The following is a 227572-nucleotide window of genomic DNA, read 5'->3' on the forward strand; positions in this document are numbered from 1 at the left end:
CAAGGTGACCTCGCGCAGGTCCGAGGCAAAGCCATCGCCAATGGACAGTTCGGCGAGCGATTTACGGAATGGGTGCACGTTCTGGCTCTGCCCGCCAAAGCGTTCGCAGCCGGCCAGTCGCTGATCCGCGCCGGTGTGCCAGACGCCGGTCAATGACGTCAGCATGTTCGGCGAGCCCTGCACCGCGGTGCGTTGCATGTGGTGCTTCACCGAGCGAATACCACCCAGCTCTTCGCCGCCACCGGCACGTCCTGGACCGCCGTGTACGAGGTGCGGCACCGGCGAACCATGACCGGTGCTACTGCGCGCGGTTTCACGGTTCAGAATGTGCACACGTCCGTGGTGGGCGGCGATGCCCACGGTCAGCTCACGCATGACCTCGGCATCATTGGTGCACACCGTCGCGACCAGAGAGCCGGAGCCCATGGCGGCTAGTTCTACGGCCTGCTCAAGCGAGTCGTATCCAATCACCGATGAGACCGGTCCGAAGGCCTCACGCGAGTGCACAACCGGGTTCTGCGGATCGTCCCAGCGCAGCACCAGCGGGGACATGAAGGCACCCCGCTCGGCGACCGCGTCCTTCTCCGGAGCAACTCGCACTGCCGGGGCATCCAAGCGCCCATAGGCAATTTCACCACCGGCGGCCAGCATGTCTTCAACCGCCGCGCGCACATCGCGCAGCTGGTCCAAGGACGCCAGCGCACCCATGGTCACCCCTTCAACTCGTGGGTCACCGAGCACCACGCGTTGCTCGAGGCGTTCCGAAACCGCCGCGATCACCGGCTCCACGAGAGCCTGCGGGACGATACTGCGGCGAATGGCGGTGCACTTCTGCCCGGCCTTGACCGTCATTTCGGTAACCACGGCCTTGACGAAGGCATCGAATTCGGCCGTTCCTTCGACCGCGTCGGGCCCCAGAATCGCCGCGTTGAGCGAGTCGGTTTCGCTGGTGAAGCGCACGCCGCCCTCCACCACATTCGGGTGAGACTTGAGCCGGTTGGCGGTGGCCGCCGACCCGGTAAAGGCGAGCATATCGCGGTAGTCCAGATGATCCAGGATGTCGCGTGCCGAACCGGAGAGCAACTGCAACGAACCCTCGGGAAGAATCCCGGAATCCAGCATCAGCCGCACCACGGCCTCGGCCACATAGCCGGTCGGCGTGGCCGGCTTGACGATGCTTGGCACGCCGGCGATGAAGGCCGGCGCAAATTTCTCTAGCATCCCCCAGACCGGGAAGTTGAACGCGTTGACCTGGACGGCCACACCGGCCAACGGAGTGAAAACATGTGTTCCAAGGAAGGAGCCATCCTTGCTTAGCTGCTCACTGGGGCCATCGAGGATGACGTTGGCGTTGGGCAGTTCGCGGCGACCCTTCGAGGAAAAGGTGAACAGCACACCGATACCGCCGTCAATGTCGACCATCGAGTCGATCTTGGTTGCGCCAGTCCGGTAGGAGAGTTCATACAGCTCGGGGCGGCGTTCGTTCAGGTACATCGCCAGTTCTTTGAGCTTCAAGGCTCGCTCATGCAGGGTCAGCGCGGAGAGCGAGCGCTGCCCGACGGTGCGCCCATGGTGCACGGCGGCAGCCACGTCGAGGCGCTCGGAGGTCACCGTTGCCAGTAGTTCCCCGGTGTTCGCATCGAGCACCTGGGTTCCGTCGTGGGCCTCGTGGTTCTGCCATTGACCGGCAATGAAGCTGGGGACCACACCAATCTGGGCTGTCGACATCGACATAATTCCTTCCTGAACGATCGGTCAGTATTAGAATCAACAGTATCAGCACAACGTGAGTCACAACACCTAAGCGAGGCAACCCGTGCAAAATTCCCTTCAACCGTGGACGATCGAGCTCGGCGAACTCGACAAGAAAATGGGCGTTCGCATCGTCGAAGAGTCCGTTGAGCGAGTCGTGGCCACCATGCCCGTAGCCGGAAATACTCAGTCCTTCGGACTCCTGCACGGCGGCGCATCACTGGCCGTCGGTGAGGCCGTGGGTTCGTGGGCAGCGGTGAAATACGCCTCCACCTTCGGCAAGGTAGTGGTGGGCGTCGATGTCAACGCCACGCATCACCGCTCGGCAACCGATGGGCTGGTCACCATCACCGCTACCCCACTCAAATTGGGCCGCCGACTAACGAGTCACGAAGTGGTGATCACCGATGAGCAGCAACGGCGGATCTGCACCCTGCGCATCACCAACCTTGTCATCGACAAGCCTAGTCACTAGCCTCTAGAGGGCCGCATCTGCGGCGTTCTGCACGTCGAGCAGCGCCCGAAGGGCGCTAAGCTCCGTCGCGTCCAACCCCAGGGAGGCCACATATTCATCCGCGGGTCCGAGCCAGCTTAGAAAATCCGCCAGCGCCGTAGCCCGCTCCCGAATCTTTGCCGATAGTTCAGCTTCGCCCTGATAGCGCTCATAGGGGTGCGGACGCGGGGCCACTCGGTGCCATTCATTGATACCGCGCACCGCCCACTGATCGTGCTCATAGGCCAATTCCGGGCGACCGGCCAGGGCCAAGAGCAATGTGGCGATGAGCCCCGACCGATCGCGCCCTGCCGAACAGTGCAGAAGAGTCGGGCGTGGATCGGCGGCCAGATAGCGAAACAGCTCCCGCAATTGCTCAGCGAACTCCTCGCAGACCACTCGATACAGGGCCGGATGATTCATATAGGGCACCGCGAGACGCTCGTAGCGGGCGTTGCCGGGGCGCTCGAGCGGAAAATTTCGTAGCTCCAGCCCCTCAAGGGCCGCCGCAGAGATTTGCGGGTCGGTATCGCGGGTACGAATCTCGTCCGGGTTGCGTAGATCGATAACGCGCGCGATGCCCGAAGCCCGCACCTGCTGCCAGCCTCGCTCGGTGAGCCACTCCCGCCGCCCCATCCGGAAGCATCCGCCGATGATCCGGCGGGCGTTGACCGCACCCTCCCACGGCATATCCTCCGCCAGGGGTCGGTACTCGAAAGCTGGGCTCATATATTCATTGCACCATAGCCAGCCAGCGTTGTAGAGTTTTACCAATTGAGATTTCTCAATCACTAACGATCCTTAGGAGGGATAACGATGAGTGTCCAGAATCTGCACCCAGCCCTACCCCATTACCTCAAGGATTATGACCGTGTCTTATATCGCCCCCACCCCATCTTCTGCCGCCGCCTTATCGGCCACGGAGGCTGAGAGTTTTCAACCGCTGCGCAAACGCCAACGGCAGTGGAACGAATCAACAGACCCCGCTGCGCTCCCGGAGCATCAGCGGTATTCCAGCTGGCCCAACGTGGAAAAATCGTGCCGCGGACCCCAGCCCTACCCACAGTGGATTATCGAGGATGCCGCAGCCATCGACACCGAACTGGGCATTTTGAAAACGGGCAAGGAAGGTGACGTTTTTCTTCTCGAACGAGCCACCGATAGCCGTTCGGTGCTGCTGGCCGCAAAGCGTTATCGCGGGCGCGATCATTCGCAATTTACCCGCTCCGCGGCCTATAGTGAGGGCCGCGCCGCCCGGCGCTCGCGCGATAACCGCGCGGTGGCCAACAACAGTACCTTTGGCCGACTCGTCGCCGCCCAGCAATGGGTCAACGCGGAGTGGAACTACCTGAAAACCTGCCACGCGGCGGGCGTGCCGGTGCCCTATCCCGTACAGGTCGACGGCACCGAGATCCTCATGGAGTTCATCTCCGACCCGGAGCATCCGCAGGCTGCTGCCCCACGACTGGCGCAGCTACCTAGGCACGATCGACGCCTACCGCTGCTCTGGGAACAGCTCGAGGCCGCCATGGAGTCTCTGGCCATCGCTGGTCTGACCCACGGTGACCTCTCCCCCTACAACATACTGGTCGCCGGGGACCGGCTCGTGCTGATCGATATGCCGCAATGTGTGGATCTGGCCGGGAACGTGCAGGGGCTGGACTTCCTGCACCGTGACTGCGTGAATATCTGCACCTGGTTCAGTTCCAAGGGACTGGAACGGAACCCGGAGCAGTTATTCTCCTCGCTACTGGCCAGCATGTATTAGCGGGACGGCCGCCGGATAGCTTCTACCAGTCGTAAAAGCCTCGTCCGCTCTTGCGACCGAGCTCTCCGGCGGCCACCTTATCCTTGAGGATCTGCGGTGGCGCGAAGCGCTCCCCCAGTCGCTCATGCAGGTACTCGGCAATGCCGAGGCGAACATCGAGCCCCACAATATCGGTGGTCTTCAGCGGACCGGTGGGGTGCTTGTATCCCAGCACCATCGCATTGTCGATGTCTTCGGCGCTGGCCACGCCCTCTTCGACCATGCGCATGGCCTCCAGGGCAATGGCAACCCCGAGTCGAGACGAGGCGAACCCGGGAGCGTCGTTGACCACCACGGCGGTCTTGCCCAGCGCCTGCACCCAACCGCGAGCGATCTGTGCCGTCTCGGCCGCACTTTGCGCACCGATCACGACCTCGATCAGGGTCGAGGCTGGGACCGGGTTGAAGAAGTGCAACCCGAGGAAACGTTCGGGGCGCTGCAACTGCTGCGCAAGGTCACTGACCGAGATGGACGAGGTGTTCGAAGCCAACCAGGCCTCCGAATCGATAACCTCTTCCACCTTGCGTAAGGATTCGACCTTCAGGTCCCATAGTTCGGGCACCGCCTCAACGACCAGCTGTGCCGGAGCGAAATCGGCGTAGTGGGCGCTGACCTGCAAGCGAGATTCCAATTCGGCACGGTCACCGGCGAATCCGCGGGCCAGGGACTTCTCGATGGAATCGAGCACACGCCCGCGGGCGGCCTCGGCTGCCTCGGCGTCACGCTCCACAACCGTCACCGACGATCCGGCGAGCACGAAGCCGTGGGCGATACCTGCGCCCATTCGTCCGCCGCCGAGGACGCCGACCCGTTCGGGTGCCTGGTTATCGCTCACTTCTTCTTCCTTTCAAGAAAGGCCTGCATACGGTCGAATTTGGCTTGAGATTCAAAGAGCATGCCCTGCGCCAGAGTGTCGATGACGGGGTGCACCTCGCGCGGGGTGTGGAACACGGTTTTGCTCAGCCGCACCGCCAGCGGATCCTGGGCGGCAATTTGATCGGCGAGCGCCTCCGCGGCACCATCCAATTCGGTTCCGGACACCAGCTCCGTCACCAGGCCGGTCTGAAGGCACTGCTCGCCGGTTAGCACCTTGCCGGCCATCAAAATCAGTTTCGCCAGCGGTTCGCCAACCAGCTCCTTAAGCCGCCAAGTGGCTCCCGCCGCGGCCATAATGCCCAGATTGGTTTCGGGGTTGCCCATGCGCACCTCTGGGGTGCCGATCCGGAAGTCTGCCGCGTAGGCCAGTTCCGCACCACCACCGAGCACGAAGCCGTCGAGGGCTGCAATCACCGGCATCGGCAGTTTGGCGACCCGGTCGAACAGGGTGGAGTTGATACCGGCGAGGGCGTCGTCGCGGCGGCGTTCGCGCAGCTGGGCAATATCGGCCCCGGAAGCGAACACCGCCTTGCGCCCGTGCTCCGGGTCGGCGGGACTTCCGGCCAGAATCAAAATACGCGGGCGGGCTTCGAGCTCGGCGCAGACGGCATGTAGTTCATCGATCATCTGCTGATCGATGGCGTTCCTGACCTCTGGGCGATGCAGGCGCACCCACAAGCGGTCGGTTCCCTCGGTGACTTTGAGGGTGGTGAAATCGGCGGCGCTAAAGGAGCTCATCTAGACGCCCTCCACCAGTAGCGCACTGCCCTGACCCACACCGACGCACATCGTGGCGACCCCGAGCTTGCGCTGATCTGAGGCGAGTTCGCGCTCCATGCGTCCGAGCAGGGTGATCACGAGCCGGGAGCCGCTGGAACCCAGCGGGTGACCCAGTGCGATCGCTCCACCGTCGCGGTTGACGATCTGCTCGTCAACCCCCAATTCACGCATGCACGCCAATGACTGCGAGGCGAAGGCCTCATTCAGTTCCATGGCGCCGATCTGCCCGATCTGAAGGCCGGCGCGTTGCAGCACCTTGTTGGTGGCCGGCACCGGGCCCATGCCCATAATTTCCTGGGCCAGGCCGGCGGACTGCCCGTCAATCACCCGGGCCCGTGCTCGCAGCCCGTATTTTTCGACGGCGCGTTCGGAAACCACCAGAATCGCCGAGGCACCGTCGTTGAGGGTCGAGGCGTTGCCGGCGGTGACGACCGAGCCCCCGCTGACGACCGGGCGCAGACCGGCCAAGACTTCGGCGGTGGTTCCTGGGCGTGGCCCCTCGTCGGTATCCACCACGGTATCGGCCTTGCGCCCACGAACGGTGATCGGGACGATCTCGTCAACGAAGCGTCCGGCCTCGATCGCGGCCAGCGCTCGGGCGTGAGACTGTACCGCGAAGGCATCGCAATCTTCACGCGAGACGTTGTAGACCCGAGCGACCTCTTCGGCGGTTTCCGGCATCGAGTACGTGGCCTTGCCATCGCGGGAGAGCTCCCCGGAGAGGAACTTCGGGTTGGGGAAACGCCAGCCAATGGAGGTGTCGTAGACCTCGCCGGGCTTGGCGAAGGCCTTTGCCGGCTTCTCCATCACCCACGGGGCCCGCGACATGGATTCCACGCCACCGGCCACCACAATGTCGGCGGCACCGGATTTGATCATCTGGCTCGCCAGGGTAATGGCGCTCATCCCGGAGGCACAGAGTCGGTTCACCGTGATGCCCGGTACGCTGTCGGGGAAACCGGCCAGCAACCAGCTCATCCGGGCGACATTCCGGTTTTCTTCACCGGCGCCGTTGGCGTTGCCGAGGATGACCTCGTCGACCAGTGCCGGGTCGATCCCGGCCTTGTCGATCACGTCCTTAATGGTCGCCGCCGCCAGATCGTCGGGACGCACCGCGCTCAGGGCGCCACCGTAGCGTCCAACCGCCGTGCGCGAACCGCCCACCAGAAATGCCTCGGTCATGAATACTCCTTCGTCATGCGGCGCTCCGCCCCACGGGTTACTTACCGACCATTCGTTCACTAATAGAATCACATTCCGGTGTGACCAGCGTCAAGGCCCAAGGTGCGAACCGGCCGACCCGCAACGGAAAATCGCAGACGCAAGTTCGAACCCTGAGCACGGAAGCGACTAGCATTCATAAGGTGAGTACCGTAGACAATTCTTCTTTGCCCGCGAAGGTTTCGGACACCTTCGATCCCTCGCGCTGGCGCGAAGTCGAAGGCTTCGACTTCACCGACATCACCTACCACCGTCAGGTAGAGCGCGACGCCTCCGGCAGCGTGCTCCGCGACCTGCCCACCGTGCGCATTGCCTTCGACCGCCCCGAGGTACGCAACGCCTTCCGCCCACACACCGTGGACGAACTCTATCGCGCGATGGACCACGCCCGCATGACCTCGGACGTGGCCACGGTACTGCTCACCGGCAACGGCCCCTCCCCCAAGGACGGCGGCTTCGCCTTCTGCTCCGGCGGCGATCAGCGCATCCGCGGCCGCGACGGCTACCGCTACGCCGAGGGCGAGACCCGCGAATCTATCGATCCGGCCCGCGCCGGCCGGTTGCACATCCTCGAGGTCCAACGCCTGATGCGCACCATGCCCAAGGTGGTGCTCTGCGTGGTCAACGGCTGGGCCGCCGGCGGTGGGCATTCGCTGCATGTGGTCTCCGATCTGACCATCGCCAGCCGCGAGCACGGGAAGTTCAAGCAGACCGATGCCACCGTCGGCTCCTTCGACGCCGGCTACGGCTCCGCCCTGCTGGCGCGTCAGGTCGGGCAGAAAACCGCCCGCGAAATCTTCTTCTTGGCCCGTCAATACTCGGCCGAGGACATGGTGCGCATGGGCGCCGTCAACGAGGCCGTGGATCACGCTCGGCTCGAAGAGGTCGCCTTGGAGTATGCCGCCGATATTGCCCGCCAGTCGCCGCAGGCCATCCGGATGCTCAAGTTCGCGTTCAACCTCGCCGACGATGGACTGGCCGGACAGCAGGTCTTCGCCGGTGAAGCCACCCGCATGGCCTACATGACCGACGAGGCGGTGGAGGGACGCGACGCCTTCCTGGCCAAGCGAGACCCGGATTGGTCCTCCCACCCGTACTACTTCTAAGAGCAAAGGCCCCCGCCCATGTCCAGTGAAGCCCTACACCTGAGCCTGCTCTCGAAGCTGGCCGCCGGAATCAATGCCGACGGTCCGGCCATCGAGGTCGTGGCCGACGCCAGCTCCCCCGATGGCGTGCGGGTCGAGCAACTCACGGAGCAGGAGTTGCGCGGATATGAGCAGCCACTGCTGGTGGTGCGCACCTCCGGTTCCACCGGACGGGCCAAGCGCACGGTGCTGTCGGTGGAGGCCATGGCCTCCAGCGCGCAGGCCACCGCCGAATATCTCGGTTTCGAGGGCCAATGGCTCTTGGCCCTGCCCGTGCACTACATCGCCGGGCTGAGCGTGCTCACCCGATCGCTGTTCGCCGGCACCCGCCCGGTGCTGCTCCCGGAGGAGGGCACGTTCACACCGGCCGGATTCACGCAGGCCGCCGAGTCCATGCTCGAAAAGAAGCGGCTTACCGCGCTGGTGCCTACCCAGCTGGCCCGGCTGCTCGATTCCCCCTCGGCGCAGACGGTGGCCGTGCTCAAACGCTTTGACGCGATCCTGCTCGGCGGCGCACGGGCCAGCCGCGATCTGCTCACGCGGGCCCGGCACCACGGCTTGCGGATCTTCCAAACCTACGGTTCCAGCGAAACCGCTGGCGGGCTGGTGTATAACGGCACCGCACTGCCCGGGGTCAAACTCGCCGTAGGCGCCGAGGGCCGAGTTCGAGTCACCGGCCCGATGCTTGCCGACGGCTACCTCGGTGACCCGGCGGGCACCGCCGAGCATTTCCCGCTCATCGACGGCGAACGCTGGTACCTCACCGATGACGCCGGGACCGTGCGCGGTCAGCGGCTACAAATTTCCGGTCGCCTCGACGATGTGATCAATACCGGCGGCCTCAAGCTCTCGGCCGGCCAGCTCACCGGACACCTCGAGGAATTCTTCGATCAGGTACTGGTGGTGCCGGTCCCCGACGCGCAGTGGGGTCAGGCGGTGGGACTCGGGTACTCCGGCCCGACCGACACCAACGTGGCCTTCGCCGCGGTGCGCCAGGCCATTGGCCCCCATGCGGTGCCTAAACGCACCAAGCATTACCGTGACGGGCTACCGATGCTTCCGAACGGGAAATTCGATCGCCGCAAGATCATCGAGGACCTCAGCCAGTAGACCGGCTCGATTCGCCAAGCATCCGAATCCGCGGGAAACTAAAGGGTACAAATTTTTCATTTTCGAAAGGACCCCAAGTCGTGGCCACGCTCTCCCAGTGGGTAGTCGGCGCGCGTTTGCGCACCCTGCCGATCGTCATCGCTCCGATCATCATCGGCACGGCCGCCGCCATCGGTTACGACGGTGTATTTCGTCCATTGCCGGCCCTGCTCGCCCTGCTGGTGGGTCTCCTGTTACAGGTGGGCGTGAACTACGCCAACGACTACTCCGATGGGATTCGCGGCACCGATGATGAGCGCGTCGGACCGCTGCGTCTGACCGCCTCGAAGCTCGCAGAACCCACCACGGTACGCAACGCGGCCTTCGCCTGCTTCGGGCTGGCCGCCGCCTGCGGACTGGTGCTAGTGGTGATCTCGCAGGCTTGGCCCCTGCTCTTGGTCGGTGTGGCGGCCATTTTCGCCGCCTGGGGCTACACCGGCGGGAAGAACCCCTATGGCTACCGCGGCTGGGGTGACGTGTATGTCTTTATCTTCTTCGGTCTCGTTGCCACCATGGGCACCACCTTCACCCAAATCGGGCGCATCACCTACCCCAGCCTGCTCGGCGCCATCGGCACCGGTCTGATCGGCTGCGCGCTATTGATGGCCAACAATGTGCGCGATATCCCCACCGACCGTGAGGTAGGCAAGCTGACCCTCGCGGTGCGACTGGGCGAACAGTGGGCACGGCTGAGCTATGTGTTGATGATCAGCACGGCCATTCTGTTGCCGCTGCTGCTGACCCTCGATTTTCCGTTCATGTGGCTGATCCTGCTCAGTCTGCTCCCGGCGGCGTGGCCCTGCTGGCTGATGCTGCGCGAACGGCGACTTCCCAAGCTGGTCCAGGTCCTGAAGCTCACCGGAGTCGTGAACCTGCTCTACGCATTGCTCTTCGCCGCGGCGGTGCTGCTGAAGGTGTGGTTCTAGGCTACTCTTGGCCCTCGGCACGACGCCGCTGCTCGTCATAGGCGTCTTCGACTGCCTCATCGGCTAGCTGGGCCTCGGTCTTGTTGGCGCTGGTCTTGCTAAAGGCCTTGCGGATGTCCTCATTGGCCTGCAGCCGCAGCTTGTTGAAGAACAAATAGCTCACCGCAAAGGCAATCACCAAGGCCACGATCCCGGCGGTAAACACACCCCAGCGTAGACCCCAGGCCAGCAACAGGAAAACGGCGGCGAACAGCCCCAACCGGAGCAACGAATACTTCAGAAACTGCATATGTTACAGTTTAGCGATCTTCACCGGGCCCAACGGAAACTAGACTGTAGGTATGGTTCGTTTTCTGCTGTATGCCGCGCCAATCGCCTTGGCGTTGACCGTCTACACCTTGGTGGAGTGCACCCGTGCAGACCGCTATCAGGTGCGCTCACTTTCCAAACCGGCCTGGGTCGTGGTGATCATCCTCTTGCCCTTTATTGGTGCCGGATTATGGTTCCTGCTAGGCCGCCCGGAGAGCACGAAGCCGGCGCCGGGTACCCCCAGCGGTGCCCCGGATGATGACGAGCAATTCCTGCGCCAGCTCGAGACGTGGCGCAAACAGCAGCAGCGCGAGGCCGAGTTGAAGGCCCGTGAGGAAGAACTCAAAAAACGCGAGGACGAGCTCAAGAACCCCAAGGACGACCCCAATCCACCGAATGAGTCCTAACCTGCGCACCAGTGCTCAGCCTTAAAAGGACGAAGCCTCCGAACCACGATTGGTTCGGAGGCTTCGCCGTTTCCGCTCCTGCGGGGAGTACCGTTTAGACGCCGGCGTAGGAGTGCAGGCCGTTGAAGTAGATATTCACGATCGTGAAGTTGAAGATCACGCATCCGTAGCCGATGATCGACAGCCATGCCGAACGCGGTCCGGTCCAGCCACCGGTGGCGCGGGCATGCAGGTAACCGGCGTAAACCACCCAGATCACGAAGGACCAAACTTCCTTCGGGTCCCACCCCCAATAACGTCCCCAGGCCGCTTCGGCCCAGATTGCCCCGGCCATGACCGTAAAGGTCCACATCACGAAGGCGATGGTGTTGATGCGGTAGGCGAAGTTCTCCAGCGCCCCGGCCCCCGGCACCAAGCGCATGAAGGGCAGTTTGTCTTCCTTGCCCTCGGCCAATCGGTTCATCCGGGAGTGCTGCAGAAGTTGCAGCACGTTCATCGCAAAGGAGATCGAGAACAGCGCGCTGGCCAGCACGGCGATCGATACGTGGATGACGATCCACGGGCTTTGCAGGGCCGGCACCAAGTGCCCCACTGGGGTGGGGAAGCCAATGGTGGCGGCGCAGAGCATCAGGGTAACCAGCCCGATGATGAAGCTGCCCACGAAGCGCAGATCCTTGAAGAACAGCGCCACCAGATACACCAACGCCACCACGAAGGCACCGGTGGTGAGGAACTCGTACATATTGCCCCACGGCACACGGTGTGCCGCCAATCCGCGGCTGACCACCGCGAAGCCATGCAGGGCCACGGCCAGCCAGGTCAGCACCACGGCGATTTTCGCGATCCCACGCTTGGGGGAAAGCGCGGTGTAGGTCATCTCGTCGTTGACCACGTCCTCACCGACATTATCCGCTCGCCCGTTATTGCCCCGACGCTTCGGCGTCACGGTTCCGATTGCGGCAGCGTTCTGCCCACCGGCGCTGGCCAGCACGCGCTGGTCTTCTTCCAGTGCCTTCGCGTCGAGGGCGGCGATGGTCTTATTGGTTTTAGCCAGGTCTAGGGCGAAGCAGATGAACGCCACCATATAGACCATGGCCGCCAACAGCATGAACAGCTGGCTGTAGGTGCCTAAGGTTTCATTGATGGGCGCCAAAGTAGCGATCCTAAGCATTCACTTCTCCTAAGTCCTTCGACTTCTCGGCCAGCGGCCAGGTGTTATGGAAAATCTTTGACAACTCTGCGGCCTCGCGTTGCAGTCGGGGGTCCTCGCCGCGGGCCAGTAAGGCGAATTCTACGCCGCGTAGACCCTGCTCATCAGTGATCGGTCGCAGCCAGACGCGGCGACGCGGAGTGAAGAGCGAAATGGCAAGCCCGGCCAAGGCCAGGAAGGCGCACACCGCAATGGGGGCCTTGCCGGGGTCGTAGTTCACGTCGAGTGCCACAAAGCGTTTGAGGTCATCGAAGGAGATGCTGCCCTTGCCATCGGGCAGTTCGTAGGTCTGCCCCGCCTCGAGAATGATGCCGCCGGCATCCTGACTGCGTGAATTCAGTTCGGTGAGCTTATCGGTGTCCAGCACATAGACATTCTGCGGCTTACCCTCGTCGAGTCCGAGGTCTCCGTAGTAGGAGTTCAGATGCAGCTGCGGGTTAATGGCGTTGGGGTCACCGGAAATGCCGAAGCCTGTTTCATCCACGAGGGCGGTGGGCAAAAGGAACCCGGTGAAACCAAGCTGCTCGGGATTAGCGTCGGGCACCTTCAGCACCATCACCGAGGTGTAGACAGAGTCTTGCGGGGTAGATACGACCGGACCGGAGAACGCGACCTTGCCCTCGCCGTCCTTGACCGTCACCACCGGTGCGTAGCCATTGCCAACCAGATACACATCGGCGCCGTTAATGCGCAGCGGGTGATTGACCTTCAGGTCTTCCTTCTGAGCTTCGGCGTCCGGACTCCGCCGGGTGGTGACGTGGGCGGTGAAGTCCAGGGGCTGACCGAAGTGCGTTTCAGATTCGCGGTCAAAGGTGATGTCGAACTTGTCCAGGCCCACCGAATAGGGTTCGAGGTTCTTGGCGTTGAAGTTCGTTCCGGGGCTAAACGAGTCGTAGGACACGAGCGAATTGACGAACGTCTCCCCCTCTACCACGATGCGCTGGCCGCTGTAGCCAAAGGCACCGCCGATGGCCATCGACAGCAGGATGCCCAGAAGCGAGGTGTGGAAGACGATATTGCCGATCTCACGCACGTAACCGCGCTCGGCGGAGACGGAGAGCACCCCTGCGTCATCACGGCGATCTACGCGGTATCCGCGCTTGCGCAGGATGCGGTGCCCATCGGAAACCAGCTGATCCGCGGTGATGGTGGCGGCCTGTGCCGGGTCGAGCTCCAACCGGGTGTACTGCGGAAGTCGTTCAAGCTTGGCTGGGGTCCGTGGTGGCTTGCTGCGCAAGGCAATCGCGTGCTTTTTAATGCGCGGAATAATGCAACCGACCAAGGAGATGAACAGCAGCAGATAGATTGCCGAGAACCAGGCCGAGGAGTACACATCGAAAAGTTGGAAGCGATCCAGCCACGGGCCCGAAACGGGGTTATCGGTCAGATACTGTGTGACCAGCTCCGGGTTGACGCGACGCTGCGGGAATATCGAACCGGGCACCGCGGCCACCGCCAGAAGCAACAGCAAAAACAGCGCGGTGGGCATGGAGGTCAACTGGGTCCAGATCCAGCGCAGGCTGCCGATAAACCCTAGTGCGGGTGCATCGGTATGTGGTTTCTTGGTGCGCTTGTTCTTCGCCATCAGATGGGCAACCTCACTTCATTGGCAAACCAGTTTTGCAATTCGGTCACCCAACCTCCCCATAGGCCGGAGACCATTAACAGGCCGAGCAGGATCAGCAATCCGCCGCCTAGACGCATGACGAGCATTTGGTGCCGACGGAAAAATGCCAGTGCCTGCATGCCACGCTGCATGCCCAACGCGATCAGGACGAACGGCAATCCCAAGCCGATGCAGTAGAAGGCGGTGAGCAACGCACCGCGCCCTGCGTTGGCGTTGCTTCCGGTGGACATGATCAGCACCGCCGAAAGGGTTGGCCCGATGCATGGTGCCCAGCCCAGTCCGAAGGTCAGTCCCAGCACGGGGGCACCCCATAGGCCCGCGGGCGGCCGCCGATGAATTTTCGCATCACGCTGCAGCCAGGAGATCCCTCCCATGAAGACAACGCCCATGAGGATGACCACCAGGCCCAGCAACTGGGTCACCCAGCCGCCGTTGAAGCGCATCCAGGCGGCTAATTGGCTAAAGAGCACCCCTGCCGACATGAAGACGATCGAGAATCCGCCGATGAACAGCAGTACCCCGGCCAGCACGCGTCCCTTGCGATGCTCCGAAAGGTCGGCGCCGGTCAAGCCGGTGACGTAGCCGAGATAGCCGGGAACCAGCGGGAGCACGCACGGCGAAAGGAAAGAAACGAGCCCGGCGAGTATCGCCACCGGCGCGGCAATGAGGAGCGAACCATCCAGCGCGATGTCGGCGAACTGGTTGGAGGTGGCCAGGGCGGGGCTCATAGTTGCTCGGTCAGAGCCGAGTCGATCAACGACTTCAAGGTGCTCTTCTCGATGGCTCCGATGACTCGGGCACGCACCCGTCCCTTGCGGTCGAGCACCAGTGTGGTGGGAACCGCCTGCAAGGGCACATATTTGGTCATGGCCAGCTGAATCTTGCCATCGATGTCGTTGACCGACTCGTAAGGCACCTTGAATTCACGTTCAAAGGCCGTAGCGGCAGCCTCTTCATCGCGCACATTGACGCCGAGGAAATGCACCTTGGAGCCGAAGTGTTCTGCTAGCTCGCGCAGATGCGGGGCCTCGATACGGCATGGGGCGCAGGCGGCGTACCAGAAGTTCAGCACGATCGGTGCGCCGCTCCAGTCGGCAAAGTCAATTTCGCTGCCCTGGTAGGTGCTGGTGGTTAGGGTCACCGGGTCGGTGCGCTCGTCGAGCGAGTACTCCTCCACCGCGCCGTCGCCGGCAATGTAGTTCTTTCCCGCGCCGTCCTTGGCCTGTTTGGCCAGTGGGTCCTCCTCCACTGAGCAGGCGGCCAAGGGCGCGATCAGGGCACCGAGTAGTAGTGATCGCACCACGGTCCGGCGGCTGGGCACGGAATAATTCTTCGCTTCACTCATGCGCTAGGCTCCCGGAATATTCGCCGCGCCGGCCAGCAGGTCGCGGCTTGGTTCGTCGTAGCTGACAGAAACTAGTTGGTCACCATCGAATTCAAAGCTGGTCACCGAGGTTAGCGTGCATTCACGCTTACGCGGGTCATGCCATAGTCGTTGGCCTTCGGCACTGCGCCGGGTCACCCAGATGGGGAGCTGGTGACTGACAATGATGGTTTCTGCCCCGTCCCCGCCGGCTTCGAGCGCGAGCCGTCGATGTTCATCCATGGCTTCACGCATGCGCGCAACCTGTTGCGCATAGGGTTCGCCCCAGGAAGGCTGCAGAGGGTTACGTAACAATGGCCAGAGTCGAGGGTTGCGCAGTCGTTTGGACACGCGCGAGAGTCCTTCGAATTTGTTGCCAGCTTCGATCACGCGGTCGTCGGTCAACACCGGAAGGTCGAGCGCTTGCGCGGTGGGTTGCGCGGTCTGTTGAGCACGGATGAGCGGCGATGCGACCAGTCGCACGATCTTCGCTCCCTGCGCCGCCTTGGCTTCGAAATACTCTCCGGCTCGATCAGCCATTTCAAAACCCAGAGGTGACAAGCCATAACCGGGAATCCGCCCGTAGAGCACTTTGTCCGGGTTAAAAACTTCCCCATGGCGCAACAAATGAACGGTCGATCGTGGCATGCTTCCAGTGTCTCAAACATTAACGGCCGGTGATGACAAATGTGTCCGTGATCAAGTATTCACAGCTCCTGCATGGTATTCCCATAAGTAAAAACCATCCTTTGGGATGGTCAACGTACCGCGACGTGGCAATTAGGCTGGAGATAGCACCAACTACCGCAGGAGATTCGCATGAGTACTAACGACCCTTATCAGCCGCACGACCCCAACCAGCCAGGCCAGCCTTATAACCCGGGCTCTACGCCGGGGGCTCCCTACGGTCAGAACCCTTATGGCGAGAACCCTTACGGTCAGCCCGGCGCGCAGGGTGATACCAATGCCTATGGCGCGCCGATGGCCTACTCGGCCTCGGACGGATCGCAGGGTGGCTATGCACCGGTCCAGCCGCCCACGCAGCGCCCGATGACCTTGAACCTGGCCTTTATTTTCATTGCCGCCGCCGGTGTGCTCAGCGCAATCTCTAACTTCTTACTGGTCCAAAGCGAACTGATCACCAATATGATCCGTTCGGAGTGGGGCATGTTCGAAGAGCAGATGCGCATGCAACTCGAAGCCAGCGGCTCCTCGCCGGAGACCGAGGAGATGCGACAGCTCTTGGAGAATCCGGAACAGTTCATTTCCCTCGTGAACAGCACCCTCGCCGGTTCGGTTATGGCCGGCGCCATCATCTCGGTGTTGCTCTACCTTTTGGTGGGCTTCTTGGTATGGCGTGGCATCAACGCTTTCCGCATTATCGCCACGATCTTCGGCGTCATCTCGCTGCTTGGCTTCATCTACGTCCCGGTCGTGGCCCTCTACGCCTCGGCCGCCGATAGCACCATGTTGAACCTGGTGTTCGTCGCGTCGATCCTCTCCGGCATTGCCGGCGTGGTGTGCGCTTGGTTGCGCCCCTCGAGCGACTACATTCGCCAGCGCCGGATGGCACGCAGGGCTGGTTTCCGCTAAAGACCACACTTCGGCATGGACTTCGGCCCCGAAACCCAGCATGGGTTTCGGGGCCGAAGTCCATTAATCTACCTGAGCAACGCGAAGATTCACTTCTCCGTGTCCTCTTCGCTACGTTGTACCGCGTGGTATGCAAGGATCTGAAGCTCCGTGGACAGATCCACGCGTCGCAAACTCACCGTATCGGGAACCGTCAACGCCCCTTGCGCGAAACTCAGGATGTTCCGCACGCCGGCCTCCACGAGCTCGTCCACCAGCTGCTGAGCTTCTCTGGAGGGGATCGCCAGCACGGCCATGTTGATTTCCAGGTCTTCGACGACTCGAGATAAGGAGCCGACCGGTTGGACGCGGAGTTTACCGACCGGGGTCCCGATCAGATCGGCGGAACTATCCAGTAGCGCTTTGACATTGAAACCGCGGTTCGAAAAGCCGCCGTAACCGCTCAAGGCCCGCCCAAGGTTACCGGCACCGATGATGGCGACATTCCATGGGTGATCCAAACCCATGGTCCGCTCAATGTGGTCGGCCAGATCCTTGACTACGTAACCCACACCCCGTGTGCCGTACGAACCTAAGAGTGAAAGGTCTTTACGCAGGATCGCGGGGTTCACGCCGGCCTCGGTGGCCAGCACCCCCGAACTGGTGCGTTCAATCCCCCGCACGTGCAAGGCCCGCAGGGCGCGCAGGTAACGGGTCAAGCGGTTTAGAGTCGCCTCGGGTAGGGCGCGGGCATCGTTGGCGGGCACATACACCTTTCGGGTCTAAAACTGAAGGACGGCAGCGGCCGAGGGCTATCTGGTGAGCAGACGACGTAACCGAACGGGATCGATCGTCCAAAAGTCGCGCACCGCTCCGTCGATGAGCAATACCGGCACCTCTTCATGGTGACGTTCCAGCAGTGCGGGATGCTCATCGATGTCGAGCTCGCTGAACTCCAAAGAAAGTTCCTGCGTTACCTCGTGCACCGTCTGGCGCGCCGCTGCGCACAGGTGGCAACCGGAGCGCACCAACAGTTGAATTTCCGGGGAAGAAGTCACCGTCTAATGTTCTCATGTCTCATACCCGAGGCACACCGACAATGAAATAAGATGATACAAATGGAGCCCCACGAGCAGTTTTCCGAGGACGACGGTGCCGCGACGCAAGAACGCGTCGCGGCCTTTTTCGATGTCGACAACACCTTGGTGCGCGGAGCCTCCCTCTACGCACTGGCCAAGAAGATGCATCAACGCCGTTTCTTCCGTTGGCGCGAGATCCTCTTCTTTGCCTTGAAACAAACGATGTTTGCCGCACGCGGCGAGCACCTTGGCGACATCGATAAGATTCGTGACCGCGCACTGACCATGGTGCGTCGCATCTCGGTGGCTGATATGGAGGCCATCGGCGAGGAAATCTATGACGAGTTCATCGCCACCAAACTCTGGGCCGGTACCGTCTCAATTGCCCAACAGCATATGGCCGTGGGACGCGAAGTCTGGCTGGTGACGGCCACCCCCAATGAAGTAGCCTCCGTTATCGCCCGTCGGCTAGGGCTCACCGGAGCCTTGGGTACACAGGTGGCCCAACAGGACGGACAGTACACCGGCGCCCTTGAGGGGCCGATTCTGCACGCGGTGCAGAAGGCCGAGGCTGCGCGTCGCTTGGCTCGCGAACGTTCGATTAGCCTGTCGAGCTCGTGGGCCTATTCTGATTCGTATAACGACATTCCACTCTTGGAAGCGGTCGGCCATCCGGTCGCGATTAATCCCGACGGGCGGCTCCGCGGCTACGCCAAACGCTGTGGCTGGCAGGTCTACGATTTTCGGACCGGTCAGCGCGCCGCCCGGGTCGGACTTCGCATTGCCGGGGTCCTGGGTGCCATCTGGGCCGCGAAGCGCTCGGTCACCCGACGTGGGAATCACCACGAGGAGCTTTAAACACCACGCCGCCGCGGAGGAAATCCTCTCGCGGCGGCGTACATTGCCACAACGGCAAATTCGCGAAGTGCGAATTTACTTCTTGTTGCGGCGCTGGTGGCGGGTCTTGCGAAGCAGCTTGCGGTGCTTCTTCTTCGACATGCGCTTGCGGCGCTTCTTAATAACTGAGCCCATAGTGGATTCCTCACAAACTAATTAATGCGCCAACCCCTAACGGCAAGAACCGCAACCGCGATGTCTTCAGGGATTGACCGGACGTTAAACGTTCCTTAATAGATTACCCGCTGTACGGCCATGCTCTGACCACCGCGAGGCTATCGTCCGAGTGAACCGGTGCCTTGCTGCGGGTCAATGGCCGCGGCAGCGAGGTAGGATTCAACGGCGTTTTCCGGAACGCGGTAGGAGCGGCCGAACTGCACTGCGGGCAGGTCGCCGGCGTGAATCAGACGGTAAACGGTCATTTTGGAAACACGCATCATATCCGCGACTTCCGCCACGGTCATGAATCGTGCTCCTGCAAAATTCTGTTTACCCGTCATAGGGAACATTCTCCTGACGCTGATCTCTGATTCGTCGATGTGCCAGCCTACGTGAACTCAAACGACTGTGGATCAACATCGGCATCATATTCACGCGTGCTCGTACACAGTCTAATCGTTCTTCGGTAACTTTACACGACCAAACACACGAGTGATGAACATCAAAATAGCCCGTGACGTGTCGCGGCGTGGCGCGAGGAGGTCACGAGCCATTGGGCGTGGTGGGCTAGATCAAACCCTGGGCCATCATCGCATCGGCTACCTTCACGAAACCGGCGATATTTGCACCGGCCACATAGTTGCCCGGCGCCCCGTATTCATCTGCAGTAGCCGCGCAACGATCGTGAATGTTGACCATGATGTCGGCTAGGCGTGATTCGGTGTAGTCGAATGACCACGAGTCACGGCTGGCGTTCTGCTGCATTTCCAGCGCCGAGGTGGCCACGCCACCCGCGTTGGCCGCCTTGCCCGGTCCGAAGAGGACTCCGGCATCCTGGAACAATGCGGTCGCCCCGGCGGTGGTTGGCATGTTCGCGCCTTCGGCCACCGCAATGGTTCCGTTGGCGATCATGGTTTTCGCCGAGTCAACGTCTAGTTCGTTTTGCGTGGCACAGGGCAAAGCCACGGTGCACTGCACGTCCCACACATTGCCGCCGGCCACGTAATTGACCTTGGATCCGCCGCGGCGTTCGGCGTAATCGCTGATACGACCGCGTTCGATTTCCTTGATCTGACGTAGCAGCGCAACGTCAATCCCGTTTTCGTCAACGACAAAACCGCCGGAGTCCGAGGCAGCCACGACGCGTGCGCCGAGCGCCTGTGCCTTTTCGATGGCGTGGATCGCTACGTTGCCCGACCCGGAAACGACAACTCGTTGCCCGTCGAAGGACTTGCCGCGCGTGCGGAGCATTTCCTGAGTGAATAGCACCGCGCCATAGCCGGTGGCCTCGGGGCGCACCAGCGAACCGCCCCAGGATAGTCCCTTGCCGGTCAGTACGCCCGACTCGTAACGGTTGGTGATGCGCTTGTACTGACCGAAAAGGTAGCCAATCTCACGGCCTCCGACGCCGATATCTCCGGCCGGGACATCGGTGTATTCGCCAATGTGGCGGTAAAGCTCGGTCATGAAGGACTGGCAGAAGCGCATGACTTCGCCGTCTGAGCGGCCGCGCGGGTCGAAGTCGGAACCACCCTTGCCGCCGCCGATGGGCATGCCGGTCAGCGAGTTCTTGAAGATCTGCTCAAATCCGAGGAACTTGACGATGCCTAGGTACACCGAAGGGTGAAAGCGCAGCCCGCCCTTGTAGGGGCCCAGCGCCGAGTTGAACTCGACACGGAAGCCGCGGTTGATCTGCACCTTGCCCGTGTCGTCGGTCCACGGCACCCGGAAGATAATCTGTCGCTCAGGCTCGCACATGCGCTGCAGAATGGCAGCCTCGGCGTATTCGGGGTGCTTCACCGATACGGCGGCAAGGCTTTCAAAGACCTCGGTGACAGCCTGGTGGAACTCGGACTCCCCCGGGTTCCGACGAAAGACCTCTTCACGAATGGTAGCTAGGTGCTTGTCCAAGTTTTTCTCCTCAATACGCGGGGGCGGCGCTTAGAAAGACATGCGCGAACCTCACAGCACGACGCTGTACCCCCTGAGTCGAGAGTGCCACGGAGCAATAATGGAAATAAAATTCCATGTAAAATTCGCTACGCCGCGACTTAACTTAGACCACACTGCATTGGCGCGGCTGAGTATTTATGTAGCGTGTGCCGTCCTAACGGCGACGGCCGAAGCGCGGAAAGCGCTCGAGGATTTCTTGGGCGCGACCGGTAACCTGTTCCAGTCCACGGCCCACGCTGCGCCCCAACTGGTGTGCCGCGGCGGGCAAGGCGCTGGGATCGTGCTCGTAGTCCGCAGTGGCAGCAAGCGTTGCCGCCGTCGTCGGCTCGGCTGGTTCGCTTGGCGGAAAGAACTGTTCGCCCCACAGCAGGAGCGAGCGCAGAGGTTCCGGCTGAATGCCGTAGATACGGCGCTGACCTTGCGCAGTCATCTGCACCAGCTCTGCTTCGCGCAGGACCTTCAGATGCTTAGACACGGTCGGCTGGGAGATTCCCAATTCGGTCACGAGATCGCCCACGGCCAGTGGCTGATCCTTTAATGCCTCCATGATCCGACGACGGGTCGGTTCGGCAAGTGCTGCTAGTACTACTTCAATCTCCACATATCTAGACTAGCGACTGAAATAGTCCATAATGAAAATTTACGGACCCGCCGGTACAAGTTTCCTAGTCGAACCACGGATCGAGTCCGTGGAACGGAAAAACTTCCTTTCGCGTCGCCATAATGCTTCGGTCCACCGGGTCGGACGGATCATACCCAACTTCCCAGGATCGCCACCATAGTTGAGCATCATCGCCCATGAGGTAGGGCACCGCACGCCCATAGGTCTCCAAGACATGGCGCCGAAAAGTTTCGGGCACATAGGTACGCAAGGGAATCGGTCGTCCGGCGGCGATGGCGGTGAGGTGGGTCCACGTACGCGGTACCACCCCGGTGACGTTATAGCCGCCTCCCCCGGTCGCCAGCCAACGTCCCTCGCACACCTCATCGGCCAGCTGGGCGATGTCCAACGCCGCTTGGCGTTGCGCGTCGACCGACAGCTTGAGGTTTGTCATGTCGTCGTCGCGGTGTCCATCGCATCCGTGCTGCGAAACGATGACCTCGGGTGCGAAGGCCTTGACCAGCGGCGGAACGACGGCATGGAACGCGCGCATCCAGCCTGCGTCCCCCGTCATCGCCGGCAGGGCAAGATTCACCGCGCTCCCCTCGGCGCCGGGGCCACCAATTTCGTTAGCGAAGCCAGTGCCGGGAAAGAGTGAGAGTCCGGATTCATGGATTGAGATGGTCAGCACTCGGTCGTCATCCCAGAACAGAGACTGTGTTCCATCCCCGTGGTGGGCATCGATATCGATGTAGACGATCTTCGACACCCCGCCATCTAGTAATCGCTGGATGGCCCCGGCCACGTCGTTATAGATGCAGAAACCGCTGGCCTTGGATCGCGAGGCGTGATGCATGCCTCCGGCAAAATTCACTGCACGCACGGCGCGCTCTTCCAAGATGGCTTCCGCTGCGATCAAGGAGCCGCCGAAGAGCCGGGCACTGGCCTCGTGCATTCCACCAAACACCGGATCGTCCTCGGTGCCAAGTCCCCAGTCAGTGAACGACTGCGTGGGGTCGGCGCTGACCTGCTGCACCTTGGCAATGTAATCGCGTGCATGAAGCTTGGCCAACTGATCATCGGTGGCCACCTCGGGTACTGCCATGGTGACGTTGGTTCCCGTATAGACCTCGAGCTGTTCGCTGAGTCGGTGCGTGAGCTCCAAACGGCAAGGGTGCATCGGATGGTAGTCGCTGAATTTGTACTGCAAGTACTTTTCATCCCACATCACCAAGGTGGGTTGCGGCGGATACACGGGATCTAACACCATTTCAGCCTACCCGAGAGTGACACGCTTCACCCGATGGCCTCCGGCGCAGGGGCCTTCTGGGCGTCGAGTCGGCTAAATCGCGCAATACCGCGTAAATTATGGAAGGTACATGACAGGTTTGAGGATGGCAGTAATCGATGACTTTAGCCGGTAGCTCGGAGTCCAGCCGCAATGCCGAGCGTCGCGAACAGCGCCGCAAGGCATGGTTGCGCGTGCGAACTTCCGTTGCCGACTTCATGGTGCGCTCCCCCAGCCGACTGGCGCTGGGCGTATTCCTGCTGGCCATCACCGTATTCACCGCGCTGCTCGCGGCCCCGTTCTCCTCGGCCGACGGGAAACCCACTGCCCTTCACGACGCCATGTTCACCGCGGTCTCCGCGGTATGTGTCACCGGGTTGACCACCGTGAGTACCGCCACGCACTGGTCCTTTACCGGGCAGCTGATCATGATCATCGGTGCGTTCCTCGGTGGTTTGGGCATCCTGACGGTGGCCTCCATTCTGTCCTTGACCGTCTCGCGCAAGCTCGGCCTACGCGGCAAGCTTGTGGCACAGAATTCCCTCAACGCCTCCGGTGCTTCGGCGTTGGGTGAAATCGGTTCCTTGCTCCGGGTGGTGATCACCACCGCGGTGAGCCTGCAGGCTTTTATCGCCGTACTGCTCGTACCGCGGTTCTTCGCCTTGGGGGAAAGTCCGGCATCGGCGCTATGGCACGGGGTGTTCTACGCGGTCTCTGCCTTTAACAACGCGGGCTTCACGCCGCATTCGGATGGGCTTGTCCCCTATGAAACGGACCTATTGATCATCGGGCCCATTATGCTCGGCGTTTTTCTGGGTTCCTTGGGGTTTCCGGCCATTATGGTGCTGCTACTTGCCGGGCTGAACGTCCGCAAGTGGAACCTCCATGCGAAACTGACCCTGCTGACCACCACAATTCTGCTCTTTGCCGGCATGTTCTTTTGGCTGCTGTGCGAATGGAACAATCCGCAAACCGTCGGCAGTGAAAGCGTCAGCGACAAAATAATTCATGGTCTCTTCGCCTCCATCATGACCCGTTCGGGCGGCTTTAATCTGGTGGATCAGAACGACCTCGAACCCGTCACCGTGCTCATCACCGACGCGCTCATGTTTGCCGGCGGCGGCTCAGCATCGACAGCCGGCGGTATCAAGGTCACCACCATAGCCGTAATGTTCTTGGCCATCCTGGCCGAGGTACGCGGCGATAACGAGGTTCGTGCCTTTGGCCGTCGGATTCCGGCAGCCACCATGCGCGTGGCGATCTCCGTGGTGGCATTGGGCGCCACCCTGGTGATGCTCGGCACTGCCCTACTGCTGGTCATCGATCCGGAAGTCATTTTTTCGCGGGCCCTCTTCGAAGCCATTTCGGCATTCGGCACGGTGGGCCTATCCATGAACGTCTCGGCCGAGATGCCGCCGGCCGGCAAATACGTTCTTAGCGCACTGATGTTCACCGGCCGTATCGGCAGCATCACCCTAGCCAGCGCGCTGGCCCTACGCCACCGCGATACGCTGTATCAGTTCCCGGAAGAAAGGCCGATCATTGGCTGAGAATCAAATCGACCACAATGCACCGATCCTCGTCATCGGTCTGGGCCGTTTCGGCGCTGCCGTGGCCGAGCAACTCGTCAAGCAGGGGCGCGAAGTGCTGGCCATCGAACGCAACCAGGAACTGGTGCAAAAGTGGGCCAGCACGCTAACGCACGTTGTCTCCGCGGATGCCACCAACATTGATGCGCTCCGCCAGCTCGGAGCTCAAGAGTTCTCCTCCGCCGTGGTGGGCGTCGGTACTTCCATTGAGTCCTCGGTGCTTATTACCGTTAACCTCGTTGATCTGGGCATCGAACACCTGTGGGTTAAGGCCATCACGCCCTCGCACGGCAAGATTCTGACCCGTATCGGCGCCAATCACGTCATCTACCCCGAGGCCGATGCCGGGGTCCGCGCCGCGCACCTCGTGGGTGGACGCATGCTGGACTTCATCGAGTTCGACGATGGCTTTGCGATCGTCAAGATGTACCCGCCGAAGGAAACCCAGGGGTTCACGCTCGCCCAGTCGCAGGTGCGCTCCAAGTACGGGGTGACCATTGTGGGTGTGAAGTCTCCGGGCGAGGACTTCACCTACGCGGTTCCGGACACCATCGTGACCCGCCGCGATGTATTGATCGTTTCGGGGCACGTAGACCTCCTCGAGCGCTTCGCCGCCCGGCCCTAGAGGCCCGCAAGTGAAGAGACGCTGGCCGACCATCGGCCCGGCGTCTGCCTTCGCGCTGCGCCGTCGACTCGAGCGTGCGACAGCGCCTGGCCACCGGTTGTATGAGGCTATCTACCTACGTCTCGGGCACCCAGGGATACGTCGCCACTAGCTGGAGATCGGTTCCGCCCATTGCTCGAAACACGCCAATTGACGCCATCGAGCGGCAACGGCCCTTCGTGATCTGAAACCTGATGCGCAGCACGGAAGACGCGACTTTGAGTTCGGACGAGGTAGCCTTCACCCCAGGCTGGGTGCGATCTGCCGATCAGCGGCTTTCCGGTACTTCAAGCTCAGGCCAGGGAATATTGCGCAATTGAGTTGCCGACTCTCGAATCGCCGACGCGGATCTCTTCGATATCCCTGCGTCTGGTCCATCAGCATATATTTCAGCGGTATCTGCCAGATCCGCAATAACGGCAATTTGTGCCTTAATGGCGCGCAGAAGTAAGTCTGCAGCCCAGGCTCGCACGTCTGGAATATGGCACCATTCGAGTACCGCACAAGTCTGTGCCCACTGAGCAATTTCTAATTGTTCTCCGGCACCGATCGATACAAACCAACGCTCAGTGAACTGCACGTAGTGCTCGGCATGATCGTCGAGCTCCTGAGCATCGAACGAGTCGATAATTGCCCCTACGCGCCATGCCGAACTGAGCGTCATCTGCACGGCCTGGTCGATCTGGCCCGCGCAGATCGTCCGCGCGATCTCCTCGCGGCTGATCGGTTCGCTAATTTGCCGAAGTCCTCTCTACAGTCTGAACGATGAAAAGCAGCCTACCAGCAGGATCATCCCATTTTTCGGTCTTGGGATAGAGCAGCAACTGCGCACCTCCGTAGTCCATAGAGGCCGAGGCACACGCAGACCGGCCCGGCGACATCCAGCGCATGCTGGTGTCACCGGGCCGGCTGACGATCTCTGGTGGGTTAGCTAGTTGCTAGCCAAGTTCCCGGCTGAGCTGTGCGGCACGTGCCGTTGCCGCCTTTGCACCGGTGGCGATAATGGCTGGAATTCCACCCTCATCGAAGGCCAAGATGGCCTGTTCGGTAGTGCCCTTCGGGCTTGTGACGTTGCGGCGCAACTGGGCGGCATCCACGCTTGGGTCGGCAAGCATCTTTCCGGCACCTGCCACGGTTGCCCGCGCCAAGTCCTTGGCCAGCTTTTCATCGAGCCCCAGCTCGATGCCCGCGTTAGCCATGGCCTCGGCCAGATAAAACGCGTAGGCCGGGCCGGATCCGGAAATGGCCGAGAGCGCGTCGATCTGGCTTTCGGGAACTACGTGCACATCGCCGCTGGAAGCGAATAGGTCGTGGACGATGCTCACCTGCTGCTCGCTAACCGCCTCGGCCGGGCTCAAGCCAACCACGCCAGCACCCACCATCAGCGGAGTATTAGGCATGGATCGAACCAGCGGCTGCCCCTCAGGCAAGTTGGCGGCCATGGTGGCCAGGGTGATGGCGGCGGCCACGGAAACCACAACGGTCTCCGGTCGTAGCGCCGCGGAGATGTCTTGGCAGAGGGCGGTGATTCCTACCGGTTTGACGCCCAAGAACACCACGTCAGATTCTGCGGCCACGCGGGCATTATGCTCAGGGTTTTCGCCGGTGACCACGACGTTGATGCCAAGCTCTTCAAGCTCTTGGCGACGAGTCTCGCTGCGCACTGTGGCGGTAATGTTCTGCGGATCATGTCCTGCGCCAAGAATGCCGCGCAGGATGGCGCCATTCATCGATCCGGCGCCAAGGAATGCTAATTTCAGGTTCTGTGTAGCGTCGCTCATAGGGCTATTGTGTCAAAGCCTGAGTGTCGGAGGTGACATTAAGGTACTTCCGGGCGTAGTCCAAGGTCTTCGCCAGCCATTCCTCCTTATGCCCCATCTGCTTGGCTCGGCGCGTCGAAACTTCCACCGCGACCACGCCGTCAAAGTCACTTTCGCGCAGGTAGGTCAGCGATTCGGCCACCGGCTGCGTGCCCAAACCCGGCACCAAGTGTTCGTCCTTGCCGTTATCCAAACCGTCGCAGAGGTGGACGTGGCTGAGCCTAGAACCGAGCTCTCGCATGGCGGCATGCGAGTCCATATTGGCAATCGCAGCATGTGAGAAGTCCCAGGTCACGTGCTGGTAGTCCTGAGGTACCGGGTTCCAGTGCGGCAAATACATCTTGGCTTCGCGTCCCCGCGCCCGCCACGGATACATGTTCTCCACGGCGATCTTCATACCCGTGGATTCGGTGATCCGGCGGACACCAACGGCGAATTCTTCGGCGTAGTTACCCTGCCAACGGAAGGGTGGATGAGCCACCACCACGCTGGCCCCGACGGCTTTGGCCAGAATGACCGACCGCTCGATTTTCGCCCACGCCGAACCCCAGACCTGCTGGGTGAGCAACAGCGTTGGTGCGTGAATGGCCATGATCGGCAGTTCGTATTTGTCGCTCAACGCCGCGAGGGCCGTGGCCGACTGTGTGGCCTGGTTACCGGTGACCAGTACCTCCATACCGTCATAGCCAACGTCTTTGGCAATGGCGAAGGCGTCATGAACGGTCAACGGGTACACCGAGGCGCTCGAGAGTGTCACAGGGATTGCTGCGGCGCTGTCATTCTGGTTCATACCTTGCACGCTCCTGCTCTCTTGTGGCCCGTGTGGGCTCTGCGGTGGTGCTATTCGCTTCCGGCCGGCAGCATTTGGCTGAATCCGGAACCGAGCGCAACCTCGCCTACTCCCACGCTACTACTAAGCGGTGTCGCAGAATCATAGATAACGTGATCAAAACGCCGCAACATCAGACCTTCACGCAATGCCCAGGGACAAATGCGTACGCTCTTCAGTTTCAGCGCGCTCATGGCTTCGGCCGCAACAATGGCGCCAGCGAGCAACTGCGGGGCACGGATCTCCGAGACCCCGGGCAGTTCGGCGCGTTCGGACCAACTCATGGCGGTGAGCCGATTGGTCCAGAGTTTCAACGCGTCGCGCTGTAGCACCCGTTTGACGTATGGCCCCTCGATACTGGGGGCGGCGCCGGTGATGCGGGCCAGCGAACGGAAAGTCTTCGACGTGGCGGTGGCCAACGTGGGCTTTCCATATTGTCGAAGTTCCGTGGCCGGATCCTCCAACACATCACGCACGTAGGTGCGTAGCTCTTTGACCTGCTTGATACTGGGCAGGTCATCGGGTAACCACTCACGGGTCAACCGGCCGGCTCCCAACGGCACCGAAAAGGCCTTCTCCGGGAATTCGTCGGAGCCTCGTGCCAGTTCCAGCGAACCGCCGCCCATGTCCAAGTTGAGGATCGAGTCACTGGACCAGCCAAACCAGCGGCGCACCGCGTAGAAGGTCATTCCAGCTTCCTGCTCACCGGTGAGCTCCATAAGCACCACGCCGGTCTCCGCGTTGACGCGTTCCAGCACGGCGCTACCGTTCGAGGATTCGCGGATCGCCGAAGTACAGAAGGCCATAAAGTCCTCAACCTGATGGTTGCGGGCGAACTGCGAAGCCTCGTTGATGAAGCTGATCAGCTCGTTCTGGCCTTCTTCGGTGATCGCACCATATTCATTGAGATAGCGCACCAACGATAGCGGTCGCTTATGCGAGGCGTAGGGTACCGGTCGAGCACCGGGGTAAGCGTCCACCAGCAAGAGGTGCACGGTGTTCGAACCGATATCCAGTACGCCAAGTCTCATGATGCGATTCTACTTCTCGGATTTCTTCGCCGGAGCCTTCTTGGCGGTGGCTTTCTTTGCGGTCGTCTTCTTCGCCGGAGCCTTCTTCGTGGTGGCGGCGCTCCCCTTACGCTTCACCGGTCCACGAGCTCGTTTCTCGGCGAGCAGCTCGATCGCGCGCTCGCGGGTCAGCTCCTCGAGAGAGGTACCGCGTGGCACCGTGATGTTGGTGACGCCGTCGGTGATGTACGGGCCAAAACGGCCGTCCTTGACCACGATGTTCTTTTCGCTGGTCGGATCCACCCCGAACTCGGCCAGCGGCGGTACCGCGGCCCGGCGGCCACGCTGCTTGGGCTGCGCGTAGATCGCCAAGGCTTCCTCGAGCGTAATGGTAAAGATCTGCTCCTCGGATTCGATGGAGCGCGAATCGCTACCCTTCTTCAGGTACGGACCGAAGCGGCCGTTCTGCACGGTAATCTCTTCACCCTCGGCATCCGTTCCCAGAACTCGCGGCAGGCTCATCAGCTTCAGCGCCTCTTCCAAGGTCACCGTCTCGATGCTCATGGATTTGAACAGCGAAGCGGTCCGCGGCTTGATCTTGGCCGGCTTCTTCGGAGGCTTCGGCTTACCGTTTTTGTAGTACTCCACCGGTTGCGCGGCGAGTTCTTCGGCGGTGGGTTCCTCGATGATCTCGGTGACGTAGGCGCCGTAGCGGCCGTCCTTGGCCACGATCTGCCGCCCGGTTTCCGGATCGCGGCCCAGTTCGCGTTCGGAGACCTGAGCGTTGGCGAAGAGTTCTTCGGCCTTCGCTGCGGTCAGTTCGTCGGGAGCCAGTTCTTCTGGAACATTCGCTCGTTGCGGCTCGGTGCCCTCTTCGGCGTCCGCCGGCAGAGCGCGCTCCAAATAAGGACCGAACTTGCCCACACGGAGCGTGATGTCATCGGTGATCTTGATGGAGTTAATTGCACGCGCGTCAATGTCGCCGAGGTTATCCACCACATGCTTGAGGCCCTCGACCTCGCCAGCACCGAAGTAGAACAGGTTCAGCCAGTCGGTGCGGGCACGGTGTCCCTTGGCGATCTCATCGAGGTCGTCTTCGAGACGCGCGGTGAAGTCGTAATCCACGTACTGCGCAAAATGCTCCTCGAGCAAGCGCACCACCGAGAAGGCGATCCAGCTCGGAACCAGGGCCCCGCCACGCTTGGTGACATAGCCACGGTCCATGATCGTGGAAATGGTCGGCGCGTAGGTCGAGGGACGGCCAATTTCTCGGCGCTCCAGTTCCGCAACGATCGACGCTTCGGTGTACCGCGCCGGCGGGGTGGTTTCGTGGCCCAGGGCCTGCAGCTCATCACCGATCAGTTGCTGTCCCACGCTGAGCTGCGGCAGACGCGTCTCGGAGTTCTGCTCGTTGCTTTCGGTTTCGGACTGGTCCTTGCCCTCCTCGTAGGCGGCCAGGAAGCCGCGGAAGGTGATAACCGTACCGGACGCCGAAAATTCGGCCACGCGCTGGTCGCTAGCGGTGCCGGAGAGCTTGATGGTGGCGGTGAAACCCTTGGCATCGGCCATTTGGCTGGCAACGGTACGCTTCCAGATCAGCTCGTAAAGGGTGTACTCATCCTTACCCAGCGACGAGCGGACGTCGGTGGGGCGACGGAACATATCACCGGCGGGACGAATGGCTTCGTGCGCCTCCTGCGCGGCGTCGCTCTTCGCCTTGTACACGCGAGGTGCCGCCGGAACAGCATCCGCACCGTAAAGCTCCGTGGCCTGCTTGCGTGCGGCATTGACGGCTTCGTTCGACAGGAACACCGAGTCGGTACGCATATAGGTGATGTAGCCGTTTTCATACAGACGCTGAGCAACCTGCATGGTGACGCGCGAGCTCCAGCGCAGCTTACGGCTGGCTTCCTGCTGCAGGGTCGAGGTGGTGAACGGTGCAGCCGGACGACGCGTGTAGGGCTTGTCCTCGACGCTGGTCACCGCAAAGTCGGCCTCGGCCAGATTGCTCACCAGCGATTCGGCGCCCTCACGGTCGAGGTGCACCAGCTTGGTGCGCGCCGACTTCAGTTGACCCTTATCGTCAAAATCGCGTCCCGAGGCCACCCGCGCCCCGTCGACGGCGGAGAGCTTCGCGGCAAAGCCTTCACCCTCGGTGGTGGCGAAGTTGCCTTTAATATCCCAGTAACCGGCCGGGACGAAGGCCATGCGTTCGCGCTCACGCTCCACGACGAGTCGAGTAGCCACCGACTGCACACGTCCAGCCGATAGGCCTCGGGCGATCTTACGCCAAAGAACCGGTGAGATTTCGTAGCCGTAGAGTCGGTCAAGCACGCGCCGGGTTTCCTGGGCATCGACCAGGTCGGTATCCAGTTCGCGCATATTACCCAGGGCGCGTTCGATACCTTCCTTGGTGATCTCGGTGAAGGCCAGGCGGCGCACCGGCACCTTGGGCTTCAGAACCTGCAACAGGTGCCACGCGATGGCCTCGCCTTCGCGGTCCGCATCGGTGGCCAGGTAGAGTTCGTCGGCCTCTTTGAGCTTGGCCTTGAGTTCGGAGACCCGCTTCTTCTTATCCGGGTAGACCACGTAGTAGGGCTCGAAGTCGTTCTCGAGATCTACGGCAAATTTGCCCACGGAGGTCTTTTTCAGCTCGGTGGGAAGCTCGGAAGGCTGCGGCAAGTCGCGGATGTGCCCGACAGAGGCGTCCACGTCGAAGCCCTCGCCCAAGTACTTGGCGATTGACTTCACCTTGGCAGGAGACTCCACAATAACGAGTTTCTTACCGGTTGGTTCCTTAGCCTTTGCGGGCACAGCTCTCCTTCAACGTTGCTTCACCGCGTGCGAGGCGCGTGGCAGCTTGGGGTCTCGCGCAACGGCGCAATTCCCGATGATCTTACACCGTTCGCTGCCACGGCCCGTCGAAGGTTCCTACTGTTCTGTTTCGTTCGGGTACTCGGGCAGCAATGAGATTAAGTAGAACATACGCCGCGAGTCGATGCTGCGCTGCTCGTCGGTGGCCATGGCTTCATACTCATAGACCAAGTCCAACAACCGGCGGTTGAATTCCTTTTGCTTATCCTCCGGAAGGAACACCAGACCGGTGCTAAGCAGGGGTGGGCGATCCGGGTCAGGGACGATGCCGGCCTGGGCCTCGCGTTGGCGTCGTTCGACCTCGGTATTCAGCCGGGTGCGAAATGCGTTTAACTGCACATTCAGGTAGGCAGTTTTCGCATTGGCCGACCCTTCATGGGTATTTAGTTCTAGCCGTTCGCCTGCGGCCTTCCAGCGGCGTTCACGGGCATCGCCCTCGCTGGCGGCGCGCACTACGTACCCATATTTCTCCAGAGCTCGCAGGTGATAGCTCATGGCGCTGGGGGTCAGGTCGCAAAGCGAGGCCAGCTCGGTGGCCGTACGGGTGGTCTGCGAAGCGAACAGTTCGTCCAGCACGATCAGTCGTGCGTCGTGGGCCAAGGCACGGATGGCCTGCGGGTCCGTAATGGACACCAATGTGGGCGCGTCGGCAGACTGTTGCTCGTCTTCGGGCGACTGCGTCTCGGGTGTGCTGCGTGTCATACCGAAAAACTTTAGTCTTTGTTTCACACTTTGCGTAGTAGCCCGTGCACTATTAAGCGTTCAACGCCCGAATAGAGACGTTGCGTGAACTCCGGATCCCCCGCGCCGATCAGGGATTCGAGGGCTACGCCAAGTTGTCCCACGGACAATTCACCGTCGCATGCGGAAACAAATCCGGCCAGAGCCGAGTCGAGTAATTCGGTGCGCCGCAGGCCTGCACCTTGGCGCAACAGGATCACCCCGGGATGCTCGGCTCCGGGGCGCTGGTGGCGTTCCTCCGTCACGTCCTCGGCTACTTCCAAGTGCCAGTCGGTGATGTCCGCTTGGTCTAGTTCATCGACCGTGGCGATATCGCGCTGCAACGTCGGCCCCAACGGTTGTTGGACGGGGTGGGTAATCTCTTCAAAGCGGCGAAGCACCGGCTTACCGGCCAGTGGACGACGCACCCAGAGGTATCCGAATCCAACGGCCCCCACTTCGCGGGAGTCAAAGTCTTCCAAATAGGCGTCATAGGCAGCGGCGTAGGCCGACTGATCGCTGTGTTGCGAGGCGTCGCGCAACCAGGTTTCGGCATAGCTTGCCGGGCCGGTCTGCTCCCGCTGAATTGCCCAAACATCCAGTTCGGGGGCGAACCAGCTCGCAACGCGTTCGTCCCACGGACGCAACTCGCCCGAGGGCTCGTGGCGGATTTCCCAGTTCGCCAGCAGCTGCAGCGTGCCACCCGGGCTCAGGTAGTCCGCGGCCTGTGTCAGGAGCGTGCTCACCAGCTGGTCCCCGGCCATGCCACCATCGCGGTAGGTGAAGCGGTCACTGTCACGTTCCAACGGCTTTCGCGGGGTAATCACGAACGGTGGGTTCGTGACAATAAGTTCGAATTGTTCGGCGGCGACCGGCTCGAACAGGCTACCTTGGCGCAAGCTGATCCGTTCGCCCAGGTTCTGCGGATCCAGGTCCAGGGCTCGATGGTTGAGCATCAAGTTGAAGCGCGTAAAAGCCAGGGCTCGTTCGGACAAGTCGGTGGCCGTGACATGTTGGGCGTGTCCGAGCAGATGGAAGACCTGCACCCCGCAGCCGGTACCCAGGTCCAAGGCCCGTTGCACCGGACGGCGAATCGTTACCTGAGCCAACGAAAGCGAGGCGTGTCCGATGCCCAATACGTGGTCGGTCCGTAGCGTACCGGGGCGCTGATGCGCACCAAGGTCGTGTGCTACCCACAACCGACCCGCCACATCGGATTCGTGAATGGACAGCGCCACCCGTGCTCGAAAACCTTCGCCGTAGGATTCAATCAACCCGAGTCGGCGCAGCCCCTCGATGCGCGTGGCAGGGAAGGCGTTCGTCACGCCACCGGCACTGACCTTCAGACCCAGTTCGAAAAGCCGCACGGCGTCGGCCAACGGACGTTGCGCTGGCTCTGCCCGATCGAGGGCGCGTAAAGCCGGACGGGTCTGATCACGACCCAACGCTTCCATGGCCTCGGTGCCGACTAGCTCGGCGAGCCGCTCGTTGCCATAATCCAGGGCGCTGAGGTCCTCGTACAGGCGGTGCAGCAGCTCTAGATTGTCGCTGTGCGGGGCATCGGTAATGGTGGCAAATTCGGCGGCGTTCACGGAATTAGTCTATGTGAGTCAGCGGCCGGTTGCGTGCCTAGGATAGTGCCATGACCGATGTGACCGTCAGCTTTTTACAGCAGCTTTCCCCCGAAGATCTTCGTCCCAGCGCCAAGCGCCTGCCCGATGGGGCGCGTATCGAACTGGCCCGAAATATCAGCCCCGAGTTCTCTCGGTTTCTCTACCGGAGCGTCGGTAGCCACCTGAATTGGTCCGACCGGCTGACGCAGACGCGTCAGCAGTGGGACGCGGTCCTACGCAAGGAGGGCTCGGAGACCTATGTGCTCTACCGCGAGGGTTCACCGGCGGGCTATGTGGAGTTATGCAGCGAGGCCGAAGCTGGGGGCACGGCCGTCGAAATTTTCTATTTCGGGCTCTTCCCCGAAGCCACCGGTCAAGGCCTCGGCGGTGTGCTGCTCACCGAGGCCCTGCGCAAGGCGTGGAGCATGCACGAACGTTGGCCGAACCTCGCCGCGGTGAGTCGGGTGTGGCTCCACACCTGCGATTTGGACGGACCGGCCGCGTTGCCTAATTATCTGGCGCGCGGATTCCACGTCTACCGGACGGAAACCGAAGACAGCGTCGTGACCGATGCCTCGGTCGGACTCTGGCCCGAGCCCGAGGCGCAGCACTAGCCGGTAAACCGCGTGGCGCGGTCGGGCGTTAGGCCGAGGCCACCTCGGCCTCGGTGCAGTCCGGGCAACGGCGCAGGGTCTCATCGGTGGCACAGTCTGCGCAGAACAGGCGCAAGTTCCGGCAAGAGAGGTTTGCGCAGTTCTCGAACTTGTTGGTCGGAGCCTGACAGCCCACGCAGGTTCCGACGGTGACGGCCTTGTCGGAGAATTCCATGTGCATGCGCTCATCGAAGACATACAGCGAGCCTTCCCAGAGTCCCTCGTCACCATAGGTTTCGCCGTAGCGAACGATGCCGCCCTGCATCTGGTACACCTCTTGGAAACCACGCTTGACCATGAGCGCAGATAGGACCTCGCAACGGATACCGCCGGTGCAGTAGGTGACCACCGGCTGGTCCTTGAGGTGGTCATACTTTCCCGAGTCCAGCTCGGCCACAAAGTCACGTGTGGTTTCGACCTCGGGAACAATGGCGTTCTTGAAGCGGCCGATCTGCGCCTCAAAGGCGTTGCGCCCGTCGAAGAAGTGCACCTGGGTGCCCTCTTTTTCCTTGGTTTCCACCAGTTCGTGGACTTCTTCCGGACGCAGGTGGGTTCCGCCACCGACAACACCGTTAGCATCGACTTCTAGTTCGCCCGGAGCCCCGAAGGTCACGATTTCCTCGCGCACCTTCACGGAAATACGTGGGAAGTCTTCAGCAGAACCCTCGGACCATTTGATGTCCATCTTGCGGAAAGCAGGGTATTCACGCGTGGCCTTCACGTAACGTTTCACGGCGCTAATTTCGCCGCCGACGGTACCGTTGATGCCGTCCTTGGAGATGATGATGCGTCCGCGCAAGCCCCAGCGTTCGAGCAACGAGCGCTGCCAGAGACGAATCGCTTCGGGGTCGGGAAGCGGAGTGAACGCGTAATACAAGACGATGCGATGAATAGCCACCCAACTAGGGTAGTGCGTTTCACTGGTTCACGGTCCGCAGAACGATGAAAATCACAGGATTCGGCGTCAATGATTTCCGTGACTTCTAATTCTGCGTAGAGTTTCAACTAGGCAACGAATAGCCAAAGTCAGGCATTCCACAGCGATTTCAAGGTAGGGTCAAAGACATGGCATCTCAAGCAAGCGATGAACTGATTGGCACCTGGGTCAACGGCTGGGCCGGTGCACGCGGCTACGAAACCCGCCACGAGGGACGCGTCCACGCGGCCCTGCGTCACGACACCACCGATGACTGGGAATACGTGATCTTCGAGCCAACCAACGAGGAACTGGCGGCCGTTGCCGAGACGCTGAAGAAGCACCCGGACCGTCGACTCACCGCCTTCAACCACACTCCGGGCTCGTTGCTCTCTACCGCCACCGAAGTGGGGCTACAGACGGTCAGCGACGATGAGGCCCTGATGGTCACCGATATGACCGTGCACGATGTCGAGGTGCCGCTACCCCCGGATGGCTTCGTCTTCCAGATCGAACGCGATGGAACCCACGCTTACGTCTCCTTGCACCCAGAGGAGAATCAAGAGATTGTCGCCGCCTCCGGCCACGTATCGGCCGTTGAAGGGTACGCAATTTTCGATCGCATCATCACCGGTCCTGACTTCCGCCGTCGCGGTTTGGGCACCCTAGTTATGCGAGCACTGGCCTCTCTGGCACAGGAGCATTTCGTCGACGAAGGTCTGCTCATTGCTTCCTACGACGGTCAGCAGCTCTACGCCTCCCTAGGGTGGACCTCGCTTGGCCAAGTGTACGTATTCAAGGCCTAGCTCTTTTCCTACCATCCACTCACGGCACCTTCGCCGCGCATCGACCTCATGGGCCGTTGCGCGGCGATTGCTAGGTTAAGCCACGAAAGGAGCACGCCTTGACTCGCACGGTTCGCGCCTTGCTCGATCCCTATGACCGCAGCAACGACCCCGAGGCGCTGGTTCACCGCAGGGTGGTCCCGGCCAAGGATGCCATCACCGCGCCCTGGCCAGAGTGGATCGATCCGATGGTGCGCCAGGTGTTCGTGGATCAGGGCATCGATCGTCCCTGGCTGCATCAGGTTCAGGCCGCAAACCTCGTGCACGAGGGACAGCACGTTATCCTGTCGACCGGCACCGCCTCGGGCAAGTCATTGGGCTATCTCCTGGCCGGGCTGGATCTGCTGGTGCGCACTCGCGAGGCGGACGCAAATGACGCTCAACAGCAGGGCACGATTTTGTACTTCTGCCCCACCAAGGCCCTCGCGGCCGATCAGCTGGCCGCCGTGACCGAATTGGATCTGCCCGGGGTTCGCGCAGCCAGCTATGACGGCGATACCGATGTGGCCTCGCGCCCCTGGATTCGGAATCATGCCAATTTCGTGTTTACCAATCCGGATATGTTGCACCGGGGCATTTTGCCGAATCATCCCGGCTGGGCACGTTTCCTCAAGCGTTTGCGCTATGTAGTGGTGGACGAGGCCCATTCGTACCGCGGTGTGTTCGGTGCGCATGTGGCAAACCTCTTGCGCCGTCTGCGCCGGGTCTGTGCCCAATACGGTAGCGACCCGGTGTTTATAGGTGCCTCGGCAACCAGCGCCGATCCGGCCTCATCGTTCTCCCGCCTGATCGGCGCCGACGCTACCGCCGTCGAACATGATTTCTCGGCCTCGGGCAACCTCGTGATCGGGCTCTGGGAGCCGCCGCTGGGCGAACGCCGCGGCGAAAACGGTGCGCCGCTACGTCGCACCGCGATCGCCGAGAGCGCCTCGATCCTGGCCGACTTGATGGCCGATCACGTGCGGTCGATCGTGTTCATCAAGTCTCGGCGCGGTGCCGAAACCATTGCCACGCTCACCCGCAAGCACCTTGAGCAATTCGCTCCAGAACTCTCCGTGCGTCTGGCCGCCTACCGCTCTGGATACCTGCCACAGGAACGCCGCGAAGTCGAGCAAGCCCTGCGCGAGGGCAAGCTGCTGGCCGTCACGTCCACCTCGGCCCTTGAGTTGGGCATCGATATTGCGGGGTTGGATGCGGTGATCGTGGCCGGATGGCCAGGCACACGCGCCTCCTTCTTCCAGCAGATCGGCCGCGCCGGACGCTCTGGCCAAGATGCGCTGGCCATCTTTGTGGCGGCCGAAGACCCGCTAGATACCTATCTCGCGCATCACCCCGAAGCGATTTTCGAGCTGGGCGTGGAGGCAACCGTCTTTGACCCCACGAATAAATACGTGCTCAGCGGGCATCTGTGCGCCGCGGCCCAAGAATCGCCGTTGCACCCTGAAGAAGTCGATCTTTTCGGACCGCAGACCCCCGCGTTGCTCGAATCGTTGGTTGAGCGCGGATACCTGCGTCGACGCCCCGCGGGATGGTTCTGGACCCATCCGCAGCATGCCGCAGCAATGTTCTCCATACGCGAGGACGGTGGCGGTCCAGTCGACATTATCGATGCCGACACCGGAGCACTTCTGGGCACGATGGATTCACCGCAGACGCACTACCAGGCGCATCCCGGGGCGATCTATGTGCACCAGTCCGAAAGTTATTTCGTGGAGGAACTCGACGAAGAGAATCACGTCGTGCTGGTCACCCGCGTCAACCCGGATTACTACACCACGGCACGAGATCTAACGACCATCGCCATTACCGAGACCGAACGCAATTCGGTGCATCGCGAACTGAGCATCAGCTTCGGAGAGGTTATCGTCACCACGCAGGTGGTCTCCTACCAGCGCAAGTCCATCGCCAGCAACGAGGTCCTCTCCGAGGAGCCTTTGGAGTTGGAGGCCCGCGACCTGCACACCAAGTCGGTTTTCTTCACTCTCACCCCCGAGGTGCTGGTTCGCGCGGGGTTGGGCACCGACCAGTTCCCCGGCGCGCTCCACGCGGCGGAACACGCCATGATCGGGTTGCTTCCGCTCGTGGCGACCTCAGATCGTTGGGACATCGGCGGCGTCTCCACGGCCTTGCATATGGATACCGGGCTCCCGACGATCTTCGTCTACGACGCCCAGCCCGGCGGCGCCGGCTTCGCCGAGCGTGGCTACGAGCGCTTCGTGGATTGGGTGCGTGCCACCCGGGACGCCATCACGGCCTGCGAATGCGCCCACGGATGCCCAAGCTGCGTGCAGTCCCCCAAATGCGGTAACCGGAATAACCCGTTGGATAAGGCCGGGGCCATTACCCTGTTGTCCACGGTGCTCGAGTTGATCGAGCCGGCACACCGACGTTAGTTCATTAGAGTCAGTCACTGCAGCGGCGGCGGACCTGCATGGGCTCGGCCGGTGGCATGGTGCACCACGAACTGCGGAGACAGGATCGTGACCGGCACACTCACCACAACTTTCGCGTGGCGACCATCGCCGGTGATCAGGCACTGCTGTAGCGTTCCTCCATTGGCTTGGGCGACCTGCGCTGCTTGCTGGCAGGGCTGGCCCTGCCGAAGCCCACGCGCCGTGTCGGCGGCCGCCAGAGCCGCAAGATCTGCAGCTCCGGCGGCCCGCACCGCACCGTAGGACACCGCCAACCAGGCCAGTAAGGCGCCGAGGAGGAAAAGTCCGGCGGTCACCAAACCCACCGTGGTTACAGTACTGGCACCGGAGGATGCGGACAGCCGCGAGGAGCAACTCATTGTTCGCCCGCCACGCTGGCCTGGCCACGCACCGGCAAGTTGCCCAGCACCGGCAAACTCACCGCCGAAGTGACAATCACGGTATTGAGTTCTCCGGTGCTGTCCAGCGAAATACTGGCCTCGGTTCCTGCCAGGCGGTTGCCTGCGGCCCGTGCCACCGAAGGGTCGCTTCCACGGGCCAGCTCCCGTGCCACGGCCGCGGCTGCCTGTTGGACTCTGATCTGTTGCGCGCCAAGTGCTCCACAACCGAGCACGAGACCCAGCACGAGGGCAATAACCGGGAGCAACACCGCGAACTCCGCGGTGCTGCTCCCGGACTCGTCACGGAGATTCATGATCTCAGAGCGAGAGAGCCTTGGTGATCAGGCCCATCAGCATCCCTCGCACGTCCCCGCTGGATAGGATGCTGATCAAGAGCCCGGCAAAAGCCACCGCTGCGAGGGTGACCATGGCAAATTCGGCGGTTGTCGATCCCTCGTCATCGAGTACCGCGGTTCGTAGGGTTCCGGATGGTTGAATACTCATGGTGTATTCCTTTCTGTACTGATTCCCGATAGACCCGCGCATGCTACGCGGGTGGTATTTCCACTTTCTGCCCGTTGCCCCAGAGATCCCGCGTAGCGCCAACGGACTGGGGATTATCGGCGCTAAAGGCTCGGCAATAGGGCAATAATCAGCGGCACCACGCCTAAGGCAATGAATGAGGGCAAGGCGCAGACACCTAACGGCAAGACCAATTTGGTGGCGAATTGAGCTCCAAGTTCGCTCACCGCGGCCAGCCTCTCACCGCGCCGTAGTTGGGCCTGATGATGTAGCAGCGAGCCTGCCGGAGCCCCGGTGCGTTGTGCGAAGTGCAAGGCCTTCGCGAGCGGTTGAAGCCATGGTTCGACCGGTTCCCAGCAACGCTCCCAGTCCATGCCCAGCTCAATGCACCGCGCCACGGTACTCAACGCGCGGCACGGGCCAATGCTGCGTCCAAGGTGGTCGAGTACTTCGGTGACCGGCAAACCTGCAGCCAGCAAACTGGCGGCAAGGTCCAACACCAGTTCGATGGGTACCCGCGACGCCTCGCGATTCGCGCCTTCGGCCGCTTTGGGCCTTGTCTCGACCTGTGGCGAACTAGCGCTCCATAGCCCAACCGCTAGAGCGAGCACCGCCAGCGAAAGCCAGATCACTGTTCGGCCTTACGTCGGGTGGCTGCCAGCAAGCGTGCGCACCACCAACGATTCAGCGCCCAAAGTGCAAGCCCGAACAACACGCTGACCTGTGCGGCGGTCGAACCGCCAAGCACCGACAACACGTCGATTCCAAAAAGTAGGCCTACGGCCAGTCCGGCCAGAGGTAGCCAGGTCAACAGGCGCGCAGTGGCCCGTGTTCCGGCCATGGCTGCCTCAAATCCACGCCGCGCGGTCAAGGTGGCCTCCAAATCATCGGCGAGATGCTCGAGCACCTGCGCTAAGGCGGCGCCGCTTTCGGCGCAAAGAGTCAGACACCACGCCAGTCGGTGGACGCCGGGCGACCCCGTGTCCACCGGCGGAGCCTGAACGCTCTCTGCACCCAACGGCTGCTGGGCGTGTAGCGTTCGCAAATATCGTGTGACCGGGGATGCCGGTGGGCTGGCTTCGAGCAGTAATTCAATGGCCGGGTAGAGCGTAAGTCCACTGCGCAGGAGCGCTGCCAGCTCTCGGACCACATGGGCATCGTCGCTCAACGGGTCAGACCTGTTGCCGGTTCGACGCCTCGGCCACCTGCTAGAGCGCTCCACGGTTACCTTGCTGCTAGCCGGGATGGTGACCCGCGGGAAGTACAGCCAGAGGGCGAGGGCGAGTAACCCGGCGATGAGCATTGGGATCATTCCCCTCTAAGTTCCGCCGGCAGGGCGGCAGCTGCAGCGGCACCGAGTTTGTCCGCCACCGCACTACGATCGAGGACCGGTGTCGGAGTTTGCAGGTCGATGAGCCGCTGGACTCTCATGCGCGCCGATGCATCGACACTTATGCTCGCGAGGGCTACCGGCGAGCGCCGCCCATCGTGCCCTCGACTGACGTGGATGATGAGATCCAGTGCGCTGGCCGCCTGAAGTGCGGTGGCCTGTAACGTCCACCCGGCGACCGCGCCCAAGGCGGCCAGCCGGGCCGGGACCGCATCGGGATTGTTCGCATGCAGCGTCCCCGCCGCACCCTGATGACCGGTGTTCATCGCGGAGAGAAAGTCACGAATTTCGGCTCCTCGGCACTCGCCGACCACCAGCCGGTTCGGTCGCATGCGCAAGGCCTGCACGACAAGCTGCTGCAGTTCGATTCGGCCTTCGTTCTCCACGTTGGCACCACGTGTTTGTAGCCCAACCACATGTGGATGATCGATCGCCAGTTCTTGGGAGTCTTCGACCACCACCACGCGTTGCTGCGGATCGACAAGGCCCAGCATGGCCTGAAGCAGGGTGGTCTTGCCGCTGCCGGTTCCACCGGTGATCAAGAAGTTCAGTTCGCGCTCCACGATGGCACGCAGTACCGGTTCCCAATACTCGGCCTGGGGTCCTAGTAGCTCGGCAAGCGGGCGATGGCGCCGTTCTTTGACGCGTACCGAGATCAGTGGCCCCTCGGTCGCGATCGGCGGAAGTACGGCATGTACCCGATAGTTTTTCAGGCTCACGTCCACAAAGGGAGCCGAGGCGTCCAAACGCCGACCGGCCATCGTCGCTAGGTGCACTGCCAGTGAACGAACTTCATCGGGGCCGGGAAAGGAGTACCCGGTGTTCTGGAGTCCCACGGATGAATCCACCCAGACCTGTCCGTGACCGTCCACCAACACATCGGTCACTCCGGGTTGCCGGGCGAATCGTTCGAGGACCGATAGGCCCGAGACTTCATCATGCAGGGCGCGCAGCGACTCGGCCGCTCCTGATGCTCCGAGGGTCTCACCGGAGTCGTGAACCGCACCAGCCAGCTCCACGGCATCGAGCCGTCCTCCGGTGGCTAGTGCCCGGGCCCGGACCGAGTCCAAGATCCGCTCATCCACGCGTCGTTCGAGCCGTTGGGTCGGTTCGTGTTCGCGGTGCCGTCCCGGGCTCATGGTGCACTCCGTGCGGTCAGCGGAAGTAGCTGATAGTCGGCGAGACGTTGGCGAAGCGTGCGGGAACGGAGCGCGTCAAAGACCACTCCCCGTGCCAAGGCTCGGGGCACTCGCGCAGAGGCGGGGAAATGTCCGAGCTGACCCGGTATCGGTTCTCTGGGAGCCTGACCGCACCGTATGTGCTCGGCGCCGCCGGGGTCGATCCCTGCGGGACAGGTCAGCACGGTGCGATCCACGAAGTGCCCCAACTGCCCTTCGAGCCGGTCGCCTAGGCGGCCGGTATCCAACACCAGGAAGTCAAAGCCTTTGCGGGCGGCGGCGAGCAATCGGCCGATCAGCTGCTCGGGCAGCGGCTGAGCCGCGCCCTGCCAGGACAGTATCGAGGTTCCGGAGAGCGACGGCAGACTTTGCACGAGCTGATGGGACGACAGGCTACCGCCGGACCGCAACAGTTGCTCCCAGCCCAGGCCCGGGACGCTGCCCGACGCCAACCGCGGCCAGAGCGATTGCGAGTGCGGGTCCAGGTCAATCACGAGACTTCGCAACCCGCTGAGTGTGCCCGCCTGTCCCAGCAACCCGCAGAGGGTGCTGGTGCCGATACCGCCGCCTAATCCGGCGAACGCTAGGGTGTGGCCTTGTCCGGACTGCATCCCCCAGAGCCCGAGGTACTCCCCTAGCCACCGATTAGCGCTGGGGAGCACCGCGACTCGCGCCGAGGGCCAACGGCTGGCGACCTGCCACAGGTCGACGGACGTGGCCTGCGTGCCCAGTAGCACCTCGCAGCGTGGATGCTCGTCCACCCATTGGCGGGCAAGGTCAATTCCCCAAAGCACCGGGCCCTGGCCGTAGTCTTCTGGGCTCGGTGGCCGGGTGGAGTGCCGAATCCGCACCGAGGCACCGAGCGCAATGCCGGCGCAGAGTTCAAGCAGTTGCTCATCCGTGCTGAGCACCGTGCAATACAGTTCCTCACCCGGCTCGTCGATCGCGTGGCGAGCCGCGGACAGGAAGAACTTTTCCGGCGAGGCCGCGAACGATTGCGCGCGTTCGCTGACCGGTGTGGCCGGTTTCGATATCTGGGGCTGGGCGACAAATCGACCGTCTGTCGTTGGCGGTTGCTGATCGCGCCGAAATCGATCGGTGATGTTCATACCCCTAGGCTCACCGCGTGCGCGAGAACCACCGCCGGGGAACCTGCCAACTGGGGATATTCTCCTCCCACACGGCACAATAGGTTTATGAGCGCACGGAAGAACAGTGTGTTGGCATTTCTGGCCACCACCACAGAGGGAACGCCGTGCCTTGAGTTACGTGATGAACACAGCGCCGAGCCCCTCGCGGCACGTCAGCTCATCGCCGAAGACCAGCTCGCGCAGACCGTGGCCCAGGTGGAGCGCGAGTACCGCCCCCGCTGGGTGATCGTGCGCGCCTCGCGCTGGATACCGCAACTCCTAGATGCCGGGGTTCGCCTCTCGACCGCGTATGTGTTGGATCTGGCCGCGCGCATTCTGCACCGCAGCCCCTTTGCCTCCGCCGAGATCCCCGACGCACCGGCCGATCTTCCGCGCCCGGCGGCCGAGGCACACAATTTGCAAGATGCGCTCTTTGCCGAGCCGGCCAGCGCCGAGGAAACCATGGAGTATCTGCTCCAGGGATACCGGGAACAGCGGGCGGCCATGCCACATGACCAGCTAAGGGCCCAGCGCCTACGCATTCTGCTCAATGCCGAATCCACCGGCGCACTGATCGCCTGCGAAATGGAACAAGCAGGTTTGCCCTGGGATGAGCGGGCGCACCGTGCGCTACTGCGTGAACAACTGGGCGAACGGGTGCCCGAGGGGGTCCGCCCACCACGGCTGGCAACCCTGGCCGAAGAGCTCGGTCGCGAGCTGCAATCCCCGGGATTGAACCCGGACTCCCCGCAGGAATTATTGCGGGCGCTGCATCGGCGCGGGATCAACGTCGCGAGCGTGCGGGCGTGGGAGTTGGAACGGGTCGGTGGCCCGGTGGTGGAAAAGATCCTGCACTATAAGAAGCTGGCGCGGCTGGCCAGTGCCCACGGGGATCAATGGCTCGACGCCTGGGTGCAGGATGGGCGTTTTCACCCGCACTACGTTTTGGGCACGGTGGCTTCGGGCCGCTGGGCGGCGGCCGGCGGCGGGGCCCTGCAGCTGCCGCACAGCATCCGCTCGGTGGTCCGCGCCGGTGCGGGACGGGTTTTGGTGGTCGCCGATGGGCGACAACTCGAACCGCGGATTCTGGCCGCGATCTCCCACGATGAACGGTTACTGGCCGCCGGTGAACAGGATGATCTTTACCAGTGGCTGATCGACCAGCGGCTCGTGCCGGATCGGCAACAGGCCAAGCTGGGTATGCTGTCGGTGATCTACGGCGGCGGGGGTGGCGGTTCCGGACAGGTGCTGGCCGCTTTACGTGCCGGATTCCCCAAGGCCATGGCCTTTGTCGACGCCGCGGCTGAGGCCGGCGAGCGCGGGGAGGGTGTGCACAGCTTTCTGGGGCGCGGTTGCCCACCGGCCGATGCCGACTGGCTACGCGCGCAACGAGGCACCTCCGACGCGGCCGGGCAGGCGGCCGCCGATGCCGCGGCTCGGGCCCGGGGCCGCTTCACCCGGAACTTCGTGGTTCAAGCCACCGCCGCCGAGTGGGCGCTGGCCTTCATGGGCCACGCCCGTCATTTGGTTCATTCGGCGGGCTGGGATCAGCAGGTACGCCAGGTCTTCTTCGTCCACGACGAGGTGGTCTTCGACGCTCCGCAGGAATTGGCCACGCAGTTGGGACAGTTGCTGCGTCACGCGGCCGTATTGGCTGGGCGTAGCCTCTTCGGAGATTCCAGTCCGAACTTCCCGTTGAGTATCGCCGCCGTGCAAAGCTACGCGGAAGCGAAGTAGCGCCGCTAGCGCAACACCAGTTCGCGATCCGCGTTCCACGGACGCGTCCAACCCAGCTCATTGAAGAGCCGATCCAGCACGATGGCCGTGAAGCCCCAGATAAGTTTGCCGTCGTAGTCGAAGGCCGGGGAGGCGAAGCGTTCCGACCCGCGGTGTACCACCGCCGAAAGCCGACGCCGCGGATCGAGTAGCTGGGCGACCGGCGCACGGAAAACCTCGGCCGATTCGGCCTCGTCCACCGCGTGCACCGGGCTTTCGCTCTTCCACCAGCCAATCACGGGGGTGACCAAAAAATTGGTGATCGGCAGCTCGGCGTCCATAAGCTGCCCGAGTACTTCGATCCCCTCGGTGTCCACCCCGGTCTCCTCCACGGCCTCGCGTAACGCGGCGGCCACCGGGGAGTCATCGCCGGGGTCGATCCCACCACCGGGAAAGCCGATCTGACCGGCGTGCTTTCGCAGCGTCTCGGCGCGCCGGACAAAGAGCAGATCCAGGTCTGACGGGGAGCTGTGCCCATCGACGGTGTGCCCGCCGGCGCCGCCGAAGAGGATCAACACCGCGGCACGACGGACCGAATTCGCGTCGATCTGGTTAAAGACCCACGTCTCGGGCATGCTTTGCGCGGCACCGGCCTTGCGCCGGTGGGCCGCCAGCACGTGGCGTAGTTCCTTCAGTGCGCTCATGCGTCCAGCCCATAGCCTTGGGCGCGCAATTCACGGCGCGTGGCCCCGGCCTGCATTTTCGCCAGTAGGTCCTCGCGCCCGGGCGCGAGCTCGTACTTTAGCAACTTCGCCGCCTTGGCCGGGATCTCTTCGCCCACCCCGAAGGAGGGGCACAGATCCGCGACCACGCAAACACCGCAGGCCGGCTTGCGCGCATGGCACACCCGGCGGCCATGGAACACCACCCGGTGGCTGAGCATCGTCCAGTCCTTCTTTTCAAAGAGCTCCCCCACCGCGTGCTCCACCTTGACCGGGTCGGTTTCCGTGGTCCATCCAAAACGGTTGGCCAGCCGCCCGAAGTGAGTGTCGACGGTGATCCCGGGTACACCGAAGGCGTTACCCAGCACCACATTGGCGGTTTTCCTCCCCACTCCCGGTAGCTTCACCAGATCGGCGAGCCGCCCCGGCACCTGCCCGTTGTGCTGGTCGACCAGTGCGGTGGCCAAGCCGAGCAGCGAATTCGCCTTGGCCCGGAAGAAACCGGTGGGTCGGATCAGCTCTTCGAGTTCGCTGCGTTCGGCCTGACTCATCGCCAGCGCGTCCGGGTAGCGGGCGAACAACGCCGGGGTGATCGCATTGACGCGCACGTCCGTGGTCTGGGCCGAGAGCACGGTAGCTACCAGCAGCTCGAAGGGGTTCTCGAAATCCAACTCGGCGACCGCATAGGGGTAGGCCTCGGCCAGTCGCCGGTTGATCTTACGGGCCCGGCGCTTGCGCCCCAGTTCGGTCTCGGTTGTTTTGTTCACTGCCACGTGTTGATCGTGCCATGAGCGGGGTCGAAAATCACCCTCGAGACCATCGCCCGGCGCATCCGGCATGCCGTTCAACGCATTAAATATGCCTCTGACACGGCTGGGCGTGACATAAATCGGCGCCGCCCCGGCACGGCGTGTAACTTTAGTCACAGAGCACTTTGAGCGACGAAGCGGAAGGATGCGATCACCGGTGAGTGAAGCAAAAACCCTAGACAACCTGTCGAATGAGACCCGTTCGTTCCCCCCGAGCGACGAGTTCCGCGCCCAGGCGGTGGCCGGCGAGGACACCTATGCCAAGGCCTCGGCCGACCGCCTCGGGTACTGGGCCGAACAGGCCCGTAGCGTACTGACCTGGGACAAGGATTTCAGCGAAACCTTGGACTGGTCCGGCGCCCCGGTGGCCAAGTGGTTCGTCGGTGGCGAATTGAACGCCGCCTATAACGCCCTGGACCGGCACGTCGAAAACGGTCTGGGTGACCGGGTGGCCATTTACTTCGAGGGCGAGCCCGGGGACACCGCCAGCTACACCTACGCCCAGCTCACCGAGCAGGTCAAGCGCGCCGCCAATGCCTTCGAGGAGCTCGGCGTGGGCAAGGGTGACCGCGTGGCGGTGTACCTGCCGATGATCCCCGAAGCCGTCATCACCATGCTGGCCTGCGCCCGCATCGGTGCCATTCACTCGGTGGTCTTCGGTGGGTTCTCCGCCGACGCCCTGCGCAGCCGCATCGATGACGCAGAGGCCAAGCTCGTGGTCACCTCCGACGGCACCTACCGCCGCGGCAAGCCCAGCCCGCTGAAGCCGGCCGTCGACGAGGCACTGGCCGCCGAGGGGCACAGCGTCCAGAACGTGCTGGTCGTCAAGCGCAACGGCGAAGAGGTCGCCTGGAACGAGAAGCTGGATAAGTGGTGGCATGAGGTCGTGCCCGCCGCTTCGGCCGAGCACACCGCGGTGCCGCACGACTCCGAGCACCCGCTGTTCGTGCTCTACACCTCGGGCACCACCGGTAAGCCCAAGGGCATCGTGCACACCACCGGTGGCTACCTCACCCAGACCGCGGTCACCCACCGCGACACCTTCGACCTGCACCCCGAGAGCGATGTCTACTGGTGCACCGCCGATATTGGCTGGGTGACCGGCCACTCCTACGTCACCTACGCCCCGCTGATCAATGGTGCCACCCAGCTGATGTATGAAGGCACCCCGGACACCCCGCACCAGGGCCGCTGGTGGGAACTGGTGCAGAAGTACAAGGTCTCCATCCTGTACACCGCCCCCACCGCCATCCGCACCTTCATGAAGTGGGGACGCGAAATTCCCGATGGCTACGACCTCTCCTCGCTGCGCGTGCTGGGCTCGGTGGGCGAACCGATCAACCCCGAAGCATGGATGTGGTACCGCGAGGTGATCGGCTCGAATAACGGAGCCAACGGCCAGAAGAAGGAACACCCCACCCCGATCGTGGACACCTGGTGGCAGACCGAAACCGGTGGGCATATGATCGCCCCGCTACCCGGCGTGACGGCCACCAAGCCCGGTTCCGCCCAGGTCGCGGTGCCCGGCATTAGCGTGGATGTGGTCGACGATGAGGGCAAGCCGGTCGCCAATGGCGAAGGTGGCCTGCTGGTCATCCGCGAGCCATGGCCCTCGATGCTGCGCGGCATCTGGGGCGATATGGAACGCTACAAGGACACCTACTGGTCCCGCTTCGAGAACATGTACTTCGCCGGCGACGGTGCCAAGAAAGACGATGACGGCGACATTTGGCTCCTCGGCCGAGTGGATGACGTGATGAACGTATCCGGTCACCGCCTGTCCACCACCGAGATCGAATCCTCGTTGGTCGCCCACGAGTACGTGGCGGAGGCCGCGGTGGTCGGTGCCAAGGATGACACCACCGGAGAGGCCGTGGTGGCCTTCGTGATCCTGCGGACCGAACCAGCCGAGGGCGAAGATGTGGTGGCCACCTTGCGCAACCATGTGGGCAAAGACATCGGCCCGATCGCCAAGCCGAAGCACGTGCTGGTGGTCCCCGAACTGCCCAAGACGCGTTCGGGCAAGATCATGCGCCGCCTGCTCAAGGACGTGGCCGAGGGCCGCGAGGTCGGGGATGCCACCACGCTCTCGGACTCGACGGTTATGACGCAGATCGCCGACACCCTGCGCAAGTAACACGTTTCTACCGCGACCGAGCCCCCGCCAGAGATCTCCGGCGGGGGCTCGGTCGCGTGGTGCGCTCGTATCCTTCCACGCGGTCAGTTTAAAGCGAGCAGGCTTTTGCGAGAGCCGTGCACTCTCCAAGCAGTGGGCCGTTATTGATGGGCTTGTAGCGCCACATCACAGGTAGATGTTCCAGAGATCTCGCGGTAGCTTGGCGAAGATCGCGCCGGCAGTCGCCTCGGCCAATCGACTACCCGACCACCCGGTAGCGCAGGGCAACCAACTGCGAGTCAACCAGTTTCTCAACGGCAAGCAGCTCGAACCGATGCGCATGATCGGCCGGGAAGACACGCAAACCGTTGCCCAGCGATCCGGGGCCGATGAGCAGATGGATTTCATTGACCAGCTCGGCGTTCAACAATGCGTGCCAGAGCGTGAAACTACCGAAGACCAGAACCGTTCCGGCACCGGTTGCTCGTAGTTCGGCGACCGCCGACACTGCGTCGGCCCGACCGATCACCTGCGTGCTGTCCTCCCACGGTGCGGCGTCGGCAGGCGCAAGATGGTCGGAGACGACAAGTTTAGGCAACCGGTCATAGAGCGCGGCGATCTCCCGTTCCTCCGGCGGAGCCGCCGCGTCAATCGCTACCGAGGGCCAATACTTCCGCGCGCCACCGAAAGTTCGCGCGCCCAATAGTAAGGTGCTCGCCTGGCGCATACGTTCGAGGTTGTACCGATCGAACCCGAAATCGAGCGGCATTTCAAAAACATTTCCGTCTTTCCCGGCCGCAAATCCATCCACCGTTGATGCGGCCACTACGATGAGTTGTCCCATCGGTCTTCTCCATTCCTGGGCGCCGCGGGGCTTTCCAATTGGCCGTCATGCAACAGGCGGGACCGCGATACTACGCTCACATAGTCCGGTTGGGTACGCGACAGCCTAGCAAGGCCCAAGTGGAGACAACACCCATGGACGAATGCTCGTCCTAGAACGGCGCGCGTCACGATGCACACGCAACAACTCACGGCACAGTAGATTTATCCCATGAGCGATTCACCGAGCATCCTGCTACTCAATGGGCCGAACCTGAACTTACTGGGAACCCGTGAACCGGACATCTACGGGGCCAGCACCCTAGATGACGTGGAACATCTGGTCACCGAAACGGCCGCGGCGGCTGGCTACGGTGTGAACGCGCTGCAGTCCAATCATGAAGGTGTGCTGATTGACGCCATCCATGAGGCCCGAAACACTTCCCGCGGCATCATTATTAACCCCGGCGCTTACACGCACACGTCCTTGGCAATTGCCGATGCGTTAGCAGCGGTGAATTTGCCGGTGATCGAGGTGCATATCTCCAACGTGCATCGCCGCGAAGCGGTGCGCCACCATTCCTTCGTCTCCCCCGTGGCCTCGAGCATCATCATCGGTGCCGGCATCAATGGGTACCGGCTAGCCACGCTCCAATTGATTGACCTGCTCAGCGAGGCCTCACCGCGCGCTTAGTCGCTGATGCACCCACCGGTGTTGATGGCGCGCGTGCGTTGCGCGCCCGCGTCCAGAGCCTCCTCGAGCTCCTCTAGGCTCAAGGCGAAGCCGGTCTCAGCGTCATTGCGCGACTTGGCGAAAATCATTCCTACGGCTTGTCCCTGTTCGTTGACGAGGGGGCCACCGGAATTTCCCTGCTGAATTTCGGCGGTCAGCTGGTAGATCGAAATTGCGCGCGGATTCTCACCGTAAATATCGGCCAGACTTACCTTCGCCTGCGAGGCTACGACCGCTCCACCCATCTGGAATGGACCACCGGCGGGGTGGCCGAGGAAAGCGGCGGAATCGCCGCGCTCCAAGTCTTCTTGGGCGATAGGTAGCGCCGGAGCCTCGAGTCCCTCGACACGGAGCAAGGCAATATCGGTTTCCGGATCGAAGTACACCACGTAACCGCGGTGGATACGACGATCTTCGGTTTCTACCGTCGCGCTGCTCAGGCCGGCGACAACGTGGGCATTGGTCATCACCAATTGGTTTCCCACCACGAACCCGGAACCGGTCTGGTTTACGCCACACTGAATCGCGGTACCGGAAATCTTCGTTGAGGAGTCTTTAGCCGCCAACTGCGCGTCGGTGGCTTTCCACTGTCCCTCCGGAACTGGCTGTACCGGAGGGGCGAAGGGTTCGAGAATAGTGGGAATGGTCTCAGCCAAGACCGCCGAACGAGCGTTGGAGATCGCGCGATTCACGGCATCCGGGGTGGCCTTGCGAATCATGTCGATCATCCGTGAGTCGCCGATCTCTGCAGAGAGTCGAGGCATACCCATGCTGGAGACCGAGAAGGCTAGTGCACCGATCACGGTGGCGGTAATAAGCACGGAGATAATTCCACCGGCCAGACCGTCCACCGCCCGCAAGATGTCGAAGTTGAGCCAGCGTCGGATGGCCGTGGCGATGACGCGGCCGAACCACTGCCCCAGCAGAATCAATACCGCGGCCGTACCGATCATTAATCCGACACGCCACCACGGATTCTCGGCAAAAGTCGAAACAATCGGGATGGCGAAAAAAGCCGCCACACCACCGGCGATCAGGCCAAGCATATCTCCGAGGGTCCGGATGAAACCACGGCGAACACCGGCAATGAAAAACCCAAGCAGTACGACAAAGATGACGGCGTCCAGCCAGCTAAAAACTACGGGCACCCAAACTCCATCTCGATTGATATGCTTCCTAAAATCCACGGTACAGTGACAGGCTGACGGAATACTGAGTCACGCGGAGCAATCCCGTGGTTTTTGAGTGATTCGCAACATTTGCCTAGAAAAACCGTGTGGAAACTGTCACATTGTTACTTGATACGGCACAATGAAGTGAGCGCTTACTACATGTTGACAGGAGATTTAATTGGATATCGAGGTTCTGCGCCGTGCACCGCTCTTCGCGTCGCTGGGTGATGAAGTTTTTGCCACGCTGACCGAAGAACTGACCGAGGTTGACCTTTCCCGCGGCGCCTCTGTGTTCCGCGAGGGTGACCAGGGCGACCGTCTCTATTTCATCGTCTCCGGCAAGATCAAGCTGGGCCGCACCTCCGCCGATGGTCGCGAGAACCTGATCGCCGTTCTCGGCCCGGGTGAGCTCTTCGGCGAAATGGCTCTGTTTGACCCACACCCGCGCAACGCTACGGCCACCGCCGTATCGGAAACTCGCTTGGCTGGTCTGAGCCACGAGAACATGCGCAAGGCCATCGTTAACTCCCCAGAGGTTTCGATCCAGCTCTTGCAGGCACTGGCAGCCCGCCTGCGCCGCACCAATGAGTCGCTGGCCGATCTGGTCTTCTCCGACGTTCCCGGTCGTGTGGCCAAGGCACTGTTGGACTTGGCAGACCGCTTCGGTCGTCCGGCTACCGACGGCATCTTGGTTGCCCACGAGCTGACCCAGGAAGAACTGGCTCAGCTAGTTGGCGCTTCCCGCGAAACCGTGAACAAGGCACTGGCCGAGTTCGTACAGCGTGGCTGGCTCCGACTGGAAGCCCGCGCCGTGGTCATCCTCGACATCCAGCGTCTGCGCCAGCGCTCGCGCTAGGTAGCGGCACTTCACTGTCAAAGAAGGGAGCTACGGGCTTTGGCCCGTAGCTCCCTTCTTTTCATGTCGTCACGCCTCTAGATTGGCCTGAGCGACTCGCTGTTCGAAGACAGCGTCAGATCTAGAAGATACTTCCCTTCACGAACCACCAGACCCGGATGATTCAGGTCGAGGGCTCGAACACGGGATAGATAGGCGATAACACCGTTTGCATCGGCCATTTTCTCCAGCATGATCTCTACTGCCGGATTGCTGATCTGGCTTAGATTCAGTCCCTTGGTGTCTTCCTGATTGACCTCGTCACCCAAGGTGGACTGTGTGCGCTGCGCCAGGACCTCCTGAGCGTTACACCAGCGCGCCCAACGGCCCTTGGCGCGCAATAGGCTCGGCTCCTGGCGCAACGGGACGGTGGCCGCAAAATACCAGGTGTCAAAACGCCGAATAGCAAAGTTGGGGCTCAACCAGTGACCAATGGGACGTAGCAAATCGGTACGCAAACCGAGTCCACGCCGAGCCAGAAAATCGTCAAAGGTCAGGTCCTGCACCGCGATCGCTTCGCGGGACTCCATCCATTCTTCCGGGTCGGTCATTTCGATGACGCTCTGGTCATCGGTGCCGGCCAGTAAGACCCCGGTCTCCTCGAAGAGTTCACGGATTGCACAGACAAGGTGGGCTCGAACCACCTGCTGATCCAACACGCGCAGGCGTTTGGACCACTGTGAGAGGGTCGGACCGAACCAGGTGTAGTCCGCCGATTGATCGCTGGCCTCGAAGCTTCCTCCGGGAAAAGCCACCGAACCCAATGGAGAGGCGCCCGGGCGATAGCCGAGGTAGGTCTCCACGCCAGTGGTTCCGTCGCGGACCAACGCCACGGAGGATGCGCGGCGGACCGCACGCGGAGTCCGATCCCCGAAGGCAAACCAATTCTCCGCCGCAGCCATCTGCTGCGGCGGCAATTCAAAGTACCGTCTGGTTAGCCCAGCGCGCGGGCTACGAATCGCACCCCGCGCGCCGGACGGACCGAAAGTGCTACGCAAACTCGACGATGACCTCAACCTCGACGGCAGCGTCTAGCGGCAGCACCGATACTCCGACGGCGGAGCGCGAGTGCTGACCGGCTTCACCGAAAAGTTCGCCGAAGAATTCGGAAGCACCGTTGATTACGCCCGGCTGCCCGGTGAAGCTCGGATCCGATGAAACGAACCCGACGACTTTCACGATGCGCTGGATGCGATCGAGGTCGCCGATTTCGGCCTTAATCGCGGCCAAAGCGTTCAGGGCGCAGGTGCGTGCCTGGGCCTTGGCGTCTTCCGCCGTAACCTCGGCGCCGACCTTTCCTACGGCTGGGAGTTCACCATTAATCAGCGGAAGCTGACCTGAAGTGTAGACGTAGTTCCCGGTCACAATGGCCGGCTGGTAAGCAGCGACCGGCTTAGCAACCGGAGGAAGGCTTAAACCAAGCTCCGCTAGACGGCCTTCGATCCGCGAAGAAGTGGCTTCTTGCATGGAGTTTCTCCTTAAGTAGTGTTAGTCCTTGGGGCGCTTAAAGAAGGCGAGCAGGGCACCGGATTCGGCCTTGGTAATGACCGAAACAAGCTCCCATCCGTCTTCTCCAAAGTTGTTCAGCGCTAGGCCTTCATTGTGCAGTGGCAGGGGTGCAACTCTGTATTCCCAGTTAGTCATAACCGATACGTTATCGCGTCCTTGTAAACTGGTGGGTATGGCAGCCAAGAAGTCACCCTTTTTTGATACCGCCACCACCATGGGGAAAGTCGTTGCGTTCTTTGGAATCAGCGCCCTATGTGGTGTGCTCGCCGCCGGCATGCTTGTGCCCGTGGCAGCGATCGCGAAAACCGGTTTGACCACCGGTTCGAACATTTTTTCGGCGCTCCCGTCGGACTTTGAGAAACTTCCTATCTCTCAGCCCTCCGAGGTGCTAGACCGAAAAGGTAGGGTCATTGCATCCTTCTATGACCAGAACCGTGAACCGGTCAAGCTCAAAGATATTTCGCCCTACATGCGCAAGGCAATTGTGTCGGTGGAAGACGAACGATTCTACGAGCACAGCGGCATCGACCCGCGAGGTATCGCCCGTGCCCTCGTAAGCAACTTAATGTCGTCTTCGCGTCAAGGCGCTTCGACCCTGACTCAGCAGTACGTCAACAACCTCTTGATCAACAATGACGAAATGCGGGGGGAAGAGGCCGATACCGTCTCCGGCGATAAGTCCTATGCAGCCAAGATTCGTGAGTTGAAGTATGCGGTAGCCATCGAGAAGGAAATGTCTAAAGACGAGATCCTCGAAGGGTACTTGAACCTCGTATTGTTCTCCGGCCGAGAATATGGCGTGCAGGCTGCCGCTCAACGCTTCTTCTCGGTCGACGCTAAGGATCTAAACCTGCAGCAGTCGGCCATGTTGGCTGGCATGGTGCAGCTTCCAACTGTTTACAACCCGCTCACGAATCCAGAGCGCGCGCTAGATCGCCGCAATAAGGTGCTGGCAAATATGTACCGCACCGGTGCGATCGACAAGAAGGAATACGAGAAGGCCGTCAAGTCGGATCTGGGCACTAAGCCAAGTGTTTCGCGTTCCGGTTGCATGGCTGCCAAGGAAAACGCCTACTTCTGCGATTACGTCTCCGCTTTGATTTTGCAGGACAAGGAATACGGCAAGACTCTGGCTGACCGTCGTAACTTGCTCTACCGCGGTGGCCTTCAGATCAAGACCACTTTGGACGCGAAGCTGAACAAGAAGGCACACAAGGACGCGAAGAAGGCCATCGACCCCACCGCTAAGTCCAACGACGATGTGTACGCCTCCATCGTTTCCGTGGAACCGGGCACCGGAAATATTCTCGCCATGGCGCAGAACACCAACTACGATCCGGACGCAAAGCGTGGAAACACCACCTACAACCTCAACGTTGAGGCCTCCAAGGGTGGCGCTGGTGGCTTCCAGGGTGGTTCGACTATGAAGCCGTACACGACGCTGGCGTGGCTGAAGGAAGGCCACAGCATGTACGACAAGATTAATGCGAAAAAGCAGACCTTCATGCCGGGTTACAAGTTCAAGGCGTCCTGCCTGCCGGGCGGCACAGCGACCGTCGGCAGCAAGTGGACACCAAAGAATGCTTCATATGGTTTCTACAAAACCATGCCCGTGAACACCGGCCTGTTCTGGTCAATCAACTCGGCTACGGTGCAGGAAGCCACCAAGCTGGACCTGTGCAATATCGCTGGCTACACCGAAGCTGTGGGACTGCGTGACGAAAAGGGTAAAAAGAACGAGGATGGCACCTACACGCCGACTCCGATTAGCCCGACCAACCCGTCCTTCATTATTGGCTCGGCCAGCATTACCCCGCTGCGCCAGTCGGCCGCTTTTGCTGCTTTCGCAAATAAGGGCGAATACTGCGAACCGCGCGCACTGACCTCGGTCAAGGACTCTAAGGGCAACTCCTACAAGATCAAGAAGGAGACCTGCTCGCAGGCAGTCGAAGAGCAGTACGTTGCCGACCTAAACGGAACGTTGCAGAAGATCGCTAAGCAGCGTGTGTCCAAGGGTCGCGTTCCAGGCACCATCGCCGGTAAGACCGGTACCAACAACGGTGCGACCTCGACCTGGTTCGTGGGTTACACCACCGGTATTTCCACCGCTGCTTGGGTGGGCCGCCTGAAGGGTCAGAACGAGACCGAAGAGAATGCGATGCACGGCACGATGATCAACGACAAGCGTGCTCCACGCATGGTTGACTCCTCGACCTATGCCGCTCCACTGTGGGTGGACTTCATGGAAGAGGCCGTGGGTCAGTTCGAGCAGAAGTCCTTCGGCAGTGCCCGGTCGGCACCGAAGCCAAAGCCCGCTCCGAAGACCGATGAGGACGACGATAAGTCGTCATCGAGCGACAGCAAGAAGGAATCCTCGGACGATAAAAAGGAATCCTCTAAGTCCGACAACAAGAGCGAAAAGAAGTCCTCGACTTCGGAGACTAAGAGCGAGAAGAAGAAGTCCGCGAGCGCTGGGAACAACGGCAATCAGGACTCCTCCGGCACCAACGGCTGGCAGGCAAATCACAATAACTCGGGTGGCGCCCAAGGATCTCAACGAGAATCTGACGGCTAACTCACTTGTTTGAAGGCCGCGCCCGATATTTCTCTCGGGTGCGGCCTTTGGCATAGATTGGCAGTGGCACCTGGCTTAGGGTGACGGCTCTTGAAAGGACGATGACGGTAAAGTCATGGCAGCACACGCGAACTTCCTCAACACGTTGCGCGAAGCTACCGGCAAGGGATTGCTCGTGGCCTCGGGCGCGGCCGCAGTCGGCGGTGCGCTCTTTGGATACGGCATGCACGAGGCATCGCGTTTCGAACTACGTCGCGAGACTCTGCCGATCCTCCCCCGCGGCAGCGCCGATCTTCGGATCCTGCACCTTTCGGACATTCACATGGTGCCCGGTCAGCAGCTGAAACACGACTGGCTACAGTCGCTGGCGGCCGAGGAACCAGATCTGGTGATCAACACCGGCGACAACCTCAGCCACCATGACGGTGTTTCCGCCCTGCTCGATGCCCTCGAACCCTTGATGCAGTTCCCCGGACTGTTCGTTCCGGGGTCGAATTGCTACTTCGCACCCAAGCTCAAGAACCCGCTGCGGTACCTTGCCCGCTCCAAGGGCACCCCGAGTCCTAGCGAACGTGATTCATTGGATTTCACTCGGATGCACCGCGCATTCGGTGCCGCCGGCTGGATCGATATGAGCAACCGCAACTACGCCACCGTCTTCCAAGGAATGCGACTGGAATTCTCCGGGGTCGACGACCCGCACATCGACCGCGACCACTTCGCGGGGTGGCCCGCCGGGTCCTCGACAAGCCACGAGGCCCCACATGTGCGTATCGCCCTGACCCACGCCCCCTACCAGCGAGTGCTTGATGAGTTCACCGAGTCGGGCGCCCACATCATCTTCGCCGGGCACACACACGGCGGCCAGGTCTGCATTCCCGGCTACGGGGCGCTGGTTTCAAATTGTGACCTGCCAACCTGGCGTGCCCGAGGACTGACGTACTGGGAATACGCCGGACGGGAAGTCCCACTGGAAGTTTCCGCGGGAATCGGCACCTCCCGCTTTGCACCGGTTCGCATTGCCTGTCGCCCCGAGGCGGCACTGTTGACGCTGACCGCGCGTAGCTGAGGACCAGCAACCCTATTTGTCGATTGAACTTTCTCAACTACTCCGGATAATCTAGTTGTCGATCAAAGAATTCGGTATCGACAAGGGGTTGTATTGTGCCGCGGGTAGAAACGACAAGAACTAGCTCCCCGGCAACGCTCCGCGTTACCTTGCGGCGTCTGGCCCCCTTCGTCAAGCCAGTACTCCCCCGGCTGTTCGGTGGTTTCCTCTGTGCACTAGGTGCCGGTATCGTCGCGTTGGTCATTCCTCAGGTGTTGTCCTGGTTGGTCAACGAGGTGCTCCAAGTCGGCGGGGCAAGCCAGCAGGTCTGGATCGCCGTGGCCATCGTCGCGGGTTTGGGGTTGCTCGAAGCCTTCTTCATTTACATGCGTCGGCAATTTGTGCTCAACCCGGCCGCACGAGTAGAAACTACTCTCCGTACGCGTTTCTATCAGCACCTGCAGCGCTTGCCGGTCGCATTCCACGAACGCTGGGGCTCCGGGCAGCTGCTCTCCCGATCCATGTCGGATCTCTCGCTGCTACGACGCTGGTTGGCCTTTGGCGCGATCATGCTCATCGTGGAAACGGTCACCGTGATCACCGGCCTGACGCTCATGTTCTTCCACTCCTGGCAGTTGGGCCTGCTGTACTTGCTGGGCGCGATCCCCATCACCGTCAAGGCCTTTCGCTTCCGTAATGACTACCGGGCGGCCAGTCGCCTGAGCCAGGATCAGGCCGGTGACCTAGCGACCGCGGTTGAAGAATCCGTGCATGGGATCCGCGTGATCAAGGCCTTTGGCCGTGGTCGTCATTTGTATGAAGGATTCAGCTCGCAGGCCCAAACGCTTCGCGAAACCGAACTGACAAAGGCCAAAACCCTAGCCGGCTTCTTGGGCATAGTTGTCACCGTGCCACAGGTCGTCCTCGGCATCGGTCTGGTTCTGGGACTTTGGCTATGCGCTCGAGACGAAATTTCCGTGGGCTCGCTCGTAGCATTCTTTGCCACCGCGGCCGTATTGGCGCGACCGGTGGAAGGCATGGGCATGCTGCTGGGCATGACGCTCACCACGAAGACTGCGCTGGACCGCCACTTCGAGGTGATGGACGCCCACAATGACATCACCTCCCCAGAGAATCCGCGCACGCCGGAGAAGCTCGAGGGTCGCGTTAGTTTCGAGCATGTGCGCTTTGGCTACCCGGACGAGGCGGGTCTAGCCCGCCCCATTCTGCAAGACGTCGACTTTTCGATCCGTCCGGGCGAGACCATGGCTCTGGTCGGTATCACCGGTTCGGGCAAGACCACATTGCTGAATCTGGTGCCGCGGCTTCACGATGTCAGCGCCGGCAGCGTACTGATCGACGGGCTTGATGTCCGCGAATGGGATCTCGATGCGCTTCGCACCCACATCGCGGTGGCCTTCGAGGACACCACGCTCTTCTCCTCCTCCATCCGCGAGAACGTGCTCATGGGTGTCGAGGATGGGTTAGATGAGACCGCAGCCCAGCAACGCCTCGACGAGGCCTTGGACGTCGCACAAGCGGGTTTCGCCCGTGAACTGCCCGAAGGAGTGGACTCCGTCATTGGCGAGGAAGGACTCTCGCTCTCCGGCGGCCAACGGCAACGCATTGCTCTGGCCCGCGCCATCGCCGCCAAGCCGCGCGTCCTCGTGATGGATGATCCGCTCTCGGCCCTCGATGTGCGGACCGAGGAAGCGGTTAGTGCACGGTTGCGTGAGGTGCTAGAGGGCACCACCACGATAGTGGTCGCCCACCGTCCCTCCACCGTGATGCTCGCCGACCGGGTGGCAGTTCTGCGTGACGGTCGAATCGATGCGGTCGGTAGCCACGCGCATCTGATGAGCACCAATGAACATTACCGCTACGTGATCGCCAGCCTGGACGAGAACGATTCGAGCATGGAAGTGAAGGTCTAAGCAGATGCAACACACCGGAGTTTCCAACGAAGATGCCATCACGCTCAGCCGCGAACAGCGTAAAAGCGTGCGTCGCCGTTCCTTCCATTTGCTCGGCAAGCTCGCGGCACCACAGAAGCGGCTGCTGACGCTCACGGTCACGCTGGTGTTGCTTTCCAACGCCGCACGCGTGGCGCTGCCGATGCTCATCGCCTATGCCATCGACCACGCCCTCCCCGCCCTACGCCAAGGCGACTTTGCGGCCCTTGGTTTAGCCGGCGGGGCTTACATCCTCTGCGCCATCCTCGGTGGCGTCCTTCTGGGCTGGTACATCAACTGTGCCGCTAAGATGTCGCAGGCGATGCTCCTAGATCTACGGTTGCGCGTCTTTAGGCATACCCAGCGGTTGAGCCTGGAGTTTCACGAGAACTACACCTCGGGACGCATCATTTCGCGGCAGACCTCAGATGTGGAGACACTACGCGAGCTGCTCGATCAGGGTGTCTCCGAACTGGCCTCGTCCTGCGTGTTCATCCTCTTCACGCTAGCCTCGATCTTCATTCTTGATTGGCGCAGCGGGCTGGTGATTTGCGTGGCCGTGATTCCCCTGGTGCTGCTTTTCCGCTGGTACCAGAAGAACTCCGAAGTGCTCTACCGTGAATCGCGTGTGGTCTCGGCGAGGGTGATCTCCACCTTCGTGGAAACCATGACCGGAATCCGCGCGGTGAAGGCCTTCCGCCGGGAGAAGAGCAACGACGAAAAATACACGACCATCGCCGAGGCCTACCGCGAAAACTCGGTGCGTTCCTTCAACCTCTTCGGCATCCTGCAACCGGGGTTGATGCTGATCGGCAACCTAGCGGTGGCCTCGGTCTTGGCCTACGGTGGATTCCGGATCCTGGAAGGCAGCATGGCCGTGGGTGTGCTCGTGGCCTTGCTGCTAGCCTCTAAGCGCGTCTTCCAGCCCGTGGAAGGCATCGCCATGTTCTACTCCTCGCTCCAGTCGGCAACGGCAGCGTTGGAGAAAGTTTCCGGCCTTTTGGAAGAGGAACCGACCGTGGTTGAGCCGGAGCATCCCAAGTCCATCGAGACCGTCGCCGGCCACCTCGAATTCAAGGACGCCGTGTTCGGGTACGGTGACGGCCCGGTAATCATGGATCGCTTCAGCCTCGACATCCCGGCCGGGCAGACCGTGGCGGTCGTGGGTCAAACCGGCGCGGGAAAGTCGACGCTCGCGAAACTTATCGCACGCTTCTATGACCTACGCTCCGGAACGCTGAGCCTGGACGGGGTGGCCATCGAGCAACTGTCCAATGCCGAGCTTCGCCGCCACGTGGTTATGGTGACGCAGGAGGCGTTCCTGTTTTCCGGTTCGGTGGCCGAAAATATCGCTTTGGGTCGCCCCGGGGCGAGCCTCGCCGATATCGAGGCTGCCGCGCGGGCGGTGGGCGCCCATGAGTTCATCACCGAGCTTCCCGAAGGCTACGACACGGATGTGAACAAACGCGGTGGACGCGTCTCCGCCGGACAACGCCAGCTCATTTCCTTCGCACGAGCCTTCCTTGCAGATCCGGCCATACTCATTCTCGATGAGGCCACCAGCTCACTGGATATCCCCTCCGAGCGTGCCGTGCAGCGGGGTCTGCAAACCTTGCTTGGAAACCGTACGGCGCTGATCATTGCCCACCGTCTGTCCACGGTGCAGATTGCCGATCGCGTGCTTGTGGTCCATGACGGGCAAATCGTCGAGGACGGAACCCCTGAGGAATTGATCGGGGCCGAGGGGCGTTTCGCCGCGCTACACAAAGCCTGGCGCGACTCGCTGGTCTAGGAGCCCCGATTTGGATAACAACTTCCCGGATTTCACCCCGGCCCCGAACCAGGGTGGTGACCCGGCACTCTACGAGCTGGAGAACGCCGCGATTGATCCGGAGGGCGTGCTGTGGGAGCGCCTGCGCGGGCTTGCGGATTGGACCGGACAGAGCATTCTGGATTTGGGCTGTGGGAGCGGTTTTTGGCTTGAACGTTACTCCGCGCGGGCCGCGACGGTCTTTGGCGTAGAGCCGGATCCGAGGCTGCTACCGCTCGCTCGGGCGCGTACCGGGGACTCGATCGTGCAGGCCGGCTCCGCCGAACATATCCCCCTGCCCGACGCCAGCGTAGAAATTGTCCACGCCCGCTTCGCGTACTTCTTCCCCAGTACCAGCAATGACTGCTCCGCCGGGCTCGCGGAAGTGCTACGCGTGCTGAAGCCCGGCGGAAGTCTCGTCGTCATCGACAACGACCACCACAACGGCGACTTCGCCCATCTGCTGGCCGCAAGCCACTGGGCCACCTCGCAAGGCGAGGAGAGCTACATTCGAGACTGGTGGGCGCAGCACGGCGCGCAACGCCACGAGGTGCTCAGTGCTTGGCGCTTCGACTCGGCCGCCGACTGTGAATCCGTCCTGCGTCTGGAGTTCCCGGCGGCCGTGGTCGATAACTGGGTGCGGCAGCATCCTGAGCGACGGGAGCTGAGCTACGGATACGTCTTGTACCACCTGCGCCGTCCCCAAGCGGAGACCGGATCCTAAGAGCCTCAAGGCAAAACAAAGGTCCCGTCTCGTTGGGCACCCATTGGGTGCTCAACGAGACGGGACCTTGTTTAGTGAGCGCGACTTAGCGGTCGGAAGCCGGCTGCGGGGTGCGCTCCCGCTCCTCGTCGGCTCGTTGCTCCCAGAAGGTCGCCCCGACGATATTCAGCGGACGTGGATCGAACTGCGGATCCAGGCCCTTCTTCTTCTGGCGCTCGTAGTCACGTAGCACCTTGAAGGCCGGCTGCTGCAGGATCAGGATGCCGATGATGTTCAACCAGGCCATCAGGCCCACACCGATATCGCCCAAGGTCCACGCCTCGGTGGCGGTACGGACCGCGCCGAGCGCCACGGCCACCAGGATCAGCATCTGCAGTGCGAGGGTGGACAGGCGACCCAGGCTGGTTTTGATGCCCGGAATCATGAATGTCGCGCCCTTGCCCAACAGGAAGCGCAGGTTGGTCTCGGCCATGTAGTAGTAGGCGATGATGGTCGTCAGGCAGAAGAACATCAGCGAGACCGCGATGAAGGATGCGCCGAACCCGGCAAAGGTACCGTCGAAACCCGCTTGGACGAAGGTCGGACCCACGGCAATGTCGGAAGGCAGCAGGCCGCCTTCGCCCAGAATGCCACTGTCCTCGGTGCCGCCACGGAAGACCCGGTAAGCGCCGGTGGAGAGGATCAGGAAGCCTGTGGCCGAGCAAACGAAGAGGGTGTCGACGTACACGGCGAAGGCCTGTACTAGACCCTGCTTACCCGGGTGCGATACCTCGGCGGCAGCTGCAGCGTGCGGGCCGGTACCCTGACCGGCTTCGTTGGAGTACACGCCGCGCTTCACGCCCCACATGACGGCCAAGCCGAGCACCGAACCGAAGGCTGCGTCCATGCCGAAGGCGCTGGCGAAAACCATCTTGATGACGCCAGGCAGTGCCTCGGCGTTAGCGAAGACCACGATCAGGGCCAGCAGGATGTAGGCCACGGCCATGAACGGCACCACGAAGGTAGCGAAACCGGCGATTCGCTTCACGCCACCGATGATCACGAAGGCCAGCACGATCACGGCGCCAACGGCGACAACCCACGGGTTGACGGCCCAGGCACCTTCGATGGCCACGGCCATCGAGTTGGACTGCACGCCAGGCAACATCAGGCCACAGGCCAGCACGGTCACGGCGGCGAAGATGTACGCATAAACGTTGAAGAAGGCCTTGCCGCGGGTGTGGGCCAGCGCCTGCTTCAGGTAGTAGGCCGGGCCACCGCGGTATTCGCCGGTGAGCTGGTCTCGGGACTTGTAGACCTGACCCAGCGCGGATTCGACGAAGGAGGTCGAGGCGCCCAAGAAGGCCACGGTCCACATCCAGAACAAGGCGCCCGGGCCGCCGAAGGCGATGGCGGTAGCCACGCCGGCGATGTTACCGGTACCCACACGGCCAGAAAGTGACAGGGCCAGCGCCTGGAAGGAAGAGACGCCAGAAGCTGAACGCTCGCCGCGGAAGAGCAGGCGGATCATTTCCTTGAAGTGACGTACCTGCAGGAACCGGGATCGGATCGAGAAGTACACCCCCGTTGCCAAACAGAGATACACCAGAGCGTCGCTCCAGATCACCCCATTGATTTCGTCTAGAACTGCTTGCACGTTGGTCCTTCCTTAGTGCTGCCAGTTCGCCGGATCCGGCCCCTGACAGAAAGTTCGCGAGTGTTGTGTGATGAACAGCACATAAGTGTAGCGTGAAACGAGTGCGTATCCTATTCGGGCCGCTGACATGACAAAACGCCCGCGCACTCGGCGGAGGAACCACTAAGTGCACGGGCGTTTTCACGATTGCTACGAGGCGCTAAAGCTACGTCCGGTCAGACGCTCGTAAGCCTCGATGTACCGGGCGCGCGTTTTCGCCACGATGTCTTCCGGCAGCTGCGGCGGCTGCTCGCCGGAGTTCTTGTCCCAGCCCGATGCATCGCTGGAGAGCCAGTCGCGCACGAACTGCTTGTCGAAGCTGGCCTGCGGCTGGCCTGGGGCGTAGCTGGCGGCATCCCAGAAGCGCGAAGAGTCCGGGGTCAGCACCTCGTCGCCTAGGGTCAAGGTTCCGGTGGCCGGATCGGCACCGAATTCGACCTTGGTGTCGGCCAGAATAATGCCACGCTCGCGGGCGATGCGTTCGGCCTGCGAATACAGGGCCACGGTCTGCTCACGCAGCTGCTCGGCCACTTCGGCACCGACCTTCTCGACGGTCTGTGCGTACGAGATATTCTCGTCGTGCTCCCCCACCTCGGCCTTCGCCGAGGGAGTGAACAGCGCCGGTTCGAGGCGCGAGCCATCCACCAGGCCTTCGGGCAACGGCAATTCGCAGACGGTGCGGGACTGCTTGTACTCTGCCAAGCCGGAGCCGGTCAGGTATCCACGCGCAATGCATTCGATCGGATACATATCCAGCTTCTTGCAAACCATGGCCCGGCCGGCCACGGCTGCTGGAACGTCGGTGGAGATCACGTGGTTCGGGAACTGTTCGAGCTGCTCAAACCACCACAGGCTCAGCTGAGTCAGTACCTTGCCCTTGTCCGGGATTTCGCTGGTCAAGACATAGTCGTAGGCGCTGATGCGGTCCGAGGCGACCACCAGCACACGATCGGTCTGCTCGAAGCTGCTGCCTGCCGGAATATACAGGTCACGCACCTTGCCGGAGTAGAAGTGGTCCCAGCCCTCGAGGACGGGCACGTCGGTCTGATATCCGCTCATTTACTGGCCCTCCGTTGCGACGCTGATTTCACCGTTGGCGGCCTTCAGGGCAATATCGCTACGCGACTGCGCCCCGGGCCAGGAAATCTCCGCGACACCGGCGTAGGCCTTTTCGCGTGCTGCGGCGAGATCGTCGCCGAGTCCGACAACTGCCAAGACGCGGCCACCGGCGACCGTAATGTCGCCCTCCTCGTTGATGCTGGTCCCGGCGTGCATCACGTGTACGCCATCGAGTGCGTTGGCCGCGTCGAGGCCGGCGATCGCCGAGCCCTTCACCGGGGTGTCCGGGTAGTTTTCGGCGGCAATCACCACGTCCACGGCGGTCTGTGGCGACCAGCGGAGCTGCTCGGCGTCGTCCAGCTGGCCCTTCGCGGCGGCCAGCAGAACCCCGCCCAGCGGGGTCTTCAAGCGAGCGAGTACGGCCTGGGTTTCCGGATCACCGAAGCGTGCGTTGAACTCGATCACGCGGATGCCCCGGCGGGTGACGGCCAGACCGCAGTACAGCACGCCGGTAAAGGGGGTGCCGCGGCGTTCCATTTCGCGCAGGGTCGGGTAGGCCACGCGCTCCATCACTTCATCCACGAAACCGTCCGGGAGCCATTCCAGCGGGCTGTAGGCACCCATGCCACCGGTGTTCGGGCCCTGATCGTTGTCGAAGATGCGCTTAAAGTCTTGGGCCGGGGCCAGAGGCACGGCATGTTTGCCATCGCAGATCACGAAAAGAGAAACTTCGGGGCCGTCGAGGAACTCCTCGATGACGACGCTGCCGCCGAGGGCGAAGCAGGCCTCTGCGTGCTCAAGGGCAGCCGCGCGATCTTCGGTGACGACAACGCCCTTACCCGCGGCCAGGCCATCGTCCTTCACCACATAGGGTGCGCCAAAGCTGTCCAGGGCGGCTGCGGCCTCGTCTGCGTTGACCGCGACCTTAGCCATGGCGGTGGGGACCTGCGCTTCGGCCATCACGTCCTTGGCGAACGCCTTGGAGGCTTCAAGTTGCGCGGCGGCACGGGTGGGTCCAAAGACCGGGATATTCGCTTCCAGCAGCGCATCGGCCACACCGGCGGCCAAGGGCGCCTCGGGACCGATGACCACAAGGTCGCTGTCCAGCTCGCGAGCCAGCTTGAGCACGGCCTCGGGATTCTGCGCGTCGAGCGCGTGAACCGTTACATCTTGCGCGATACCGGCGTTTCCGGGGGCACAATGAACCTGTTCAACATAGGGATCTGCACTAAGTGCGCGGACAATTGCATGTTCACGGCCGCCTGGGCCAATAACCAGTACCTTCACAGGCCCCAAGTTTACCGGAGGGCCGGGCTACGACCATCGTCGATGACCCGCCGCCTCACGGCTGGATAGACTGCACCCTATGTCCGAAGAAATAACGCTCGCCGACTGCCAGGAACTCGTGCGTGTCACCCGCAACGGCCACGTGGAATCACGGCATCTGGGGATCGCGGTGGTCCTCGCCCCCGACGGTACGACAAAGTTCGCCCTGGGCAATCCCGACGCATGGATCTTTCCGCGCTCCGCGCTCAAACCCTTCCAAGCGCTCGGGTCGCTGAGCAGCGGCGCCGAGCTCACCGCCGAACAGCTCGCGATCGCCTGCGCCAGCCACAGCGGCACCGACGCTCATCAGGCGCTGGCCGAGCAGATTCTCGCTGCGGCCGGGCTGTCCCCAGCGGCATTGGGGTGCCCGGCGGCTTGGCCGGCGGATTCGGCCACGCGCAGTGCGCTCACCGTCCGCGGTGGTGCGCCCAGCTCGCTGGCCTTCAATTGCTCGGGTAAGCACGCCGCTTTCTTGGCCGCGGCGGTTGCCCTTGATGAACCCACCGCAGGATATTTGGATCCCGAACACCCGGTCCAGCGGGCCGCATTGGCCGCGATCGAACGATGGTGCGGGCCGCTGGGCGCCATCGGCGTCGATGGTTGCGGGGCACCGGCTCCCATGCTGCAACTGATCTCGCTGGCCCGCGGCTTCAGCGCCTTGTCCTCCGATGAGGATCCCCAACTGGTGGTGGTGCGCGAAGCCATGCTGAGCCATCCGTGGGCTGTTCAGGGCGAGCATCGGGCCAACAGCGTGGTGATGCGTGAGACCGGGGTTCTGGCCAAACTCGGCGCCGAAGGTGTGCTGGCGATGGCGGCCCCCGACGGCACGAGCGTGGCGCTGAAAATGCTGGACGGTTCGCAGCGCGGCACCGACGAGCTGGCGCTGTCGCTACTCGTCCAAGCCGGTGCCTTGGAGCCCGCGGCCCTCGAACGTCTGCGGCCGCTGCTGCGTCCGGAGGCCAAGACTGCAGGAGCGCGGGCCGCCGGGCTGGAGTTCGCGACGGTGGATTTCTAGTGCGTTCCGCTCGTTAAAAGCAGAGATTCGAGGGGTACACCACATTTGTGGTGTACCCCTCGAGTCTCTAGCTGCGAGTGTCGCCTAGTGCTTGGTGCGGCGACGCATGATCAGGCTTACTGCACCGCCGAGCATCAGCAGCCCGGCACCCACGGCCAATACGCCGGTAGCGGTGGAGGCACCGGTCTCGGCCAGCACATCGTCTTCTTTCTTGCTCGGGGCCGGGGCCTTGCTCGAGGAGGAAGGCGCTGGCGTCTGCGACTCGCTTGGTTCGTCGCTTGCGCTCGGCTCGGTGGACTCGCTCGGTTCCGGCGAGACGGACGGCTCCTCGGAGGCACTTGGCTCAGGTGATTCAGATGGCTCAGGTGACTGGCTCGGCTCTTCGGACGCGGTCGGTTCTGGAGTCTCGGAAGGCTCCGGCGACTGGCTCGGCTCCGGGGTTTCGGAGGGCTCAGGTGACTGGCTCGGCTCCTCGGACTCGGTTGGTTCCGGGGTTTCCGATGGGCTCGGTTCGGTGCCCGGGTCCTGCTCCACCACGACGGTCACCGTGGTCGGCTCCGATTCCTTGGATCCATCGGACACCTTGTAGGTGAAGGTCACCTCGCCGGTGAATCCTTCGGCCGGCGTGAACTCGACCTTGTCGCCGTTGATCTCGCCCAAAGTGCCCTCAGAGGCGTCCGGGCCCTCGACTACGGAGTAGGTCAGTTCATCACCATCGGGGTCGCTGCCTAGCAGCGTGATGGTCTTCGCCGTATCGATCGGCGTCGAGGTCGTGATTTCCTCGGCCACCGGCGCTGCGTTGGACTTGAAGCTTCCGGCCGCGATCACCACGGCGGAATCCAACATCAAATCAGAAGTATCGGCAATGGCCAACTTGATGTGGTTGACCTGACCTTCTTTAACCGGCGCTTCAAACTTCAGCACGGTAGTGAACCCATCGAGCTCAACGTTAAACTTCGGGTCAGCATCCGAGTTATCCCGGTAGAAACCGCTATTTAGCTCATCGTTAATCGTGTTCACGGTGATCGGCTGAGCGCCGTCGGCCGTGGAAATCAGAGCGTGGTTGGTGCCGTTGACGAAAAATCCGAATACATCGTTGTATTCGGTGCCAACAAATTCGGTGTATTCCTCGGAACCGAACACATAACTGAAGGTAACGGTCTTTGCATCCGGCACGAAGTCGAATTCAAGGACGGCCGCATCGCCGGTCGAGTTTGGGTCCACGATGGCATCCAGATCGGCGTCGCCAGCGGCCCCGACAAATACCGACGTACCGTCGTCGTCATTAGGGCCGAGCAAGATACTGTCCTCGCCGGAGACGGCGCCACTCGTTAAGACCACGCCCTCGTCGATACCCAAGTCTGCGCCAAAACCCTGCACCGTGCCGGCGCTGATCGGGTCACCGGTGTACTTGACGTTGGAGATTTCGGTGTTGTCTCCAACGAGCGACTCGGCAAGCTTCTGCGCGGAAAGCACGGACGGGTCGGAAAGGTCGGTGACCTTCTGCTCGGCTGCCAGGGCGGCCGGAGCCACAAGGCTCGTCACGGTCAAAGCGGCAGCGCCAAGGCTTGCGCCCAAGGTACGTCGTAACGTCATGAAGTGTCCTTCGCGTGTGATGTTCGCAACGGTTAATGGTGATGATCCACACTCCAGATTACCGGACCTTGGTGTTACCGAACAGAAACCTGCGAAAATTCTCAACGCTAATTTCCGCGCAATTCCGCGCAATTCCGCGCTTTTTCGCTTCGGTGAGCCTTCAGCAAACTATCCACTTTGTCGATTAATCGACCTCTGGCAAGGCCATTGATAAGCAGCGTGGCCACCGGCACCGACCCAGAATAAGGTGGTCTGCGGGGCCCAACGAACGGCCGTAACATTCCCTCACCGAGTGAGTGCTCTACGGTCTTAGCCCACAGTGCGGACGAACGAAAGGATGCTGATTGCCTATGGCTATCAAACGGCGCATCGATGAAGCGGCAGGTCGCACGGCGCTCCGCGAATGGGTTGATGCAACAGCCGCTGGAGAAAAGCTCCCCCGCGCGCAGCTGGCCACCGCCGTGCGCTTTGCTCTTGAGGAGCTCGCCTCGCGTGCCGAAGGCAACTCCGTCGAGGTGCGCGTCCCGCCCTTTGGTGTCACCCAATGCATTGCCGGACCTCGACATACCCGTGGCACCCCACCCAATGTGGTCGAGCTACCTGCCGATCTCTGGCTGGCCCTTGTCACCGGGCGCACCCACTGGCAGGAAGCCCTCGCCTCAGGGCATTTGCATGCCTCCGGTCTTAGGGCAGACTTGGCGGCGCACTTGCCACTGATTGAGTACCCTTAACGGTATGGAGCAAGCCAATAACAGTCCCGCGGCACAGAACGATTCGATCCCCGTTGTGGTGCATCGAGTTCCGCGGTTTTGGCCAGTCATTCTCACCTTTACCGCGTTGGGCGTGGTAGCCGGTGCGATCACTGGTCTCATTGGTCTCCCCTCGAGCGAGTACACCCGCGCTGCTGCGATGGGTTTCTTCGCAATGTTCTTCGGAGGACTGGGCGCCGGAATCGGCGCCGTGGTTTACGTGGTGATTGACTGGCTCGCGGCCCGCAAGGGCTCCAAGGGTCAAGCCGTCGCCATGGCCGAAAACACCGACAGCGGGCAACCGGAGAGCTAGGGCTACTTCCGCATGTTCACCGGGCCGCATCCCACCACACAAACGGTCGGCAACGACCAACAATCGTGAAAGAATAAAGACATGGCGCGTGGCGATGGAATGCTTAATCATGACCTGCTCCCGGACGAGAAGGGACCGCAGGACGAGTGCGGTGTTTTCGGCGTTTGGGCACCTGGCGAAGAAGTCGCCAAGCTGACCTACTACGGACTGTATGCCTTGCAGCACCGTGGACAGGAATCCGCCGGCATCGCCACGAGCGACGGGGCGCGCATCAATGTCTACAAGGACATGGGGCTGGTCTCTCAGGTCTTTGAAGAGACCACCTTGAACTCCATGAAGGGCCACCTGGCCATTGGCCACTGCCGCTACTCCACCACCGGAGCCAGCCACTGGGCCAACGCCCAGCCCACCTTGGGCCCAACCCCTAACGGTACCGTCGCCCTTGCGCACAACGGCAACCTCACCAATTCCGCGGACTTGGCGGATATGGTGCGCGGCAAGATCGAGGCCGATGGTGGCAAGGTCCGCGGCGAAATCGCGCAGGGCAACACCACCGACACCGCGCTGGTCACCAATCTTCTGAACGGTGACCCCGGCCAGACTCTGGAGCAGACCGCGCTGGAACTGCTGCCAAAGGTCGAGGGCGCATTCTGCTTTGTCTTCATGGACGAAGACACCCTGTACGCCGCGCGCGATCCACATGGCGTTCGCCCACTCGTGCTTGGACGCCTTGACCGCGGCTGGGTAGTTGCCTCCGAGCAGCCGGCACTGGCCACCGTGGGTGCCTCCTTTATCCGCGAGATCGAACCCGGCGAGCTGATCGCCATCGACTCCAACGGTGTACGTTCCACCCATTTCGCCGAAGCCACCCCCAAGGGCTGCGTCTTCGAGTACGTCTACCTCGCCCGTCCCGACGCCGCCATTGCCGGCCGCTCGGTGTACGAGTCCCGCGTGGAAATGGGCCGTGTGCTGGCCCGCGAAAACCAGGCCGAAGCCGACATCGTCATCCCGGTGCCCGAGTCCGGTACGCCTGCGGCCATCGGCTATGCCGAAGAGTCCGGCATCCCCTTCACCCACGGCTTCGTAAAGAACGCCTATGTGGGGCGCACGTTCATCCAGCCCAGCCAGACGCTGCGCCAGCTGGGTATCAAGCTCAAGCTCAATGCCTTGGAAACGGTGCTCAAGGGCAAGCGCGTGGTGGTCGTGGACGACTCGATCGTCCGTGGCAACACCCAGCGCGCCGTGGTGCGCATGTTGCGTGAGGCCGGCGCCTCCGAAGTACACGTGAAGATCTCCTCGCCACCGGTGAAGTGGCCCTGCTTCTACGGCATCGACTTCGCCACCCGCGCCGAGCTCATCGCCAACGGTGCCGCCGTGGACGAGATCGCCGCCTCCATCGGAGCCGACTCGCTGGCCTACATTTCCGAAGACGGCATGATCGATGCCACGCGTCAGCCACGCGAGCGCCTGTGCACCGCCTGCTTCACCGGCGACTACCCCATTGCCCTGCCCGATGACAGCCGCCGCGGCAAGAACCTGTTGGAGAAGGCGAACCAGCCAGGCTGTGAGCCGGGCCCCGATGCCGACCTGCAGTCCGTGCTCTAACCCACGAAACGAAAAGGACCGAAAGATCCATGAGCGAAACCCCAGCGCAGCCAACCTCCATCACCTACGCCGGAGCCGGCGTGGACGTCGAGGCCGGCGATCGCGCCGTTGAGCTGATGAAGGACGCCATCAAGGCCACCCACAACTCCTCCGTGATCGGCGGAGTAGGCGGCTTTGCCGGGCTGTTCGACGTTTCCTTCCTGACCGGGTACCGCAAGCCGTACCTGGCCACCTCCACCGACGGCGTGGGCACCAAGGTCGCCATCGCGCAGAAGCTCGATGTGCACCACACCATCGGTCAGGATCTGGTCGGCATGGTCGTGGATGACATTGTCGTCGTGGGTGCCAAGCCGCTGTTCATGACCGACTACATTGCCTGCGGCAAGGTTGTTCCGGAGCGTATCGCGGACATTGTGCGCGGTATCGCCACCGGCTGTGAACTGGCCGGGACCGCACTGGTCGGCGGCGAGACCGCCGAGCACCCAGGGTTGCTGGGGGTCGACGAGTACGATGTGGCCGGTGCCGCCACCGGCGTGATCGAGGCCGACGCCCTGCTGGGCCCGGACCGCGTCAAGGCCGGCGACGTGGTGATCGGCATGGCGTCCTCGGGTATTCACTCCAACGGCTACTCGCTGGTGCGCCGCGTCATCGCTCACGCTGGTTGGGAACTGGACCGTGAGGTCGCCGAATTCGGACGTACCCTCGGCGAGGAGTTGCTCGAACCGACCCGCATCTACACCTCGGCCTGCCTCGAGCTGGTCGATTCGCTCAACGCGGGCGACACCTTCGGCGTCCACGGTTTCAGCCACGTCACCGGCGGTGGCTTGGCCGCAAACCTGGCCCGCGTGCTGCCTCAGGGTCTGATGGCCCGCATCGATCGTTCCACGTGGTCGCTGCCGGCGATCTTCGCAACCATCGGCCAGTTGGGCAACGTGCCACAGGCCGACCTGGAACGCACCCTGAATCTGGGTGTGGGCATGGTGGCAGTGGTCGATCAGGCCGTCGCCGATCGTGCCGTGGAACTTCTCAATGCCGCCGGTATGGGTGCTTGGGTGATGGGCTCGGTTGAAGCGCTCACCGACCAGGCCACCGGAGCCGGTGCCGACTTCGTGCAGGGCGCCAAGGGTGTCGATGGCGGCGCGGTGCTGCTGACTGGCGAATACGCCAAGTAGATTCACGCCTTTTCTTTGGCTCATTCGATGTGCCGCGCCGTGAGGGCGCGGCACATCGCCCGTTAACCGCCGCGCACCGGCACACAACACGTCACACGGCCTCGGTTAGGGCCGGCCTCTCCGGCCTTCCACCGGGCGTGATCGCGCGGAAAGCTTCGCTTTCCTAGCTCAGTCGGGCGAGGGCCGTCTCGAGCGGCTCACGCCAGCGCCACGTAGCCTTCTGTTCGCCGCGCACGTGCCCGTTGGTGATCAGCGCGACCGGGAGCCCTCGTTTCACAAAATTCAGCAGGCTCTTGTAGCCGCTCATCACCGCCAGCGAGGACCCCAGGACGAGCAGGCTGTCGCTGCGCTCTTCGAGTAGCTCAATCTGCCGCTTACGTTCGCTGGGTACGTTCTCCCCGAAGTACACCACATCGGGCTTGAGCGCATAGGAGCCGCAGTTCAGGCAGGGCACCATCACGAACTTGTCCACGAGATACTGCGGCAACTCCACGTCGCCATCGGGGTTCACCGCCGTGGGATCGAGATCGACCTGTTGCAGGTAGCCGATATTTGCCGCTTCGAGCCGCGCGTCGAGGGCCGTACGCTCCTCGCTGGCGTGGCAATCGAGACAGCGGACAATTCCAAGATCCCCGTGTACCGAGATCACATGCCGCGACCCCGCCTGCTGATGCAGCCCGTCGACATTCTGGGTGATGATGCCGCTGATTTTTCCGTCATCTTCCCAGCGCGCGAGGGTGCGGTGGATGTTGTTGGGTCGTGCCGAGTCCATATGCCGCCACCCCACGAACCCGCGGGCCCAATAGCGGTGGCGAGCTTCCGGCCGGTATTTGAACTCTTGATAGGTCATCGGTCGGTGGCGCTGCAGGGAACCGTTGGGACCTCGGTAATCGGGAATTCCCGAATCCGTAGAGACTCCGGCCCCGGTCAATACCAGAACCCTACCGGCCTCGAGTAAGCCCTGCACCGCAGCGGCCGCCTGAATCGGATCGTGCGCTGGGGCTTGTTCGGCGACCACCCGCTGCATGGACCGGATAGCCGACTGATGTGCCATCCGGATCGAGAGTTCCTCTTGGGGGTTCATCCGCAGACCTTTCGCACCGGTTATTTAGGGACGACAAAGACCGCAACGACCCTTGCTGAATTCAGCGTAGTCGTTGCGGCTTGTCGTGAAGGTGAAGGAAGAGCTGAACTTCCGCTAGCCCGGTATGGAGACCTTAGTCTTCCTCGGGGTCGCTGGAATACTTCTTGGCCAGCTCATCGTAATCCGAGTACTCCTCGTCATCATACGATGTCTCGGCAGGTTCTACCCCCTGCGCGTGCGGATCGGGCCGCACGCCGAGTTCGCGCTCGAGTGCGGAGAGATCTGTCGCCGGCGAGTAGTACTTAATGTCTCGCGCCTGGCGTTGTGCTTTAGCCTTTTGACGGCCGCGCCCCATGGCGTGACCCCCTCTTTTCAGTAGAGTCGGGAGGTGGTCTACCTAAATGGTAGAGGCCCCCGAATATGTGATCAGTTCTTTCGTAATTAAAGGTTAACACGATTCAGCGACGTCCGCTGAACGCAACACGTGACGTAGCGGCTAGACTTGGTATTAGTCCACTGACTATGTTTTGTATGTGACTTAGCTCGCTCGACAACTATGAAGGAGCCGACCCGGTGGCCGAAGAGAACCTGCCAGAGCCCAAGGCGGCGCTGCCGGCGCTCCAGCCCGGGCCGCCCGAACAGGAGCGCCCCAATCGTCGCATCGGACAGTGGTTTCTTTTAGTCGTCGCCGTGGTAGCTCTCAGTGCCGCTTTGGTCTATGTGATCCTTCAGTTCCTCACCCCGGCCGAAGACCCCGGGGCCCGAGAAGTACCCCGCAATGAGCGGCCCGGCCTCGACGGTGTCATTGCCACCGAGATGCCGCCCGAGCAGTTAATCGTCGGGGACTGTCTGCGTGGGTTCACCGGCCCCTTGGATCTGCAGACCGTGGTGACCTGTGACAGCTCGCATAACGCTCAGCTGATCGGCACCTTCACCTTGGAACATGACAGCTTCCCCGGAGCCGACGCGCTGCTCACCGAATCCGAAGACCTGTGCAAGTCGGTGGCCATCGACCCGTCCGCGGGCCTGGATTCCACGTGGACCTACCATTTTTCGCGTCCTTCGCAGAGCACCTGGTCCGAAGGTGACCGCCTCGTCTCCTGTTTCCTGAGCCTGGATTCCGGAACCGTACGCAGTTCGTTGTTGCCGGAGGCGGAGCAGAGCTAACGCCCTGCCCCGCCTAAACGAGTGAGAACCCGCTACGCCTTGGCGACGGTGAGCTGATCGCCGGCCTCGTTGAGGCGCACCTTGACGGTATCGCCGTCCACCACCGTGCCGGAGAGCAGTTCCTTGGCCAACCGGTCCCCGATTTCGCGCTGGACCAGTCGACGCAACGGACGAGCTCCGTATGCCGGGTCATACCCGGTCAACGCGAGCCATTCGCGGGCCGCATCATCCACGTCCAGCTCCAAGCGACGCTCCGAGAGTCGCGCGGACAGTGCGTCGATCTGCAGCTGCACGATCGATCCCAGCTCCTCCAGGCTCAGCGGGTCAAACATGATGACCTCATCAAGCCGGTTCAGGAACTCTGGCTTGAAGGACGCGTTGACCACGTTCATCACCGCTTCCTTCTTGGCCGCCTCTTCCAAGGCCGGATCCACCAGGAACTGCGAGCCGAGGTTCGAGGTGAGGATCAGGATGGTGTTCCTGAAGTCCACGGTGCGCCCCTGTCCATCGGTCAGGCGCCCATCGTCCAGTACCTGCAGCAGGATGTCGAAGACCTCAGGGTGGGCCTTCTCCACCTCGTCGAGCAGCACCACCGAGTACGGCCGGCGGCGCACAGCCTCGGTCAGCTGTCCGCCTTCTTCGTAGCCGACGTAGCCCGGAGGGGCACCGACCAGTCGCGCCACGGCGTGCTTCTCCGAGTACTCCGACATGTCGATGCGCACCATCGCTCGCGGATCATCGAAGAGGAAGTCCGCTAGTGATTTGGCCAGCTCGGTCTTACCCACGCCGGTGGGACCCAAGAACAGGAAGGAACCGGTGGGACGGTCCGGATCGGCAATGCCTGCCCGCGAACGCCGCACCGCATCGGCCACGGCGCCAACGGCCTGCTGCTGCCCGATCATCCGCTGTCCGATGACCTGCTCCATCTGCAACAACTTCTGGCTTTCCCCTTGAAGCATCCGGCCGGCCGGAATACCGGTCCAGGACGAGATGACTTCGGCGATGTCATCGGCGGTTACCTCGTCGGCGACCATCGCTTCCTCACGGTTCTGGTCGGCCTCCGCGGCGGCGGCCTGTTCGAGTTCGCGCTGCAGGGTCGGAATATCCCCGTAGAGCAATCGGGAGGCCTTTTCGAGGTCTCCTTCGCGCTGGTACTTCTCTGCCTGCGAGCGCATCTCATCGAGCTGTGCCTTGAGGTCACCGACTCGGTTAAGCCCCGCCTTTTCCGCTTCCCAGCGGGAATTCAGGGCATCAAGCCGTTCCTTCTTATCGGCCATGTCGCGGCGCAGCGCCTCCAGGCGCTGCATCGAGGCCGGGTCGGTCTCATCACTCAGCGCCAGCTCTTCCATGGTCAGTCGGTCGACCTCGCGACGCAGCTGGTCGATTTCCTCCGGGGCGGAGTCGATTTCCATGCGCAAGCGGCTAGCGGCCTCGTCGACAAGGTCGATGGCCTTATCCGGTAGCTGGCGGCCGGTGATGTACCGGTTGGACAGCGCTGCCGCGGCTACGAGGGCACTATCGGAGATCGTGACCTTGTGGTGCGCCTCGTAGCGTTCCTTCAAACCACGCAGAATGGCGATGGAGTCATCCACGCTGGGCTCGCCGACGTAGACCTGAGCGAAGCGGCGCTCGAGAGCCGGGTCTTTTTCGATGTTTTCCCGGTACTCGTCGAGGGTCGTCGCACCGATCAGGCGCAGTTCTCCGCGGGCGAGCATGGGCTTGAGCATATTGCCTGCGTCCATGGCACCTTCGGAGGCTCCGGCGCCGACCACGGTGTGAATCTCGTCGATGAAGGTCACAATCTGCCCGTCGGAGGCTTTGATCTCCTCGAGCACGGCCTTCAGCCGCTCCTCGAACTCGCCGCGATACTTGGCTCCGGCCACCATGGCGCCTAGATCAAGTGAAATCAGCGTCTTGCCGCGCAAGGATTCGGGCACATCCCCAGCGACCATGCGCTGGGCAAGGCCTTCGACCACCGCGGTTTTACCGACGCCCGGTTCACCGATCAACACCGGGTTGTTCTTCGTGCGGCGCGATAGCACCTGCACCACGCGGCGGATTTCCTTGTCGCGTCCGATGACCGGGTCGAGCTTTCCGCTGCGCGCCAGTTCGGTCATGTCGGTGCCGAACTTCTCCAGCGACTGGAAGGTTCCCTCCGGGTCCGGGTTATCGACCTTGCGGTCGCCGCGAATGGCCGGAAGAGTTGCCGCCAGCAGTTCGCGGGTGGCGCCCGCCTCGCGCATGGCTTCGCCGGCCTTGGTGACATCGCTGGCCAAGGCCATGAGCAGGTGCTCGGTGGAGACATAGCTGTCCCCTAGTTCATTGGCGGTTTCCTGAGCGGTGCTGACAACCTGCAGCAGCTGGCGAGAAAACTGTGCTTGCGCGACCGAGCTTCCCGATCCGGCTGGCAGGTTCTTAATGATGGAGCTGGCCTTGACGGAGAGCGAGTCCACGTCGATGCCGGCGCTCTTGAGCAAGGCAACGGCGACCGAGTCACGCTGGTCGAGCAGTGCCTTCAGTAGGTGAGCCGGTTCGATTTGCGGGTTGCCGGCGGTTGAAGCATTCATCCCCGATGCCGACAGGGCCTCTTGGCTCTTGGTGGTGAGTTTGGTATCCACGCGCATCCTTTCCTTAGTGGGGTGAACCCATAAACTTGAGTCTACTTAACTCAACTCTGAGTTTCGTGTCTATATTCCCATGGGACGCAAACTTAATCGCGGCGACACGGCCTGCCGGATCTAGGCCTCATCCCCCACCGGTGAACTATCGAGAATTTCAACCGTCCCGTGTGTGCCATCGATACTGAGCATGTCGCCGGTAGCGATTCTGTGCGTGGCATCCGTAATGCCAATGACCGCCGGAATGCCGTATTCGCGAGCGACCGTGGGCCCATGGGCCATCGGTGATCCGGTTTCGGAAACTAACCCGGCGGCAGTCATAAACAGCGGCGTCCACCCGGGATCGGTGGTTGGCGCGACCAGAATTTCTCCCGGCAGCACGCGGGCCGTTCTGGGGTCGGTGACCACGCGTGCTGGCCCAGTGACGCGTCCTGGCGCAGCGGCACGTCCTCGAATCGTTGCTCCGGTCGTCTCGGGAGTCGATTCCGGGGTGCTACCGTCGCTCAGCAACACGGCGGGGACCCTGACCCGGCGCATTTCACGCTCATAGGTCGCGCGGGCGCTAGCCACCGCTTCCATCTGGGGTTCACCGGCCACGGCACGCCGGGCCTGGTCGAGCTCTAGGTAGAAAATGTCCTCGGCCGCTTCGAGCACACCACGTTGAACAAGACGTTCCCCCAGTTCCAGCAGATAGTTCCGCGCCTGCTCGATGGACTGCACCCAGGCGAATTTCGGCCACTCACGGAGCCCCGCCAACCGCCGGCTTCGCCGAAGCAACCATGTGGCCGCGATCCCGCGCAGGGTTCTACCCTGTAAGCGAGCACGGCGCGCGAGCTCATCGATCGTCGACTCAGCAACGGCTGCGGCCCGGGCAAAACGTGCATCGGGAGCCTGGGTCAAGTCCTGCAGCTGCAGATAGCCGGTAATGGCAGCGAATACCGGCGCCGGATCCTCACGCCAGCGCGCAATACCAGCATCCACTTCCTGTGCGCACCGGTGCCCGAAACGCGCTAAGAAGTCCTCCATGCCGATGGCTGGCAATGTGCCGTGACGCCACTGTGACGCCAGGTCCTCGGGCTCACGATCAGCGAAGAGATCTTCATGCGCCCTGGCACGCTGCGCCAGCTGCCACAGTTGAAGATCCATACCGGTGGTGGGGTTGTGGGGCATGCCGCCCTTGGTCAGGTCTACTTCTCCGGGCTCGGCGATGCCGCGAAGCAAGAATTCGGCGAGGGCCGCGGCCGCTAGCCCACCGTAAAGCGCAGGTAGCATCTGCCACATCCCGCGACGCATCACCAGGTCTTGGGCCTGCTCGGCCGCATTGAGCACATCTTCTAGGCTCTCGCCGTGCGGCGCATCCGAAAGAATCGGCGCCTGGAAAGCTCTTCGCCGTCCCCATTCGGGTTGCAACAGCGCGCGGATAACTCCGGTCAGCGTGCTCGGTGCGAGCGCCACGAGACGCAATATCAAGGGAACGGCCCGAAGCCTTGCGCGCAAGGGTGCGCGGCGAGCCTGCAGTTCGGGGTGCTCCATGAGCTGCTCAGCGACGCGAGGATCCGAACCGTAGATCTCGAAAAGTTGCGGGAGATTCTGACGCATCCGATCGCTACGGAACATGAAGGTCATGTCGAGGTACATCCGGCCACCGGCGAAGACCATCATGCGTTCGAGCACATCGGAGAACGCCCCGCCCATGGCGGTTACTGCCCTACTGAGCAGTTCGGCCCCCATGGGGGTGACCGGGTTGCGCAAACCCTGCATGTGCCCGACCTCGAGATACACATGCAACTGGCCATCATCGGTGGCGGGCAAGGGGTAAAGGGTCGTAATGGCTCGCGACTGCAAAAACCACAGCGTGCCTTCACGGTCGAAGGCAAACTCAATATCCTGCTCGCTACCAAGAGCAGCTTCAACACGGCGTCCTGCACGTTGTAGCTCTGCTAGATGCGCGGTACTCAGGCATCCGATCGGCTGGGGCACCTGACCATCGTCAAGGGTCGCGTGGTCGGCTTCCACGGTGCCCTGTACGACCGCGTCGCCAAGCCCGGCGACGGCGTCGACCGCCTGTCGGCTACGTAATCCGGTGAGCGGATCAGCCGTAAAAAGCACGCCAGCCACCGAAGCGTCCACCATCTGCTGCACCACTACGGCCATCATCGGTGGCGGCGCCCCCGGACGCATGCGCTCGCGGTAGGCGCTGGCACGTTCACTGGTCAACGAGCTCCAGCAATTACGTATGGCCTCCAGTAGCTCGTCCGGTTCACGGACCCCCAAGGTGGTGTCCTGCAGTCCGGCAAAGCTTGCATCATCGAGATCTTCGGCCGTCGCCGAGGAGCGCACCGCGACCGGCTGACCTCCACAATGCGTGGCCCACCAGTGCAGAATCTGCGCTTCGGGCAGTTCATCACGCTGGTAGGCCCGCGTGGTAAGCACAAACCCCGCCGGGACCTTTTCTCCCGCGGCAATGAGCGCGGCAAGCCCGGTGGCCTTGCCACCGACCAGCGACATATCGGTGGCATTCTCCAGTTCGATCAAATCCATGCTCAGCCTCCTCGCCTAACTAGCACTAGTCTGTCGCCTGAGCGCCGTACTGGCTAGCGTGGAGTTTTGAGCCGGATTTCCTTAGCGGCGCAAGCTACCAATGTAGTAGTCGGAGGGCACGATGACCTTGCCCAGGGGCATCAAGGACACCGGAATCATCTTGAGATTTGCGATCCCCAGCGGAATGCCAATGATCGAGATAAACATCGGGATCGCGGTGACCACGTGGCTGATGGCGATCCAAATCCCTGCGAAGATCACCCAGATGACGTTTCCCAACGTCGAGAATGCCCCCACCGGTCCCCGATCCACGACGGTGCGCCCGAAAGGCCAGAGGGCATAGCCGGCAATCCGGAACGAAGCAATGCCAAAGGGAATGGTCACGATCAATAGGCAACAGATGACACCGGCCAGCATGTAGCCCAAGGCCAACCACAAGCCGCCGAAGAGCAGCCAAATAACGTTCAGGATTCCCCGCACTAAATCAGTCATGAATTCATTCTTCCAGCCGCTGAACCTGACGTCTATCAGTGACCACCCCCACTAATCCCTGACCTTTTGATAACGTCTCGTTAACGATTGATCGTGTCAGGCCGTTTCGGTTCGGGAAGAGCCATGCAGCGGTTGACACTGGAATACATGCCTTCCGTTTCTCAGGCAATGCCGCGCGCCCTCGCGCTGCTCACCGCCGCCTGCCTCACCCTGTCCAGCTGTGCCTCCGCAACCCGGTCGCCTGCCGAGGGACAGGACCTGCCCAGCACCTCCGCCAGCTCCACCGCCGACAACTCAGGGGCACCACTAGCGGGCCTGAATCGGGTCTCGAACACCAACGAGACCTTGCACCTCTACACATCGCACATTGAGTTGGCCGAGCACCCGGGTATTACCGACGCATCGCGTGGCGCGGTTGAAGCTCAAATGCGCGCCTACGTGAATGAGCACCGGGACTCTGCGGTCCGCGGCACGGACTTCGCCGGAGAACTCAACGTCAGCGCGAAGGTGACCGCCGCGAGCGAGGCCATCCTGGGTGTTTCACGGGATACCTATGAATTCGCCGGCGCCTCGGGCAGCGAAAGCTTTGCTACCCAGTGGTTCTCCGTGCCTGAGGATCGTCGGATTGACACCGAGGAGCTTTTTTCGAGTTCGGAAGCTTGGGATCATGTGAAGGCCATGCTGGCCGAGGAAGCCACCCGGACGAAGAACACCACGATCCTGCCTCATGATCAGCTTCCCGAGGAAGTGCTCGATGACCTTCGGTTCGGCGCAAATGGTGATCTTATTGTGCGGGCCGATGAATACTCCATCGCTCCGGGAGCCGTCGGCAGTGTCACGCTGACCTTGCCGTCCAGCCGCATCAAGGCGTTGCTCTCGGACTATGGACGCCAGGCCCAACAGGCTATCCTCCACGACGACTCGCCGCAGGAGGACGATGCCGAGGAGCAAGAGCCCACCGAAAGCGCCTCACCCTCTGAGGCATCCTCGGAACCGGCAGTGGATTGCCGCCGCACCAAATGCGTTGCGTTGACCTTCGATGACGGACCCGGCCCGAAGACCGGGGTGCTCCTAGATACCTTGAAGGACGCGAAGGTTCCGGCCACCTTCTTCGTCGTCGGTCCAAACGCCAAGACGCGGCCGAAGTTCCTCAAACGCATGGCGGCCGAAGGGCATCAGATCGGCAACCATACCTATACCCACCGTTCGCTCAGCGGGCTGAGCAAGGAGCAGGTCTCCAAGGAGCTGCAGTCCACCGATGCGGCCATCTCGGACGCCACCGGCGCCTCGTCTGCCGTGATGCGTCCACCCTATGGAGCACACAATGCGCAGGTCGACCGGCTGAGTACGACACCGCTCATCATCTGGGATGTAGACACCGAAGACTGGCACCACCGTAATTCAAAGAAGACCGTGAAAAACGCGATGGCACAGGTCAAGCCGGGGTCTGTGATCCTGATGCACGACATTCACGAAAGTACCGTCAAGGCCGTGCCGGAATTGATCAAGAAGCTTAAGGCCGCTGGATACACTCCGGTGCGCATTGACACGCTGTTCGCTCATTCCAAGCTCACCGCCGGTAAGGCGTACTTTCGCGGTGAACACCCGAAGTCCTAGCCGCGGCTCCGATAGGATTAACGCATCATGACTGAACCCATCGACCCCGAACTGTACCGTTCCGAACCGGTCTCCTTTGTCCGCCGCGGCAACCGCCTGCAGGGCCGTCGCGCCAAGGCTTGGGAACGCAACGCCGAGCAGTACGTCATCGAGCCCCCACGCAAAATCGCCGACACCTCCGTCGCCGAAGATTTCCGCTTGGACGCTACGCAAACCTTTGGCCGCGAGGCCAAGCTCATCGTTGAGATCGGAAGCGGTCTGGGCGAGTGCATTGCCAATGCCGCCAAGGAAGACCCGGAGAGTAATTACCTGGCCGTCGAGGTGTATCGTCCCGGGCTGGCACAGCTCATGTTGAAGGTCGAGGCCTTTGAACTCGAAAATGTTCGTGCGATTCAGGCCAATGCCCCGGAAGTACTCGAAACCGTGCTCGAGCCGGCAAGTGCCGATGAAATCTGGCTCTTCTTCTCCGACCCATGGCACAAACCGCGACACCACAAGCGCCGCCTGATCAAGGAGTCCTTCCTCGATAAGGTCGCCCGGGTACTCAAGCCCGGCGGCACCCTGCGCCTTGCCACCGACTGGTCGAATTACGCGGAGCAGATGCGTGAGGTTCTCGAGGCCCACCCGGCCTTCGAGAATCAATTCCCGGGTCATCAGGCAGGACTGGAAAGCAGCCTGACCATGGTGTACCGCCAGGGTCTGGAGAACCGCGAAGCCGATCCGGAGTTCTTGGACGAGCAGGGCGGGTGGGCCCCGCGCTTCGAACGCCGTGTGCTGACCAGTTTTGAGGGCAAGGCGCTCAAGGCCGGTCGGTTGATCTTCGATCTGGCTTACACCAGGAGCTAGCCCGCCCAGGTAACGACGCCCGACGGCGGCCGCGCACAGCACACCCTGCCGTGCGCGGCCGCCGTTTGCGCGTGGGTGCCTTGGCCCAACGCTGGGCGGGTTTCACCCCTCGTGCGCGGCTAGATGTTCCGTAGTTCTTGATGGATGGCCCCTCGACATTAACCTGCGCAACCGTTGCTCTCGGGCCAATCGCTCGACGCGGGCGCCAAGCATGGTCGCGATCACCACCAGCACAATGCCCAGCCCCTGTATACCTGTCACGTGTTCTCCGCCGAGGCTTAGTCCAATGGCTACCGCCCATACCGGCTCCGTGCCCATCAGCAGACTAGCGCGGGCCGCCGAACTTCGCCGCACGGCCCACGCCTGCACCAGAAATGCGAAGACGCTACAGGCCAAGCCCAAGAAAATGGCGTTGAGCCAAGATTCGGCCCCGAGCCTCGGAAGAGTAGTGGCAAGCCGTGGAGCCGCCAACGCTAAAAAGAGTAGAAAGCCGGCAAGGATCTGCAGGGTCACGATCTGTGGGAGATCATCGTTGGCACGCAGCAACTTGGCCGTCGCTGTCACGTGCAGCGCGCGGACCACCGCAGCCATGAGCACCAGCAGATCCCCAATTCCGGGGGCACGCAGTGCCGCGCCGCTGGATAGGAGCATGGCCCCGACCACGGCCATTAGGGCCAGAAGATAGAAACGGCCAGGCAAGGCACGGCGCAACACCATCACTTCCAACAGTGGGGTGAAAATCAGACTCAGGCTAATCAATAGTCCCGCGTTCGTGGCACTGGTTAGGCCGACACCCGCGGTTTCCAACCAGAGGATCGCCGCTTGGCTCAGCCCTAAACCGCCACCAATAAGTGCGGTGCGCCGCGAGATGCGCCATGCACCGCGACGCCACGCGATATAGCCCAGCATGCCGGCAAAGGCCATGGCATAGCGCAGAGTCAGCGCCGTCTCCACGTCGGTGGCGGCCACGAGGTGCTTGGCCGCGAGATAGCTTCCTCCCCAGATCATGGCCACGCCGATCAAAAGAAGATCCGGGATCAGCGCCCGGTGCTGCAGTTGCTGTTTCACACTTTCAAGTGTTCCGAGCCGCTGGATAAAGAACAATCTTCACTTACTGAAGAAACACTTTAGAATCATCTTATGCAACTGTATGAGCTGCGAATTCTGCGCGAACTCGGTGAACGCGGCAGTGTCGCCGCCGTGGCCGAGGCACTCTACGTCACGCCTTCGGCGGTATCGCAACAACTCGCCGCACTCCAAAGAGGCTTCAACACTCCGCTGACGAGGCGCCGGGGGCGACATTTAGAACTCACCGAGGCCGGGTGGGCGCTAGCCGCCGCCGGTACCAAGGTTGCCTCGGCCATGGCCGACGCGGAATCTGCGGTGGATGCATTTCTCGACGACTCCTTGGCACCGGTGAGCCTCTCGGCCTTTCATAGCGCCGGACTAGCATGGTTCGCCCCGCTCTTGGATGCCAGCGCCGGCCGTGCTCGGCTCAAACTCTCCGATGAGGATGTTCCGCGTGCGGATTTCCCCGCGTTGACCTTGGAACATGACATTGTCATCGCACATCGCTTGCCGCATGATGATCCGTGGCCGCAGGGGCGCGTGGTGGTTACCGAACTACTCACAGAGCCTCTGGACGTGGCGGTCTCGGCGCACCACCCATTGGCCGCGTCCGGCAGCCTCAGCGCCCGCGACCTAACCAATGAACGCTGGATTTCGGTACATGAGGGCTTCCCGCTGGCCGAGCTCCTAGCCCCGATCGCGGTTCATCACGGGCAACCGTTGGACATTGCCCATCGGGTCAACGAGTTCTTCGTCGCCGCCACGATCGTGCGCACGGGCCAAGCTATCGGTCTGATGCCGCGCTACACCATGCGGGCCGACAGTCTTGACGGGGTGGTGCTACTGCCCTTGCGAGATCTTCCACTAGCACGACAGATCGACGCACTCTCGCGTCCCGAGGCCCTTCACCGCCGCGCAGTCCGCGAAGTCCTAGCAATTCTGACCGAGCTTTGCGCTGCGATACCTCCACGCGGCTAAGCCCTAGCGGCCGCCTTTCCGGCACGGTACGTGGCGGGGTGCACGCGAAAAAGCTCCGGGGACCGGTCCATTGGGACCGACCCCCGGAGCTTTAGACCCGCCGCCGTCTGTTGCGTGCCCGAACAGGCGGTAGCCGCAAATTAGCGGCCGATCGCCCGACGCGCCGCAAAGAAGGTGACGGTGGGTTCACGTCGCCCGGGACGGGCACCGCGGGCCATGGACACCACATCTCCGGCGGTTGTGCCGGCCGCAAAGATCCGGCTTTGCGATTCGCGTAGCTCCTGTAGCTCGCGGCCGAGGTAATCCACCTGGGCGCGAAGCCTTTCGACTTCGGCCTCCAGGTTCAGGATCCTGCGGATCCCCTCCAGCGATACCCCGTCCTTACTCAGCGCTTGCACCTGCCGGAGCAACGCCACATCGCGTAGCGAATAGCGGCGTTGCTTACCCGCCTGGCGGCTGGGTGACACCAGACCCAGACGGTCGTACTGGCGCAGGGTCTGCGGGTGCATATCGGCCAGTTGGGCCGCGACCGAAATGACAAATACCGGTTGCAGGTAATCCCCGTTCACGCTGCGTCTCCTTTCCTCTCCGGCAAGGCCTGAGCTGTTCTATGATCCTCTAGAGCTTCGCCTTGTTGAGCAGATCGGCGCGTGGGTCCTCGCCCTCGGTGGCGGCGGCGAACTCTTCGATGGCCTTGCGGGCCTCATCGGAGAGATTCTGCGGAACCACCACGTCCAAGACGATGAGCAGGTCACCGGTGGCCTTGGAGGTTTTCACTCCCTTGCCTTTCAGACGCAGGGTGCGTCCGGAGTTAGAACCGGCCGGAACCTTCACCGACACATGGCCACCGTCGAGGGTCGGCACCGAGAGCTTGGTGCCCAGAGCCGCCTCGGCGAAGGTCACCGGCACGTGGATCCGGATGTTGTTCTCTTCGCGTTTGAAGAAGGGGTGTTCGGCCACCTTCACCTTCACGATGAGATCCCCGTTGCCTGCCGGGCCGGGTTGCCCGCGACCACGCACACGCACCGACTGGCCATCTTTGATCCCGGCCGGAACCCGCACGTCGATGACCTCGCCGTTGGATTCACGCAGACCGATGGTGGTCCCGTTGATCGACCCGGCGAAGGAAATCGAGGTCGTCGCGGTGCGATCGGCACCCTTGCGTGGCGGGGCCTGCTGGCCAAAGCCGCCGAAGCCGCCCTGCCCAAAGCCTCCGCCGCCCCCAAAGAGGTTGGAGAAGTCCGGTTGACCGGCCGACTGCGGGCCGCCGAAGAGGTTCGAGAAAATATCCTCGAATCCGGCCTGACCACCGGCACCGCCGGGCCCACCGGAGGTGAACCGGGCGCCGGAGCCCATGGCACGAATAGCGTCGTACTGCTGGCGCTGCTCCGGATCCGAGAGCACCGAATTAGCTTCGGAGACGTCCTTGAACTTCTGCTCGGCGACGTCGTCGCCCGGGTTGGTATCCGGGTGATACTTGCGGGCCAACTTGCGGTAGGCCTTCTTAATATCCGCCTCGCTGGCGTCCTTGGCGACGCCCAGGATGGCGTAAAAGTCCTTTTCGATCCAGTCCTGACTTGCCATCAGGGCATCATCCTTTCATCGACCGATTCAAAACTGCCCACTGGCGTTGTACGACAGTGGGCAGTTTCGATGAGTTATATCTCGGTAGGCTGGCTATTCTCCGGTGGAGACCAGCACCTGCGCGGCACGTAGCACGCGCTCCCCCTTGCGGTAACCGATGCGCAGCACCTGGCCCACATGGTCGGCGGCGATATTCTCAACCGGCTGACGCAGTAGCGCCTCGTGCACGTTCGGGTCGAACTCCACGCCCGCCTCGGCGATGCGCTCCAGCCCTAGGCCCTCGAGTACCGAGTTCAGCTTGCTGGCGATGGCCGCGAACGGACCATTGTCCAGGTCACCGTGCTGACGGGCAGCCTCGATATCGTCGAGCACCGGCAGCAGGCTGCTGAGCACCGACTGGATCGCGTTGTCGCGCACAACCTCACGGTCACGCTCGACGCGCTTACGGTAGTTCACGTACTCGGCTTGCAGACGTAGCAGGTCGTTGCGTAGTTCGGCTTCGACCTCACTGGGCTGAAGCCTCTGAGCGTCAACCTCGGCCGCCGCATCATTCAGAATCGCTTCGGCCTGTCCCAGCGCGTCGGCGTTTTCTTGAACCTCGGACGCAGGCTGCTGCTCGGACTCCGACTCGGAGTTCGGGTTCGGGTTCTGATCCTCTGCCTCGGACATTGCGTCTACGACTCCCTACTTCTTGGCGTTTTCGTCGTCTTCGTCGATAACCTCGGCGTCGACGATGTCTTCCTCGGCGTTCGGGGCCTCGGCGGAATCGGCGGCGGCGGCATCGGCCTGGGCGTTGGCGTAGATTGCCTCACCCAGCTTGGTCTGCGAAGCCTGCAGCTTCTCAAACGCGGCCTTGACCTCGTCGTCGTTATCCTGCTTCTCAAGGGCGGCCTTCAGCGCGTCGACGTCGGCCTGAACCTCGGTCTTGACCTCTTCGGGCAGCTTGTCCTCGTTGTCCTTGATCAGCTTGTCCACGGAGTAGGCAGCCTGCTCGGCGGCGTTGCGGGTTTCGGCAGCCTCACGGCGCTTCTTGTCCTCTTCCGCGTGAGCCTCGGCGTCCTGCACCATGCGCTCGATGTCTTCCTTCGACAGCGAGGAGCCGCCGGTGATGGTCATCGACTGCTCGGTGCCGGTGCCCTTGTCCTTGGCGGAGACGTGCACGATGCCGTTGGCGTCGATGTCGAAGGTGACCTCGACCTGCGGGATGCCACGCGGTGCCGGAGCGATACCGGTCAGCTCGAAGGTACCCAGTGCCTTGTTATCGCGGGTGAACTCGCGCTCGCCCTGGAAGACCTGGATGGAAACCGAAGGCTGGTTGTCCTCGGCGGTGGTGAAGGTCTCCGAACGCTTGGTCGGGATCGCGGTGTTGCGTTCGATGAGCTTGGTCATCACGCCACCCTTGGTCTCGATACCGAGGCTCAGCGGGGTCACGTCGATGAGCAGCACGTCCTTGCGCTCACCCTTGAGCACGCCGGCCTGCAGGGCAGCGCCCACGGCCACGACCTCATCCGGGTTCACGCCCTTGTTAGCTTCCTTGCCGGAGAGCTCCTTGACCAGTTCGGCCACGGCCGGCATACGGGTGGAGCCACCAACGAGGATCACGTGGGCGATGTCCGAGACCTTGATGCCGGCTTCGGCGATCACGTCGTGGAACGGCTTCTTGGTGCGATCCAGCAGGTCCTTGGTCAGGTCCTGGAACTTGGCACGCGAGAGGTGCTCGTCCAGGTGAACCGGGCCTTCGGGGGTCACCGAGAGGTACTGCAGCGAGATGTTGGTGCTGGTGGCGCTGGACAGTTCCTTCTTGGCCTGCTCGGCAGCTTCCTTCAGACGCTGCAGGGCGATCTTGTCGTTGGACAGGTCCGCACCCTTGGCCTTGGCCTGAGCCAGCAGCCAGTCGACGATGCGCTGGTCCCAGTCGTCGCCGCCGAGGCGGTTGTCACCGGCGGTGGCGCGCACCTGAATGGTGGAGAAGCCGTCGTCATCCTTGCCAACTTCCAGCAGGGACACGTCGAAGGTACCGCCACCGAGGTCGAAGACCAGGATGAGTTCGTCTTCCTGGCCCTTGTCCAGGCCGTAGGCCAGGGCGGCTGCGGTCGGCTCGTTGACGATACGCAGCACGTTCAGGCCTGCGATCTCGCCGGCTTCCTTGGTGGCCTGACGCTCGGCGTCGTTGAAGTAGGCCGGAACGGTCACGACGGCGTCGGTGACCTTTTCACCCAGGTAGGCTTCGGCGTCGTTCTTCAGCTTCATCAGCGTACGAGCCGAGATTTCCTGAGCGGTGTACTTCTTGTCATCGATGTCGATGCTCCAGTCGGTGCCCATGTGGCGCTTGACCGATGCGATGGTGCGATCGATGTTGTTGACTGCCTGGCGCTTGGCGATGTCACCGACGAGCACCTCGCCGCTCTTCGAGAAGGCGACGATGGACGGGGTGGTGCGGTTACCCTCCGCGTTGGCGATAACGGTGGGCTCACCACCTTCGAGCACGGATACGACGGAGTTGGTGGTTCCGAGGTCGATACCTACGGCACGCGACATTATGGCTCTCCTTTGCCTTGGTTGCTAAGTCCTAACGCCCGGGGCCGCTGCCCCAGTTGAGCGTTCTGCACTCAAGTCTACTCAGCCGTAAATGGCTGTCAAATTAACTTGAGCGAACCTGACTCAACTTTGCGTTCTGCCTTAGTCAACGAGGCAGACCACGGAATCATTCCCGGATCCGCAAAATATTTTCAACGCGCTCGGATACGACCACGGGGCCGCTGGCCGGGAGCTTGCACTCCCGGCCAGCAGCCCCGTTACGTGGCACTTTAGTTCGCCGAATCCTCCGCCTCGACCAGTACCGCCGCGGTGCGCGCCGGAATGGTCAGGGTTGCGGACTCACTGTCCCAACTAGTGGATTTGACCACCGGATCGGAGCCCCTGGCCAGCGCGTCGGCGAGCCGATAGTCATGCCCCACGAGCTCGTCGAGCTGCTGCGTGCTCTCCTGCGGCGACGCATTGAAGACCACCAGAGCACCGTCGTGCTCCGGATCCGCGTCGTCACCGGCGCGGTCATCGATCCGCATGACGATCACCCCGGCCGTGGCCTGCGGGCCATTGAGCGGGAAGGAGACCTTCTGCTCAATCAGCTCGGCAGACCCCAAACGCAGCAGGTCCACTTCCCCGCGGGTCCGCAGCAGATCCAGTGCCGCACCTTCCGCCGCGGCCATATCCTCGGCCTGCGGCTTCAGCGACGGATCTTCCAGCAGCGGCACCATAATCTTCCACTTGGATCCGTTATCGGCCTCGGGCGGTAGCCCCGAGCCGAAGGTATTGTGCGTGCCGGTGAAATCGATGCGGTTGAACCAGTCACCGGAGTTGTAGCTATTGCGGTCCAAAGACTTCGAGCGCAACAGTTCGGTGCCGGCATGCCAGAACGGAACGGCCTGCGAATACATCACCGTGGCTTGGGCCAAGGTGTTCATCCGCACCCGGTCGGCCATAGCGGTCTCCCGGGGCAACTTGAGCACGGTCAAGTCGTAGAGCGTCTCATTGTCATGCGCATCAACGTAGTTGATCACTTCCCCGGGCTGCGAAGCATAACCAGCCGGTGAGCCACGATAGTCCAGTGCGTCGCCGCGTTGCACGGAACCGTCGGATGCCACGAACTCGAAATCGGCGAGGTTGCCGGCTAGTCCCAGACGAACCAGATCGCTCTCGTGCGCCAGATCGGCGAGCGCCTGGTCCTCGGTACCGTTGACCGGATCCCCGTTGGGGTCGGTGCCCAGACCAGTACCAAAACCCTGTCGGAAGGTGGAGGAGGAATCCACCGGACTTCCTCCGTGCACCGCGTCACGCAACCGGTCGTTGAAGGTACCAATGCCGGTGCCGTTCAGCTGCCCCTGTGTCGCTTGGTAGAACCGTGCGTTATCGGCCACCTCACCGAAGTTCCAGCCTTCACCGTAGAGGTAGATCGAAGACCCATCGACGCCATCGCGGTCCATGGTCAGTTCATCCAAGGCCGCGCGTACCGCTTCCATGGTCTGCCGGGAGTGATGCCCCATCAAATCGAAGCGGAAGCCGTCGACCTTGTAATCGCGGGCCCAGAGCACCACCGAATCGACCATCAGCTTTTCGGCAGCAGCGTGTTCGGTGGCCAGATTCTGGCAGCAGGTGGAGGTCTCTACCTTGCCGCCGGCATCGAGCCGATGGTAATAGCCGGGCACGATCTTATCGAAGACGCTTTGCTCGGCTTGACCCGAGGCGGCCGTGTGGTTGAAGACCTGATCCAGCACGACCTCCAGGCCCATCCCGTGCAGCGCTCCGACCATGGTGCGGAACTCTTCAACGCGTGCCGCCCCGTTGGGGTGGTGCGCGTAGGAGCCTTCCGGCGCCATGAAGTGGAAGGGGTCATACCCCCAGTTGAATCCGTCGCGATCGGCTACGGCGCTCACACAGGCCTGCTGCTCCTTGCCCGCCGGCCCGTAGGAATCCAGGTCGCATTCGGGTTCGCGGCGCTGCGCGGGATCTTCCTCGATGCTTGCTATATCGAAGCTCGGCAACAGGTGCACCGTGGTCAAGCCGGCCTCGGCCAGTTGCCTGAGCTGCTCACTACCGGCGCCCGAGGCGGCGAAGGCGCCATAGCGTCCGCGCAACGGCTCGGGCACGCTGTCATCGGCGATGGAGAAGTCTCGAATGTGCAGCTCGTAGATCGACCGGTCCACGTCCTTGTCCACCGGCTTGGCAGCGGCCTTGCGCCACTGCTTGGGCTGGTGCTTGGGCGAGTCCAGGCTCACGGCCACCGAGGTGGTGGAATTGGTGCTCAGCGCCACCGAGTATGGGTCGGTGACGATATTGGTTTCGACCTTCCCGGTCTCGGGCACGTAGACACGCACCTCCCAGCGGTATTCCGCGCCGTCGAGTTGCGGCTTGCCCTTCACCGACCAGACGCCGGTGGCTGCATCGCGGCGCGCCTCATAACGCGTTGGGGTGCTGCCAGCTTCCCCGATCAGCAGGGTTGCTTGCTGCGCCGTCGGCGCCCAGAGGCGGAACGTTGGGCGTTTACCGGTGTATTCCACACCCAGCGTCACCTTGCTCAACGCCTTGGCATAGAGCTCATCGATAACTCCGGGGCTCTGCACCCCGGTGAAAACCGTGGGACGTGATATCTGCTCATCGGTTTCGAAGCGGGCCAGTACCAACTGACCGCGCAGTGCTTCGGCAATGTCCTCGCGCGGGAGGTCAACTCGAAGCGCCCGGTAGTTAGCCAAGTGCGGGAAGCTCTCCCGCTGCGCCTGACTCAACCCGCCGTCAACCAGCGACAGCTCAATTGGGTCGGCGCCGGTGACGGAGCCATCTTCCAGCTTCACCTGGCCCTCGGGTGAGGCGTACAAAGCGTAGCTATCTCCGCTACCAAGGTCCGCTGGGACGGCTAAGGTATCGGCGGAGATCCACTGGGCCCGCAGCTCACCGAGGCCAGCGACCTTGGGGCCTTCGGCACCGATCTGCAACACGTGGGTGTCCAGGTCGTAGCTGAAGCTCACCGGCTGGCCGTCGTCGACCGAGAGGCTGTAATTCGCTCCCCCGGCGGCTCCATCCACCCCGTAGTTCTCGGCCCAACCCAGCGCATGGGCCACCTTGAGTTCATAGCTGCCAGCCGGAATCCGGTCGGTGGTGAATTCATAGGTGCCATCGCCGTCCGCGTCGGACATGAGCGTGGCCAGACAGGCCGGATCCCAGTCGCTCGCGCAACCTAGTTCGTCCTGGAAGCTACCGGGCAAGGTGATAATTGGGCCCTGCGCGTCGCTCTGCACGATGTTGGTGCGCGGATCGAAGTAGAAGCTGACCTTTCCACCGTCATGCGTGTACTTAAGGTTGGCCCCTCCGGGCTGCCCTTCGGCACCGTAATTCACATCCCAGGTGCCGTTGAGCGCCACCTTATATTCGTAGTCACCGGCCGGAACGTCGAAGCTTCCGGTGTAAACCCCTCCGCTGGCTTTGCTCAGCTTGGCCGCTTCACAGGCCGGGTCCCAGTCCGTTACGCAACCCATTTCGGTGTTGTGGCTACCCGGTACCGTCACCAGCGAAATCTCCGGCTCCGGTTCCTGCTCGTCGACAGCACCGGAAACGTCATTGCCCACCGATGCGTAGCTCGATGCTGCCTGACGCTCGCCGGCGGCATTGACGCTCACCGCGCGGTACTCGATCAGGGTGCCATCGGAAAGCTCCGAGACGTCGTGGAAAACCCGCGGTGTAGCGTCCTCGGCGGTACCCAGTGATTGCCACTGCTCCGAGCCAACCACGCGCCACGCGAAGCTGGTTTCGGCCCAAGCGCCGGCACCGAGATCGGCCGCAACCGGCGAGACCCCGCTGAGACCGGCCCCGGGAGCCGGTAGCTTCAGCTCCGGGTTCAGGCTACGTGCATCCACCGGGCGGTCCGCGGCGTAAACAACGGCCGAAAGCGCCGGTACGCTAATGCTCGCCTTGGCCTCGGCGTTGCTCGTGACCTGAGCATCGGCCCCGTACAGCGGACGGTACGATGCCGAAGCGGTCAGGGTGGGCACTTCCAGCTGCTGCTCGGTCTCGGCGTTGTTCACCGCCACCAAGTATTCGGTCTTTTCCTCCCGGTCTACGCGGGAGAATGCGTAAATACCCGGCCCGTCCTGTGCGTAGAGTTCAACCTGGGCGCCGCTGCGTAGCGCCGCATGCTCCCCACGCAGCTTCGACAGTTCGGCAATGTGGGTATAGAGCGGTGCGTTGGTGTCGTAGTGATCCGTCTCGCCCAGCGTCTGACCGGTGATCAGTGGCTGGTTTTGATAGTCGCTGACCTGCGAGGCGAAGAGCGACTGGCGTGAGTCCTTATCGCCACCGGTCCCGGCGAATCCTTGTTCATCGCCGTAGTAGACCACGGGCTGGCCGCGGGTGAGGAACATCAGTTCATGCGCCAGTTCGTCGCGCTGCAGCGGCTGCTCGCGGTTCTCCAGGAAGTAACCGATGCGGCCCATGTCATGGTTGCCCAAGAAGGTCGGCAGCGCATCGGCCGAGGTCTGTGCCGTGGTGTAGTAGTCGTCGCCGGCAAAAAGTGCTGCGAGGGTTTTGGCAGAGTTGCCGCCCGCATATCCGGTTGCGGCCGACTGGAAAGAGAAGTCCAGCACGGAAGCCATGTCCGTCTCACGCACGTAGGGGGACAGCTTCTTCGGGTCGGCGTCATACACCTCGCCGAACATGAAGAAATCTTCCTTGCCCTTGGACTGGGCGTACTGCTGAATCTGAGCGCTCCACTGCTCCCAGAATTCGAAGTTCACATGCTTGGCGGTATCGATGCGGAACCCGTCGATGCCCAGATCGACCCAGCTGCGGTAAATATCGGCGAAGCCGTCAACGACCTTTGGGTTCTCGGTCATCAGATCGTCGAGCCCGACAAAGTCGCCATAGGTCACCGATTCCCCTTCCCAGGTGGAATCTCCGCGGTTGTGATAGAGCGTGGGGTCATTGAGCCACTCGGGTACCTTGACCTCGGGGTCGCGTACCACCGGAGTGTAGGGGAAGGAAGATTCGGCATCCATCGCCGGGAACGTATCGGTGCCGGCATAGTCGGCCGGGTCGAAGGCGTTGCCCTCGGCGTCACGGTACGGTTTCGTGGACTGATCCACGTAGTCGTACTTCTGCTCCGCGTAGTCGATCACGTCGGCGGTGTGGTTCACGATAATATCGAAGTAGACCTTGATACCGCGCTGGTGCGCATCGGCGATCAGCTCGGAAAGCTCTTCATTGGTGCCAAGGTGCGGGTCGATCTGCGTGAAGTCGGTGACCCAGTAGCCGTGGTATCCAGCGCTCGCCTGATCCCCGGTGCCCTGTACGGGCATATTTTTGAAGCTCGGCGTCAACCAGATGGCGCTGGTGCCCAAACCCTGAATGTAATCAAGTTTCGAGCGCAATCCGGCTAGGTCACCGCCGTTGAAAAATCCCTTGTCGCTGGGGTCGAAACCGGTGCTGAGCCGATCCCCCTCGAGGCCGCCGGTATCATTGTCCGTCGAGCCGTTGGCGAAGCGGTCGGTCATCACAAAGTAGAACTGTTCGCCGGAACCGGGTTGGCGCGCCGGAGCGGCGACCAATTCGTCATCGGCCTCGGCGTAGTCGCCGCGTAGCTCAACGGGGGTCACCTGGGTGCGCCCGGTATTGGTGTCGAAGGTGAAACGCAGTCGGCTCTCGCCGCCGATGGTCAGCGGGATGTTCTGCTCGCCACCGTCGAGGCCATAGGAGGTATCGAAGCTGCCGTCGAGAGCAACCTTGTATTCATAGGTTCCTGCCGGGATCGTCAGCTCTGCGCTGTAGCGCCCTTCGCCGTCGGATTGTCTGAGCTCGGTGGCAGCACAGTCCGGTTGCCAATTCTCCGTGCACCCGAGTTGCTGCTGGAAGGACCCGGTGAGGGTCACCGTAGGTTCTGCGGCCCCGGCCGGCGCTACCGCCGCGGGCACTAGCGGCGCGAACAACACGGCGGGTGTCATGGTCACGGCGGTGAGCCAACGCCGCCAGTGGCGCCGGGGCGTATCGGGTGGTGAATGAGGACTGCTGGCGGCAGCGAAGGCGCTGAGGCTACTCACGAGTTGCTCCGTTGGATGTCATGGTGCGGATGGCGCGCCAAGAGAAAGGCGAGCCAGTGATCTCGACCACATTACACAGTCCAGAGACACCCCTGCAATCGTTTACAGAATTTACAGTGAAACTGAAAATCCTATGAAAAAGATTCCCGTATCTAAAGGAATTAGCCTAACGGAAACGCTTGCATAATGCGTGAAGTTCTCGGCCATCCCGGCGATCCTCCGCCTGCGGCCGCGGAGTGCAAACCCGCTCATTAAACGGCCCCGGGGGCCGATCCTTAGCAAAGGATCGGCCCCCCGGGGAGGGGTTTGAACTGAAGGCTTAGCGGCCGCTACGCGTGGTGGGGCTGGTCGCCCGACGCGGTCCGCGTCCGGTCGTTGCAGCACCCGCCGAACGACCACCCTGGCGGGAGCCGCGACCGGCACCGCCGGCGCGTTCGGTACTTGATGCACCCTGACCGGCGCGCGCAGGTCGGTCGGACCCTGCGCTACGTGGCGGACGGGCGCTTCGCTCTTGACGGCGACCACCTTCGGAGCGACGAGCCTCATCGGAGACCGGACGGCCGCTACGAGCTCCGCGGCCCGCACGCTGGCTCCGGCCGGAACCGGACTTGCCCGCTTCGCTCGATTTACGAGGTGACTGACGCTGCGGCTGTTTGACCGGGGCTACATAGGGCACAAGTTCGGCGACTTCACCAACCACATCGAGCACGGCCTTCGAATCCAGGCCGACCTTCTCGAAAGGAACCTTCAAACCGGCCTGCTTAAGCAACGTTGCCACATCCCCCTGCTGATCCGGGGTGCAAATCGTGACCACGGTGCCATCCGAGCCGGCGCGTGCGGTGCGTCCCGAACGGTGCAAATATGCCTTGTGCTCGGCGGGCGGATCGATGTGCACCACCAGTTCCACGCCATCGACGTGGACGCCGCGGGCGGCAACGTCGGTAGCCACCAGCACCTTGGCCTCACCGGAGGAGAATGCGGCCAGGTTGCGATCGCGAGCATTCTGCGACAGGTTGCCGTGTAGATCTACCGCGGGGACCCCGGCCTTGGACAAGGCCAGGGCCATCTTCTTGGCATGGTGCTTGGTGCGCATGAACATGATGCGGCGACCGGTGCCCTGCGCCAAGACACGCACCAGTTCCTTCTTATCGTCATTCGGGATCACGAATACGTGATGCTCCATGGTGTTCACCGCTGCCTTGGGAGCATCCACCGAATGCACGGTCGGGTTGCTCAAGTAGCGCTTGACCAGCTTGTCCACGCCGTTATCCAAGGTGGCGGAGAAGAGCATGTGCTGAATGCCGGTGGGCATCCGGTCCATGATGCGGCGAACCACGGGAAGGAAGCCCATATCGGCCATGTGATCGGCCTCGTCCAATACCGAAATTTCCAGCTGCGAGAGATCCACGATCTTCTGCTGGATCAAATCGTCCAGGCGTCCCGGGCAGGCGATCACAATGTCGACGCCCTCGGCCATGGCCTTTTCCTGCCGCGACTGGGCGACGCCACCGTAGATCACGGTGGTGCGCAGCGAAGCGGCATGAGCCAGGGGGTCCACGGTTTTGGCGATCTGCGTCGCCAATTCACGGGTGGGGGCCATGATCAGCGCGCGGGGGAAGCGTGCCTTGCGTCGCTTCGGGGCCTGCGACAGGCGGGCCACCATCGGCAGCGAGAACGCTAGGGTTTTGCCCGAACCGGTCTGGCCGCGTCCGAGCACGTCACCGCCGGCCAAGGTGGAGGGCAGAGTCGCTTCCTGAATCGGGAAGGGCTGCTCGATGCCGCGAGCGGCTAGCACTTCACTCAGTTCTGCGGGCACGCCAAGGGCGCTAAAAGTTGTACTCATAGTCAAGACTTTCTGTTCGTATCTGCACACCGACATATCGGTGTCGATCAATCGCCGATACATCAAAAAGTCCACTACTGCGGTACATCTAAGCTGTCGACGCATGCCCTGCGATGCAGGAGCACAAGGTATAAGTCTACGTCCTAGGGCCGGTTATCCGCTGTGATGCAGCGGATACTCTGGCCCTAGAAACGGAGATCTTAGACACGCCGCATCAATTTGGAGGGCCACCAGATAGCGCTGCCGACCTGATGCACCAGCGCCGGGACCAGCAACGAGCGCACGATCAAGGTATCGAGTAGCACGCCGAAGGCCACAATGAACCCCAGCTGCACCAAGAACATGATCGGGATGACGCCCAGCGCCGCAAAGGTCGCCGCGAGCACCACGCCGGCTGAGGTAATGACCCCACCGGTGGCACGCAGACCACGGCTCATCCCCTCGGTGGTGCCATGCTGCAAGGTTTCCTCACGCACCCGTGTCATGAGGAAGATGTTGTAATCAACCCCGAGTGCCACCAGGAAGACGAACCCAAAGAGCGGCACCGACGGATCCGCACCGGGGAACTTGAAAACGTGGTTGAAGACCAGTGCGCTCACCCCCATCGCGGTGCCGTAGGACAGCACCGTGGTGACGATCAACAGCACCGGGGCGAGGATCGAGCGCAGGAGCAGCATCAGGATCAGAAGAATCGCCGCCAACGTCAGCGGAATGATCTTCACCAAATCCTCTTCGGCGGTCTGGGCCGTATCGAGCATGGTGGCGGTACTTCCGCCGACGAGAATCTGTGGGTCTAGCTCATGCAGCGTCTCCCGCAATCCAAGCACGGTTTCCTTGGCGGCCTCCGAGTCGGCGGCATCGCTCAAGGTAATGGACCCCAGGACCATGCCGTCAATGACCTGCGGCTGGGCACCTGGCCGACTACCCACCGGCGCGCCGCCTTCGGCCTGCAGAGTCACCGAATCGACGCCAGCTGCACCGTCAATGAGTTCCAGCGCCGACTGCGCCCGCTCCGCGGGTAGCACCACGCTGGCCGGAGAGCCCGAACCAGCCGGGAAATGTTCGCCAAGCACTTGCTGCCCGGTACGCGCCTGCGATTCACCGAGCACCAGTTCACTCTGCGCCACACCATGAGCCCGCAAGCCGGTGATGCCTGCGGCACCGATCAGCAGCACCGCGCAGCAGCTGATCCACACCGTTCGATGACGCCGACGGACCAGTCGGGCCACCCAAGCCCATAGGCCGCGGTCGTCTGCCACGTGGTGGGCCGATGAGGGCTTAGGTAGTAAGGGCCAGTAGGCCGAACGACCCACCAGGCCGAGCGCCGCCGGCAGGAAAGTCAGGGCCGCGATCACCGAGAACACGATGCCGCTGGCCCCGATCGGACCTAGTGCGCGGTTGGAGTTCAAATCGGAGAACAACAGGCAGAGCAGCCCCACCGTCACGGTGCCGCCGGAGGCCAGCACCGGCTCAAGGCAGCCGCGCCAAGCCTGAGTAACCGCCTGCCAGCGCCCCGCTCCTTCACTCAGTGCCTCGCGGTGTCGTGCGACGAACAGCAGGCTGTAGTCAGTTGCCGCGCCGATCACCAAAATGGACAGGATGCCTTGAGATTGCCCATCAAGCCGAATCCACCCGGCGAGCGCCATGAAGTACACGGCCAAGATCGCCGCACACAATGCCATCACGGAGGTGCTAAGAACGATGAGCGGTAGCAGCACCGAGCGGTAAACCAGTAACAAGATCACGAAGACCGCGGCTAGGGCCACGCCGAGAAGTACCCCGTCGATACCCGAGAAGGCTTCCTTGAGGTCGGCGCTAAAACCCGCCGGGCCGGTAACATAGGCGCTCGCAGAGGCCGGAAGTTCTTCCTCGAGTAGCGCGCGCACCTCATCCACCGCCGCAGCCGTATCCGCCTGCGAGTCGAGGGGCACAATGATTTCAAGGGCCTTGCCGTCTTCCGACGGGATGGGACCGATGACCTCACCTTCCAGCGCATCGAGCGTATCGAGGCTTCCAAGCGCGTCGGGGACGTCCTTCGGGGAGATTCCGGCCTCGTCGGCAATCACCACCACGGCCGGGATGGCCTCGCTATCTCGGAACTTTTCCTGCCAATCCAAGGCCTTGGTGGCCTCTGCACTGGCGGGCAGGAAACTCGCCTGATCGTTGCTCTGCACCTCGGAGAGCTTGCCAAAGGTTGGGCCACCGACGCCGGCGATGGCAAACCAGGCAATCACCGCCACCAGGTACAGTGCGATGCGCCAGAGCACGGCCCGGGGTTTCGCCGTGGAACGAGTGCGGTCTTCCATGCGGATCTTTTCTCCCTAGAACTCAAGGTTAGGTTGCCTGCCAGTTATAGTTTACTCATAAAGTTACTCTATGATGGAACTACTTTCTGGCAGATAAGATGTCACCCATGGAAAATGCGGCGCGCAGCGGGTTGGTCCTCCAGCTCCAGGAATTCACCCAAGCTACCGAGCGCTACGTGGAATCCACGTCACGCCATTACGGAACGCATCGCACGGATATGCACGCACTGGGCGTCATCATGCAGTACCAGCGACGCGGCCAGCTACCGGCACCGCGCGACCTTAGCCGCGAATTGAAGCTCAGTTCCCCAGCCACCACGGCCATGCTGGACCGGCTCGAGCGCCTCGGCTATATCCAACGCCAACGCAGCGACAGCGACCGTCGAATCGTACGCATAGCGCTGACCCCCTTGGCTCGCGAACACGGACAACTCATGTTCCGTCCCCTGGCGGAGTCCATCGGTGAAATTTTGCAGGATTACAGCGCCGAGCAACTGGCCTTGATTTCCGGATTCATTACCGAGGCGACGGCCGCCACCGAGCGAGCCGCGAAACACGCCTCGTCACAGCCGGACCAGCAGTAGCTCAACGAGGCGCGGCCTCAGTAGGCTAGCGAAGTGAGTTTTACCTTATGGCTCTCCCTCTTAGGAGCCAGTACGCTAATCAGTTTCACTCCCGGCGCCGGGGCCATCAACACGATGACCAATGCGATGCGTCAAGGGTACCGACGGTCCATTTGGGGCATTCTGGGCCAGCAGATCGCCCTGCTGATCCATGTAGTGATCGTCGCCGCCGGAGTGGGCCTCCTGGTCGCCAACTCCCCCACCGCGTTTAATCTCATTCGTTACGCCGGGGCGGCGTACCTGGTGTATCTGGGCGTGCGCATGATGCTCTCCGTACCCGACGTTGCTTCTCCCGGCCACGGCAGTGGTCACGCGCTCACCCGCTGGCAAATGATCCGCCGCGGGATCCTGGTCAACCTGCTCAATCCCAAGGCCATCATTTTCTTTCTGGCCTTCACCCCGCAGTTCATCGATCCAGCGCAACCGTTGCTGGGACAGTATCTGGTGTTCATCGGCACGATTGTGACCGTTGATGTCTTAGTAATGTTTTTCTTTTTTGCCGCCACGGCGCGAAGCTTTCAACGCTTCACGGCCACCCAGCGCGGGGCCAAGGCGCTGAACATCCTCTTTGGGATCTTGTTCATCGTGGTCGCCGCAATGCTGGTTTTCGTCCACCAGTGAACGCGCCGTGGATCTTCTCCAAATTGTTGCAGTGAAGTGAGCATTAACACTTAGACTGGTGCCATGTTCCAGATCATGACCGTCTGCACCGGAAACATTTGCCGCTCCCCGATGGCCGAGTACATGTTGCGTCACGCACTGCAGGAGGCCGGAGTGGAACAAGTGGCCGTTATTTCCCGCGCCGTCACCGACGGAGAGATCGGCAACCGCATCGATCCGCGCGCCGCCGCGCTGTTGACCGTGGCCGGCATCGACGCCTCGGCACACCGTGCAACGGGCCTACGCGCCGAAGAATTGGCCGGCATGGATCTGGTGCTCGCCATGGATATCGGCCACTTCGAAACTCTCGTTCCGTACCTGGCCGAGCTGGACCCCGAACAGCGCCCGCAGCTGCGCATGGTGCGTTCCTTTGACCCAGAAGCCGCGGCACAACCGCATCAAGAGCAGGGCATCTACGACCCGTGGTACGGCGACGCCGCCGACTTCCAGCAGACATATTCGATGATTGAACAGGCCCTGCCTGCGCTTGTGAACTACGTGCGGAGTAACATCTCCTCTCGTGGAAACCGCTAAACCCTTCATCATCGCTCTGGACGGTCGCTCCGGAGCGGGCAAGACCTCGCTGGCCGCCGACCTGTCCAGCTTCCTTGCCTCCTACCTGCCCACCAGCATCCTGCACCTCGAGGATTTCTACCCTGGGTGGGACGGTCTCCACGAGGCCATCGAGCGCTACGCCCAGGTGCTTCCGCGCCTTGCCCACGGCCAAAGCATTCACTGGCCGCGCTGGGATTGGGAACGCTCGGCGCCCGGCGAGCTGGCGAGCTACTCCCCCACCTCGATCGTCATCGTCGAGGGGGTGGGCGCTGCGGCCGCCGCGGTCCGTGACCAACTGGACCTGACCATTTGGGTGGGGGCCGACGAAACACTGCGCAAACGTCGCGCGATCGCACGTGATGGCGATACCTACCTGCCTTATTGGGAACGCTGGGCCGCCCAGGAAGAACGCTATCTGGACAGCGACCAGCCGGCCGACGCCGCCGACCTCGTGATCGACAACGGGTCGATCGCCAGCGGCTTCGCACAGTTGCGCGAACTGCTGCATCTGCTCCCGGCGACCCGACGCGGGAACCTGCCGATCACCAGCTCCGAAGCCTTGCCGGCGGCCAGCACGCTCGTCCCGGCACCGGTTGACGCCGCCGCCCTGTTCGAGCAGCTCGCGCAAGGGTGCAGCTATGCGGCGCTCCTCGAATCCACGAGTCATCACCTCTCCGACCCGTTGGGTCGCAACCGCTACACCTTGCTGGCCCTCAGCCGCGGCGAACACCCCACGGTGCTTCAGGCCACCGCCGCCGGCACGGAGCTACGTTACGGCCCGGGTCGGTTGCGTCTGGGAGCGGAATTTTTCGAGGCGCTAGGAGAGATTTGGCCGGGCCCCGAGGCCGCTTTCACCGTCAATAGCGACGACGGGCCAAACCCACAGTGGGTCGGCTACCTCGGCTACGAACTCAAACGGGAGCTCGGCGCCGCGAACCTGCAGGCGCGGCTTGCCGATGGGCAGATACGTCCCGATGCGGTCTTTTTCAAGCCCGACACCATTCTGGTCGTCGATCACCAGCAGCAGAGCCTGCGGGTCACCGCCCCGCAGGAGCACCTCGATCAGGTCCTGGCCATGGTGCGTACCACAGCACCGGGCCCCCGCGCCGAATTACCGACCCTGGACTTTCGGTGCGCCGATGACGCCGCCGGCTACATGGACAAGGTTCGACGCGCACAATACGAAATCGCCGAGGGCAACAGCTACGAGGTTTGTCTCACCACCCGGCTCAGCGCCACTGTCTCCGGCGAGGACTTTTCACCCTTCGCGGCCTACCAGAGCATGCGTGAGACATCCCCGGCGCCTTTCGCGCATTTCCTGCGCCTCGGTGCCTTCGAGGTAGCCAGCATCTCCCCGGAACGTTTCCTCTCTCTGGACTCCAATGGCCGGCTTCGGGCCGAACCGATCAAGGGCACCCGGCCCCGCGGTGCGACCCCGGAAGAAGACCAAGCGCTTGCCCACGATCTGGCCACCCACCCCAAGGACCGGGCCGAGAACATCATGATTGTAGACCTGTTGCGCAATGACCTCTCGCATCACGCGGTACCGGGCTCGGTCGGAGTGCGCCGGTTATGTGCCGTGGAAAGCTACGCCACGGTGCACCAGATGGTGTCGACCATCGATGCCCAGCTCTCGGCCCCGCAGCTGGCGGCGGCCGCGCTGCGCGAAGCCTTCCCTCCGGGCTCGATGACCGGGGCCCCGAAACTCTCGACCATGGCGATCCTCGACGAACTCGAGGACGGGCGCGCCCGCGGGTTGTATTCCGGGGCCGTGGGCTATCTCGGGGCCGATGCGGCCGCCGACTTTAGCGTGGTGATCCGCACGCTGACCTGCGACAAGCTCAGCGACGGGCGCTGGTCCCTCGAACTGGGTCTGGGCGGGGCGATTACCGCCGACTCGGATCCGCAGGCTGAATGGGATGAGGTCATTACCAAGTCGCGTGGCGTGCTCGGGGCCTTAGGCACCAGTTTCCCGGCCTAATCTCGGGGCGGTTACTGCAAGGTGGCGCTGAGCCGAGCCACGTTATCGATCCAGCGTTGGAAGCGTGGGCGGCGGCGCCAAGCCGCGAGGCTCAGTTCGGTCGAGATCTCCCGGTACTGATCGTGGACGGCGTTGACCTTATCGACCATCTCCTTGCCCAAGAGCATGACCGAAATTTCCATGTTCAGGCTAAAGGAACGCATATCCATGTTGGAGGAACCGACCACGGCCACCTCATCGTCGACGGTGAAGCACTTGGTGTGCAGCACCATCGGCGCCGGATACAGGTGAATCCGCACCCCGGCGGACAGCAGCATCTGGTAGTAGGACTGCTGTGCGTGATGGACGAAAAACTGATCGCCCTCGGCACAGACGAAGAGATCCACCTCGACCCCACGCTGTGCCGCGGTGGTGATCGCGTAGAGCATCGAGTCGTCCGGGACGAAATACGGGCTGGTGATCTGCAGCCGGTCCGAGGCCGAGTAGATCAGCGTGTTGAACAGCCGCAGATTGTTTTCCGATTCATAACCGGGCCCGCTGGGCACCACCTGGGCCATGGTGGTACCGGGCTGGTCGTTCGGTGACAGCGGGTGACTGGTTTCGGCCAGATCGCTGAGCACTTGGTCGGAGTCGTCTTCCTGCCACCAGTCGGTGGCAAAAATGACGTCGAGGCTACGCGCCAGCGGGCCTTCGACACGGATCATCAATTCGACCCATTCGCGGCCCACCTTATGTGCTGATTCGCGCTTATAGCCCGGCTCGATCAGGTTCTGGCTTCCGGTGAAGGCAACCTCGCCATCGACCACGAGGATCTTGCGGTGGTTGCGCAGATCCGGGCGACGCCAGCGCCGCTTGAACAGGTCGATCGGCAGCATCCGACGCCAGGTGATCCCGCCGCGGGTCAGCCGCTTGGTGAGCTGGCGATACCCCTTCACCCGCAAGGTGCCTAGGTGGTCGAAGAGCAAACGCACGGTCACCCCACGCTGCACCGCCCGTTCGAGGGCCTCGAGCACCGGGGAAACATATTCGGGGTCATCGCCCATGATGTAGAACTGGATGTGAACGTAGCGTTCGGCCTTCTCGATCTCCTCGCACATGGCTTGCAAGGATTCGCGGTAATCGGAGATGACCTCGATGGTGTTACCGCCTTCCAACGGCATCGCACCGAGTTTGCGGTTTAGTTCCACCGCATCCTCCACCCATTCTTCGGTGGAGTGAAATTCTTCGGGGAGCTTCATATGCTCGGTGCCCGCCAGAATGGCCTCGTTGGCGCGCCGTTGCTTTTGCAGCCGGCGGCGTGAGAGCCGTGGATTGGCGAAGAGCAGGTAGGCCAACAGGCCGATCACCGGAATGAAAAAGATGGCAAGTAGCCAGGCCATGGCCGTGGTGGGTCGCCGGTTGCCCGGCACAATGCCGATCATCAGCACGCGCACGATGACGTCGATAGCGACCGCGATCGGATACAGGAAAGGACCGGCCTGCCACACGAACTCTAGGCTAGGTATCACGCAGCTCCTCCCGACCGGACCGTCCATATCCCGAACCGTCTCTCCGTGGGCGCCCAGGTCGCCCTTTGTCATTGTGCATAGACTATCCAATCCCGGCACTTACCGCCCGTTGCGTGACCAGCTGAAATGAAGAGATCGCGAATTCTTCGATAATCTATCCTCTATGAGCTCTCTGGTATTCCTCGACCTCGCTTATCCCGCCGGTCGCATTGCCGACATTGACGCACCGCATCTTCCGGTCACGCTGCAAGGCGTCAACCGCGGTGACGGGGTTTTTGAGTCTCTGCTGTACACCCGCAACACCGTACGTAAGCTCGATGCCCACCTAGCGCGCCTGCAGGAATCTGCCGCAGCCTGCGCCCTGACGATCCCCGACGAGCTGAGTTGGCGGGCGGCCATCGACACCGCCATTGCGGACTTCGACGCCGACGGTGGCGCCGATGAAGCAGTGGTCAAGCTGGTCGCCGCACGCGGCGTCGCCGACAGCGACCCGGCCTGGTGCTGGATCACCGTCAGCCCGGCGCCGGCGCTCGGCCGTGAACAACGCGCCTCGGGCATCGACGTGCTGTTGCTTGACCGCGGCTATGACTCAAAATTGGCCGACCGAGCACCTTGGCTCCTGATGGGTGCCAAGACGCTGTCCTACGCGGTGAACATGGCCGCGCTACGTTACGCGCACCAGCACGGCGCACACGACGTCATCTTCACCTCGGCCGACGGCATGGTGCTCGAAGGCCCCACCTCGACCGTCCTGGTGGCGCAGCGTGATGGCGACACCAAGCGGCTGATCACCCCCTTGCTCGAAACCGGCATCCTGCCCGGAACCACGCAGGCCGCCATCTTTGCCGCGGCGGAACAGGCTGGCTGGGAATTGGGCTATGGACCCTTGCAGCCCTCGGATCTGTACCAGTCTTATGGCGTCTGGTTAGTGTCCTCGGTCCGTCTGCTGACCCCGGTACGTTCGTTGGATGCCAAGCCTCTGCATTTCGATGCCGAGCTGCATGAAGAACTGAGCGAACTGAGCCAGTCGATTCGCTAATTTCCTCCAGCCAGCACGTTGAACGTTGGCGGATAACCCGGCGGGCACTTCCGTGTCCGCCGGCCGCTGACCTAGGCTGGCGCTATGGAGATCATCAATTCACTCGCCCTGTCCGTGGTGGCCGCCGCCATCTTTTTCTACCTGCTGTATACCGTGATTCGCGCGGCCGTGCGCCGCGCCCTGTTGGATGTGGCCGAACAACGCGAAAAGAGTTCGCCCACCAATCAGATAAAAGCCAGTGAGATCGAGTAGGATGTAGTTAATCGACCCTAGGCAAAGAAGAGGCAGGGCTTGAGTAAACTACACCGCGTGTACCCAGCGCTCGCCGCCACGGCGGCGCTGACCTTCTCACTTGGAGGATGCACACCCGCACCGCAGGCCCAAGCACCCGAACCGACGGAAATGCACACCGGCACCATCAAGCTCGATGCCGAGGTCGATAAATTAGATCACCTGCTTGACGACGGCGCCGAACACCTCGTTGCCAGTGTTGCCCACCCCACCGCCACGGGGAGCACAGCCGAACCGCGGACCATCCCGCTCATCAACCAGGATGCTTCCACCTGGTCACCGGGGAAGTATGAGTTGGTGGTGCGGTGCGTAGGCAGTGGGCAGATCTACCCGGTTTTGACCATCGGGTCGCAGACCATAGCCGGAGAGATCGCCTCCTGCGCCGAACCCGGTGGGGAACAACAGCTGAACCTCACCCTTGAACAATCGGCCGAGAATTCACGAGTGACAATCATTCCCGTTGGCGATACCCGCGCCGCGGTGGGATATGTGATCGATCGCCGCTAGCCCGCCAGCTACCCGAGCCTAGTCGCGCGTTTCGCGGTGGATCCTCTCCAACCCTTCGGCATGGCTAGTGACCGCGAAGTCGGGGAACCGGGCGCGGAATTTGGAATCGTCGAAGAGATTGTCGGCCGCGTAGCGCGGCAATAGCTCGCGAATCTCGCGTGCCTGCGGATTGATAAGCCCCGCGGCGTTCAGGGCCCAGCGGGGCACCACGGTATAGCGGCCGCTGACCCCAAAAACGGTGGCGGCAAGCTCAACAAACTCACCATAGGTGGGGTGCACATCGCTAACCGGCAGATGCCAGGTCTGGCCGTAGGCGTCTGGAGTGGTACCCAGCCTCGCCAGCGCACGACTGGCGTCCGGGGTCCAGATCAGCGTGCGCCGCCGATCGGCACGCACGGGCACCAGTGCCCGCCTTCCGGCTTTCATCCGCTCAATCACAAGCGAGTTGGTAAATCCTTGGGTACGACCCGGCCCATAGAATTCCGGAGCCCGGGCGATCAGCACGGGAATCTCGCCGCGTTGCATTTCCTCGAGCACCAGCTGCGCCATCCGCGCACGCACCTGGCCCTTGCGCCCCACCGGTTCGAAGGGAGTCTGTTCTGTCTGGATCCGATGATCCTGCGGGTACATGTAGGTGTTATCGAAATATGCGAACCGTGCCCCGGCGGCGCGCGTCGCATCGAGCGCGTTGCGGAGCATCGTGGGAAATTGGACTTCCCAGCGTTCGGTATCTGCAGGCAGCCCGGCGGTGAAATAGACGATGTCACTGCCGGCGACGGCTTGGTGAGTCTGCGCGGCATCCAATAGATCGGCGCGGTGCAGGGTGTCGCTGTCGTTGACCTTGCGCGGGTTACGGCTGACCAGTCGTAGCGGGCCGGCCTGGATGCGCTGTAGTTCGCGGGTGAGCTCGGTGGCAATCTGTCCACTGGCTCCGAGGATGGTCTGCATGGTGTGGGTTCTCCCGGTCGGATGCTTGATCGCTGGGTCGCCATGCAAAGTAGCGTGGCGTGTACTGCACCTCGCGCTCGCTAAGGGGTGTGCGAGCCTCGACTCCAAGGCTCCCGAGCGGCCACTGCCCCAGCGGGCTAGCTAACCATCACGATCGGCATGACTTCCCCAAGCACATGCGGTATGTTTGCAGTGCTCACATTTGAGCGTAGACGGGAAGGTTAGCAGTGTCAACATTGAAGAGTTCGTACCACCATGGGGATCTACGTACCGCGCTCATTAGCGCGGCGGTCGACATACTCGAGTCGGGCGAGCCTTACTCGCTTCGCGCCGTCGCGCGACGAGCCGGAGTCTCCCCCACCGCGCCCTACCGTCATTTCACGGATCGAGAAGCGTTGGATTCCGCCGTGGCCGTCGAAGGATTCAAGGACCTGCGCGAGCAGCTAGCACAGACACTGGCCTCGCACACCAACGTGACTGCAGCACCTGAAGCACTGGCCGAGCTCGGGGTCGCCTATGTGAACTTTGCCTTGCGTCGCCCCGCGGTCTTCCGACTCATGTTCGGCAACGAATGCGATCAAAGCGATAGCGCGCGCGTCCAAGCCTCTCAGGCACTCCACACGGTCCTCAACGAGGCACTTGAGCGCATGCTGCCGGCGAAGGCCTCAGCGGAACTGGCCACCGCCCTCTGGGGTTTAGCGCACGGGCTGGCGTTCCTCCACCTCGACGGGAAGTATCGCCCTGCCCCGACCGAGGAGGTGGCCGCTCGGGTGCGAGATGCAGTACTGGCGATCCTTGCGCTGGGCCAGCCTTAGCGAGCCGAGTAGTGCAGGACGCAAGGTGTTGACAGCGCTCACATCCATTCGTAGTCTGCCGATACGCACTGCAAATTTCTTCGGGACGCCTCGTGCCACCGTTGGCTGTGCCCGCCTTGCGAGTTATCGAGACACCTAGCAACTTGCCCCTCAAACGAGTTACTGTCCACCCATCGCCGCATCATCCGGTTCTGCACCAACGCCACCCCACGATCATCGAAACGAGATCCTCATGACCAAACGCATTCTGCACGTCGTCACGAACGTTGCACACTACGACGATGAGTCGCACCCGACCGGGCTCTGGCTCTCGGAGCTCGCTCACGCCTGGGAAGTCTTTGCCGGGCATGGTTTCGCGCAGGATATCGTCAGCCCGCTGGGCGGAGCCTCGCCGCTAGAACCGCGGTCGTTGAAATTTCCGAGCTATGACAAGGCCACCAAGGCTTGGCACCACGATCCGCAACGCATGGCGCTACTAGAAAACACGCTGCGCCCCGAGCAGATCGACTCCTCAGCCTATGACGCGATCTACTTCACCGGGGGCCACGCCGTCATGTTTGACTTCCCGGATAGCGAGGGATTGCAGCGCATCACCCGCGAGATGTGGGAGCAAGGTAAAGTCGTCTCCTCGGTCTGCCATGGATACTGCGGGCTGCTCAACACGACGCTTTCCGATGGTTCCTTGCTCGTAGCCGACCGCAAGGTCACCGGCTTCGCGTGGACAGAAGAAGTGCTGGCCCGGGTCGATAAGCTCGTGCCGTATAACGCCGAGGAAGAAATGAAGAAGCGCGGCGCGCTCTACGAGAAGGCGACGCTGCCCTTCGTCTCCTACGCCGTAACCGACGGTCGGCTGGTCACCGGCCAAAACCCCAGCTCCGCCAAGGAGACCGCGCAGAAGGTCACCGCACTGCTCGAAACACCGGCCAGCGTATAAAGACACAAAAATGCGGCACCCGAGCCTTTTGAGGTACCGGGTGCCGCATTAGTTGTCTGTCATTGCTCCGAGCGCATCGCTGGATTAACTCCACACCAGGTGGAAGGTCCCAGCGCCCAACGCCGCGGCAATGGCTCCGGCGCCGAGCACCACTCCGGCCACGATCACCAGAAGATCTCGCAGCCCAAAGTGCACGCTACGAATCCAGGTGCGTTCCCCGGTACCGAAGCCCTTGGCTTCCATGGTGACCGCCAGCCGCGAGGCACGCCGTACCGCCTGCACCAATAGCGCCAGACACTGACCCAATTGAGCTCGTAGGCGTTGCCGCGGCGAACCGAAGTTCCCGACACCTCGGGCCCGCCGGGCCAAGGCCAGCGTGGTGAATTCCTCGGTGAGCAGGCCCAGTAAGCGCATCCCTGCCAGCGCGCCCAACACGAAACGGTGCGGCACTCGCAGTTGTTGAGATAGCGCCCCGCCGAGATCACTCGGATTGGTGCTGGCCACGAGTAGCACCATGGGAATCGCCAAGCCGATAGCTCGCAGCCCGGTCGCCGCACCGGCGGCCACCGAGCCCTCGGTCACCGTGAACACCCCAAGATGCAACAGGATTCGGCCGGCGTCCTCGCCCACCAGCGCCACACCCCAGCCGGCCACCGCGCCAGCGGCCAGTAGCGGCCACGCCCGGCGCAGGAACGAGAGCAGGCGCAGTCCGGCCAGCGGGAGTGCCACCAGGGTCGCCACAATAATCACAGAGGCAGAGACCCAGTCCATGGTGGACACCAACGGCAGGGTGGCGGCAGCCACCGCGGCAAGCTTCGCCAGCGGATTGATACCGGCCAACCATGACTCCCCCAACGGCGCATCGAGCATTGGGCCCGGCCGTCCGGTGGCCTCAGAAGTTTCACGTGGCGCCGGCAACTGCAATTCTTGGGAGGCTAGGGCCGCGGAGAACTGCTCATCGTGGGTTACCGCAATGACCGCGGTGCCGGCTTCGAGAGCCTCGATGAGTAGCTGCACCAGTTCTCGCCAAGTATTGGCGTCCTGTCCAAAGGTGGGCTCATCGAGGATCAGCACCTGCGGGTCGGCGGCCAGCACGGTGGCAACCGACAGCCGACGTTTCTCCCCACCGGAGAGGGTGAAGGGATTCGCCTCCGCGAGGTCTTCGAGGCGCAAGCGGCGCAGCAACTGATCAACTCGGGCGGCGATCCGCTCTTCGTCGAAGGCCGGCGCCGCGGGATCGGCGGCGTGGGCCCGGCGCGGGGCAAACTCCAGCTCTTCACGCACGCTCTGCGTGACGAACTGGTGCTCGGGCTCTTGGAACACCGTTCCAATGCGCGCAATGAGCTTTCCGGCCTTCCAGCTAAAGGGTTGCTCGGAAAGTTCCCCGGCAAGGTCCTCGCTGGCTCGCAAGGTGCCGCTGGAAGGCTCGAGCAGCCCTCCGAGGGTCAGCGCCAGGGTGGATTTCCCGGCTCCGTTGGCTCCTCGAATACAGTAGGCAGCTCCGGCCCGAATCTGCAGATCCACTGCGGCGGTCTTCGGTGCCTGCGCCGAGCGCGCGGCAACGAGATCTTGCGCATGCAATAGCTCCACCCCCGGGGTGCCGGCAAACACGGTGGTCTCCGGGACGATGCCCGGCACCCAGAGGCCGGCAGCGCTCAGCTCGGCGCGCAACTGCCGGTCGCTGAACAGTGCCTGCGGGTCAACATCGTGGGCAACGCCGCCTCCGGGGGCCAGCACCACCACGCGGTCTACCGCATCGGCCCAAGCCTCGAGCCGATGCTCCACCACGATCAACGTAGCGCCGGTACTCTCGGCGGCCGAAAGTACCGCATCGCGTAGGGCGGGCACACCCTCGGGGTCGATATTGGCCGTGGGTTCGTCCAGCAGCATCAACCCCGGCTCCATGGCCAAGATCCCGGCGAGCGCTAGGCGCTGTTTTTGTCCACCGGAGAGATGGGCGGTGCGGTGCTCCCCGTCGAGGGCGCCCAAGCCCACGGCCTGCAGCGCCGGGGTGATCCGTTCGCGAATGAGTTCCGGGTCCATGCCAAGATTTTCGGCGCCGAACGCAACATCGTCGACAACCCGTGATTGCACAATCTGCGTTTCCGGGTCCTGTTGCATGAGCCCGACCGGTTGCTTGGCGGTAAAGACATCCTGGCCTCCCACCCGCAAGGACCCAGTGGCTTCGCTCAGTTCATCGACTTCGAGGATGCCGGCCAGGGCATAGAGCAGCGTGGACTTTCCGGCCCCCGAGGGCCCGAGCAGCAGCACCTTCTGCCCTGCGGGAATACTAAGGTTGAGGCCTTGAAGTGCGGGCTGCTCACGTTCGGCATGACGCCACCCGAAGTTCTCGGCAGAGACGGCCAAGGCTTGGGTGCGCACCGTCGCAGGACGCTGTTCCCCCAGCCCGGCACTCATCGACTCTGTCCCCGCCAGGCCCCTTCCAGGTGCGCTCGACGACTAGCCAGCGCACCCAACGCACCGGTGCGGGCCAAGCCACGAGTGGCCAGCCATGGCAATAGTCCAGCGATGATCATGCCGGAGATCGACATGGCCAGTACGTGGAAGAACTTCATGAACGGGGTGTAGGCCTCGTAGTAGGCCAGTACGTAGGCCTCGGTGAACCCTCCAAAGAATCCGGACATCAACCCGGCAATAAGTGCCACGGGCAGGGTGAATTTCCGGTAGCGCACGGCCGCGAAGACTACTTCGGCGCCCAGACCCTGTACGAGCCCGGAGAGCAGGACGGTCAGTCCCCATTGGGAACCCAGCAAGGCCGAGATGATTGCGGCCAGCATTTCACAGTACAAAGCGGCACCGGGCTTGCGGATAATCAAGGCGCCCAGGGCTGCCGGGAAAAGCCACATGCCCGAAACGAAGGCGGCGGCTGGCGGGAAGGCGACGAAGCCTAGGGATACAAAGCCGTAGCTCGCGTTCCACGCCCAAAAAACCACACCGGAAGCCACTGCGATGGCCGAGGCGATGACGATATCTACCACGCGCCAACTGGCACGGGGCTTAATTGCTGAAGTACTCATGATGGTCTCCTCCTGAGATAAGGAGGGGGGATGTACGCAAACCGCGCGTCCTATTAAATGGGCCGAAACGGGTTTCCGCATCCGAGATGCTCGACTTCCTTCGCCGGTATTAGCCGGAGCAGGTTCGAGGGTCTGCGATCTATCGCACTCTCAGCGCCTTTGGTCCTTGTTAAAGGACATGGCGCTCCCCTGTCGGAATGGTTCTGCGCCCCAAGCTTAGCGCAGGTAAGCTGGAGACGGGTAAGCAGAGGACCGGATATGAACAAGAGGGAGCACGATGAACGCCGTTTCTAAAATCGTCACCATGTTGGTTTCACTCGGTGCCGGTGCACTGGCCACGAAGCTGGTGGATCGCACCTGGAAGGGTTTCACCGGCAACGATGCCCCACGCGGAAAGGATGCGCAGGCCGAGGCCACGATGCGTCAGGCAATCTCCTTTGCCGTATTCTCCGCAGCGGTGGCCGCAGTCATTCAGGTGATCGCCGACCGCGGCGCAAATAAGGCGCTGTCGAAGCTCACGAAGAAGTAGTTTTTACGTAGCCTAAGGCCCGTCACTGCTGTTCCGGTGGCGGGCCTTGGTCATGCCGCTGTTCGGCTTCAACCGCGCGGATCGCTGCGGCGAGCTCATCACTATAGATCGACTTGTGACTCACGTGCTTCGTGCGGTAGCCCGAGCGGCCGATCATATGGGCGGAGACCGGTGCGGTCAGCAACTGCATCCCCCAGGCCAAGGCCAGCACGGGCACCACGGCCCAGGAGCGTAGGTGGATGGCCAGGGCAATGAAGATCAGCAGAAACCCCAGTACCTGTGGTTTGGTCGCGGCATGCAAGCGGGTGAGCAAGTCGGGGAAGGTCATTAAACCGATACCAGCCACCAAAGACAGCAGACAACCAATGATTAGGAAGACGGCAGCGAGCACATCCAGAAAGGCGTCCATCAGGCGTTCCTCTGATCGGTTACATAGCGTGAGACGGTCACCGAACCGATGAAGCCCACCGTGCACGCGACCACGACGAAAAGCACGTTATCCAGGTGCCGGTTGTAATACATTTCCAGGCAGACCGCGGCCGAAACGATCAAAAGCATCACGTCCAAGGCCAACACTCGGTCGAGGATCGAGGGGCCTTTCGCCACGCGAATGACGCATAGGATCAAGGCGACCGATAACACCGAGCCGCATACCCACATCACTATCTCGGTCATCATTGTGCCTTCCTCGCCGAAAACTTCGGTCCGCACTCGGCTTTGATTGCCTCGTACTCGCTCTTACTGCCTATGGCCATGATCAATCGGCGTTCGATATCGCGAATCTGGGTTCGCGCCCGCTCCACGGCCTGCTCATCCTCGGTATCCGCGTAGTGCAGATACAACGTGGAGCTGCGTCGGTCCACGTCAACGACGAAGGACCCGGGGATCAGGGTGAGCACATGCCCCACGGTCATCACGATCAGATCCGACTCGGTGCGCAGCGGTACCGCGATCAACGAGCTACGAGTCGCCCGCCCCTTGAACAGGGCCAGGTACGCAACATGGACGCTGGCGGCTACCACTTCACCAATGAACCACACGAACAGTTTGAGGCAGTACCAAAGGTTCAAGCGTCCCGGCAGCACCACCGGGGGCAAGGGGAAGAGCGTGGTGATCAGCACCGCGATAAGCGCACCGAAGAGCAGATTCCCCGGCGAAAAATCTCGCCAGAGAGCACCCCACACCAACACCAGCAGGATCAGTAGCGGCCATTCTTCGCGCAGGGTGGCACGGTGACGTATGCCAACGGGATCGAGCGCATCATCGATGCGTTGATCTTTGCTATTCGGAGTCTCCATGGTTCCCACTCCCTTCCTACTGCCCGGTCAAGATCGAGGTGATGTACGGTTCACGTGCCAGCAGTTCTGCGGCGACGCGCTGGCAGAATGCGAAAACCTGTGAGGCGAAAACCGTCAGGGCCAATCCCGCGACCACCAGTGAGGCAGTTGCCCAACGCATTCCCCACGGCAGGGCGTTGGCTTCGACTTCCCGCGCCTTGGTCGAGCCCAACTGTGGGCGCTCGGCGCCACCCTGGAAGGTCAGGTCGCTGATCTCCTTGGCTTCGGCCACCAGTGACTCGGTGGGCTCCTCGGCATCGGCGGCACGTCGCCAGAACACACGGGCCCACACGCGAATAATGGCCAGTAGGGTCAGCAGGCTGGTGAGCAAACCAGCGGCGATCACCAGCCAATTCAGCGCTCCCCCGGTCTCCACCGCGGCATGCAGAAGTCCAAGCTTCCCAAGGAAGCCCGACAATGGTGGAATGCCGCCGAGGTTGATCGCCGGGATGAAGAACAAGACGGTCAACGCCGGAGAAATCTTCGCCAGCGAACCCAGCTTGCGCACGTTGGCGCTGCCGGCACGACGTTCAATCAGCCCCGCCACCATGAACAGTGAGGTCTGCACAATGATGTGGTGCCCGACGTAGTAGATCGTTGCGGCGACGGCCAATTCGGTGCCCACCGCAACACCAAAAATCAAATAACCAATGTGGCTGGTCAGGGTGAAGGACAACATACGTTTGAAGTCCGTCTGCGCCAGGGCACCGAGGATACCGACCACCATGGTCAAGGCGGCGACCACCAGTAGCGCCTGATTCAGCGCCCCTCCCGGGAATAGGAGCGTTTCGCAACGCACAATCGCGTAGACGCCGACCTTGGTCAGCAATCCGGCGAATACCGCGGTTACCGGCGCCGGGGCGGTCGGGTAGGAGTCAGGTAGCCACAAGGAGAGCGGGAAAACCGCCGCCTTAATGCCGAAAGCGATCAGCAGCAAAGAGTGCAGGATCAGCCGGGGACCTTCGTCTAGTTCGGGAAGTTTCACCGCCAAATCAGCCAGGTTCACCGTACCGGTTGCCGCATAGACCATGGCGATGGCCGTGAGGAACAAAACCGAGGAAACGACCGATACCACCACGTAGGTGACACCGGCACGGATCCGCTCGGCGGTGCCCCCAAGGGTCAACAACACATAACTGGCGGTCAGCAGGATTTCGAAGCCAACATAGAGGTTGAACAGATCCCCGGCCATGAAGGCATTCGACACCCCCGCCAGCAGAATCAGGTAGGTCGGGTGAAAGATCGACACCGGGCCTTGCTCGTCACCATCGGCGATACCCTGGCTCGTGGCGTAGAGGAGCACCGCCATCGACACCAGCGTGGACACCAAGAGCATGAAGCTTGAGAAGCCATCGACCATCAGGGCGATGCCGAAGGGAGCGTCCCATCCACCAATATGCACCGCATAGGTTTCGCCATTCCAGGTGGCGGCCAGCATCCCGGCCTCCAGAAACATGGTGACGGCGAGGATGCCGATGGTGATGGCGCGCTGTTGGCGAATCTTCCGGCGCACCAAGAAGGCGGCGCCGGCGCCGAAAATCGGTAGCACGACGGCCAGCGGGGCGAGCTGTGCAACGTTCACTATTCTTCTCCCTCACGGACCGGACGACCCTCTTCGTCAACGAATTCGGTGGTGTCCGCGGCGACCGGGGCATCTTCCTCTTCGTCATAGGCGCTGGAGAGCGAGACCTTAATATCTTCGGTGTCATCGGCCACCACATCGGCCTGGTTCAGCATCCATGAGCGATAGATCATGGCTAGCAAGAATGCGGTGACGGCGAAGGTGATGACGATCGCGGTCAAAATCAAGGCCTGCGGCAACGGGTCGGCATAGACGTTCGGGTCGAGCCCCGCTTCAAAGAGTGGTGCTTTGCCTAGCCGTCCGGCGGTGGTGAGGATCAGCAGATTCACCCCGTTGCCGAGCAACATGATGCCCAGCAACACTCGGGTCAGGGTGCGTTCGAGCACGAGGTAGAAGCCTGCGGCCAGTAGCACCCCGGTAATAGCCAGGAAGGTGATGTTCACGCTCATCGGCCGACTCCCGTCTGTGAAGAGGCCACGACATCGTGTGGCTCGACCGGTGAACGCCCTTCGGAGAGCATATCGATTTCGCTACCCAGCGACCGCAGGACATCCTGTACCAACCCGAGAACCACGAGGAACACTCCAATGTCGAAGATGGTCGAGGTGACGAACTTGTGCGCGCCGAAGATCGGTAACCAGAATTCCCACGCGTAGGTGGTAAAGATTGCGTCGCCCGCGAGCAGCGGGATGATGCCGGATATGCCCGCCAGCACTAAGCCACCACCGATCAGTAGACCCGGGGCGACTCGCATGGATTCGGCCAGCTCGACGCGTCCCCCGGCCAGGTAGCGAATTGTCAGCGCCAAACCGGCGATGAGCCCTCCGGCGAAACCGCCGCCGGGCGTATTGTGCCCGGTGAGCAGGGCGTACACGCTGAGCATCAGTACCGAGTGGAACATCAGGCGGGTGACCACCTCGAAGATGATCGAGCGTCGTTCGGCGACGAGCGTACTACCGGCCATCAGCCAGTCACGGTTGGTCGAACGGCCGAATTCGCGGGCCACGTGCAGGCCAAGCTCTCGTTCGGCACCCCGACTGCCAATCGGTTCGGATCCGTGATCGATCGACCCGGGTTGGACTTCGTGGGCACGCAGGCGTTTCGCACCAAAGCTTCGAGTCACGAAGATTAGCGAAGCCACGCCGGTGGCCGCCGCGGCAAGCACGGTGATTTCGCCGAAGGTGTCCCACACACGGATATCCACCAGAGCGACATTCACGATGTTTTTGCCGTACCCCTCGTGGTAGGCCAGATCCGGATAGGCCAAGGAAATGGGGGCTTCGGTACGCGCGGCCATCATGCCGATGGCGATGTACACAACCATCACCGCAAGGCTGATGGCAATAGCCGCGCGACCCCAATGAATCTTGGTCAGCCCGACCCAGAGACGCCGCGGCAGGGCACGCAAGGCGAGCACAAAGGAGACCAGAACGATGGTTTCGACCAGAAGCTGAGTCAGCGCCAGATCCGGTGCACCCTGTAGGGCAAAGATCGCAACCATCCCGTAACCGCTGACCGAGGCCATCAGCACGGCCATGAAACGTTTCGGGGCCACAATGGCGATCAGCGCCCCGGCCATAATGATCGCACCGATAACAGCCTGCGCCGGATGATCGAAAAGCACCCACTCGGTCGGCCAAGGGGTGGCGACCAGTAGTGCGATACCGAGCGGCACCACGAGCGCCACTAGGAGAATCACACCCAGGTAGAAGGACAGCGAACCACGTTGTGTGCGACCGGTGACCCAAATCGCGACCTTGTCCAGCAGGTTTACGCTACCGCGATACAGTTCCTCGGCCGATACCACTAGTCGACGCAACGGAGCACCGGTATCACTACGTTGCCGAAGCCAGAAGAACAGCACGCCCACGGCGACGCTGACTACGCTGAGTGCCAAGGCGGTGTTGAATCCGGAGAAGGCAGCCAGATGGACTTCCACCGGCCCGCCGTATGCCCCCGCAGCGCTGTGCACCAGGTGCTCGACCGGAGCCGGGAAGAGGCCCAGCACGATCGTCGCGGCCGCCAGCACAAATAGCGGGGCGAGGAAGATCAGGGTGGGTCGTTTGCAAGCGGTGGGCGTTTTCTGCCGTTTCGACGGGCCGAAGGCCCCGATGATGAAACGTAGCGAATACGCCATGGTCAGCGCCGATCCCAGCACAATCACCGGTAGCACCCATAGTCGTAGCGTGGCGTCGAGGTGCAGCGCCGCCTCATACACCGATTCCTTGGCCACAAACCCGAGCATGAGCGGCAGCCCAGCCATCGAAGCCGTGGCAATGCCCGCGGTCACGGTCAAAACCGGCATGCTCTTGGCCAGACCGGAAAGCTGGCGGATGTCGCGCGTACCGGTGTTGTGGTCGATGATGCCAACGGCAAGGAACAGCGTGGCCTTGAATAGGCCATGAGCGAGTGTCAACGCGAGCGCAGCGAATCCGGCATCCGGGGTCCCCAAGCCAAATATGGCAATAATAAACCCGAGCTGCGAGACGGTTCCGAAAGCAAGAATCAGTTTGAGGTCGTACTGACGAAGAGCCCGGTAACCGCCCACCAGCATGGTGACCAAGCCCAGTCCCACGGTCAGCGGCAACCAGAAGGTGGTCTCCGCGAATCCAGGGGCCAAGCGAGCCACCAGATATACGCCGGCTTTGACCATGGCCGCTGCGTGTAGATAGGCCGAGACGGGGGTGGGCGCGGCCATGGCCCCCGGTAGCCAGAAATGGAAGGGTACCAGTGCCGACTTGGACAACGCGCCCAACAAGATCAGCGCCACCGCTACGTCGATGTAACCGCCCTCGGCCACCAGCTGACTCGATACGGCCAGGATTTCGGAGAGTTGGTAACTTCCGGCTTGGGCTCCAAGCATGAGTAACCCAGCAAGCATGGCGAGGCCGCCGAAGGTTGTCACGACCAGTGCGCTCAACGCGGAGCGGCGCGCGCTGATCAGTGACTGGCTGAAGCCGATAAGCAGGTAGGACAGCACCGAGGTGATTTCCCAGAAGATGAACATGATCATCACGTCATCGGCGGTGACAAGTCCGGTCATGGCGCCGGCAAAGGCTACGAGTTTTGCGGCGAAGGAACCGATCTGCGGATCGTCATTTTTGAAGTAGCGCCCGCAGTAGATCAGCACGAGGGTGCCAACACCAAGAATCAGCAGCAAAAGCACCGCGGAAAGGGTGTCTAGGCGGAAGTTAAAGCCGATGTTGAGGGCCACAATCCAGTCGATGCTGATCGACGGTGGTGCGTTCGGGGCTGCATGTCCGGCGCTCGGGTCGGACGCCAGAACTTTCGGAAGCTGGGTGAGCAACCAGATAAATCCCGCGGCCGGAACCACTGCCACCATGTAGAACGCGTTACGCTTGGCGAGACGGAAAATCAACGGGCTCAACAAGGCGCACGCGAAAAGGGCTGTCAGTAGCAGAAGCATGCGTCTCCTCTGTCGACGGTGAGCGGGGTCAGAGTCCAACGTCCGGAGTGCTCCGGATTATCTATTTTATCAGCCAGATGGGCAAGTTTTCCGCTGCGACTGGGAGTTACGGGTCCCAGCCTTGTTCGGGTGCGTCACAATTCGACCGAAAATAGCCCGGCCACTCCACCGCTGCGGCCCGCTAGCCCTACGCAGATGAGTCTCACTAGGTTAGGCTCCCAGAAGATAGGTACCGCACCCAGTACGTCGGTGCGCTGGCGGACGCTCACGATCCGCCACGGACGAATCGCAGGCTAGCCGAACACAACATCAGCAAAGGATGGACCCATGACCGCTAATCACGGCACCTCGGATGGCCGTTTACGTTGGGGCATCCTGGGCACAGGGCTCATTGCAGGACTACAAACTCAGGATTTGCTCGAGAACGGGTTTAGCGTTCAGGCCGTCGGTTCCCGAACCAAGGACGCAAGTGAGCGTTTTAGCCAGACATTCGGCATTCCCACCGCGCATGAAAGCTATGCACAGCTCGTGGCAGACCCCTCGGTCGACATCATCTACGTAGCCACACCACATCCTTTTCACCACGAGCACGCACTCCTCGCCTTGAACGCAGGGAAGCATGTTTTGGTGGAGAAACCTTTCACCATGAACGCGCGCGAAGCCCGGGAGGTTATCGGCCTAGCCCAGCAGCGCAGCCTCGTGGCACTGGAGGCCATGTGGACTCGCTTCCTGCCACATATGGCGCGCATTCGGCAGATCGTGGCCGACGGCATGATTGGCCAGCTACGTAAGGTCGTCGCTAGCCACAACCAGAGTTTGCCCACCGATCCAACGCATCGGCTCAACGCGCTGGAGCTTGGTGGCGGCGCACTGCTCGATCTAGGAATTTACCCGGTCTCGTTCGCGGTGGACTTGTTGGGTACTCCCAGTTCGATTCAGGCCAGTAGCGCGATGACCGTCACCGGAGTTGACCGCCAAACCGCGACGATCTTCCAGTACCCCACGGGCGAACAAGCGATGCTCGACTGCGAACTCGATGCGCCCGGGGCGAACCGGGCCGTGGTCATCGGCACCGAGGGATGGATCGACATCGAATCCGTGTGGTACACGCCGACCTCGTTCACGGTCTACGACCGGATGGACAATGTTCTCGAGCGCTTCGAACAGTCAGTCACCGGCCGGGGCATGCAATTCCAGGCGGCCGAACTCGAACAACTCATTCAGACCGGACGCACCCAGAGTGACTTGCTGCCGTCCGCCCAAAGCATCGCCATCATGGAACTCCTCGATGAGATTCGCCGGCAGATTGACTTGCGCTATGCCGCGGACCGAAGCTAGGACTCACCGGCTCGAGCATGCGAGGGTACCGGCGGACACCCGACAGGCACCGGCTATTCACCATCCCGACGCTTCTAGCCGGTAGCATTCGTCCATGGATAATCGGATGACCGCAGCACCCACCCCAAGCCCCACAGCAGGTTGGATGAACCGCGTGACGTGGGCCTGGGCTAGCTGGGACTGGGGCCAAGCAGCCATCAACGCGGTCATGACGACGTTTGTCTTTACCGTCTACCTGACCAGCAACGCCTTCGGCGGTAGCGATCATGCAACGTACGTCCTGTTTCAAGCCATGACCTTGGCAGGGATCTGCATAGTGTTGCTCGTGCCGGTCACCGGCATGCGTTCCGATGCGGCTGGCAGCCGCAATCGGTGGCTGATCATTAATTCGATTCTGGCAGTTGCCGCCTGTGCTGCCTGCTTCTTTGTACTTCCCGATGAGCGCTTCCTGTGGCTGGGCGCGGCGCTGATCGCCCTCATGTCGCTATTCTCTGAATTTGCGACGGTTAACTACAACGCGGTACTCAACCAGATTTCCACACCGAACACCGTTGGCAAGGTTTCGGGTTTCGGATGGGCGATGGGTTATGTCGGCGGGATATTGGCCCTGACAATCGTGCTTTTTGGTTTCGTGAAACCACTCTTCGATTGGCCCGGCGCAGACACCGAGGCCTCCTTGAATATCCGTTTGGTAGCGCTCTTTAGCGCTGGCTGGTTCCTGTTGTTCGCGTTGCCATTGTTCTTTATCATCCCGAAAACCTCAGCCACGCACAGCGAGAGGATCCCGCTCTCCCGCTCCTACTCAGTGCTTTTCGGCAAAATCCGCGATCTTTGGCGCGAAGACCGCAACGCCGTATTTTTCCTTGGATCCTCGGCGGTATTTCGCGATGGGTTGGCAGTGATATTCACTTTCGGTGGGGTCCTAGCTTCAGGCACCTTCGGGTTCAAACCGGAAGAGGTGATCATCTTCGCGATTATCGGCAACGTGATCGCAGCCGCAGGCGCACTCATCGGCGGCTGGTTGGATGACCTCATCGGCCCTAAGGCGGTCATCACCGGTTCGCTCATCGGGCTGCTCATCGCCGGGCTTGGTGTCTTTTTCTCCCCCGGCCCCGCCGGATTCTGGATCTTCGGGCTACTACTTACCTTCTTCGTGGGACCTGCACAGTCCTCTTCGCGTGCCTTCTTAGCACGCTTAGCTCCGGCAGGACGTGAGGGCGAACTTTTCGGCCTCTATGCCACAACGGGGCGGGCCGTATCGTTTTTAGGGCCGGGACTTCTGGCCTTGGCGATTGGGTGGGCGAGCAGTGTCGTCGCCCCGGGCCATGCACAGCGCTACGGGATCCTCGGGATTCTGACAGTACTGCTCCTTGGCCTCGTACTGTTGCTCCCGATACGTTCCCCGCAGCGCGCTGCGGCCTAGTTTTCCAGTGTGGTCAGGTGGAAGTTCAGATGACTACGCGAAGCCGTGGGGCCACGCTGTCCCTGATAACGGTTGCCGTAAGCCCCCGAGCCGTAAGGGTGCTCGGCATCTGAGGTGAGCCGGAAGAAGCAGAGCTGGCCGATCTTTGAACCGGGCCATAGCTTAATGGGCAGCGTCGCCATATTGGATAGCTCCAAGGTGACGTGACCGGAGAATCCCGGATCAATGAAGCCTGCGGTGGAGTGCGTGAGCAAGCCGAGGCGACCTAGCGAGCTCTTACCCTCCAAGCGTGCGGCCACGCCATTTCCCAGGGTCACCACCTCGTAGGTGGAGCCGAGCACGAATTCGCCGGGGTGCAGAATGAAGGGCTCGTCCGGATCGACCTCGACCAAGCGAGTCAGCTCGGGCTGGTCGGTGGCCGGGTCGATGTGTGCGTACTTGTGGTTATCGAAGAGCCTGAAATAGCGGTCTAGGCGCACATCCACGGACGCCGGCTGGACCATCGCCGGGTCATAGGGTTCGAGCCCAATATGACCGGCGGAAATTTCTCGTTTAATGTCACCATCTGAATACAGCACGCTCTAAATTTACCTGCCGATGGGGCTTTCTAGGTAACAGAGTCGTCGCTGGTCGGCACCGGCGACCCTTACGGCCAAAATTTGTTCACCCGATCCCAAGGTTTGCCCGGTATTCTAGGCCTGCACATCACCGCGCTGAGTCACCTAGGAATATAACAACGATGCGATTGAAGTCCACGGCTGCCGCCACTCTTACCAGCGTCGCCCTGCTCTTGGGTTCGGCGAGCTTGGCGCAGGCCGCACCAACAGACTTACCTAGCGTTGGACAGTCCGATTTCAGCGACCCGTCGAGTCTGATCGCGCTGATCAACCCCACCACGCAGCTGTCCCCGGAAGATTACGTCCCGGAGAATCTGGTCACGGTCCCGGGTTCCAGCGACAAACTTCGTGCCGACGCCGCCAAAGCCGTTGAGCAACTCATCGCCGACGCGCGTGCTGCAGGTCATCCCATCAAGCTCATCAGCGCCTACCGCTCCTACAACCGTCAAGCGACGCTCTTCGCGAAGTACCAGAATCAGTACGGCACCGCTTACGCCGAGCGCATCTCGGCCCGCCCCGGCACGAGCGAGCACCAGCTCGGCCTCGCCGCAGATGTTGGATACAGCAGCGGGAAGTGCCAGCTTCACGCCTGCTTTGGGGATACCGCCGCCGGCCTCTGGGTTGCAACGCATGCCATCGACTATGGGCTGATCATCCGTTACCCAGAAGGTGAAGAAGCTACCACCGGTTATAAGTACGAGCCGTGGCACGTCCGATACATCGGTACCGAGCACGCCCAGGCGATGGAAGCTAGCAAGGTGTCAACCTTCGAGGAATATATCGATCTGCTCAAGGGGCAGGCGAAGGAAGATACGTCGGCCAAAGACGCCGAAAAAGCGGGCGAGAAGTCCGAATCCTCGAAACCAGCCGAGCCAAAGAACGAGAAGGACGAGCAGGAGGAGTCCACCACCGCGCGGCAGAAGTCATCCGAGAACTCCTCCATCGACGATCTGCTCGTTCTGCGTTTCTTGCCGCCCTTCCGTGACTGGAGCTTCGGCTTCTAAAGGTAGCGACAGATTCTTCTATGTCTGTCAAGGCGTAACTGGAGCTTGGTCAAATGTTGCTGAAACACTGAAGATCTTGAAAATTCGACGGACGAGATAGCGTTTGATGCATCGGCGGATCTCCCGATCAGTTTTCCCCTGAGCCTGACGCTTCTCGACATAGATACGTGTCTCTTCGTCATGAGTCATACGTGTCACCGCCGCCAAGTGTAGGGCAGCATTCAACGACCGATCACCGCCTCGATTAAGTCGGTGCCTGATCGTATTCCCGGACGATGCAGGAATCGGATTTACCCCAGCCAAACAGGCAAACGCCGCTTCATTGCGCACTCGTCCTTCATGGGACCACGCGACGAAGCACTTCGCGACCGTGATTGCCTTGAAGCCGATTTCGTTTAGTAAGGGTGCTGCTTCGCTGGCTTTGACCAGCTCGTCCAACTGCTGTTCGTTGACTGCCAGGTGCTGGTCCAAGTCCATGACATGCTTGGCCAGGCGTACTGCTTCAGACCGTGCAATCCGCAACGACAGCTCTTCCTCCCGCTCTCTCCAGCGGCTGATCTCAGCGATCTGACTACCGATCAGCTTCTTGCGGGCATCAATCCCCAACTCGTTGCTGCGTACCAGGGCATTCAAGGCGTTCATGGCCCTGGTACGGTCCTTGGTCATCGAGCTGCTTGCCGTGACGAGGATCCGTAATCCTTGGCGGATTCCTTCATTCAGTCGCGGATGGCGCAGCTTCTCTACCGGCAACGGCAGGGACGCTGCCGCCATTCGGTGGGCGTCTAAAGCATCGGTTTTTCCCACGCCACGGTTCTGTTTCTTGCTCATGCGCGGTGCCTCGGTGACGGGGAATCCATGGGCGGCGACCGTGCCGGCAAGGATTGCCCCGTAGATGGCGGTCCCTTCGATCACCCACAGGGTGTCTGCGTTGCCTTCGGTTCGTCGCGCGACCCAGGCGATGGCCCGGTTAATCCCAGCACTGGTCACTGGAAATGACTGCGTATCGAGCAACGCACCGTTGCTTGCGTTGATGATGGCGTAGACGTGATTGCGTGCGTGAGTGTCGACACCCACGACAAATGGATAAGAATGAGCGACGATAGGTTGTGCGGTCACCGTACTTTCCTTTCCTGGATTTTCTTGGTCGGCCGTGAACGGCCGGTACCAGTCCGGGTAAGGGTCACTACGGAACAGCACTGTGATGGGTCACGCCCCTAGAAAGGGGTGGACAATCTTCTGATCAAGTCACCGTGGTGGGCCGGATTGGTTCCGGCCGACCCACCCCGATCAGATGGACAGATCCATCGGATGACACCTTTCGGGTCAGCGTTTTAATGAGTCACATCCTCGGGGTGGGGCGGCTGGTTCTTATCCTGCCAGCTAGTCCCAGACCAGCTACCTCCATACTCACAGCGTTTTAACAGCGAAGGGGTACCCAAACCATCTGGTTTGGGTACCCCTTCGTTGTTTACCGCCTACTTGGCACGCACCGGAATTCCAGTGAAAGTGGGCTTGCTGGTGGCTTCAAAGAAGTCATTGCCCTTGTCATCCACCACGATGAACGCCGGGAAGTCCTCGACCTCAATGCGCCACACGGCTTCCATGCCGAGTTCTTCGTACTCGATGACTTCGACCTTCTTGATGCAGTCCTGCGCCAAGCGTGCGGCCGGACCACCGATCGAACCGAGGTAGAACCCGCCGTGGGAGTTGCAGGCGTCGGTCACTTGCTTTGAACGGTTGCCCTTGGCCAGCATGACCTTCGAACCACCGGCGGCCTGGAACTGCTCCACGTAGGAGTCCATGCGCCCTGCGGTGGTTGGTCCGAAGGAGCCAGAAGCCATGCCGTCTGGGGTCTTTGCCGGACCCGCGTAGTAGACCGGGTGGTCCTTCAAATATTGCGGCATCTCTTCACCCGCATCCAGCCGCTCCTTGATCTTTGCGTGCGCGATATCGCGGGCAACAACCAAGGGACCGGTCAGCGACAAGCGGGTCTTGACCGGGAACTGGGTCAGGAGCTCGAGAATCTGATCCATCGGCTGGTTCAGGTCAACCTTTACCACCGAGGATCCTCCGGTACCGGTGACACCGTCGGTGGCATCATCGTGCTCTGCCACGGCCGGGTGCGAGGCCTCGGGCATGAAGCGCGCCGGGTCGGTTTCCAGCTGCTCGACGAAGAGGCCTTCCTCCGTGACCTTGGCGAGCATCTGCCGGTCGGCCGAGCACGAAACGGCAATGGCTACCGGCAGCGAAGCGCCGTGGCGCGGCAAACGCACCACGCGGACGTCATGGCAGAAGTACTTGCCGCCAAACTGAGCGCCGATGCCAAAGTTGCGGGTCAGTTCGAGAACCTTCTCCTCCAGCTCGGTATCGCGGAAGCCGCGTCCGGTCATGGCACCTTCGGTAGGCAAGTTGTCCAGGTACTTGGCCGAACCGTATTTTGCGGTCTTCAACGCCATTTCGGCGCTGGTGCCGCCGATCACGATCGACAGGTGGTAGGGCGGGCAGGCCGCGGTACCCAGCGACCGAAGCTTCTCATCGAGGAACTTCAGCATGGCATTCTCGTTGAGAATGGCCTTGGTCTCCTGATACAGGAAGGACTTGTTGGCGCTTCCGCCGCCCTTGGCCATGAACAGGAACTTGTAGCTGGTGTCGTGACCGACCTTGGTGTCGGCATACAGATCGATCTGCGCGGGCAGGTTGTTACCCGTCTGCTTCTCCTCCCACGTCGTCAGCGGAGCCAACTGGGAGTAACGCAGATTCAGTTTCGTGTAGGCGTTGTAAATGCCGCGGGAGAGGGAAATCTCGTCCTGCTCCTGGGTCAATACTCGCTGACCGCGCTTGCCCATCACGATGGCGGTACCGGTGTCCTGGCACATAGGCAAGATGCCGCCGGCGGCAATATTTGCGTTCTTCAGCAGGTCTAGGGCCACAAACTTGTCGTTTGCACTGGCTTCCTCGTCATCGAGGATGTTGCGCAGTTGCTGCAGGTGCGCCGAGCGCAGGTAGTGCGAGATGTCGTGCAGGGCGGTTTCTGCCAACAGTTCGAGCGCCTCGGGAGACACCTGCAGGAAGTTCTTACCGTCCGGTCCGGCGACGACGCTGACGCCCTCGGAGGAAATCTTGCGGTATTCGGTCTGATCTTCGCCGATCGGCAAAAGATCCTCATAACGGAATTCAGGCATGCTCAGTCCTTGAAATGAATATGAATGCTCATCGTCCAGTCTAGCGATTCACCCGTCGTTTCCTTAGTTGGCGTTTGCGTCGCTGGTCACGTACGCGACATGCTGGGGGTTATGAGCACCGAGCATAACGACGCCGACGCGGCACAAGACAGCGACCAGCAGCCTCCCACGGAGCAGGATCGTTCCAAGGCAGCCACGCACTTCGAAATGATGATTCAGGCCGGGCAGAACAAGCCTGAGCTTTCCGGTTCGGTGATGAGCGCATTCATGACCGCTGAGGTGTACTTCCTCAGCCGTGAGCCGGTAACGGGCGAGAACAAGAACGCTCAGCCCATGGTGGTGACGAACCCTGCCGGCGAAAGTCTCGTCGTGGTATTCACCTCCCCCGAGCGCATCCCCGACGCCTACATTGACGAATGCCCCTATGGGGTGAAGATTCAGGGGGCGAATATCGTCAAGTCCCTTGATTCGGTGGGATTCGTGGTCAACCCCGGTGACAGCCTCAGCTTCGAAGTGCCCGCTAGGGGTGTCCAGGCGCTGAAGGAGCGCTTCTTCAACCCACCTACGGCCTAACCGAACTCCAGGATCTACGCTCGCGCTTTTCCTAGTGTGAACCCAGCGTGAAGCGACGTTAACCAATGGATGAACGGAGGATTTCGCCGACCGCGAACCTTGGGTTATCCTAAAGTTGCCTGGACCGCCATTAGGCCGTCCGGTGCCTTGCAGGCGGGAACCGAATAGGTTCCCGCCTGCTCCTCATTAAGGCGCCACATAGCCTTGTGAATTTGCGCGCCACCTACCGATCGACTAGTGTCTTCGATGTTGCCTCAGGAAACGATAGGCGGCATGTGCGGGCGTAGCTCAATGGTAGAGCGCTAGCTTCCCAAGCTCGATACGCGGGTTCGATTCCCGTCGCCCGCTCGCATACTAGATGCCGGAACCGCCAAGGTTCCGGCATTTTTTTGGTTTCGGCTGGTCGATAGCGTCCAGGCCGCCCGTTCGAGAGGAGCGGTGCATGACCGGGGTGTTATCCGGCTTTTCCATTATTTGGATTGTGATCGCCGTTGGCTATCTTGTGGGCCGCACCGGGGTGCTGGGCGATCAAGGTCGCTGGGTCTTGAATCGCCTGACCTTCTTCGTGGCCAGCCCCGCCCTGCTGTTCCTGACCTTGGCGGAGTCCGACCCGGTCGCAGTGCTCGGCCCGCTGCTATGGATTGCGACACTGTCCGCCTTCGCCACTGCTGCGGTTTTCCATCTGATCACCGCCAAGTGGCTCAAACGTAGTGCCAGTGAACGCATTGTCGCGGCCATGGCCTCGTCCACCGTGAACTCCGCCAATCTGGGGCTACCCATTGCGCTCTACGTGCTTGGCGACGCGGCGCAGGCTGCACCCATCATTCTCTTTCAGCTGGCGCTCTACCAGCCGATCAATCTGGCGATGCTCGATGCTACGACCAGTAAAAGACGGACTACCGTCTTGGCCATGATCGCCTCGACGGCCCGTAACCCGATGATCATTGGTTCCCTGCTGGGGCTCATTGTGGCGTTGACCAACATACAGCTACCCAAACAGATCCTGCAACCGATCGAACTGATCTCTGGAGCCTCTATTCCCGCCATGCTGCTGGCCTTCGGCATCTCGCTCGTGGGTTCGAAACCATTGGAGAAGGCGCAGGGTCGACGGGCCGATGTCTTGATCGGCACCCTCTGTAAATTGCTGATCCAGCCGGCGATCGCGTGGGTTCTTGCCACGCTCGTCTTCGGGCTACCGATGCCGCTGGTTGTTGCCGCTGTCATCATGGCCGGTCTGCCGACTGCGCAGAATATCTTCGTGACGGCATCCCGCTACGAACGGGGCGTGGTGATCGCGAAGGATACCGTACTGCTGACCACGGTCTGCGCCATCCCAATGATGATGCTTTTGGCGTGGTGGCTAGGCATCTAGCCGCTTAGCGGCAGATAGCCGACGAGCTCATATTGAGAAATATGACGTCATCTTTGCCCTAGTGGGGTGCGACAGAGGAATCTTGCGGAATACTGGCGACGGCTTGACCGTTCTCAGCGGTACACCTTTGATTCATTTACGACACTGCGAGGCACCTAATGAAGCGCACCCTTTCCCTGATCGCATCGGCGGCCACCTTGGCCTTGGCCCTGACCGCTTGCGGTTCTTCGACAGGCGAAGGTAACTCGGCATCGCCAGGAACCAACTCGTTGGAGCAGGTCAAAGAGTCGGGCGTGCTCACCGTCGGCACCGAAGGCACCTACCGCCCTTTTAGCTACCACGAGGGCGATAAGCTCACCGGTTACGACGTTGAGGTGATGCAGGCGGTGGGTGAGAAGCTCGGCGTCAAGGTGGATTTCAAGGAAACTCAATGGGATGCGGTGTTCACCGGCCTGGAAGCAAAGCGTTTTGATGCCATTGCCAACCAGGTCACCATCAACGAAAAGCGCCAAGAGAGCTACCTGTTCAGCGAGCCCTACTCGGTGACCACCGGCGTCGTGGTCACCGCCTCGGATAACACGGAGATCAAGTCCTTCGAGGATCTCAAGGGCAAGCGCACCGCCCAGTCGCAAACCAGCAACTGGTACGAAGCGGCCAAGGAACTTGGCGCCACAGTGGAACCGGTCGAAGGCTGGGCACAGTCCCTGACCCTGCTCAAGCAGGGCCGTGTCGACGCCACCATCAACGACAAGCTCTCCTACTTGGACTCGCAGAAGCAGCAGCCGGATGAGTCCATCAAGATTGCTGCGGAAGCCCCGGAGAAGAACAAGGCGGGCGTGGCCCTGCGTAAGGACTCTGCCGAGCTCCGCGATGCCATCGATGACGCTCTCGATGAGCTTCGCTCCGAGGGCACCTTGGCAAAGATTTCCGAGAAGTACTTCGGCGAAGACATCAGCAAGTAACAGCGCACGATCTAACGCGGCGCACTACACTGGCCCCACGGACTCGATCCTGGGGCCAGTGGCACGTGCACCTGAATTTTGAGGAGATACATGGACTCCATTGGGCAGCTTGCGCTTGATTCCTTGTGGCCGCTGCTGCGCGGGGCACTGATCGGCACTATTCCGCTAACCCTGCTGAGCTTCACGCTGGGCATGGTGCTGGCACTGATCATCGCCCTCATGCGCATGAGCTCCAACGCGGTGCTTTCCGGTATTGCTAGGGCCTTCATTTCAGCGGTTCGCGGCACCCCGCTGCTCGTGCAGCTCTTCGTGATTTTCTATGGCCTTCCCTCGCTCGGTGCAACCATCGACCCGTGGCCTAGCGCCATCATTGCCTTCAGCATCAATGTCGCCGGTTACGCCGCTGAAATCATTCGCGCGGCGATCTTGTCGGTACCCCGCGGGCAGTGGGAGGCGGGCTACACCATCGGCATGTCGCATACCCGCACGCTGTTTCGGCTGATCCTCCCCCAAGCCCTGCGCGTGGCGACTCCGCCACTGTCGAACACCTTCATTTCACTGGTCAAAGACACCTCGCTGGCCTCGTTGATCCTCGTTACCGAGATGTTCCGCAAGGCCCAGGAAATCGCGGCCAGCACCCTACAATTCATGGTCCTCTACATGGAGGCGGCAGTAATCTACTGGGTTATCTGCCTGCTGCTGTCCATGTACCAGAACCGTCTCGAAGGCCGATTGGAAAAGTATGTCGCCCACTAGCCCGCTGCTGTTCGTCGAGAACATTCACAAGTCCTTTGGCGCAAATGAGGTGTTACGCGGCATCTCCTTTAGCGTCGGTTCCGGTGAGGTCGTGGCCCTCATCGGCCCCTCTGGTTCCGGGAAGACCACCGCGCTTAGATGCCTCAACGGTCTGGAACGCCCGGATCAAGGCACCGTGGGGTTTACCGGCGGGCCAGAGGTCACCTTCGGCGCCAAAACCACAGCCAAGCAGGCCACGGTGCTGCGTCAACGTTCGGCCATGGTGTTTCAGGGCCATCACCTCTTCCCCCACCTCACGGTGCTGCAAAATATCACCATCGGTCCTCTTGAGGTGCAGCAGCGCCCCAAGGACGAGGTGATGAACGAAGCCCAAGCGCTTCTCAATCGGGTGGGACTGGCCGAGAAGGCCAATGAGTACCCTTCATCGCTGTCCGGCGGACAGCAGCAGCGCGTCGGTATTGTGCGTGCGCTTATGCTCAAGCCCGATTTGTTGCTCTTCGATGAGCCCACCAGTGCGTTGGATCCAGAGCTCGTTGGCGAAGTGTTGCGCGTGATCAAGGAACTTGCCGCGGAAGGGTGGTCCATGGTGCTGGTCACCCACGAGCTGGCCTTCGCCCGCGATGTCGCCGACCGTGTGGTCTTCATGGACCAGGGTGTCGTCGTCGAGGAGGGGCCCGCGGCACAGGTGCTGACCGAGCCGCGTCAAGAGCGTACTCGAAACTTCATTCAACGCCTGCTCAACCCGTTTTAATAGCGCGTTGGCTTAGCACACGCCGGGCAAATGCGTAAGCTATGTCACATGAGCGAGAATGTTCCGGCACACGCAGCCGAGTCGTTGAAGCAAAGCTTTTCCTTTACCGACCCAGCCCTTTTTCTTGGCGCCGCCCTACTCGACGGTCAGCCCGACCCGAAGGCAGGCATCCGGCTGCCCTTGCGCATGCTCAACCGGCACGGGTTGATCGCCGGGGCTACCGGTACGGGAAAGACCGTGACCCTGCAGGTGATCGCCGAGCAGCTCAGCACCGCCGGGATTCCTGCCTTCCTCGCGGATATTAAAGGGGATCTCGGCGGCTTAGCCCAGGCGGCCAAACAGAGCGAAAAACTCACGGCCCGGCTCTCCTCGATTGGTGTCCAGTTCGAAGCTCGCGCTAACCCGGTGCAGTTCCTTTCGCTGGCCGGTTCCGGCAACGGTGCGCCGATTCGGGCCTCGCTCGATTCCTTTGGACCGATTTTGCTCTCGCGTGTGATGGAACTGAACGACACGCAAGAACAATGCCTGCAATTGGTATTTCACTTCGCAAACCAGCGCGACTTGCCACTGGACGATCTCAAAGACCTCAAGGCCGTTATCGCTCACTTGCTTTCGGACGAGGGAGAAGCGGACCTACGCGAATTAGGAGGGTTACCGGCCTCAACCGCCGGGGTCCTGTTGCGCGGCGTGACCATGCTTCAAGCGCAGGGGTTGGAGCAATTCTTCGGGCAACCGGAATTCGATGTGCACGACCTGATCTCGCTGACCGATGACGGGCTCGGGGTGCTGAACATCCTGGAAGTTGACTCGCTACGATCCAAGCCTCTGGTCTTCTCAACCTTCATGATCTGGCTGCTCGCCGAGCTCTTCGAAGAACTCCCCGAAGCCGGAGATCTTGAAAAACCGAAACTCGTGTTCTTTATCGATGAAGCACATCTCGTGTTCGAAAATGCCTCGAAGGCATTCATGGACGCAATTACCTCCACGGTGCGGCTCATCCGGTCCAAGTCGGTGGGACTCTTCTTTATTTCACAATCTTCCAGCGACATCCCCCAAGAGGTTCTGGGGCAGCTCGGCCATCGCATCCAGCATGCGGTGCGTGTATTTACGCCCAAGGATGCGCAAGACCTCAAGGCCGTGGTCTCCACCTTCCCCACCGGGCCCCTAGACCTTTCCCGTGCCTTACGCGAGGCCTCGGTCGGCGAAGCGGTCATCTCGGTTTTAGACCCACGTGGCGTGCCAACACCCAGTGCGCTGACTCGGCTAAGTTCGCCGGGCTCACGTATCGGGGTACCCGATGCCGGGCTCAAGGCCGAGCTCATTGCATCCTCGGCGCTCACCGCACGTTACGCTGCAGTGCAAGACCGTGACTCTGCCCATGAATTACTCTCCGGCACCCGGGTAACACCAGCGTCCCCAACCGCGCCACTCGAAAGCGAGCCGGCGGCCCCGAACGGGAGCGGTGGTGCCGGATCCATCGACGAGGAAGCTCAACGTATCGCCGAATCGATCCTGGGCCGCCGTGTGTCTATTCCCCCGGCCGGCGAAATCCCTAATGATGCGCACAGCGCGCCGGAACGAGCTGGCAACACCACCGAGCAACGTCCGCGTCCACCCGCTCAGGGAAAGCCTCAGGAGCAGGGCAATCCCATCATGGACTTTGCCATGGACGCGGCCAACACCCTCGGTCGCGAACTATTGCGCGGTATGTTCGGCACCCGCCGCCGGCGCCGGCGGCGCTGGTAATTGCGATGCGTGACCCGGCCGTTTAGCAACTCGGACGCACAAACCGTTAGCCTAAGAGGTAATGAAGACTCGAAATTCCGTGCCCAGTCTTGCCCTGCGCTGGGTTATTGTCCTGGTTGCGATCTTGGTGTTGGCCATTGCCGGCATCCTCATCGCAAACCGCACAATATTTTCTGCACAGCATCAGGTCAAGGTCTTGCAGCAGCATATGGCCGCCGGTGAAGGCGGCAAGGCGCTGGGACTGCTACGTGCCTCCGTGCCGGAGGGCAATGCGGTCGCCCTCAATGGCGACGTGCTCAAACATACGCAGGAGGGCATTACCGATTTCTCGGTAGCACCGGCCGTCACCGACGAGCATGACTCGGATCTGGTCGAGGTCAAGGCCACCTACCAAGCCGAAGGCACCGAGCACTCTTCGACCTACCGGTTGCACCGCGCTGGCAAGTCCTGGTTGTTCTTTGACCAGTGGGAGTTCGTCCCCGATAGCTTGCCAACCATTCAGGTGCGGGCCAATACGGTGAACGAGGTCAGCCTGAACAAGGAAAAGATCCCGCTGGATCAGGGCATCAGCACCATTCCGGTCTTCTATCCTGCGGTGATCAACGCGAGTTTCGAAACGAAGAACTTCAAGGCCGATACACGTGGAGTGGTGGTCACCGGTCCAACTAAGGACCCGGTTCCGGTGAAGCTGACGACCGAACCAACCAAGGCATTCCTCTCGGCGATCAATAAGAAGCTCAAGACATATGTCGATGGCTGCGCGTCGCAGAAGGTGTTGATGCCGGCTGGATGCCCCATGGCGTATCACACCTCGGCACGCGTGAATTCGCAGAGCATCAACTGGACGATCACTGACTATCCCAAGGCGAAGGTCAGTTACTACAACGGCGCGTGGGTCCTAGCGCCCCTGGAATTCGAGGCACAGCTGCAGCTGACCGAACAGGATCTGCGCACCGGTGCCACGGAGAAGAAAACCGTCAAGGAAACCTATAACTTCACCGCCCAGTTGACCACCAGCACCACGAAGGTCTCGGTGGTTCCGGTCGCCGCGGTCGAGAATGCGGCGAACTAGCTGCGGGTAAATATTTCTCGAAAATGTGCACGTAGCGGCGGGGCGTCGCTACGGTACTTTTGCCACAGCACGAGGGCCGCCGTACTGACCACGAGCGACGCAATCGCGCCAATTGCGACTGCCGCGCGCACGCCCATGAGCTCGGCCATCCAACCCACTAACGGTGCCCCGAGTGGGGTTCCGCCCTGCACCACCATTAGGTACAGCGCCAACACTCTGGCCCGGTACTGGCCGGGGACGGTGGTTTGCACCATGGTGTTGCAGGAATTCAGGAAAGTCAGCGCACTCAGGCCGACGCCGATCAGGCTGAGCGCAAAAAGCCACACGGTGGGCATCAGGGCCGACAGTAGCGCGCACAGTCCAAAGGCGATGCCGCCACCGATCACATAGCGCCAGCGTGGTCTGGAGCGTCGTGCGGCCCACATGGCCCCGGCGAAGGTTCCGACGGCCATCACCGTGCCTAGGAAACCGTATTCGCTGGCGCCCAAGCCGAACTCTTCGGCCGCCATCATCGCGTTGGTGAGCTGGAAGTTCAGGCCGAAGGTGCCAATGACAAAGGCCATGGCAAAGAGAAGCAACAGATCTCGCCGCGAGGTGAGGTACGCGATGCCCGCCCGCACCTGACCACGACCGCGTTGGGCCCGGGGCGCATGGCTGATCGCGGAGTCCTTCATCAGGGTCAGCGAGCCCAATACGGCCAGGAAGGATAGCCCGTTGATCAGGAAGGCCGGCCCGGTCCCAACCAAGGCGATCACCACTCCGGCGATCGCTGGTCCGGCGAGCCGGGCCAGATTGAAGTTAGCGCTGTTCAAAGCCACCGCATTGCTCAAATGGCTCGAGGGCACGATTTCGGAGACAAAGGCTTGGCGTGCCGGGGCATCGAAGGCGGAGCCGATGCCCAGCAGGGTTGCCAATACGTACACGTGCCAGAGTTGGGCTCCCCCGGCCACGACTAGCCCGCCGAGAACTAGCGCGCATAGCCCCATAAAGCTTTGGGTAATGAGCAGGACCTTGCGCTTGTCGTAGCGGTCGGCGATAAGTCCGGCGTAGGGTCCGAGCAGAAGGACCGGAAGAAACTGCAGGCCGGTGGTGATGCCGGTAGCGGTGCCATCGTGGTGGGTCAGTTCGGTCAATACCAGCCAGTCTTGGGCCACACGCTGCATCCATGTGCCGATATTGGAGACCAGGGCACCGAGCACCCAGTACCGATAGTTGGGAATCTCTAACGCTTTAAATGTTTTGCTGGCCACTACATTGTCACCGGCCCCGAGGAGCCGGTACCTCCCATCCTCGACCAGTCTAAACCCTTGAGGAATCTCCGGTTAATAACTCGTCACTCGAATGTAGGGCGAAGTCCCGTGTGCCGATACACCACGAAGGCCCGTGTCGTGGGCGCAAAGCGCGCCCTCGACACGGGCCGTTCATGGCGGAAGGATCCGCCGACTTAGTTCAGGCCGCGCAGGTCAAGTACCAGTTCGTTATCGCCGCTAGCGTCGAGCACAACCGGGATTCCCCAGTCCTGCTGGTACAGGTGGCAGGCTGCGTGATCGGGGATCTCGCCGCCGGGCTCACCATCACATGCCGCAGCACGGGCGGACAGGTGCAGCACGCCCTCGGAAACCTCGGGGTTGATGACGAGCGTGCGGGTCAGCCCGAGTGAGGTTCCGGCGCCCTCGAGCAGCAGGTTCTCCGGGCTGGCAGAGATCTTCAGCTGCGTTGGGTCACCCCAGCGGTCATCGAGCTTCTGCCCCTTCGGCGCGCTGAAGCGTACGGTGATCGCGTGCTCGCCGGGCTGGATCTTGGTCTTCGGGCGCTGCGTCTGGCTGGCGCCCTCGTCGACGACCAGTGCCTCGGCGGGCACCGGGATGCGCACCAGCTGGTGGGCGTTGGTTTCCACGACCAGTAGCACCGGGTCCCCGTCAACGCTCTCGTCGAGGAGCACATCTGCTGGCTCCTTCAACCCCTGTGCCAGCGTGGAGACGGTATTGCTGTTCGGGTCGAAGCGGCGCACCGCACCGTTGTACGAGTCGGCAATAGCCACCGACCCATCGGGCAGCGCGGCAACACCCAGCGGGTGCTGCAGGCGTGCCTCGGCGGCCGGGCCATCGCGGAACCCGAAGTCGAACAGGCCGGTACCAATAGCGGTGTGCACCGCCACGGCCTGGCCCTGCTCATCGGTTTCGATCCGCCGTAGCGCGCTGGTCTCCGAGTCGGCGATCCATACGTCGTGGTTCGCGTCGATGCTCAACCCCGAGGACTGGGCGAACCAGGCTTCGTTCGGGGCTCCGTCGGTCAGGCCTTCCAGCCCGGTACCGGCGTAGACCGCGACCGCGTGGGTCAACGGGTCGTAGCTGAAAATCTGGTGGGTACCGGCCATGGCGATCAGGACCTTGCCACTGGGGTGGTAGATGACATCCCATGGAGAGGACAACGACAGGTTCAGTGCGTCGGTCCCCAACTCGGTCGGTTGAGCTTCGTTTCGGGCCGACTCGGCGTCCAGTAGGCGCTGCACACCGTTTCCGGCCAGGGTGCCGACCTCCCCGGTGCTCAGGTTCACCGAACGCAAGCGGTGGTTAACCGTGTCGGCCACGATCACGTCGTAGCCCAGCTTTTCGGCCAACTCCTGCGGCAAGGCGGTTAGCCCCTGCAGCTCGTTGAACTTGGCGCTCTGCGCGTCGCCATCGGCGTAACCCTTGACCCCGGAGCCGATGGTACGTACCACGGTGCTCAGGTCCGCTCCGAGTTCGAGCAGACGGTGGTGGCCCGAGTCGGCGACGAGGAACGTGCCACCCGGCAGCGGGACGACCTTGCCCGGGAAACGCAGGTCTCCCTCGCGTGCCTCCGGTGCGACATAGGGGCCGTCACCGCGGTGCAGCGTGCCCTTGGCCTCATGTTCGGCGATCAGCTCTTCGATCAGCGAGCCCAGACCCTGAGCGTGTCCTTCACCGGAAAGGTGGGCGACGATGTAGCCCTCGGGGTCGAGCACCACGAGGGTCGGCCAAGCGCGTGCAGAGTAGGCCTGCCAGGTAACTAGTTCCGGGTCATCGAGCACCGGGTGATGAATTTCGTAACGCTCCACGGCAGCCGCCAGCGCCTCCGGGTCGGCCTCATGCTCGAACTTCGGAGAGTGCACGCCGACGGTGACCAGCACATCGGAGTACTTCTCCTCGAGCGGACGCAGCTCGTCGAGCACGTGGAGGCAGTTGATGCAGCAGAAGGTCCAAAAATCTAGGAGCACAATCTTGCCGCGCAGTGCCTGCAGATTCAGCTGTTCGCCGCCGGTATTCAACCAGTTGCGGCCCGTCAGCTCGCTGGCGCGCACCTTGTAGTCGGCGCGCAACGAGTCGGAAGATGCACTCATAAATTGTCCCTTTCCAGCTTTAGATACCGCCCTGATCACCCGGGATGGCGGTTCGATCCATTATCGCGCAGGGCCCGGCGCTCACTCCAACGCTATGAAGCGCCGCGACACAATTAGAACTGGGCTGTCACCGCGTCCATAACCTGCTTGGCCACCGTGGAAAACTGCTTATCGTTCAGCGATCCTGCGGAGATGAAGGAGACCATCGCCACATAGTCTCCGGCGGTGTCCAGCAGCACCAAGGAGTCCTGTGGCGACTGCGGGTCACCCGTGCGTGAATAGTACAACTGCGATTCGACCCCATCGATTCCCGGATCGGTGAACTTCACAGTTTCCATGGCATTCGGTCCGTTGAGTTTCACGCTTTTGCAGTCGGTGCGCATCCGAAGCACCGTCTTATAGTGCTCCTCTAGAACGCTGCGGTCCTCCACCCGGGCTACCTCAACCGAACCGGTGACGGTGCCGCTCTCGGTGGTGAAGTCCGTGCGGGCAACCTCGGTGCCCAGCTGGGCCGGGGACCAGTTCAGATCCTCGAGTGGCCCGGCGCACTGACCGGGCAACACCACATATCCATCGAGGGTGTCGCTTGGCTTAATCGCCAGCTGCTTCAGCTCTTCGGCGGTAACCTTCCGCGACCGGTCAAAACCGAGCTTAGCTGCCATCACCGCACCGGCGGTGACCCCGATTTCGGCGGTACTCATCGTGGAGTCATCGCCCTTGGCCGAAGCGCTGGGGCTGGGTGCGGCGCTAGCAGCCTGCTTATGGGTGTCATCCTGCGGCATCTGTGCCTCGGGTGAGCCCCCGGCGCAGCCGCTGAGTAGCAGGGCCAGGCTCAAGGCCGTGGCCGCCAGCGTGCGCGGCTTAGCGTTCATGATTGTGCTGCGTAGCATCCTGTTCCTTGAGCTTGGCGAACATTTGGTTGTAGGCGGCCAACTCCGCATCTCCATCGCGGTCGGCTTGCCGGTCGTATCGCTTGGTTTCCCGTTTGTCTTGGCGCATCCACGAGACCATCACGAACATGGCGATCACCAAGGTTGGGATCTCACCGATACCCCACATGGCTCCGGCGCCGACCACTTGGTCTTCGAGAGCACTACCGCCCCAGGTGCGGCCCATATTGCCGAACCAGTCTGGGGCCAAGAGCGTGGTGGTACCCATGAGGGCCACACCGAAGAATGCGTGGAAGGCAACCGTGGCCAGCAGAACCAGCAGGCGCATCGGATAGGGATAGCGCTTGGGAACCGGGTCGGCATCGATCAGGCTCAACGCAAAGAGGTAACCGGTGATCAGGAAGTGGAAGTTCATGATCTCGTGACCGGCGTGATACTTCATGGCCGGTTCCAGAACCGGGCTGAAGTAGAAGACAATAATCGATCCGGCGAACATCACCGCGGTGAAAATCGGGTGCGTCACGACCGCCGAGTATTTCGAATGCACCAGCCAGAGGATCCATTCACGGGCGCCCCGGGTGCCGTCGGTGCGGGTCGGAAGCACCTGCAAGGCGAGGCTGACCGGGGTGCCGAGCACCAAGAAGATCGGCACGATCATGGTCAGCGACATGTGATCGACCATATGTACCGAGAATTGCACCATGCCGTAGACCGAGATGGCACCGCTGGTGACATAGAACAGGGCGATAATGCCCACGATCCAGCTAACGAGGCGGGCCACATTAGGTTTGTCGCCGCGACGCCGCAGGGTGATAAATGCCCACAGGTAGAAGGCCAGCAAGAAGACGCAGATGGCCGCCCACAGCCAGTCCACCCGCCACACGGTGAGCCAGCTTCCGGTGGTCGGCGGGGCCGGTAGGTCATAGCCGGTCAAAAGTCGGGCCGGGCTCATCTCGGCCGGCGGATCATCGCTGGTAGGTGGGGCCGTACGGGCCAGCACCGTGGCCACCGACATGACCGCGCCCATGAGCACCACCTCGGCCAGCACCACGCGCCAGGCTGCGGCAAGGGCGGTAAGTTCTCCAGCCAGGAGCCGCGGGATTACCCGGCGCCGATGTAGCAGACCCAAGTACCCCAGAAGCAGGGTCAGCACGACCTTGAGCACGACGAGGGCCCCGTACTGGGTAAACCACTGTGCGGGCTCGGTAATGCGGATCAGGGCCGAAACCAGTCCCGAGCCGGCCACCAGAATGATCGCGGTGGTCGCCAGGGTGGAGAAGCGCCGTAGTACCGTGCCGGCAAGCACCGGACGTTGCTCATAACGTCCCGGGGCCGGGACGCTCAAGGTGGAGGCCAAGAGGGCCAACACGATGATGCCTCCGAACCAAATGACCACGGCCAACAGGTGAAGCCCGATGGCGTTGACCGCCGTGTAATGGTCATCTCCGCCGGCCGCGTGGCCGATAAAGGCTAGCGGCACAATACCCGTGAGCGAGAAGGCGGCCAGCAGACCCACGCCATTCTGAGAGCGAACCGCTAATGCCAGGGTGGTCACCAGTGCGGAGATCACGACCATCCAGGCCCATGCGCGCCCCGTGGTGATCTGCAGAATGTAGTCGAGGATCGCCGTGGTGTAGCTCGGCTGCAGATTCATCGGCACACCCGCCAGATCCCAGAAGGTCAGCAGCATGACGCCGGCCGCGGACATCGTCCACACCACGCCGGCCACGGCCGCCACGTTCATGGCTCGGGCGAAGGAAGGGTGTTCATCACCCACCTCAACCCGGGGATCATCGGCACTGCCGCGCCGCACCTTGGTGGAACGCGGTAAGAGTGCCGCCGCGAAGATCAGCGAGGCGATGGTAATCGACATCGCGGTGTGGTGGGTGCCGCGCATCGCCGGCAGGGCCCAGCGCACGAAGGCACCGGGATCGGCGAGTTCGGCCGGGACCGCGATCCCGCTGTAGAGCACGGCCGCGATGAAAACCACGACCATCGACACCACGCCGGGAAGGATCAATCGTCGGGTCAGCGCCGGCGCCGGTTGCAGCGTCGAGGGGGTGGGCTTGGGGGTATCTGTGACCATAACCTTTCCATCATCTCACTGCGAACCGGCGCTACGCACCGTTTGCTGGCACACACCGTGCGCTAGGACTGTGACTTCTCTTGCCCAGCGCACGGTATGCCCCAAACCGCTCTCGGTTTACTCGGCAAAGAGCGCGGCGCCGAGCTGGGCTTCCTGGCTCATTCCCGGCAAGATTCCATAGATGCCGGAACCGGTATGGGTAATCCACTGGTTCATCGCATCCGAGGCCGCAAGCCGTCGTTGCACCGGAACGAAGGCGGTGCGCGCATCACGCTGGAAACAGGCGAAGAGCAACCCCGACTCATCACCGTCGGTGTAGCTAAAGCCGCGTCGCCACATGGTTTCAGTTGCCTGCACCGGCTTCGCCAGCGCCACATGTGCGTTGCCCGCAATGGCCGGCAGCCCAAGCTCGGTGGTGGCCGACAGGTCTACCGGGTCATCGGGGTGCTGCCCCGAGAGCGGTGACCCGTCGGACTGTCGCCGTCCGAGCGCGAAGTCGCGTCCGGGACGATCAACCTCGTCCCAGCGCTCCAAGTCCATGCGGATTCGGCGCAACACCAGCACGGTTCCACCGGGTAGCCAGCTCTGCTCATCGCCGTGCCCGAACACCGCACCCTCGCGGGCCGTCGTGCGCGGGTTGGCGATCCCATCGAGCTGCCCAAATAGGTTCCGAAAGGCATGCGGGTGCTCGGCCTGACCCGGCGGCGTAGTAAATCCGTGCTGCTCGAAACGTACCGTGGCCAGTCCCGTGAGATTCTTCCGCACCGCGCGCAGTGCATGCGCCAGTGCGGTAGGATCATCGCCACAGAACTGCACGAGCAGATCGGCTTGGCCATAGCGTGGCTCGAGCTTGTCACCGGAGAATTCCGGAAGCGGCTCGAGCATCGACAGATCCGCCGTTGACTTAGCCTGCGCCGCGGCATCCCGGGAGAGCCCCACCGTGATACTCAGACGCCCACGGGCGCTGGCCATCTCGGGTTCGCTGTCGGCCAGCACCCCATCTCCGGACATCAACCGAGCGGCATCTTCTCCCAGCATGCGCAGCAGCGAACGCAGGCGGTCGCGGCGCTCGTCTTTTGCCTTTGGCCATCGAATATCCAGGCCAAGAAAGATGCCATGGGTCTGAGGTTCCTCGAGGATCCCGCGTTGATACGCCCCATAAGGGCCGAGTGCCGCTGCCTCGGCCGGCTCTTGACCGGGCTCGGCGGCCGACGCCGGTGCGTCCAGCCGTCCGGCACCGAACCCCACAAGGGCCCCGGAAAGCGCCGCGGCCGCCGAACCGCCCAGCACAAGGCGTCGGCTTGGCACGGTCGGCTGTTGCTCAGCCATTGCTAGTGACCCCCGTGCTCGCCGTTGCCGTGCTTGTCCTCCATACCCGCGTGATCCTCGTAGCGTTCCTTAGCGCCACTGTAGTTGCGGATCGGGAAGTCCACGGCCTTGCTCGAACCGTCGGCAAAGTGCAGGGTCAACGTGGAGATTTCGGAAGCGACCAGGGGTTTAGCAAGGTCCATGTACATGAAGTGCATGCCGCCGGGCATCAATTCCACCTCGGCTCCGGGCTTAATCTCCACCGGGCCCTGATGTTCCTTCATGGTCATCTCGGTACCACTGCCGGTCATTTCGTGAAGCTGCACCGGGCTGCGGTGTTGTTCCTCGGTGACCTTGACCAGCTCTACGGGCTGCTGCCCGGTGTTGCGTAGCGTACCGAAGGCGGCGCTCATGCCCTTGTCGGCCGCTTTTGCCCAAGGGTCGTTGATCTGCAGGCTCGCGGCCTGAGTTGTGTCCTGCTGTTCGGTGCTGGGAGCGCTTGCCTGCTCGGGGCCGTTGGTGGAGCAGCCGCTCAACAGCAGGCTCCCGGTGAGCAGGCCGGCGGTCAACAACGGAAGGGTCTTGGAAAACTTGTTCATGATCTGTGCTTTCAGCGTTGGGCGCGCGAAATTCGACGGCGCGACGAGCCGAGCCCGGCTAGGGGTGGGCACGCCAATGAGCGCGCTGTCTCGCGCGAGAGAAAAATGTTTAGTGGCGGCGCGAACTTGCCGCGATGTGTCTGGCTACTTCGTGTTGCGCGTGAAGCGAATAAGCACGGTGGCCAGGATCGCCAGCAGGGCTAGGCCAACGATAATCCAGCCTGCCGGTCCGAAGGCCGAGAGGATATTCTGTTCCGGCTGCTCGCTGGGGGTCTCGCTAGCCGGCGCACTTTCCTTTGGCGTGGGGCTTGCGCTCACCGGTGCCGAGGCCGCTGCCCCTTCGAGGGTGAACTTCACGGAATTCTCCACCGGGTGACCATCGGAGGACACGACGCGAATAGCCAGCGTGTAGTCACCCGGTTCCAGCTCGCTGTCCGGCGTAACGGTGACGGTGCGTTCCTTGGTTTCGAAGCTGGTGGCCACCTCTTGCCCATCACGGGTGAGCTTCACGACGGTGGATGAGCCTCCGGGCAGTTCCTGAAGCACACCGGAATACTCCAAGGTGAGTTCTTTCGGCGCTTCCTTCAGAGTGGCGCCGGCCTTCGGGGTCGAGGCCACAAGCTCATCGTGGGCGTGGGCCGGGCTCAGACTCAGGAAGAGCGCTGCCAGGGCCACGACGGCGACGGCCGCCACGCGTAGGGCGGGACGTAGGGTGCGTAGTGCGGTGGTCATAATGGTCCTTTCGCTCCGGGATTCAGCGTGTAAATACCGGATGCTGGGTTGTAGTTGAGGATTAGTGACTAACTACAACGGACGGTGGACCACGACGCAGCGGCAGACGTAGGGCCGTGCGATCTTGCAGCGGCTGGTGTGTGACTTCACTGCTGGAGGTGCGTGGCCAGCCGCGAAACTCTAGGGCTCTGGCCCAGAGTAGGAGCCGTGCGGCGCCTAGGCCCAGCAAATGAATCAGTTCGCCGACAAGAGTTTCACCCTGGCGCAACACCACAATGCTGATGAGCGCCGCCAAGATGTGGGCGTAAAGCATATTGGGTTCGGTACTCGCCGATGCTGTACCGGCGGATACGCTCAACGCCGTGACGTGGTGGTGCGTGCCATCCGTTACGCCACTGACCGTGCCGGAGCCATCATGACTCATCACCGAGAAGGCTAGGTGATAGAGGCCTTGGCTCAGTAACACCGCGATGGAGGTTGCCAGCAGTGAGAACCGCCGCCCGACCAAGAACATGGCCACCACCGCGCTGAGGCAGGTAATCAGGGCCATCACGACCAGTGACAGCGCGCTCGGCGCTGCGTGGGCGTGGGCGGCGAACGCCGTGAAGGTGCAGATCCCGGCCGCCAACCAGCCACGAAGGACGCGGGTGGCGCGGGGTGTGGAAGGCACAGGATGTCCTCGTGTCGACGGGTCTGCTAAACAGCTCTGATTCTACGCCAAGTAGAAGTTTGGGAACAATCAGCCCAAACGACACTGGCGCCCGCTCTCGCATGGTGGAGAGTGGGCGCCAGTGAAAGCTTCTGGAAGCCTTACTTCTTGGCGACAGCGGCCTTCAGCTTGGAACCAGCGGTCAGCTTCACCGAGTGGCCAGCGGCGATCTCGATCGGCTCACCGGTCTGCGGGTTGCGGCCGGTACGGGCAGCGCGGTCGGTGCGCTCAACAGCCAACCAGCCCGGGATCGAAACCTTTTCACCCTTCGAGACCTGATCAACGAATACCTCGAACACGGCATCCAGAACAGCGTTCACGGCAACCTGGGAGTTCTCGGTCTTTGCTGCCACTGCAGCAACAAGTTCGCTACGGTTCATAGCCAATGTATTGTCCTCCTGGACTAGTTCTCCCTGGCCGGATCAACCAAGGACGCCGCGCGGTCGCGCGGACTTATCAGTGAGAACCTATCAAATCTTTTAGCCCGCAACGCCCGAAAACGAGCGAATTCAAGGGATTTTTTTCAAGTTCACAGTGATTCTGAGCCGAATGGCACCCTCCGGACGCTCTACGGAGGTAGATATTTGCCTCCTGCGGGGATCGAGACCTAAAATATCCGGCCCCTTAGCGCGGTACCGCTAGTTTGCCGCCAGAGGATCAACGCCACCGTTGGCGGCAACAAACATGTCCCAGACCGGATCCAGCAGCTTTTTCTGTCTCGTCAGGCGCGCCGGGGCTGCCAACTGGCAGGCACCCTTGGAGATGTACCGTGGCCCGAGATAGGGTGCGCGCGCGGCCTCGAGCAACGCAGGATTCAACGCAGCCTCCACGATATTGACCGCCCCTTGGTGTTTGCCCTGCGCAAACCCAGACTGCAGATGACCGGCCCACCGCTTGGCCAATGACGGTTCGTTGATCCCGGGCACCTGGACGGTCAGCCCCGAAATCGAATAGCCCGGGTGGACCGTAATCGAACGTGCCGCGGCATCGATTTGCCGGAGCCGATGATCCAGCCCCAGGCCGAAGCTTTGCAAGGCCGCCTTGGATTGCACATAGGCGCGGTAAGGGTGGTAGCTATGCTCCAAGGTCAGGTTTGCCGGATCGCTCGGCAGCATTAATGTCGACATGGAACCCACGCCGATAAAGCGAAGTGCACGGGTGCGGAAACTTTCGGCCAGTGCTCCGACCAGCCGTGCGTGGCTCAGGAAATTCGTGGTCATCGTCAGGTCGTAGCCGAGTTCACCGGGTACTCGTTGCTGCGGGGTGTGAATTATTCCGGCATTGGCGATGACCGCATCCAGCGGCTCGTCCGCGACCTGCTCGGCAAGGCGCTGCGCCGAGACGAGCGATGCGGCATCGAACATTTCAATACGGAGCTCGGCCTGCGGGACATACTGGTAAATCCGTTTGGCGGCACGCTCGGCCCGTTCCCGGTTGCGGCAGGCCATGATCACTCGGGCCCCACTGGCGGCTAGGCCCAGTGCGCTGAAAAAGCCCAGCCCGGCATTGGCTCCGGTCAACAGGATCGTTTGGCCCGGTGCCCAGGCCTCCCAGCGCTCCACCGAGGCGTAGATATCGCCCGCAGGCGAGCGAGAACCAAGCTGGTCAAGACTGCCACGGCGGATCACTGAAGTCATGGCAACCACGCTACTATGACCGCTGGACTTCGCCGGGGATTTGCGTGGATCTTGAACCCTGACGCAGCCAGTGGAAGCATGGGGGTATGAGCCCTGACCCTCACCGCGAAGCAAAGGATGCCGCACTGCATGCGGCCCGCTACCGCGCCGAACGCGCTACCGAGGAACCGCTACCGGTGGACGAATATGCCCAACGTACCGGCGCGAAGCCGGTGGAGCGTCAGCCTCGCACGCCCTTGCAGTTTCATGCGCACGAGGAGGCCTGGGAGGTGGCCAATTCGGCGATCGATGAGGCTTTCGCCCGGGGAGACTTCGACAATCTGTCGCTGGCTGGCAAGAACATCGATCACATTGCCGGTAGCACCGATCCGGACTGGTGGGTCAAGTCGCTGATGCAACGCGAACAGATATCGGGGATGGGCCCACCGGCGTTGACGCTGCGCGTGGAAGACGCAGGACTACTCGAAACCTTGGACGCCTTACCGTCGGCGGGAAAGGTTCGGGAACATCTAGAGGATTTCAACCGGCGAATCATTGAGGCACGTCGACAGCTTCAGGGTGGACCGCCGGTAATTACCGCGCTACGCGACGTTGATCAGGAGCTGGAGGCCTGGGAAGAGCGACGACGGAATCGCGCGGCTGCGAAGCAAGCCGAGCAGCAGCCCAGCGAGTTGCCTAAACGTCGCTGGTTTGGCCGGGGTAGGAATAAACCGGAAGCTTAACGACGAAAACCCCCGCCGAGGCGGGGGTTTCGTTTCAGCAATTTACAGCGTGAACGCCGCAGGGATTACCAAGAGGACTTGGTGATGCCCGGCAGTTCGCCACGGTGAGCCATGTCGCGGAAGCGGACACGGGAGATGCCGAACTTCTGGAAGGTACCGCGCGGACGGCCGTCGATGGCGTCGCGGTTGCGCACGCGCACCGGGGAGGCGTCGCGGGGCAGCTTCTGCAGGCCCAGACGAGCGGCCTCGCGGGCCTCGTCGGTGGCGTTCGGGTCAATCAGGGTCTTCTTCAGCTCGAGGCGCTTCTCAGCGTAACGCTCGACAATGACCTTGCGCTGTTCGTTCTTGGCGATCTTGGACTTCTTGGCCATGTCTTAGCGCTCCTCTCGGAATTCTACGTGCTTGCGGACAACCGGGTCGTACTTCTTCAGGACCATGCGGTCCGGATCGTTGCGACGGTTCTTGCGGGTCACGTAGGTGAAACCGGTACCGGCGGTCGACTTCAGCTTGATGATCGGACGTACGTCCTTATCCTTCTTTGCCATTTTAGAGCTTCACACCCTTCGCAAGCAGGTCAGCAACGACGGCGTCGATGCCACGAACATCGATAACCTTGATGCCCTTGGTGGACAAGGTCAGGGTTACGTTACGGCGCAGGGAAGGAACCCAGTAGCGCTTCTTCTGAATGTTCGGGTCGAAACGACGCTTGTTGCGACGGTGCGAGTGGGAGATGCTATGTCCGAAGGCCGGCACAGTCCCAGTCACCTGGCATACAGCTGCCATGATCACTCCTCAGATAGTTAGTAGTAAATTTCGGCGGTACTCGCGCGCAGCACCCCTGCACAAGGCAGCGGAACCGCTAATGCGTTAGTGAGTCCCGCCAACCAGTGAAACACCGTTATTACTGCACACTATGAAGGTAACCAGCTGGGTGAGAACCAACCGAAGAGCCTTAAAGCATGTAAGACGGTGAACTTCGCAATCGGTCGAGCATTTTCCCCGTACTCGGTTGACTGCGATATTCGGTATTACGGGCAACGCGCAGTTACCGTACAACCTTGCGGCGGCATGACAACATGCGCGATTAACGCCTTGCCATCTTATCGAGTCTGGCGCGGACTTCCAAATCTTCAGGCGTCCGCGTTCAGTATCCAATGATCGTTGTCGAGGGCCTTGACGAGCTTCCGGGCCACCCGACCCAGATCGCTAACGTCCTTGTCATCAAGGCAATCAAGGACAAGAGCCCGCACCGTGCCTACATGGTGTGGGGCGATGCGATGCACCGCGTCCCATCCGGAAGGGGTTAATGAGGCCATTTTCACACGGGCATCGCCGTTATATGTGGTGCGTTCCACCCAACCGCGCTGCTCAAGTTTCTTCACAACATGCGATAGCCGCGAGGGTGAGGAGGTGCTGAGCTGGGCCAGCTCGGTCATGCTGACTTGTCCATCCTCATTTTCCGAGAGCATCGCCAGCATGTGGTAGTCAAACAGGGTAATTCCTTCGAGGCCTTGCAGATCCGTGTCCAGCGTTGCAGGCAACAGGGTCATGACGGTATGCAACGCCAGCCACGTGCGTCGTTCATCCTGATTCAACCATTGCACCGAATCCTGCGATGCTTCCCCCACAGTGATCCTCCCCCTTGATAACCGTTCCCAACCGGTGACTTGCTGCCGATAATCGCGCTTCAGTCTATACCGGCAAGTGTAAAGCCGCCCGCGACGTGCACGCGGGCGGCTTGACCGTTTCATTTCTCGACAGTGTTATTGGGCTTGTTCCAGCGCCTTACGCTTACGGTGGGCCATCACCTGGCCGATGATCACCACGATCAGCGCCAACAGGAACATCGCTGAGCCAATCACGTTGGCCTGCGCCGGGATACCACGGGTGGCCGCCACATAGATGAACTTCGGGAAGGTCTGGTAGTTACCGGAGTTGAAGTTCGTGATGATGAAATCGTCAAAGCTCATCGCGAAGGAGAGCAGGGCGGCTGCGACGATGCCGGGAATCAACAGCGGGAAGGTGACCTTCCAGAAGGTTGTACGCGGTGAGGCATACAAATCCGCGGCGGCTTCCTCGAGACGTGGATCCAGCGAGGAGACGCGCGCCCTAACCGTGACGATAACGAAGGACATACAGAACACCACGTGGGAGATCACAATGGTTCCGTAACCGAGTTCCCAACCCAAGTTCAGGAACTGCGCCAACAACGAGGCACCGAGAACGACCTCGGGAGTGGCGAGGGGCAAAATGATCAGCACGTCGGTGAGGTTACGGAAGCGGAAGCGATAGCGCACCAAGCCGATCGCGATGCAGGTACCGAGTGCGGTAGCGAACACGGTGGCCACCACACCGACCTGGATGGAGTTTGCAAGCGATTCACAGACCGCCGGAGCACCGCAGGGGTTCGCCCAGTTATCCCAGGTAAAACCGCGCCATTCGAGGTTCGTACGGCCGGCGTCATTAAAGGAAAAGGCAAAGATGTAGGCAATGGGGACCAGCAGGTAGACGAAGGCAAGCCCACCTACGACCGGGATCAGCCAGCGACCAAGTTTTTGTTTCATCATCTGCTCCTACATCAAATCCTTGGTGCCGAACTTCCGGATATACACCGTCACCAGAATCAGAATCGAGACCATGAGAACAAAGCTCAGGGCTGCGGCTCCCGGGTAGTCGATGACTCGGAAGAAGCGCGAGTCGATGACTTGACCGATCATGGTGGTGTTTCTGTTGTTACCCAGCAGGGCGGCATTGACATAGTCGCCGGCCGCCGGGATGAAGGTCAGCAAGGTACCGGCGAAGACACCCGGCGCCGACAGCGGCAAAGTGACTTTCCGGAAGGTCGTCAACGGACTGGCGTAGAGGTCTCCGGCCGCCTCGAGTAAACGGGTATCAAGGCGTTCGAGGTTAGCGTAAATGGGTAGCACCATAAAGGGCAGGAAATTGTAGGTCAGACCGGCAACCACCGCGAACGCGGTGGCGGTCAGATGCCCGTCGGAGGCAAGCAGGCCCACGGCTTTGAGCGTTTGTGCGACAAAGCCCTCGTCCGCGAGGATCTGCTTCCATGACTGGGTACGCAGAATAAAGCTGGAAAAGAATGGGGCAATGAGCAGAACCAGCAGCATGCCCTGCAACAACTTACGTTCGCGCAGTCGGACCGCAACTAGATAAGCCATCGGGTAGCCAATGATCAGCGCAAGCGTGGTGGCGATCAGCGCAAACCCGAAGGACCGCATCAGGTCGGGCCAGTAGGCTCCCAGAACCGTGGCGTAGTTGCTGAATTGCAGGGCCGGCACGAATTGGCCGATCTCCGCGCCCGGTGGGCGCGTGTAGAGCGACATCGCCAAGAGCACCACAACGGGTAGTGCGAAGAACAGCAACAGCACGAGCAGACCGGGGAGCACCAAATACACCCCGGTGCGACCCTTGCGACGTTCGGCCCGGATTTCTTCCTTGCTGCGCAGGTCCCTGACCTTGCCCTTTCTGGTCATTACCGGCGAACTCATGTGGCATTCACCCCCGCGGCGACTTGTTCATCTCCGGCGAGCCCAAAGCTGTGGGAGGTATCCCAGCTCAAGTAGACCTTGTCCCCTACGTCGGCGGGCTGGTCCCCACGGTTCTGCGCGAAGGTGCCGATCCGTCCCACCCCGGGAACGTCAACGAGGTATTCGGTTGTGGTGCCGGTAAAGGAAGCGTCGATGACGGTTCCGCTGAGCTCATTGCTGTGCGTGGGTTCGTCGCCGGCGGTCCGCGAGAGATGGATCTTCTCCGGACGCACCCCCACGACGATTTCGCCCTCCTGAGTTACCGTTCGTTGGGCCAGTACATGAACCTCGGTTCCGGCAACCTCGACATCCAGTACCCCGTTGTGGCTGGCTTTCACCACGCCACGCATCAGATTGGATTTGCCGAGGAAGTTCGCCACGAAGGCGGTTCGCGGAAGCTCATAGAGTTCGCGCGGTGGGCCCATTTGTTCAATGCGTCCGCCGTTCATCACGGCCACGATGTCGGCCATGGTCATGGCCTCTTCCTGATCGTGGGTCACGTGGATGAAGGTCAGCCCCACCTCCGTTTGGATTCCCTTGAGCTCCATCTGCATCTGGCGACGCAATTTCATGTCGAGGGCTCCCAGAGGCTCATCGAGCAGGAGCACTTGGGGGCGATTGACCAGCGCCCTAGCCAACGCCACACGCTGTTGTTGACCACCGGAGAGCTGCGCGGGTTTCCGGCTGGCGAGGTGCCCGAGTTCAACCATCTCGAGTCCCTGTCGGGCCTTTTCCATGGCCTTGCGGTCCTTCTTGCGTTTGAGACCAAAGGCCACGTTTTCCAGCACGGTCATATGTGGGAACAGTGCATAGGACTGGAACACGGTGTTGACCGGCCGTTGGTGACTGGGCAGTCCGGTCACATCCTGGCCGCCGATGGAGATGCTGCCCGAGCTGGGCGCTTCGAGGCCAGCGATCATCCGAAGGGTCGTGGACTTACCGCAGCCAGAGGGGCCGAGCAAGGCAAAGAAGGTGCCCGAGGGGATGGTCAGCGACAACTCCTGCACGGCGTGAAACTCGGCAAATCGCTTGGTGATTTTGTTCAGGTGCAGGTCGGCGCCTTCGCTGGTGCGGCCATTGCCTGCTTGGGTGGGTTCGGAAGCGAGAGAAGTGCTCATCACTGGCTTACTCCTTCGTGATGGGGTCGCTGCGCAGCGGGTCAAAGCGGCGACGCGGCAGGGTCGGCAAATGCAGCGGCGGCGCGAGTCACCGCGCCGCCGCCGTTGAAAACATTCGGTACTAGACGCCGATGGCGCTCTGGAATTCCGAGCTGAAGTTCATTTCTTCGTCGGCATCCAGGGTGCGAATGACATGGGCCTTGGTCAGATCCTCTTCGCTCGGGAAGATCAGGTGGTTATCCACCAGCTCCGGATCGATCTTTTCCATTTCTTCGCGGGCGCCTGCCACCGGGCAGATGTAGTTCACGTAGGCTGCCACCTCGGCGGCAATGGCCGGATCGTAGTAGAAGTTCATCAACTTCTCGGCATTGGTTTTATGCTTGGCAGCCACTGGGACCATGAGGTTATCGCTCCAGAGCGTGCCTCCGGCCTCCGGGAGCACGAACTCCCACTGGTCGTCGTTCTCGAAGTTCAGCTGCGTCAGGTCACCGGACCAGACGATACCGGCGATCGCGTCTCCAGAGATGAAGTCCTCCTTATAGGAGTTGCCTTTCACCTGACGGATCTGACCGTTGTCGATGTTATCGCGCAGCACATCCAGTGCCGCGCCAAACTCGTTATCGCCCCAGGAACCGGCAATGTCCACGCCATTATCGAGCATCAGCAGGCCCATGGTGTCGCGCATTTCGTCCAGCACGGTCACGCGGCCCTTGAGCGCCGGATCCCAGAGATCGGAGACATTCCTCAGCCCCTTGGGGAACTTCTTTTTATTCCAGGCGATACCGGCGTAACCGGACTGCCAGGTCAGCGAGTGCTTGCGTCCCGGATCGAAATCAACGTTCTGCAGGTTGGGTAGCAGGTTGGAAATGTTGGGAATGTTGGCGTGATCCAATTCCTGAGTGTAACCCTGTCGGATCATACGCGAGGCCATCCAGTCGGTCAGCGTGAAGATGTCCTTCCCGATGTCCTGCCCCGCCGAGAGCTGGCCTTGAACCTTGCCATAATAGGTGTCGTTGCCGTCGATATCTTCCGAGTAGGAGACCTTTATGCCGGTTTCCTTGGTGAACTTCTGCAACGTGGGATAGTTCTTCTTGGCGTCGTCGTAATCCAAGTACAGGGTCCAGTTTGCCCAGTTGACGGTTTTCTCGCTCTCCGACAGGTCCTCGACGCTGGGGGCCGGGGCTTTTGAACCGCCGGTGCCGGTGCCGCCGGTACCGCAGGCGGCCAAGAGTCCGGTTAAGCCCAACGCGCCTGCCGCGCCGAGCATCGAACGGCGTGACATCGAGCGGGAGCTCATCATGTTGACCAGGGCGCGGATCTGCGGGTCTTCGGGAAGTCGCCGGTGCGAGTTGGACATAATCCCATTCCTTACCTGTTGTGCACTTGGTGCCGCGACTGTGATACACGACACATCATTGCTGCGCACAATCCTGTCAGAAGCTGCGGGTCCACACAACCCTTTTCACGCATGAATCCATAAATGAACCTCGATCAGGACAATGAAAAGCTTTTTACATCGGGCCCTTTCGCAACTGAATCAGTAGCTGTAAGGTCATTGCCAAGCCCACCTGTAACGCGGCTCACAGTTCCGCGTTAGCAACCCCAGGGAGATTGATAAACGATGACACTGCCGTCCAACGGAACGCCCGGGCACACCATTGACGACGTGTCCAAAGAAATCATTGAACAGCTGCAAGAAGATGGACGCCGTTCCTACGCGGCCATTGGCAAGGCCGTCGGCCTCAGCGAAGCCGCCGTCCGGCAACGCGTCCAGAAACTCATTGACGGCCGCATCATGCAGATTGTCGCGGTAACCGACCCCCTGGAACTTGGCTTCACCCGCCAAGCCATGATCGGTGTGGTGACCGACAGCGATATCAACGACACTGCCGAGCGCATCGCCGAACTGCCCGAAGTCGACTACTGCGTGGTTACCGCGGGACCGGCGGATATTTTGGCGGAAGTCATTTGCGCCGACGACGCCGACATCCTGCGGGTGACCAGCAAGATCCGCGCCATCAAAGGTGTCAAAAGCACCGACACTTACATGTACCTCTCACTGAAAAAACAGGAATACAACTGGGGAACCCGATGAGCACAACACCTCGCGGCACCGACCGCCAGCAAGCCGCCCGTGACCACCTCTGGATGCATATGGCCCGCCATTCCGGGCTCTGCGAGGGTGGCACCGTTCCAATCATTACCCGCGGCGAAGGCCATAAGATCTTTGACGATGCCGGCAAGGAATATATCGACGGCCTAGCTGGCCTGTTTGTCGTCAACGCGGGCCACGGTCGCGCCGAACTGGCCGAAGTGGCCGCCAAGCAAGCAGAACAACTGGCCTTCATGCCGCTGTGGTCCTACGCCCACGAGCCGGCCATCGATCTGGCCGAACGCCTCGCCCACTACGCCCCGGGCGACCTGAACCGCGTCTTCTTCACCACCGGCGGTGGTGAAGCGGTGGAATCGGCCTTCAAGCTGGCCAAGCAACACTTCAAGATGAAGGGGCAGCCGGGTAAGACCAAGGTCATCTCTCGCGCGTTGGCCTACCACGGCACCCCGCAGGGCGCCCTGGCGATCACCTCCCTGCCAGGCATGAAAACCCCCTTTGAGCCGCTGGTCCCGGGCACCTTCCGCGTGCCGAACACCAACTTCTACCGGGCCCCGGAGATGTACTCGGATAACGAGAAGGACTTTGGACTCTGGGCCGCCGAGCGGATCCGCGAGGCCATCGAGTTCGAGGGCGCCGAATCGGTCGCCGCGGTCTTTCTCGAGCCCGTGCAAAACTCGGGCGGCTGCTTCCCGCCACCACCGGGCTACTTCGAACGAGTGCGCGAAATCTGCGACGAATACGACGTGCTGCTGGTCTCCGACGAAACGATCTGCGCCTTCGGCCGCATCGGCTCGATGTTCGCCTGCAATGACTTCAACTACGTTCCCGACATCATCACCAGTGCAAAGGCGCTGACCAGCGGGTACGTCCCCTTGGGCGTCATGGTGGTTTCGGACCGGCTCTTCGAACCCTTCAGCAAGGGCGATACCACCTTCTACCACGGTTACACCTTCGGCGGGCACCCGGTGGCCGCCTCGGTAGCCATGGCGAATCTCGATATCTTCGAGCGCGAAGGACTGAACGAGAACGTCAAGAACAACGCCGCGAACTTCAAGGCCACCCTGGAAAAACTCAAGGACCTCGAAATCGTCGGCGACGTGCGCGGTGCCGGCTACTTCTACGGCATCGAACTGGTCAAGGACAAGAGCACCAAGGAAACCTTCAACGACGACGAGTCGGAGCGGTTGCTACGGCAATACCTCTCCCCTGCCTTGTGGGAGGCGGGACTCTACTGCCGCGCCGATGATCGCGGGGACCCGGTCATTCAGCTGGCACCACCGCTAACCATTGGCCAGCCCGAGTTCGACCAGATCGAGTCGATTTTGCGTACGGTGCTCTCGGAGGCCGCAAACAAGATCTAACCGCCGAACTGGCTGGAACCGCCGACGCGACGATCGCATCCCGATCGTCACGTCGGCGGTGTTCGTTAAACCAGTTGGCCTCTATGTACGCCCCGGGCCAAGCGCCCCGGAACCTAGGCACCGAGGGAGAGTCCGGCCTCCCGGCGCTGCTGTCCTAGGGACACGGCTTGCGCGAGTTGCGCTAGGGCACGCTCGCTGGCTTCGAATCCCATGCAGGCATCGGTGATGGACACCCCGGGAACCAGCGCGCTCGGCTCATCGACACCCGGTGTGAACTTCTGTGCGCCGGCTTCCAAGAAGCTTTCGGCCATCACTCCGGCGATCGGTGCCTCACCCGAGGCGATCTCGGTGGCCAACTCCTCGAGCACCACGGCCTGACGCACATGATCCTTGCCCGAGTTCGCATGCGAAGCATCCACGATCACCCGCCCGTTGGCCCCTGCCGCGCGCATGGCTGCGGAGGCCTGCTCGATCTGCGCCCGCGAGTAGTTGGGGCCGCTGGCTCCCCCACGCAGGATCAGGTGAGTGGCGGAGTTGCCCTCGGTGCTGCGCTGGCTGATGCGGCCGTGCTCGTCCACACCCACGAAACTTTGCGCGGCCGCGCTGGCCTGGCAGGCATCGATGGCCACCTGGAAGCCGCCGTCGGTACCGTTCTTGAAACCCACGGGCATCGGCAATTCCGCAACGAGCTGCCGGTGCACCTGGCTTTCGGTGGTGCGCGCACCGATCGCGCCCCAGGAGACGAGGTCCGAGAGGTACTGTGCGGTCAGCGGCTCGAGGAACTCGGTGGCGGTGGGCAATCCAAGCTCGGCCACGTCACGCAGGAACCGGCGAGCTACCTGCAGGCCGCGGGCCATATCGTGGCTGCCGTCTAGCGCCGGATCGTTGATCAGTCCCTTCCACCCTACGGTGGTGCGCGGCTTCTCAAAGTAGCTGCGCATCACGATCAGCAAGTGCTCACGGTGCTGCTGCGCGAGTCGGGCCAGGTTCCGTGCGTACTCCAGCCCCTGCTTGGGGTCGTGAATTGAGCAGGGGCCTACGATCACCAGCAGACGCGTATCGACACCGTCAAGAATGGCCCGAATTTCCTGACGAGCCCGCTGCACCCGGTAGCGTGCCACCTCATCGAGCGGAAGCTGAGCGCTCAGCTCGGCCGGGGTGGGCAGGACGGTACTGGTAGTGGACGCGGTAGCGGCGATGGTGTTCATTGCGAGGGGGCCTTTCGACATGGTCAGGCTCCACCGCGGGGACCAGCAGAGCCTTGGGTAAACAAAAGGACCGTGGGCAGTTGCCCCGGTCCTATCGGCTCTGAAGGTAAGTTGGATGCGCTAAATAGACGCGGGCCCCTCCAGAGCCGACGCAAAATAGCTATACCAACGATTGATCATGGCGACTACGGTACTCGTGCGAGGCGAGATTTCCAAAGTTGCCCGGCTCAACAGTGCGTCATGTAAAACTAAACCTCAGGTGAAAGCCGCAATCTCGGATAGAACTACGATTCCCTTGGTCACCCGTGGACCCACCGGTATCGGTGTTCCGGGCGTCCGGCCGAACCATAGCGCGGGCGCAGTTCCACCTGCCCGCGACGCTGTAGCAGATCCAGATACCGGCGCGCACTGACCCGCGAAACACCACAGGCGTCGGCGACCTCGGCTGCGGAAATATCGTGCTCGGTGCCACGCACGGATTCGGCGATGAGATCCAAGGTGGCCTGGGCATAACCCTTGGGCAGGGACTGGGGTGGGGCTTCCGGAGCTTGCGCGGGTGCCGCCTCTGGGCTCGCTTGCAGTAGGGCATCGATTTCGGACTGCGCCAGCCGTTCGGGCTGGGCGAGGCGGGACTGGCGGAACAGTTGCAAGCGCTGCCGGAAGTCCTCCACCGAGAAGGGTTTGACCAGATATCCGTCGACCCCTTGCCCAATGGCCGAGCGCACCGTGGGGGCATCGGCGGCCGCGGTGATCATGATGACCCCCACCTGGCTGAAGCGGGCGCGAATTTCGGTGAGCACCGCAACCCCATTGCCATCGGGAAGGTGCACGTCAAGCAGGATCAGGTCGGTCTGCGGATGTTCCTCTAAATAGGACAGCGCTTCGGCGGCCCGTGCGGCGGTACCGGCCACGGCGAAGCCCTCGGTGGACTGCACGAACAGTTCGTGCATGGCCAGCACGTCCGGGTCGTCATCAACGATCAGCGTCTGGAACTCAGTCAATGCTCGGCTCCCCCTTTCGGTCCGTCAGTGGCCATTGCACGGCAAATTGCGCCCCGCCTAATGATGAGTCGGTGACCTCTATTCTTCCACCCCGTCGCCCGACGATCCGCTGCACCAGCGCCAGTCCGATTCCATGGGCCTGTTCACTTTGATCTTTGCTGCTCACCCCGCGTTTGAAGATGCGATCCACCTGATCTGGCGGGACGCCCGGGCCACTGTCTTCCACGACCAGCCGCAGCTGAGTGTGCTCAAGTTGCACCAGTACGCGCACCCGTCCCCCGTCACCGGCCGCCTCGATCGCATTGCTCAGCAGGTTACCTAAAACGGTCAACAGATCCTCATCCGCCGTTGCGCCCTCGGCGACGGCCGATTCGCTGGCGAGTTCGACACTCACCCCGGCCTCCCGGGCCACCGCGGCGTTCGCGGAGAGCACCCCGGCTAGCCCCGGATCCGGTAGTTCGGCCACGCCACGATCCAGCGGACCGGCGATACGGGCAATATATTCTTGCGCCTTCTCGTGCGCCCCGACCGAAAGATAACCGGAGAGCACATGCAAACGGTTGGCGAATTCGTGGGTTTGCGCGCGGAGCGCGTCGGCCAGTCCACGCTGTCCGGCGAGCTCACGCAGGGAGGTCTCCAGCGCGGTCCGATCTCGCAGCGTGAGGGTGTAACCGGCATCCTGCTGCGTGGCACCGGCGACCGCATTACGTCGCGACACCACCAGCACGCGTTCACCGACCAAGACCTGGCGGGAGCCTTCCTCCGGCATCGGGCCCAGCAGCGGATCGAGCACCTCCTCGGCCGGTTTGCCCACCACCGAGTCGCGCAAGCCAAGCAGGGTTTCGGCCTCACCGTTACACAGCGTGATGCGACCGGCCGGGCCTACGCCCAGCACCCCATCGCTGACCGCATACAGCAGCGCGTTTTGCGATTGCAGCAGACCGGAGACTTCTTCTGGCTCCACGCCGAAAATCCGCCGTCGGATGGCCCGTGCGGCGGAAAGGCTCAGGAGCGTGCCGAGCCCCGCCGCACCCAAGATCCACGGCGCGAAGCCGGCCACGATGCCGTTGAGCTGTGCGCGCACTTCACTTTGGAGGATGCCCACCGAAATGGTGCCGATAATCGTCTCACCATCGTAAATCGGTTGTTTGACGCGCAGGGTGGGGCCCAACGTGCCGGACTCGACCCCGAGGAAGGTTTCGCCCTGGCGTACCAGCGAATGGTCGGTGGACACCGGCTGGCCGATGCGCTCAGGGTCCGGGTGTGAAACACGGATATTATCCAGCCCCACGACCACCACGTAATCCACCCCCGAAACCTCCCGGGCCAGCTGGGCGATCGGGGCGATCACGGAGACCGCGTCCTTGGTGTTCAGCGCCTCGATCACTTCGGGTTCATTGGCGACATTGGTCGCGACCGTACTGGCCCGCCCGTAGGCCTGCTCTTGGACTCGATGGTCTTCCTCGAGCATCACAATCACGGCGACCACCAGCACCACGGCCAGCACGATAAGCACTTGTAAACCGGCCAATTGCAGGCGCAATCGATGACGCCGTGGCGGCGTGCCGACCGTGGATTTCATCTGCTGCCCCTCGGCGTTAACTTTATTTTTCTTATGGTACCTATGACCCAAACCGCGAATCCCGTAGTGGCGCGCATCACTTCATGCGAAGGTATCTAGGACGACTCCGGGAGACCGGAACCCATTCATCACTCGAACCCTACGGATAGCTATGAGCAAGCACAAAACAAAGAACGTGATCTTTTTGGTCGCCAGCGTTCTGATCACCGCGCTAGCGCTGGTGACCTCGGCCGCCTCCGGCGGTGAGAGCACCGTACGCTCGAAACTCGTGATCATGGCCCCGGCCTCCCCGGGCGGCGGCTGGGACGGCTTCGCCCGCGAGGCCCAGGCGGCCATCAAGTCCGACGGCATCAGCAATAACGTCCAGGTGGTCAACGTCCCCGGAGCTGGCGGCACCATCGGCCTGAGCCAGTTTGCCCAGATGCATGGCCGCTCGGACATGCTGATGGTCACCGGCGGCGTGATGATCGGCGCGATCGAACTCGCCGATTCCGGTACCTCTCTCGACGACGTCACCCCGATCGCTCGCCTGGCCGATGACTATGCGGTCATCGTGGTCCCCGGCGACTCGGAACTGAAGACTCTGGACGACTTCGTGCAGGCCTGGAAGAAAAACCCCGGCGGCACCTCGATCGCCGGCGGTTCGCTCGGCGGCATCGACCATCTGCTGATGGGTATGGCCGCCCGAGAGGTGGGCCTCGACCCGCAGAAGATGAACTACATCCCCTACTCCGGCGGTGGCGAGGCCATCACCTCGGTGCTCTCGGGAACCACCACGGCCGCCGTCTCCGGCTATAACGAACTAGCCGATCAGATCGAAACCGGAAGCCTTCGCGCGTTGGCCATTAGCTCCGAAGAACGCCTTTCCGGTGTTGACGTACCCACCTTCAAGGAGGGCGGCGTCGACGCCTCCATGGCGAACTGGCGTGGCTATGTTGCAGCCCCCGGCATCACCGCGGAGCAAAAGGCCGAACTTGAGCAGATTGTGGCCGAGTTCCATGCCACCGACCAGTGGAAGGACGCCGTCGCCCGCAACAACTGGACCGACAGCTACATGGTCGGCGAGGAACTCGACGAATTCCTGACTCAGGAAATCGCCACCACCAAGGAACTCGTGGAAGGACTGGGACTGTGAGCACCACGCAGAGCACCTCAACCTCGGCCGATACGGTACGGATCACCGGGTTCTTCTCCGGCCGCAGCGAACTGGTGGTGACCGCCCTGCTGCTGGTATTGGCCACCGCGCTGTCCATCGGCACCGCCACCATGAACGTTATGGGCGACACGGTTCCCGGTCCCCAGTTCTTCCCCGCCATCGTGTGCGTCCTGCTGTACGCGTTGGCCGTAGCCCACGGCATATCCGTGCTACGCACCCGGCGCTTCCCGCAGGGCGCGGACAGCAGCAACCCGGATTTCTCGGCCGAGATGCTGGCCGAAATGGGCGACACCGAGCGTGCCGAGGTGTTCGGTTCCAGCTCCGAACGCCCTCGTCGCACGGGCCGAGTACGCATGTACTCCGACTGGAAGACCATCGGCTGGATCGTCGGCGGCATCGCCGCATTTATTCTCATGCTGCCGGTCCTCGGCTGGATCATCTCGGCCGCCGGATTGTTCTGGGTGATCTGCAAGGCCTTCGGTAGCGCCCGACCACTGTTCGACCTCGGGGTCTCGTTCACCGTGTCCTCGATCAGCTACCTGGCCTTCGGTGTCGGGTTGGGGCTCAGCCTGCCCACCGGCTTTCTAGGAGGTTTGCTCTAAGATGGATCAGCTCAATCATCTAATGGAAGGCTTTGCCGGGGCGCTGACCCTCGCAAACCTGATGTGGGTACTGATCGGTGCCCTCTTGGGCACCGCGGTAGGTGTCCTGCCCGGCCTCGGATCGTCCATGGCGGTCGCGCTGTTGCTGCCGGTGACCTTCAGCCTGGATCCCACGGCCGCGTTCATCATGTTCGCCGGCATCTATTTCGGTGGCATGTTCGGTGACTCGACCGCCGGCATTCTGCTCAATACCCCCGGTGCGTCCTCGGCGATCGCCACCACCTTTGAAGGCCACAAGATGGCCAAAAGCGGCCAGGCGGCCCGTGCTCTGGCCACCGCCGCCATGGGCGCCTTTATCGGCGGGCTGATCGCCACCACGCTCGTGGTGTTCTTCGCCCCTTCGTTGGTCAAGCTCGCCACCGCCTTCGGGCCGGCCGAATACTTCGCATTGGCGATCTTTGCCTTCGTGGCGATTTCCTCGGTGGTTTCCGAGTCGATCATTAAGGGTCTCAGTGCCCTGGCCATCGGTTTGGTACTGGCCCTGATCGGCGTGGATGGCATCTCCGGTACCGTGCGCTACACCAGCGGCCTGCCGCAGCTCTTCGACGGCCTATCCATTGTGGTGATCACCGTGGGTCTCTTGGCCCTCGGCGAGGTGCTGCATGTGGCCTCGCGTGTGCACCGCGATCCAAGCGCCATGCGCATCCCCTCCAGTGGACGCATTCGACTCAGCGGCGCCGACTTCCGCAAGGCGCTACCGGCCTGGCTGCGTGGCACCGCCTTCGGCTTGCCCTTCGGTGTCATTCCGGCCGGCGGCGCCGAAATCCCTACCTTCTTGGCCTACGGCACGGAGAAGCGTTTGGCCGCCAAGCGCAAGGACCCGGAATTCGGCACCACCGGGTCCATCAATGGCGTGGCCGCCCCGGAAGCCGCCGGCAACGCCACCGCCGGCATGGCCATGGGTGCACTGCTGGCGCTGGGACTTCCCGTGTCGGCCACCGCCGCGCTGATGATTGCCGCCTTCCAGCAGTACGGCATGCAGCCGGGCCCGCTGTTGTTCGAACGCTCGGGCGACATGGTCTGGACCCTCTTGGCCTCGCTGTTCGTCGGCCTTGTGATGCTGTTGATCATCAATATGCAGTTCGCCGGACTGTGGGCCAAGCTGCTTCTGGTTCCACGCCACTACCTCTATGCCGGTATCACCGTACTGTCGATGCTCGGTGTCTACGCGGTCAGCTCCTCGCTGATCGACCTGTGGTTCCTGTTGGCCATCGGACTGCTCGGGTTCATGATGCGCCGCTACCACTTCCCGGTCGCCCCGGTGCTGATCGCCGTAATCCTCGGCCCCTTGGCCGAAACCTCCCTGCGTCGCGCACTGACGGTCTCCGAAGGTAGCTTGGCCTACCTGGTCTCCTCGCCGGCGACGATCATCATGTATCTGCTGCTGGCCGCCGCCGTGGTGCTGACCTTGATCAAGCATGCGGCGAGCCGACGCAAGCTCCGCGCCGAGGCGCAGGTATTGCAGGATTCCTAAGCTCGCTTGAGCACCATGCCCGTGGGCCGGGCCGACCACCATCTGGTCGGTTCTGGCCCACGGGCATTTTTATGCCTGATTCCACGGCGCTGGTGGCACGGGCGCAAGCACCGGCCAATCGGTGCCGTAGCCCTAGCGTCGATGAGCCCATGCGACCGCATTTCTCAAAGGATTTTCCAGACTCCCGCAGAACTCTTCCCAGCCCGGTGCCGGAGGGCTAGGCTGGGGCCATTGAACCGGTCAGGCGATCTGTCCTGCGCGGCGTATCGCCGGCGAGCGCTAAGGATCCGTTATGGCCACAGAGCAGAATCAACCATCGGCAACCGTCGATGCCGCCACGGCCCGCGAGGTCGCGGAGGCTTCCCGCGAACAGGGCTGGGAACGCCCAAGCTTTGCCAAGGGCATCTACATGGGCGAGGTGGACTTCTCGCTGGTCGACCCGATGCCGGTGCCCGATCCCGAAGCGTCCGCGCGCGGTGCGGAGTTTCTGGTTCGGCTCGATGAACTGCTCGAGGCGCTGGATCCCCAGATCATTGAGCGCGAGGGACGCATTCCCGATGAGGCCATAGCCGGTTTGCGCCGTATCGGGGCCTTCGGCATGAAGATTCCTCGCGAGTACGGCGGCCTGGGTTTAAGCCTGCTCGACTACGGCCGGGCGTTGATGAAGGTTGGAGCCGTCAGCCCCGCCATTGGCGCTCTCCTCTCGGCACACCAATCGATCGGCGTGCCCGAGCCGGTCAAGAGCTTCGGTAGCCCGGAGCAAAAGCAACGCTACCTTCCGCGCTGTGCGGCCGGAGCCATCTCGGCCTTTCTGCTCACCGAAAACGACGTAGGCTCCGATCCGGCACGGCTAGGCACCAAGGCTCGGCTCAGCGCCGACGGTACGCACTATGTGCTCGACGGGGCGAAATTGTGGACCACCAACGGGGTGGTCGCCGAACTCCTGGTGGTGATGGCCGCAGTGGAATCGCATGAGGCGCTCGGGGATCAGCCAGCCTCACGCGGCGGGATCACCGCGTTCATCGTTCAGGCCGACGCTCCGGGGATCACCGTGGAGAACCGCAACGAGTTCATGGGATTGCGCGGTATCGAAAATGGGGTGACCCGCTTCCGTCAGGTTAAGGTGCCGGTGGCCGACCGGCTCGGTGCCGAAGGTAGCGGCCTGAAGATTGCCTTGAGCACGCTGAACACCGGGCGACTATCTATCCCGGCGATGTGTGCCGGAGCGGGCAAGTGGGCCACCAAGATCGCCCGCGAATGGTCCGCCGCCCGAGTCCAATGGGGGCACCCCATCGGTGAACATCAGGCGGTGGCGAGCAAGTTAGCTCGTATTGCAGCCAGCACCTACGCACTAGAGGCAATCTTCGAGTTAAGTGCCTCGCTCGCCGATGCCGGGATGAAGGATGTGCGCATCGAGGCGGCGCTGGCCAAGCTTTACAGCTCGGAACTGACCTGTACGATCGTCGATGACCTGTTGCAGATACGTGGCGGTCGCGGTTTCGAAACCGCCGCCTCGCAGCGTGCCCGCGGTGAACGGGCGGTGCCGGTGGAACAGCTGTGGCGCGATTTGCGTATCAACCGGATCTTCGAGGGTTCCACCGAAATCATGCACCTGCTGATCGCCCGGGAAGCCGTCGACGCGCACCTGCAGGCGGCCGGCGACCTAGCCAAAGCCGATGCGACTGGTCAGGAAAAGCTCAAGGCCGCGGTGGAGGCCGGCGGGTTCTATGCGCGCTGGTTGCCAAAGCTAGCCGTGGGTCGCGGTACCGTCCCTACCAGTTACCTCGGCTACGGCCCGCTGGCCCGGCATCTGCGATATATCGAGCGTTCCGCGCGGCGGCTAGCACGGCAAACCTTTGTCGGGATGGCTCGCTGGCAGGCTGGACTGGAGAAAGAGCAGGTCTTCCTGGGGCATATTGTCGACATTGGCGCCGAACTTTTCGCGATGACGGCGAGCATCGCCAAAACCAACCAGCTGATTCATGACGGGGCCGAACACCGGTTCGCCGCCGAGGCGTTAGCCGGTGCCTTCTGTGAGCAGGCCCGACTTCGCTGCGAGCAGCACTTCGAGCAACTCTTTAACAACAGCACCGCCAGCGATGACGAGCTCAGCCGGCAACTGCTCGACGGGGATTTCCGCTGGCTCGAAGAGGGCGTGCGCGATGTTTCCGAGGGCACCGGGGCGTGGATCGCGCCGTGGAGCGAAGCACCGCAAGAGGATCGTCGCCGCCCGTATGCCGACGGATCGGAGTCCTAGGCCTTGTAGCGTTCGTAGAGTGTATCGACCAGCAAGGCCAGGGTCTCCCCCATGGAGCTATAGCGGGCATCGGATAGGTACTGTAATTGCAGCCCATCTAACGCCCCGATCAGGAGCCGCGCGATTTCCTCCGCCGGTGCGTCGGCGCGCAGCTCCCCGGCGTCAATTGCTTCTTGGCAGGACTGCACCATCATGCGGCGGGCATTCTCGTGGTGATCCAATAGCCATTGCCGGGCGGGGTGTTCCGGGTTGGTCGCCTCGGCCGCCATCGTGGTGTAGAGCCGCAGCATCCGTGGTTGCCGCTCATTATGCCGCGCCAATTCCACGAGCCAGCGGAAATGGCCCCAACCGGTGGCCACCTTGTACTCGGAGACCAGATTCACATTTTGCATATCCAGCTCATCACGCCGATGCAGGATCGCCTCCAGGAGCTGATCCTTGGTGGCGAAGTAGTGGGCAAGGCCGGTGGGACTCAACGAGCAGGCCCGGGCCACCATCGACATGGTCACCCCGTAGTAGCCGTGCTCGATAAATAGTTCGGTGCTATCCGCGAGGATCTGCTCGCGCCGGGCTTCCGAGTCCGCCCCCTTCGGGCGTCCACTTTTCACTCGACCCCGCGTCCGCTCTGCTGCCACCGATTGCCTCCTGCCCGAAGTTTCCCGCCCTATAGTCCTTAATAGCCTAAGGGTGGCCGGCGTCGAACGACGCACCGGCCACCCTTAACGTGCGTACGGACTATCGGCGCAGTTCGGCCCGGATGTCGGCCAACGAACGGGCCACCAAGTAGCTGCCCTGCCCCACCGGCTCAAAGTGACCGGCCGTCTCATCCCAACGGCGCAACATCCGCTGGTCGATCCGCACCCGTACGCTAGCGCTTTCACCGGCGGCGACGACAACGCCCTGATAACCCACCAACCGCACCGGCTGGCTCTGATCATCGGGCCGGAAGTACAGCTGGACGGTTTCCCGGCTGGTCCGCGTCCCGGTGTTGGTCAACTCCACCTGCACCGCCTCCTCGTCCAAGGTTGCCGCGGTGTACTGCCACTGCCCATACCCCAACCCGTGGCCGAAGTAGAACAGAGGCTCGGCGGCATGACCCGCGGCGTATCCGCGGTAGCCGATGAACGAGCCATCGGTGTAGTCCAGACGCAGCTGCTCATCGGGTTCGGTCCCCCAGGCGGGGGCGGCCCCGTCGGCACTTGGGTAACTGGTCACCAGACGACCGGTGGGTTCTGCCACGCCGGTGAGCACCTCGGCCACCGCGTGACCGCCCTCTTGGCCGGGCAGCCCCACCACCAGCACCGCATCGACCTCATCGAGCCACGGCATCAGGACCGGGGTGGCGGCGTTGAGCACCACCACGGTGCGCGGTGCCACCGCGGCCACCGCGCTGACCAACGCGTCCTGGGCACCGGGTAGCGCAAGTGTCTGCTTATCGGCGGCCTCGGTCTCATCTTCCTCGGTCAGCCCGACCACGACCACCGCGGTTTCGGCCGCTGCGGCCTGCTGGGCCGCCTCGGCAATCAACTGCTCATCGCTGGCGTGAATTGGGGTTGCCACGAGGGCAAACTTGCCGAAGGAGCTGAACCCAGCCATATGGGACTCGGGAACAATGTTGAACCGCGGGTCCTCGAGTAGGCGGTTGGTGCGCTCCGAGTCCTGAAGCTCGACGCTGGCGCTGACCACGCTGCCCGGCGCGACCTCGACAACCTGCTCGAACGCTGGCGGGCGCAACACGGCCTCCCCTGGATCGTCGGTGACGAAATCGCTCTGGCTACCTAGCCGGCCGGGTGCGCCATCGCTTCCGAGGTATTCCACAGTCCAGTTCCCCGCGCCAATGCCGCCAAGGCGCAGGGACTGCGTCTGCTCGCCAACCTTGGCCCGGAAGGTCACCCGCGCCGGAATTTGCTCCATCTCATCGTCCCAACCCACCGAGATCTCAGGGACGGTCGAGTGCACCGAAGAAATCAGGGTACCGTCGGCGGCGTAGTAGCTGACCTCGAGGCCCGGGGCCCCGGTTTCGGGGTGGCTCACTCTCAGCGGATCCACGGCCAGCGGGCGACGCCGGGTCCACGGGCCACTGGCTACGCTCAGCCGTTCACCGATGCGTTCGCTCAGCCCCTGGGCGATGCCGACCTGATATGGCGGGGTCACAATGGCCGAGCCGCCGCCCATCAGCTGGGTGTCGGTGGCCGGGCGGCCGCTCAATGCCACGGTTCCCGATTCGAGCGGCAGCACCTGTCCTTCATTCTTCAGTACCACCATGCCGCGCGTGGCGATTCGCTTAAGCTGCTCGGCCCGGGCCGGGTCGGAGGCGGTAGGCAGGTCGGTCGGGAAACTCCGATGGCCACGTCCGTCAGTATCAAGCGCACCGGTGCGTTCGGCGAGCAACAGCAGGCGCGCGACATGTTCATCAATGGTCTGTTCGCTAACTTCGCCGCGTTCCACGGCCGCCACCAGATGCTCGCCCCAAGGCCCTCCCTGCGGCATGATCAGATCCAGCCCGCCGTTGGCAGACTCGGCGGTGTGCTTGGTGGCGAACCAGTCGGACATGATCAATCCATCCCAGCCCCATTCGCCCTTGACGATCTGATTTTGCACGTGGTCCTGCTCGGTGGCCGGCACGCCGTTCACGTCGTTGTAGGCGGCCATCATCGAGTACGGGTGGGCGTCCTGCACCGCAATTTCAAACGGGGTTAAGTAGACCTCGCGAAGCGTCGCTTCGGAGAGCCGTGAGTCCATGAAGTTGCGCATGATCTCGGATTCGTTGGCCACAAGGTGCTTAAGGCACGCCCCGGTGCCGCCAGCCTGCATCCCCTTCACATAGCCGGCGGCGGTACGCCCGGTCAGGTAGGGGTCTTCGGAGTAGGCTTCGAACAACCGGCCGCCCAAGGGGGTGCGGTGCAGGTTGATCGTGGGCCCAAGCACGACGTGGATCTGCTGGCGGGCCGCTTCCTCGGAGAGCAGTTCTCCGACTTCATAGGCGATCTCATCGTCCCACGATCCGGCGATCAAGGTGGCGTTGGGCACCAGCGCCACAGCTTCGCCGCCGTAGAACTTCAAACCGCGCACCCCGGTGGGACCGTCGGAGAAGGCCATTTCCGCCAGGCCGATGGAGTCGTTTCCCGGAAGCGTGAACGCCGTTTCGCCGGTGAGCAGGCGCACCTTTTCGGCAAGCTCCAACCGGTTGAGCAGGCCCCGGTAGTTATCCACGAGACTTGCGGTGCTGTTATGAGTGGTGACGGTCATGGAACTTCACTTCACTTTCTTGATCGGAAGAATAATCAGGGCGCCGATAATCGAGGCGACGGCCGCCACGGTGAGCAGCAGGCCGTAGTTGGCGGCACCGGCCGGGGCGGCGGTGGCCAGCAAAAAGCCACCGAGGTACGGGGCGAGCGACTGCGGGCCGGCGTTAGCCATATTGAAGACGCCCAGATCCTTGGCGGCGTCCTTCGGGTTCGGTAGCACGGAGAGCACAATGGCCATATCCACGCCCATGTAGATGCCCATGGCCGCACCGAGTAGGGCCTCGACGATGAAGAAGTGCCCGACGCTTTCGACGTGGAAAAGCAGGTAGGTGCCGATGCCGAAAAGCGCCACGGAAACGATGACGGGCAGTTTGCGGTGTCCGGTCTTATCGGAGATCCAGCCGACCAGGTAACCAACCGGCACCAGTGCAATGGTGTAGATCAGCACGCCCTGAGCCATAACGGCCGCGCCGGTGGCCTCATCCAAAGACAAGCGCTCCATCAGGAAGGGCAGGCGGAAGGTGGTGAAGAGGAACGAGGCCAGAATGACCAGGAAGCGTTGCCACCAGACCAGCGCGAACTCCGGGTGCTTGCGCGGGCTCACCCAGAAGGTCCGCAGGATCTCGAGCACATCGAACTTCGGTGGCTGTTCGGTGAGCACCGGGTCGGGCAGCACCGCCGCGTACAGCACCACGGCCAGCACGCCGATAAGGCCCGGGACCAGGAACAGGGCGCTCATATTGGCGGTGAACAGGGTGGCGATCCAGACCGCGCCGAGAATTCCGACGTTCTGCATAATGCCCACCACGGCAGAGACCCGCGCGTACTGCTTTTCCGGTAGTTGGTCGGCCAGCGTGGCCATGAAGGCACTCAGTGCGGCGTTGGCACCGAGCTGGGTGACAAACCAGCCGATGGTCAGGCTCAGTATCCCGGTGCCGACCGAAATCAGCCAAAGACCCAACAACATCACCAAGGCCCCGCCCACCAACCAGGGCCGGCGGCGGCCGAAGCGTGAACGAGTGCGGTCGGAAAGCCGACCGAAAAAGACGTTACCGAAGGCCGCGGCGATGGCGCCGGTACCGAGGATGATACCGATCATCGAGGTCGCCGGCATGCTGGGGTTCTCGAGGCTCCCGACCTTCAGCGCCATCGAGACCATCACCGGTCCGAGCAATGCGACAAAGATTCCAAATTGGGCAAGTGCCAGCAAGGCAACAAACCAGACTGGCTTGGATTCGGTGGGGCGCTCCCCCACCGGAGGCGGGGCGATGCGGCTCATCCCGATCCGCGGAGCCATGGTTTTGTGGTTGGGAATCGACATTGATCCAAAACCCTTCATGAGGTGCAAGCGAGTGCTTTTATAGTGAATAGTTGCCAATAACTATTACATGAGTTCAAAGGGCTCACAAGAGGATGTTGCAAGCAAATTTGACGATCACCGGGTGGAGAAAAGTGGGCCATGTCACCGACCACATATGGTTGATTGGCAGAGGAAAATTTTCGCGCGGCCAGGGCCGGGCTCGACCACCAGCGGCCGTTGAAAAGTCGATCGGCGCCGGTGGCAGTAAAGCCTTCCGACGCCGACACGTAGCTCACCCGGCGAGGGGCCAGAGCATGAGGAGCCTTAGGACGGCTGCCTACAGGCAGCTGTCCAGTGGCAATGATTCGCTATATCTGGGCGCGGGAGAACTCCGAAGCCTCACGCACCTGTTCATCGCTCAGGGCAATGCCGGTGTAGCGTTCGAATTGACGAGCAGCCTGCAACGCGACCACCTCGGCACCGGTAATCACCGGCACCTGCTGTGCGCGCGCCTCACGGATCAGCGGGGTTTCGGCCGGGAAGGCCACCACATCGAACACCGTCGTCGCTTGGGCGATGTGCTCGACTCCGAAAGACAGTTCATCCGACTGGTCCCCGGTCATCCCCAGCGGGGTCACGTTCACCAAGACCTGGTGCCCCGGCTCCGGGTCTGCGCCCACCCAGCTATACCCGTACTTCTCGGCAAGGGCACGTCCGGCTGCTTCATTGCGGGCCAACACTGTAAGGTCCTCGAAGCCGGCGCCGCGGAAGGCCGCCACCACAGCCTTAGCCATCCCACCCGAGCCGCGCACCAGCACGCTGGAAGCCGGGTCCACCTTATGCGTTTCAAGTAGCGATGCCACGGCTTCGTAGTCGGTATTGGAGGCGGTGAGCACCCCGTTGTCGTTCACGATGGTATTGACCGATTCGATCGCGCGTGCCGATTCTTCGAGCTCATCCACCAGCTCGATCACCGCCTCTTTGAACGGCATGGACACCGAGCACCCGCGAATCCCCAGCCCGCGCACGCCAGCGATCGCCGCGGCGATATCCTCGGTACTAAAGGCCTTGTAAATGAAGTTCAGCCCCAACTGCTCATAGAGGTAGTTGTGAAATCGGGTCCCCAAATTGGACGGCCGTCCGGAGAGTGAGATGCACAGGGTCATGTCCTTATTCAGAATTGGCATGCCCTTATCATCTCAGTCTTGCCACGCGCGGGCTATTGCATGGCCCTGATGCTTTGACTGCGCACCTGAACGCATCGGCCCTACCCGTGAAGGCGATGCCACATCAAGGCCACATGAAGGCTCGTACGAGATTCGGCGCTTTGCAGCGACAACCCGAGCCGTTCCTCGAGCCGCGCGAGTCGGGCATACAGCGTAGGTCTCGAAAAATACCCGGCCTTGGCTAGTGCCGACTTGTTTCCGCCATGCTCTAGGTAGCGTTCGAGAAGTTCCAATGCCTCGTTATCGCCGGATTCGAGCAGCGGCCCCAATTCGGCGCGCACCAGCGCACGCATCCGCCCGTCGCCGCCCATGGCAGCAAGTACACCTCGTAACCTGAGGTCCGCAAAGCGGTAATAGGGTCTACTGCGAGTCGGCAGTGCCGTGACGATCTGCGCCACTTGCGCCGCTTCCTCCAGCTGGTGGGCGCAACCACTGATGCTCCGGCGTTCCTCAGCAACTCCAATCGCAATACTGGTCGATGCTTCTCCGTCCAGCTCTCGACAAAGCCTTTGCAGCTGAGTGGGGAGCTGCCCGAGCTCTGCGACCGGCCAAAGGGCCGCGATGAGACCGGCGCGAAACGAACCGGTGAGTGCGCCGACTCCCATGCGTTCGGCGACGCGGTCCAAAGCCTGAAGTACCCCGCGTTCGCGCAATTGAATCCGGGTAGGGGTCAGCTCCGCTCCTGGGCCGATAGCCACCACGATCGGAACATACCACTCCGCTTGATCCAGCCCAAGAGACGCGGCACGTACCTGCACCTCAGACTCGGCGAGCGAATGGGCCTGACCCAGCTCATGAAGTAGCGAGGTTCGCGCCTGAAACAGTAACTCTTGCTCGTCGCGGCCTGCCAGCCGCGAGATAGTCAAAGTTTGCCCCGCGCGTTCGAGAACCAGCGAGGCATTGGCGTCGTCATCAAGCTGTTGCGGCACCACGAGCCGACCCCATCGGCGGTGCGTGGCGCCCACGGGTGTCTGCAACCAGCGTTCCACGCCGCGGCTGCGACCCGTGCGCTCCGGGTAGGGCACAAACCTTGAGCGGCTTGTCCACTGGGCCAGCAGATCTTCGGGACTATCGCTTCCCGCGTGAGCCAGTACCCGATGACTCACATCCTCAAGCACCACAGGTGCACTCAGTAATTGTGCGGTGCGCGAGACGATTGTCCGCTCATCGGCCTCGTTCAGCGATAGTTCGGTATAGATTTCGTGCACCTTGCGGGAAAACTCCACGGCACGCAGTTGCTCGGCCATTAGGAGTTGGTGAATCACCTCGGTGATTCGCACGAACCGCACTCGTCGGCGCAACCAGACCACCGGAAAATCTAGGCCACCGCCCCAGCGCTGCAATAGTCGCGCCAGATCATCGGCACGTTCAGACATACCCGGAAGTATCTCGATCATCACGCCCACGGCCCCGGCCTGACGCAGTCCCTCGATGAACTGTCGCACGCTAGCTTCGTCGGCGGGCACATTGCGCAGGGTGGTCAACACCAACTCGCCACCGACAAGGAGCTCGATGGTGTCGGCCGCCTCGGTCATATGAACCCAGCGCACCTCGGCACCTAGTGCCGCCTGGCCACTAAGTATCACGGGGTCGGCGGATTCAACCTCGCTCAATGCCAACACGTCGCGCACTCGCAACTCGCCCAATACCGCCAGCCCCTTTACACAACGTCACGGATCTCTAAGAAATCATGACATAGTGCCAGTGTTCTACAACACATTTGTGGCGCAGGATGGGAGAAGAACACGACCCCAACGAAGGACATGATCATGACCATCACCCTGACCGACACCCTCCAGCACTGGGTCAACAACGCACCTTTCAGCGGCGATGGCGAGAGTCGAACCGGTAAGGTTTACAACCCTGCCACCGGCCAGGTCGCCCGTCAGGTTGCCTTCGCTTCGAAGGCCACCACAGAGGCGGCCATCGCAGCTGCCCACACCGCCGCCAAGGGATGGGCGGCCACCTCGCTGACACGACGCACCGCCATCATGTTCCGTTTCCGCGAACTCCTGGCCTCGCGCAAGAATGAGCTAGCTGCCATCATCACCGCCGAACATGGCAAGGTACTCGATGATGCCCTGGGCGAGGTCAACCGCGGGCTCGAGGTCGTTGAACTGGCATGCAACGCCGCCTACATGCTCAAGGGCGACTACACCGAGAGTGCATCGACCAACCTGAATGTGCACTCCTTGCGCCAGCCCGTGGGCGTCTCGGTCATCATCTCGCCGTTCAATTTCCCCGCCATGGTGCCACTCTGGTTCTTCCCGGTCGCCATTGCCTCGGGCAACGCCGTGGTGCTCAAGCCCAGCGAAAAGGACCCGAGCAGTTCGCAGTGGCTCGCCGAACTCATGAAGGAAGCCGGGCTACCCGACGGGGTGCTCAACGTGGTGCACGGAGATAAAGAAGCGGTCGATACGCTCTTGACCGATCCGCGTGTTTCCTCGGTATCCTTCGTCGGATCCACCCCGATCGCGCAGTACGTCTACTCCACCGGCACGGCCCACGGTAAGCGCGTCCAGGCCTTCGGTGGCGCGAAGAACCACATGCTTGTGCTACCCGACGCCGACCTTGATCTGGCGGCAGACATGGCCATCAACGCTGGCTACGGGGCAGCTGGCGAGCGCTGCATGGCAATCTCCGTGGTCGTGGCCGTTGAGCCCATCGCAGACGAACTCGTTGCGAAGATCGCCGAACGCTCGAAGAAATTGCGCGTTGGAGACGGTACCCGCGGCTGCGATATGGGCCCGCTCATCACCGGCGAGCACCGCGACAAGGTCGCCGGCTACATTGACGCGGGGGTCGACTCCGGGGCCGAACTGGTCGTCGATGGGCGCGGTGGGAACGTCGACGCGGACGGCGAAGGGTTCTTCTTGAATCCCACGCTCTTCGACAAAGTCACCCCCGATATGTCGATCTACACCGACGAGATCTTCGGTCCGGTGCTTTCAGTCGTACGCGTCGACAGCTTCGACGAAGGCATCGATCTGATCAATTCCAGCCCCTACGGCAACGGCACCGCGATCTTCACCAACGACGGTGGTGCGGCCCGGCGTTTCGAGAACGAAATTCAGGTCGGCATGGTCGGGATCAATGTTCCCATTCCAGTTCCGGTGGGTTACCACTCCTTCGGCGGCTGGAAAGCTTCGCTCTTCGGCGACCAGCACGCCTACGGACCGGAGGCCTTCAAGTTCTTCACGCGTAACAAGGTCGTCACCTCACGCTGGCTCGATCCGAGCCACGGGGGCATCAACCTCGGCTTCCCACAGAACGACTAACCACCACCGGATGATTTCGTACCAAGCGAAAGGGCATCGTCGATGACCGACCAACTAGCCGAGCAGGCCGCCGTCACCCAGGCAGAGATCGCCGAGGGCCGACGGGCCTATGAGCTGGACCGTGAGCATGTCTTCCACTCGTGGGTGGCCCAAGGGCCGTTTTCACCGATGACGGTGCTCAAAACCGAGGGTTCCAAGGTGTGGGACGGGGAAGGTAAGGAATTTATCGACCTTTCCAGCCAGATGGTCAACACCAATATCGGCCACCAGCATCCGACGGTGATTACCGCCATTGCGGAGCAGGCCGCGCGTCTATGCACGATCGCTCCGGCGCATGTGAATACCGCCAGGTCTGAGGCCGCCCGGCTCATTGCCGAACGCACCCCGGGCGAGCTCAACAAGATCTTCTTCACCAATGGTGGAGCCGACGCAAATGAGCACGCGATCCGGATGGCACGCCTGCACACCGGGCGGCATAAGGTGCTCTCCGCCTATCGGTCCTACCACGGCGGAACCCACTTGGCCGTGAACGTCACCGGCGACCCACGGCGCTTTGCCTCGGATCATGCCAGCGACGGGATCGTGCACTTCCGACCGGCCTACCCGTACCGTTCGTACTTCCACTCCAGCAGCGAAGCCGAAGAAACTGAGCGCGCGCTGCAGCACTTGGAAGAAACCATTGTGCTCGAGGGTCCGCAGACTATTGCGGCGCTCATCCTGGAGTCCATTCCGGGCACCGCCGGTATCTACCTGCCACCGGCCGGCTACATGGAGGGCGTGCGCGAGCTGACCCGCAAGTACGGCATTGTGTACATCGCCGACGAGGTGATGTCGGGCTTTGGCCGGGCTGGCGAATGGTTCGCGGTCGATACCTGGGGTGTGGTTCCGGATCTACTCACCTTTGCCAAGGGAGTGAACTCCGGATACGTCCCCCTCGGCGGGGTGGCGATCTCCCCGGAGATCTTCGAAACCTTCCGGGAGCGTCCGTACCCGGGCGGACTGACCTATTCGGGTCACCCCTTGGCCTGTGCCGCCGCGGTCGCCACCATCAACGCGATGGAGGACGAGCAGCTGGTGTCCAACGCCAAGCGACTAGGCGAGGACATCATTGGTCCGACGCTGCGTGAGTTCGCCCAGCGTCACCCGTCCATTGGTGAGGTGCGCGGTCAGGGCGTGTTCTGGGCAATCGAACTAGTCAAAAACCGTCAGACGCGCGAACCCATGGCGGCGTACGGTGGTTCGTCCCCGGAAATGAACGAAATCATCGCCGCGGCTAAGGCCGAGGGACTATTGCCCTTCGCGAACTTCAACCGCATCCACGTAGTGCCGGCCATGAATATCGACGACGACCTGCTCATCAAGGCGCTCGGCCGTCTCGAGAAGGCACTAGATGTCGCCGACGGATTCGTCACCGCCTAAAGCGCTTCGGCGCACGCATACTGGCGTGGAACCCACCGCGGGTTCCACGCCAGTTCTGCTTTTTGGTCCCACCGTTGCCGTGCAGGGTCGCCCCTAATCCCGTTGCGTCCACCCGTCGGGAGGGATTGAGGTGGTGCACTATGACCTGCCAAGGAAAATTCCGCCCTGGCTAATGATGTGCGGCCCACTCGGTACTTCGCCGTTGCCAGATCATGCTCTACTCGTACCTGGTTCAGCTTCTTGCCAGCATGCCACCACCCCCATAGGATGAGACTAATTTTTCTACTGACCCGAATTTATTTGTTGAGGGGACACCAGCCTTGGATCAACAGCTCGACTTCAGTACGCCGTTGATCCTGTTCTGCGTGGCGCTGGTCTTGTTGCTTGTTGCAGCACCACTTCTGATACACGGGCTATTTCGTCGCCATCGTTTCCCGGCGTTGGCCCAAAAGTTTCAAACCTACGCAAATCGCGCCAATATCCGGGCCGAACTTATCGTGGGCGGATGCCTCATGGTCGGAGTCATCCTGTGTGCCGTGGGATCCGCCGTACTTTACGGTCAGGCCACCGAAGCTCTCGAGTACAACCTCGCGGTGAAGTACCCCATGGTCACTTTCGATCTGGGATATTGGAACGGAAGCTGGATGAATGCTCAGGCCACCCTGGCCGACGGCACGCAAATATCCAACGTCCAGATCGTGCTTGATGACTTCGGTGAGCCCTTCGCCACGGGCATCGACGAACTCATCTACGACGACCTACCCGAATAACGGACGTCCAGCAAAGCCACAAAGGTGCGCAGCCAAGCCTCTTGGCCCTATGCTGATCAGAGATTTTCGCAACGGAAAGGCCAAGAGAACTATGACCTCACCCGCTGGTGGAGACGCCCTCAAACCGCACCTGTTGTGGGGCGTCAAAAGCTCCTTCGTCGGCTACATTTCGTCCCTACCCGATGGGCGCATCGAAGCTCACGACGGCGTCTGGCAGCAAGGCCGCGCGCTGGCCTTCCCGCAGGACTATGTCACCGAGGTGCCCGAGGGTGAGTATTGGTTCCGGGGCAAGCTCAGCTTCGCTGGCCACGGCGGGATGATGAAACTCGACATCGCCAAGCCGCGGATCGTCCATGGACCGGCTGGATTGCAACTGAGCATCGATACAGATGACGCGCGCGTGGCGATCGCTGATCTTCAGCAAACCGACAGTGGTGAGGCCTTCGGCATGAAGCGCATCGGCTACACCGTGACGCTCACGGACGCCGGTTCCGCTCTCTTCAATGGCCAGTACCCGGCCGGTAGCGAGATGGACCCCATTAACATCACGCTGCTCAACCACTAGGTGCACTGCACGACGCGCACTTATCCCCCACACAGCTACGCCGCATAGGCTAACGGCGGCTCGCCCACGCGGGCTTCAACCACGGCAAAGACAGGAGTGGCCATGACCGGCATGTACGCGGCGCGTTACGCGCCACGCATGCTCATGGCCTTATTGCTGGTGGCACTTCCGGTATTGGCGGGCGTGCTGTGTGTGGGGATGACGCAACATTCGCCGGAGGCTTCGAGCCACCACTCGACGCAGTTGACCTCGGTGGACAGCGCAGACTGCACGGCCAATGACAGTTGCCCGGTACTCGATCGGGCGGCGGACGATGAATCACCGCTACAGGGCGCCGGCCCCACCCCTGCAGATCTACCGGCTAGAGACAGCATCCGGTTGCAGGTGGTCAGCGCGCAACCAGTCATTCCATCTCTCCACCCGCAGCGCACCCCGCGGGTGAGTGTGCAAGACCTTGGGATCAGCAGGACTTAGAGACGAATCACCGGAATCATTTCGGTCGCCACTTTCGTCCGCCCGGTGCCGTAGGGCCCCGGGATCCATGCTTGTCCTCCCCAAGGAATCTCACCATGCCACGTAAAGTTCTGCCCTTAACCGCCCTCGCGGTTCTTCTCTCTGCCACGCTTAGCGCCTGCGGCACTACCGATCCTGCTGCCCAGACCCCAGCCGAGTCCTCTTCCTCCCCCAGCACCTCCGCCTCTAGCTCCAGCGAACCCAGCTCAGCGGCGCGAGCCGAGACCTTCCCGCAAACCCACATCCACGGCATCAGCGTTCGCCCCGACCAAAGCCAAGTGCTCCTAGCCACCCACCATGGAGTATTCGACGTCACCGAAGGCCAGGTCACCCAGCTAGGACCAACCAACGACTACATGGGGTTCACCGAAGCGGGAACCGAGGGGACCTTCTATGCTTCAGGGCACCCGGGCGAGGGCTCCAATCTGCCCAACCCAATGGGCCTGCTACGTAGCGATGACAGCGGACGCACATGGACCACGCTCTCCCGCGAAGGTCAATCGGACTTCCACGCGCTCACCCTTAGCCAGGGTGGGCTCATCGGATTCGACGGGCAGCTGCTATTAAGTACCGACGGAAAGAAATGGGACAAGAGCCAAACTCAGTTCGCCCCGGCGGTCCTCGCGGGGCATCCCGAAGGCAAGGTCGTCTTGGGCACCACGGAGGCCGGAATCCAGCGCTCCGAAGACAACGGAAAAACCTGGCAGCTGGTGGAGTCCAGCCCCATCGTGCAATACGTTTCCTTCGCCACTCCCAAAGACGCGGCGGGCATAGCACCGGACGGGCGCGTCTACATCTCCGCCGACGCGGGCTTGACGTGGAAAGAAAGCGGCCGGGTGTCCGAACCGATGCAGCAAATGAACTACGCGTCGAACGCCGAGGGCGAGAATGTGCTGTGGGTTGCGACCGCGCGGGCGCTCATCAACTCGACCGACAACGGGGCAAACTTCAGCGACTACTTCGAGTTCTAACGAGCCCGTGCTCGCGTGTAGCGCAGCGCCAGCACAGCGATCCGGCCGGCAAGCGCGAGGAAGGTCAAACCCACCAGAATCACGCCGGGCTGGCTTGGAAATTCGGCCTGCGACGCCAACGACATCGCCAAGCAAAAGACGACAACGTAACCCAGAGTTACGGCCTTGCGATACATAAACACCTGTTTCACTCGTTGCTTTTTATTCACGCTAGCAGAAGTGCCCAGTGCGCGCGAGACAGCACAGCGCCGGGCGACGAAACCTCGTCGCCCGGCGCTGTCTCCGGCGGATTAGGCCTTGATGATCTGTGGCTGTGCCAGGGCCTTCAGTCCGTCAAGCCCGAATTCGAGTCCGTAACCCGACTGCTTGGCACCGCCGAAAGGCACCCGCGGGTCGATGGTGCCGTGTGAGTTCACCCAGACGGTACCGGCCTTGATCTGCGCGGCCACCTCGGTGGCCTTGGCCTTATCGCTACTCCACACCGAGGCGCCAAGCCCCACCGGCAGAGAGTTGGCTAGTTCAATGGCTTCCTCGACATCCTTGACCTTCACGATGGGAAGCGCCGGGCCGAACTGCTCCTCGACAACCAGTGGGTTCTGCGGGTCGATGTCGGCAATCAAGGTGGTTGGGTAGAAGTATCCGGCCGCCTCGGTATCTGGGTTGGCACCGAGCAGCACCCGGGCGCCGGAGGACACCGCATCCTGCACCAGGCCGGAGACGATCTCGTACTGCGCCTTGTTCTGCAGCGGGCCGAGCACATTGTTTTCATCGAGCCCCACGCCCATAGGCATGGCACCGGCCACCTCGGACAGCGCCTGGCAGACCTGATCGTAGATGGATTCGGGCACATACAGGCGCTTGAGTGCCGCGCAGGTCTGGCCGGTGTTGATAAACGCACCCCAGAACAGATCTTGGGCGATGGCCTGCGGATCGGCATCTTCCAGCACGATGCCCGGGTCGTTACCGCCCAGTTCTAGGGTCAGCCGCTTCACGGTGTCGGCCGAGGAGCGGATGATGGCCTTGCCGGTGGGAGTGGAACCGGTGAACATGATCTTGTCGATCTCCGGGTGGCCGGACAGCGATTCACCCACGTCACGGCCGCCGGGCACGATGTGCAGCACGTCGGCCGGTAGCACCTGGTTCAGCACATGCCCCAGCGCCAGTACCGACAGCGGGGTGTTCTCGCTGGGCTTGAGCACCACGGTGTTGCCCATGCGCAGGCTCGGGGCGATCTGCCAGATGGAGATCATCATCGGCCAGTTCCACGGGCCAATGGCTCCGACGACACCCAGCGGGCGGTAGTGCTTCACCGCGTAGGTTTCCCCGTCGTCCACGACCACCTCGGGTTCGACGTCATAGGCCGTGGCGGCACGTAGCCAAGCCACCGAGCCACCAACCTCAAAGCGGGCGTTCGGGCCATTGAGCGGTTTGCCCTGTTCGCGCGAAAGGAGCTCGGCCAGCGCCTCGGCGTTCTCCTCGATGGCATCGGCGGCCGCGTTCAGGAGCGCGCAACGCTCCTCATGTCCGCGTGCGTCCCAGGCCGGTTGCGCGGCCCGCGCCGCGGCCACGGCGTCGTTCAGCTCGTCCACCGTGCGATTGCGCACGGCGCCGACCGGTGCTCCGGTGGCCGGATCCAGCACCTGCTGGTCGGCTCCCGGTTCGGTGATAGCGGCCAGAAGTTCGGTGGCATTGGCGTAGCCCATGGTGTTCTCCCTAATGTCTCGGTACTTAGTGGTTGGTCGATTGGACGGTGTCATCCGCGGGCACGGCGTGGCGTTCGGTGCGCACCCACTGGGCAATGAGGAACGCGATCACCCCGGGCAGGATCACGATGCCCTGCAAGACCCACGGCAGCGCGCCGGGCTCCTCGAGCCCGATGAGCACATCGAAGTTCACGACGATCTGGATGAAGATGTAGCCGAGCATCAGTCCGGCGGCCAAGGGGGCGATGACCCGGGTGATCAGCGAGTCCACGGTGCGGCGCTTGGCGAAGTAGCCCAGGACGGCGAAGGAGGTCAGCGCCATCAGCAGCACCAGCCCGTAGGCACCGGCGTTGGTCATCCAGGTGAACATGGTCAGCACGATGAACAGCGGTTCCTTCCCGGTCGAGACGACCGCGAAGATGATAATGACCAGCAGCGCCAACACGGACTGCGTCATCGAACCGGCGATGGGCGAGTGGCTGCGCCGCGAGGTGCGTGCCAGGAAACTCGGGAGCGCCCCGCCGCGACCCATGGCGTAAAAGTAACGGGCCACCACATTGTGGAAAGCCAGCAACGCGGCAAACAGGCTCGTGATGAACATCAGGTTGGCCACGTCCACGAACCAGGTCGGGGCGAATTTACCGAGGAACACGAAGATCAGGTCGGGCCCGAATTCGCCGGCGGCGGCCACCACATTCGAGGAGCCCTCCCCCATGGCCACGGACCAGGCGGAGAAGGCGTAGAACACGGCGATAATGCTCACCGCGATGAGCGTGGCCCAGCGGGCGGTGCGCTTGGGATCCTTCACCTCTTCGTTGTAGATGGTGCCGGATTCAAAGCCCATGAAGGCCGCGATGCTAAAGGCGAGCACTGCACCGAGTCCCGGGGCGAAAAGTTCGGTCGGCGTGAAGCCGCTGGCATCCAGGCCCTCGGGTGCCTGGGCGATGGCAATGATGTCGTACACGGTGACGATCACGAATTCGAGGGCCACCACAATTCCGAGCAGCTTGGCGGAGAAATCCACTCGATTCAAGCCGAGCACCCCCACCACGAGCCAACCGGCCAAGGCACCGACCCACCACGGGATGTCCCAGCCCAAGAGGCTACCGGCGAAGGAGGCCGAAGCGAATCCGAAAAGCCCGTAGATGCCGATCTGCATCAGGTTGTAGCTGACGACGGCGACCATCGCGGCACCGACGCCGCTGGCCTTGCCCAGCCCCTCGGCGATGTAGGCGTAGAAGGCACCGGCGTTCGAAATCTGCCGGCTCATCGCGGTGTAGCCGAGGCTGAAGATCAGTAGCACCACACCGAGCACGACGAAGGATAGCGGCACCCCGAGCATGCCCGTGACGGCGAAGTTTGTGCTGACTCCTCCGGCGACCACCGTCAGTGGTGCGCTGGCGGCGATGATCATCACTACGAGCGCGGGAATCCCGATCGTGCGTTGGCCCAGTCCCATGCCTACTCCTTGACCTTTGATTCAGTATTGCCTCTAAGGATCTGTGAGGGGCACCTCGATTGCCTTGGCAATCTGCGCAGGGTCCTTGACGATCTGTGCATTGCGTTACGACACGGTCAGATGCTCACGTCGGTAGGCCGTGGGCGATATCCGGTGCGCGCGGGTAAAGGCCCGGCTGAAGCCCGAGGCGTCGGTGAAGCCCACCCGAGCGCCGATGGACTGCACCGGCACCGTGGCCAATAGCGGGTCGATCAACAATTCCGCGGCTCGTTGCATGCGCAGCGCGGCAATATGGGCCGCCACGGTGCGCGGCTGGTCGGCGAACAGTGCGTGCAGGGTGCGGACCGACATGAAATTCGCTTCGGCCACAAAGTGCGCGTTCAGCCGCGGATCCGCTAGGTGCCGCTCGATAAATTGCAGGATGCCGCGACGTTGACGTTCCCGGGCGCTACCCTGAACGGTGCTCCCCAGGATGGATGACATCGCGGTGCCCAGTAGGTCCACCGCATTATGTGCCAGTGCCGCACCGCCGTAGTTATCCCAGTGCGGCAAATGCTCCCCCAAATGACTCAGCAGGGGTGCGACGGTGCCGGTCAGCGGGTGTGCGGCATCGAGTTTGGTGGCGGTAATCTGCGCCACCTCGGCACGGGTGAGCCGGAAGTTATCCTGCGGGATCATCACGACCATCACCTTGGCCGGGGCGTCGAAGACCAGTGAGTAGGGGCGCTGGGTGTCGTAGATGGCCAGCTCACCAGGGGCCAGGGTGACTTCCCGGCCATCCTGGATCAACATCCCGTGCCCGGTGACCTGGAGCGAAACCTTGAAGTAGGCCCCGTCGCCGGCAGCGGCCAGCGCGTCGGTACGCAACACCGCATGTGGTTTGGACGCGATGCGCATCAAACCGATGTCGTCGAGCATATTCACCGCCAACGAGGCCGAGAAATGACCGGAGGCGACCTGTTCCGATTCCAAGGGCACGAAGGCCTGCGAAATGAGCCGCGACCACGCGGCAAAGGAATCCACCTGTTGAGTTTGATACATAAGTCCTCCGCGGCGCGCGGTAGTACAGCCCGATGAGGCGCGCCTCACAGATGAATGTACGGCAGATCGTCGCGGGCCGCTAGCCCCGCCGCTCGACCGCGAGCCGCTGCAGGGTCTGCACGATGAAGTCGAGTTGCTCTTGCAGGCTCGTGGCGGTATTGACCTGCGGGTCGAGCACCGCGGCGGACTGGGTCCCCATGAGGAAGTTCATCAGTCCATCTCGCGCGGCGCGCACCTGACCCTCGGGTAGTTCCTGGCCCAACCACCGATCGAGCCGGTGCCGCCAGTCATCCATGGAGCGGGCGTTGAGCTCACCAAAGGTGCGGTGTTGCAAGGCCATATGCCAGAAGTGCACCACCACGCGCGCCTCGTCGCGACGCCGCTCATCTAGGGGCATCACTTCACGGGCGAAGGCTCGCACCGCGGCGAATCCCTCGAGTCCCTGGGTCTCTTTTTCGATTCGTCGGTTGGTCGAGTCAAAGACGAACTGGAAGGTGGCCACCAAGATGTCATCCCGCGTGGCGAAGTAGGTTTTCAGCCCGCCGTTGGCATATCCCGCGGCGGCCGCCAGATCCCGCAGATTCAATTTGTCGTAGCCGTGTTGGGCTATGAAGCGCCACGTAATCTCGATAATCTCGCGGCGTTTTGAGTCGTGGTCGATAATCCGGGGCATGGCTCAATCCTAGGTGCGTGGGCCAGAAGTTTGTCACAACCTCTTGTCTTCGAGTCTACTCAGCGATTATTCTCTACAGTCAGAGAGAAACACGTGACCCACCCAACACCGCACACAGGAGTCTCCAATGACCGTCCAGACCGCCAACTACCAGCTGCTGTCCGCCGACGAGGTGCATCAGGCCCGCGAGCTACTGTCCGCCAACTCCCTCTTCGGGAGCGACACCCGCGTCGCCTACCTGGGACTCGAGGACCCCAGCGTGCAGCACCCGCAGCAACGCCGCGTGCGTGTGATGACGCTGGATGTGAAGCTGAACGAGCCCAAGGACATCGTGCTGAACCTGAGCGAGGGTAGCGTCGAGTCGGTCACCGAGCTCGACCCGGGCGCCACCGGGCAGCTGCCGGTACTCGCCGAAGACTTCGGAAGCGTCGAAGAAATCGTCAACGCCGACCCGCGCTGGGTCGAGGCCTTGGCCAAACGCGGACTGAACACCGAACAGGTGCGCGTGGCCCCGCTCTCCGCCGGCGTCTTCGAATATCCCGAGGAGGTCGGCCGCCGCATGCTGCGCGGCCTGGCTTTCCGCCAGGACCACCCCACCGACTCTGCCTGGGCCCACCCCATCGACGGGCTGGTGGTCTACGTGGACACCATCGCGAAGCAGGTCGACCAGATCCTGGATTTCGGTGTCGTCGACATCCCGGCCGAGCATGGCAACTACACCGACCCCTCGCTGACCGGAGAGCTGCGCACCAGCCAGAAGCCCATCGAGATCACCCAGCCCGAGGGCCCGAGCTTCAGCGTCAGCGACAGCAACCACGTCGAATGGGAAAAGTGGTCGCTGGATGTCGGCTTCGACATGCGCGAGGGCCTGGTGCTCTACAACATCGCCTTCGACGATAAGGACAAGGGCGCGCGCCGCACCATTTTGAACCGAGCCTCCATCGCCGAAATGCTCGTCCCCTACGGCGACCCGTCCCCGGTGCGCAGCTGGCAGAACTACTTCGACACCGGCGAGTACCTCATCGGCTCCTGCGCCAACTCCCTGGAACTCGGCTGCGACTGCCTGGGCGAAATCCACTACATCTCCCCGGTGATCGCCGACAACCAGGGCAACCCACGCACCATCCTCAACGGCATCTGCATGCACGAAGAGGACGCCTCGATCCTGGCCAAGCACTCCGACGACTGGTCCGGGGTCAAATACACGCGCCGCAACCGCCGCCTGGTGATCTCCTTCTTCACCACCGTGGGCAACTACGACTACGGCTTCTACTGGTACCTCTACCTCGATGGCACCATCGAATTCGAGGCCAAGGCCACCGGCATCGTCTTCACCTCGGCCATGCGCGACGAACGCTTCGCCTCCGAGCTGGCCCCCGGGCTCGGCGCCCCCTTCCACCAGCACATCTTCGGCGCGCGATTGGACTTCGCGCTGGACGACGGTCCCAGCCGCGTCATCGAAGAAGAAGCCGTGCGCCTGCCCTTCAGCGAGGAGAACCCGCGCGGCAACGCCTTCACCCGTAGCCACCGGGTGCTGGCCACCGAACAGGAAGCGGCCCGCGATACCCGAATGGAAGCCGGACGCAGCTGGATCGTGACCAACCCGCAGTCGACGAACCGATTGGGTCACCCGGTGGGCTACAAGCTGCTGCCGCAGGGTAACCCCACCATGTTGGCCGCCGAGGGTTCGAGCGTGAACAAGCGGGCCAGCTTCGCCACCAAGTCGCTCTGGGTGACCAAGCGCGACGCTGCGCAGCGTTACCCCACCGGCGACTTCGTCAACCAGAACCCGGGCGTGAGCGGCATGGCCGACTGGGTCAAGGCCAACCACAACGTGGACACCGAACAGATCAGCCTGTGGCACAGCTTCGCGCTTACCCACTTCCCGCGCACCGAAGATTGGCCGATCATGCCGGTAGACACCGTGGGCTTCACGTTGCGTCCCGAGGGGTTCTTCGACCGTTCCCCGGTGCTCGACGTCCCCGAGCCGGCCAAGCACGGTTGCTGCGCGAGCGACTCGAATGGCGACTCGGGCTGCTGCGCGGGCGAGAAGTAGCATGAGCGGCCTGACCACGCGGGTGATCGCCATGCTGTCCGCGCTGCTGGCGTTCGCCCACGTGGTCATGGCCATCGCTGGCCACCACGGCGCCTACTGGTCGGTGGCCCTCGTGGCCATGGCCGGGCTCTGCGGCAAATGCGCGCTGGAGACATGGCGCGGCGGGGCGCTAGGCGGCCTGATGCTGATGAGCGGGCTCATGGTTATCGTTCATGCCCTGCTGATCCTCGGTCTTCCATGGGTCCATCAGCATGGGGCCGGCCACTCCGGGCACGCCACGGCGAGCGCCTCCATGGCGTGGATGGCGGTGGCCGAATTCGCGGTGATGCTGCTCTGCGCGATGCACCTGCGGCGCACCCGAACCCAGGTCCGGGCACCGCGAGCCACGCTACGGCGACTAAACTCGGTGGCATGAGCCAGGCAGTTGAGGTACGCGGGGTGCAGATGGATGCGCAGACCCGCTGCGCGCACTATCACACCGCCCTCGATGTCATCGCCATCAAATTCATCTGCTGCGGCTACTACTACCCCTGCCATCTGTGCCATGCCGAGCTCGCGGATCACCCGGCCCAGCCGTGGCCGGTGGAGCGCCGCGCGGAACCGGTGGTGCTCTGCGGGGTGTGCCGCCACGAGCTGAGCGTTACCAGTTACTTGGCCAGCGAGCAGTGTCCGCACTGCGCCGCACGGTTCAATCCGGGCTGCAAACTCCACAGCGATCTCTACTTTGCGCCGGAACCGTCCAACCCCGGCCATTGACGGCCCACCCCCACCTCACGTATACATGATATGAATCACATTCATTCGAGGCTTGTTTGAGAAGAGGGATACCGTGGCTAGCGCCTGGAATCCTGCCCTCACCTGCCCTTGCTCCCCGACTCCCGGCAACGCTTGGAGCGCGGAAGCACCCTTACCCTGGGACCCTGGTCGTCGCGTCATGCCCACCCGTTAGGAGCATCGACCGACCCACCGAGGACCCATCATGGCACCACAGACCGAAACCACCTTTGACCGGCACGAGCGCCGCATCTCCCCCGCGGCCATCGACCACGCCTTAGCCGGCGCCAGCCACACCCCCTATTGGCTCGATAGCGACCGCCGCCCCGCCGCGGCCGGCGCGCTGAACACCGAGATACAGGCCGACCTGCTGATCGTCGGCGGCGGCTACACCGGGCTGTGGACCGCGCTGCAGGCGAAGGAACGCGACCCGGGGCGCAACGTCGTCCTGCTTGAGGCCCAACGCATCGGCTGGGCTGCCTCCGGACGCAACGGCGGCTTCTGCGAGGCCTCGCTGGTGCACGGCGAATCCAACGGCCAAGCCCACCTGCCCACCGAGAACGCCCGGCTGACCGAATTGGGCTTCGCCAACCTCGCCGAACTGATCGACACCATTAAGCGGTACTCGATGGACGTCGATCTCGTCGAGCAGGGCGTGCTCTCGGTGGCCACCGAGGCGCATCAGGTGGCGTGGCTCCGCGAAGAAGCCCAAGAGCATGCACAGGTTGACTTCCTGGATGCCGCGGCCACCCGGGCGATGATCGACTCACCGGACTTCTTGGCCGGCAGTTGGGACCGCACCGGCACCGTGCTGGTGCACCCGGCCAAGCTGGCCTGGGAACTGGCCCGCGTCTGCCGTGAGCTGGGGGTGCGCATCTTCGAGCACAGCCGCGCCGAGGATCTCACCGAGTCCTCCGGCCGGCTCCGCGTGGGCACCGCGGACGGCGCGGTGTATGCCGCCCGCGTCGCCCTAGCCACTAACGCCTTCCCCTCGCTGCTCGCCCGGCACCGGCTACACACCATCCCGGTCTACGACTACGCCCTGATGACCGAGCCGCTGACCGAACAACAGCGCGAGGCCATTGGCTGGGAGAAACTCACCGGCCTGGCGGATTTGAACAACCGCTTTCACTACGCCCGGCCCACCCTCGATGAGCAGGGAAACTTCCGGATCCTCTACGGCGGCTACGATGCGCTCTACCACTTCGGCGGGCGGGTGCGCTCGCGCTACGACACCAACCCCGCCACCTTCCGCAAACTCGCGGCACATTTCCTCGGCTCCTTCCCACAGCTGAGCGAGGTGCGGTTCTCCCACGCCTGGGGTGGAGCGATCGACACCTGCTCACGTTTCTTCGCCTTCTTCGACACCGCCTACGACGGACGGGTCGCCTACTGCGCCGGCTTCACCGGGCTCGGCGTGGGGGCCACCCGCTTCGGGGCCAAGGTCATGCTGGACCTGCTCTCCGGGGAACGCACCGAACTGACGCCATTGCAGATGGTCCGCGACAAACCCCTGCCCTTCCCACCCGAACCGGCCGCCTGGCTCGGGGTGAAACTCATGACCCATGAGCTGATCCGCGCCGACCGGAACCAGGGCCGCCGCTCGGCCTTCCTCAAGGCCATGGACGCCCTCGGCATGGGATTCGATTCCTGATGCGCCCGGCCGCCACCGCGCACAACGCGCTAGACCTGCCGCTGACCCACCACCCGGTGGAACCGGCCCAATGCCTCGGCGAGGAACCGACCACCACCGCGCTCTACGAACTACCCGACGCTCCGGCAGGCGCCGTCGGACTCTGGGAAATGTCCGTCGGAGCCATGCAGGATGTGGAGGAGGACGAATACTTCCTGGTCATCGTCGGCACCGCCACGTTGAAGGTGCTGGCATCGCACGGCTTCGCGGCCCAGGAACTCGAGCTGGTCCCCGGAAGCCTGATCCGCCTGCACGCCGGGATGCGCACCCACTGGCAGGTCCACACCACCCTGCGCAAACTCTATCTTTCCCGCTAACCACCCACCCAAGGAGCTTTCATGGCCAGCACCGACTTCCCGCACGGACACCAGTACTTCGCCGGGGCCTATCACCGGGGCAACGGTGAGCCGATCACCCGCATCAACCCGGCCACCGGCGAACCACTGCTTGAGATCGACACCGCCAGCCCAGAACAGGTCGACGCCGCGGTCAACGCCGCCGCCACCGCCTTCGGTCCGTGGAGCAAACTGACCCCGGCCGAACGCTCCGGCCACCTGCTCCGCCTGGCCGACGAACTCGAGGCCCGCGCCGGGCAGCTCGCCGCACTGGAAACCGCCCAGACCGGCAAGAGCATCCGGATGTCCACCGAGTTCGACATTCCCGGCACCATCGATAACGTCCGCTTCTTCGCCGGTGCCGCGCGCAATCTCCAGGGCCTGGCCGCCGGCGACTATCTGGGCAATTCCACCTCGATGATCCGCCGCGAACCCATCGGCGTCATCGGCTCCATCGCCCCCTGGAACTATCCGCTGCAGATGGCCGCCTGGAAAATTCTGCCGGCCATCGCCGCGGGCAACACCATCGTGCTCAAACCCAGCGAAATGACCCCGGGCACCTCATTGCTCTTCGCCGAGGCCGCCCACGCCGCCGGGCTCCCGGACGGGGTGATCAATATCGTGGTCGGCACCGGACCGGTGGTGGGCGAGGCTCTCATCCGCCACGAACTGGTGCGCATGACCTCCTTCACCGGGTCCACCGCGGTAGGCCGGCACATTATGGCGCTGGCCGCCGAAAGCGGCACCCGGGTGCACCTGGAATTAGGCGGCAAGGCCCCCTTCGTGGTGTTCGCCGACGCCGACCTGAACGCCGCCGCCCACGGTGCGGTGGCGGCCTGCACCATTAATGGCGGTCAGGACTGCACCGCCGCAACCCGCGCCTATGTGCACCGCTCACGCTTCGATGAGTTCGTCGCCCGGGTCGCCGAGCTGATGGAGGCCATGGTCGTCGGCGACCCCACCGACCCGGGAACCGACATGGGAGCGCTGATCAGCCAGGCGCACCTGGACAAGGTGGATTCCATGGTTCAGGCCGCCGTGCGCGACGGGGCCCAGGTGGTCGCCGGCGGACGCCGCGAAGCGCGCCCGGGTAACTTCTACCGCCCCACCCTGATCACCGCGGCGGCACAAGACTCGGCCATCGTGCAGGACGAGGTCTTCGGCCCGGTGCTGACCGTGCTGCCCTTCGACGAGGTCGACCAGGCCCTGGAACTGGCCAATAACACCCCCTACGGGCTGGCGGCCAGCGCCTGGACCAAGGACCTGAATTTGGCCCTGCGAGCCTCCGCCGAAATTCAGGCCGGGTGCGTCTGGATCAACGAGCACATTCCGATCATTTCGGATATGCCGCACGGCGGGTACAAGGCCTCGGGCATGGGCAAGGATATGAGCCAGTACTCCTTCGACGAGTACACCAACATCAAGCACGTGCTCATCTCGCACGATACGGCCGCGCACCGCGACTGGCAGGATACTGTGTTCCGGGCGCGTTAGTGACCGAGGCTCAGTTGGACGCCGCCGGCTTCGGCCCGAAGCCGCGCAGTGCCGCCGATGGGCAGGGTGAACATCGGGCTGGTGTGCCCGAAGTCGAGGTTCGCAACCACCGGAAGCTGCGCCAGTTGCGGGTGCTTGGCCACCACCGCTTCGAGCAGCGCCCGGTCGATGCCACTTGCCCGTTGGAACCGTCCGATCGCAATCCCAGCCAACCGTTGCCCGGCCGCGCTGTGAAGCAGTGCGGCGAACTGACGGGCGAATTCGTGCACATCTCCGGCGGCGTCATCTTCGATAAACAGCACCGCCCCGTCGAGCCGCGGCATCCATTCGGTACCCTGCAAGAGGTTCAGCGTGCACAGGTTCCCGCCGATCACGCGTCCCTGCGCGGCACCCTCGTGTAGCACCCAGGGTCCGTCGGTAGCATGCACGGTGCGTGCGTCTTGGTCCATGAACCATGGGTCGTCGGTGTATTCACTGGAGTGCTCGATCTGCCAGTCGTGCCCAAAGAGTGCGTCGTGGAACCACTGGCCGGTGGGTTCGAAGTGATCGCGCATCCCGAAGCTGGACCAGTGCGCCCCCACATAGGTCACCAGCCCGGTCTTGGCGTGCATGGCGTTGGCTAGCACCGTGATATCGGAGTAGCCGCAGAAGACCTTCGGGTGCTCGGCGATGAGGTCGAAGTCCAGGTAGGGCAGCAACTCATTGGCGTTGTACCCACCGATGACGCTGAGCACCCCGTTGACCGTCTCGTCGGTGAACGCAGCGTGCAGATCCGCCACGCGGTGCGCGATGCTGCTGGAATCGAATTCGTCGCGCTCATCCACATGCGCACCGAAGCTCTGCTGCAGACCCAGGGCGGTGAAACGCTCGTCGATCCACCGCGTATTGTCGTACTCCATCACGAAACTTCGCGAGCACGAAGGCGCGATCACGCGCACGGTGTCACCGGCTCGCAGCCGCGGGGCAATAATCTTCTGCGTCATTGTTTAGAGCCTTTCGAGTAGTTCGTGTAGCAGCTCGGTGCTCCGCCCCTTCTCGGTGCTGGCGAAGAAGTAGCTGGCGAGTTCGGCCTGCTGCGCGCTCACTCCGGCCTCGGCCAGCGTCCGCACGGTGGCGGCCACCGGCGCCTGAGCGGAAAGTAGCTGTTGCGCGGGCAGGCGACGACGCAACTGGCAGTCACGCTCCCCGACGAGCAGCAATGGAATATTCAACGCCAACGCGTCGTAGGCCATTGCGGAAATATCGCAGATCGCCACATCGGCGTCGTTGAGCAGGACCCCGGGGTCGCTCCGCTCGTCGAGCACGTCGGCGAACTCCTTACGCAGCTGGGTAATTTCGCGCCGCACCGCGCCGCTGACATCCCCGGTTTTCGGATGCGGACGGAAAATCAGTTCGATGCCCGCCACGCCGCGCAGTTCCTCGAGGATCGCCCGTCCGTGAGTCGGGATCGACGAGTAGGCCATGGCCTGTGAGTCGCCCTCCCAGGTGGGGGCGTAGAGCACCCGCAGTTTCGACCCGCGGGCGGGGCGTGCGGGCAAGGCATCGAGCTGCGGGCGGCCGATGGCCACCGCATGCGAGAGCTCGAAGCGCGGGATGTTCTGCGCAATGCGTTCGATGGCCGCGGTACCGGCCACCGCGGCCACGTCATAGGCTTTGAGCTGGTTGGAGACCATCGAGGCCTTTTCGCTTTCCCCGTGGTTCAGGTGCACGTGCGCCGAGCCCGTCCAGCGCAGCATGGTGAAGTTCGCCTGCGCATTATTCACGTAGCAGATCACGCGGGTACCGTCCTGCTCCAGGCGCTGCTCGATGCTCTGCATGGAACGCGAAAAATAGACCGGCAAGCTCGAGCGGGCCATCGCCTCACGGGCGCTGAGTGCATCCTTGAGAATCAGTCCCACGCGCACACCGCGTTCGGCGAGCCGCTCGAACACCGGCAACCACACGCCCAGCTGGTAGAACTGGCCGACCGGTTCGGCGAAGAAGATCACTACCTCGGCCCCGCGAGCATCGCGGCCGGAAACTTCGATCGCCGAACGCACGCGGCGTTCGGCGATCAGGGAACGCGCACGGCTAAGCGTGCGACGCAGTACGACGTCGACTCCTGGCATGGGCACCAGTCTACGTCGAGGCCAAGGCTATCCGGCGGCTTCGACGAGTTTGTCGATGTTCGAGCCCATCCACGTCAGGTAGCTGGAATCGTCGGTGATGGTCTCGGTCAGCTCCACCACCGGCACCTTGGTCGCCTCGGCCGCGGCGCGCAGCTTCTTGGTTTCCGGCCCCTCGGTTTGCACGTTGTAGGCCAGTACCGCGATCTTGCCCGAGGCCAGATCCTCTTCGGCCTGCTTGAGCGCGAGCGGCGAAATGTCCTCGCCCTCTTCGACGGCTTCGCTCAGGCCCTCGACGGTGGCATCGTGCATACCCGCGGCGGTGAGCAGGTGGTAGGGCACCGGCTCGGTCATCGCGAAGTCTTTACCCTTCAGCCCGCTCTCGGTCAGCTTCTGCTTCAGCGCTTCGAGTTCCTTGCCGAAGGCCTGTGCGTTCTGCTCGTAGCTTTGCGCATTCGCGGCGTCCTCGGCGGAGAACTTCTCGGCCAGCTTCTGCCCGAGTAGCTCCATGCTCTCTAGGTCATACCAGACATGCTCGTTGTACCCGGCGTGGGCATGGCCCTCGTGGCCCTTGTCCTCGGCATGCTCTTCGTCGGCGTGCGCGGCATGCTCCTCGGCACTCTCACCCTCGTGGCCAGACTCCTCGGCATGCTCATCTTCGACGGCGACCGGCGAACCGTCGACCGCGTGAATCAGCTCTAACTGGTCATGGTTCGGCAACGACTCGACCAGCGAATCAACGAATTGGTCATATCCGCCACCGTTGGCCAGCACAATGTCGGCCTTGGAGATGGCCAGCTTGTCCTGCGCGGTGGGTTCGTAAGAGTGCGGATCCTGGGCGGCCGAGGAGATGATCTCGTTGACCTCGACGTGCTCACCACCGATCTGACGGGCAATGTCGCCATAGACGTTGGTGGTGGCAACGACGGTCAGAGCTTGCTCCCCGGCGGCGGCCTCCGGCGTTTTACTACCGCACCCGGTCAATGCCACGGCCACCAATGGCGCTACGGCCACCGCAATTGCCAATCCCCGACGCTTCATCGACGCGTCCCACCTTTCAGTCAAAAGCTTTATCGAGAATCATTCTACCTATAGTTGAGAATCAATCGCAATTGGAGTGGGTGTCGCGCGTGCGCTACGACGCCCATGCGCCCCACCGGTACCGGTAGCCTTCACCACGATCACCGCAATCGCGGTGGTCACCGGGATGGCCAGCACCAGGCCGATGGAGCCAATCAGAATGCGGATCACCTCTTCGGCCATGCCGCCGGTACCCAGCGTCGTACCGAAACTCTGATCGCTCAACGCCGCAATGGCCAAAACCGGCAGGGCCGCACCCGCGTAGGCAAAGGCAATGGTGTAGACGGTCGAGGCAATATGATCCCGCCCAATGCGCATCCCCTTAAGGAACAATTCGGAGGCCTTGGCGTGCGGGGCAGTTTCGGCCAGCTCCCACACCGTGGCCGACTGCGTAATGGTCACGTCATTCAGCACACCCATGCCACCGATCAACAGTCCACAAATCAACAGGCCCGGAAGTGAAACCTGGGGCGCCACGGTAGATAGCGTCATGGCATGTTCGTCATTGGCTCCGGTCAGCGCCGCCGCGTCGGTCAACCACACCGCCAGCCCGGCCGTCACCGCCAACCCGAACAACGTCCCGAGTAGCGCCGTCGAGGTTTTCGCGTTGAGCCCATGGGCGAAATACAGGGCCACGAACATGATCGTCGTCGACCCCGTCAATGCGATCAGCACCGGGTTGCCGCCCTCCAGCAACGCCGGCACCATATAGGCCACCATGAACACCAGGCCACCGACCAGCCCGATCATCGCGCGCGTCCCACGCCAACCGGCCACCAGCACCACGACCAGCGCGTAGGCCAGCGCCAACAGAATCATCGGTAGCGTGCGCACATAGTCGACAAACACATAGGGCGCGCCCGAGGTGGTGTCCACCGCCGAAAGGTCCAAATAGCGCAATTCATCGCCGGCCCGCGGTTGCCGGGCCTGCAACTGCTCGGCCGGAATCTCCAGCTGAATCTCCGCCCCACCATCGGAGGGCATCACATAGGTGACCGTGCAACTCAGGGTTTTGCCCCCGACCTCCTCCAGGCCCTGGCTCGAGGGGCAATCCTGCTCCAGCGAGCGAGTCACCGTGCCGGTCTGCATGGAGGCTCCCCCGGCAACATCCATCGAACCGTTCAGTGCGAAACGGTCATAGCTGCCCTGCGGCCACAACACGATCACCATCACCAGCGCCAACGCGCCGACGGGGGCGAGTAGCGCCCACAAGATAATCGAGGCGCGTCGGCGCCGGGCCGGGTCGATGAGGATCGCTTGATCGTGACTGTGGCTGTGGCCCACTACTGCCGCGCTCCTTGCTTGAGACAAAAGGGAAAGTACCTGCCAAGTGTAGCCATTTAGGATGAGCCCACATATCCTCCGTAAGAGTCATGCACGGCGTGCCGCGCACAGGAAAGAATAGAGCCATGCACGAGCACGATGCGCCTTTGGCCTACCACCGACTCCTTCGCCGCGACCACCGCTTCCGGTGGTGGCGTCCGCTGGCCCTGGGCGGCACCACCCTGGGCTTCTACACGGTCCTGCTCATCGCGGCGTTCCTGGTCGTCTTCATTTCGGCCATGTTCAACCCGGCCTTCTGGATGGAGACCGACGATCCGAGCACCCCGTTTGACAGCATCGACATGGGCAGCCCGCCCGTTTTCATCTTCACGATGGTCTCGCTGATCGCGCTCATACCGGCGGTGCTGCTGGCCTACGTCTTGCTCGGCCCGAAACCCTGGGGCGTCTTGCTCTCCGTGGCCGGAAAACTACGCACCCGCTGGCTGCTGGTGGCCCTGGGCCTCTGCCTAGCCAGCTATGTGCCCTATCTAGCCCTGGTGCTGGGGATCGAGGCGATCGGCGCGGGCACTCTGGCCCCGCAGTTCGAACCTCCCGCCGCTCCGCTGACGCTGGCGCTGCTGATCATTCTGCTCGTGCCTTTTCAGGCGGCCGCCGAGGAGCTGGTCTTCCGTGGCCTGCTCATGCAGGCCGTCGGTAGCTGGCTGCGCCATCCGGCCTTCGCCATCCTCTTGCCGATCCCACTATTCACCTTCGGGCACCTCTACGACATCTACGGCATGCTCGACGTCACTTTCTTTGCGGTGGCAGCCGGTTACCTCACCTGGCGCACCGGCGGACTGGAAGCCGCCATTGCCTTGCACGTGGTGAACAACGTGAGCCTGTTCCTGCTGGGCACCGTGGGCTACGCGGACCTGAACCAAACCGAAGGCACCCTCGAAAGCCTGCTCATTTCCGTCGGCTTCATGGCCATCATGACCTACATCCTCGTGAAGGCCGCGACCCGGCTCGGGATCCAGCGCACCGCCGATCCGCTGCCTCCGTTGCCACCACGCCCACCGATGGATCCGCGTGGACCGTTCGGGGCGCCGGCACCGACCTGGCCAGGGGTGCCGAATCCCTACGCTCGCCCCACCCCGCCGCCGGCCACCGGAGACGGCGAACCGGGGGCGCCACTGCCACCGACCCAGCACTAAGCAACGCGAAGGGCCGCAACTCTCACAAGAGAGTTGCGGCCCTTCCGTCTACCGCGTAGCTACCCTGCTAGCTCACCCGCGGCCACCGCAGCAGTGCGGCAATGCCCGCCCCGTCGGGCAACACTTCATCCGGCACATAACGAATGGTCGCATCGGTCAACGCCGTGGCCCGCAACAGCACCTCGGGTGCCGGCCAGGAACCGAGCACCAACTCGGCGTGATCATCCGAATCCTCACAGGCCAGCCAAGGTTCGGAGCTCAGCGCACGCAAGGTGTGCTCATCCTGATAGCGTCCCACCAGCACCGTGTCGGCCTGCGCCAACTGCAACGCCCCCACCACCTCGTCGATGCCCACGGCCAGCTGCGCGCGGCCGTTTGCATCGCGTTCGGCTAGCTTCTGCTGCAGCTCCTTGACGGAGGCCTCATTGACCGACTCCACCAGCTCGGCGATGCGTGCATCCACCTGGCGCGGGTCGGCACCACCGGTGCGCGTATGCGCGTCGATGACCTCAACCAGCGGGCGTAGCGCCACCGGTAGCATCCCGGCCACCGTTTCCCGCGATTTCACATCGCCCGAGAGCACAATGAGACGCACATAGTTATCGGTGGCCATCTGCGTAATCAGCTCGGCCACTTCCTCTGCGTTGCGTCGGGACATCTCATCGGCCGCGGCCTGTGCCTTGGGCTGGTCGTAGGCCCCGGGAACCTTGCGGGCCCGGTGCGTATCCTCCGGGTCGCCGACGATTCCGCCGGAATCCAGTCGGTGCGGGGCGGCGGTGTTATACAGGTGCACCTCGCCGCCGTCACGACCGACCTCGGCCACCAGATAGGAAAATGCGCCACCGCGGGCGCGGGCCAGGGCCACAAAGTTCGGGAACTGCCCGCAGTCCACCTCCGGTGCGTCCACCGACAGCCCCGGAATCACCTCATCAAGTTCCACCTGCCCGTCGCGCACGGCAACGAATCGGGCCACCGGGGCGCGCAACCCCGGCGCCGGACGAAGGGCTTGGGTCACCGCCTGGATGTCTCGCGGATCCGCCTGCTGGCTCGTCAAGATTTTTGCCACCTTCTCGGGTAGCTGGTCGGCGGCTTCCTGCGCCGCGGTAGTGCCCAAAGAGACGTCCGCCAAGACGGTGCACCAGGGGCCGGATTTCCGATAGAGCGAGGCGTCAATTCCATTAGAATCCGCGCGCAATGCCATGCTGACTCCCTTCAAGGCGCGGCAGCAAGCCGCGCCGCGACTAGATCCGTGTGACTAACCTAACACCCCGTTCGCGGCTTTTGAAGAGTTGCGCCCAGCGCCGTTTTCCCCCGGCCGCCGATGGCCCCATTTCACCGGGCGCACCGGCTTTCGCCGGTAGCTAAACACCGAGGACCAGCGTCGCGATCCCGAGGTAAATCAGCAGGCCCATCGCGTCGACCAGCGTGGAAATAAAGGGGTTGGAGAATACCGCCGGATCGACCTTCAACGCCTTGCCGATCATCGGCATGACGCCGCCGACGCTCGCGGCCAGGGTGCACAGCGCCAACAGCGTCAGCCCGATGACCGCGCCGATTGACCAGCCAAAGAGCACCCCGGTGAGCAGGCAGCCCAAGGTGCCCAGCACTGCGCCCAGACACAGTCCCACCAGCGCCTCGCGCACCAGCACCTTCACCACGTCGCGTACCCGCACATCCCCCATGGCCAGCGCCCGGGTGACCGTGGTCGCGGCCTGATTCCCGGTATTCCCGCCAATGCCCACCAGCAGCGGGACGAAGAGGCTGAGCACCACCATGCTCTGAAGAACTTGCTCGAAGCCCGAGAGCACCTGCACGGTGAGCGTGGCGCCAATCGCCAGCACGAAGAGCCAGACGATGCGTGAACGCACCAGGGCACGCACCGGGGTGTTCAGGTAGGCGCGGCGTAGCGGTTCACTACCGGAGCCGCGCGCGGTGCGTTGCGCTTCGGACTGCTCGCGCAGCGCCACCGCGTCGTTCAGGCTGAGCACACCGACCACCCGCTGCTGGGTGTCCAGTACCGGCACGAGGAGCATCTTCTGTTCGACGGTGCGCCGCGCGGCGTCGTCGGCCGGCTCGCTGGCCTGCACCGCGTAGGCCTCGGTGAGCAGCTCGGAGATCAGCGTCGACTCGGCAGCGCCAAGCAGTTCGCGCAGCGAGACCACTCCGGCGATACGTCGCTGCTCGTCGGTCACCACCAGCGTGTATACGCTCTCGGCCGTGTCGAGTCCGGCGCGCACCCGCCCCATCGTCTCGGCCACACTCAGCCACGGATGGGTCACCACAAAATTTGGGCTCATCATATGTCCGACGACACCCGGCTCGTAGCCGAGCAGCACCTTGGTTTTGGCGCGCTCGCTCTCCCCCAGTCCCTGGAGCAGGCGTGCGGCGATGCCGGCGGGCAATTCATCGAGCAGCGCCACGCGTTCCTCGACATCCAGCGCAGCAAACACGGCGGCTACGTCGGAGTCTTGGAGCCCCTGAAACAGGTCCGCGCGCAGCGCCGGTTCGAGATGTTCAAAGAGTTCGACGGCGCGGGCCCGGTCCAGCAGTCGAAAAACGATGGCGGCGCGCTCGGAGGGCAGTCGGCGAATGAGCTCGCTGACCGCGTAGGCGCTCAGCGGAGCCAGCCGGTCGGCCAGTTCGCGCAGTGCGGCGGCGTCGAGTTCAGCCTCCAGCAGCGACTCGATGGGTGAAAAGTCGACCATTACTTCTTGCGTCATGACACACACTCACTTGGGATTATGCGCGCCAAAGGTCACTCGGCAGAGTAACGCGGGGCAGAATCGCCCCGATTGAAATGGTGGACTTATCCACCGTTATCACTGAGTGTCAGCTCTTGCGCGCGGCATAACTATTCGGAGGCGCGAGCGCAGATCAACGTCGCTAGTGGCTCAGAGAGAGGCCAGCGGAAGGTGAAATGGGCATCGCGCGTAGCTAGATCGACTGCGACTGTCGTCCATATTCATTCACCTCCCGTACTTTGTGGGCACTACAGATCGGCACCAAAACTAGGTCTATCACAGACCGGAGCAGAAACTCCATGCTACATGAGGCAGATCACGCCCCATTAACAAATGCGGCCTCTGGTCCGCGGTGCGAGGCAGGTGCCATGCTGGGGGCATGAGCGTTACCTACTTGCTCGTGCACAGCCCCTTGGTCGGCCCCGCAACCTGGGACGCGTTGGCCGCGGACCTGCGCGCCGACGGTCACAGGGTCACCATCCCCGACCTGCGCGATACGCTGGAGGGCGGGCCGCCGTACTGCGCCCGGCAGGTCGCTGCGGCCGGTCCTCGTGGGCCACAGCGGGGCGGGACCGCTGTTGCCGGCGCTTGGTAGCGCGTTGGGGTCCGTCGCGGGATATGTCTTCGTCGACGCCGGCCTGCCCACTCCCGGTCGAAGCTGGGCGGATGAGGCTCCGCCCGAACTCGTCCGGCAGCTGCGGAATATGGCCACCGAGGGCTGGTTGCCGCGCTGGTCGCGGTGGTGGGATTCCGAGACCCTCGCGGAGTTATTGCCCGACGCCGAACTGCGCGCACGCTTCGATGCGGACTGTCCACGACTGCCGATGGCCATGTTCGAGGAGAGCCGGCCGGTCGTGCCCGGCTGGCCCGATGCGCCCTGCGCGTACCTGCAACTTAGCGAGGCCTACCGGGAGCAGGCCGAGCGCGGCGCCACCTTGGGCTGGCCGGTGACGACCCTGGCCAGCGATCACCTGGCCCTGCTCACCGATCCGCACCCCGCACGCGTGGCCCTCCTCGAGCTGACCCGTCGCATCTCGGACTGAGCTCCCGCGCCATTCCCACGCGGCTCGTACCCGGGGCCGCGACGGCCTACGCTCATTAATAAGCCGCAGGCTTCCATTAACGACGAACGCGGCCCACCCGCCAAGCGAGTGGGCCGCGCCAAACTGTTACCGAGCTAGCATTCGACGACGTTCACGGCGAGGCCGCCCATCGCCGTCTCCTTGTACTTATCGCTCATGTCCTTGCCGGTTTCGCGCATCGTAATGATGACCTCGTCGAGGCTCACGTGGTGCTCACCGTCGCCCATCAGCGCCATCTTAGCCGCGTTCACGGCCTTCGAGGCGGCAATGGCGTTACGTTCGATGCACGGAATCTGCACCAGACCACCGATCGGGTCACAAGTCAGGCCCAAGTTATGTTCCATGGCGATCTCCGCGGCGTTCTCCACCTGTGCCGGGGTGCCACCGAGCACCTCGGCCAAGCCGCCGGCGGCCATAGACGAGGCCGAGCCCACCTCGCCCTGGCAACCAACCTCGGCACCGGAAATGGAAGCCTGCTCCTTATAGAGCACGCCCACGGCACCGGCGGTGAGCAAGAATCGAATCACCGCATCGTGCTTCTCTTCTTCATTCCAAAACTTGGCACCCGGGGCATAGTGGGTCGCGTAGAACAGCACCGCCGGGATGATTCCGGCCGCGCCGTTGGTCGGAGCGGTCACCACGCGGCCACCGGTGGCGTTCTCCTCGTTGACCGCCAGGGCCACCAGGTTGATCCACTCCTGCCAGTAGACCGGATCGCGGTCCTTATCTTCCTTGCGCAACCGCTCATGCCACTCCGGGGCGCGACGACGCACGTTCAGGCCACCTGGTAGCACGCCGGTGCGTTCCAGGGCCGAATCCTTGCACTCTTCCATGACGTTGAAGATGTGAATCAGTCCGGCGCGAATCTCCTCGCGGCTGCGGAAGGTCTCCTCGTTGGCCATCATGATCTCGGCAATGCTCTTGCCGGTATCGGCCACATGCTTCAGCAGCTGCGCGGCCGTAGAAAACGGGTAGGGTTGCTCCGAGATTTTCGCTTCGAGGTTCGCCTCGAGGCGTTCCTCGGCTCCCTCGCGCACAATGAAGCCGCCACCGACGGAGAAGTAGGTTTCGTTCGCCAGCTCATTGCCGTCCGCGTCCAGCGCGATGAACTTGACCCCGTTGGTATGCCGCGGCAGCACCGTGAGCGGGTGCTGGATCATATCCGGAATGCCATAGCTAATGTCTTTGCGGGCGCCGAGCTGCTCGGCCAGGCGCAACGTGCCGGAGCTTTCCATATCGGTCAGACGTTCGTCGACCTGGGCCGGAAGAATAGTCTCGGGTTCGAAGCCCTCGAGCCCGAGCATAATCGCAGTGAAGGTGCCGTGCCCCCTACCGGTGGCGGCCAATGAACCGTAAACGTCGATACGCAACGAGTCGAGCTGGGCTAGCTTCTCCTCGCGATGAACCTGCGATATAAACGCGTGCGCAGCACGCATTGGGCCCACCGTGTGGCTCGACGAGGGGCCAATTCCGACCGAGAACAGATCGAAAACACTGATCGCCATGACGGCACTTCCTTAGAACTATGTGTGGTTAGCTCCATGCTCATTTTGAGCATGGAGGTAGCTCAAGGGCCCGGGCAGTTGTTGTTGACTGCTCCGGGCCCTTGCAACGTTTTAGGCCGAAGCTATTCGGATACCTTTGTCAGTTCTGGGTACAGCGGATGCGCAGCAGCCAAAGCCTCCACACGCTCACGCAACCCCACCAACACCGACTCATCACCCTCAGCACCAGCAATCAACGCCTGCGCAATCACCTCAGCAACCTCCGCAAACGCCTCCTCAGAGAACCCACGCGTCGCCAACGCCGGCGTACCAATCCGCAACCCCGAAGTCACCATCGGCGGACGCGGATCATTCGGCACCGCATTACGATTCACCGTAATCTCCACCCGCGCCAACAAATCCTCAGCCTGCTGACCATCCAACTCAGACTCACGCAAATCCACCAACACCAAATGCACATCAGTACCACCGGAGAGCACACTAATACCCTTCGCCGCCACATCAGCCTGCATCAAACGATCCGCCAAAATCCGAGCCCCAGCCAACGTCCGCTCCTGACGCTCCTTAAACTCCGGCGAACCAGCAATCTTAAACGCAACCGCCTTACCAGCAATCACATGCTCCAACGGACCACCCTGCTGACCAGGGAACACCGCCGAATTCAACTTCTTCGCAATCTCCGCATCATTCGAGAGAATAATCCCACCACGCGGACCAGCCAACGTCTTATGCGTCGTCGAGGTCACCACATGCGCATGCGGCACCGGCGAAGGATGCAACCCCGCCGCCACCAAACCCGCAAAGTGCGCCATATCAACCCACAAATACGCGCCGACCTTATCCGCAATCGCACGGAACCGCTCAAAATCCAACTGCCGCGGATACGCCGACCAACCAGCCACAATCATCTTCGGCTGATGCTCCACCGCCAAACGCTCAACCTCGTCCATGTCCACCACACCGGTATGCTCATCCACACCGTAGGCCACCATGTCGAACAAACGACCCGAGAAGTTCAACTTCATCCCATGCGTCAAGTGACCACCATGCGCCAGGTTCAACCCCAACACCGTATCCCCCGGACGCACCAACGCGTGATACACCGACGCATTCGCCTGAGCCCCCGAATGCGGCTGCACATTAGCAAACGCCGCACCAAACAACTCCTTCAAACGATCAATCGCAAGAGTCTCGATCACATCGACCTCTTCACAACCACCGTAATACCGGCGACCCGGATACCCCTCGGCATACTTATTCGTCAACACCGAACCCTGCGCCTGCATCACAGCCTGCGCCGTATGGTTCTCCGAGGCGATCATCTCCAGACCACGCTGCTGACGTGCCAACTCCGCATCAATACGAGCCGCCACCTCCGGATCCAACTCCGCCAAGGACTGCGTCAACGACGCCGGGGCAAGAGATTCAAAAGTCTTGTTGCTCATTACTCTACGTTTCCACCGTTCGCGCTTGCGTAGTCGACTGCCGAAAGCAGCGGGCCTTCCTCGGACACCTCGACGGTAAACAGCCAGCCGGCACCGTAGGGGTCTTCGTTCAGCAGGGCCGGGTTGTCGATGGCTTCCTGGTTGATCTCAACCACGGTGCCGGAGACCGGCGAGTACAGGTCGGAAACCGACTTGGTGGACTCGACCTCACCGCAGGTGTCACCGGCGGTAACCTCGCTACCAACTTCCGGAAGGTCGACGTACACGACGTCGCCCAGGGCGTCGGCAGCAATCTGGGTGATGCCGATCTTGGCCGGGGAAGCAGCGTCGACCCACTCGTGCTCTACCGAGTAGCGCAATGACGAAAGAACTTTACTCACGATGTATTCCTCTCCCAAGGGAATTTGCAGGATGCATCAGCATCCCGTCTTCATTAACGTTACTTGGAGCGCGTGTAGAACGGCAGTTCGACAACGACAAATGGCAGCGTCTTACCGCGCAGCTCGACCTCGAGCTGCGTGCCGACCTCGGCAAATTCGGCGTCGACGTAGGCCAGGGCGACCGGGTAGCCCAGGGTCGGCGAGGGTTGACCGCTGGTGATCTCACCAATGACCGAACCTTCGTGCACCACCGGGTACCCGCCGCGGCCGGCACGCTTACCCAGACCCTTCAGGCCCACCAACTTGCGGGCCGGAGTCTGCTCGCGCAGCGGTTCCAGTGCCTGGCGTCCGACGAAGTCTTCTTCCTTCTTGAAGGAAACTACCGGGCCAAAGCCGGCGTCGAAAGGGGTGCGCTCCTCGGAGAGTTCGTTGCCGTACAACGGCATCCCTGCTTCCAGACGCAGCGAGTCACGGCAGGCCAGACCGCAGGGCAACAGCTCGTGCTCGGCACCGGCGGCGCTGAGCTTCTCCCAGAGGGATTCGGCCAGCTCGTTCGGCACGATCAGCTCGAAGCCGTCCTCACCGGTGTATCCGGTGCGGGCCAGGGTCACCGGCAGTCCGCCGAGGGTCAATTCGACGGCGGCGTAATATTTCAGGTCGTGAACCGCGGTGGCGGTCGCCTCGTCGGCGGCCAGCTCGCGCACGATGGCCTCGGCGTTCGGGCCCTGCACGGCGATCATTGAGGTGCGCGCCGAGGCGTCGTCCACCTCCACGTCGAAGCCCGCGCAACGTTCGGCCAGCGCGGCGGCGACACGCACGGCGTTCCCCGCGTTGGGCACCACCAGGTAGCGTTCCTCGCCGAGGCGGTACACGATCAGGTCGTCGACGATGGTGCCACGCTCGTTGAGGATCAGCGAGTACTTGGCCTTGCCGACCTTCATCGGTGCGAAATTACCGGCCAGCGCCGTGTTCAACGCGGTGGCGGCCTGCGGGCCACTGACGTACACCTCGCCCATATGCGAGAGGTCGAAAATGCCCGCGGTGCTGCGCACGGCCTTGTGCTCGGCCAGCTCCGAACCATACTTCAGCGGCATATCCCAGCCGCCAAAGTCGGTGAAGGAGGCGCCCAGTTCTGCGTGCTTGGCATGCAGCGCGGTGTGCTTAATCTCGGTCATGGCGTTTCCTAGTCTTCGAAGGCTTCGGGGGCCGGGCAGGAGCAGATCAGGTTGCGGTCACCGGCGGCACCGTCGATGCGGCCAACCGGCGGGAAGTACTTATCCTGACGTAGCGCAGGGACCGGGAAGACGGCCTGCTCCACCGAGTACTTGCGATCCCAGTTGCTCGAAACCACCGCGGCGGCGGTGTGCGGGGCGCGGCGCAGCGGCGACTCCGCGGCCTCGTACACCCCGGCGAGCACCTCTTCCATTTCCTGGCGGATGGTGATCATCGCCTCGATGAAACGCTCGATCTCCCCCAGGTCCTCGGACTCGGTCGGCTCGACCATCAGGGTGCCAGGCACCGGGAAGGCCAGCGTCGGGGCGTGGAACCCGAAGTCCATCAGGCGCTTGGTCACGTCCTCGGCGGTGATCCCGGTCTTCGCGGTCAGTTCGCGCAAATCGAGGATGCACTCGTGGGCGACGAGCTCCTGGTTGCCGGTGAACAGCACCGGGAAGTGCTCGTTCAGGCGGCGGGCGATGTAGTTCGCGTTCAAAATGGCGTGCTTGGTGGCCTCGGTCAGCCCCTCACCACCCATCATCGCAATGTAGGCCCACGAAATCGGCAGCACACCGGCCGAACCGAACATGGTCGACACCACCGGCACACCATCGCGCATGCTGTACTGACCGTTGGGGTCGCCGGGCAGGAACGGCACCAGGTGCTCGGCCACGGCCACCGGGCCAACACCCGGGCCACCGCCACCGTGCGGGATGCAGAAGGTCTTGTGCAGGTTCAGGTGGCTGACGTCGCCGCCGAACTTACCGGGCTGAGCCAGGCCGACCAGCGCGTTCATATTCGCACCGTCGATGTACACCTGGCCGCCGGCGGCGTGCACCTTGTCGCACACCTCGCGCACGTCGGTGTCGAACACCCCGTGGGTGGAAGGGTAGGTGATCATGATCGCGGCCAGATCGTCGCTGTGCGCGGCGATCTTCGCGTCCAGGTCGTTAGCGTCAATGGTGCCATCCGCGGCGGTTTTGACGACGACGACCTTCAGGCCGGCCAGCACCGCGCTGGCGGCGTTGGTGCCGTGCGCAGAGGCCGGGATCAGGCAGACATTGCGCTGGCCCTGGCCGTTGGCCTCGTGGTAGGCGGCGATGGCGTGCAACCCGGCGTATTCGCCCTGCGAACCGGCGTTGGGCTGGATGGAAACCCCGGCGTACCCGGTGATGGTGGTCAACCGGTTTTCCAGATCGGCGATCAGTTCACGCCAGCCGCTGGTCTGCTCGGCCGGGGCGTAGGGGTGAATGGAGGCGAACTCCGGCCAGGTGATGGATTCCATCTCGGCGGTGGCGTTCAGCTTCATGGTGCACGAACCCAGCGGGATCATGGTGCGATCCAGGGCCAGGTCGCGGTCGGCCAGCTTGCGCAGGTAGCGCAGCATCTGGGTTTCCGAACGCATGCTGTTGAAGATCGGGTGGGTCAGGTAATCGCTGGTACGCACCAGCGCTTCCGGGATCTCGAAGCCCTCCGGGGCACTGAGCTCCACCCCGAAGACCTCCAGCAGGGTGCGCACGGTGGCGGCGGTGGTGGTCTCGTCGGTGGAGATGCCCACGCGCTGGGCGTCCACGGCGCGCAGATTGATCCCGGCGTCCGCGGCGGCGGCGATCAGCTCGGCGGCGCGCTCGGTGCGCACCACCACGGTGTCGAAGAAGGACTCGGCGGCCAGCTCGTAGCCACCGGCGGCCAGCGAGGCGGCCAGCACGCGGGCGTGCTCGTGGGTGCGGCTGGCGATCTGCTTCAGGCCGGCCGGGCCGTGGTACACCGCGTACATCGAAGCGCACACGGCCAGCAGGGCCTGGGCGGTGCAGATGTTGCTCGTGGCCTTCTCGCGGCGAATGTGCTGCTCGCGGGTCTGCAGGGCTAGGCGGTACGCCGGAGCACCGGCGTCGTCGGTGGAAACACCCACCACGCGCCCGGGCATGGAACGCTCCAGCCCCTGACGCACCGCAATGTAGGCGGCGTGCGGGCCACCGAAGAACAGCGGCACACCGAAACGCTGGGTGTTGCCCACAGCAATATCGGCCCCCTGCTCGCCCGGGGCGGTGATCATGGTCAGCGAGAGCAGGTCGGCGACGACGGTCACCATCGCCCCGGCCTCCTTGGCGGCGGCGATCACACCGGAGTGGTCGCTCAACGCGCCGTCGTTCCCGGGCTGCTGCAGCACGATCCCGGAAATATCTTCGGCCGGCAGCGGCTCGGTGCTCAGGTCCAGCACCCGGTATTCGAAGCCCAGCGCCTCGGCGCGGCCCTCGATCACCTGCAGGGTCTGCGGGAACAGGTTGGCATCCAGCACGGTCAGGCCGTTGGCCTTCTTCTTGTTGGCGCGGCGCATCAACAGCACGGCCTCGGCGGCGGCCGAGGATTCATCCAACAGCGAGGCGTTGGCGATCGGCAGCGCGGTCAGGTCCATGATCATGGTCTGGAAGTTCAGCAGCGCCTCCAAACGGCCCTGCGAAATCTCCGGCTGGTAGGGGGTGTAGGCGGTGTACCAGGCCGGGTTCTCCACGATATTGCGGCGGATCACCGGCGGGGTGATGGTGTCGTAGAACCCCTGACCGATCATCTGGGTCTTCATCACGTTCTTCGAGGCCAGCTCGCGCAAATGCGCCAACGCCTCGGTTTCGCTCAGAGCCGGCGGCAAGTCCAGCGCGGACTCCTGGCGAATGTCGGCCGGCACGGCGGTGTCCACCAGCTCGTCCAGTGAGCCGTAGCCCAAGGTCGAAAGCATGGTGGCGACGTCATGGCCGCGCGGGCCAATATGGCGGGAGGCAAATTCGTCGGCGCGTAGGCCGGCGGTAACCGTTGATGTGGTCATGGTGGCGAAAAACTCCGGTGGATCGGTCATGGCATATGCCAAAGGAAGGTCTTTCCCTCCCCACCCTGTTGCACAACCTGAGAGTTTTACGTACCCGGTAGACGATACCGGCCACTTGCACCTTCGGTGAGCCGGGGCAAACCGGCTACTTTCCAGAGTTGCCTCGTGATGGCGGTACGGGGGCCTGAGAGTTTCCCTGGGGAGGAAATTGCTCCTTCGGCGCCCATCCATGGCGTGAACGGGACTCTCCCGCCATCCGTCGAAGGCGTCGCGGCGCTCCCATGGGGCGCGCCACCAACAGCTATGATACCGCTCACCGCACCCGCACGCCAAGCACGGGTTTCGCTATCCGGACAGGCGCACATACTCCGGGTAGCGGGCGCTGAGCCGGTCCCCCGAGGAGGTCCCGCGCAGCCGCCGCTGCACCCACGGCACCAGGTGTTCGCGCGCCCAGCCCAGGTCCTCGCGCAACCGTTGCCCGCGGGTATTCACCGGCAGCTCGGCCAGCTGAGGCGGCTGAATCCGCCCGGGCAGCTCGGGGGCGACGATCCCGGCCTGCGCCAACACCCCCAGCACCTTCTGCGCCATTAACGTATGCCCGGCCTCGTTCATATGCAGCCGATCCACCGCCCAGTAGCGCAGGTCCGAAAATTCGCGCCAGCGCCAGTAATCCGCCAGCAGCGCCCCATATTCGTCGGCCATCGCGCGCACCAGCTCGTTGTACACCGCGGTGCGCGGCCGGGTCTTCGAGAACAGCGGCGAATCAACCGTGTCGAAACCGGTGAACAACACCACCTGCGCCCCGCTGGCGCGCAACCGGCGCACCATCCCGCCGTAGCCGCCGAGCAACGAATCCATATCCACGCTCGGGCGCAGAATATCGTTGCCTCCGGCATACAGCGTCACCAAATCCGGGCGCAACGCCAGCGCCGCATCGAGCTGCTGGTTGATCACCTGGCCGATCTTCTTCCCGCGCACCGCCAGATTCGCGTACTGCCAGTCACCCTCGGCGCAGAGCACCTCGGCCACCCGGTCCGCCCACCCGCGCACCTGATTCGGCCGCTCGAGGTCGACGTCCCCCACGCCCTCGGTGAACGAATCGCCCAGCGCCACAAACTTCTGTACCACCTGTACCTGCTTCCTGTTGAGAACGAACCAAAGCCCTTAGGCGCGGGCGCTCAGCACCGCCGCACGCGCCAACTTCGAGAGCACCACCCCGGTCGAGACCGGGCGCTGCGACTCGGTGTAGGCCGGCAGGTAGGCAAAGCCCAACCGGTGCACCGGGTCGGCAAAAGATAACGACGAGTTCGCCCCGGCGTGCCCATAGGCAAACACCGAACCAAAATCGTCCTGCGCATGGGGCTTAGCAAAACCCAGCGCGAAGGATTTCGTCAACCCATTGCAGCGGTCCGGCCCATAGGACTGTTCCCGCGAAACCTGCGTCCAGGTGTCCTCGGTGAACAACGGCACCCGCACCCCCAACTCGGGCACCGGGCCGAAGGAGGCGGCATACACCCCGGCCAGCCCGCGCGCGGTACCCACCGCACCCATCGAGGTCGGCGCCGCGGCCCGCACCCGCGGGGAATTGGCGATCTGCTCCCAACTGAACACCCGCCCGGTCTCCACCTCGAAACCGGAGGCCGAATTCACCGCGAGCCCGGCGGGCGCAAAGGGGTCGACGAACCCGTCCAGCTCGGTGAACCCGGGCGTCGGCTGCGCGGGCAACACCTCGCGGTAACGTCCCTGCGGCTCATTGCCCAGGTAGACATCCACCCCGAGCGGGCGACGGATCCGCCGCTCATAAACCTCGGCCAGCTCCTGACCGGTCACCCGGCGCACCAGCTCCTCCATGAGCACACCCATGGTGATCGCGTGATAGCCCAGCGTGCCCTGCCCCAGCGGCCACAACGGCGGCAGCTCGGCCAGGATTTTGGCATGCGCCGCCGAATCCAGCAAGGTCTGAGTCGGCAACCCACCGGGCACCCCGAGCAGCCCGGCCTGATGGCTAAGCACCTGCCCGACGCTCAACGACCCCTTCCCGGCGGCGGCAAACTCCGGCCAGTAATTACTCATCGGCGCCTGCGGGTCGATCAGCCCGTCCTGCACCAGCAACCCGATCACCAGCGCACCGATCCCCTTGGTGCAGGAAAACACGCAGGTCATCCCGTCGCCGGCGAGGTGCTCGCCGACGCTGGTGTCCACCATCAGTTCCCCGCGGTAGTACACGGCCAGCTGCGCGGAATAGCCCGGCTCCTCGGCGGCGCGCTGCTGCAGTAACTGGGTCAGCGCGGAAAAATCTGGGGCACTCATTAATGGGCGTCCTTCACGGTGAGAGATTCAACGGTTTCTTGGCGGAAGCGTAACTTCCAGCCCGCGGCGGTGCGCTGCCACCAGGAGGAGACCACCAGCACCTGCTGCGTGCCGGTCGGCCGCATCCGGTAGGCCACCAGCACGGTATCGGCCGCCGGTTCCTGCAGCGCGAGCAACTGGATCTGGCCGACCGCCGGCAGTTGTCCCCCGCCGGCTAGGTGTCCGCGCAAGGTGGCGACATCCAGCAGCGAGCCGTCCCGGCTGATTTCCTGGTAGCCCGGATGCAAAAAGGCCAGCAGTTCCTCGGTCTTCGCCCGCACCTGTTCGTCGAGCATCGCCAGCTCAAGTTCATACACGATCGCCGTCGCCTCGGCCGAGGGCGCCGGCTGCCCCGCGGCCACCGGACCCGGTTCCTCCGCCACGGCGTCCACCTCCCGCGCCGGTTCGCCGCTCGCCTCTTCGCCGCCGCGAAACCCCGGCCCGGGCTCCGGGGCGACCCCCAACTGGTGCGCGGTGGCCGCCGCGCGCGCCCGCTCGTCGGCCGCCTCGTTCAGTTCATGCCCGGCATGGCCCTTCACCCACTCGAAGCTGTAGTCGCGCCCGACCAGCGCCGCATCCAGCTCCCGCAAAATGTCCTGGTTCAGCACCGGCTTGCCGTCGGCCTTCTTCCACCCGCGCTTCTTCCAGCCCGGCATCCACTTGGTGATGCAATTAATGGCGTACTGCGAGTCGCAGAGAATACGCAGCGGCTGCTCCGGCTGGCGCGCGGTGGCCCGCAGGAGTTCCAGCACCGCCTTCAGCTCACCCATATTGTTCGTCCCGTGGTCCCAGCCACCGGCGCCCCAATTGTCATCGTCGATGTACCAGGCCCAGCCTGCGGGGCCGGGGTTGCCCAGCGCCGATCCATCCGCCGCAGCAATAATCGTCATGTTTTTATCCTGCCACGTCGCGCGCTTGTCCACAGATCGCGCAACGCGTGCCCACCCGCGCCAACGGCGGCGCACACTACCGGCATGCACTCATCGCGTAGCACCGCCATCCTCTCCGCGGCGGCGAACCTGACACCCCACCCCGGGGACGACGAGGTCACCGCCCAGCTGCGGCTACTCGGTGCGCTACAGGCGGCCACCAGTGCGCTACTCGATGAGTTCGACGACGCCCACCTCGAGGCGCTCACCGCCACCGTGCTGCTGAAGCTCGGCGAGGATCTATCCCGCAACGCCCTGCGCGCCAAGGTTCGCGCCGCCGGTGCTATGGACCGGCACGATGCCCACCGGCTACGCGCCGAGGCCCTGGAAAGCCTGTCCACGCTCCATGGCGCACAGCTGGCCGACGGATTGCCCTTGCCCGACGCCCGGCCAATCGCCAGCACCGCCAAACCGCGCTTTCGCGGCCCCGTCGAGCTCATTTCCTCGCTCTGCGATATCACCGACCATGAGGCGAAAACACTTGTGCGCGGGCACCGCCAGCTCGTCGGCGACAGCGACCATCCGGCCACCTTCGGCGAACTCGGCCAGCGCTTCGCCACCCCGGAGACGCACAACCCCGCCACACTGCTCAAGGCCGCCGCCAAACTCGAACGCCTCCAGCTGCAGCCCACCGCCCGCCGCGAGGCCGAGGAAAAGGTGGCGCAGACCCTGCCCCGAGGACAGGGCGCGGTGAACTCTCAACTCAAGGCGATCGCCCAGGACCTGAGCACGCCCAACCTTCCCGAACGCGAGGCCGTGCACGAGCGTTGCGCCGGCCTGCGCTATCGCGGGCTCGGCCCCTACGGCCATGTGTGGGAGCTGACCTGCACCACCATCGACCACGAATTCCTCTGCACGCTCGCCGACCGGCTCGTCAACCCGGCGCTCACCGCCAACCGAGAGGGCAACTGCAGCTCCGGCGCCGCCGACCCCTTCAATGATCTCTCCGGGGCCGACGAGCGGGACCGAGACCCGGCAGCCGAGCGCGCCCGCCGCCTGCTACGCACGGTCATGCACCTCGTGCGGCGCCGCTTCAGTAGCGAGGCACCGTCGGACGACACCGCGCCAACCGCCTCCATCAACCCCGCAGCTCCGGCCAGCACCGATGGCACCGTCGAGCCGGAGCTTCCACTTCCGGGCATGATCGATCTAATCGTCACCATCGATTACGACGCGTTGCGCGCCCGCACCGATCAGGCCGGGCTCACCGCCCACGGCCAACGCATTTCGGCCACGGAATTGCGCCGGAGCGCCGCCATCGGCGGAATTATCCCGATGATACTAGGATCCAAGGGCGAGGTATTGGATATGGGCCGACGACGAAGGCTCTTCACCAAGGCGCAAACGCGCGCGGTGGTCGCCCGAGACGGCGGCTGCATCCGCCCCGGTTGCACTATGCCCGCCCACCGTTGCGAGGTCAACCATCGCACACCCTGGATCGAAGGTGGCCAGACCAACGTGTCCAACGCAACCCTAAATTGCAAAGGTGACCACACCGGTTATCACGCCGGGCACTATCGGATCCGATATTTCGACGGCATCCCCTATGTGCTCGAATCACCCGAACGCGACCCGGAGCAACACTGGCGACGCAACTGGGTGTGGCACCCCAACGCGCCCAGCTATCCCGCCAGCGAATACCCGCCCGAGGACACGGACCTGCCGGCCTTCACCGATCAAGACGCACCGCCGGATGAAGAACCGCCCTTTTAGCGCTGCGCCCCTTTACCCCTGCAGCGGGTACAGCGGATTGTGACCGGCGGCCACCCGCTCGGCATCACGCACGGGCTCGGGTGCGCTACCGGCTCCAAACGGCGATCCGTCGGCCAGCTCGGCACGGTCATGAGCCTCGAGCCACTGACTCAGATCCGGGCCCTTCGGCACAATCTGCGTCGGATTAATGTCCTCATGGACCATGTAGTAGTGTTGCTTAATCTGCTCAAAATCGATGGTGTCGCCAAACCCCGGGGTCTGGAAGAGATCTCGCGCGTAGCCCCAAAGGTTTGGCATTTCGATCAGCTTGTTGCGGTTGGTTTTGAAGTGGCCGTGGTAGACCGGGTCGAAACGCACAAGCGTCGTAAATAGCCGCACGTCGGCCTCGCTGATCGCGTCCCCCATGAGGTACCGCCGCGTCGACAGCCGTTCTTCCAGCACGTCCAGCGCCGCAAAGAGCCGGTCATAGGCCTGATCGTAGGACTCTTGACTGCCGGCAAACCCTGCCCGATACACCCCGTTATTGACCTCGGTGAAGATCATCTTGATCAGCGGCAGCATCTCATCCAAGGTCTCGCGCTGAATCAGATCCGGCGCGCCTGCTCGATGAAACTCTCGCCACTGTGTCGACATATCCCAGGTGATCTGCGGGTAGTCGTTGGTCACCACGGCGCCGCTAGGAATGTCGACAATGGCCGGCACGGTAATCCCTCGAGGGTAGTCGGCGAAGCGCTTGAAGTAGTTCTCTTGCAGTCGTTCGGTCCCCAGCACCGGGTCCCGTCCATCCGGGTCCAGGTCGAAAGTCCAGCTACGGGCATCGTGCGTCGGGCCCGGCAGTCCGAGGGAAATTGCATCCTCCAACCCCAGCAAGCGTCGCACAATCAGCGTGCGGTTAGCCCACGGGCAGGCACGAGCGGCCACTAGTCGATAACGTCCAGCCTCCACCGGCCACGCCCGTGTGTCGGGAGCCATCTTCGCATCCGGATGGCCAATCGAGCCTTCCAGTGGCTCGCTGGCCGCTACCATACCATCGGGAACGGCAACGATCCTGTCTTGGATATAATTTGTATCTCGAGTGAATTCTCCACCCGTTACATAGCTACCCTTGGTTGAATACTGTTCACCCATGTGATGCCTCCCGCGTAGCGCGCTCAGACACGCCAGAACTCATGACGCGTCAACGAAGTTGTGGACCTCAGTATGTCAAGATATAATTGATGCGTCAACAAATGGGTGTGATCCACTCACCCAGCGTGCATCGTGAAACCGAGGATACTGAACAATGGCCCAGGAAGAAACCAGATGGCTCAACGACGACGAGCAGCGCCTTTGGCGACTGCTGCGTGAGTTCCTCTGGCGGTTCCCCAGCGCCATGGACCGTCAACTCATGCGCGATTCCAACATGCAGTCCGGCGAGTATTCAGTACTGGCCACACTGTCAGAGTCGCCAGACGCACCTCAGCGACCCGGCGACATCGCCCGCACATTGGAATGGGACCGGTCACGGCTGTCGCACTTGTTGCGCAGGATGGAGACCAAAGGCCTTATCGACCGTCATGCCGACACCAGAGATGGCCGAGGCGCCCTCGTCTCGCTCTCGGAAACTGGTTGGCAGGTGCTGCGCGAGGCCGCTCCTCCGCATGTCACCTTCGTGCGAGAAGCACTTTTCGACCACCTACCGGCCGATGAGCGCGTCACTCTAGAGAACGCCCTCAAGCGCATCCTCCCGGGCCTCGGTGGCACCGACCCCTGCAAATAAAAGACAAACTGTGCTGCGCGAGCGCACCTCGCGCAGCACCTCGAACCGCCGTCGTTACACGTTTGGGTCAACCAATTGCTTCTTAGTTCGCCAGATATCCATCGGGGACTGGTCGCTGGGAACGGCGGCTTGTCCGGGAATAGGCTCCCAGGGACCATTTTCAACGCGAAACTCGCCGCGGTACATGGTCGTAACCTTCACTTGGAATAGGCCCGTGTCCTGAAACTGATGGCTCGTTGGTGTGGCTTCACTCAATGACCGGTCGCCTACAGGACCGCCGGGGTCTGAAAACCTAGCGGTAGTACCGTCTCCGTAATCCCACAACCATTCCACTGGGATTGCCCTTACATCGACGTTCTTTCCGGACATCACAGTATGAAACTCCTGCGTACCGCCCTCGGCCCAGAAGTGCGTGTATGCACGTATCAGCGAAACTCCGTCAGGATCGCTATGCACGGAAAACGACTTTATCGGAAACTTACGAAACTCAGCCGGCGAAACGACAATCTTTTCCTCAACGATGACTTGATCGTTAGGAATATCAAGCAAAGGAACGGGCTCGTTTGGGCACAAAGTGTCCGTACTTAGTAACTGTCCGTCGCGGGGTCCGCCCAATAGGTAAATCAGGCGGAGTCTTGGGCGGCTCCCGTCATCACACAAAACCGCATCCGGATTCGAATCGCATCCGCTTGGTGCTTCGAGGCCAATTGGGCAAGTGTCATCGATCTTTACCCTGTATTTTTGCTTCGATTCATCGTTGACCTCCGCACCTTCTCGGCGGCTATTGGTGTCAACACGGTGGTCAGTACGAACTCTGTCTCTATCTTTCTTATGACAAGATTCGAGCTCAATATCCGTTCCATCGAACCGTTGGCTTCCACAAGCCAATTCACCCGTACCTGTCACTCTAACGACCATATTCGGCTCTATAGGGACCGAATAAATCAACAACGGCATTAGGCCAATAATCACAGCCCGCAATTTAGTCAGGTTCTTGGCCATCAAAAACCACCGTCTCTGTTATCCAACGGCCTTCATGAAAGACAAGTGATGCCACGCTTAAAACGGGCTTTTCCCTTGCAGGGAAGGTCTTCGCCGGGCCGTTCGACCCATCGAAGACTTTAGAACCTGAATATGTCATCGAGAAAATCACCTGGGCCCTGTTATTTTCGCGCAACTCAGACTTCGTGATCTTGGCTTTATAGACGAGTCCTACTTCCCAACTCTCAGTGTCTTGCAATAACCAGATGGGTTCCAGAAGACCCTTCTCGCATCGTTTGCAGTCCTTGCTTGTAAACCGCTCTAGCTCGGTCGTGTCCCGGACTTCACTCGAGTAGTTGGCGAGGTCAAAATAGAACTCTACGAATGCGGCAGCACCCTTCTCCGTGTGCTCCTTGGCGGCGTCGGGCAGTTTGGGGACGGGCAAATTCTCGCCCGGGCCATTCTCATCGGCGTGCTTGGGCGTCGGGCTAGGTGAGGCCGAAGGGATGGGGCTGGATGGCGGAGCGCTGGAGGATGGTGGCGGCGCCGATGATTCGCCCGGCGAGGTGGCGCCCTGACAAGCGGTCAGCACAGCGCTCGCGACAACAAGCACACCAATGACGGACATTCGGCCGTTGCGCATGATCGAATCCTCACCTTCGGGAACCTTGCAGGCCATCTTATGTGGCGCACGTCGGGCTTGGGGAGGGTCGCGACGAAATATGTGGATATCTCTTTAACGAAGCGAACGGCACTCGAGGTCTGCTCGAGTGCCGTTCGTCGGGATGGAATTCACCGCCGGGCGGGGCCGGTGCGTGAATCGGTGCGGCTAGTTTTCGCTGCGCCCGGCACGCCAGTAGCCCATGAAGGCGACCTGTTTGCGGTCTAGGCCGGCGTCGCGCACGAGGTAACGGCGCAGTTCCTTAACGGTCCCGGCCTCACCGGCGATCCACGCGTAGAACGGGCCGGAGGAGCCTTCGCCGGTTTCCCAGAGGAGCTGGGTGTCGACGTCGACGTCTTCGGGTTCCGCGGTTGTTTGCACGGCGCCGGCCGCCGGGATGGCCACGATCTGGCGCAGTGCGGTGGACAGCAGGGTGCCGTGGGCGTTGGTGCCGCGCGGCAGCCACTGCACGGAGACGCCCGAGCGAGTGGTGGTGCCCAGAATGTCCGTGGAGTCCGGGACCTCGATCAACGCGTGGCCGGTGACCGTCGAGGGCAGCGACTCGAGGATGGAGCAGATGGCCGGGGCCGCGGTTTCGTCGCCGGCGAGCAGCACGCGGGTCGCGTTGCCGGGGCGGAATTCGATGCCGCCGTAGTCGGCGTCGTTGAGCTGGTTGTTCGGGCCGAGGATGAGCACGTCGTCGCCGGCGGCGGCGTTGACACAGAATTCGGTGGCCGGACCGCCGCGGAAGACGCCGTCGACCTTGTGCCCGTGGACCACGAAGTCAATGTCGAGTTCCGGGGTGGCGCCGGAGTTTTTGGCATGCCCGGCGGGACGGAAATCGCGCACCGTGTAGGTGCGCATGTAGCCGCGCTCGGCGTCGGGTAGCTCGCGCCACTGCAGGAACCAGCGGCCCTGCGTTTCGGGGTCGGTGCTCGCCTGTGGGCGCAGCTGCTGGACGAGGGCCGGTAGTTGACCGCCGGCCGGTGGAAGCATCAGCTTGATGCGCATATCCAACGGGTGGCTGTTGGTGCCGAAATGCTCCAGGTCCGAGCCGGTAAGGGTGATGCGGCGGAAGTTCGGGGCGAGCTGTTCGCAACGCAACACCGTGGTCGCGAAGGCCAGGGTGGACTGGTGTTCGAGGTTCGGTCGCACGCCGCCGAGGGAGGGGGCCGGCTCGAAGGTGCTCGCCGATCCGGTGCCGGCGGAGGAACCTGCGCTGCCAACGGCTACGCCGGCGGCGACCAATTCCTCTTCTTCGGCGACGACGGTGGCGCCGTTCTGCTCGGCGCGGTAGATGCCCCGGGCGGCAAGTACCGTCTCGGTGCGCAGTACGCGGTGGCGGCCGATGGGGAGCACCAGTGGGGTGCCGGCCACCGGATCGGGGATGACCCGGGAGGGCATGCCGAAGACCGACTTCACGGTCTGCTCGGTGACCACCTCGGTGGGGTGCCCGGCCGCGTAGATCTTTCCGTCCTTGAGCGCGACCAGGTGGTCGGCGTAGCGGGCGGCGAGGTTCAGGTCGTGCAGCACGATCACCACGGTGATCCCGCGGGTGCGGTTCAGCTCGGAGATCACGTCGAGCACTTCGAGCTGGTGGGCGACGTCGAGATAGGTGGTGGGCTCGTCGAGCAGCAGTAGCTCGGTTTCCTGGGCCAGGGCCATGGCGATCCAGACGCGCTGGCGCTGGCCGCCGGAGAGTTCGTCGACGGCACGCTCGGCCAGTTCGGTGGTGCCGGTCATCTCCATGGCGCGGGCCACGGCGGCCTCGTCGTCGGCGGAGAAACGCTTGAACAGGCCCTGGTGCGGGTACCGGCCGCGGCCGATGAGTTCGCGCACGGTGATGCCGTCGGGGGCGTTGGGGGTCTGCGGCAGTAGCCCGAGCTGGCGGGCCACCTCCTTGGCGGGGCGGCTGTGGATGTCCGCGCCGTTGAGCAGCACCTGGCCGCCGGCGGGTTTCAGGAGCCGGGAGAGCGCGCGCAGCAGCGTGGATTTGCCGCAGCCGTTGGCCCCGACGATGATCGAGACTTCGCCGGTGGGAATTTCCAGCGACAGCTCGTCGACGATGGTGACCTTGTCGTACGCCAGGGTCAGCGAATCGGCCTGGAGTTGGGCCATGGTTATCCCCCGTTTCCTCGTGAGTTGGCGCGCACCAGCACCCAGAGCAGGAAGGGTGCGCCGAAGATGCCGGTGACGACGCCCACCGGCAGGGCGACGCCGCTAAATAGATTAGCAGCGATGAAATTGGCGCCGAGGACCAGTACCGCGCCGATCAGCGCGGCCAGCGGTACCCGGATTATTCCTCGGGTGAGCCCGGCGGAGAGCGGGCCGGCCAGGAAGGCCACGAAGGCCAGCGGGCCGGTGACGGCCACCGGGATCGCGGTGAGCGTGACCGCGGTGAAGACCAGCAGCATGCGGCTGGCCGGGACGTTGAGCCCCAGCGCGCTGGCCGCGTCGTCGCCCAACTCCATAATTTTCAGCCGCTTGAGCACCAGCGGCACGAGCAGCGCGACCAGCGCCAGGCCGATGGCCATCACCGCGGCGCGCTCCCAGGTGGAGGGGGCCAGCGAGCCGGTCAGCCAGCGCAACGCCTCGCCGGCGGTGCGCACGTCGGTGCGGGTGAGCAGGTATTGGATGAGCGATTGCAGCATGCCGCCGATGGCCAGACCGGCGAGGATCAGTTTGGCGCCGGCGTGCTTGCCGCCGGCCGAGAGCCAGTAGATCAGCCCGGCGACGCCCAGGCCGCCGAGCATGGCGGTGAGCGTGAGCATCGGGCCCTGGGCCTGGAAGTAGACCATGGCGATGATCGCGGCGGCCGAGGCGCCGTAGCCGACGCCGATGACGTCGGGGCTGGCCAGCGGGTTGCCGAGCCAGCGTTGGAAGAGCGAGCCGGAGGCGCCGAAGCCGGCCCCGGCCAGCGCGCCGACGACCAGTCGTGGGGCGCGGTCCTCGAGCAGGATGAAGCTGGTGCCGGGCACGGTTTCGCCGCGGAGCACCGCGGCGACCTCGTCCAGCGGTAGCGGTTCGCGTCCGGCGAGCACGTAGAGCACGGCCAGGGTGGCCCCGAGGAGGATCAGCGCGGCCCAGATCAGCGCGTCGCGGCGGGTGCGCGCCCGGGCGCCGGTGCGCGGGGCGGGGCGGGTCGTCGTCGTACTCATAGCGACACCGTCTTCAGTCCGCGGCGCATCAACACGATGAACAGTGGCCCGCCGATCAGCGCGCACATCACCCCGACCTGCACCTCGGCCGGCGGGGCGATGATCCGCCCGATGATGTCGGTGCCCAGCAGCAGCACGGGGCCGGCGAGCGCGGAGGCCGGCAGCAGCCAGCGGTAGTCGGAGCCGATGAGCGCGCGCATGGCGTGCGGCACGATGAGCCCGACGAAGGCGATGGGGCCGGCCAGGGCGGTGGCGGTGCCGGCGAGCAGCACCACCCCGATGCCGCCGACGATACGGGCCCGGGTGACGTTGAAGCCGAGCCCGGCGGCGGAGTCGTCGCCCATGGCCATGGCGTTGGCGACGTTGGCGCAGGCGGCGACCAGCAGCACGCCCGCCGCGAGCGGGATGATCCCCACCATGAGTTCGGGCACGCTGCGCGCGGTGAGCACCCCGACCTGCCAGAAACGGTATTCGTCGAGCGCGCTGCGCGACACCATGAGCAGCGCGTTGGTGATGGAGGCCAGCCCGACGGCCAGCGCCGCGCCGGCGAGCGCGAGCTTGATCGGGGTGGCGCCCTCGCGTCCCAGCGAGGCGATGATGTAGACCAGCAGGATGGTCACCGCCGCGCCGAGGAAGGCGGCGAGCATCATCAGCGGTAGCGCGGCGGCGGTGCCGAGGGTGAAGAGCAGGAGCACCACGCCCAGTGAGGCGCCGGCGTTGATGCCGAGGATGCCGGGTTCGGCCAGCGGGTTGCGGGTCAGCGCCTGCATCAGCGCACCGGCCAGGCCCAGGGCCAGCCCGATGAGGACCCCGGCGACGGTGCGTGGGATGCGGGAGGCGACGACGATGCTGTCGGGGTCTTGAGCCGCGGGGTGGGATAGCGCGTAGAACACCGCGGAGGGGCTGAGCGTGCGGGCCCCGATGAACAGGGAGCACAGCAGTGCGACGGCGAGCAGCGCGGTGAGCACGAGCAGGATCGCCGCTCGTCGTCGCGCCAGTGGTAGTGAACTCATATTTCTTCCTGTGCGGGCCGCTGCGGCGGTCCGGTCACGATCCTCGGCCCATTAACGGGGTGCGTTCGGGCCCCTACACTGGGGGTATGTTCCAGCAGCTCAGTGATACCACCGCGGTGCTCCGGGCACCGAATCCCTCGCCGATGACCCTGACGGGTACCAATAGCTATCTGCTCGGTGAGCACGGGCCGCGTCCCGCCGCTCCGGTGGTGGTGATCGATCCGGGCCCCGAGCAGCTTGAGCATCTGCAGGCGCTGGCGGCCTATGACATTCGGCTGGTGTTGGTCACGCACCGGCATGCCGATCACACCGCGGGTATCGACACGCTGCACGATCTGACCGGCACCCCGGTGGCCGCCGCCGACGCCAGCTATTGCCGGCATCATGCGCCGCTGCGTGACGGGCAGCTGATCACCCAGGCCGGGGTGCGGCTGCGGGTTGTGGCCACGCCCGGGCATACGGCCGATTCGCTGTGTTTTGTTAATGAGACGCCCGGGGCGCCGGCCGAGCTGTTTAGCGGCGATACGCTGCTTGGCGAGGGAACCACGGTGTTGGATTATCCCGATGGGACGCTGGGTGATTATTTGGCCAGTCTGGCGCGGCTGGCGGCCTTGCCCGAGGCGGCGTTGCGCCCGGGGCATGGCTCGCAGCATGCACGGATGCATCCGGTGATCGAGCAGTACCGGCTGCACCGTGAGCAGCGGCTGGAGGCTTTGCGGCAGGCGATCGAGTGGTTGCGCACCAACGGGCAGGACCCGAGCCGCGAGAATTTGCTGGCTCGGGTCTACCCGGAGGTTCCCGCTCACCTGTTGGGTGCGGCGGAAAAATCGTTGGATGCGCAACTGCACTATTTGGATCGCGCCTAGTTACTTCTTGGCCTCGGCCACCTTGTTGGCGGCGTCGCCGAGCTTGGGCACTACCTTGTCCAGGACCCATGGCAGCGACAGCGGGGAGGCGGCGGAGATCGCCAGCAGCTGCATGTCGGAGTCGAGGGCGACGAATCCGCCGGTCTTGGCGGCCGGGATCTGGCCGAAGAGCTTGTTTTCGGCGATGACGTCCTGCGCGGTGCTACCGGCCGGAACCCAGGTGAAGAAGATGTCGGCTTCGAGTTCGCTGGCGCGCTCGGCGGCGAAGTTGTAGTAGAACTCGCCTTCCTTGGCGTTCTTGTCCACGACCTCGGCCTGGGTCATGCCCAGCTGCGAGAGGAAGCGCGGGCGGGTGTCGCCGGTGGCGTAGATGTTGATGCCGCCGGCGGCCGGCTCCAGGTTGCCGGCGATGAAGGTGGTGTCCTTGAAGATCGGGTACTTGCTCGCGGCGTCGGCGATCTGCTGGTTGACGGAGTCGACCAGGGTCTTGGCCTCGTCCTGCTTGTGCAGCATCTTGCCGGCGGCCTCGGTGGCGTCCTGCCAGCTGGTGGTGTAGTTCGGCTCGATCGGGCCGACGACCGGGGCGATCTTGCTGAGCTTGTCGTACTCTTCCTTGGTCAGGCCGGAGTAGGCGGCGAAGATGGCGTCCGGCTTGGCCTCGGCGATCTGGGTGTAGTTGATGCCGTCGGTGGCGTCAAACTGCACCGGGGCGTTCTCGCTGCCGATGCCGGCGCCGAGCTCTTCGAGCTTCTCGTCCTTCCAGTCGGTCGACCCGTTGTCGTTGTTACCCCAAGTGTCCTTGTCCATGCCCACCGGGACGGTGCCCAGGGCGAGCAGGGTGTCGGCGTTGACCCACGAGATGGTGGCCACGCGCTCGGGGGCCTGCTCGAAGGTGGTGGTGCCGTAGCTGTGGGTGATGCTCACCGCGGCGCTGTCGGGGCTGCCGCTGGCGGATGGCTCGCTGCTTGCGGTGCCACCGCAGGCGGTGAGGGTCAGTGCGGCGGCGGTTGCCGCGGCGAGCAGAGCGGATCGACGTGAGAATTTCATACGAGTGAACCTTTGCGGGTGTAGACGGAACACGGCCGCGAAGGCAGGTTAGGCGAACCAAACTTTCCGGCCGAATGAAAGACTACGCGGGTGGCTCGTAAATACGCAACATCGGCCCACTGTAATGCCCGTCACGTTAGTGCGCGAGCATCCGGCTCGGCGCCGCCAACTGCACCGCCAGGCGCACCAGCACCAATCCGGCCACGCAGGTGCCCAACACCAGGGCCAGACTCAGCGGGGCCATCACCATGGCGATCCCCACCAACGGCAGAAGTAAAACCCCGCTGGCCACGGCGAAGGTCAGCGCCGCTCCCAGGGCCGGAATCATCACCGCCTGCACTCGCGCGCGGTTCATCGTTGCCCGATCCAGCCCCATTTTGCTCAGGCCTTGATAGAGCTCGGCGGCATCCAGCGTGCCCGCGGCCTGGGTGATCGCCGTTGCGGCGGCCACGCAGGCAAAGATGATCGCCAGGGTCAATATGACGCCGGTGCGCAGATCCACCCCGATGTAATCCTCCCAACCGCCGGTGGGGTCCACGGCGCTCTGGCTCATCAGCGCGGCCCCCGAACCGCCGACGACGGCGACGAAGGCGGCCATCGCCAACGGGGCCACCTGACGCCATAGCGCCTTGGGCGACTCCAGAATCATGCGTGCGGCCAGCAACTGCTCCGGGCGTTCGGCTTTGGCGAGCTTCCGTCGTCCAATCACCGCGATCAGCCACGGGCCGATCAGGTTCAGCACCAGCAACCCGATACCCAGGCCAAAGAGCAGCACCAGGGTGATCGTCGCCAGGCTCTGCGCGAAAGCGCCCAGATTGGCGAAGACCATGTAGATAAGGCCCACTCCGCCGACGGCGATGGCCGCGCGCACCCAACTCGGACGTGGCACGTTGACCCGCTGGCGCACCGCCAACGGAGAGATCACCAGCTTGCGCAGGCCCGCCAGCGAGGAGCCGGCGGCCAGCAGCAGCACCGCGGCGAGCACCGCCAAGAGCACCGGCAGCGGGGCGAAAATCCCGGCGCCAATCGGGGCGCCCTGGAAGTTCACCAACGCCACCAATGGTGCGCAGGCCAGATAGAGCAGCACCCCGCCCAGTGCCCCGAGCGCGGCGGTCCCCACCGCCTGCAGCACGGAGATCGCACGCACCTGCCCGCCGGTGGCCCCGAGCAGTCGCAGCGTCGAGAGCGTGCGGTCTTGGCTACGCGCCGAGAGGCGTGCCGCGGAGGCGCCAACGAGCACCAACGGCACGATCAGCAGCACCACGGCGATGCCGGCCAGCGGCAGGTAGAAGGCTGCGGTTTCCTGCGGCAGCCGGGTGAAGCTCAACGCCCCAGCCACCACGATCAGCACCAGCGCGCTGACCACCGCATAGGCCCCGAGGGTCAGGGCGCGCACACGGCGTTGCCCACCGCCGGCGCGGGTGAGCATCCAGGCCAATTGCAGGGTGTTCATGAGCGCTCCCCCTGGTTGCTGCGTTCGTCGGCGACGATCCGACCGTCGCGCAAACGCACAATCCGGTCGCAGCGCGCGGCCACCGACTCGTCGTGCGTGACCATCACCAGGGATTTGCCCTGTCGGATGGTGCTACCGAGCAGCGCGTCGAGCACCTCGCTGCCGGTGACCGAGTCCAGCGCCCCGGTGGGTTCGTCGGCGAAAATCACCGCGGCCGAGCCGATTTGCGCGCGGGCGATGGCCACGCGTTGCGCCTGCCCGCCGGAGAGCTGGCCGATGCGCCGTTCCTCCATGCCGCCCAGCCCCAGTTGGCCCAGGGCTTGCACGGCCCGCGGCAGCGCCGCGGCGCGCGGCACCCCGTTGATCATCAGCGCCATGGCGACGTTTTCCTGTGCGGTCAGTTCCGGAATCAGCAGCCCGTCCTGGAAGACGAACCCGAAACTTTCGCGGCGCAGGGCGCTGCGTGCGGTATCGGACAGGGTGGTGATATCCACCGGGGTGCGGCCGGGCAGTTGCAACATCACCGAGCCGGCGTCGGGCGTTTCAATCCCGGCCAGCGCGTGCAACAGGGTGGACTTGCCGGAGCCGGAGGGGCCCATAATGGCCAGGGCCTCGCCGGGGGCGACGGACAGGTCGACCGCGTCCAGGGCGATGGTGGTGCCGAAGCTGCGGCGCAGCTGTTGTGCCTCGAGCACATTGGGCAAAGCGTGGTGTGCAAAGTTCATGCTTTAAGTCTTCCGCCGCGGCCCCCGAACCGGCGTCGGCGCCGGGAGTGAATGTGCCCGGCGGCGCCTCATCCCCCGGGTGGAGCCGCGGCGCGGCGCGTATCGTAGGTGGGGATGGAGATCGAACTTTTCACTCAGCCTTTTTGCGCACCCTGCCGCAGCGCCAAGCTGGTGGTGCAACGGGTGCTTGAGCAGCATCCCGGGGTGCCGGTGCGCACCATCGACGTGGTGGCCGACCCGGCCGCCGGGGCGCGGGCGCGGATCGCCTCCACCCCAACCGTGCGGGTGCTGCAGGCCGGCCGAGAGGCGTTGCGCATCGTCGGGGTACCGCGCCCGGCCGCGCTCGCCCAGGCCCTGGACGAGCTGAGCTGATTTCTGCCCGGCCGCCGGGTGAGAGAGAATAGCCGGGTGAGTTTATTTACCGGGACCGATCACGAATGCTTCCAGCGGGTGCTGGCGGATTCCACCAACCGCATCGAATGGTTGCGGGCCCGGGCTCAAGGTATCACCGCGACCGACGTCGCCAAGCTCTCCACCGAGCGGTCGATCCGTTCGGCGGTGATCGACAAGCTTCACGGTTCGGGCTTCTCCGGGAACCCGTACACCGACCACGGGCGCAAGCGCGAGCCGGTCATCGCCGCCTGGGTGCAGGAGAATTTCAACATCTTCCCCTCCTCGCAGCTCTTTCACGCGCGCGACACCCGGCTGCATCTAGCCACCCCGGATGGACTGGGTTTCGACGCCTCCGGCGTCCCGGTGCTCTCGGAAATCAAGACCACCAACAAGCCCTTCGCCCGCGTGCCGAAGAACTATCTGCGCCAGATCATGTGGCAGCAGTATGTGCTCGGCGCGCAACGCACCCTGTTCGTCTGGGAGCAGCACGAGAACTTCGTGCCGGTGAGCGTGGTGCCGGAATTCCGCTGGATTGAACGCGACGACGCGCTCATTGCGGATCTGATCGCGAAGGCCAATCTGCTGATCGAACAGTTGCGCGAGGCCACGGCGCGCCAGCAGCGGCTCGACGACTACGGCCCGGCGGCGCTGCGCTACTAAGCTCCGGGCAGCAGCTTGGGATCGGGCAGGCAGTCGGGCTGGCTTTCGAGCAGTTCGGCCAGCAGCTTCTCGCGCAACATGGTGCGCAGCTCCCACAAATCCCCGGCGTTGCGCGCCGATACATAAATGGTTACGGTTTGCAGCCCGCCGACCGCATCGGTCACGAGTAGGGAGTTGGTGCGCCCATCCCACAGATCGCTGGCCTCGAGTAGTTCGGTGGTGCGCTCGCGCAGCTGCGCGACCGGCGCGTTCCACTTCAGCTGCAGCACCACGGTGCCGTCGATTTCGCTCGTAGTGCGCGACCAGTTCTCGAAGGGCGTGGTGGTGAAGTAGGTCGAGGGCAGGATCATCCGGCGCCCGTCGAGCAGCTTGACCACCACATAGGTCAGCGTGATCTCTTCGACATTGCCGCGTTCCTGTTCGACGACGACCACGTCGTCCACGCGCACCGAGTCGGTGAAGGCGATCTGCAGCCCGGCGAAGAGGTTGGCCAGCGAGGATTGCACGGCCAGACCAAGGACCACCGAGGCCAGACCGGCGGAGGCCAAAATACCGGCACCAAGCGTCCTGACTTGGTCAATGGTCAGCAGTACGGCCGCGACGGCCAGTACGCAGAGCACCGCAACCAGCACTCGGCGCAGCAGTCCGACCTGGGTCTGCACCTTGGCCATGCGGCGCCCGGGCCCAAAGCGTGCGGCGAACTGCCCCAGCACTACGTCCTCGACGATGCGCACCACCCGGATGATGAACCAGGTCAGGAACGAGACCATCAGGATCAGCAGGATGAACTGGGCGGCGTCGTACCAGGGTTGATGCTGTTGGAAGGCCACCAGCATGATCTTCAAGCTCATGCTGGATAGCGTGCCGAAGAACGGGATCCGGCTTGATTTCACATCCGCCGCGGCGCCCTCGAAGCGGCGCAAAATGCGGCTTGCGATCCGGCTGAGCACCAGCGTGAGTAGGAACGCAATCGCAATACCGGAGGCGGTGAGGACCCAAAATTGCAACGATACGGGTAGGAAACTCGAGGCCTGAATAACATCTTCCACGGTCTGATCGACCGGCGCGGTAGGACTTGGTTGCATCGTTAAAGCATGTCACACACCGATGGGCCAAAGCTTGGGGCAGGCTTGAGAATTGGTGAAACGACGCGGATCACACTCCGTGTGGATCACGATTGTGCGGCAGTTGGATTCCGGTTCCCACCAGCTATTTACAGTGCCACGACGGCGCGCTGTAGTGAGGGCATGGGGATAAAACCCCACGCTTGGAAGGAGCCAATTATGGGCACAATGCATCGTGCAATAGTAGCGATGGTGGCCGCCGTCGGACTTGCGGCGAGCACGGCCCCGGCCGTGGCCACGGTACCGGCCCCCACGGGCGGGTGCTCCACCGTGTACTGGGGTTCGCTGCCGAAAACCTCGACGGCCGTGGGTTATAGCCGGCTCACCGATCTGCGCACCGGTTCGCATAGTTGTTTCGACCGCCTGGTGCTGGATCTGAGCGGAAGCACCGAGGGGTATTCGGTGCGCTACGTCAATCAGCTCACCGGCATCGGTTCGGGCCTGCCCGTCGAGACCATCGGCGGGGCACAGATCGAAATCCGTGTCGACGCCCCGGCCAGCTGGTCGCTGGATGTGGATCCGGCGGTGCAGCGACTGTACTATCACACCTTCCGACAGCTGGTGTGGTTGGGCAGCTTCGAGGGCCAGAGCAAGGTGGGTCTGTCGGTTAGGGCACGCCTACCGATGCGCGTGTTCACCCTCGACGGACCGGGTGATGGCTCACGGCTGGTCATCGACGTCGCTAGAAACTGGTAGTCACGCGGCTAACTTCGGGAAGGAGGCGGGCGGCGATGTCATGCGCGCCGCGCAGTGCGTAACACCGCCGCCAATACTCAGCTTGATATGCCACGATGCTGTTTATGAGCCGCTCTTTTGACTACGCCCAGGTCGACGTGTTCGCGCCGTCGGCCTTCAATGGCAATGGTTTGGCCTTGGTCTATTCTGCCGACGACTTGAGCACCGCGCAGATGCAACACTTTGCGCAGTGGATGAACCTGTCCGAAACCGTGTTTTTCCGCACGCCCAGTAGTGCGGAAGCGGACTACGCGATACGAATTTTCACCCCGAGCACCGAGTTGCCCTTTGCCGGGCACCCCACCTTGGGGGCCGCTCACGCCTTTTTGGAGGAACACCCCGAACTGGCCGGTGCCGGAATGCTGACCCAGGAGTGCGGGGCCGGGCTGGTGCCGGTACGCGTCGAGCGCGACGCCACCGCCGAGTATCCGCGTCGGCTGGCCTTCAAGGCCCCGCCGCTTCGGCGCAGTGGCCCGCTGGAACCGGATGTGTTGCAGTGGGCCATCTCCGGCCTCGGGCTCACCGCCGAGGATGTGCTCGATCATCAGTGGCTGGTCAACGGGCCGCATCACGCCGGACTGTTACTGCGCGACGCCGACCTGGTACTGGGCATTGAACCGGATTTCCAGGCCCTGCAGGGTCTGGAGGTCGGCGTGATTGGACCGTATACCGCCGCCAGTGTCTCGCAGGGCAATTGGCAGCCGCATGATTCGGTGCTCCCCCGGCTCACCGGGACGCGGGAGGAACTGCGCCCGCTGGATGCCTCGGATCGCACGCGCTCGGAGGAACGCTTTGGCTCCGTCGTGCTGCAACCCCCGGCGGATTTCGAGGCGCGTGCCTTCGTTCCCGGGGAGGCCATTCAGGAGGACCCGGCCACCGGGTCGCTCAATGCCGGCTTCGGGCTCTGGCTAACCGAGGCCGGACACGCCCCGCAGCGCTACACGGTGCGGCAGGGAACGCAGGTGGGACGAGCGGCGATCTTGCATGTGGAGGCCGACGAGCAGGGCGTCTGGGTGTCCGGCGATGTCACCACGCGGATCAGCGGTCGGGTGGATTTCGACTAGGCTGTGACGGTGAGTTCACCGTCAACGCAACATCAAGATTTTAATAAGCGAGCCGCGTGGCGGGCCCTGTGGGCACTGGTCATCGGCTTCTTTATGATTCTGCTCGATACCACGATCGTGTCGACCGCTATGCCGGCGATGATGCAGGCCCTGCAGACCGATATCACCGGCATCCTGTGGGTCAATAGCGCCTATCTGCTCACCTTTGCGGTGCCGTTGCTGGTCACCGGGCGACTCGGCGACCGGGTCGGTCCGCATAAGATCTACCTGCTCGGGCTCGTCATTTTTACGCTCGCCTCGCTGTGGTGCGGCCTCGCCGGTTCGCTGGCCTCGTTGGTCATCGCCCGCGCGGTTCAAGGGTTGGGTGCGGCGCTGATCTCCCCGCAATCGATGACCTTGATCACCCGTATCTTCCCCTACCAGCATCGCGGGGCCGCGATGGGCCTGTGGGGCGCGGTGGCCGGCATTGCCTCGCTCACCGGTCCAATCCTCGGTGGGTTGCTGGTCGATTCCATCGGCTGGCAGTGGATCTTCTTTATTAATGTTCCGCTGGGCATCCTGAGCTTCGCGATGGTGCTGAAGTTCGTCCCGCGCCTGCAGGCCCATGCCCACACCTTCGATCTGGTGGGCGTGCTGCTCAGCGCGCTGGCCATGTTCTGCCTGGTGTTCGGAATCCAGGAGGGCGATTCGACGAACTGGCAGCCCTTCATTGGGCCGCTGGGCTCCTGGCATCTGATCGGGCTGGGGATCGTGTTGCTGGCCGTCTTTATTTGGTGGCAGTCGCATACCCGCAAGGAACCGTTGGTGCCGCTTCGCCTCTTTGCGGTCCGGAACTTTTCCTTGGCCAATGTAGCCATCGTGGCCATGGGCCTGACGGTGGCCACGATGACCTTGCCGATGCTGTTTTATCTGCAGCAGGTGCGCGAACTGACCCCCACGCAGTCGGCTCTGATGATTTCGCCGATGGCGCTGGTCTCTGCGGCGATCGCCCCATTAATGGGTGCGGCGGTGAACCGTTATTCCTCGCGCTCGTTGGCGCTGCCCGGATTTGCGCTCTATGGCGGCTCGATGCTGGTTTACGCCCTGCTGATGCACGCCGAGACGCCGTTGTGGGCGCTGTTGATCCCACCGTTTGTGCAGGGTGTGGGTGCCGCCATGATTTGGCCCTCGCTCTCGCTGGCGGCAACGCGGGACCTCACCGCCCAGGATGCCGGGGCAGGCTCGGGGATCTATAACACCACCCGGCAGATCGGCTCGGTGCTCGGGTCGGCGCTGATTGCAGTGCTGATGGAGTCGCGCGTGGCCGCTCAGATCGAGCACAGTGCCACCGGTAGCGAACGTAGCGTCGCGGAGGCCATGAGCTTGGGCTTGGGTCAAGCCTTGCTCTTGCCGGCCGGGGTGGCCTTGGCCGCGGTACTGGTGGTGGGTTTCTTGACCCCAGCCCGTGAACAGAGCGTGGCCGCGAAAGACTAGTTCGGTGTTGGCCGCGGTTCGCTCGAGTCGGCTCGGCGAACCGCGACCGCGCCGGTGGCCTAGGCTTGATCTTCGGTTTCCTCGACGGGAGTCTCGCCAGCCTCGTCGCCGCCCTTGAGATCGTCGACGACGTCGCCGATCTTATCCTGCGCGTCGGCGGCAAATTCCTTCACGTTCTCCGTGGCGTCCGAGGCGAACTCCTTGACGTTCTCGGTCGCATCGGCCGCGAATTCTTTAACATTCTCGGTGGCGTCGGAGGCGAACTCCTTGACGTTATCGACTGCTTCGCTCAGTTTCTGCTTTGCGTTGTCGAAGAAACCCATGTCTACTCCCGGTTTATCGTGATTCTTGAAGTGGACTACCTAAACTGCCGCAGTCTCATTCACCAACTTACGTTGAGCGGTTGCCCGGCTCAAGAGTGGCGTCGTATTTTTTCCGTGGCGACTACCAATAATGCGAGCTCCGGGGTGCAGTGCGGCTCGCGTGCTAGATTCGTAGATCATGATCGCTTCATCTGCCGTACCGCCGGCCGCCCTCGACCTGCTGATTAACCAGGGTTTCGACGCCACCAGCGTCGACGAATTGGCTGCCGCGGCCGGCATTTCCCGCTCCACCTTTTTCCGCCGCTTCGGGTCGAAGGAAAATATGGTCTTCGCGGACCAGGAAATGATCATCACGCATGTGCAGACCACGCTGGCGGCCTCGTCGGTGTCGGTCACCCAGGCGCTGTTGGATGCGGCCCATGTGGTGTTCGATCAGTACACCGCCAACCCGGAGGCCGCGCGGCTGCGCCATAAACTGCTCTCCTCGGTGGCCGCGCTGCGAGAGCGCGAGCTGGTTTCCACGCACAGCTATGAGCGGGCCTTTAACGATTTTCTCAAAGCCCGGGGGTTGTGCGAGACCCCGGCGAACCGTTCGCTGTGCTTGGGGCTCAGCGCCGGGCTGGTGGCCATCCACAACGATCACCTGCGACTGTGGTTGCGCGATGCTC

Annotated in this window: 208 protein-coding genes, 1 tRNA gene and 2 riboswitches (2 of these 211 running past the window's edge); of the genes, 83 read left to right on the forward strand and 126 right to left on the reverse strand. The window is 62.6% G+C overall.

Annotation, left to right across the window (positions count from 1 at the left end):
- Nucleotides 1-1728, reverse strand: the 5' portion of a protein-coding gene (paaZ, locus tag ACJD00_RS12020) for a phenylacetic acid degradation bifunctional protein PaaZ (RefSeq protein ID WP_418907188.1). 396 nt of this gene lie to the left of the window's left edge; 1728 of the gene's 2124 nt are visible here — the first part of the coding sequence; its start codon is at nt 1726-1728; the stop codon falls past the left edge of the window.
- A 142-nt stretch (nt 1729-1870) separates the two neighbouring features.
- Here paaZ and ACJD00_RS12025 point away from each other — a divergent pair, with 142 nt between their 5' ends.
- Nucleotides 1871-2227, forward strand: coding sequence for a hotdog fold thioesterase (locus tag ACJD00_RS12025; protein WP_418909334.1), 357 nt, complete (start codon nt 1871-1873; stop codon nt 2225-2227).
- A gap of 3 nt (nt 2228-2230) precedes the next feature.
- Here the strand turns inward: ACJD00_RS12025 and ACJD00_RS12030 are convergent, their stop codons facing one another.
- Nucleotides 2231-2974 (reverse strand): tyrosine-protein phosphatase, encoded by a 744-nt coding sequence (locus ACJD00_RS12030; RefSeq protein ID WP_418907189.1) that lies wholly within the window; start codon nt 2972-2974, stop codon nt 2231-2233.
- A gap of 142 nt (nt 2975-3116) precedes the next feature.
- Here ACJD00_RS12030 and ACJD00_RS12035 point away from each other — a divergent pair, with 142 nt between their 5' ends.
- Nucleotides 3117-4013: a serine protein kinase RIO gene (locus tag ACJD00_RS12035; RefSeq protein WP_418907190.1), complete on the forward strand. Its 897-nt coding sequence runs from the start codon at nt 3117-3119 to the stop codon at nt 4011-4013.
- A 22-nt stretch (nt 4014-4035) separates the two neighbouring features.
- Here ACJD00_RS12035 and ACJD00_RS12040 read toward each other — a convergent pair whose 3' ends face one another.
- From ACJD00_RS12040 to ACJD00_RS12050, 3 genes are read right to left on the reverse strand one after another with little or no spacing between them, the layout of a single operon-like run.
- Complete coding sequence (locus tag ACJD00_RS12040) at nt 4036-4887, reverse strand: 3-hydroxyacyl-CoA dehydrogenase family protein (protein WP_418907191.1); 852 nt, start codon at nt 4885-4887, stop codon at nt 4036-4038.
- Nucleotides 4884-5666, reverse strand: a complete 783-nt coding sequence (locus ACJD00_RS12045; RefSeq protein WP_418907192.1) for an enoyl-CoA hydratase/isomerase family protein — start codon at nt 5664-5666, stop codon at nt 4884-4886. Before ACJD00_RS12045 ends, ACJD00_RS12040 begins: the two co-directional genes overlap by 4 nt.
- Entirely contained in the window at nt 5667-6890 is a 1224-nt protein-coding gene (locus ACJD00_RS12050) for a thiolase family protein (RefSeq protein ID WP_418907193.1), read from the reverse strand.
- A 182-nt stretch (nt 6891-7072) separates the two neighbouring features.
- On the opposite strand from ACJD00_RS12050, the gene ACJD00_RS12055 reads away from it, so the two are divergent.
- The 3 genes from ACJD00_RS12055 to ACJD00_RS12065 all read left to right on the forward strand — a co-directional run bounded on the left by ACJD00_RS12055 (nt 7073) and on the right by ACJD00_RS12065 (nt 10149).
- Nucleotides 7073-8035 (forward strand): 1,4-dihydroxy-2-naphthoyl-CoA synthase, encoded by a 963-nt coding sequence (locus ACJD00_RS12055; RefSeq protein WP_418907194.1) that lies wholly within the window; start codon nt 7073-7075, stop codon nt 8033-8035.
- Nucleotides 8036-8053: 18 nt separating this feature from the next.
- Entirely contained in the window at nt 8054-9184 is a 1131-nt protein-coding gene (locus ACJD00_RS12060; RefSeq protein WP_418907195.1) for an AMP-binding protein, read from the forward strand.
- An 80-nt stretch (nt 9185-9264) separates the two neighbouring features.
- On the forward strand, nt 9265-10149 hold the full coding sequence (locus ACJD00_RS12065; RefSeq protein WP_418907196.1) for a 1,4-dihydroxy-2-naphthoate polyprenyltransferase: 885 nt from the start codon (nt 9265-9267) through the stop codon (nt 10147-10149).
- Nucleotide 10150: 1 nt separating this feature from the next.
- On the opposite strand, the gene ACJD00_RS12070 is transcribed toward ACJD00_RS12065, so the two are convergent.
- Nucleotides 10151-10438: a DUF4229 domain-containing protein gene (locus ACJD00_RS12070; RefSeq protein ID WP_418907197.1), complete on the reverse strand. Its 288-nt coding sequence runs from the start codon at nt 10436-10438 to the stop codon at nt 10151-10153.
- A gap of 52 nt (nt 10439-10490) precedes the next feature.
- On the opposite strand from ACJD00_RS12070, the gene ACJD00_RS12075 reads away from it, so the two are divergent.
- Complete coding sequence (locus ACJD00_RS12075; RefSeq protein ID WP_418907198.1) at nt 10491-10865, forward strand: PLD nuclease N-terminal domain-containing protein; 375 nt, start codon at nt 10491-10493, stop codon at nt 10863-10865.
- A gap of 94 nt (nt 10866-10959) precedes the next feature.
- On the opposite strand, the gene ccsB is transcribed toward ACJD00_RS12075, so the two are convergent.
- From ccsB to ACJD00_RS12100, 5 genes are read right to left on the reverse strand one after another with little or no spacing between them, the layout of a single operon-like run.
- Complete coding sequence (ccsB, locus tag ACJD00_RS12080) at nt 10960-12036, reverse strand: c-type cytochrome biogenesis protein CcsB (RefSeq protein ID WP_418907199.1); 1077 nt, start codon at nt 12034-12036, stop codon at nt 10960-10962.
- Nucleotides 12029-13660, reverse strand: coding sequence for a cytochrome c biogenesis protein ResB (gene resB / locus ACJD00_RS12085; RefSeq protein ID WP_418907200.1), 1632 nt, complete (start codon nt 13658-13660; stop codon nt 12029-12031). The genes ccsB and resB overlap by 8 nt, the downstream gene beginning before the upstream one ends.
- Nucleotides 13660-14430 (reverse strand): cytochrome c biogenesis CcdA family protein, encoded by a 771-nt coding sequence (locus tag ACJD00_RS12090; RefSeq protein WP_418907201.1) that lies wholly within the window; start codon nt 14428-14430, stop codon nt 13660-13662. Before ACJD00_RS12090 ends, resB begins: the two co-directional genes overlap by 1 nt.
- A complete protein-coding gene (locus ACJD00_RS12095) occupies nt 14427-15047 on the reverse strand; it encodes a TlpA family protein disulfide reductase (protein ID WP_418907202.1) in 621 nt (206 codons plus the stop codon). The genes ACJD00_RS12090 and ACJD00_RS12095 overlap by 4 nt, the downstream gene beginning before the upstream one ends.
- A gap of 3 nt (nt 15048-15050) precedes the next feature.
- Nucleotides 15051-15713 carry a histidine phosphatase family protein gene (locus ACJD00_RS12100; protein ID WP_418907203.1) on the reverse strand — a complete coding sequence of 221 codons (663 nt, stop codon included), beginning with the start codon at nt 15711-15713 and terminating at the stop codon, nt 15051-15053.
- Nucleotides 15714-15884: 171 nt separating this feature from the next.
- On the opposite strand from ACJD00_RS12100, the gene ACJD00_RS12105 reads away from it, so the two are divergent.
- Nucleotides 15885-16658, forward strand: coding sequence for a DUF3824 domain-containing protein (locus tag ACJD00_RS12105; RefSeq protein WP_418907204.1), 774 nt, complete (start codon nt 15885-15887; stop codon nt 16656-16658).
- Nucleotides 16659-16747: 89 nt separating this feature from the next.
- Here ACJD00_RS12105 and ACJD00_RS12110 read toward each other — a convergent pair whose 3' ends face one another.
- Entirely contained in the window at nt 16748-17404 is a 657-nt protein-coding gene (locus ACJD00_RS12110) for a redox-sensing transcriptional repressor Rex (protein WP_418907205.1), read from the reverse strand.
- A 45-nt stretch (nt 17405-17449) separates the two neighbouring features.
- Nucleotides 17450-17695 (reverse strand): glutaredoxin family protein, encoded by a 246-nt coding sequence (locus ACJD00_RS12115; protein WP_418907206.1) that lies wholly within the window; start codon nt 17693-17695, stop codon nt 17450-17452.
- 60 nt (nt 17696-17755) lie between these two features.
- Between ACJD00_RS12115 and ACJD00_RS12120 the strand changes: the two genes are divergently transcribed.
- On the forward strand, nt 17756-18574 hold the full coding sequence (locus tag ACJD00_RS12120; RefSeq protein ID WP_309406022.1) for an HAD-IB family hydrolase: 819 nt from the start codon (nt 17756-17758) through the stop codon (nt 18572-18574).
- Between the two features lie 75 nt (nt 18575-18649).
- Here the strand turns inward: ACJD00_RS12120 and ACJD00_RS12125 are convergent, their stop codons facing one another.
- The 5 genes from ACJD00_RS12125 to ACJD00_RS12145 all read right to left on the reverse strand — a co-directional run bounded on the left by ACJD00_RS12125 (nt 18650) and on the right by ACJD00_RS12145 (nt 22596).
- Nucleotides 18650-18748 carry a 30S ribosomal protein bS22 gene (locus tag ACJD00_RS12125; RefSeq protein WP_005504750.1) on the reverse strand — a complete coding sequence of 33 codons (99 nt, stop codon included), beginning with the start codon at nt 18746-18748 and terminating at the stop codon, nt 18650-18652.
- A 140-nt stretch (nt 18749-18888) separates the two neighbouring features.
- Entirely contained in the window at nt 18889-19113 is a 225-nt protein-coding gene (locus ACJD00_RS12130; protein WP_309405955.1) for a helix-turn-helix domain-containing protein, read from the reverse strand.
- A 226-nt stretch (nt 19114-19339) separates the two neighbouring features.
- A complete protein-coding gene (gdhA, locus tag ACJD00_RS12135) occupies nt 19340-20683 on the reverse strand; it encodes an NADP-specific glutamate dehydrogenase (RefSeq protein ID WP_418907207.1) in 1344 nt (447 codons plus the stop codon).
- A gap of 196 nt (nt 20684-20879) precedes the next feature.
- Complete coding sequence (locus ACJD00_RS12140; protein WP_418907208.1) at nt 20880-21326, reverse strand: ArsR/SmtB family transcription factor; 447 nt, start codon at nt 21324-21326, stop codon at nt 20880-20882.
- Nucleotides 21327-21390: 64 nt separating this feature from the next.
- On the reverse strand, nt 21391-22596 hold the full coding sequence (locus ACJD00_RS12145; RefSeq protein WP_418907209.1) for an acetoin utilization protein AcuC: 1206 nt from the start codon (nt 22594-22596) through the stop codon (nt 21391-21393).
- A 137-nt stretch (nt 22597-22733) separates the two neighbouring features.
- Between ACJD00_RS12145 and ACJD00_RS12150 the strand changes: the two genes are divergently transcribed.
- Nucleotides 22734-24164, forward strand: a complete 1431-nt coding sequence (locus tag ACJD00_RS12150; RefSeq protein ID WP_418907210.1) for a TrkH family potassium uptake protein — start codon at nt 22734-22736, stop codon at nt 24162-24164.
- A gap of 25 nt (nt 24165-24189) precedes the next feature.
- Complete coding sequence (locus ACJD00_RS12155; RefSeq protein WP_309410415.1) at nt 24190-24828, forward strand: TrkA family potassium uptake protein; 639 nt, start codon at nt 24190-24192, stop codon at nt 24826-24828.
- A gap of 307 nt (nt 24829-25135) precedes the next feature.
- On the opposite strand, the gene ACJD00_RS12160 is transcribed toward ACJD00_RS12155, so the two are convergent.
- The 7 genes from ACJD00_RS12160 to ACJD00_RS12190 form a co-directional block, all read right to left on the reverse strand.
- A complete protein-coding gene (locus ACJD00_RS12160) occupies nt 25136-25531 on the reverse strand; it encodes a hypothetical protein (protein ID WP_418907211.1) in 396 nt (131 codons plus the stop codon).
- A gap of 274 nt (nt 25532-25805) precedes the next feature.
- On the reverse strand, nt 25806-26648 hold the full coding sequence (gene proC, locus ACJD00_RS12165) for a pyrroline-5-carboxylate reductase (RefSeq protein ID WP_418907212.1): 843 nt from the start codon (nt 26646-26648) through the stop codon (nt 25806-25808).
- A gap of 4 nt (nt 26649-26652) precedes the next feature.
- Nucleotides 26653-27477, reverse strand: coding sequence for a sugar phosphate isomerase/epimerase (locus ACJD00_RS12170; protein ID WP_309405945.1), 825 nt, complete (start codon nt 27475-27477; stop codon nt 26653-26655).
- A 50-nt stretch (nt 27478-27527) separates the two neighbouring features.
- Nucleotides 27528-28547: a Ppx/GppA family phosphatase gene (locus tag ACJD00_RS12175; RefSeq protein ID WP_418907213.1), complete on the reverse strand. Its 1020-nt coding sequence runs from the start codon at nt 28545-28547 to the stop codon at nt 27528-27530.
- Nucleotides 28548-28556: 9 nt separating this feature from the next.
- Complete coding sequence (topA, locus tag ACJD00_RS12180; RefSeq protein ID WP_418907214.1) at nt 28557-31340, reverse strand: type I DNA topoisomerase; 2784 nt, start codon at nt 31338-31340, stop codon at nt 28557-28559.
- A 117-nt stretch (nt 31341-31457) separates the two neighbouring features.
- On the reverse strand, nt 31458-32102 hold the full coding sequence (locus tag ACJD00_RS12185) for a helix-turn-helix domain-containing protein (RefSeq protein ID WP_309405939.1): 645 nt from the start codon (nt 32100-32102) through the stop codon (nt 31458-31460).
- A 23-nt stretch (nt 32103-32125) separates the two neighbouring features.
- Nucleotides 32126-33712, reverse strand: a complete 1587-nt coding sequence (locus ACJD00_RS12190; protein WP_418907215.1) for a DUF7059 domain-containing protein — start codon at nt 33710-33712, stop codon at nt 32126-32128.
- Nucleotides 33713-33762: 50 nt separating this feature from the next.
- Between ACJD00_RS12190 and ACJD00_RS12195 the strand changes: the two genes are divergently transcribed.
- The gene (locus ACJD00_RS12195; RefSeq protein ID WP_418907216.1) at nt 33763-34347 is read left to right on the forward strand and encodes a GNAT family N-acetyltransferase; all 585 of its coding nucleotides are present in this window, start codon (nt 33763-33765) and stop codon (nt 34345-34347) included.
- Between the two features lie 28 nt (nt 34348-34375).
- On the opposite strand, the gene ACJD00_RS12200 is transcribed toward ACJD00_RS12195, so the two are convergent.
- Nucleotides 34376-35284 carry a rhodanese-related sulfurtransferase gene (locus ACJD00_RS12200; RefSeq protein ID WP_309405934.1) on the reverse strand — a complete coding sequence of 303 codons (909 nt, stop codon included), beginning with the start codon at nt 35282-35284 and terminating at the stop codon, nt 34376-34378.
- 167 nt (nt 35285-35451) lie between these two features.
- On the opposite strand from ACJD00_RS12200, the gene ACJD00_RS12205 reads away from it, so the two are divergent.
- Together ACJD00_RS12205 and ACJD00_RS12210 are read left to right on the forward strand one after the other, a co-directional pair.
- Nucleotides 35452-36108, forward strand: coding sequence for a GNAT family N-acetyltransferase (locus ACJD00_RS12205; protein WP_418907217.1), 657 nt, complete (start codon nt 35452-35454; stop codon nt 36106-36108).
- A gap of 98 nt (nt 36109-36206) precedes the next feature.
- Entirely contained in the window at nt 36207-38540 is a 2334-nt protein-coding gene (locus ACJD00_RS12210) for a DEAD/DEAH box helicase (RefSeq protein ID WP_418907218.1), read from the forward strand.
- Nucleotides 38541-38554: 14 nt separating this feature from the next.
- Here the strand turns inward: ACJD00_RS12210 and ACJD00_RS12215 are convergent, their stop codons facing one another.
- The 7 genes from ACJD00_RS12215 to ACJD00_RS12245 all read right to left on the reverse strand — a co-directional run bounded on the left by ACJD00_RS12215 (nt 38555) and on the right by ACJD00_RS12245 (nt 43158).
- Entirely contained in the window at nt 38555-38938 is a 384-nt protein-coding gene (locus ACJD00_RS12215) for an Rv3654c family TadE-like protein (protein WP_418907219.1), read from the reverse strand.
- Nucleotides 38935-39273 (reverse strand): TadE family type IV pilus minor pilin, encoded by a 339-nt coding sequence (locus ACJD00_RS12220; protein WP_418907220.1) that lies wholly within the window; start codon nt 39271-39273, stop codon nt 38935-38937. The genes ACJD00_RS12215 and ACJD00_RS12220 overlap by 4 nt, the downstream gene beginning before the upstream one ends.
- A gap of 4 nt (nt 39274-39277) precedes the next feature.
- Nucleotides 39278-39463, reverse strand: coding sequence for a DUF4244 domain-containing protein (locus tag ACJD00_RS12225; protein ID WP_309405923.1), 186 nt, complete (start codon nt 39461-39463; stop codon nt 39278-39280).
- 122 nt (nt 39464-39585) lie between these two features.
- Nucleotides 39586-40113 (reverse strand): type II secretion system F family protein, encoded by a 528-nt coding sequence (locus tag ACJD00_RS12230; protein WP_418907221.1) that lies wholly within the window; start codon nt 40111-40113, stop codon nt 39586-39588.
- Nucleotides 40110-40793 (reverse strand): type II secretion system F family protein, encoded by a 684-nt coding sequence (locus tag ACJD00_RS12235; protein ID WP_418907222.1) that lies wholly within the window; start codon nt 40791-40793, stop codon nt 40110-40112. The genes ACJD00_RS12230 and ACJD00_RS12235 overlap by 4 nt, the downstream gene beginning before the upstream one ends.
- Entirely contained in the window at nt 40790-42010 is a 1221-nt protein-coding gene (locus ACJD00_RS12240) for a TadA family conjugal transfer-associated ATPase (RefSeq protein WP_418907223.1), read from the reverse strand. The genes ACJD00_RS12235 and ACJD00_RS12240 overlap by 4 nt, the downstream gene beginning before the upstream one ends.
- Nucleotides 42007-43158, reverse strand: a complete 1152-nt coding sequence (locus ACJD00_RS12245) for a hypothetical protein (RefSeq protein WP_418907224.1) — start codon at nt 43156-43158, stop codon at nt 42007-42009. Before ACJD00_RS12245 ends, ACJD00_RS12240 begins: the two co-directional genes overlap by 4 nt.
- An 87-nt stretch (nt 43159-43245) precedes the next feature.
- Between ACJD00_RS12245 and ACJD00_RS12250 the strand changes: the two genes are divergently transcribed.
- A complete protein-coding gene (locus ACJD00_RS12250) occupies nt 43246-44916 on the forward strand; it encodes a bifunctional 3'-5' exonuclease/DNA polymerase (protein ID WP_418907225.1) in 1671 nt (556 codons plus the stop codon).
- Nucleotides 44917-44921: 5 nt separating this feature from the next.
- Here the strand turns inward: ACJD00_RS12250 and ACJD00_RS12255 are convergent, their stop codons facing one another.
- A complete protein-coding gene (locus ACJD00_RS12255; protein ID WP_418907226.1) occupies nt 44922-45599 on the reverse strand; it encodes an NUDIX hydrolase in 678 nt (225 codons plus the stop codon).
- Nucleotides 45596-46390, reverse strand: a complete 795-nt coding sequence (nth, locus tag ACJD00_RS12260) for an endonuclease III (protein WP_418907227.1) — start codon at nt 46388-46390, stop codon at nt 45596-45598. The genes ACJD00_RS12255 and nth overlap by 4 nt, the downstream gene beginning before the upstream one ends.
- A gap of 193 nt (nt 46391-46583) precedes the next feature.
- On the opposite strand from nth, the gene acs reads away from it, so the two are divergent.
- Nucleotides 46584-48563 carry an acetate--CoA ligase gene (gene acs, locus ACJD00_RS12265; RefSeq protein WP_418907228.1) on the forward strand — a complete coding sequence of 660 codons (1980 nt, stop codon included), beginning with the start codon at nt 46584-46586 and terminating at the stop codon, nt 48561-48563.
- A gap of 238 nt (nt 48564-48801) precedes the next feature.
- On the opposite strand, the gene ACJD00_RS12270 is transcribed toward acs, so the two are convergent.
- Nucleotides 48802-49386 (reverse strand): dihydrofolate reductase family protein, encoded by a 585-nt coding sequence (locus ACJD00_RS12270; RefSeq protein ID WP_418907229.1) that lies wholly within the window; start codon nt 49384-49386, stop codon nt 48802-48804.
- Nucleotides 49387-49596: 210 nt separating this feature from the next.
- On the opposite strand from ACJD00_RS12270, the gene aroQ reads away from it, so the two are divergent.
- Nucleotides 49597-50058, forward strand: coding sequence for a type II 3-dehydroquinate dehydratase (gene aroQ, locus ACJD00_RS12275; RefSeq protein ID WP_418907230.1), 462 nt, complete (start codon nt 49597-49599; stop codon nt 50056-50058).
- Here aroQ and ACJD00_RS12280 read toward each other — a convergent pair.
- Complete coding sequence (locus ACJD00_RS12280) at nt 50055-51245, reverse strand: MarP family serine protease (protein WP_309405904.1); 1191 nt, start codon at nt 51243-51245, stop codon at nt 50055-50057. The two genes, aroQ and ACJD00_RS12280, sit on opposite strands and share 4 nt — an antisense overlap.
- Before the next feature lie 202 nt (nt 51246-51447).
- On the opposite strand from ACJD00_RS12280, the gene ACJD00_RS12285 reads away from it, so the two are divergent.
- Nucleotides 51448-52125, forward strand: a complete 678-nt coding sequence (locus ACJD00_RS12285) for a Crp/Fnr family transcriptional regulator (protein WP_309405903.1) — start codon at nt 51448-51450, stop codon at nt 52123-52125.
- A gap of 77 nt (nt 52126-52202) precedes the next feature.
- On the opposite strand, the gene ACJD00_RS12290 is transcribed toward ACJD00_RS12285, so the two are convergent.
- From ACJD00_RS12290 to ACJD00_RS12300, 3 genes are all read right to left on the reverse strand, one after another.
- Nucleotides 52203-53066, reverse strand: coding sequence for an NUDIX hydrolase (locus ACJD00_RS12290; protein ID WP_418909335.1), 864 nt, complete (start codon nt 53064-53066; stop codon nt 52203-52205).
- 88 nt (nt 53067-53154) lie between these two features.
- Nucleotides 53155-53631, reverse strand: coding sequence for a RidA family protein (locus ACJD00_RS12295; RefSeq protein ID WP_418907231.1), 477 nt, complete (start codon nt 53629-53631; stop codon nt 53155-53157).
- A gap of 21 nt (nt 53632-53652) precedes the next feature.
- Nucleotides 53653-53808, reverse strand: a complete 156-nt coding sequence (locus ACJD00_RS12300) for a hypothetical protein (protein WP_309405900.1) — start codon at nt 53806-53808, stop codon at nt 53653-53655.
- A gap of 37 nt (nt 53809-53845) precedes the next feature.
- Between ACJD00_RS12300 and ACJD00_RS12305 the strand changes: the two genes are divergently transcribed.
- The 5 genes from ACJD00_RS12305 (at nt 53846) to ACJD00_RS12325 (ending at nt 61782) form a co-directional block, all read left to right on the forward strand.
- The gene (locus ACJD00_RS12305) at nt 53846-56248 is read left to right on the forward strand and encodes a transglycosylase domain-containing protein (RefSeq protein WP_418907232.1); all 2403 of its coding nucleotides are present in this window, start codon (nt 53846-53848) and stop codon (nt 56246-56248) included.
- 115 nt (nt 56249-56363) lie between these two features.
- The gene (locus ACJD00_RS12310; protein WP_418907233.1) at nt 56364-57317 is read left to right on the forward strand and encodes a metallophosphoesterase; all 954 of its coding nucleotides are present in this window, start codon (nt 56364-56366) and stop codon (nt 57315-57317) included.
- Nucleotides 57318-57412: 95 nt separating this feature from the next.
- Nucleotides 57413-59230 (forward strand): ABC transporter ATP-binding protein, encoded by a 1818-nt coding sequence (locus tag ACJD00_RS12315; protein WP_418907234.1) that lies wholly within the window; start codon nt 57413-57415, stop codon nt 59228-59230.
- Between the two features lie 4 nt (nt 59231-59234).
- Entirely contained in the window at nt 59235-61040 is a 1806-nt protein-coding gene (locus tag ACJD00_RS12320) for an ABC transporter ATP-binding protein (RefSeq protein WP_418907235.1), read from the forward strand.
- A gap of 10 nt (nt 61041-61050) precedes the next feature.
- A complete protein-coding gene (locus tag ACJD00_RS12325; RefSeq protein WP_418907236.1) occupies nt 61051-61782 on the forward strand; it encodes a class I SAM-dependent methyltransferase in 732 nt (243 codons plus the stop codon).
- Nucleotides 61783-61867: 85 nt separating this feature from the next.
- On the opposite strand, the gene ACJD00_RS12330 is transcribed toward ACJD00_RS12325, so the two are convergent.
- From ACJD00_RS12330 to purD, 3 genes are all read right to left on the reverse strand, one after another.
- Entirely contained in the window at nt 61868-63418 is a 1551-nt protein-coding gene (locus tag ACJD00_RS12330) for an alanine/glycine:cation symporter family protein (protein WP_418907237.1), read from the reverse strand.
- Between the two features lie 189 nt (nt 63419-63607).
- A complete protein-coding gene (locus tag ACJD00_RS12335; RefSeq protein ID WP_418907238.1) occupies nt 63608-64516 on the reverse strand; it encodes a phosphoribosylaminoimidazolesuccinocarboxamide synthase in 909 nt (302 codons plus the stop codon).
- Nucleotides 64517-65803, reverse strand: coding sequence for a phosphoribosylamine--glycine ligase (gene purD / locus ACJD00_RS12340; RefSeq protein WP_418907239.1), 1287 nt, complete (start codon nt 65801-65803; stop codon nt 64517-64519).
- A gap of 79 nt (nt 65804-65882) precedes the next feature.
- Between purD and ACJD00_RS12345 the strand changes: the two genes are divergently transcribed.
- Nucleotides 65883-66857: an asparaginase gene (locus tag ACJD00_RS12345; protein ID WP_418907240.1), complete on the forward strand. Its 975-nt coding sequence runs from the start codon at nt 65883-65885 to the stop codon at nt 66855-66857.
- Between the two features lie 84 nt (nt 66858-66941).
- On the opposite strand, the gene ACJD00_RS12350 is transcribed toward ACJD00_RS12345, so the two are convergent.
- Nucleotides 66942-68453: a choice-of-anchor L domain-containing protein gene (locus ACJD00_RS12350; RefSeq protein WP_418907241.1), complete on the reverse strand. Its 1512-nt coding sequence runs from the start codon at nt 68451-68453 to the stop codon at nt 66942-66944.
- A gap of 350 nt (nt 68454-68803) precedes the next feature.
- Between ACJD00_RS12350 and ACJD00_RS12355 the strand changes: the two genes are divergently transcribed.
- From ACJD00_RS12355 to purM, 4 genes are all read left to right on the forward strand, one after another.
- Nucleotides 68804-69184 carry a sterol carrier family protein gene (locus ACJD00_RS12355; RefSeq protein WP_418907242.1) on the forward strand — a complete coding sequence of 127 codons (381 nt, stop codon included), beginning with the start codon at nt 68804-68806 and terminating at the stop codon, nt 69182-69184.
- A gap of 4 nt (nt 69185-69188) precedes the next feature.
- Nucleotides 69189-69515 carry a hypothetical protein gene (locus tag ACJD00_RS12360; protein WP_418907243.1) on the forward strand — a complete coding sequence of 109 codons (327 nt, stop codon included), beginning with the start codon at nt 69189-69191 and terminating at the stop codon, nt 69513-69515.
- A gap of 81 nt (nt 69516-69596) precedes the next feature.
- Entirely contained in the window at nt 69597-71120 is a 1524-nt protein-coding gene (purF, locus tag ACJD00_RS12365; protein WP_309405880.1) for an amidophosphoribosyltransferase, read from the forward strand.
- A 29-nt stretch (nt 71121-71149) separates the two neighbouring features.
- The gene (purM, locus tag ACJD00_RS12370; protein ID WP_418907244.1) at nt 71150-72292 is read left to right on the forward strand and encodes a phosphoribosylformylglycinamidine cyclo-ligase; all 1143 of its coding nucleotides are present in this window, start codon (nt 71150-71152) and stop codon (nt 72290-72292) included.
- A 163-nt stretch (nt 72293-72455) separates the two neighbouring features.
- Here the strand turns inward: purM and ACJD00_RS12375 are convergent, their stop codons facing one another.
- Both ACJD00_RS12375 and ACJD00_RS12380 read right to left on the reverse strand, forming a co-directional pair.
- Nucleotides 72456-73376 carry a Sir2 family NAD-dependent protein deacetylase gene (locus tag ACJD00_RS12375; protein ID WP_418907245.1) on the reverse strand — a complete coding sequence of 307 codons (921 nt, stop codon included), beginning with the start codon at nt 73374-73376 and terminating at the stop codon, nt 72456-72458.
- A gap of 133 nt (nt 73377-73509) precedes the next feature.
- The gene (locus tag ACJD00_RS12380; RefSeq protein WP_309405874.1) at nt 73510-73731 is read right to left on the reverse strand and encodes a DUF3073 domain-containing protein; all 222 of its coding nucleotides are present in this window, start codon (nt 73729-73731) and stop codon (nt 73510-73512) included.
- Nucleotides 73732-73949: 218 nt separating this feature from the next.
- Between ACJD00_RS12380 and ACJD00_RS12385 the strand changes: the two genes are divergently transcribed.
- Nucleotides 73950-74543, forward strand: a complete 594-nt coding sequence (locus ACJD00_RS12385) for a septum formation family protein (protein WP_418907246.1) — start codon at nt 73950-73952, stop codon at nt 74541-74543.
- 32 nt (nt 74544-74575) lie between these two features.
- On the opposite strand, the gene clpB is transcribed toward ACJD00_RS12385, so the two are convergent.
- The 3 genes from clpB to ACJD00_RS12400 all read right to left on the reverse strand — a co-directional run bounded on the left by clpB (nt 74576) and on the right by ACJD00_RS12400 (nt 80194).
- The gene (clpB, locus tag ACJD00_RS12390) at nt 74576-77161 is read right to left on the reverse strand and encodes an ATP-dependent chaperone ClpB (protein ID WP_418907247.1); all 2586 of its coding nucleotides are present in this window, start codon (nt 77159-77161) and stop codon (nt 74576-74578) included.
- Between the two features lie 120 nt (nt 77162-77281).
- The gene (locus ACJD00_RS12395) at nt 77282-79702 is read right to left on the reverse strand and encodes a PEP/pyruvate-binding domain-containing protein (RefSeq protein WP_418907248.1); all 2421 of its coding nucleotides are present in this window, start codon (nt 79700-79702) and stop codon (nt 77282-77284) included.
- Nucleotides 79703-79783: 81 nt separating this feature from the next.
- Nucleotides 79784-80194, reverse strand: a complete 411-nt coding sequence (locus ACJD00_RS12400) for a YccF domain-containing protein (protein WP_309405868.1) — start codon at nt 80192-80194, stop codon at nt 79784-79786.
- Between the two features lie 147 nt (nt 80195-80341).
- On the opposite strand from ACJD00_RS12400, the gene ACJD00_RS12405 reads away from it, so the two are divergent.
- Both ACJD00_RS12405 and trmB read left to right on the forward strand, forming a co-directional pair.
- Entirely contained in the window at nt 80342-81811 is a 1470-nt protein-coding gene (locus tag ACJD00_RS12405; RefSeq protein ID WP_418907249.1) for a polysaccharide deacetylase family protein, read from the forward strand.
- 27 nt (nt 81812-81838) lie between these two features.
- Nucleotides 81839-82657 carry a tRNA (guanosine(46)-N7)-methyltransferase TrmB gene (gene trmB, locus ACJD00_RS12410; RefSeq protein WP_418907250.1) on the forward strand — a complete coding sequence of 273 codons (819 nt, stop codon included), beginning with the start codon at nt 81839-81841 and terminating at the stop codon, nt 82655-82657.
- Nucleotides 82658-82759: 102 nt separating this feature from the next.
- Here trmB and ACJD00_RS12415 read toward each other — a convergent pair whose 3' ends face one another.
- Nucleotides 82760-83725, reverse strand: a complete 966-nt coding sequence (locus tag ACJD00_RS12415; RefSeq protein ID WP_418907251.1) for a DMT family transporter — start codon at nt 83723-83725, stop codon at nt 82760-82762.
- A gap of 72 nt (nt 83726-83797) precedes the next feature.
- Between ACJD00_RS12415 and ACJD00_RS12420 the strand changes: the two genes are divergently transcribed.
- Nucleotides 83798-84703 (forward strand): LysR family transcriptional regulator, encoded by a 906-nt coding sequence (locus ACJD00_RS12420; protein WP_418907252.1) that lies wholly within the window; start codon nt 83798-83800, stop codon nt 84701-84703.
- 140 nt (nt 84704-84843) lie between these two features.
- Here ACJD00_RS12420 and ACJD00_RS12425 read toward each other — a convergent pair whose 3' ends face one another.
- The 7 genes from ACJD00_RS12425 to ACJD00_RS12455 form a co-directional block, all read right to left on the reverse strand.
- Complete coding sequence (locus ACJD00_RS12425; RefSeq protein WP_309405859.1) at nt 84844-85272, reverse strand: heat shock protein transcriptional repressor HspR; 429 nt, start codon at nt 85270-85272, stop codon at nt 84844-84846.
- Nucleotides 85273-85321: 49 nt separating this feature from the next.
- Complete coding sequence (locus tag ACJD00_RS12430) at nt 85322-86287, reverse strand: DnaJ C-terminal domain-containing protein (protein WP_418907253.1); 966 nt, start codon at nt 86285-86287, stop codon at nt 85322-85324.
- 93 nt (nt 86288-86380) lie between these two features.
- On the reverse strand, nt 86381-86956 hold the full coding sequence (locus ACJD00_RS12435; protein ID WP_418907254.1) for a nucleotide exchange factor GrpE: 576 nt from the start codon (nt 86954-86956) through the stop codon (nt 86381-86383).
- 15 nt (nt 86957-86971) lie between these two features.
- Nucleotides 86972-88825, reverse strand: coding sequence for a molecular chaperone DnaK (gene dnaK / locus ACJD00_RS12440; protein WP_309405853.1), 1854 nt, complete (start codon nt 88823-88825; stop codon nt 86972-86974).
- A 269-nt stretch (nt 88826-89094) separates the two neighbouring features.
- Nucleotides 89095-94869 carry a pullulanase-type alpha-1,6-glucosidase gene (pulA, locus tag ACJD00_RS12445; RefSeq protein ID WP_418907255.1) on the reverse strand — a complete coding sequence of 1925 codons (5775 nt, stop codon included), beginning with the start codon at nt 94867-94869 and terminating at the stop codon, nt 89095-89097.
- A 319-nt stretch (nt 94870-95188) separates the two neighbouring features.
- Nucleotides 95189-96712 carry a DEAD/DEAH box helicase gene (locus ACJD00_RS12450; RefSeq protein ID WP_418907256.1) on the reverse strand — a complete coding sequence of 508 codons (1524 nt, stop codon included), beginning with the start codon at nt 96710-96712 and terminating at the stop codon, nt 95189-95191.
- Nucleotides 96713-96912: 200 nt separating this feature from the next.
- Nucleotides 96913-99018 (reverse strand): MMPL family transporter, encoded by a 2106-nt coding sequence (locus ACJD00_RS12455; protein ID WP_418907257.1) that lies wholly within the window; start codon nt 99016-99018, stop codon nt 96913-96915.
- Nucleotides 99019-99125: 107 nt separating this feature from the next.
- On the opposite strand from ACJD00_RS12455, the gene ACJD00_RS12460 reads away from it, so the two are divergent.
- The 4 genes from ACJD00_RS12460 to pabB all read left to right on the forward strand — a co-directional run bounded on the left by ACJD00_RS12460 (nt 99126) and on the right by pabB (nt 102837).
- Nucleotides 99126-99602: a MarR family winged helix-turn-helix transcriptional regulator gene (locus ACJD00_RS12460; protein ID WP_418907258.1), complete on the forward strand. Its 477-nt coding sequence runs from the start codon at nt 99126-99128 to the stop codon at nt 99600-99602.
- Between the two features lie 33 nt (nt 99603-99635).
- The gene (locus ACJD00_RS12465; protein WP_418907259.1) at nt 99636-100262 is read left to right on the forward strand and encodes a LysE family transporter; all 627 of its coding nucleotides are present in this window, start codon (nt 99636-99638) and stop codon (nt 100260-100262) included.
- A gap of 63 nt (nt 100263-100325) precedes the next feature.
- Nucleotides 100326-100835, forward strand: a complete 510-nt coding sequence (locus ACJD00_RS12470) for a low molecular weight protein-tyrosine-phosphatase (RefSeq protein WP_418907260.1) — start codon at nt 100326-100328, stop codon at nt 100833-100835.
- The gene (pabB, locus tag ACJD00_RS12475) at nt 100822-102837 is read left to right on the forward strand and encodes an aminodeoxychorismate synthase component I (protein WP_418907261.1); all 2016 of its coding nucleotides are present in this window, start codon (nt 100822-100824) and stop codon (nt 102835-102837) included. The genes ACJD00_RS12470 and pabB overlap by 14 nt, the downstream gene beginning before the upstream one ends.
- 11 nt (nt 102838-102848) lie before the next feature.
- Here pabB and cls read toward each other — a convergent pair whose 3' ends face one another.
- Nucleotides 102849-104345, reverse strand: coding sequence for a cardiolipin synthase (cls, locus tag ACJD00_RS12480; protein WP_418907262.1), 1497 nt, complete (start codon nt 104343-104345; stop codon nt 102849-102851).
- A gap of 163 nt (nt 104346-104508) precedes the next feature.
- On the opposite strand from cls, the gene ACJD00_RS12485 reads away from it, so the two are divergent.
- The 3 genes from ACJD00_RS12485 to ACJD00_RS12495 all read left to right on the forward strand — a co-directional run bounded on the left by ACJD00_RS12485 (nt 104509) and on the right by ACJD00_RS12495 (nt 106182).
- On the forward strand, nt 104509-105384 hold the full coding sequence (locus ACJD00_RS12485; RefSeq protein WP_418907263.1) for an aminodeoxychorismate lyase: 876 nt from the start codon (nt 104509-104511) through the stop codon (nt 105382-105384).
- Between the two features lie 84 nt (nt 105385-105468).
- Nucleotides 105469-105636, forward strand: coding sequence for a hypothetical protein (locus ACJD00_RS12490; protein ID WP_418907264.1), 168 nt, complete (start codon nt 105469-105471; stop codon nt 105634-105636).
- Between the two features lie 39 nt (nt 105637-105675).
- A complete protein-coding gene (locus tag ACJD00_RS12495) occupies nt 105676-106182 on the forward strand; it encodes a hypothetical protein (protein ID WP_418907265.1) in 507 nt (168 codons plus the stop codon).
- Between the two features lie 18 nt (nt 106183-106200).
- Here ACJD00_RS12495 and ACJD00_RS12500 read toward each other — a convergent pair whose 3' ends face one another.
- The gene (locus ACJD00_RS12500; protein WP_418907266.1) at nt 106201-107130 is read right to left on the reverse strand and encodes an NAD-dependent epimerase/dehydratase family protein; all 930 of its coding nucleotides are present in this window, start codon (nt 107128-107130) and stop codon (nt 106201-106203) included.
- Nucleotides 107131-107357: 227 nt separating this feature from the next.
- Here ACJD00_RS12500 and ACJD00_RS12505 point away from each other — a divergent pair, with 227 nt between their 5' ends.
- Together ACJD00_RS12505 and ACJD00_RS12510 are read left to right on the forward strand one after the other, a co-directional pair.
- Nucleotides 107358-107945: a TetR/AcrR family transcriptional regulator gene (locus tag ACJD00_RS12505; protein ID WP_418907267.1), complete on the forward strand. Its 588-nt coding sequence runs from the start codon at nt 107358-107360 to the stop codon at nt 107943-107945.
- Nucleotides 107946-108177: 232 nt separating this feature from the next.
- Entirely contained in the window at nt 108178-108879 is a 702-nt protein-coding gene (locus ACJD00_RS12510; RefSeq protein WP_418907268.1) for a type 1 glutamine amidotransferase domain-containing protein, read from the forward strand.
- 84 nt (nt 108880-108963) lie between these two features.
- On the opposite strand, the gene ACJD00_RS12515 is transcribed toward ACJD00_RS12510, so the two are convergent.
- A complete protein-coding gene (locus ACJD00_RS12515) occupies nt 108964-111297 on the reverse strand; it encodes an ATP-binding cassette domain-containing protein (protein ID WP_418907269.1) in 2334 nt (777 codons plus the stop codon).
- Nucleotides 111294-111917: an ECF transporter S component gene (locus ACJD00_RS12520; protein WP_418907270.1), complete on the reverse strand. Its 624-nt coding sequence runs from the start codon at nt 111915-111917 to the stop codon at nt 111294-111296. The genes ACJD00_RS12515 and ACJD00_RS12520 overlap by 4 nt, the downstream gene beginning before the upstream one ends.
- 78 nt (nt 111918-111995) lie before the next feature.
- Nucleotides 111996-112118, reverse strand: a riboswitch (TPP riboswitch).
- 76 nt (nt 112119-112194) lie between these two features.
- Between ACJD00_RS12520 and ACJD00_RS12525 the strand changes: the two genes are divergently transcribed.
- Nucleotides 112195-112446, forward strand: coding sequence for a DUF4235 domain-containing protein (locus ACJD00_RS12525; protein ID WP_309405824.1), 252 nt, complete (start codon nt 112195-112197; stop codon nt 112444-112446).
- 22 nt (nt 112447-112468) lie between these two features.
- Here the strand turns inward: ACJD00_RS12525 and mnhG are convergent, their stop codons facing one another.
- The 6 genes from mnhG to ACJD00_RS12555 are packed head-to-tail and all read right to left on the reverse strand — an operon-like array spanning nt 112469 to nt 118792.
- Nucleotides 112469-112855 carry a monovalent cation/H(+) antiporter subunit G gene (mnhG, locus tag ACJD00_RS12530; RefSeq protein ID WP_418907271.1) on the reverse strand — a complete coding sequence of 129 codons (387 nt, stop codon included), beginning with the start codon at nt 112853-112855 and terminating at the stop codon, nt 112469-112471.
- The gene (locus ACJD00_RS12535; RefSeq protein WP_418907272.1) at nt 112855-113124 is read right to left on the reverse strand and encodes a monovalent cation/H+ antiporter complex subunit F; all 270 of its coding nucleotides are present in this window, start codon (nt 113122-113124) and stop codon (nt 112855-112857) included. Before ACJD00_RS12535 ends, mnhG begins: the two co-directional genes overlap by 1 nt.
- Nucleotides 113121-113744 (reverse strand): Na+/H+ antiporter subunit E, encoded by a 624-nt coding sequence (locus ACJD00_RS12540; RefSeq protein ID WP_418907273.1) that lies wholly within the window; start codon nt 113742-113744, stop codon nt 113121-113123. Before ACJD00_RS12540 ends, ACJD00_RS12535 begins: the two co-directional genes overlap by 4 nt.
- A gap of 16 nt (nt 113745-113760) precedes the next feature.
- Nucleotides 113761-115365, reverse strand: coding sequence for a Na+/H+ antiporter subunit D (locus tag ACJD00_RS12545; protein WP_418907274.1), 1605 nt, complete (start codon nt 115363-115365; stop codon nt 113761-113763).
- Nucleotides 115365-115814 (reverse strand): Na(+)/H(+) antiporter subunit C, encoded by a 450-nt coding sequence (locus ACJD00_RS12550; protein ID WP_418907275.1) that lies wholly within the window; start codon nt 115812-115814, stop codon nt 115365-115367. The genes ACJD00_RS12545 and ACJD00_RS12550 overlap by 1 nt, the downstream gene beginning before the upstream one ends.
- Nucleotides 115811-118792 (reverse strand): Na+/H+ antiporter subunit A, encoded by a 2982-nt coding sequence (locus ACJD00_RS12555; RefSeq protein ID WP_418907276.1) that lies wholly within the window; start codon nt 118790-118792, stop codon nt 115811-115813. Before ACJD00_RS12555 ends, ACJD00_RS12550 begins: the two co-directional genes overlap by 4 nt.
- A 327-nt stretch (nt 118793-119119) precedes the next feature.
- On the opposite strand from ACJD00_RS12555, the gene ACJD00_RS12560 reads away from it, so the two are divergent.
- Together ACJD00_RS12560 and ACJD00_RS12565 are read left to right on the forward strand one after the other, a co-directional pair.
- Nucleotides 119120-120130 (forward strand): Gfo/Idh/MocA family protein, encoded by a 1011-nt coding sequence (locus ACJD00_RS12560; protein WP_418907277.1) that lies wholly within the window; start codon nt 119120-119122, stop codon nt 120128-120130.
- Between the two features lie 106 nt (nt 120131-120236).
- Complete coding sequence (locus ACJD00_RS12565; protein ID WP_418907278.1) at nt 120237-121553, forward strand: MFS transporter; 1317 nt, start codon at nt 120237-120239, stop codon at nt 121551-121553.
- On the opposite strand, the gene dcd is transcribed toward ACJD00_RS12565, so the two are convergent.
- Entirely contained in the window at nt 121550-122131 is a 582-nt protein-coding gene (gene dcd / locus ACJD00_RS12570) for a dCTP deaminase (RefSeq protein WP_309405809.1), read from the reverse strand. The two genes, ACJD00_RS12565 and dcd, sit on opposite strands and share 4 nt — an antisense overlap.
- 161 nt (nt 122132-122292) lie before the next feature.
- On the opposite strand from dcd, the gene ACJD00_RS12575 reads away from it, so the two are divergent.
- On the forward strand, nt 122293-123174 hold the full coding sequence (locus ACJD00_RS12575) for a M15 family metallopeptidase (protein ID WP_418907279.1): 882 nt from the start codon (nt 122293-122295) through the stop codon (nt 123172-123174).
- 27 nt (nt 123175-123201) lie between these two features.
- Here ACJD00_RS12575 and ACJD00_RS12580 read toward each other — a convergent pair whose 3' ends face one another.
- Both ACJD00_RS12580 and ACJD00_RS12585 read right to left on the reverse strand, forming a co-directional pair.
- A complete protein-coding gene (locus ACJD00_RS12580; protein WP_418907280.1) occupies nt 123202-124290 on the reverse strand; it encodes an IS110 family transposase in 1089 nt (362 codons plus the stop codon).
- 359 nt (nt 124291-124649) lie between these two features.
- The gene (locus tag ACJD00_RS12585; RefSeq protein WP_418907281.1) at nt 124650-126356 is read right to left on the reverse strand and encodes a fumarate hydratase; all 1707 of its coding nucleotides are present in this window, start codon (nt 126354-126356) and stop codon (nt 124650-124652) included.
- Between the two features lie 111 nt (nt 126357-126467).
- Between ACJD00_RS12585 and ACJD00_RS12590 the strand changes: the two genes are divergently transcribed.
- From ACJD00_RS12590 to ACJD00_RS12625, 8 genes are all read left to right on the forward strand, one after another.
- Nucleotides 126468-126929 (forward strand): SseB family protein, encoded by a 462-nt coding sequence (locus ACJD00_RS12590; RefSeq protein WP_418907282.1) that lies wholly within the window; start codon nt 126468-126470, stop codon nt 126927-126929.
- A gap of 277 nt (nt 126930-127206) precedes the next feature.
- Nucleotides 127207-127277 (forward strand) — tRNA-Gly (locus ACJD00_RS12595).
- Nucleotides 127278-127371: 94 nt separating this feature from the next.
- On the forward strand, nt 127372-128301 hold the full coding sequence (locus tag ACJD00_RS12600; RefSeq protein ID WP_418907283.1) for an AEC family transporter: 930 nt from the start codon (nt 127372-127374) through the stop codon (nt 128299-128301).
- Between the two features lie 158 nt (nt 128302-128459).
- Nucleotides 128460-129263 carry an amino acid ABC transporter substrate-binding protein gene (locus ACJD00_RS12605; RefSeq protein ID WP_418907284.1) on the forward strand — a complete coding sequence of 268 codons (804 nt, stop codon included), beginning with the start codon at nt 128460-128462 and terminating at the stop codon, nt 129261-129263.
- 90 nt (nt 129264-129353) lie between these two features.
- Entirely contained in the window at nt 129354-130019 is a 666-nt protein-coding gene (locus ACJD00_RS12610) for an amino acid ABC transporter permease (protein ID WP_309405800.1), read from the forward strand.
- The gene (locus tag ACJD00_RS12615) at nt 130006-130770 is read left to right on the forward strand and encodes an amino acid ABC transporter ATP-binding protein (protein ID WP_418907285.1); all 765 of its coding nucleotides are present in this window, start codon (nt 130006-130008) and stop codon (nt 130768-130770) included. The genes ACJD00_RS12610 and ACJD00_RS12615 overlap by 14 nt, the downstream gene beginning before the upstream one ends.
- A 48-nt stretch (nt 130771-130818) precedes the next feature.
- The gene (locus ACJD00_RS12620; RefSeq protein WP_418907286.1) at nt 130819-132516 is read left to right on the forward strand and encodes a helicase HerA-like domain-containing protein; all 1698 of its coding nucleotides are present in this window, start codon (nt 130819-130821) and stop codon (nt 132514-132516) included.
- Between the two features lie 61 nt (nt 132517-132577).
- Nucleotides 132578-133588, forward strand: coding sequence for a hypothetical protein (locus ACJD00_RS12625; protein ID WP_418907287.1), 1011 nt, complete (start codon nt 132578-132580; stop codon nt 133586-133588).
- Here the strand turns inward: ACJD00_RS12625 and ACJD00_RS12630 are convergent.
- The 10 genes from ACJD00_RS12630 to ACJD00_RS12675 form a co-directional block, all read right to left on the reverse strand.
- Nucleotides 133585-134838, reverse strand: a complete 1254-nt coding sequence (locus tag ACJD00_RS12630; RefSeq protein WP_418907288.1) for an MFS transporter — start codon at nt 134836-134838, stop codon at nt 133585-133587. The genes ACJD00_RS12625 and ACJD00_RS12630 overlap by 4 nt on opposite strands.
- 194 nt (nt 134839-135032) lie before the next feature.
- Nucleotides 135033-136949, reverse strand: coding sequence for an NHL domain-containing thioredoxin family protein (locus ACJD00_RS12635; protein ID WP_418907289.1), 1917 nt, complete (start codon nt 136947-136949; stop codon nt 135033-135035).
- A 113-nt stretch (nt 136950-137062) separates the two neighbouring features.
- A complete protein-coding gene (locus tag ACJD00_RS12640) occupies nt 137063-137839 on the reverse strand; it encodes a hypothetical protein (RefSeq protein WP_418907290.1) in 777 nt (258 codons plus the stop codon).
- Nucleotides 137811-139925, reverse strand: coding sequence for a cytochrome c oxidase assembly protein (locus tag ACJD00_RS12645; RefSeq protein WP_418907291.1), 2115 nt, complete (start codon nt 139923-139925; stop codon nt 137811-137813). Before ACJD00_RS12645 ends, ACJD00_RS12640 begins: the two co-directional genes overlap by 29 nt.
- Before the next feature lie 117 nt (nt 139926-140042).
- Nucleotides 140043-141254 carry a Dyp-type peroxidase gene (locus tag ACJD00_RS12650; protein ID WP_418907292.1) on the reverse strand — a complete coding sequence of 404 codons (1212 nt, stop codon included), beginning with the start codon at nt 141252-141254 and terminating at the stop codon, nt 140043-140045.
- Between the two features lie 2 nt (nt 141255-141256).
- Nucleotides 141257-141832 (reverse strand): copper chaperone PCu(A)C, encoded by a 576-nt coding sequence (locus tag ACJD00_RS12655; RefSeq protein WP_418907293.1) that lies wholly within the window; start codon nt 141830-141832, stop codon nt 141257-141259.
- A gap of 144 nt (nt 141833-141976) precedes the next feature.
- Nucleotides 141977-142564, reverse strand: coding sequence for a copper resistance CopC family protein (locus ACJD00_RS12660; protein WP_418907294.1), 588 nt, complete (start codon nt 142562-142564; stop codon nt 141977-141979).
- A gap of 61 nt (nt 142565-142625) precedes the next feature.
- Nucleotides 142626-143234 carry a hypothetical protein gene (locus ACJD00_RS12665; protein WP_418907295.1) on the reverse strand — a complete coding sequence of 203 codons (609 nt, stop codon included), beginning with the start codon at nt 143232-143234 and terminating at the stop codon, nt 142626-142628.
- 140 nt (nt 143235-143374) lie between these two features.
- Entirely contained in the window at nt 143375-143659 is a 285-nt protein-coding gene (locus tag ACJD00_RS12670) for an HU family DNA-binding protein (RefSeq protein WP_309405781.1), read from the reverse strand.
- A 252-nt stretch (nt 143660-143911) separates the two neighbouring features.
- Nucleotides 143912-144910, reverse strand: a complete 999-nt coding sequence (locus ACJD00_RS12675; RefSeq protein ID WP_418907296.1) for an SDR family NAD(P)-dependent oxidoreductase — start codon at nt 144908-144910, stop codon at nt 143912-143914.
- Nucleotides 144911-144996: 86 nt separating this feature from the next.
- Between ACJD00_RS12675 and ACJD00_RS12680 the strand changes: the two genes are divergently transcribed.
- The gene (locus ACJD00_RS12680; RefSeq protein WP_418907297.1) at nt 144997-145632 is read left to right on the forward strand and encodes a DUF1992 domain-containing protein; all 636 of its coding nucleotides are present in this window, start codon (nt 144997-144999) and stop codon (nt 145630-145632) included.
- A gap of 65 nt (nt 145633-145697) precedes the next feature.
- Here the strand turns inward: ACJD00_RS12680 and rpsN are convergent, their stop codons facing one another.
- The 8 genes from rpsN to ACJD00_RS12720 all read right to left on the reverse strand — a co-directional run bounded on the left by rpsN (nt 145698) and on the right by ACJD00_RS12720 (nt 151652).
- The gene (gene rpsN, locus ACJD00_RS12685) at nt 145698-146003 is read right to left on the reverse strand and encodes a 30S ribosomal protein S14 (protein WP_309405775.1); all 306 of its coding nucleotides are present in this window, start codon (nt 146001-146003) and stop codon (nt 145698-145700) included.
- Nucleotides 146004-146006: 3 nt separating this feature from the next.
- Nucleotides 146007-146177 (reverse strand): 50S ribosomal protein L33, encoded by a 171-nt coding sequence (gene rpmG / locus ACJD00_RS12690; protein WP_022874359.1) that lies wholly within the window; start codon nt 146175-146177, stop codon nt 146007-146009.
- Between the two features lies 1 nt (nt 146178).
- Complete coding sequence (rpmB, locus tag ACJD00_RS12695; protein WP_309405763.1) at nt 146179-146415, reverse strand: 50S ribosomal protein L28; 237 nt, start codon at nt 146413-146415, stop codon at nt 146179-146181.
- Nucleotides 146416-146762: 347 nt separating this feature from the next.
- On the reverse strand, nt 146763-147260 hold the full coding sequence (locus ACJD00_RS12700; protein WP_309405761.1) for a MarR family winged helix-turn-helix transcriptional regulator: 498 nt from the start codon (nt 147258-147260) through the stop codon (nt 146763-146765).
- Between the two features lie 135 nt (nt 147261-147395).
- Complete coding sequence (locus ACJD00_RS12705) at nt 147396-148196, reverse strand: ABC transporter permease (protein WP_309405759.1); 801 nt, start codon at nt 148194-148196, stop codon at nt 147396-147398.
- A gap of 9 nt (nt 148197-148205) precedes the next feature.
- A complete protein-coding gene (locus ACJD00_RS12710) occupies nt 148206-149138 on the reverse strand; it encodes an ABC transporter permease (RefSeq protein ID WP_418907298.1) in 933 nt (310 codons plus the stop codon).
- Complete coding sequence (locus ACJD00_RS12715; protein WP_418907299.1) at nt 149135-150295, reverse strand: ABC transporter ATP-binding protein; 1161 nt, start codon at nt 150293-150295, stop codon at nt 149135-149137. The genes ACJD00_RS12710 and ACJD00_RS12715 overlap by 4 nt, the downstream gene beginning before the upstream one ends.
- A gap of 121 nt (nt 150296-150416) precedes the next feature.
- Nucleotides 150417-151652: a polyamine ABC transporter substrate-binding protein gene (locus ACJD00_RS12720; RefSeq protein WP_418907300.1), complete on the reverse strand. Its 1236-nt coding sequence runs from the start codon at nt 151650-151652 to the stop codon at nt 150417-150419.
- Nucleotides 151653-151916: 264 nt separating this feature from the next.
- Here ACJD00_RS12720 and ACJD00_RS12725 point away from each other — a divergent pair, with 264 nt between their 5' ends.
- Together ACJD00_RS12725 and ACJD00_RS12730 are read left to right on the forward strand one after the other, a co-directional pair.
- Nucleotides 151917-152390, forward strand: coding sequence for an Lrp/AsnC family transcriptional regulator (locus ACJD00_RS12725; RefSeq protein WP_309405752.1), 474 nt, complete (start codon nt 151917-151919; stop codon nt 152388-152390).
- Nucleotides 152387-153769, forward strand: coding sequence for an aspartate aminotransferase family protein (locus ACJD00_RS12730; protein WP_418907301.1), 1383 nt, complete (start codon nt 152387-152389; stop codon nt 153767-153769). Before ACJD00_RS12725 ends, ACJD00_RS12730 begins: the two co-directional genes overlap by 4 nt.
- 113 nt (nt 153770-153882) lie before the next feature.
- Here ACJD00_RS12730 and ACJD00_RS12735 read toward each other — a convergent pair whose 3' ends face one another.
- The 3 genes from ACJD00_RS12735 to ACJD00_RS12745 form a co-directional block, all read right to left on the reverse strand.
- Nucleotides 153883-154998: a 3-deoxy-7-phosphoheptulonate synthase gene (locus ACJD00_RS12735; protein ID WP_418907302.1), complete on the reverse strand. Its 1116-nt coding sequence runs from the start codon at nt 154996-154998 to the stop codon at nt 153883-153885.
- Between the two features lie 278 nt (nt 154999-155276).
- Complete coding sequence (locus ACJD00_RS12740) at nt 155277-155978, reverse strand: response regulator (RefSeq protein WP_418907303.1); 702 nt, start codon at nt 155976-155978, stop codon at nt 155277-155279.
- Complete coding sequence (locus ACJD00_RS12745) at nt 155971-157560, reverse strand: ATP-binding protein (RefSeq protein ID WP_418907304.1); 1590 nt, start codon at nt 157558-157560, stop codon at nt 155971-155973. The genes ACJD00_RS12740 and ACJD00_RS12745 overlap by 8 nt, the downstream gene beginning before the upstream one ends.
- Nucleotides 157561-157711: 151 nt before the next feature.
- Here ACJD00_RS12745 and ACJD00_RS12750 point away from each other — a divergent pair, with 151 nt between their 5' ends.
- The 4 genes from ACJD00_RS12750 (at nt 157712) to ACJD00_RS12765 (ending at nt 163109) form a co-directional block, all read left to right on the forward strand.
- On the forward strand, nt 157712-158695 hold the full coding sequence (locus ACJD00_RS12750) for a Bug family tripartite tricarboxylate transporter substrate binding protein (RefSeq protein WP_418907305.1): 984 nt from the start codon (nt 157712-157714) through the stop codon (nt 158693-158695).
- Nucleotides 158692-159318 carry a tripartite tricarboxylate transporter TctB family protein gene (locus tag ACJD00_RS12755; protein WP_418907306.1) on the forward strand — a complete coding sequence of 209 codons (627 nt, stop codon included), beginning with the start codon at nt 158692-158694 and terminating at the stop codon, nt 159316-159318. The genes ACJD00_RS12750 and ACJD00_RS12755 overlap by 4 nt, the downstream gene beginning before the upstream one ends.
- Nucleotide 159319: 1 nt before the next feature.
- A complete protein-coding gene (locus tag ACJD00_RS12760; RefSeq protein ID WP_418907307.1) occupies nt 159320-160852 on the forward strand; it encodes a tripartite tricarboxylate transporter permease in 1533 nt (510 codons plus the stop codon).
- A 292-nt stretch (nt 160853-161144) separates the two neighbouring features.
- Nucleotides 161145-163109, forward strand: coding sequence for an acyl-CoA dehydrogenase family protein (locus ACJD00_RS12765; RefSeq protein WP_418907308.1), 1965 nt, complete (start codon nt 161145-161147; stop codon nt 163107-163109).
- Here the strand turns inward: ACJD00_RS12765 and ACJD00_RS12770 are convergent.
- The 5 genes from ACJD00_RS12770 to ACJD00_RS12790 all read right to left on the reverse strand — a co-directional run bounded on the left by ACJD00_RS12770 (nt 163106) and on the right by ACJD00_RS12790 (nt 170529).
- Complete coding sequence (locus ACJD00_RS12770) at nt 163106-163744, reverse strand: TetR/AcrR family transcriptional regulator (RefSeq protein WP_418907309.1); 639 nt, start codon at nt 163742-163744, stop codon at nt 163106-163108. The two genes, ACJD00_RS12765 and ACJD00_RS12770, sit on opposite strands and share 4 nt — an antisense overlap.
- A 100-nt stretch (nt 163745-163844) precedes the next feature.
- Nucleotides 163845-166358 carry a beta-glucosidase family protein gene (locus ACJD00_RS12775; RefSeq protein ID WP_418907310.1) on the reverse strand — a complete coding sequence of 838 codons (2514 nt, stop codon included), beginning with the start codon at nt 166356-166358 and terminating at the stop codon, nt 163845-163847.
- Between the two features lie 6 nt (nt 166359-166364).
- The gene (locus ACJD00_RS12780) at nt 166365-167678 is read right to left on the reverse strand and encodes an MFS transporter (RefSeq protein ID WP_418907311.1); all 1314 of its coding nucleotides are present in this window, start codon (nt 167676-167678) and stop codon (nt 166365-166367) included.
- 347 nt (nt 167679-168025) lie between these two features.
- Nucleotides 168026-168844, reverse strand: a complete 819-nt coding sequence (locus ACJD00_RS12785) for a shikimate 5-dehydrogenase (RefSeq protein WP_418907312.1) — start codon at nt 168842-168844, stop codon at nt 168026-168028.
- Between the two features lie 80 nt (nt 168845-168924).
- Nucleotides 168925-170529, reverse strand: coding sequence for a PucR family transcriptional regulator (locus tag ACJD00_RS12790; RefSeq protein ID WP_418907313.1), 1605 nt, complete (start codon nt 170527-170529; stop codon nt 168925-168927).
- A gap of 123 nt (nt 170530-170652) precedes the next feature.
- Between ACJD00_RS12790 and ACJD00_RS12795 the strand changes: the two genes are divergently transcribed.
- The 6 genes from ACJD00_RS12795 to ACJD00_RS12820 all read left to right on the forward strand — a co-directional run bounded on the left by ACJD00_RS12795 (nt 170653) and on the right by ACJD00_RS12820 (nt 176399).
- On the forward strand, nt 170653-172161 hold the full coding sequence (locus ACJD00_RS12795; RefSeq protein WP_418907314.1) for a CoA-acylating methylmalonate-semialdehyde dehydrogenase: 1509 nt from the start codon (nt 170653-170655) through the stop codon (nt 172159-172161).
- A gap of 42 nt (nt 172162-172203) precedes the next feature.
- A complete protein-coding gene (locus tag ACJD00_RS12800; protein ID WP_418907315.1) occupies nt 172204-173580 on the forward strand; it encodes an aspartate aminotransferase family protein in 1377 nt (458 codons plus the stop codon).
- Between the two features lie 320 nt (nt 173581-173900).
- Nucleotides 173901-174350, forward strand: coding sequence for a hypothetical protein (locus tag ACJD00_RS12805; protein ID WP_418907316.1), 450 nt, complete (start codon nt 173901-173903; stop codon nt 174348-174350).
- A gap of 91 nt (nt 174351-174441) precedes the next feature.
- Nucleotides 174442-174915, forward strand: a complete 474-nt coding sequence (locus tag ACJD00_RS12810; RefSeq protein ID WP_309405726.1) for an HtaA domain-containing protein — start codon at nt 174442-174444, stop codon at nt 174913-174915.
- Between the two features lie 102 nt (nt 174916-175017).
- Nucleotides 175018-175389: a hypothetical protein gene (locus ACJD00_RS12815; protein ID WP_418907317.1), complete on the forward strand. Its 372-nt coding sequence runs from the start codon at nt 175018-175020 to the stop codon at nt 175387-175389.
- Between the two features lie 95 nt (nt 175390-175484).
- Nucleotides 175485-176399 carry a F510_1955 family glycosylhydrolase gene (locus tag ACJD00_RS12820; RefSeq protein WP_418907318.1) on the forward strand — a complete coding sequence of 305 codons (915 nt, stop codon included), beginning with the start codon at nt 175485-175487 and terminating at the stop codon, nt 176397-176399.
- On the opposite strand, the gene ACJD00_RS12825 is transcribed toward ACJD00_RS12820, so the two are convergent.
- From ACJD00_RS12825 to ACJD00_RS12845, 5 genes are all read right to left on the reverse strand, one after another.
- Nucleotides 176396-176590 (reverse strand): hypothetical protein, encoded by a 195-nt coding sequence (locus ACJD00_RS12825; protein WP_418907319.1) that lies wholly within the window; start codon nt 176588-176590, stop codon nt 176396-176398. The two genes, ACJD00_RS12820 and ACJD00_RS12825, sit on opposite strands and share 4 nt — an antisense overlap.
- A 99-nt stretch (nt 176591-176689) precedes the next feature.
- Entirely contained in the window at nt 176690-178102 is a 1413-nt protein-coding gene (locus ACJD00_RS12830; protein ID WP_418907320.1) for an aldehyde dehydrogenase family protein, read from the reverse strand.
- Nucleotides 178103-178127: 25 nt separating this feature from the next.
- Nucleotides 178128-179561, reverse strand: coding sequence for an APC family permease (locus ACJD00_RS12835; protein WP_418907321.1), 1434 nt, complete (start codon nt 179559-179561; stop codon nt 178128-178130).
- 105 nt (nt 179562-179666) lie between these two features.
- Nucleotides 179667-180602, reverse strand: coding sequence for a helix-turn-helix domain-containing protein (locus ACJD00_RS12840; RefSeq protein ID WP_418907322.1), 936 nt, complete (start codon nt 180600-180602; stop codon nt 179667-179669).
- A gap of 79 nt (nt 180603-180681) precedes the next feature.
- Nucleotides 180682-181275 carry a TetR/AcrR family transcriptional regulator gene (locus ACJD00_RS12845; RefSeq protein WP_418907323.1) on the reverse strand — a complete coding sequence of 198 codons (594 nt, stop codon included), beginning with the start codon at nt 181273-181275 and terminating at the stop codon, nt 180682-180684.
- A 127-nt stretch (nt 181276-181402) separates the two neighbouring features.
- On the opposite strand from ACJD00_RS12845, the gene ACJD00_RS12850 reads away from it, so the two are divergent.
- From ACJD00_RS12850 to ACJD00_RS12875, 6 genes are all read left to right on the forward strand, one after another.
- A complete protein-coding gene (locus tag ACJD00_RS12850; RefSeq protein ID WP_418907324.1) occupies nt 181403-183331 on the forward strand; it encodes a primary-amine oxidase in 1929 nt (642 codons plus the stop codon).
- A gap of 1 nt (nt 183332) precedes the next feature.
- The gene (locus ACJD00_RS12855) at nt 183333-183746 is read left to right on the forward strand and encodes a hypothetical protein (protein ID WP_418907325.1); all 414 of its coding nucleotides are present in this window, start codon (nt 183333-183335) and stop codon (nt 183744-183746) included.
- Nucleotides 183743-184087 carry a CHY zinc finger protein gene (locus ACJD00_RS12860; RefSeq protein WP_418907326.1) on the forward strand — a complete coding sequence of 115 codons (345 nt, stop codon included), beginning with the start codon at nt 183743-183745 and terminating at the stop codon, nt 184085-184087. The genes ACJD00_RS12855 and ACJD00_RS12860 overlap by 4 nt, the downstream gene beginning before the upstream one ends.
- A gap of 223 nt (nt 184088-184310) precedes the next feature.
- Entirely contained in the window at nt 184311-185759 is a 1449-nt protein-coding gene (locus tag ACJD00_RS12865) for an NAD(P)/FAD-dependent oxidoreductase (protein ID WP_418907327.1), read from the forward strand.
- Complete coding sequence (locus ACJD00_RS12870) at nt 185759-186115, forward strand: cupin domain-containing protein (RefSeq protein ID WP_418907328.1); 357 nt, start codon at nt 185759-185761, stop codon at nt 186113-186115. The genes ACJD00_RS12865 and ACJD00_RS12870 overlap by 1 nt, the downstream gene beginning before the upstream one ends.
- Before the next feature lie 21 nt (nt 186116-186136).
- On the forward strand, nt 186137-187627 hold the full coding sequence (locus ACJD00_RS12875) for a gamma-aminobutyraldehyde dehydrogenase (RefSeq protein ID WP_418907329.1): 1491 nt from the start codon (nt 186137-186139) through the stop codon (nt 187625-187627).
- On the opposite strand, the gene ACJD00_RS12880 is transcribed toward ACJD00_RS12875, so the two are convergent.
- Genes ACJD00_RS12880 through ACJD00_RS12895 form a run of 4 tightly spaced genes read right to left on the reverse strand, consistent with a single transcriptional unit; the run spans nt 187624 to nt 192096 of the window.
- Nucleotides 187624-188610, reverse strand: coding sequence for a S66 peptidase family protein (locus ACJD00_RS12880; protein WP_418907330.1), 987 nt, complete (start codon nt 188608-188610; stop codon nt 187624-187626). The two genes, ACJD00_RS12875 and ACJD00_RS12880, sit on opposite strands and share 4 nt — an antisense overlap.
- 3 nt (nt 188611-188613) lie before the next feature.
- Nucleotides 188614-189735, reverse strand: coding sequence for a CDP-glycerol glycerophosphotransferase family protein (locus ACJD00_RS12885; RefSeq protein ID WP_418907331.1), 1122 nt, complete (start codon nt 189733-189735; stop codon nt 188614-188616).
- 27 nt (nt 189736-189762) lie between these two features.
- Nucleotides 189763-190773, reverse strand: a complete 1011-nt coding sequence (locus ACJD00_RS12890; protein ID WP_418907332.1) for a metal ABC transporter solute-binding protein, Zn/Mn family — start codon at nt 190771-190773, stop codon at nt 189763-189765.
- Between the two features lie 48 nt (nt 190774-190821).
- Nucleotides 190822-192096 carry a YibE/F family protein gene (locus tag ACJD00_RS12895; protein WP_418907333.1) on the reverse strand — a complete coding sequence of 425 codons (1275 nt, stop codon included), beginning with the start codon at nt 192094-192096 and terminating at the stop codon, nt 190822-190824.
- Between the two features lie 125 nt (nt 192097-192221).
- On the opposite strand from ACJD00_RS12895, the gene ACJD00_RS12900 reads away from it, so the two are divergent.
- On the forward strand, nt 192222-193289 hold the full coding sequence (locus ACJD00_RS12900; protein WP_418907334.1) for a lysostaphin resistance A-like protein: 1068 nt from the start codon (nt 192222-192224) through the stop codon (nt 193287-193289).
- A 67-nt stretch (nt 193290-193356) separates the two neighbouring features.
- On the opposite strand, the gene ACJD00_RS12905 is transcribed toward ACJD00_RS12900, so the two are convergent.
- Nucleotides 193357-194490 (reverse strand): hypothetical protein, encoded by a 1134-nt coding sequence (locus ACJD00_RS12905; RefSeq protein WP_418907335.1) that lies wholly within the window; start codon nt 194488-194490, stop codon nt 193357-193359.
- 160 nt (nt 194491-194650) lie between these two features.
- The gene (gene mgtE / locus ACJD00_RS12910; RefSeq protein WP_418907336.1) at nt 194651-196009 is read right to left on the reverse strand and encodes a magnesium transporter; all 1359 of its coding nucleotides are present in this window, start codon (nt 196007-196009) and stop codon (nt 194651-194653) included.
- 400 nt (nt 196010-196409) lie between these two features.
- Between mgtE and ACJD00_RS12915 the strand changes: the two genes are divergently transcribed.
- Nucleotides 196410-196625, forward strand: a complete 216-nt coding sequence (locus ACJD00_RS12915; protein WP_418907337.1) for a hypothetical protein — start codon at nt 196410-196412, stop codon at nt 196623-196625.
- A complete protein-coding gene (locus tag ACJD00_RS12920; RefSeq protein WP_418907338.1) occupies nt 196582-197073 on the forward strand; it encodes a hypothetical protein in 492 nt (163 codons plus the stop codon). Before ACJD00_RS12915 ends, ACJD00_RS12920 begins: the two co-directional genes overlap by 44 nt.
- 134 nt (nt 197074-197207) lie before the next feature.
- Here the strand turns inward: ACJD00_RS12920 and ACJD00_RS12925 are convergent, their stop codons facing one another.
- The 8 genes from ACJD00_RS12925 to ACJD00_RS12960 form a co-directional block, all read right to left on the reverse strand.
- Nucleotides 197208-198617, reverse strand: coding sequence for an L-serine ammonia-lyase (locus ACJD00_RS12925; RefSeq protein ID WP_418907339.1), 1410 nt, complete (start codon nt 198615-198617; stop codon nt 197208-197210).
- 122 nt (nt 198618-198739) lie between these two features.
- A complete protein-coding gene (gene glyA, locus ACJD00_RS12930) occupies nt 198740-200062 on the reverse strand; it encodes a serine hydroxymethyltransferase (protein ID WP_418907340.1) in 1323 nt (440 codons plus the stop codon).
- A complete protein-coding gene (gene gcvH / locus ACJD00_RS12935) occupies nt 200062-200442 on the reverse strand; it encodes a glycine cleavage system protein GcvH (protein ID WP_418907341.1) in 381 nt (126 codons plus the stop codon). Before gcvH ends, glyA begins: the two co-directional genes overlap by 1 nt.
- 59 nt (nt 200443-200501) lie before the next feature.
- Nucleotides 200502-201617, reverse strand: a complete 1116-nt coding sequence (gcvT, locus tag ACJD00_RS12940; protein ID WP_418907342.1) for a glycine cleavage system aminomethyltransferase GcvT — start codon at nt 201615-201617, stop codon at nt 200502-200504.
- Between the two features lie 8 nt (nt 201618-201625).
- Nucleotides 201626-204478 (reverse strand): aminomethyl-transferring glycine dehydrogenase, encoded by a 2853-nt coding sequence (gene gcvP, locus ACJD00_RS12945; RefSeq protein ID WP_418909336.1) that lies wholly within the window; start codon nt 204476-204478, stop codon nt 201626-201628.
- 162 nt (nt 204479-204640) lie between these two features.
- A riboswitch (glycine riboswitch) is annotated at nt 204641-204740 on the reverse strand.
- Between the two features lie 83 nt (nt 204741-204823).
- Nucleotides 204824-205606 carry an SGNH/GDSL hydrolase family protein gene (locus ACJD00_RS12950; RefSeq protein WP_418907343.1) on the reverse strand — a complete coding sequence of 261 codons (783 nt, stop codon included), beginning with the start codon at nt 205604-205606 and terminating at the stop codon, nt 204824-204826.
- Nucleotides 205607-205642: 36 nt separating this feature from the next.
- Complete coding sequence (locus ACJD00_RS12955; RefSeq protein ID WP_418907344.1) at nt 205643-206788, reverse strand: serine hydrolase domain-containing protein; 1146 nt, start codon at nt 206786-206788, stop codon at nt 205643-205645.
- Nucleotides 206788-207717, reverse strand: a complete 930-nt coding sequence (locus ACJD00_RS12960; protein WP_418907345.1) for an RNase H family protein — start codon at nt 207715-207717, stop codon at nt 206788-206790. Before ACJD00_RS12960 ends, ACJD00_RS12955 begins: the two co-directional genes overlap by 1 nt.
- Before the next feature lie 84 nt (nt 207718-207801).
- On the opposite strand from ACJD00_RS12960, the gene ACJD00_RS12965 reads away from it, so the two are divergent.
- The gene (locus ACJD00_RS12965; protein WP_418907346.1) at nt 207802-209469 is read left to right on the forward strand and encodes an HNH endonuclease signature motif containing protein; all 1668 of its coding nucleotides are present in this window, start codon (nt 207802-207804) and stop codon (nt 209467-209469) included.
- Nucleotides 209470-209481: 12 nt separating this feature from the next.
- Here ACJD00_RS12965 and ACJD00_RS12970 read toward each other — a convergent pair whose 3' ends face one another.
- Nucleotides 209482-210597: a glutathione S-transferase C-terminal domain-containing protein gene (locus tag ACJD00_RS12970; RefSeq protein ID WP_418907347.1), complete on the reverse strand. Its 1116-nt coding sequence runs from the start codon at nt 210595-210597 to the stop codon at nt 209482-209484.
- Nucleotides 210598-210751: 154 nt separating this feature from the next.
- Between ACJD00_RS12970 and ACJD00_RS12975 the strand changes: the two genes are divergently transcribed.
- A complete protein-coding gene (locus ACJD00_RS12975) occupies nt 210752-211228 on the forward strand; it encodes a MarR family winged helix-turn-helix transcriptional regulator (protein WP_418907348.1) in 477 nt (158 codons plus the stop codon).
- Nucleotides 211229-211282: 54 nt separating this feature from the next.
- Here ACJD00_RS12975 and ACJD00_RS12980 read toward each other — a convergent pair whose 3' ends face one another.
- The 5 genes from ACJD00_RS12980 to ACJD00_RS13000 all read right to left on the reverse strand — a co-directional run bounded on the left by ACJD00_RS12980 (nt 211283) and on the right by ACJD00_RS13000 (nt 217041).
- Nucleotides 211283-212230 (reverse strand): PKD domain-containing protein, encoded by a 948-nt coding sequence (locus ACJD00_RS12980; protein ID WP_418907349.1) that lies wholly within the window; start codon nt 212228-212230, stop codon nt 211283-211285.
- Complete coding sequence (locus tag ACJD00_RS12985; protein WP_418907350.1) at nt 212211-212852, reverse strand: DUF6318 family protein; 642 nt, start codon at nt 212850-212852, stop codon at nt 212211-212213. Before ACJD00_RS12985 ends, ACJD00_RS12980 begins: the two co-directional genes overlap by 20 nt.
- Before the next feature lie 186 nt (nt 212853-213038).
- Nucleotides 213039-214988, reverse strand: a complete 1950-nt coding sequence (locus ACJD00_RS12990) for an SIP domain-containing protein (protein ID WP_418907351.1) — start codon at nt 214986-214988, stop codon at nt 213039-213041.
- Nucleotides 214989-214990: 2 nt separating this feature from the next.
- Complete coding sequence (locus ACJD00_RS12995; protein ID WP_418907352.1) at nt 214991-216028, reverse strand: FecCD family ABC transporter permease; 1038 nt, start codon at nt 216026-216028, stop codon at nt 214991-214993.
- Nucleotides 216025-217041 (reverse strand): FecCD family ABC transporter permease, encoded by a 1017-nt coding sequence (locus tag ACJD00_RS13000; protein ID WP_418907353.1) that lies wholly within the window; start codon nt 217039-217041, stop codon nt 216025-216027. Before ACJD00_RS13000 ends, ACJD00_RS12995 begins: the two co-directional genes overlap by 4 nt.
- 86 nt (nt 217042-217127) lie before the next feature.
- On the opposite strand from ACJD00_RS13000, the gene ACJD00_RS13005 reads away from it, so the two are divergent.
- Nucleotides 217128-217907 carry an MBL fold metallo-hydrolase gene (locus ACJD00_RS13005; RefSeq protein WP_418907354.1) on the forward strand — a complete coding sequence of 260 codons (780 nt, stop codon included), beginning with the start codon at nt 217128-217130 and terminating at the stop codon, nt 217905-217907.
- Here the strand turns inward: ACJD00_RS13005 and ACJD00_RS13010 are convergent, their stop codons facing one another.
- From ACJD00_RS13010 to ACJD00_RS13020, 3 genes are all read right to left on the reverse strand, one after another.
- A complete protein-coding gene (locus ACJD00_RS13010; protein WP_418907355.1) occupies nt 217908-218954 on the reverse strand; it encodes an ABC transporter substrate-binding protein in 1047 nt (348 codons plus the stop codon). It abuts the gene before it with no gap.
- A 136-nt stretch (nt 218955-219090) separates the two neighbouring features.
- A complete protein-coding gene (locus ACJD00_RS13015; protein ID WP_418907356.1) occupies nt 219091-220407 on the reverse strand; it encodes an FtsX-like permease family protein in 1317 nt (438 codons plus the stop codon).
- Nucleotides 220404-221132 (reverse strand): ABC transporter ATP-binding protein, encoded by a 729-nt coding sequence (locus ACJD00_RS13020; protein WP_418907357.1) that lies wholly within the window; start codon nt 221130-221132, stop codon nt 220404-220406. Before ACJD00_RS13020 ends, ACJD00_RS13015 begins: the two co-directional genes overlap by 4 nt.
- Before the next feature lie 114 nt (nt 221133-221246).
- Between ACJD00_RS13020 and ACJD00_RS13025 the strand changes: the two genes are divergently transcribed.
- Both ACJD00_RS13025 and ACJD00_RS13030 read left to right on the forward strand, forming a co-directional pair.
- Nucleotides 221247-221504, forward strand: a complete 258-nt coding sequence (locus ACJD00_RS13025; RefSeq protein ID WP_418907358.1) for a thioredoxin family protein — start codon at nt 221247-221249, stop codon at nt 221502-221504.
- Between the two features lie 36 nt (nt 221505-221540).
- A complete protein-coding gene (locus ACJD00_RS13030; protein WP_418907359.1) occupies nt 221541-222185 on the forward strand; it encodes a YqaJ viral recombinase family protein in 645 nt (214 codons plus the stop codon).
- Here the strand turns inward: ACJD00_RS13030 and ACJD00_RS13035 are convergent.
- On the reverse strand, nt 222182-223270 hold the full coding sequence (locus ACJD00_RS13035) for a mechanosensitive ion channel family protein (RefSeq protein ID WP_418907360.1): 1089 nt from the start codon (nt 223268-223270) through the stop codon (nt 222182-222184). The two genes, ACJD00_RS13030 and ACJD00_RS13035, sit on opposite strands and share 4 nt — an antisense overlap.
- A 198-nt stretch (nt 223271-223468) precedes the next feature.
- On the opposite strand from ACJD00_RS13035, the gene ACJD00_RS13040 reads away from it, so the two are divergent.
- From ACJD00_RS13040 to ACJD00_RS13050, 3 genes are all read left to right on the forward strand, one after another.
- Entirely contained in the window at nt 223469-224005 is a 537-nt protein-coding gene (locus tag ACJD00_RS13040) for a hypothetical protein (RefSeq protein WP_418907361.1), read from the forward strand.
- A 95-nt stretch (nt 224006-224100) separates the two neighbouring features.
- Complete coding sequence (locus ACJD00_RS13045; protein ID WP_418907362.1) at nt 224101-225108, forward strand: PhzF family phenazine biosynthesis protein; 1008 nt, start codon at nt 224101-224103, stop codon at nt 225106-225108.
- 9 nt (nt 225109-225117) lie between these two features.
- Nucleotides 225118-226581 (forward strand): DHA2 family efflux MFS transporter permease subunit, encoded by a 1464-nt coding sequence (locus tag ACJD00_RS13050; protein ID WP_418907363.1) that lies wholly within the window; start codon nt 225118-225120, stop codon nt 226579-226581.
- A 59-nt stretch (nt 226582-226640) separates the two neighbouring features.
- Here ACJD00_RS13050 and ACJD00_RS13055 read toward each other — a convergent pair whose 3' ends face one another.
- Entirely contained in the window at nt 226641-226904 is a 264-nt protein-coding gene (locus tag ACJD00_RS13055; RefSeq protein ID WP_418907364.1) for a hypothetical protein, read from the reverse strand.
- 178 nt (nt 226905-227082) lie between these two features.
- Between ACJD00_RS13055 and ACJD00_RS13060 the strand changes: the two genes are divergently transcribed.
- Nucleotides 227083-227572 carry the 5' portion of a TetR family transcriptional regulator gene (locus ACJD00_RS13060; RefSeq protein WP_418907365.1) on the forward strand. It continues 197 nt past the right edge of the window, so 490 of the gene's 687 nt are visible here — the first part of the coding sequence; it begins with the start codon at nt 227083-227085; its stop codon lies beyond the right edge, outside the window.

The sequence above is a fragment of the Glutamicibacter endophyticus genome, assembly GCF_048457885.1.
Classification (GTDB): domain Bacteria; phylum Actinomycetota; class Actinomycetes; order Actinomycetales; family Micrococcaceae; genus Glutamicibacter; species Glutamicibacter endophyticus.

What these genes read in the sequence shown, in the direction of transcription:
- ACJD00_RS12680 (WP_418907297.1), top strand. Translation starts at nt 144,997, where the DNA reads ATGAGCCCTGACCCTCACCGCGAAGCAAAGGATGCCGCACTGCATGCG.
- ACJD00_RS12420 (WP_418907252.1), top strand. Translation starts at nt 83,798, where the DNA reads ATGCAACTGTATGAGCTGCGAATTCTGCGCGAACTCGGTGAACGCGGC.
- ACJD00_RS12270 (WP_418907229.1), bottom strand. Translation starts at nt 49,386, where the DNA reads ATGGGACAACTCATCGTAGTGGCCGCATCAACGGTGGATGGATTTGCG.
- ACJD00_RS12840 (WP_418907322.1), bottom strand. Translation starts at nt 180,602, where the DNA reads ATGTATCAAACTCAACAGGTGGATTCCTTTGCCGCGTGGTCGCGGCTC.
- ACJD00_RS12510 (WP_418907268.1), top strand. Translation starts at nt 108,178, where the DNA reads ATGACCAAACGCATTCTGCACGTCGTCACGAACGTTGCACACTACGAC.
- ACJD00_RS12995 (WP_418907352.1), bottom strand. Translation starts at nt 216,028, where the DNA reads ATGAGTACGACGACGACCCGCCCCGCCCCGCGCACCGGCGCCCGGGCG.
- aroQ (WP_418907230.1), top strand. Translation starts at nt 49,597, where the DNA reads ATGAGCGATTCACCGAGCATCCTGCTACTCAATGGGCCGAACCTGAAC.
- purF (WP_309405880.1), top strand. Translation starts at nt 69,597, where the DNA reads ATGGCGCGTGGCGATGGAATGCTTAATCATGACCTGCTCCCGGACGAG.
- rpmB (WP_309405763.1), bottom strand. Translation starts at nt 146,415, where the DNA reads ATGGCAGCTGTATGCCAGGTGACTGGGACTGTGCCGGCCTTCGGACAT.
- mgtE (WP_418907336.1), bottom strand. Translation starts at nt 196,009, where the DNA reads ATGACGCAAGAAGTAATGGTCGACTTTTCACCCATCGAGTCGCTGCTG.
- ACJD00_RS13040 (WP_418907361.1), top strand. Translation starts at nt 223,469, where the DNA reads ATGGGCACAATGCATCGTGCAATAGTAGCGATGGTGGCCGCCGTCGGA.
- ACJD00_RS12470 (WP_418907260.1), top strand. Translation starts at nt 100,326, where the DNA reads ATGTTCCAGATCATGACCGTCTGCACCGGAAACATTTGCCGCTCCCCG.
- ACJD00_RS12320 (WP_418907235.1), top strand. Translation starts at nt 59,235, where the DNA reads ATGCAACACACCGGAGTTTCCAACGAAGATGCCATCACGCTCAGCCGC.
- ACJD00_RS12525 (WP_309405824.1), top strand. Translation starts at nt 112,195, where the DNA reads ATGAACGCCGTTTCTAAAATCGTCACCATGTTGGTTTCACTCGGTGCC.
- ACJD00_RS12145 (WP_418907209.1), bottom strand. Translation starts at nt 22,596, where the DNA reads ATGGTGTTAGATCCCGTGTATCCGCCGCAACCCACCTTGGTGATGTGG.
- ACJD00_RS12045 (WP_418907192.1), bottom strand. Translation starts at nt 5,666, where the DNA reads ATGAGCTCCTTTAGCGCCGCCGATTTCACCACCCTCAAAGTCACCGAG.
- ACJD00_RS12900 (WP_418907334.1), top strand. Translation starts at nt 192,222, where the DNA reads ATGCACGAGCACGATGCGCCTTTGGCCTACCACCGACTCCTTCGCCGC.
- ACJD00_RS12130 (WP_309405955.1), bottom strand. Translation starts at nt 19,113, where the DNA reads ATGACGGGTAAACAGAATTTTGCAGGAGCACGATTCATGACCGTGGCG.
- ACJD00_RS12125 (WP_005504750.1), bottom strand. Translation starts at nt 18,748, where the DNA reads ATGGGCTCAGTTATTAAGAAGCGCCGCAAGCGCATGTCGAAGAAGAAG.
- ACJD00_RS12455 (WP_418907257.1), bottom strand. Translation starts at nt 99,018, where the DNA reads ATGGAAGACCGCACTCGTTCCACGGCGAAACCCCGGGCCGTGCTCTGG.
- ACJD00_RS12830 (WP_418907320.1), bottom strand. Translation starts at nt 178,102, where the DNA reads ATGGGCTACGCCAATGCCACCGAACTTCTGGCCGCTATCACCGAACCG.
- ACJD00_RS12030 (WP_418907189.1), bottom strand. Translation starts at nt 2,974, where the DNA reads ATGAGCCCAGCTTTCGAGTACCGACCCCTGGCGGAGGATATGCCGTGG.
- ACJD00_RS12725 (WP_309405752.1), top strand. Translation starts at nt 151,917, where the DNA reads ATGACACTGCCGTCCAACGGAACGCCCGGGCACACCATTGACGACGTG.
- ACJD00_RS12175 (WP_418907213.1), bottom strand. Translation starts at nt 28,547, where the DNA reads ATGAGACTTGGCGTACTGGATATCGGTTCGAACACCGTGCACCTCTTG.
- ACJD00_RS12605 (WP_418907284.1), top strand. Translation starts at nt 128,460, where the DNA reads ATGAAGCGCACCCTTTCCCTGATCGCATCGGCGGCCACCTTGGCCTTG.
- ACJD00_RS13015 (WP_418907356.1), bottom strand. Translation starts at nt 220,407, where the DNA reads ATGAACACCCTGCAATTGGCCTGGATGCTCACCCGCGCCGGCGGTGGG.
- ACJD00_RS12375 (WP_418907245.1), bottom strand. Translation starts at nt 73,376, where the DNA reads ATGAACCCCCAAGAGGAACTCTCGATCCGGATGGCACATCAGTCGGCT.
- ACJD00_RS12810 (WP_309405726.1), top strand. Translation starts at nt 174,442, where the DNA reads ATGACCTCACCCGCTGGTGGAGACGCCCTCAAACCGCACCTGTTGTGG.
- ACJD00_RS12905 (WP_418907335.1), bottom strand. Translation starts at nt 194,490, where the DNA reads ATGGCATTGCGCGCGGATTCTAATGGAATTGACGCCTCGCTCTATCGG.
- glyA (WP_418907340.1), bottom strand. Translation starts at nt 200,062, where the DNA reads ATGAGCAACAAGACTTTTGAATCTCTTGCCCCGGCGTCGTTGACGCAG.
- ACJD00_RS12435 (WP_418907254.1), bottom strand. Translation starts at nt 86,956, where the DNA reads ATGTCCGAGGCAGAGGATCAGAACCCGAACCCGAACTCCGAGTCGGAG.
- ACJD00_RS12760 (WP_418907307.1), top strand. Translation starts at nt 159,320, where the DNA reads ATGGATCAGCTCAATCATCTAATGGAAGGCTTTGCCGGGGCGCTGACC.
- ACJD00_RS12220 (WP_418907220.1), bottom strand. Translation starts at nt 39,273, where the DNA reads ATGAATCTCCGTGACGAGTCCGGGAGCAGCACCGCGGAGTTCGCGGTG.
- ACJD00_RS12880 (WP_418907330.1), bottom strand. Translation starts at nt 188,610, where the DNA reads ATGACGCAGAAGATTATTGCCCCGCGGCTGCGAGCCGGTGACACCGTG.
- ACJD00_RS12295 (WP_418907231.1), bottom strand. Translation starts at nt 53,631, where the DNA reads ATGCAAGAAGCCACTTCTTCGCGGATCGAAGGCCGTCTAGCGGAGCTT.
- ACJD00_RS12780 (WP_418907311.1), bottom strand. Translation starts at nt 167,678, where the DNA reads ATGTCGATTCCCAACCACAAAACCATGGCTCCGCGGATCGGGATGAGC.
- ACJD00_RS12585 (WP_418907281.1), bottom strand. Translation starts at nt 126,356, where the DNA reads ATGCCTGAATTCCGTTATGAGGATCTTTTGCCGATCGGCGAAGATCAG.
- ACJD00_RS12105 (WP_418907204.1), top strand. Translation starts at nt 15,885, where the DNA reads ATGAGTACTAACGACCCTTATCAGCCGCACGACCCCAACCAGCCAGGC.
- ACJD00_RS12395 (WP_418907248.1), bottom strand. Translation starts at nt 79,702, where the DNA reads ATGGATTTGATCGAACTGGAGAATGCCACCGATATGTCGCTGGTCGGT.
- ACJD00_RS13055 (WP_418907364.1), bottom strand. Translation starts at nt 226,904, where the DNA reads ATGGGTTTCTTCGACAACGCAAAGCAGAAACTGAGCGAAGCAGTCGAT.
- ACJD00_RS12705 (WP_309405759.1), bottom strand. Translation starts at nt 148,196, where the DNA reads ATGAAACAAAAACTTGGTCGCTGGCTGATCCCGGTCGTAGGTGGGCTT.
- ACJD00_RS12500 (WP_418907266.1), bottom strand. Translation starts at nt 107,130, where the DNA reads ATGCAGACCATCCTCGGAGCCAGTGGACAGATTGCCACCGAGCTCACC.
- ACJD00_RS12075 (WP_418907198.1), top strand. Translation starts at nt 10,491, where the DNA reads ATGGTTCGTTTTCTGCTGTATGCCGCGCCAATCGCCTTGGCGTTGACC.
- ACJD00_RS12635 (WP_418907289.1), bottom strand. Translation starts at nt 136,949, where the DNA reads ATGAGTGCATCTTCCGACTCGTTGCGCGCCGACTACAAGGTGCGCGCC.
- ACJD00_RS12290 (WP_418909335.1), bottom strand. Translation starts at nt 53,066, where the DNA reads ATGGCTGCGGCGGAGAATTGGTTTGCCTTCGGGGATCGGACTCCGCGT.
- ACJD00_RS12025 (WP_418909334.1), top strand. Translation starts at nt 1,871, where the DNA reads ATGGGCGTTCGCATCGTCGAAGAGTCCGTTGAGCGAGTCGTGGCCACC.
- ACJD00_RS12240 (WP_418907223.1), bottom strand. Translation starts at nt 42,010, where the DNA reads ATGAGCCCGGGACGGCACCGCGAACACGAACCGACCCAACGGCTCGAA.
- purM (WP_418907244.1), top strand. Translation starts at nt 71,150, where the DNA reads ATGAGCGAAACCCCAGCGCAGCCAACCTCCATCACCTACGCCGGAGCC.
- ACJD00_RS12305 (WP_418907232.1), top strand. Translation starts at nt 53,846, where the DNA reads ATGGCAGCCAAGAAGTCACCCTTTTTTGATACCGCCACCACCATGGGG.
- ACJD00_RS12355 (WP_418907242.1), top strand. Translation starts at nt 68,804, where the DNA reads ATGGCTATCAAACGGCGCATCGATGAAGCGGCAGGTCGCACGGCGCTC.
- ACJD00_RS12640 (WP_418907290.1), bottom strand. Translation starts at nt 137,839, where the DNA reads ATGCTACGCAGCACAATCATGAACGCTAAGCCGCGCACGCTGGCGGCC.
- proC (WP_418907212.1), bottom strand. Translation starts at nt 26,648, where the DNA reads ATGAGCGACGCTACACAGAACCTGAAATTAGCATTCCTTGGCGCCGGA.
- ACJD00_RS12070 (WP_418907197.1), bottom strand. Translation starts at nt 10,438, where the DNA reads ATGCAGTTTCTGAAGTATTCGTTGCTCCGGTTGGGGCTGTTCGCCGCC.
- trmB (WP_418907250.1), top strand. Translation starts at nt 81,839, where the DNA reads ATGACTGAACCCATCGACCCCGAACTGTACCGTTCCGAACCGGTCTCC.
- ACJD00_RS12575 (WP_418907279.1), top strand. Translation starts at nt 122,293, where the DNA reads ATGCGATTGAAGTCCACGGCTGCCGCCACTCTTACCAGCGTCGCCCTG.
- ACJD00_RS12245 (WP_418907224.1), bottom strand. Translation starts at nt 43,158, where the DNA reads ATGAACATCACCGATCGATTTCGGCGCGATCAGCAACCGCCAACGACA.
- ACJD00_RS12195 (WP_418907216.1), top strand. Translation starts at nt 33,763, where the DNA reads ATGACCGATGTGACCGTCAGCTTTTTACAGCAGCTTTCCCCCGAAGAT.
- ACJD00_RS12225 (WP_309405923.1), bottom strand. Translation starts at nt 39,463, where the DNA reads ATGAGTATTCAACCATCCGGAACCCTACGAACCGCGGTACTCGATGAC.
- ACJD00_RS12710 (WP_418907298.1), bottom strand. Translation starts at nt 149,138, where the DNA reads ATGAGTTCGCCGGTAATGACCAGAAAGGGCAAGGTCAGGGACCTGCGC.
- ACJD00_RS12765 (WP_418907308.1), top strand. Translation starts at nt 161,145, where the DNA reads ATGGCCACAGAGCAGAATCAACCATCGGCAACCGTCGATGCCGCCACG.
- ACJD00_RS12735 (WP_418907302.1), bottom strand. Translation starts at nt 154,998, where the DNA reads ATGTCGAAAGGCCCCCTCGCAATGAACACCATCGCCGCTACCGCGTCC.
- gcvT (WP_418907342.1), bottom strand. Translation starts at nt 201,617, where the DNA reads ATGACCGAGATTAAGCACACCGCGCTGCATGCCAAGCACGCAGAACTG.
- ACJD00_RS12660 (WP_418907294.1), bottom strand. Translation starts at nt 142,564, where the DNA reads ATGACCACCGCACTACGCACCCTACGTCCCGCCCTACGCGTGGCGGCC.
- ACJD00_RS12350 (WP_418907241.1), bottom strand. Translation starts at nt 68,453, where the DNA reads ATGACGTTACGACGTACCTTGGGCGCAAGCCTTGGCGCTGCCGCTTTG.
- ACJD00_RS12845 (WP_418907323.1), bottom strand. Translation starts at nt 181,275, where the DNA reads ATGCCCCGGATTATCGACCACGACTCAAAACGCCGCGAGATTATCGAG.
- ACJD00_RS12785 (WP_418907312.1), bottom strand. Translation starts at nt 168,844, where the DNA reads ATGCCAATTCTGAATAAGGACATGACCCTGTGCATCTCACTCTCCGGA.
- ACJD00_RS13035 (WP_418907360.1), bottom strand. Translation starts at nt 223,270, where the DNA reads ATGCAACCAAGTCCTACCGCGCCGGTCGATCAGACCGTGGAAGATGTT.
- ACJD00_RS12815 (WP_418907317.1), top strand. Translation starts at nt 175,018, where the DNA reads ATGACCGGCATGTACGCGGCGCGTTACGCGCCACGCATGCTCATGGCC.
- gcvP (WP_418909336.1), bottom strand. Translation starts at nt 204,478, where the DNA reads ATGACCACATCAACGGTTACCGCCGGCCTACGCGCCGACGAATTTGCC.
- ACJD00_RS12600 (WP_418907283.1), top strand. Translation starts at nt 127,372, where the DNA reads ATGACCGGGGTGTTATCCGGCTTTTCCATTATTTGGATTGTGATCGCC.
- ACJD00_RS12565 (WP_418907278.1), top strand. Translation starts at nt 120,237, where the DNA reads ATGACCGCAGCACCCACCCCAAGCCCCACAGCAGGTTGGATGAACCGC.
- ACJD00_RS12875 (WP_418907329.1), top strand. Translation starts at nt 186,137, where the DNA reads ATGGCCAGCACCGACTTCCCGCACGGACACCAGTACTTCGCCGGGGCC.
- ACJD00_RS12985 (WP_418907350.1), bottom strand. Translation starts at nt 212,852, where the DNA reads ATGCGCAACGGCCGAATGTCCGTCATTGGTGTGCTTGTTGTCGCGAGC.
- ACJD00_RS12850 (WP_418907324.1), top strand. Translation starts at nt 181,403, where the DNA reads ATGACCGTCCAGACCGCCAACTACCAGCTGCTGTCCGCCGACGAGGTG.
- ACJD00_RS12860 (WP_418907326.1), top strand. Translation starts at nt 183,743, where the DNA reads ATGAGCCAGGCAGTTGAGGTACGCGGGGTGCAGATGGATGCGCAGACC.
- rpmG (WP_022874359.1), bottom strand. Translation starts at nt 146,177, where the DNA reads ATGGCAAAGAAGGATAAGGACGTACGTCCGATCATCAAGCTGAAGTCG.
- ACJD00_RS12965 (WP_418907346.1), top strand. Translation starts at nt 207,802, where the DNA reads ATGCACTCATCGCGTAGCACCGCCATCCTCTCCGCGGCGGCGAACCTG.
- ACJD00_RS12820 (WP_418907318.1), top strand. Translation starts at nt 175,485, where the DNA reads ATGCCACGTAAAGTTCTGCCCTTAACCGCCCTCGCGGTTCTTCTCTCT.
- ACJD00_RS12550 (WP_418907275.1), bottom strand. Translation starts at nt 115,814, where the DNA reads ATGAGCGTGAACATCACCTTCCTGGCTATTACCGGGGTGCTACTGGCC.
- ACJD00_RS12150 (WP_418907210.1), top strand. Translation starts at nt 22,734, where the DNA reads ATGACTTTAGCCGGTAGCTCGGAGTCCAGCCGCAATGCCGAGCGTCGC.
- ACJD00_RS12855 (WP_418907325.1), top strand. Translation starts at nt 183,333, where the DNA reads ATGAGCGGCCTGACCACGCGGGTGATCGCCATGCTGTCCGCGCTGCTG.
- ACJD00_RS12655 (WP_418907293.1), bottom strand. Translation starts at nt 141,832, where the DNA reads ATGAACAAGTTTTCCAAGACCCTTCCGTTGTTGACCGCCGGCCTGCTC.
- ACJD00_RS13020 (WP_418907357.1), bottom strand. Translation starts at nt 221,132, where the DNA reads ATGAACTTTGCACACCACGCTTTGCCCAATGTGCTCGAGGCACAACAG.
- ACJD00_RS12800 (WP_418907315.1), top strand. Translation starts at nt 172,204, where the DNA reads ATGACCGACCAACTAGCCGAGCAGGCCGCCGTCACCCAGGCAGAGATC.
- dnaK (WP_309405853.1), bottom strand. Translation starts at nt 88,825, where the DNA reads ATGTCGCGTGCCGTAGGTATCGACCTCGGAACCACCAACTCCGTCGTA.
- ACJD00_RS12400 (WP_309405868.1), bottom strand. Translation starts at nt 80,194, where the DNA reads ATGACTGATTTAGTGCGGGGAATCCTGAACGTTATTTGGCTGCTCTTC.
- ACJD00_RS12750 (WP_418907305.1), top strand. Translation starts at nt 157,712, where the DNA reads ATGAGCAAGCACAAAACAAAGAACGTGATCTTTTTGGTCGCCAGCGTT.
- ACJD00_RS12615 (WP_418907285.1), top strand. Translation starts at nt 130,006, where the DNA reads ATGTCGCCCACTAGCCCGCTGCTGTTCGTCGAGAACATTCACAAGTCC.
- ACJD00_RS12975 (WP_418907348.1), top strand. Translation starts at nt 210,752, where the DNA reads ATGGCCCAGGAAGAAACCAGATGGCTCAACGACGACGAGCAGCGCCTT.
- ACJD00_RS12610 (WP_309405800.1), top strand. Translation starts at nt 129,354, where the DNA reads ATGGACTCCATTGGGCAGCTTGCGCTTGATTCCTTGTGGCCGCTGCTG.
- ACJD00_RS12675 (WP_418907296.1), bottom strand. Translation starts at nt 144,910, where the DNA reads ATGACTTCAGTGATCCGCCGTGGCAGTCTTGACCAGCTTGGTTCTCGC.
- ACJD00_RS12050 (WP_418907193.1), bottom strand. Translation starts at nt 6,890, where the DNA reads ATGACCGAGGCATTTCTGGTGGGCGGTTCGCGCACGGCGGTTGGACGC.
- ACJD00_RS12120 (WP_309406022.1), top strand. Translation starts at nt 17,756, where the DNA reads ATGGAGCCCCACGAGCAGTTTTCCGAGGACGACGGTGCCGCGACGCAA.
- ACJD00_RS13010 (WP_418907355.1), bottom strand. Translation starts at nt 218,954, where the DNA reads ATGAAATTCTCACGTCGATCCGCTCTGCTCGCCGCGGCAACCGCCGCC.
- mnhG (WP_418907271.1), bottom strand. Translation starts at nt 112,855, where the DNA reads ATGGACGCCTTTCTGGATGTGCTCGCTGCCGTCTTCCTAATCATTGGT.
- ACJD00_RS12205 (WP_418907217.1), top strand. Translation starts at nt 35,452, where the DNA reads ATGGCATCTCAAGCAAGCGATGAACTGATTGGCACCTGGGTCAACGGC.
- ACJD00_RS12255 (WP_418907226.1), bottom strand. Translation starts at nt 45,599, where the DNA reads ATGAGCGCACTGAAGGAACTACGCCACGTGCTGGCGGCCCACCGGCGC.
- ACJD00_RS12460 (WP_418907258.1), top strand. Translation starts at nt 99,126, where the DNA reads ATGGAAAATGCGGCGCGCAGCGGGTTGGTCCTCCAGCTCCAGGAATTC.
- ACJD00_RS12060 (WP_418907195.1), top strand. Translation starts at nt 8,054, where the DNA reads ATGTCCAGTGAAGCCCTACACCTGAGCCTGCTCTCGAAGCTGGCCGCC.
- ACJD00_RS12170 (WP_309405945.1), bottom strand. Translation starts at nt 27,477, where the DNA reads ATGAACCAGAATGACAGCGCCGCAGCAATCCCTGTGACACTCTCGAGC.
- ACJD00_RS12540 (WP_418907273.1), bottom strand. Translation starts at nt 113,744, where the DNA reads ATGGAGACTCCGAATAGCAAAGATCAACGCATCGATGATGCGCTCGAT.
- ACJD00_RS12535 (WP_418907272.1), bottom strand. Translation starts at nt 113,124, where the DNA reads ATGATGACCGAGATAGTGATGTGGGTATGCGGCTCGGTGTTATCGGTC.
- ACJD00_RS12250 (WP_418907225.1), top strand. Translation starts at nt 43,246, where the DNA reads ATGAGCGCACGGAAGAACAGTGTGTTGGCATTTCTGGCCACCACCACA.
- ACJD00_RS12885 (WP_418907331.1), bottom strand. Translation starts at nt 189,735, where the DNA reads ATGCCAGGAGTCGACGTCGTACTGCGTCGCACGCTTAGCCGTGCGCGT.
- ACJD00_RS12300 (WP_309405900.1), bottom strand. Translation starts at nt 53,808, where the DNA reads ATGACTAACTGGGAATACAGAGTTGCACCCCTGCCACTGCACAATGAA.
- ACJD00_RS12645 (WP_418907291.1), bottom strand. Translation starts at nt 139,925, where the DNA reads ATGGTCACAGATACCCCCAAGCCCACCCCCTCGACGCTGCAACCGGCG.
- ACJD00_RS12650 (WP_418907292.1), bottom strand. Translation starts at nt 141,254, where the DNA reads ATGGCTGAGCAACAGCCGACCGTGCCAAGCCGACGCCTTGTGCTGGGC.
- ACJD00_RS12560 (WP_418907277.1), top strand. Translation starts at nt 119,120, where the DNA reads ATGACCGCTAATCACGGCACCTCGGATGGCCGTTTACGTTGGGGCATC.
- ccsB (WP_418907199.1), bottom strand. Translation starts at nt 12,036, where the DNA reads ATGCTTAGGATCGCTACTTTGGCGCCCATCAATGAAACCTTAGGCACC.
- resB (WP_418907200.1), bottom strand. Translation starts at nt 13,660, where the DNA reads ATGGCGAAGAACAAGCGCACCAAGAAACCACATACCGATGCACCCGCA.
- ACJD00_RS12555 (WP_418907276.1), bottom strand. Translation starts at nt 118,792, where the DNA reads ATGCTTCTGCTACTGACAGCCCTTTTCGCGTGCGCCTTGTTGAGCCCG.
- ACJD00_RS12345 (WP_418907240.1), top strand. Translation starts at nt 65,883, where the DNA reads ATGTCCGAAGAAATAACGCTCGCCGACTGCCAGGAACTCGTGCGTGTC.
- ACJD00_RS12960 (WP_418907345.1), bottom strand. Translation starts at nt 207,717, where the DNA reads ATGACGATTATTGCTGCGGCGGATGGATCGGCGCTGGGCAACCCCGGC.
- ACJD00_RS13000 (WP_418907353.1), bottom strand. Translation starts at nt 217,041, where the DNA reads ATGAGTTCACTACCACTGGCGCGACGACGAGCGGCGATCCTGCTCGTG.
- ACJD00_RS12380 (WP_309405874.1), bottom strand. Translation starts at nt 73,731, where the DNA reads ATGGGGCGCGGCCGTCAAAAGGCTAAAGCACAACGCCAGGCGCGAGAC.
- ACJD00_RS12925 (WP_418907339.1), bottom strand. Translation starts at nt 198,617, where the DNA reads ATGGCGATCAGTGTTTTCGATCTGTTCTCGGTCGGAATTGGCCCCTCG.
- ACJD00_RS12095 (WP_418907202.1), bottom strand. Translation starts at nt 15,047, where the DNA reads ATGAGTGAAGCGAAGAATTATTCCGTGCCCAGCCGCCGGACCGTGGTG.
- ACJD00_RS13025 (WP_418907358.1), top strand. Translation starts at nt 221,247, where the DNA reads ATGGAGATCGAACTTTTCACTCAGCCTTTTTGCGCACCCTGCCGCAGC.
- ACJD00_RS12520 (WP_418907270.1), bottom strand. Translation starts at nt 111,917, where the DNA reads ATGAGTACTTCAGCAATTAAGCCCCGTGCCAGTTGGCGCGTGGTAGAT.
- ACJD00_RS12730 (WP_418907301.1), top strand. Translation starts at nt 152,387, where the DNA reads ATGAGCACAACACCTCGCGGCACCGACCGCCAGCAAGCCGCCCGTGAC.
- ACJD00_RS12335 (WP_418907238.1), bottom strand. Translation starts at nt 64,516, where the DNA reads ATGAGCGGATATCAGACCGACGTGCCCGTCCTCGAGGGCTGGGACCAC.
- ACJD00_RS12980 (WP_418907349.1), bottom strand. Translation starts at nt 212,230, where the DNA reads ATGGCCAAGAACCTGACTAAATTGCGGGCTGTGATTATTGGCCTAATG.
- ACJD00_RS12870 (WP_418907328.1), top strand. Translation starts at nt 185,759, where the DNA reads ATGCGCCCGGCCGCCACCGCGCACAACGCGCTAGACCTGCCGCTGACC.
- ACJD00_RS12625 (WP_418907287.1), top strand. Translation starts at nt 132,578, where the DNA reads ATGAAGACTCGAAATTCCGTGCCCAGTCTTGCCCTGCGCTGGGTTATT.
- ACJD00_RS12865 (WP_418907327.1), top strand. Translation starts at nt 184,311, where the DNA reads ATGGCACCACAGACCGAAACCACCTTTGACCGGCACGAGCGCCGCATC.
- ACJD00_RS12720 (WP_418907300.1), bottom strand. Translation starts at nt 151,652, where the DNA reads ATGTCCAACTCGCACCGGCGACTTCCCGAAGACCCGCAGATCCGCGCC.
- ACJD00_RS12485 (WP_418907263.1), top strand. Translation starts at nt 104,509, where the DNA reads ATGAGCTCTCTGGTATTCCTCGACCTCGCTTATCCCGCCGGTCGCATT.
- ACJD00_RS12915 (WP_418907337.1), top strand. Translation starts at nt 196,410, where the DNA reads ATGAGCGTTACCTACTTGCTCGTGCACAGCCCCTTGGTCGGCCCCGCA.
- ACJD00_RS12775 (WP_418907310.1), bottom strand. Translation starts at nt 166,358, where the DNA reads ATGACCGTCACCACTCATAACAGCACCGCAAGTCTCGTGGATAACTAC.
- ACJD00_RS12430 (WP_418907253.1), bottom strand. Translation starts at nt 86,287, where the DNA reads ATGGCAAGTCAGGACTGGATCGAAAAGGACTTTTACGCCATCCTGGGC.
- ACJD00_RS12515 (WP_418907269.1), bottom strand. Translation starts at nt 111,297, where the DNA reads ATGAGTGCCGGGCTGGGGGAACAGCGTCCTGCGACGGTGCGCACCCAA.
- ACJD00_RS12990 (WP_418907351.1), bottom strand. Translation starts at nt 214,988, where the DNA reads ATGGCCCAACTCCAGGCCGATTCGCTGACCCTGGCGTACGACAAGGTC.
- ACJD00_RS12215 (WP_418907219.1), bottom strand. Translation starts at nt 38,938, where the DNA reads ATGAGTTGCTCCTCGCGGCTGTCCGCATCCTCCGGTGCCAGTACTGTA.
- ACJD00_RS12970 (WP_418907347.1), bottom strand. Translation starts at nt 210,597, where the DNA reads ATGGGTGAACAGTATTCAACCAAGGGTAGCTATGTAACGGGTGGAGAA.
- ACJD00_RS12185 (WP_309405939.1), bottom strand. Translation starts at nt 32,102, where the DNA reads ATGACACGCAGCACACCCGAGACGCAGTCGCCCGAAGACGAGCAACAG.
- ACJD00_RS12360 (WP_418907243.1), top strand. Translation starts at nt 69,189, where the DNA reads ATGGAGCAAGCCAATAACAGTCCCGCGGCACAGAACGATTCGATCCCC.
- ACJD00_RS12715 (WP_418907299.1), bottom strand. Translation starts at nt 150,295, where the DNA reads ATGAGCACTTCTCTCGCTTCCGAACCCACCCAAGCAGGCAATGGCCGC.
- ACJD00_RS12310 (WP_418907233.1), top strand. Translation starts at nt 56,364, where the DNA reads ATGGCAGCACACGCGAACTTCCTCAACACGTTGCGCGAAGCTACCGGC.
- rpsN (WP_309405775.1), bottom strand. Translation starts at nt 146,003, where the DNA reads ATGGCCAAGAAGTCCAAGATCGCCAAGAACGAACAGCGCAAGGTCATT.
- ACJD00_RS12590 (WP_418907282.1), top strand. Translation starts at nt 126,468, where the DNA reads ATGAGCACCGAGCATAACGACGCCGACGCGGCACAAGACAGCGACCAG.
- ACJD00_RS13045 (WP_418907362.1), top strand. Translation starts at nt 224,101, where the DNA reads ATGCTGTTTATGAGCCGCTCTTTTGACTACGCCCAGGTCGACGTGTTC.
- ACJD00_RS13005 (WP_418907354.1), top strand. Translation starts at nt 217,128, where the DNA reads ATGTTCCAGCAGCTCAGTGATACCACCGCGGTGCTCCGGGCACCGAAT.
- ACJD00_RS12160 (WP_418907211.1), bottom strand. Translation starts at nt 25,531, where the DNA reads ATGACGCTCAGTTCGGCATGGCGCGTAGGGGCAATTATCGACTCGTTC.
- ACJD00_RS12490 (WP_418907264.1), top strand. Translation starts at nt 105,469, where the DNA reads ATGGAGATCATCAATTCACTCGCCCTGTCCGTGGTGGCCGCCGCCATC.
- ACJD00_RS12745 (WP_418907304.1), bottom strand. Translation starts at nt 157,560, where the DNA reads ATGAAATCCACGGTCGGCACGCCGCCACGGCGTCATCGATTGCGCCTG.
- ACJD00_RS12620 (WP_418907286.1), top strand. Translation starts at nt 130,819, where the DNA reads ATGAGCGAGAATGTTCCGGCACACGCAGCCGAGTCGTTGAAGCAAAGC.
- ACJD00_RS12955 (WP_418907344.1), bottom strand. Translation starts at nt 206,788, where the DNA reads ATGAGTGCCCCAGATTTTTCCGCGCTGACCCAGTTACTGCAGCAGCGC.
- ACJD00_RS12405 (WP_418907249.1), top strand. Translation starts at nt 80,342, where the DNA reads ATGCCTTCCGTTTCTCAGGCAATGCCGCGCGCCCTCGCGCTGCTCACC.
- ACJD00_RS12090 (WP_418907201.1), bottom strand. Translation starts at nt 14,430, where the DNA reads ATGAGCCCCGCCCTGGCCACCTCCAACCAGTTCGCCGACATCGCGCTG.
- ACJD00_RS12795 (WP_418907314.1), top strand. Translation starts at nt 170,653, where the DNA reads ATGACCATCACCCTGACCGACACCCTCCAGCACTGGGTCAACAACGCA.
- ACJD00_RS12835 (WP_418907321.1), bottom strand. Translation starts at nt 179,561, where the DNA reads ATGGGACTGGGCCAACGCACGATCGGGATTCCCGCGCTCGTAGTGATG.
- ACJD00_RS12450 (WP_418907256.1), bottom strand. Translation starts at nt 96,712, where the DNA reads ATGAGTACAACTTTTAGCGCCCTTGGCGTGCCCGCAGAACTGAGTGAA.
- ACJD00_RS12235 (WP_418907222.1), bottom strand. Translation starts at nt 40,793, where the DNA reads ATGATCCCAATGCTCATCGCCGGGTTACTCGCCCTCGCCCTCTGGCTG.
- ACJD00_RS12890 (WP_418907332.1), bottom strand. Translation starts at nt 190,773, where the DNA reads ATGAAGCGTCGGGGATTGGCAATTGCGGTGGCCGTAGCGCCATTGGTG.
- ACJD00_RS12100 (WP_418907203.1), bottom strand. Translation starts at nt 15,713, where the DNA reads ATGCCACGATCGACCGTTCATTTGTTGCGCCATGGGGAAGTTTTTAAC.